The organism is Streptomyces sp. NPDC037401 (assembly GCF_055602345.1).
On record NZ_JBVJWO010000001.1, the window covers coordinates 85661 to 313216 of the forward strand.

At 73.5% G+C, this 227556-nt stretch carries 186 protein-coding genes, 2 tRNA genes and 1 riboswitch (1 of these 189 running past the window's edge); of the genes, 113 read left to right on the forward strand and 75 right to left on the reverse strand.

Annotation, left to right across the window (positions count from 1 at the left end; genetic code table 11):
- A protein-coding gene (locus ACZ7H1_RS00405; RefSeq protein ID WP_470782421.1) for a saccharopine dehydrogenase family protein crosses the window boundary here: on the reverse strand, positions 1-819 show its 5' portion. Its footprint begins 372 nt before the window's first position; the window shows 819 of its 1191 coding nt (coding positions 1-819); its start codon is at positions 817-819; the stop codon falls past the left edge of the window.
- Between the two features lie 78 nt (positions 820-897).
- Between ACZ7H1_RS00405 and ACZ7H1_RS00410 the strand changes: the two genes are divergently transcribed.
- The 6 genes from ACZ7H1_RS00410 (at position 898) to ACZ7H1_RS00435 (ending at position 7332) form a co-directional block, all read left to right on the forward strand.
- Positions 898-1308, forward strand: coding sequence for an MmcQ/YjbR family DNA-binding protein (locus tag ACZ7H1_RS00410; protein ID WP_470782422.1), 411 nt, complete (start codon positions 898-900; stop codon positions 1306-1308).
- Positions 1309-1421: 113 nt separating this feature from the next.
- Complete coding sequence (locus ACZ7H1_RS00415) at positions 1422-2567, forward strand: CaiB/BaiF CoA transferase family protein (protein ID WP_470782423.1); 1146 nt, start codon at positions 1422-1424, stop codon at positions 2565-2567.
- Positions 2567-2722: a hypothetical protein gene (locus tag ACZ7H1_RS00420; protein WP_470782425.1), complete on the forward strand. Its 156-nt coding sequence runs from the start codon at positions 2567-2569 to the stop codon at positions 2720-2722. The genes ACZ7H1_RS00415 and ACZ7H1_RS00420 overlap by 1 nt, the downstream gene beginning before the upstream one ends.
- A 9-nt stretch (positions 2723-2731) precedes the next feature.
- Entirely contained in the window at positions 2732-3874 is a 1143-nt protein-coding gene (locus tag ACZ7H1_RS00425) for an acyl-CoA dehydrogenase family protein (protein WP_470782426.1), read from the forward strand.
- A 24-nt stretch (positions 3875-3898) separates the two neighbouring features.
- Positions 3899-5113, forward strand: a complete 1215-nt coding sequence (locus ACZ7H1_RS00430) for an acetyl-CoA C-acetyltransferase (protein WP_030008979.1) — start codon at positions 3899-3901, stop codon at positions 5111-5113.
- 50 nt (positions 5114-5163) lie between these two features.
- On the forward strand, positions 5164-7332 hold the full coding sequence (locus tag ACZ7H1_RS00435) for a 3-hydroxyacyl-CoA dehydrogenase NAD-binding domain-containing protein (RefSeq protein WP_470782427.1): 2169 nt from the start codon (positions 5164-5166) through the stop codon (positions 7330-7332).
- A gap of 30 nt (positions 7333-7362) precedes the next feature.
- Here the strand turns inward: ACZ7H1_RS00435 and ACZ7H1_RS00440 are convergent, their stop codons facing one another.
- Positions 7363-8091 carry a MerR family transcriptional regulator gene (locus ACZ7H1_RS00440; protein WP_470782428.1) on the reverse strand — a complete coding sequence of 243 codons (729 nt, stop codon included), beginning with the start codon at positions 8089-8091 and terminating at the stop codon, positions 7363-7365.
- Positions 8092-8177: 86 nt separating this feature from the next.
- On the opposite strand from ACZ7H1_RS00440, the gene ACZ7H1_RS00445 reads away from it, so the two are divergent.
- Complete coding sequence (locus ACZ7H1_RS00445; RefSeq protein ID WP_470782430.1) at positions 8178-9998, forward strand: AMP-dependent synthetase/ligase; 1821 nt, start codon at positions 8178-8180, stop codon at positions 9996-9998.
- A gap of 60 nt (positions 9999-10058) precedes the next feature.
- Here ACZ7H1_RS00445 and sph read toward each other — a convergent pair whose 3' ends face one another.
- Positions 10059-11051 carry a sphingomyelin phosphodiesterase gene (gene sph / locus ACZ7H1_RS00450; protein WP_470782431.1) on the reverse strand — a complete coding sequence of 331 codons (993 nt, stop codon included), beginning with the start codon at positions 11049-11051 and terminating at the stop codon, positions 10059-10061.
- Between the two features lie 130 nt (positions 11052-11181).
- On the opposite strand from sph, the gene ACZ7H1_RS00455 reads away from it, so the two are divergent.
- Positions 11182-12063 (forward strand): oxygenase MpaB family protein, encoded by an 882-nt coding sequence (locus ACZ7H1_RS00455; protein ID WP_470782432.1) that lies wholly within the window; start codon positions 11182-11184, stop codon positions 12061-12063.
- 39 nt (positions 12064-12102) lie between these two features.
- Here ACZ7H1_RS00455 and ACZ7H1_RS00460 read toward each other — a convergent pair whose 3' ends face one another.
- Positions 12103-13680: a M1 family metallopeptidase gene (locus tag ACZ7H1_RS00460; protein ID WP_470782434.1), complete on the reverse strand. Its 1578-nt coding sequence runs from the start codon at positions 13678-13680 to the stop codon at positions 12103-12105.
- A 401-nt stretch (positions 13681-14081) separates the two neighbouring features.
- On the opposite strand from ACZ7H1_RS00460, the gene ACZ7H1_RS00465 reads away from it, so the two are divergent.
- Complete coding sequence (locus ACZ7H1_RS00465; protein ID WP_470782436.1) at positions 14082-15719, forward strand: ABC-F family ATP-binding cassette domain-containing protein; 1638 nt, start codon at positions 14082-14084, stop codon at positions 15717-15719.
- Positions 15720-15747: 28 nt separating this feature from the next.
- On the opposite strand, the gene ACZ7H1_RS00470 is transcribed toward ACZ7H1_RS00465, so the two are convergent.
- The 5 genes from ACZ7H1_RS00470 to ACZ7H1_RS00490 all read right to left on the reverse strand — a co-directional run bounded on the left by ACZ7H1_RS00470 (position 15748) and on the right by ACZ7H1_RS00490 (position 21886).
- Complete coding sequence (locus tag ACZ7H1_RS00470; protein ID WP_470782437.1) at positions 15748-16527, reverse strand: SDR family NAD(P)-dependent oxidoreductase; 780 nt, start codon at positions 16525-16527, stop codon at positions 15748-15750.
- The gene (locus ACZ7H1_RS00475; protein WP_470782439.1) at positions 16524-17768 is read right to left on the reverse strand and encodes an MAB_1171c family putative transporter; all 1245 of its coding nucleotides are present in this window, start codon (positions 17766-17768) and stop codon (positions 16524-16526) included. Before ACZ7H1_RS00475 ends, ACZ7H1_RS00470 begins: the two co-directional genes overlap by 4 nt.
- Positions 17758-18249, reverse strand: a complete 492-nt coding sequence (locus ACZ7H1_RS00480; protein ID WP_470782441.1) for a hypothetical protein — start codon at positions 18247-18249, stop codon at positions 17758-17760. Before ACZ7H1_RS00480 ends, ACZ7H1_RS00475 begins: the two co-directional genes overlap by 11 nt.
- A 221-nt stretch (positions 18250-18470) precedes the next feature.
- Complete coding sequence (locus tag ACZ7H1_RS00485; protein ID WP_470782442.1) at positions 18471-20948, reverse strand: Tex family protein; 2478 nt, start codon at positions 20946-20948, stop codon at positions 18471-18473.
- Between the two features lie 68 nt (positions 20949-21016).
- Positions 21017-21886, reverse strand: a complete 870-nt coding sequence (locus tag ACZ7H1_RS00490; protein WP_470782444.1) for an SCO6745 family protein — start codon at positions 21884-21886, stop codon at positions 21017-21019.
- Between the two features lie 156 nt (positions 21887-22042).
- Here ACZ7H1_RS00490 and ACZ7H1_RS00495 point away from each other — a divergent pair, with 156 nt between their 5' ends.
- Entirely contained in the window at positions 22043-23023 is a 981-nt protein-coding gene (locus tag ACZ7H1_RS00495; protein WP_470782446.1) for a GlxA family transcriptional regulator, read from the forward strand.
- 80 nt (positions 23024-23103) lie between these two features.
- Positions 23104-23739, forward strand: coding sequence for a DJ-1/PfpI family protein (locus ACZ7H1_RS00500; protein ID WP_470782447.1), 636 nt, complete (start codon positions 23104-23106; stop codon positions 23737-23739).
- 29 nt (positions 23740-23768) lie between these two features.
- Here the strand turns inward: ACZ7H1_RS00500 and ACZ7H1_RS00505 are convergent, their stop codons facing one another.
- Together ACZ7H1_RS00505 and ACZ7H1_RS00510 are read right to left on the reverse strand one after the other, a co-directional pair.
- Positions 23769-24314 (reverse strand): lipoprotein, encoded by a 546-nt coding sequence (locus ACZ7H1_RS00505; RefSeq protein ID WP_470782448.1) that lies wholly within the window; start codon positions 24312-24314, stop codon positions 23769-23771.
- 20 nt (positions 24315-24334) lie between these two features.
- Complete coding sequence (locus ACZ7H1_RS00510) at positions 24335-25099, reverse strand: enoyl-CoA hydratase/isomerase family protein (RefSeq protein ID WP_470782449.1); 765 nt, start codon at positions 25097-25099, stop codon at positions 24335-24337.
- A 12-nt stretch (positions 25100-25111) separates the two neighbouring features.
- On the opposite strand from ACZ7H1_RS00510, the gene ACZ7H1_RS00515 reads away from it, so the two are divergent.
- Both ACZ7H1_RS00515 and ACZ7H1_RS00520 read left to right on the forward strand, forming a co-directional pair.
- Positions 25112-25786, forward strand: coding sequence for an HdeD family acid-resistance protein (locus tag ACZ7H1_RS00515; RefSeq protein WP_470782750.1), 675 nt, complete (start codon positions 25112-25114; stop codon positions 25784-25786).
- Positions 25787-25869: 83 nt separating this feature from the next.
- Positions 25870-26367, forward strand: coding sequence for an ATP-binding protein (locus tag ACZ7H1_RS00520; protein ID WP_470782451.1), 498 nt, complete (start codon positions 25870-25872; stop codon positions 26365-26367).
- Between the two features lie 31 nt (positions 26368-26398).
- Here ACZ7H1_RS00520 and idi read toward each other — a convergent pair whose 3' ends face one another.
- A complete protein-coding gene (gene idi / locus ACZ7H1_RS00525) occupies positions 26399-26995 on the reverse strand; it encodes an isopentenyl-diphosphate Delta-isomerase (protein WP_470782453.1) in 597 nt (198 codons plus the stop codon).
- A 171-nt stretch (positions 26996-27166) separates the two neighbouring features.
- Positions 27167-28423 carry a bifunctional class I SAM-dependent methyltransferase/N-acetyltransferase gene (locus ACZ7H1_RS00530; RefSeq protein ID WP_470782454.1) on the reverse strand — a complete coding sequence of 419 codons (1257 nt, stop codon included), beginning with the start codon at positions 28421-28423 and terminating at the stop codon, positions 27167-27169.
- A 427-nt stretch (positions 28424-28850) separates the two neighbouring features.
- On the opposite strand from ACZ7H1_RS00530, the gene ACZ7H1_RS00535 reads away from it, so the two are divergent.
- From ACZ7H1_RS00535 to ACZ7H1_RS00610, 16 genes are all read left to right on the forward strand, one after another.
- Complete coding sequence (locus tag ACZ7H1_RS00535; RefSeq protein ID WP_470782751.1) at positions 28851-30653, forward strand: DUF5941 domain-containing protein; 1803 nt, start codon at positions 28851-28853, stop codon at positions 30651-30653.
- Positions 30650-31402: a phosphocholine cytidylyltransferase family protein gene (locus ACZ7H1_RS00540; protein ID WP_470782455.1), complete on the forward strand. Its 753-nt coding sequence runs from the start codon at positions 30650-30652 to the stop codon at positions 31400-31402. Before ACZ7H1_RS00535 ends, ACZ7H1_RS00540 begins: the two co-directional genes overlap by 4 nt.
- Entirely contained in the window at positions 31390-32451 is a 1062-nt protein-coding gene (locus tag ACZ7H1_RS00545) for an iron-containing alcohol dehydrogenase family protein (RefSeq protein WP_470782456.1), read from the forward strand. The genes ACZ7H1_RS00540 and ACZ7H1_RS00545 overlap by 13 nt, the downstream gene beginning before the upstream one ends.
- Positions 32429-33208, forward strand: a complete 780-nt coding sequence (locus ACZ7H1_RS00550; protein WP_470782458.1) for a CDP-alcohol phosphatidyltransferase family protein — start codon at positions 32429-32431, stop codon at positions 33206-33208. Before ACZ7H1_RS00545 ends, ACZ7H1_RS00550 begins: the two co-directional genes overlap by 23 nt.
- Before the next feature lie 8 nt (positions 33209-33216).
- Positions 33217-34089: a glycosyltransferase family 2 protein gene (locus ACZ7H1_RS00555; RefSeq protein ID WP_470782752.1), complete on the forward strand. Its 873-nt coding sequence runs from the start codon at positions 33217-33219 to the stop codon at positions 34087-34089.
- A gap of 108 nt (positions 34090-34197) precedes the next feature.
- Positions 34198-35127 (forward strand): ABC transporter permease, encoded by a 930-nt coding sequence (locus tag ACZ7H1_RS00560; protein WP_470782460.1) that lies wholly within the window; start codon positions 34198-34200, stop codon positions 35125-35127.
- Complete coding sequence (locus ACZ7H1_RS00565) at positions 35120-35917, forward strand: ABC transporter ATP-binding protein (RefSeq protein WP_470782462.1); 798 nt, start codon at positions 35120-35122, stop codon at positions 35915-35917. Before ACZ7H1_RS00560 ends, ACZ7H1_RS00565 begins: the two co-directional genes overlap by 8 nt.
- Before the next feature lie 332 nt (positions 35918-36249).
- Positions 36250-37170, forward strand: coding sequence for a squalene synthase HpnC (gene hpnC / locus ACZ7H1_RS00570; RefSeq protein WP_470782463.1), 921 nt, complete (start codon positions 36250-36252; stop codon positions 37168-37170).
- On the forward strand, positions 37167-38129 hold the full coding sequence (gene hpnD / locus ACZ7H1_RS00575) for a presqualene diphosphate synthase HpnD (protein WP_470782464.1): 963 nt from the start codon (positions 37167-37169) through the stop codon (positions 38127-38129). The genes hpnC and hpnD overlap by 4 nt, the downstream gene beginning before the upstream one ends.
- Before the next feature lie 136 nt (positions 38130-38265).
- A complete protein-coding gene (gene hpnE / locus ACZ7H1_RS00580) occupies positions 38266-39678 on the forward strand; it encodes a hydroxysqualene dehydroxylase HpnE (RefSeq protein WP_470782465.1) in 1413 nt (470 codons plus the stop codon).
- A 50-nt stretch (positions 39679-39728) separates the two neighbouring features.
- Positions 39729-40823 (forward strand): polyprenyl synthetase family protein, encoded by a 1095-nt coding sequence (locus ACZ7H1_RS00585; protein ID WP_470782467.1) that lies wholly within the window; start codon positions 39729-39731, stop codon positions 40821-40823.
- 111 nt (positions 40824-40934) lie between these two features.
- Positions 40935-43121 carry a squalene--hopene cyclase gene (gene shc, locus ACZ7H1_RS00590; protein ID WP_470782468.1) on the forward strand — a complete coding sequence of 729 codons (2187 nt, stop codon included), beginning with the start codon at positions 40935-40937 and terminating at the stop codon, positions 43119-43121.
- Positions 43121-43783: a phosphorylase family protein gene (locus tag ACZ7H1_RS00595; protein ID WP_470782470.1), complete on the forward strand. Its 663-nt coding sequence runs from the start codon at positions 43121-43123 to the stop codon at positions 43781-43783. The genes shc and ACZ7H1_RS00595 overlap by 1 nt, the downstream gene beginning before the upstream one ends.
- A 5-nt stretch (positions 43784-43788) precedes the next feature.
- Entirely contained in the window at positions 43789-44811 is a 1023-nt protein-coding gene (hpnH, locus tag ACZ7H1_RS00600) for an adenosyl-hopene transferase HpnH (protein ID WP_470782471.1), read from the forward strand.
- A gap of 42 nt (positions 44812-44853) precedes the next feature.
- Positions 44854-46815: a 1-deoxy-D-xylulose-5-phosphate synthase gene (gene dxs / locus ACZ7H1_RS00605; RefSeq protein ID WP_470782472.1), complete on the forward strand. Its 1962-nt coding sequence runs from the start codon at positions 44854-44856 to the stop codon at positions 46813-46815.
- A complete protein-coding gene (locus ACZ7H1_RS00610; RefSeq protein WP_470782473.1) occupies positions 46812-48239 on the forward strand; it encodes an aspartate aminotransferase family protein in 1428 nt (475 codons plus the stop codon). Before dxs ends, ACZ7H1_RS00610 begins: the two co-directional genes overlap by 4 nt.
- A gap of 113 nt (positions 48240-48352) precedes the next feature.
- On the opposite strand, the gene ACZ7H1_RS00615 is transcribed toward ACZ7H1_RS00610, so the two are convergent.
- Positions 48353-49159: a tyrosine-protein phosphatase gene (locus ACZ7H1_RS00615; protein ID WP_470782475.1), complete on the reverse strand. Its 807-nt coding sequence runs from the start codon at positions 49157-49159 to the stop codon at positions 48353-48355.
- Positions 49160-49458: 299 nt separating this feature from the next.
- A riboswitch (cyclic di-AMP (ydaO/yuaA leader) is annotated at positions 49459-49629 on the forward strand.
- 2 nt (positions 49630-49631) lie between these two features.
- Between ACZ7H1_RS00615 and ACZ7H1_RS00620 the strand changes: the two genes are divergently transcribed.
- The 9 genes from ACZ7H1_RS00620 (at position 49632) to ACZ7H1_RS00660 (ending at position 58117) form a co-directional block, all read left to right on the forward strand.
- Positions 49632-50693: a M23 family metallopeptidase gene (locus ACZ7H1_RS00620; RefSeq protein ID WP_470782477.1), complete on the forward strand. Its 1062-nt coding sequence runs from the start codon at positions 49632-49634 to the stop codon at positions 50691-50693.
- 194 nt (positions 50694-50887) lie between these two features.
- Entirely contained in the window at positions 50888-51700 is an 813-nt protein-coding gene (locus ACZ7H1_RS00625; protein ID WP_470782478.1) for an SGNH/GDSL hydrolase family protein, read from the forward strand.
- Positions 51701-51901: 201 nt separating this feature from the next.
- Positions 51902-53245, forward strand: coding sequence for an MBL fold metallo-hydrolase (locus ACZ7H1_RS00630; protein WP_470782479.1), 1344 nt, complete (start codon positions 51902-51904; stop codon positions 53243-53245).
- A 1059-nt stretch (positions 53246-54304) separates the two neighbouring features.
- Complete coding sequence (locus ACZ7H1_RS00635; RefSeq protein ID WP_470782481.1) at positions 54305-55747, forward strand: sensor histidine kinase; 1443 nt, start codon at positions 54305-54307, stop codon at positions 55745-55747.
- Between the two features lie 27 nt (positions 55748-55774).
- Positions 55775-56197 (forward strand): roadblock/LC7 domain-containing protein, encoded by a 423-nt coding sequence (locus tag ACZ7H1_RS00640; RefSeq protein WP_470782482.1) that lies wholly within the window; start codon positions 55775-55777, stop codon positions 56195-56197.
- 23 nt (positions 56198-56220) lie between these two features.
- Positions 56221-56592 (forward strand): DUF742 domain-containing protein, encoded by a 372-nt coding sequence (locus ACZ7H1_RS00645; RefSeq protein ID WP_470782753.1) that lies wholly within the window; start codon positions 56221-56223, stop codon positions 56590-56592.
- Positions 56570-57160 carry a GTP-binding protein gene (locus ACZ7H1_RS00650; RefSeq protein WP_470782483.1) on the forward strand — a complete coding sequence of 197 codons (591 nt, stop codon included), beginning with the start codon at positions 56570-56572 and terminating at the stop codon, positions 57158-57160. The genes ACZ7H1_RS00645 and ACZ7H1_RS00650 overlap by 23 nt, the downstream gene beginning before the upstream one ends.
- The gene (locus ACZ7H1_RS00655; protein ID WP_470782484.1) at positions 57157-57741 is read left to right on the forward strand and encodes a GAF domain-containing protein; all 585 of its coding nucleotides are present in this window, start codon (positions 57157-57159) and stop codon (positions 57739-57741) included. The genes ACZ7H1_RS00650 and ACZ7H1_RS00655 overlap by 4 nt, the downstream gene beginning before the upstream one ends.
- Before the next feature lie 16 nt (positions 57742-57757).
- A complete protein-coding gene (locus ACZ7H1_RS00660; RefSeq protein WP_470782485.1) occupies positions 57758-58117 on the forward strand; it encodes an MmcQ/YjbR family DNA-binding protein in 360 nt (119 codons plus the stop codon).
- On the opposite strand, the gene ACZ7H1_RS00665 is transcribed toward ACZ7H1_RS00660, so the two are convergent.
- Both ACZ7H1_RS00665 and ACZ7H1_RS00670 read right to left on the reverse strand, forming a co-directional pair.
- Entirely contained in the window at positions 58114-59010 is an 897-nt protein-coding gene (locus ACZ7H1_RS00665; RefSeq protein WP_470782754.1) for a transketolase family protein, read from the reverse strand. The two genes, ACZ7H1_RS00660 and ACZ7H1_RS00665, sit on opposite strands and share 4 nt — an antisense overlap.
- Before the next feature lie 52 nt (positions 59011-59062).
- Positions 59063-59773, reverse strand: coding sequence for a transketolase (locus tag ACZ7H1_RS00670; protein WP_470782487.1), 711 nt, complete (start codon positions 59771-59773; stop codon positions 59063-59065).
- Between the two features lie 138 nt (positions 59774-59911).
- Between ACZ7H1_RS00670 and ACZ7H1_RS00675 the strand changes: the two genes are divergently transcribed.
- The 10 genes from ACZ7H1_RS00675 (at position 59912) to ACZ7H1_RS00720 (ending at position 68909) form a co-directional block, all read left to right on the forward strand.
- Positions 59912-59985: transfer RNA gene (locus tag ACZ7H1_RS00675), tRNA-Pro, on the forward strand.
- A gap of 638 nt (positions 59986-60623) precedes the next feature.
- Positions 60624-61238, forward strand: a complete 615-nt coding sequence (locus tag ACZ7H1_RS00680) for a type 2 periplasmic-binding domain-containing protein (RefSeq protein ID WP_470782488.1) — start codon at positions 60624-60626, stop codon at positions 61236-61238.
- Positions 61235-61936 carry a cupin domain-containing protein gene (locus ACZ7H1_RS00685; protein WP_470782490.1) on the forward strand — a complete coding sequence of 234 codons (702 nt, stop codon included), beginning with the start codon at positions 61235-61237 and terminating at the stop codon, positions 61934-61936. Before ACZ7H1_RS00680 ends, ACZ7H1_RS00685 begins: the two co-directional genes overlap by 4 nt.
- On the forward strand, positions 61936-62700 hold the full coding sequence (locus ACZ7H1_RS00690; RefSeq protein ID WP_470782492.1) for an SDR family oxidoreductase: 765 nt from the start codon (positions 61936-61938) through the stop codon (positions 62698-62700). Before ACZ7H1_RS00685 ends, ACZ7H1_RS00690 begins: the two co-directional genes overlap by 1 nt.
- A 59-nt stretch (positions 62701-62759) precedes the next feature.
- The gene (locus ACZ7H1_RS00695; protein WP_470782493.1) at positions 62760-63509 is read left to right on the forward strand and encodes an SDR family NAD(P)-dependent oxidoreductase; all 750 of its coding nucleotides are present in this window, start codon (positions 62760-62762) and stop codon (positions 63507-63509) included.
- Between the two features lie 59 nt (positions 63510-63568).
- Positions 63569-64885 (forward strand): MFS transporter, encoded by a 1317-nt coding sequence (locus ACZ7H1_RS00700; protein WP_470782494.1) that lies wholly within the window; start codon positions 63569-63571, stop codon positions 64883-64885.
- Positions 64875-66080 (forward strand): aminotransferase class I/II-fold pyridoxal phosphate-dependent enzyme, encoded by a 1206-nt coding sequence (locus tag ACZ7H1_RS00705; RefSeq protein WP_470782495.1) that lies wholly within the window; start codon positions 64875-64877, stop codon positions 66078-66080. Before ACZ7H1_RS00700 ends, ACZ7H1_RS00705 begins: the two co-directional genes overlap by 11 nt.
- Positions 66073-66369, forward strand: coding sequence for a chorismate mutase (locus ACZ7H1_RS00710; RefSeq protein WP_470782496.1), 297 nt, complete (start codon positions 66073-66075; stop codon positions 66367-66369). The genes ACZ7H1_RS00705 and ACZ7H1_RS00710 overlap by 8 nt, the downstream gene beginning before the upstream one ends.
- A 22-nt stretch (positions 66370-66391) precedes the next feature.
- Entirely contained in the window at positions 66392-66685 is a 294-nt protein-coding gene (locus tag ACZ7H1_RS00715; protein WP_470782497.1) for a Dabb family protein, read from the forward strand.
- Positions 66686-66839: 154 nt separating this feature from the next.
- On the forward strand, positions 66840-68909 hold the full coding sequence (locus ACZ7H1_RS00720) for a SpoIIE family protein phosphatase (RefSeq protein WP_470782498.1): 2070 nt from the start codon (positions 66840-66842) through the stop codon (positions 68907-68909).
- Positions 68910-69090: 181 nt separating this feature from the next.
- Here the strand turns inward: ACZ7H1_RS00720 and ACZ7H1_RS00725 are convergent, their stop codons facing one another.
- Positions 69091-69675 (reverse strand): hypothetical protein, encoded by a 585-nt coding sequence (locus ACZ7H1_RS00725; protein WP_470782499.1) that lies wholly within the window; start codon positions 69673-69675, stop codon positions 69091-69093.
- A 6-nt stretch (positions 69676-69681) separates the two neighbouring features.
- Positions 69682-70218 (reverse strand): hypothetical protein, encoded by a 537-nt coding sequence (locus tag ACZ7H1_RS00730; protein ID WP_470782500.1) that lies wholly within the window; start codon positions 70216-70218, stop codon positions 69682-69684.
- Positions 70219-70397: 179 nt separating this feature from the next.
- Between ACZ7H1_RS00730 and ACZ7H1_RS00735 the strand changes: the two genes are divergently transcribed.
- Complete coding sequence (locus ACZ7H1_RS00735; protein ID WP_470782501.1) at positions 70398-71852, forward strand: glyceraldehyde-3-phosphate dehydrogenase; 1455 nt, start codon at positions 70398-70400, stop codon at positions 71850-71852.
- 116 nt (positions 71853-71968) lie between these two features.
- Here ACZ7H1_RS00735 and ACZ7H1_RS00740 read toward each other — a convergent pair whose 3' ends face one another.
- Positions 71969-72664: a TetR/AcrR family transcriptional regulator gene (locus ACZ7H1_RS00740; protein ID WP_470782503.1), complete on the reverse strand. Its 696-nt coding sequence runs from the start codon at positions 72662-72664 to the stop codon at positions 71969-71971.
- Between the two features lie 129 nt (positions 72665-72793).
- Between ACZ7H1_RS00740 and ACZ7H1_RS00745 the strand changes: the two genes are divergently transcribed.
- The 11 genes from ACZ7H1_RS00745 to ACZ7H1_RS00795 all read left to right on the forward strand — a co-directional run bounded on the left by ACZ7H1_RS00745 (position 72794) and on the right by ACZ7H1_RS00795 (position 84223).
- Complete coding sequence (locus ACZ7H1_RS00745; RefSeq protein ID WP_470782504.1) at positions 72794-74464, forward strand: amidohydrolase; 1671 nt, start codon at positions 72794-72796, stop codon at positions 74462-74464.
- Positions 74465-74527: 63 nt separating this feature from the next.
- The gene (locus ACZ7H1_RS00750) at positions 74528-76195 is read left to right on the forward strand and encodes an ABC transporter substrate-binding protein (RefSeq protein ID WP_470782506.1); all 1668 of its coding nucleotides are present in this window, start codon (positions 74528-74530) and stop codon (positions 76193-76195) included.
- Positions 76192-77160 (forward strand): ABC transporter permease, encoded by a 969-nt coding sequence (locus ACZ7H1_RS00755; RefSeq protein WP_470782507.1) that lies wholly within the window; start codon positions 76192-76194, stop codon positions 77158-77160. The genes ACZ7H1_RS00750 and ACZ7H1_RS00755 overlap by 4 nt, the downstream gene beginning before the upstream one ends.
- On the forward strand, positions 77157-78020 hold the full coding sequence (locus tag ACZ7H1_RS00760; protein WP_470782508.1) for an ABC transporter permease: 864 nt from the start codon (positions 77157-77159) through the stop codon (positions 78018-78020). The genes ACZ7H1_RS00755 and ACZ7H1_RS00760 overlap by 4 nt, the downstream gene beginning before the upstream one ends.
- Entirely contained in the window at positions 78020-79048 is a 1029-nt protein-coding gene (locus ACZ7H1_RS00765) for an ABC transporter ATP-binding protein (RefSeq protein ID WP_470782509.1), read from the forward strand. Before ACZ7H1_RS00760 ends, ACZ7H1_RS00765 begins: the two co-directional genes overlap by 1 nt.
- Positions 79045-79917: an ABC transporter ATP-binding protein gene (locus ACZ7H1_RS00770; RefSeq protein WP_470782510.1), complete on the forward strand. Its 873-nt coding sequence runs from the start codon at positions 79045-79047 to the stop codon at positions 79915-79917. Before ACZ7H1_RS00765 ends, ACZ7H1_RS00770 begins: the two co-directional genes overlap by 4 nt.
- A gap of 178 nt (positions 79918-80095) precedes the next feature.
- Complete coding sequence (locus ACZ7H1_RS00775) at positions 80096-81376, forward strand: PP2C family protein-serine/threonine phosphatase (protein ID WP_470782511.1); 1281 nt, start codon at positions 80096-80098, stop codon at positions 81374-81376.
- Positions 81377-81498: 122 nt separating this feature from the next.
- The gene (locus ACZ7H1_RS00780) at positions 81499-82065 is read left to right on the forward strand and encodes a DJ-1/PfpI family protein (RefSeq protein ID WP_470782512.1); all 567 of its coding nucleotides are present in this window, start codon (positions 81499-81501) and stop codon (positions 82063-82065) included.
- Positions 82066-82122: 57 nt separating this feature from the next.
- Positions 82123-82854 (forward strand): sortase domain-containing protein, encoded by a 732-nt coding sequence (locus tag ACZ7H1_RS00785; protein ID WP_470782513.1) that lies wholly within the window; start codon positions 82123-82125, stop codon positions 82852-82854.
- An 82-nt stretch (positions 82855-82936) separates the two neighbouring features.
- On the forward strand, positions 82937-83341 hold the full coding sequence (locus ACZ7H1_RS00790) for a TOBE domain-containing protein (RefSeq protein ID WP_470782515.1): 405 nt from the start codon (positions 82937-82939) through the stop codon (positions 83339-83341).
- 159 nt (positions 83342-83500) lie between these two features.
- Positions 83501-84223 carry a DUF1775 domain-containing protein gene (locus ACZ7H1_RS00795; RefSeq protein WP_470782516.1) on the forward strand — a complete coding sequence of 241 codons (723 nt, stop codon included), beginning with the start codon at positions 83501-83503 and terminating at the stop codon, positions 84221-84223.
- A gap of 24 nt (positions 84224-84247) precedes the next feature.
- Here ACZ7H1_RS00795 and ACZ7H1_RS00800 read toward each other — a convergent pair whose 3' ends face one another.
- The 5 genes from ACZ7H1_RS00800 to ACZ7H1_RS00820 are packed head-to-tail and all read right to left on the reverse strand — an operon-like array spanning position 84248 to position 91144.
- Positions 84248-84790 carry a DUF4240 domain-containing protein gene (locus ACZ7H1_RS00800; protein ID WP_470782517.1) on the reverse strand — a complete coding sequence of 181 codons (543 nt, stop codon included), beginning with the start codon at positions 84788-84790 and terminating at the stop codon, positions 84248-84250.
- A 37-nt stretch (positions 84791-84827) separates the two neighbouring features.
- Complete coding sequence (gene meaB, locus ACZ7H1_RS00805; RefSeq protein WP_470782518.1) at positions 84828-85820, reverse strand: methylmalonyl Co-A mutase-associated GTPase MeaB; 993 nt, start codon at positions 85818-85820, stop codon at positions 84828-84830.
- Between the two features lie 12 nt (positions 85821-85832).
- Entirely contained in the window at positions 85833-88031 is a 2199-nt protein-coding gene (gene scpA / locus ACZ7H1_RS00810) for a methylmalonyl-CoA mutase (RefSeq protein ID WP_470782519.1), read from the reverse strand.
- Complete coding sequence (gene mutA, locus ACZ7H1_RS00815; RefSeq protein ID WP_470782520.1) at positions 88031-89884, reverse strand: methylmalonyl-CoA mutase small subunit; 1854 nt, start codon at positions 89882-89884, stop codon at positions 88031-88033. The genes scpA and mutA overlap by 1 nt, the downstream gene beginning before the upstream one ends.
- 3 nt (positions 89885-89887) lie before the next feature.
- Positions 89888-91144 carry an ROK family protein gene (locus ACZ7H1_RS00820; protein ID WP_470782521.1) on the reverse strand — a complete coding sequence of 419 codons (1257 nt, stop codon included), beginning with the start codon at positions 91142-91144 and terminating at the stop codon, positions 89888-89890.
- 677 nt (positions 91145-91821) lie between these two features.
- Here ACZ7H1_RS00820 and ACZ7H1_RS00825 point away from each other — a divergent pair.
- The 6 genes from ACZ7H1_RS00825 (at position 91822) to ACZ7H1_RS00850 (ending at position 97697) form a co-directional block, all read left to right on the forward strand.
- Positions 91822-92772, forward strand: a complete 951-nt coding sequence (locus ACZ7H1_RS00825; RefSeq protein ID WP_470782522.1) for a TauD/TfdA dioxygenase family protein — start codon at positions 91822-91824, stop codon at positions 92770-92772.
- Between the two features lie 83 nt (positions 92773-92855).
- Positions 92856-93407 (forward strand): NADPH-dependent FMN reductase, encoded by a 552-nt coding sequence (gene ssuE / locus ACZ7H1_RS00830; RefSeq protein ID WP_470782523.1) that lies wholly within the window; start codon positions 92856-92858, stop codon positions 93405-93407.
- 61 nt (positions 93408-93468) lie between these two features.
- Entirely contained in the window at positions 93469-94518 is a 1050-nt protein-coding gene (locus ACZ7H1_RS00835) for an ABC transporter substrate-binding protein (protein ID WP_470782524.1), read from the forward strand.
- 7 nt (positions 94519-94525) lie between these two features.
- Complete coding sequence (locus ACZ7H1_RS00840) at positions 94526-95362, forward strand: ABC transporter ATP-binding protein (RefSeq protein WP_470782526.1); 837 nt, start codon at positions 94526-94528, stop codon at positions 95360-95362.
- Positions 95359-96294, forward strand: coding sequence for an ABC transporter permease (locus tag ACZ7H1_RS00845; protein WP_470782527.1), 936 nt, complete (start codon positions 95359-95361; stop codon positions 96292-96294). Before ACZ7H1_RS00840 ends, ACZ7H1_RS00845 begins: the two co-directional genes overlap by 4 nt.
- Before the next feature lie 56 nt (positions 96295-96350).
- Positions 96351-97697: an LLM class flavin-dependent oxidoreductase gene (locus ACZ7H1_RS00850; protein WP_470782528.1), complete on the forward strand. Its 1347-nt coding sequence runs from the start codon at positions 96351-96353 to the stop codon at positions 97695-97697.
- Between the two features lie 133 nt (positions 97698-97830).
- Here ACZ7H1_RS00850 and ACZ7H1_RS00855 read toward each other — a convergent pair whose 3' ends face one another.
- Entirely contained in the window at positions 97831-98751 is a 921-nt protein-coding gene (locus ACZ7H1_RS00855; RefSeq protein WP_470782530.1) for an NADP-dependent oxidoreductase, read from the reverse strand.
- A 251-nt stretch (positions 98752-99002) separates the two neighbouring features.
- Here ACZ7H1_RS00855 and ACZ7H1_RS00860 point away from each other — a divergent pair, with 251 nt between their 5' ends.
- From ACZ7H1_RS00860 to ACZ7H1_RS00875, 4 genes are all read left to right on the forward strand, one after another.
- Positions 99003-100070, forward strand: a complete 1068-nt coding sequence (locus ACZ7H1_RS00860; RefSeq protein ID WP_470782532.1) for an alpha/beta hydrolase — start codon at positions 99003-99005, stop codon at positions 100068-100070.
- Between the two features lie 41 nt (positions 100071-100111).
- Complete coding sequence (locus ACZ7H1_RS00865) at positions 100112-100813, forward strand: NADPH-dependent F420 reductase (RefSeq protein ID WP_470782533.1); 702 nt, start codon at positions 100112-100114, stop codon at positions 100811-100813.
- 570 nt (positions 100814-101383) lie between these two features.
- A complete protein-coding gene (locus tag ACZ7H1_RS00870; protein ID WP_470782534.1) occupies positions 101384-103159 on the forward strand; it encodes a S8 family serine peptidase in 1776 nt (591 codons plus the stop codon).
- Between the two features lie 223 nt (positions 103160-103382).
- Entirely contained in the window at positions 103383-106121 is a 2739-nt protein-coding gene (locus ACZ7H1_RS00875) for a helix-turn-helix transcriptional regulator (RefSeq protein ID WP_470782535.1), read from the forward strand.
- 33 nt (positions 106122-106154) lie between these two features.
- Here ACZ7H1_RS00875 and ACZ7H1_RS00880 read toward each other — a convergent pair whose 3' ends face one another.
- Positions 106155-107708, reverse strand: a complete 1554-nt coding sequence (locus ACZ7H1_RS00880) for a phosphatase PAP2 family protein (protein ID WP_470782756.1) — start codon at positions 107706-107708, stop codon at positions 106155-106157.
- A 376-nt stretch (positions 107709-108084) separates the two neighbouring features.
- Here ACZ7H1_RS00880 and ACZ7H1_RS00885 point away from each other — a divergent pair, with 376 nt between their 5' ends.
- On the forward strand, positions 108085-109713 hold the full coding sequence (locus ACZ7H1_RS00885; RefSeq protein WP_470782537.1) for a glycoside hydrolase family 71 protein: 1629 nt from the start codon (positions 108085-108087) through the stop codon (positions 109711-109713).
- Positions 109714-109882: 169 nt separating this feature from the next.
- Positions 109883-111043 carry an aminotransferase class V-fold PLP-dependent enzyme gene (locus ACZ7H1_RS00890; RefSeq protein ID WP_470782539.1) on the forward strand — a complete coding sequence of 387 codons (1161 nt, stop codon included), beginning with the start codon at positions 109883-109885 and terminating at the stop codon, positions 111041-111043.
- Between the two features lie 40 nt (positions 111044-111083).
- Here the strand turns inward: ACZ7H1_RS00890 and cobF are convergent, their stop codons facing one another.
- Positions 111084-111836, reverse strand: coding sequence for a precorrin-6A synthase (deacetylating) (cobF, locus tag ACZ7H1_RS00895; RefSeq protein ID WP_470782540.1), 753 nt, complete (start codon positions 111834-111836; stop codon positions 111084-111086).
- 61 nt (positions 111837-111897) lie between these two features.
- On the opposite strand from cobF, the gene ACZ7H1_RS00900 reads away from it, so the two are divergent.
- The 4 genes from ACZ7H1_RS00900 to ACZ7H1_RS00915 are packed head-to-tail and all read left to right on the forward strand — an operon-like array spanning position 111898 to position 115229.
- On the forward strand, positions 111898-112653 hold the full coding sequence (locus ACZ7H1_RS00900) for a (Fe-S)-binding protein (protein WP_470782542.1): 756 nt from the start codon (positions 111898-111900) through the stop codon (positions 112651-112653).
- Positions 112650-114188, forward strand: coding sequence for a lactate utilization protein B (locus tag ACZ7H1_RS00905; RefSeq protein ID WP_470782544.1), 1539 nt, complete (start codon positions 112650-112652; stop codon positions 114186-114188). Before ACZ7H1_RS00900 ends, ACZ7H1_RS00905 begins: the two co-directional genes overlap by 4 nt.
- Positions 114185-114832, forward strand: a complete 648-nt coding sequence (locus ACZ7H1_RS00910; protein WP_470782545.1) for a LutC/YkgG family protein — start codon at positions 114185-114187, stop codon at positions 114830-114832. The genes ACZ7H1_RS00905 and ACZ7H1_RS00910 overlap by 4 nt, the downstream gene beginning before the upstream one ends.
- Positions 114833-114836: 4 nt before the next feature.
- Positions 114837-115229, forward strand: a complete 393-nt coding sequence (locus ACZ7H1_RS00915; RefSeq protein WP_470782546.1) for a VOC family protein — start codon at positions 114837-114839, stop codon at positions 115227-115229.
- Here ACZ7H1_RS00915 and ACZ7H1_RS00920 read toward each other — a convergent pair.
- Complete coding sequence (locus ACZ7H1_RS00920) at positions 115226-115741, reverse strand: DUF309 domain-containing protein (RefSeq protein WP_470782548.1); 516 nt, start codon at positions 115739-115741, stop codon at positions 115226-115228. The two genes, ACZ7H1_RS00915 and ACZ7H1_RS00920, sit on opposite strands and share 4 nt — an antisense overlap.
- Positions 115742-115848: 107 nt before the next feature.
- On the opposite strand from ACZ7H1_RS00920, the gene ACZ7H1_RS00925 reads away from it, so the two are divergent.
- Both ACZ7H1_RS00925 and ACZ7H1_RS00930 read left to right on the forward strand, forming a co-directional pair.
- Positions 115849-115922, forward strand: a tRNA-Pro gene (locus tag ACZ7H1_RS00925).
- Positions 115923-116067: 145 nt separating this feature from the next.
- A complete protein-coding gene (locus tag ACZ7H1_RS00930; protein ID WP_470782550.1) occupies positions 116068-117444 on the forward strand; it encodes a phosphatase PAP2 family protein in 1377 nt (458 codons plus the stop codon).
- Here the strand turns inward: ACZ7H1_RS00930 and ACZ7H1_RS00935 are convergent.
- Positions 117430-118089 (reverse strand): HutD/Ves family protein, encoded by a 660-nt coding sequence (locus ACZ7H1_RS00935; RefSeq protein ID WP_470782551.1) that lies wholly within the window; start codon positions 118087-118089, stop codon positions 117430-117432. The genes ACZ7H1_RS00930 and ACZ7H1_RS00935 overlap by 15 nt on opposite strands.
- A gap of 234 nt (positions 118090-118323) precedes the next feature.
- Between ACZ7H1_RS00935 and ACZ7H1_RS00940 the strand changes: the two genes are divergently transcribed.
- A complete protein-coding gene (locus ACZ7H1_RS00940) occupies positions 118324-119664 on the forward strand; it encodes a cytochrome P450 (RefSeq protein WP_470782553.1) in 1341 nt (446 codons plus the stop codon).
- Between the two features lie 93 nt (positions 119665-119757).
- Positions 119758-121599 (forward strand): ABC transporter ATP-binding protein, encoded by a 1842-nt coding sequence (locus ACZ7H1_RS00945; protein WP_470782555.1) that lies wholly within the window; start codon positions 119758-119760, stop codon positions 121597-121599.
- Positions 121600-121641: 42 nt separating this feature from the next.
- Here the strand turns inward: ACZ7H1_RS00945 and ACZ7H1_RS00950 are convergent, their stop codons facing one another.
- From ACZ7H1_RS00950 to ACZ7H1_RS00980, 7 genes are read right to left on the reverse strand one after another with little or no spacing between them, the layout of a single operon-like run.
- Positions 121642-122982 carry an aldehyde dehydrogenase family protein gene (locus ACZ7H1_RS00950; RefSeq protein WP_470782757.1) on the reverse strand — a complete coding sequence of 447 codons (1341 nt, stop codon included), beginning with the start codon at positions 122980-122982 and terminating at the stop codon, positions 121642-121644.
- A gap of 55 nt (positions 122983-123037) precedes the next feature.
- The gene (locus tag ACZ7H1_RS00955; RefSeq protein WP_470782556.1) at positions 123038-124354 is read right to left on the reverse strand and encodes a flavin monoamine oxidase family protein; all 1317 of its coding nucleotides are present in this window, start codon (positions 124352-124354) and stop codon (positions 123038-123040) included.
- A 41-nt stretch (positions 124355-124395) separates the two neighbouring features.
- Positions 124396-125487, reverse strand: a complete 1092-nt coding sequence (locus ACZ7H1_RS00960) for an ABC transporter ATP-binding protein (RefSeq protein ID WP_470782758.1) — start codon at positions 125485-125487, stop codon at positions 124396-124398.
- Between the two features lie 5 nt (positions 125488-125492).
- Positions 125493-126395: an ABC transporter permease gene (locus ACZ7H1_RS00965; RefSeq protein WP_470782557.1), complete on the reverse strand. Its 903-nt coding sequence runs from the start codon at positions 126393-126395 to the stop codon at positions 125493-125495.
- Positions 126392-127273 (reverse strand): ABC transporter permease, encoded by an 882-nt coding sequence (locus tag ACZ7H1_RS00970; RefSeq protein WP_470782559.1) that lies wholly within the window; start codon positions 127271-127273, stop codon positions 126392-126394. Before ACZ7H1_RS00970 ends, ACZ7H1_RS00965 begins: the two co-directional genes overlap by 4 nt.
- 1 nt (position 127274) lies before the next feature.
- Entirely contained in the window at positions 127275-128411 is a 1137-nt protein-coding gene (locus ACZ7H1_RS00975) for a polyamine ABC transporter substrate-binding protein (protein ID WP_470782561.1), read from the reverse strand.
- A gap of 58 nt (positions 128412-128469) precedes the next feature.
- Positions 128470-129630, reverse strand: a complete 1161-nt coding sequence (locus tag ACZ7H1_RS00980) for an aromatic ring-hydroxylating oxygenase subunit alpha (protein WP_470782563.1) — start codon at positions 129628-129630, stop codon at positions 128470-128472.
- Positions 129631-130108: 478 nt separating this feature from the next.
- Between ACZ7H1_RS00980 and ACZ7H1_RS00985 the strand changes: the two genes are divergently transcribed.
- The 7 genes from ACZ7H1_RS00985 (at position 130109) to ACZ7H1_RS01015 (ending at position 137319) form a co-directional block, all read left to right on the forward strand.
- Positions 130109-130525: a hypothetical protein gene (locus ACZ7H1_RS00985; protein WP_470782565.1), complete on the forward strand. Its 417-nt coding sequence runs from the start codon at positions 130109-130111 to the stop codon at positions 130523-130525.
- Entirely contained in the window at positions 130522-131841 is a 1320-nt protein-coding gene (locus tag ACZ7H1_RS00990; protein WP_470782566.1) for an NADH-ubiquinone oxidoreductase-F iron-sulfur binding region domain-containing protein, read from the forward strand. The genes ACZ7H1_RS00985 and ACZ7H1_RS00990 overlap by 4 nt, the downstream gene beginning before the upstream one ends.
- Positions 131838-132029 (forward strand): ferredoxin, encoded by a 192-nt coding sequence (locus ACZ7H1_RS00995; RefSeq protein WP_470782568.1) that lies wholly within the window; start codon positions 131838-131840, stop codon positions 132027-132029. Before ACZ7H1_RS00990 ends, ACZ7H1_RS00995 begins: the two co-directional genes overlap by 4 nt.
- Before the next feature lies 1 nt (position 132030).
- The gene (locus tag ACZ7H1_RS01000) at positions 132031-134115 is read left to right on the forward strand and encodes an acetate--CoA ligase family protein (protein WP_470782570.1); all 2085 of its coding nucleotides are present in this window, start codon (positions 132031-132033) and stop codon (positions 134113-134115) included.
- Between the two features lie 113 nt (positions 134116-134228).
- Complete coding sequence (locus tag ACZ7H1_RS01005) at positions 134229-135401, forward strand: acyl-CoA dehydrogenase family protein (RefSeq protein WP_470782571.1); 1173 nt, start codon at positions 134229-134231, stop codon at positions 135399-135401.
- 38 nt (positions 135402-135439) lie between these two features.
- The gene (locus ACZ7H1_RS01010; protein ID WP_470782573.1) at positions 135440-136612 is read left to right on the forward strand and encodes an acyl-CoA dehydrogenase family protein; all 1173 of its coding nucleotides are present in this window, start codon (positions 135440-135442) and stop codon (positions 136610-136612) included.
- A gap of 95 nt (positions 136613-136707) precedes the next feature.
- Positions 136708-137319, forward strand: coding sequence for a TetR/AcrR family transcriptional regulator (locus tag ACZ7H1_RS01015; protein ID WP_470782575.1), 612 nt, complete (start codon positions 136708-136710; stop codon positions 137317-137319).
- Positions 137320-137364: 45 nt separating this feature from the next.
- On the opposite strand, the gene ACZ7H1_RS01020 is transcribed toward ACZ7H1_RS01015, so the two are convergent.
- The gene (locus ACZ7H1_RS01020; RefSeq protein ID WP_470782577.1) at positions 137365-137820 is read right to left on the reverse strand and encodes a hypothetical protein; all 456 of its coding nucleotides are present in this window, start codon (positions 137818-137820) and stop codon (positions 137365-137367) included.
- Positions 137821-138029: 209 nt separating this feature from the next.
- Here ACZ7H1_RS01020 and ACZ7H1_RS01025 point away from each other — a divergent pair, with 209 nt between their 5' ends.
- From ACZ7H1_RS01025 to ACZ7H1_RS01035, 3 genes are read left to right on the forward strand one after another with little or no spacing between them, the layout of a single operon-like run.
- Positions 138030-145103 carry an RHS repeat-associated core domain-containing protein gene (locus ACZ7H1_RS01025; RefSeq protein WP_470782578.1) on the forward strand — a complete coding sequence of 2358 codons (7074 nt, stop codon included), beginning with the start codon at positions 138030-138032 and terminating at the stop codon, positions 145101-145103.
- Between the two features lie 17 nt (positions 145104-145120).
- Positions 145121-145552, forward strand: coding sequence for a DUF4259 domain-containing protein (locus tag ACZ7H1_RS01030; RefSeq protein WP_470782579.1), 432 nt, complete (start codon positions 145121-145123; stop codon positions 145550-145552).
- On the forward strand, positions 145549-146595 hold the full coding sequence (locus ACZ7H1_RS01035; RefSeq protein ID WP_470782580.1) for a Dyp-type peroxidase: 1047 nt from the start codon (positions 145549-145551) through the stop codon (positions 146593-146595). Before ACZ7H1_RS01030 ends, ACZ7H1_RS01035 begins: the two co-directional genes overlap by 4 nt.
- 278 nt (positions 146596-146873) lie before the next feature.
- Here the strand turns inward: ACZ7H1_RS01035 and ACZ7H1_RS01040 are convergent, their stop codons facing one another.
- Complete coding sequence (locus tag ACZ7H1_RS01040) at positions 146874-147554, reverse strand: sigma-70 family RNA polymerase sigma factor (protein WP_470782581.1); 681 nt, start codon at positions 147552-147554, stop codon at positions 146874-146876.
- A gap of 138 nt (positions 147555-147692) precedes the next feature.
- Positions 147693-148430 (reverse strand): hypothetical protein, encoded by a 738-nt coding sequence (locus ACZ7H1_RS01045; RefSeq protein ID WP_470782583.1) that lies wholly within the window; start codon positions 148428-148430, stop codon positions 147693-147695.
- A gap of 252 nt (positions 148431-148682) precedes the next feature.
- Here ACZ7H1_RS01045 and ACZ7H1_RS01050 point away from each other — a divergent pair, with 252 nt between their 5' ends.
- Complete coding sequence (locus ACZ7H1_RS01050) at positions 148683-149966, forward strand: MFS transporter (protein WP_470782585.1); 1284 nt, start codon at positions 148683-148685, stop codon at positions 149964-149966.
- Positions 149967-150097: 131 nt separating this feature from the next.
- Complete coding sequence (locus tag ACZ7H1_RS01055) at positions 150098-151132, forward strand: sugar ABC transporter permease (protein WP_470782759.1); 1035 nt, start codon at positions 150098-150100, stop codon at positions 151130-151132.
- Here ACZ7H1_RS01055 and ACZ7H1_RS01060 read toward each other — a convergent pair.
- The gene (locus tag ACZ7H1_RS01060) at positions 151119-152267 is read right to left on the reverse strand and encodes an acyl-CoA dehydrogenase family protein (RefSeq protein WP_470782587.1); all 1149 of its coding nucleotides are present in this window, start codon (positions 152265-152267) and stop codon (positions 151119-151121) included. The two genes, ACZ7H1_RS01055 and ACZ7H1_RS01060, sit on opposite strands and share 14 nt — an antisense overlap.
- A gap of 204 nt (positions 152268-152471) precedes the next feature.
- On the opposite strand from ACZ7H1_RS01060, the gene ACZ7H1_RS01065 reads away from it, so the two are divergent.
- Both ACZ7H1_RS01065 and ACZ7H1_RS01070 read left to right on the forward strand, forming a co-directional pair.
- The gene (locus tag ACZ7H1_RS01065) at positions 152472-154304 is read left to right on the forward strand and encodes a CoA transferase (protein WP_470782589.1); all 1833 of its coding nucleotides are present in this window, start codon (positions 152472-152474) and stop codon (positions 154302-154304) included.
- The gene (locus ACZ7H1_RS01070) at positions 154301-155998 is read left to right on the forward strand and encodes a class I adenylate-forming enzyme family protein (protein WP_470782591.1); all 1698 of its coding nucleotides are present in this window, start codon (positions 154301-154303) and stop codon (positions 155996-155998) included. The genes ACZ7H1_RS01065 and ACZ7H1_RS01070 overlap by 4 nt, the downstream gene beginning before the upstream one ends.
- 93 nt (positions 155999-156091) lie before the next feature.
- Here the strand turns inward: ACZ7H1_RS01070 and ACZ7H1_RS01075 are convergent, their stop codons facing one another.
- From ACZ7H1_RS01075 to ACZ7H1_RS01100, 6 genes are all read right to left on the reverse strand, one after another.
- On the reverse strand, positions 156092-156955 hold the full coding sequence (locus tag ACZ7H1_RS01075) for a metal ABC transporter solute-binding protein, Zn/Mn family (RefSeq protein WP_470782593.1): 864 nt from the start codon (positions 156953-156955) through the stop codon (positions 156092-156094).
- On the reverse strand, positions 156895-157779 hold the full coding sequence (locus tag ACZ7H1_RS01080; RefSeq protein WP_470782595.1) for a metal ABC transporter permease: 885 nt from the start codon (positions 157777-157779) through the stop codon (positions 156895-156897). Before ACZ7H1_RS01080 ends, ACZ7H1_RS01075 begins: the two co-directional genes overlap by 61 nt.
- A complete protein-coding gene (locus tag ACZ7H1_RS01085; RefSeq protein ID WP_470782597.1) occupies positions 157776-158411 on the reverse strand; it encodes an ATP-binding cassette domain-containing protein in 636 nt (211 codons plus the stop codon). The genes ACZ7H1_RS01080 and ACZ7H1_RS01085 overlap by 4 nt, the downstream gene beginning before the upstream one ends.
- Before the next feature lie 148 nt (positions 158412-158559).
- The gene (gene lysA / locus ACZ7H1_RS01090) at positions 158560-159894 is read right to left on the reverse strand and encodes a diaminopimelate decarboxylase (protein ID WP_470782599.1); all 1335 of its coding nucleotides are present in this window, start codon (positions 159892-159894) and stop codon (positions 158560-158562) included.
- A gap of 13 nt (positions 159895-159907) precedes the next feature.
- Entirely contained in the window at positions 159908-160288 is a 381-nt protein-coding gene (locus ACZ7H1_RS01095) for an SAV_915 family protein (RefSeq protein ID WP_470782601.1), read from the reverse strand.
- Positions 160289-160483: 195 nt separating this feature from the next.
- Positions 160484-161923, reverse strand: a complete 1440-nt coding sequence (locus tag ACZ7H1_RS01100; RefSeq protein ID WP_470782603.1) for an FAD-dependent oxidoreductase — start codon at positions 161921-161923, stop codon at positions 160484-160486.
- A gap of 176 nt (positions 161924-162099) precedes the next feature.
- On the opposite strand from ACZ7H1_RS01100, the gene ACZ7H1_RS01105 reads away from it, so the two are divergent.
- The 3 genes from ACZ7H1_RS01105 to ACZ7H1_RS01115 are packed head-to-tail and all read left to right on the forward strand — an operon-like array spanning position 162100 to position 163729.
- Entirely contained in the window at positions 162100-162528 is a 429-nt protein-coding gene (locus ACZ7H1_RS01105) for a hypothetical protein (RefSeq protein WP_470782605.1), read from the forward strand.
- Positions 162525-162761 carry a helix-turn-helix transcriptional regulator gene (locus tag ACZ7H1_RS01110; protein ID WP_470782607.1) on the forward strand — a complete coding sequence of 79 codons (237 nt, stop codon included), beginning with the start codon at positions 162525-162527 and terminating at the stop codon, positions 162759-162761. The genes ACZ7H1_RS01105 and ACZ7H1_RS01110 overlap by 4 nt, the downstream gene beginning before the upstream one ends.
- Positions 162758-163729 (forward strand): NAD(P)-dependent alcohol dehydrogenase, encoded by a 972-nt coding sequence (locus tag ACZ7H1_RS01115; RefSeq protein ID WP_470782609.1) that lies wholly within the window; start codon positions 162758-162760, stop codon positions 163727-163729. Before ACZ7H1_RS01110 ends, ACZ7H1_RS01115 begins: the two co-directional genes overlap by 4 nt.
- Before the next feature lie 67 nt (positions 163730-163796).
- On the opposite strand, the gene ACZ7H1_RS01120 is transcribed toward ACZ7H1_RS01115, so the two are convergent.
- The 8 genes from ACZ7H1_RS01120 to ACZ7H1_RS01155 all read right to left on the reverse strand — a co-directional run bounded on the left by ACZ7H1_RS01120 (position 163797) and on the right by ACZ7H1_RS01155 (position 175653).
- Positions 163797-164693, reverse strand: coding sequence for a serine hydrolase domain-containing protein (locus ACZ7H1_RS01120; protein ID WP_470782611.1), 897 nt, complete (start codon positions 164691-164693; stop codon positions 163797-163799).
- Between the two features lie 430 nt (positions 164694-165123).
- Positions 165124-165603, reverse strand: coding sequence for a macro domain-containing protein (locus ACZ7H1_RS01125; RefSeq protein ID WP_470782613.1), 480 nt, complete (start codon positions 165601-165603; stop codon positions 165124-165126).
- Between the two features lie 166 nt (positions 165604-165769).
- On the reverse strand, positions 165770-167152 hold the full coding sequence (locus tag ACZ7H1_RS01130) for an FAD-binding oxidoreductase (RefSeq protein WP_470782615.1): 1383 nt from the start codon (positions 167150-167152) through the stop codon (positions 165770-165772).
- A 52-nt stretch (positions 167153-167204) separates the two neighbouring features.
- Complete coding sequence (locus ACZ7H1_RS01135; protein ID WP_470782617.1) at positions 167205-168287, reverse strand: trypsin-like serine peptidase; 1083 nt, start codon at positions 168285-168287, stop codon at positions 167205-167207.
- Between the two features lie 11 nt (positions 168288-168298).
- Positions 168299-169450, reverse strand: coding sequence for a trypsin-like peptidase domain-containing protein (locus tag ACZ7H1_RS01140; protein WP_470782618.1), 1152 nt, complete (start codon positions 169448-169450; stop codon positions 168299-168301).
- A 6-nt stretch (positions 169451-169456) separates the two neighbouring features.
- Entirely contained in the window at positions 169457-173752 is a 4296-nt protein-coding gene (locus ACZ7H1_RS01145) for a hypothetical protein (protein ID WP_470782620.1), read from the reverse strand.
- 63 nt (positions 173753-173815) lie between these two features.
- Positions 173816-174763: a hypothetical protein gene (locus ACZ7H1_RS01150; protein ID WP_470782622.1), complete on the reverse strand. Its 948-nt coding sequence runs from the start codon at positions 174761-174763 to the stop codon at positions 173816-173818.
- On the reverse strand, positions 174760-175653 hold the full coding sequence (locus tag ACZ7H1_RS01155; RefSeq protein WP_470782623.1) for a DNA/RNA non-specific endonuclease: 894 nt from the start codon (positions 175651-175653) through the stop codon (positions 174760-174762). The genes ACZ7H1_RS01150 and ACZ7H1_RS01155 overlap by 4 nt, the downstream gene beginning before the upstream one ends.
- A gap of 191 nt (positions 175654-175844) precedes the next feature.
- On the opposite strand from ACZ7H1_RS01155, the gene ACZ7H1_RS01160 reads away from it, so the two are divergent.
- The gene (locus ACZ7H1_RS01160) at positions 175845-176699 is read left to right on the forward strand and encodes a caspase family protein (RefSeq protein WP_470782625.1); all 855 of its coding nucleotides are present in this window, start codon (positions 175845-175847) and stop codon (positions 176697-176699) included.
- A 275-nt stretch (positions 176700-176974) separates the two neighbouring features.
- Here the strand turns inward: ACZ7H1_RS01160 and ACZ7H1_RS01165 are convergent, their stop codons facing one another.
- The 15 genes from ACZ7H1_RS01165 to ACZ7H1_RS01235 form a co-directional block, all read right to left on the reverse strand.
- Positions 176975-178585, reverse strand: a complete 1611-nt coding sequence (locus tag ACZ7H1_RS01165; RefSeq protein WP_470782626.1) for a TRAFAC clade GTPase domain-containing protein — start codon at positions 178583-178585, stop codon at positions 176975-176977.
- A gap of 4 nt (positions 178586-178589) precedes the next feature.
- Positions 178590-181115 (reverse strand): GTPase-associated protein 1-related protein, encoded by a 2526-nt coding sequence (locus ACZ7H1_RS01170; RefSeq protein WP_470782628.1) that lies wholly within the window; start codon positions 181113-181115, stop codon positions 178590-178592.
- Entirely contained in the window at positions 181112-182314 is a 1203-nt protein-coding gene (locus ACZ7H1_RS01175; protein ID WP_470782630.1) for a TRAFAC clade GTPase domain-containing protein, read from the reverse strand. The genes ACZ7H1_RS01170 and ACZ7H1_RS01175 overlap by 4 nt, the downstream gene beginning before the upstream one ends.
- A gap of 1 nt (position 182315) precedes the next feature.
- Positions 182316-184244: an Hsp70 family protein gene (locus ACZ7H1_RS01180; protein ID WP_470782631.1), complete on the reverse strand. Its 1929-nt coding sequence runs from the start codon at positions 184242-184244 to the stop codon at positions 182316-182318.
- Entirely contained in the window at positions 184241-186442 is a 2202-nt protein-coding gene (locus ACZ7H1_RS01185) for an AAA family ATPase (RefSeq protein ID WP_470782633.1), read from the reverse strand. Before ACZ7H1_RS01185 ends, ACZ7H1_RS01180 begins: the two co-directional genes overlap by 4 nt.
- Positions 186439-187824: a hypothetical protein gene (locus tag ACZ7H1_RS01190; RefSeq protein ID WP_470782634.1), complete on the reverse strand. Its 1386-nt coding sequence runs from the start codon at positions 187822-187824 to the stop codon at positions 186439-186441. The genes ACZ7H1_RS01185 and ACZ7H1_RS01190 overlap by 4 nt, the downstream gene beginning before the upstream one ends.
- Positions 187821-188594 (reverse strand): 4Fe-4S single cluster domain-containing protein, encoded by a 774-nt coding sequence (locus ACZ7H1_RS01195; protein WP_470782636.1) that lies wholly within the window; start codon positions 188592-188594, stop codon positions 187821-187823. Before ACZ7H1_RS01195 ends, ACZ7H1_RS01190 begins: the two co-directional genes overlap by 4 nt.
- Complete coding sequence (locus ACZ7H1_RS01200) at positions 188591-189640, reverse strand: protein kinase domain-containing protein (RefSeq protein WP_470782637.1); 1050 nt, start codon at positions 189638-189640, stop codon at positions 188591-188593. The genes ACZ7H1_RS01195 and ACZ7H1_RS01200 overlap by 4 nt, the downstream gene beginning before the upstream one ends.
- The gene (locus tag ACZ7H1_RS01205) at positions 189637-190521 is read right to left on the reverse strand and encodes a protein phosphatase 2C domain-containing protein (RefSeq protein ID WP_470782639.1); all 885 of its coding nucleotides are present in this window, start codon (positions 190519-190521) and stop codon (positions 189637-189639) included. The genes ACZ7H1_RS01200 and ACZ7H1_RS01205 overlap by 4 nt, the downstream gene beginning before the upstream one ends.
- Positions 190518-191303, reverse strand: a complete 786-nt coding sequence (locus ACZ7H1_RS01210) for a vWA domain-containing protein (protein ID WP_470782641.1) — start codon at positions 191301-191303, stop codon at positions 190518-190520. Before ACZ7H1_RS01210 ends, ACZ7H1_RS01205 begins: the two co-directional genes overlap by 4 nt.
- Positions 191300-191497: a hypothetical protein gene (locus ACZ7H1_RS01215; protein WP_470782643.1), complete on the reverse strand. Its 198-nt coding sequence runs from the start codon at positions 191495-191497 to the stop codon at positions 191300-191302. The genes ACZ7H1_RS01210 and ACZ7H1_RS01215 overlap by 4 nt, the downstream gene beginning before the upstream one ends.
- 79 nt (positions 191498-191576) lie before the next feature.
- Positions 191577-192713, reverse strand: coding sequence for a macro domain-containing protein (locus tag ACZ7H1_RS01220; protein WP_470782644.1), 1137 nt, complete (start codon positions 192711-192713; stop codon positions 191577-191579).
- 86 nt (positions 192714-192799) lie between these two features.
- A complete protein-coding gene (locus ACZ7H1_RS01225) occupies positions 192800-193498 on the reverse strand; it encodes an RES family NAD+ phosphorylase (RefSeq protein ID WP_470782646.1) in 699 nt (232 codons plus the stop codon).
- A complete protein-coding gene (locus ACZ7H1_RS01230) occupies positions 193495-194190 on the reverse strand; it encodes a hypothetical protein (protein WP_470782647.1) in 696 nt (231 codons plus the stop codon). The genes ACZ7H1_RS01225 and ACZ7H1_RS01230 overlap by 4 nt, the downstream gene beginning before the upstream one ends.
- An 11-nt stretch (positions 194191-194201) precedes the next feature.
- Entirely contained in the window at positions 194202-197627 is a 3426-nt protein-coding gene (locus tag ACZ7H1_RS01235) for a CHAT domain-containing protein (protein WP_470782648.1), read from the reverse strand.
- Between the two features lie 150 nt (positions 197628-197777).
- On the opposite strand from ACZ7H1_RS01235, the gene ACZ7H1_RS01240 reads away from it, so the two are divergent.
- The 4 genes from ACZ7H1_RS01240 to ACZ7H1_RS01255 all read left to right on the forward strand — a co-directional run bounded on the left by ACZ7H1_RS01240 (position 197778) and on the right by ACZ7H1_RS01255 (position 204986).
- Positions 197778-199025 carry a cytochrome P450 family protein gene (locus ACZ7H1_RS01240; protein ID WP_470782650.1) on the forward strand — a complete coding sequence of 416 codons (1248 nt, stop codon included), beginning with the start codon at positions 197778-197780 and terminating at the stop codon, positions 199023-199025.
- 63 nt (positions 199026-199088) lie between these two features.
- Positions 199089-203999 carry an HD domain-containing protein gene (locus tag ACZ7H1_RS01245; protein ID WP_470782652.1) on the forward strand — a complete coding sequence of 1637 codons (4911 nt, stop codon included), beginning with the start codon at positions 199089-199091 and terminating at the stop codon, positions 203997-203999.
- Positions 203980-204387 (forward strand): hypothetical protein, encoded by a 408-nt coding sequence (locus tag ACZ7H1_RS01250; protein WP_470782653.1) that lies wholly within the window; start codon positions 203980-203982, stop codon positions 204385-204387. Before ACZ7H1_RS01245 ends, ACZ7H1_RS01250 begins: the two co-directional genes overlap by 20 nt.
- Positions 204384-204986 (forward strand): hypothetical protein, encoded by a 603-nt coding sequence (locus ACZ7H1_RS01255; protein WP_470782654.1) that lies wholly within the window; start codon positions 204384-204386, stop codon positions 204984-204986. The genes ACZ7H1_RS01250 and ACZ7H1_RS01255 overlap by 4 nt, the downstream gene beginning before the upstream one ends.
- A gap of 24 nt (positions 204987-205010) precedes the next feature.
- On the opposite strand, the gene ACZ7H1_RS01260 is transcribed toward ACZ7H1_RS01255, so the two are convergent.
- The 4 genes from ACZ7H1_RS01260 to ACZ7H1_RS01275 form a co-directional block, all read right to left on the reverse strand.
- Positions 205011-207353 carry an immune inhibitor A domain-containing protein gene (locus tag ACZ7H1_RS01260; protein WP_470782655.1) on the reverse strand — a complete coding sequence of 781 codons (2343 nt, stop codon included), beginning with the start codon at positions 207351-207353 and terminating at the stop codon, positions 205011-205013.
- Positions 207354-207611: 258 nt separating this feature from the next.
- A complete protein-coding gene (locus ACZ7H1_RS01265) occupies positions 207612-209183 on the reverse strand; it encodes a molybdopterin-dependent oxidoreductase (RefSeq protein ID WP_470782657.1) in 1572 nt (523 codons plus the stop codon).
- Positions 209159-209500, reverse strand: coding sequence for a hypothetical protein (locus ACZ7H1_RS01270; RefSeq protein ID WP_470782659.1), 342 nt, complete (start codon positions 209498-209500; stop codon positions 209159-209161). The genes ACZ7H1_RS01265 and ACZ7H1_RS01270 overlap by 25 nt, the downstream gene beginning before the upstream one ends.
- A 136-nt stretch (positions 209501-209636) precedes the next feature.
- Positions 209637-211373: a ricin-type beta-trefoil lectin domain protein gene (locus ACZ7H1_RS01275; protein WP_470782660.1), complete on the reverse strand. Its 1737-nt coding sequence runs from the start codon at positions 211371-211373 to the stop codon at positions 209637-209639.
- 359 nt (positions 211374-211732) lie between these two features.
- On the opposite strand from ACZ7H1_RS01275, the gene ACZ7H1_RS01280 reads away from it, so the two are divergent.
- From ACZ7H1_RS01280 to ACZ7H1_RS01325, 10 genes are all read left to right on the forward strand, one after another.
- Positions 211733-212398: a TetR/AcrR family transcriptional regulator C-terminal domain-containing protein gene (locus ACZ7H1_RS01280; protein ID WP_470782662.1), complete on the forward strand. Its 666-nt coding sequence runs from the start codon at positions 211733-211735 to the stop codon at positions 212396-212398.
- Between the two features lie 81 nt (positions 212399-212479).
- The gene (locus tag ACZ7H1_RS01285; protein ID WP_470782664.1) at positions 212480-213400 is read left to right on the forward strand and encodes a serine/threonine dehydratase; all 921 of its coding nucleotides are present in this window, start codon (positions 212480-212482) and stop codon (positions 213398-213400) included.
- Positions 213401-213507: 107 nt separating this feature from the next.
- Positions 213508-213876: a hypothetical protein gene (locus ACZ7H1_RS01290; RefSeq protein ID WP_470782666.1), complete on the forward strand. Its 369-nt coding sequence runs from the start codon at positions 213508-213510 to the stop codon at positions 213874-213876.
- Between the two features lie 436 nt (positions 213877-214312).
- Positions 214313-215656, forward strand: a complete 1344-nt coding sequence (locus tag ACZ7H1_RS01295) for an ABC transporter substrate-binding protein (RefSeq protein ID WP_470782668.1) — start codon at positions 214313-214315, stop codon at positions 215654-215656.
- Positions 215657-215757: 101 nt separating this feature from the next.
- Positions 215758-216570, forward strand: coding sequence for a carbohydrate ABC transporter permease (locus ACZ7H1_RS01300; protein ID WP_470782761.1), 813 nt, complete (start codon positions 215758-215760; stop codon positions 216568-216570).
- Positions 216567-217421 (forward strand): carbohydrate ABC transporter permease, encoded by an 855-nt coding sequence (locus tag ACZ7H1_RS01305; RefSeq protein WP_470782669.1) that lies wholly within the window; start codon positions 216567-216569, stop codon positions 217419-217421. Before ACZ7H1_RS01300 ends, ACZ7H1_RS01305 begins: the two co-directional genes overlap by 4 nt.
- 67 nt (positions 217422-217488) lie before the next feature.
- On the forward strand, positions 217489-220518 hold the full coding sequence (locus tag ACZ7H1_RS01310) for an alpha-mannosidase (protein WP_470782671.1): 3030 nt from the start codon (positions 217489-217491) through the stop codon (positions 220516-220518).
- A 297-nt stretch (positions 220519-220815) separates the two neighbouring features.
- Entirely contained in the window at positions 220816-222831 is a 2016-nt protein-coding gene (locus ACZ7H1_RS01315; protein WP_470782673.1) for an FAD-dependent oxidoreductase, read from the forward strand.
- Between the two features lie 90 nt (positions 222832-222921).
- Entirely contained in the window at positions 222922-223773 is an 852-nt protein-coding gene (locus ACZ7H1_RS01320) for an alpha/beta fold hydrolase (protein ID WP_470782675.1), read from the forward strand.
- 70 nt (positions 223774-223843) lie between these two features.
- On the forward strand, positions 223844-224269 hold the full coding sequence (locus tag ACZ7H1_RS01325; protein WP_470782677.1) for a PaaI family thioesterase: 426 nt from the start codon (positions 223844-223846) through the stop codon (positions 224267-224269).
- Positions 224270-224292: 23 nt separating this feature from the next.
- Here the strand turns inward: ACZ7H1_RS01325 and ACZ7H1_RS01330 are convergent, their stop codons facing one another.
- Both ACZ7H1_RS01330 and ACZ7H1_RS01335 read right to left on the reverse strand, forming a co-directional pair.
- Complete coding sequence (locus tag ACZ7H1_RS01330; protein WP_470782679.1) at positions 224293-224754, reverse strand: hypothetical protein; 462 nt, start codon at positions 224752-224754, stop codon at positions 224293-224295.
- Between the two features lie 200 nt (positions 224755-224954).
- Complete coding sequence (locus ACZ7H1_RS01335) at positions 224955-225680, reverse strand: IclR family transcriptional regulator (RefSeq protein WP_470782681.1); 726 nt, start codon at positions 225678-225680, stop codon at positions 224955-224957.
- A gap of 66 nt (positions 225681-225746) precedes the next feature.
- Between ACZ7H1_RS01335 and ACZ7H1_RS01340 the strand changes: the two genes are divergently transcribed.
- Positions 225747-227393, forward strand: a complete 1647-nt coding sequence (locus tag ACZ7H1_RS01340; RefSeq protein WP_470782763.1) for a cellulase family glycosylhydrolase — start codon at positions 225747-225749, stop codon at positions 227391-227393.
- Positions 227394-227556 lie beyond the last annotated feature (163 nt).

Below are 227556 nucleotides of genomic sequence, written 5' to 3' on the forward strand. Positions count from 1 at the left end.
CAGCCGCTTCACCGACGCGTAGTGCCGGTAGCGGAAGTCCGGCCCGTACCGCTCGAGCGCGGCCGCCGAGCGGGCCACGACCTTCGGGTCCAGCGAGGGCAGCGGCAGCGCCCAGGTGCCGGTCTCGCGGCTGAACCGCGGCGCCCCCAGCGGGGCGCGGGCCCGGCGGCCCAGCAGCCGCGGCTCGTGCAGGCGCCGCTCCCGCGCCGCCCGCAGGCTCTGCGGCCCGCGGCCCATCGCGGTCAGCGCGGAGGCCAGGGTCCCGCCGGAGAACAGCGCGTTCGACCGGACGAACCCGTCCACGGTCAGCGGGACGCCCTCGGGCAGCTGCCGCACCGTGAAGTACGCGCCCAGATCGTGCGGTACGGAGTCGAAGCCGCAGGCGTGCACGATCCGGGCCCCGGTCTCCCGGGCCCGCGCGTCGTGCTCCACGAACATCCGGTCCACGAACTCCGGCTCGCCCGTCAGGTCCAGGTAGTCGGTGCCCGCCTCCGCGCAGGCGGCCACGAGCCCGGCGCCGTACCAGACGTACGGCCCGACGGTGGTCGCGAGCACGCGGGTGGACCGCGCCAGCTCCTGCAGCGAGTCCGGATCGGAGGCGTCCGCGTGCAGCAACGGCAGTGCGGCGCAGGCGGGATCGATGGCGGTGAGGCGCTCGCGCAGCCGCTCCAGTTTCGCGGTGCTGCGGCCGGCGATCGCCCAGCGGCAGCCCTCGGGGGCGTGCGCGGCCAGGTACTCGGCGGTCAGCGCCCCGACGAACCCCGTGGCTCCGAAGAGCACGACGTCGTACGCCCGCTCGGGCCCGTCCTGTCTGTTCATCCCCGCTCCTCCCGGCTGTTGTCGGTGGCCGAGGCTAGCGTGAGCGTCAGGTGCCCGTGCGACCAGGGAGGTCCGCCGATGAACAGTGCTGCGCGCAAGTGGGAGAAAGTCCGGGCATTCGCCCTCGATCTGCCCGGTGCGGGGGAGGAGTTCCCCTGGGGCCCCGAGGACTGCGTGGTGAAGGTCAACAAGAAGATCTTCGTTTTCCTGGGGGACACCGAGGGCGACTACCCCCTCGGTGTCACGGTCAAGCTGAAGGACGAGGACCTGCACGGGCACGCGATGACCATGCCCGGGGCCGAGCCGGCCGGATACGGGCTGGGCAAGGCCGGCTGGGTGACGGTCCCGCTCGCGCCGAAGGGGTCCCCGTCGGCCGAGGTGTTGTGCGAGTGGGTGGAGGAGAGCTACCGGACCGTGGCCCTCAAGCGCCTGATCAAGGAGCTGGACGAACGGCAGGCACAGACGGGGGAGCGGGAGAAGCGGGCGTAGGCGCAAAAGAACTAAGCGCTTGCTCGCCCAGGGGCTTGTGCGGAGCGGGTGCCGTTCCTAGCATCGCTGGTGTTACATCACTTGTGTCACACACCTGGGTACCTGGGGGCTCGATGGCAGTGACAGGGAACGGCACCGGAACCGGCACCGGCCCGCTCGCGGGGGTGCGCGTGCTCGAACTGGCCGGCATCGGACCCGGCCCGTTCGCCGCCATGCTCCTCGCCGACCTCGGCGCCGACGTGGTGCGGGTGGACCGCCCCGGCGGCGGTGGCCTCGCGGTCAATCCCGCGTACGACGTCACCAACCGCAACAAGCGCTCCGTTCTCGTCGACCTCAAGGCGCCGGACGGCCCCGCCCGCGTCCTGGACCTGGCCGAACGGGCCGACATCCTGATCGAGGGCTTCCGCCCCGGCGTCGCGGAGCGCCTCGGCGTGGGGCCCGAGCGGTGCCGCGCCCGCAATCCGCGCCTCGTCTACGGCCGCATGACCGGCTGGGGCCAGGACGGCCCGCTCGCCCCGCGCGCCGGGCACGACATCGCGTACATCGCGATCACCGGCGCCCTCGGCATGATCGGCAAGCCGGACGAGCCCCCGGCCGTACCCGCCAACCTGGTCGGCGACTACGCCGGCGGCTCCCTCTACCTGGTCGTCGGCGTGCTCGCCGCGCTCCAGCACGCCCGCACCACCGGCACCGGCCAGACCGTCGACGCGGCGATCGTCGACGGCACCGCCCACCTGACCGCGATGATCCACGGCATGGTCGCGGCCGGCGGCTGGCAGGACCGGCGCGGTGCCAACCTGCTCGACGGCGGCTGCCCCTTCTACGGCTGCTACGAGACCTCCGACGGCGGGTACATGGCCGTCGGCGCGCTGGAGCAGCAGTTCTACGACGAGTTCACCGGGCTGCTCGGCATCAAGGACGGCGCCCCCGCCCGCAAGGACCTCGCCCGCTGGGGCGAGCTCCGCGAGAGCGTCGCGGCTGCCTTCCGTACCCGTACCCGCGCCGAGTGGACCGCCGTCTTCGAGGGCTCCGACGCCTGCGTGGCCCCCGTGCTGTCGCTGGGCGAGGCCCCCGGGCACCCGCACCTGGCCGCCCGCGGCACCTTCACCGACTTCGGCGGGATCACCCAGCCGGCGCCTGCGCCGCGGTTCTCCGCCACGCCCACGACCGTGCGCAGCGGCCCCGCGCAGCCGGGCGCGGACACCGACGGGGTCGCCCGCGACTGGGGCGTGCCCGGGCTCGCCGCGGACGGTGGCTGATGGATCCCTCCGTCCCGACGAGCCACGCCGGCGACCCGCGCCGGGCCCGTGACGAGGCCGTGGCCGCGGAGGCGGCGGACGTCACCGTGCTCAACGTCATTCCCGTCGGCCCCGAACCGGCCCGGCTGGTCGAAACCGTCAAGAACTGGCTCTAGGGGGCCCGGATGAAGCGCGACATCTTCCACGCGGATCACGAAGCGTTCCGCGAGACCGTCCGCACCTTCCTCGCGAAGGAGGTGCTGCCGCACTACGAACAGTGGGAGAAGGACGGCATCGTCAGCCGCGAGGCGTGGCGCGCGGCCGGCCGGCAGGGGCTGCTGGGCCTGGCCGTGCCCGAGGAGTACGGGGGCGGCGGCAATCCGGACTTCCGCTACGCCGCCGTCATCGCTGAGGAGTTCACCCGGGCGGGCACGCCGGGACTGGCCATCGGCCTGCACAACGACATCATCGGCCCGTACCTCACCTCGCTCGCCACCGACGAGCAGAAGCGCCGCTGGCTGCCCGGCTTCTGCAGCGGCGAGATCATCACGGCGATCGCGATGACCGAGCCGGGCGCCGGCTCCGACCTCCAGGGCATCCGCACCACGGCCGAGGACCGCGGGGACCACTGGGTGCTGAACGGCTCCAAGACCTTCATCTCCAACGGCATCCTCGCCGACCTGGTGATCGTGGTCGCCCGGACCACCCCCGACGGCGGCGCGCACGGCCTGTCGCTGCTGGTGGTCGAGCGGGGCGCGGAGGGCTTCGAACGCGGCCGCAACCTCGACAAGATCGGCCAGAAGTCGCAGGACACCGCCGAGCTGTTCTTCCACGACGTACGCGTCCCCAAGGAGAACCTGCTCGGCGAGCTGAACGGCGCGTTCCTCCACCTGATGACGAACCTCGCCCAGGAGCGCCTGGCCATCGCGATGGCCGGCATAGCCGCCGCCGAGCACCTGCTGGAGCTCACGACCGGGTACGTCAAGGAGCGCGAGGCCTTCGGGCGGCCTCTCGCCAAGCTCCAGCACGTCCGGTTCGAGATCGCGGAGATGGCCACGGAGTGCGCCGTCACCCGCACCTTCCTGGACCGGTGCATCACCGACCACGCGAACGGCGAGCTGGACCACGTCCACGCCTCCATGGCCAAGTGGTGGGCCACCGAACTGCAGAAAAGGGTCGCCGACCGCTGCCTGCAACTGCACGGCGGATACGGATACATGACCGAATACCGGGTGGCCCGGGCCTTCACGGACGGCCGCATCCAGACCATCTACGGCGGTACGACCGAGATCATGAAGGAGATCATCGGCCGTTCCCTGCTCGGCTAAACCTCCCTGCGAAAGGCTTGACCAGTGAGCACCGAAGCTTACGTATACGACGCGATCCGCACCCCGCGCGGGCGGGGCAAGGCCAATGGCGCCCTGCACGGCACCAAGCCGATCGACCTGGTCGTCGGACTCATCGACGCGCTGCGCGAGCGCAACCCGGGGCTGGACCCGGCGACCATCGACGACATCGTCCTGGGCGTCGTCGGCCCCGTCGGCGACCAGGGCTCCGACATCGCCCGCATCGCGGCCATCGCCGCCGGCCTGCCGGACACGGTGGCGGGCGTCCAGGAGAACCGCTTCTGTGCCTCCGGCCTGGAAGCGGTCAACCTGGCCGCGGCCAAGGTCCGCTCCGGCTGGGAGGACCTGGTCCTGGCCGGCGGAGTGGAGTCCATGTCCCGGGTCCCGATGGCCTCCGACGGCGGCGCCTGGTTCGCCGACCCGATGACCAACTGGGACACCGGATTCGTCCCGCAGGGCATCGGCGCCGACCTGATCGCCACCATCGAGGGATTCTCGCGGCGCGATGTGGACGAGTACGCGGCCCTGTCGCAGGAACGCGCCGCGGCGGCCATCAAGGACGGCCGGTTCGCGAAGTCCGTCGTCCCGGTCACCGACCGCAACGGCCTGATCGTCCTCGACCACGACGAGTTCGTCCGCCCCGGCACGACCGCCGACACGCTGGCCAAGCTGAAGCCCTCCTTCGCGGACATCGGCGAACTCGGCGGCTTCGACGCGGTGGCGCTGCAGAAGTACCACTGGGTCGAGAAGATCGACCACGTGCACCACGCGGGCAACTCCTCCGGCATCGTCGACGGCGCCTCGCTCGTCGCCATCGGCTCCCGCGAGGCGGGCGAGCGGAACGGCCTCACCCCCCGTGCCCGGATCGTCTCGGCGGCCGTCTCCGGCTCCGAGCCCACCATCATGCTCACCGGCCCCGCCCCCGCCACCCGCAAGGCGCTCGCCAAGGCCGGGCTGACCATCGACGACATCGACCTGGTCGAGATCAACGAGGCCTTCGCGGGCGTCGTGCTGCGCTTCGTCAAGGACATGGGCCTGTCCCTCGACAAGGTCAACGTCAACGGCGGCGCCATCGCGCTCGGCCACCCGCTCGGCGCGACCGGCGCGATGATCCTCGGCACGATCGTCGACGAGCTGGAGCGCCAGGACAAGCGCTACGGGCTCGTCACCCTCTGCGTCGGCGGCGGCATGGGCGTCGCCACCATCGTCGAACGCCTCTGAATCGTCCTGTATCCCCTGCCCCCGGACCTTCCGAAACGAAAGCAGTGACCATGAGCGAGTCCACCACGATCCGCTGGGAACAGGACGAGACCGGCGTCGTCACCCTCGTCCTCGACGACCCCAACCAGTCCGCCAACACCATGAACCAGGCCTTCAAGGACTCCATCGCGGCGATCGCCGACCGCGCCGAGGCCGAGAAGGACTCCATCCGCGGCATCGTCTTCACCTCCGCCAAGAAGACGTTCTTCGCGGGCGGCGACCTCAAGGACATGATCCGGCTGCGCCCCGAGGACGCCCACCTGGCCTTCGAGACCGGCACCGCGATCAAGCGCTCCCTGCGCCGCATCGAGACGCTCGGCAAGCCCGTGGTCGCCGCGATCAACGGCGCGGCCCTGGGCGGCGGCTACGAGATCGCCCTGGCCTGCCACCACCGCGTCGCCCTCGACGCCCCCGGCTCGAAGATCGGCCTGCCCGAGGTCACCCTCGGCCTGCTCCCCGCCGGCGGCGGCGTCACCCGCACGGTCCGCCTGATGGGCATCGCCGACGCGCTGCTCAAGGTGCTCCTGCAGGGTACGCAGTACAGCCCGCAGCGGGCCCTCGACAACGGCCTGGTGCACGAACTGGCCGCCACCCCCGAGGAGATGCTCGCCAAAGCCCGCGCCTTCATCGATGCGAACCCCGAGTCGAAGCAGCCCTGGGACGTCCCCGGCTACAAGATCCCCGGCGGCACCCCGTCCAACCCGCGGTTCGCCGCCAACCTCCCGGCCTTCCCGGCCAACCTGAAGAAGCAGCTCGCCGGCGCCCCGTACCCCGCGCCGCGCAACATCCTCGCCTGCGCCGTCGAGGGCTCCCAGGTCGACTTCGACACCGCGCTGGTCATCGAGGCCCGCTACTTCACCGAGCTGGTCACCGGACAGACCGCCAAGAACATGATCCAGGCGTTCTTCTTCGACCTCCAGGCCGTCAACTCCGGCCAGAGCCGCCCCAAGGGCATCGAGCCCCGCAAGGTCCGCAAGGTCGCCGTGCTCGGCGCCGGCATGATGGGCGCGGGCATCGCGTACTCCTGCGCCCGCGCCGGCATCGACGTCGTCCTCAAGGACGTCTCCGCCGAGGCGGCCGCCAAGGGCAAGGCGTACTCCGAGAAGCTCCTCGACAAGGCCCTCTCGCGCGGCCGCACCACCGAGGCCAAGCGGGCCGCCCTGCTCGCCCGGATCATCCCCACCGCCGACCCGGCCGACCTGGCCGGCTGCGACGCGGTGATCGAGGCGGTCTTCGAGGACACCTCCCTCAAGCACAAGGTGTTCCAGGAGATCCAGGACGTGGTGGCGCCCGACGCGCTGCTGTGCTCCAACACCTCCACCCTGCCCATCACCGGTCTCGCCGAAGGCGTCGCGCGCCCCGCCGACTTCATCGGCCTGCACTTCTTCTCGCCGGTCGACAAGATGCCCCTGGTCGAGATCATCAAGGGTGCGCAGACGGGTGACGAGGCCCTCGCCCGCGCCTTCGACCTGGTCCGACAGATCAACAAGACCCCGATCGTGGTGAACGACAGCCGCGGCTTCTTCACCTCCCGGGTCATCGGCCAGTTCATCAACGAGGGCGTCGCCATGGTCGGCGAGGGCATCGAGCCGGCCTCGGTCGAGCAGGCGGCCGCGCAGGCCGGCTACCCGGCCAAGGTGCTCTCCCTGATGGACGAGCTGACCCTGACCCTGCCCCGCAAGATCCGCAACGAGACCCGCAAGGCCTTCGAGGCCGAGGGCCGGGCCTGGACGCAGCACCCCGGGGACGCGGTCATCGACCGCATGGTCGACGAGTTCGAGCGCCCCGGCCGCAGCGGCGGCGCCGGCTTCTACGACTACGAGGACGGCAAGCGCACCCGCCTGTGGCCCGGCCTGCGCGAGCACTTCGGCAAGCCGGACGCGGCGATCCCCTTCGAGGACATGAAGGAGCGGATGCTCTTCGCCGAGGCCCTGGACACCGTCCGCTGCTTCGAGGAGGGGGTCCTGACCTCCGTCGCCGACGCCAACATCGGCTCCATCATGGGCATCGGCTTCCCGGCCTGGACCGGCGGCGTCATCCAGTACGTCAACGGCTACGAGGGCGGCCTGCCGGGCTTCGTCGCCCGCGCCCGCGAGCTCGCCGCCACCTACGGCGAGCGCTTCACCCCGCCGGCCCTCCTCGTGGAGAAGGCCGAGCGGGGCGAGAAGTTCACCGACTGACCCCCGGCAAGGCCGGCTGCGGGCGGTGTTTCAGTCCTCCTCGGACCGGAACGCCGCCCGCAGCTCTTCCTTCAGCGACCGCTGGAAGGCCGTCACCAGCGCCTGCACCACCATGGGCTGCATGTGGGCCGACAGCGCCTTCATCGACTCCACCCGCTCCGGATCGTCCTCGCCCTCCGTGAACGGCCCCCACACCTCGTCGCGGAACAGCCGGGTCAGCTCGTGCGCCGCCGACCGGGTGTGGTCCACCAGTACCCGGCGCGCCGCCACGATCGTCTCGTGGGAGATCGGCACGTCCAGCAGCGCCACCCCCAGCCGCAGCAGGTTCACGTCCACCCGGTACCCCCCGCCCGCGGGCGCGACGACGTTCATCGCCGTCAGCCGCTGCACGTCCGCGTCCGACAGGGTCCGCCCGGCCCGCTTCTCCAGCTCGGTCCGCGAGGCCTGTTCCGCCGCGTCGGGAGCCCACGTGGCCACCAGGGCCCGGTGGATCGCCAGGTCGTGCGCACTGAGGTCGTCCGGCAGGGCGTCGAGGTACCGCTCGATCGCGGACAGGGTCATGCCCTGCACCTGCAACTCCTCGATCAGCGCCAGCCGGGACAGGTGCTCGGGGCCGTACTGGCCCACCCGGCGAGGTCCGATCACGGGAGGGGGCAAAAGCCCGCGGGTGCTGTAGAAACGTACGGTACGGACGGTGACACCCGCCCGCGCGGCGAGCTCGTCGACGGTGAGCGTGGGCTCCTGCGCCTGGGTGGTCATCGGCTGTGCCTCGCTCTCTGATCCTCCGCTTCAGGTTCAACAGTATTGCTGTCGCACCAACGATGTGAAACGGCCAGGAGCTGCCCATGCCCACGAACCTTTCACTGCCCGGACGACCCGAAGAGATCACCGTGCCCGCCCTGCTCGCCCGCAACGCCGAGCACCACGGCGCACTGCCCGCCCTGTCCTGGCGCACCGGCGCCGACTGGACGACCCTCACCTGGGCCGAGGCCCGCCGCAAGGTCGCCGTCCTCGCCTCCGGCTACGCCGCCCTCGGAGTCGGCCGCGGCGACCACGTCCTGATGATGATGGGCAACCGCCCCGAGCACTGGCTCAGCGACCTCGCCCTCGTCCACCTCGGCGCCGTCCCCGTCACCGTGTACGGAACCTCCGCACCCGAGCAGATCGCCCACATCGCCCGGCACAGCCGGGCCCGCCTCGCCGTCGTCGAGGGAGCCCGCGAACTGGCCCGCTGGGAACCGCTGCTGGCCGCCCCGGACATCCCCCTGGAGCGCCTCGTCGTCGCCGAGGAGGCGGACGCCGGCAGCCACCGCAGCTACGGCTCCCTGCACGCGAGCGGCGCCCGCCTGCACAGCGCGGACGCGTTCGAGAAGGGCTGGCGTGAGGCCCGCCCAGAGGACCCGCTCACGGTCGTCTACACCTCCGGCACCACCGGCGACCCCAAGGGCGTCCGGCTCACGCACCGCAACATCCTGCTCCAGGCCGTCCGGCTCGACCGGCACGTGGACCTCCCCGAACACGCCGAGCACCTGTGCTACCTGCCGTTCGCGCACATCGCCGAGCGCATCCTCGGCATCTACCTGCCGCTGCTGCGCGCCGCGCACGTGCGGATGTGCGCCGACCCGGCCGCCGTGGCCGCGTCCGTACGCGAGCTGCACCCGGTGCAGTTCTTCGGCGTCCCGCGGGTGTGGGAGAAGCTCGCCGCGTCCGTACGGGCCGTCCTCGCCGGGCTGCCGGACGGGCAGCGCCAGGCCATCGAGGCCGCCAACGACGTGGCCCGGGCCCGGTCCGGGCACCTGGAGCGGGGCGAGGAGGTCCCCGCGGCCGTCGAGGAGGCGTACACCCGCGCCAAGGAGCAGGTCCTCGACCCGCTGCTGGGGCTCGCCGGGCTCGACCGGCTGCTGTGGACGGCCAGCGCCACCGCGCCCATGCCCCTGGACGTGGTCCGCTTCTGGGCCGGCTGGGGGATCACGATCATGGACGCGTGGGGGCTCACGGAGACCTCGGGCGTGTGCACGGTCAACAGCCCGGACGCCTTCCGGCTCGGTTCCGTGGGCCGCCCGATCGAGGGCGTGGAGCTGAAGCTCGCCGAGGACGGCGAGATCCTGACCCGCGGCGCCACGGTCTTCGACGGCTACCTGAACCCCGACGGCTCGCTGGAGAGCGCGTGCGACGCCGAGGGCTGGTTCCCCACCGGGGACGTCGGCCGGCTCGACGGCGACGGGTTCCTCTGGCTGACCGACCGCAAGAAGGAACTGATCATCACCTCGACGGGCAAGAACGTCTCGCCCGCGCTCGTGGAGAACACCGTCAAGGAGCACCCGCTCATCGGGCAGGCGCTGGTCCACGGCGACGGCCGCTCCTACCTCGTCGCCCTGCTCGTCCTCGACCCCGAACTGGCGCCCGCCTGGGCCGCGGCCCGGGGCATCGAGGCGGACGGACTCGCCGCGCTCGCCGCGCACCCCGCCGTGCACGAGGAGGTCGCCCGCGCGGTCGAGGCGGCCAACGCCCGGCTCAACCGCACCGAGCAGATCAAGAAGTACCGGCTGCTGACCAGGGAGTGGGGGCCGGAGACCGGCGAGCTGACCCCCTCGCTCAAGCTGCGGCGCCGCGTGGTCCGCGCCGCGTACGCCGAGGTCATCGAGGAGATGTACGCGCAGCCCTGACCTGCGCGACGAGCGCGCGGGGTGCGGCGCCCGCAGGAACGGCGCCGCACCCCGCCCGGCTCAGGAACCGATCACCGGGTAGTGGTCCGAGAGGTTGTCGTACGTGTACGACGTGCCCCAGCTGGAGACCGTCCAGGGCGCGCTCTGCTCCTTGACCACGTGGTTCTCCCACCCGCCCGGCCGGGCGTGGCCCTGGCGGTGCAGGACGTAGTCGAGGTCCTCGCGCGGGTCGGTCGGGTAGCGGTACTTGGCGATCGAGTTGTCCGCGGTGTCGAAGGAGTACGCGTGCCCGGTGCGCGTGTCCGCGCCCGCGAGGCCCGCGTCCGCGAGCATCGTGGCGTGCTCCGGCGTCCGCGAGTCGACGTTCATGTCGCCGGCCACGATGACCTGCTCGTTCGCCGGGATGTTCTTCGCGTCCAGGAAGGCGTCGATCGCCCGGAACTGACGGCTGCGCATCTGCGCCGCCTCGCCCGCGCCGCAGCCCGGGTCCGTGGACTGGGCGTGGGTGCCCAGCACGTGCACCTTCGTGCCGTTCACGTCGAGGACCACGTACGCGAAGCCCTTGTTCGACCACCAGTCGGCGCCGCAGGCGTCCTTGAAGACGTACTGCTCCTTGCGGACGATGGGCCACTTGCTGAGGATCGCGACGCCGCCGTCCTCGGGAGTGGTGGCGGAGTACGAGCCGCCCGTGGCGTCCCACCCGCTCTTGCTGCGGCCCACCACCGGCGTCTGGTGCGGGTACTGCGCGGCCGAGTTGGCCTTCAGCGCGTCGCCGGAGGAGTTGTCGAAGGCCTCCTGGAGCACGACGACGTCGTGGCCCTGGTAGAAGGACGCCTTCGGTATCTCGCGCGCCCGGTGGTCCTGGCCCCAGTTGGGGTACAGGCTCTTGCTGAACAGGAAGACGTTGTACGACAGAACGCTCAGCTGCGGCGTCGTGTCCGCCTCCGAGGCGGCGGAGGCGGCGGGCGTGGCGGTGACGGTCAGCGCGGCGGCCGCCAGGGCGGCGACGGCCGCAGCGGTGGCCTTGCCTCGGCGGAGCGGGGAGAGCGCCATGAAGTCTCCTGATTTCCGGTGGGGGAGTGATCGGCCCCGCCATCACACCACCTGCAGTTACCTCTGGGTAACACCCGTGCGACCGGAATCTTTACGCACCCGGTCGAATGGCACTCGCATACTGGGATTCATGAGGCAGACGCACGACGGCCGCCCTCCGAAGCAGGATCCCCAGCCGCCGGCGCCCGGCGGAATCCTGTGGAACGTCGCCGGGGACGTCCGGCTCCTGCTGATGCTGCCCGCCGCCTTCACCATGCAGGTGGCCCACCCCGTCATCGCCGCGGGCGTCGACCAGCACTCCGCCTTCCGCACCGACCCCTGGGGCCGCGGCGTGCGCTCCGTGGAATCCGTGCAGCTCTGGGTGTACGGAGGAGAGGACGCCGCTGCCGAGGGGCGCCGGGTACGGCTGCTGCACCGCGACATCCGCGGCACCGCCCCCGGCGGCCGGCCGTACCACGCCCTCGATCCCGGCTGCTACACGTGGGTCCACGAATCCGGCTTCGCGGTCTACCGCCACGCCCTGCCCCTGCTGTGGGGCCGCCCGCTCGCCGCCTCCGAGGAGCGGGCCCTGTTCGCCGAATGGCTCCAGGTCGGCCGGATCCTGGGGGTCCGCGAACGGGACATGCCCCGGACACCGGAGGAGTACGGCGCGTACTACCGCCGGATCCTCACCGAGGAGCTGCGCCCCACCGGGGTCGCGGGCGAGCTCGTCTCCACCGACCTGCCGCTGCCCGCGCCCGACCGGGGCCCCCAGGCCGTCCGCCTGGTGCTGAGGGCCCTGTGGCCCCTCCTGCGGCGCCCCTTCCTGCGCTTCCGGGCCTTCGTCACCGTCGGGTACATGCCCCCGGACGCGCGCGCGGCGATCGGACTGGAGTGGACGGGGGCCCAGGAGCGCAGACTCCGCCGGTTCAGCCGGGCCGTCGCCTTCGCCGTACCGCTGCTGCCCGAGGGGCTGCGGTACCTGCCGATCGCCCGGCGGGCCCGCGCGGCGCAGCGCGCCGCCGCCCGCTGACGGACGACGGCGCGCAGCCGTTCACGGACCTACCTGCCCTCAGTGGCTGTGGCTGTGACCGGGACGGGCCGCGGCGCGGGTGCCCTGGTGGATGCTGTTCGTCGCGGCGATCTTCTTCCAGGACTTCGGCTGCACGGCCTTGGCGGGCTTGGCCGGCGTGGCGCGCTGCGCCGAGGCCTTCGCACCCGGCTGGGTGTACGCGCGGTCCAGGGCCCCGGAGGCCGGGCCGGTGGCCGGCTTGCCCGCCGTGTACAGCCAGGTCTCGAAGAGGTCCGCCAGCGGCTTGCCCGACACCCGCTCGGCGTACCGGACGAAGTCGCCGACCTTCGCGTTGCCGTGCGCGTACTGGGTCGGCCAGCCCTTGAGGATCGCGAAGAACTTCTCGTCGCCGATCTCGTTGCGCAGCGCCTGGAGCGCCAGCGCACCACGGTCGTAGACCGCGCCGTGGAACTGGTTCTCCGGGCCCGGGTCACCCGGCTTGACCTGCCAGAACGGGTCCTCGGCCGGACGCGATGCGTACGTCCAGTCCGCGAGCTCCTGCGCGGTGCCCTCGCCCTCCTTCTCGGACCACAGCCACTGGCTGTAGCGGGCGAAGCCCTCGTTGATCCAGATGTCCTTCCAGTTCGCGACCGACACGCTGTTGCCGTACCACTGGTGCGCCAGCTCGTGCACGACCACCTGGACGTTCGCGCCGTTCGCGAACTGCCGCGGGCTGTAGAACGGGCGCGTCTGCGTCTCCAGGGCGTAGCCGCTGGTCACGTTCGGCACGTAGCCGCCCAGGGAGTTGAACGGGTACGGGCCGAAGACCTCCGAGAGGTACTCGGCGACCTCGGTGGTCCGTTCCAGGCTGGCGCGCGCCGCGCCCGCGTTGTCACCGAGGTCCTTGCTGTACGCGTTGAGGACCGGCAGGCCGTCGGCCGTCTTGTCCGTGGTGATGTCGAACTTGCCCACCGCGAGCGTGGCCAGGTAGGTGGCCTGCGGCTTGTTCGAGCGCCAGTTGTACCGGGTCCAGCCGAGCTTCGAACTCGTCGACTGCAGGACGCCGTTGCTGATGGCCTGGGTGCCGTCGGGCACGTTGACCGACACGTCGAAGGTGGCCTTGTCCAGCGGGTGGTCGTTGCTCGGGAACCACCAGATCGCCGAGTCCGGCTCCTGCGCCGCGACGCCGCCGTCGGGCGTGCGGTGCCAGGCCGTCCAGCCGTCGACCTTGAACTCCGAGGGCTTTCCTGCGTACTTGACGACCACGCTGACCGGCTTGTTCTTCGGCAGCGGCGTCGCGGGGGTGACCTCGAGCTCCTGGGTGCCCGTGGCGGCGAACTTCGCCTTGACGCCGTTGACCCGTACCTCGCTGACCTTCAGGCCGAAGTCCAGGTTGAACCGCGACAGGTCCTGGCGGGTCGTCGCCAGCAGCGTGGCGGTGCCCTCCAGCAGGTCCGTCGCGGGCTGGTACTTCAGCCGCAGATCGTAGTGCGACACGTCGTATCCGCCGTTGCCGCTGGCCGGGTAATAGGGGTCGCCGATGCCCGGGGCGCCCGCGACGAATCCTGCGGCCGACGCCGGGATCACCAGCAGAAGAGAGGCGGCAAGAACGCTCGGGGCGATGACTTTGCGGTGCACGAAGGCTCCAAGTGGTAGGGACTGCGGTTCCGTTCGACCGTATTCAGACCCGGTGCCCCACGTCATGTCCATGGCCCCTCATGTCACACGATCGCCATTCGGCCGTCACAGCGAAGGCGTAAAAACGCAGTTCAGGGGGCTACTCCGGCGTCGGTGCACCGCGGCAGAACGGCCGGAAAGGGCAGGGTCGGGTCGGTCGGCCGAGGCGCCGTCGCATCCAGACCGATCCCGCCGCGGCCGGTGGATCGCGCCGGCGTTCCGGGCGAACGGTCGGCAGTGATCGCCGACGGAACCCGCAGGGTCGCCGCCTGTGACGGCGCCACTACCGAGGGCGCCGTCCTCTTCCCGGCCCCGGAGCCCGTGCCGGGCGGGTGCCGGAGCGGGGCTACGATCGGGGTCTCATGACTGCAACCCTCGTCGCCAAGGAACTCGCCGCCGGCCACGGCGAACGCACCCTCTTCGCCGGACTCGACCTCGTCGTCGCCCCCGGTGACGTCATCGGCCTCGTCGGTGTCAACGGGGCCGGGAAGTCCACCCTGCTCCGGCTCCTCGCCGGCCTCGACACCCCCGAGGAAGGCGAGCTCAGGCTCTCGCCGCCGACGGCGGCCGTCGGCCACCTGCCCCAGGAGCCCGAGCGGCGCCCCGGGGAGTCCGTGCGGGACTTCCTGGCCCGCCGCACCGGCGTCGCGGCCGCGCAGGCCGCGCTCGACGCCGCCACCCAGGGCCTCGTCGACGGCACCCCGGGCGCCGACGACGAGTACGCCGTGGCCCTCGACCGCTGGCTGAACCTCGGCGGCGCCGACCTCGACGAGCGCGCCGAGGAGACCGCGGCCTCCCTCGGCCTCTCCATCGGCCTCGACCTCCCCATGACCGCCCTCTCCGGCGGCCAGGCCGCACGGGCCGGACTCGCCTCGCTGCTGCTGTCCCGCTACGACGTCTTCCTGCTCGACGAGCCCACCAACGACCTCGACCTCGACGGCCTGGAACGGCTCGAGGAGTTCGTCAGGGGCCTGCGCGCCGGCACCGTCGTGATCAGCCACGACCGCGAGTTCCTCGCCCGCACCGTCACCAAGGTCCTCGAGCTCGACCTCGCCCAGCAGCAGATCAACCTGTACGGCGGCGGCTACGAGGCCTACCTCGAAGAGCGCGCCACCGCCCGCCGGCACGCCCGCGAGGAGTTCGAGGAGTACGCCGACAAGCGCGCCTCCCTCGAAGGCCGCGCCCTCATGCAGCGCAACTGGATGGACAAGGGCGTCCGCAACGCCCGCCGCAAGGCCACCGACAACGACAAGATCGGCCGCAAGCTGCGCGGCGAGGCCAGCGAGAAGCAGGCCGCCAAGGCCCGCCAGACCCAGCGCGCCATCGAGCGCCTCGACGTGGTCGAGGAGCCCCGCAAGGAGTGGGAGCTGCGGATGGAGATCGCGGCGGCGCCGCGCTCCGGCTCCGTGGTCGCCACCCTGCGCGACGCCGAGGTCCGCCGCGGCGACTTCTCCTTCGGCCCCGCCAGCGTCCAGATCGACTGGGCCGACCGGGTCGCGATCACCGGAGCGAACGGCGCCGGCAAGTCCACCCTGCTCGCCGCGCTGCTCGGCAGGCTGCCGCTCGACTCCGGGCACGCGAGCCTCGGATCCGGCGTCCTCGTCGGCGAAGTGGACCAGGCCCGCGGGCTGTTCCTCGGCGACGAACCCCTCCTCGACGCGTTCTGCGCCGCCGTACCGGACACCGAGCCCGCCGAAGTGCGCACCCTCCTCGCCAAGTTCGGGCTGAAAGCCGTGCACGTCCTGCGCCCGGCCGCCACCCTCTCCCCGGGCGAGCGCACCCGGGCCGCCCTCGCCCTCCTCCAGGGCCGCGGGGTCAACCTGCTCGTCCTCGACGAGCCGACCAACCACCTCGACCTGCCCGCCATCGAGCAGCTCGAATCGGCCCTGGAGGCCTACGAGGGCACGCTCCTGCTGGTGACGCACGACCGCCGGATGCTGGACGCGGTCCGCACCACGCGCCGCCTGCGCGTCGAGGACGGCAAGGTCGCCGAGGACTGACGGGACGCCCGGCGCGGGCGCCGGGGACTCACTCCCCGGCGCCGGCCGGCGCCCTGCGGGTCCGGGCCATCCGGCCGGCGACCAGGTGGCGTGGCAGGTGCCGCACCGCCTGCGCGTACGCCTTGTAGCGCCAGCCGGTCACGCTCACCGCACGCCGCCTGGCCAGGTCCTTCAGCGCCTGCGCCACCACGTCGTCGGCGTCGAGCCACACCGAGTCCTTGAGCGCGCTCACGTCCATGCCCGCCCGCTCCTGGAACTCGGTACGGGTGAAGCCCGGCACCACCGCCAGCACCCGCACGCCGTACGGTGCGAGATCCACCCGCAGCGACTCGCTGAAGGCCGTCACCCACGCCTTCGCGGCGCCGTAGGTGCCGGTGGGCAGCAGACCGGCGACGGAGGACACGTTCAGCACGGCGCCCCGGCGACGGGCCCGCATGCCGGGCACCGCCGCGTGCGTGAGCCGCATCGGCACCCGTACCAGCAGCTCCAGCATCCGTTCCTCGTCCTCGAGCGGGCTGTACGGGAACGGCGCGGGCAGGCCGAAGCCGGCGTTGTTCACCAGCATGTCCACCGGCCGTGCCGGATCGGCCAGCCGGTCGGCGACCTCCTGGCAGCCCGCCGGGTCGAGCAGGTCGGCCGGGAGGACCTCGCAGCTCACCCCGTACCCGGCGGAGAGCAGGTCGGCTGCCGTAGCGAGGCGGTCCTTGTCCCGGGCGACCAGGATCAGATCGCAGCCCTTGGCCGCGAAGCCGCGGGCGAAGGCGGCGCCGAGGCCGGCGCTCGCACCGGTGATGAGGACAGTCGTCACGAGTCTTCCGCTTTCGTTTGGTTCGTTTGGTTCGTTTGGCTCACGTCGGCGTCGGCGTCGGTGAGGGGCGTGCGGGCGGGCTCGGGACGGAACGCCGCCACGGCGGGCGACCCGTACGCGTACGCCACGTCCACCAGGAACCGCCGCTCGCCCTCCAGGTCGCGGCCCTCCATCGGCGCCGCGCCGCTCAACGAGCCGGGCTGCGGCGGCAGTCCGCCGTCCCGGGCCCGCCGCGCCTCCCTGATCACACAGGCCAGTACGGCGGCCTCGGCGCACCGGTCCGGCACCGCCCCGGCCGCCTCCACGTGCGCGCGGGCCTGCTCCGGCACCCCCGGGGCGACGTACTCGTTCAGCACCAGCACGGCGTCCCGGGTCTCGATCACCTTGCGGTACACGAGCAGGTCGCGCGGCAGCGGCGGCCACAGCAGCTCGACCGCCCGGGTCGCCCGCGGCCGGTGCAGCGCCACGTGCGGGACGGCCTGCACCAGGTCGCGCCACAGCGGCCACAGCCGCCAGGCCGTCGTGATGTCCGCGACCGTACGGCGCAGCGTGAACAGCGTCGGCACCAGGATCGCCGCCGCCCGCAGCACCCCGTGCAGGTTCATCAGCAGCGGGAGGTAGGGCAGCGTCCACACCGTCCCGAACAGCGCCTTGAGCAGGTACGCGAACCAGAAGAGCCCCGCCAGCGCCGTCCCCAGGCCGAACAGCCGCAGCCCGGCGGCCAGTCCGCGGTTGTCGGTGCGCCGGCTGTAGCGCCAGCACACGAAGACGCAGACGGTGTTCGCCAGCAGGTGGGCGCCCATCAGGGTCAGCCAGTACGCCATCGAGGGCACGGGATCGCCGCCCGGGGGCATGCCGTGCAGCCGGTGCGGCGGCGCCGTCGCATCGAGCACCAGCATCGCTCCGAGCAGCGCGGCCGTGGCGCCGCACGCGGCCAGTTGCAGCCGCCGCCCGCTCGTCGTGGCGGACACGAAGTACAGGACCACGCCCGCCGACAGCACCCCGGTCAGGTTGCGGACCAGGCCGACCAGGTGCGCGGTGCCGGGCTCCCGCTGGGCGGCCTCGACGACTGCGGGGAGATTGAGGGTCATGGCGGCCGCCGCGGTGGCCACGGCCAGCAGCAGCCCGCGCTGCTGCGGGGTGCGCACGGCGGAAGGGGACCGCACCAGGACCGCGAACCAGAGGAGGACCACGCTCGGGACGGCGAGCCAGTCGCCGAACTCCGCTATCTCAGACGACATCCGACGGCCTCACGCCGAGCGCCGAACCGAGCTTCTCCAGCGTGTCGCGGGGCTCGCGGCCGGGCAGCAGCCCCGCCTTCGTGCGGATCATGCTGGCCAGGAGCTCGGCCTCCTGCTCCTGCCGCGTCGTGTAGTTGGTCCGCCCCAGGACCACCGGCCGGCCCACGGCCGGATCCTCCTCGCCCGCGAGCGAGTTGTGCCCGAAGAGGATGTGCCCCAGCTCGTGCAGGACGATGTGTTCCTGGTGCAGCCGGGACGTCTGGGCCTCGTAGAAGACGTAGTCGACGGTGGCCGTGCCCACCCACAGCCCGCACACCCCGGACTCGGCGGCCTCCCTGGGCAGCGGGTGCAGCTGTATCGGCCTGCCCCGCTGCCCGGCTATCCGTGCACACAGGCCTTCGAGGGAGAACGGGTGGGATAAGTCGAGCCGGCTGATGATCGATTCGCAGCGCCTGCGCAGTGTGAAGTGCCCGTATGGCATGTGCTCTCTCTTCGGACCCGTCCTCGGGCAGCGTCGGTAGGCAGGTGGGGCAAGGGTCATGGAGTCCTGAGCCTTCAAGACGGCCACTGGGGAGTGGGGTCCGCAGGGTGGGTACGGCCAGGCCCGCCCGCCCCACTGTGGCGGGCGGGCCTCCGTCATCCCTACCGACCCGGTCCGGGGCTTGGCAAGAAGCCGGGCTTCCGGGGGGACCGATCAAGCCATCAGCCGCGGCGGCGGTCCTTGGGGTCCGCCAGCCCCGCCCGGCGCAGGGCGTCGGCCATCGCGCTGTTCGCGGGCGGAGGGGTGTTCTCGCGGCGGCCGCCGCGCCCCGCACCACCGGCTCCGGCACCGCCGGCGCTGCCCGCTCCCTTGCCGCCCGCCCTGCCGCCGCCCGCGCCGCCGCTGCCCCGCTGCTGCGGCGGGCGGCCGCCGCCCCGGCGCTCCTCGCGCTGCTGCTGCCCGCCTCCGCCCTGGGCGCCGCCCTGGGCCTGCGCCTCGTCGTCCAGCCGCAGGGTCAGCGAGATCCGCTTGCGCGGGATGTCCACGTCCATGACCTTCACCCGGACGACGTCCCCGGGCTTCACGACGTCCCGCGGGTCCTTCACGAAGGTCTTCGACATGGCGGAGACGTGCACCAGGCCGTCCTGGTGGACGCCGACGTCCACGAACGCACCGAACGCCGCCACATTGGTGACCACGCCCTCCAGGACCATCCCCGGAGCCAGGTCGCCGATCTTCTCGACGCCCTCCTTGAAGGTGGCGGTCTTGAACGCGGGACGCGGGTCCCGCCCCGGCTTCTCCAGCTCCCGCAGGATGTCCGTCACCGTCGGAAGGCCGAAGGCGTCCGTCACGAAGGACTCGGGCCGCAGCGAACGCAGCACCGCGGTGTTGCCGATCAGCGCCGCGACCTCGCCGCCCGCCGTCTTCCCCATCGCCCGCACCACCGGATAGGCCTCGGGGTGCACGCTGGAGGCGTCCAGCGGGTCGTCACCGCCGCGGATCCGCAGGAAGCCGGCGCACTGCTCGTACGCCTTGGGGCCCAGCCGCGCCACGTCCTTCAGCGACCGGCGGCTGCGGAACGGCCCGTTGGCGTCCCGGTGCGCCACGATGTTCTCCGCGAGCCCGCCGCTGATCCCCGAGACGCGCGAAAGCAGCGGCGCCGAGGCGGTGTTGACGTCCACACCGACGCCGTTCACACAGTCCTCGACCACGGCGTCCAGCGAGCGCGACAGCTTCACCTCGGACAGGTCGTGCTGGTACTGGCCGACGCCGATGGACTTCGGGTCGATCTTGACGAGCTCGGCGAGCGGGTCCTGCAGCCGGCGCGCGATCGAGACCGCGCCGCGCAGCGACACGTCCAGCTCCGGCAGCTCCTGCGAGGCGAACGCCGACGCGGAGTACACGGAGGCGCCCGCCTCCGACACCATCACCTTGGTCAGCCCGAGCTCCGGGTGCTTCGCGCACAGCTCGCCGGCGAGCCTGTCCGTCTCGCGCGAGGCGGTGCCGTTGCCGATCGCGACCAGCTCGACCGCGTGCTCCTTCGCCAGCCGGGCGAGCTTGGCCAGCGCCTCGTCCCACTTGTTGGCGGGAACGTGCGGGTAGATCACGTCCGTGGCGACGACCTTGCCGGTCGCGTCCACCACGGCGACCTTCACACCGGTACGGAAACCCGGGTCCAGACCCAGCGTCGCGCGGGTCCCGGCCGGCGCCGCCAGCAGCAGGTCGCGGAGGTTCGCGGCGAACACCCGGACCGCCTCGTCCTCGGCCGCCTGCCGCAGCCGCATCCGCAGGTCGATCCCGAGGTGCACCAGGACCTTCGTACGCCAGGCCCAGCGGACCGTGTCCGCCAGCCACTTGTCGCCCGGGCGGCCCTGCGCCGACGGGCCCGCGATGCCGAACCGGCGGGCGATCATGCCCTCGTACGCCGAAGGGGCCTGAGCCGGGGCCGGCGCCGCGGCGGTGGCGTCGGCCGGCTCCTCGGGCTCCAGCGTCAGGTCGAGCACGTCCTCCTTCTCGCCGCGCAGCATGGCGAGCACCCGGTGCGAGGGCAGCGCCGTGAACGGCTCGGCGAAGTCGAAGTAGTCGGCGAACTTGGCCCCCGCCTCCTCCTTGCCCTCGCGCACCTTCGCGGCCAGCCGCCCGCGCGTCCACATCCGCTCGCGCAGCTCGCCGATCAGGTCGGCGTCCTCGGCGAAGCGTTCCGTCAGGATGGCCCGCGCGCCCTCCAGGGCCGCGGCCGCGTCGGCCACGCCCCGGTCGGCGTCGACGAACGCCGCCGCGGCGGCGGCCGGTTCCACCGACGGGTCGGCGAGCAGGCCCTCCGCCAGCGGCTCCAGCCCCGCCTCGCGGGCGATCTGCGCCTTCGTCCGCCGCTTCGGCTTGAAGGGCAGGTAGATGTCCTCCAGGCGGGCCTTGGTGTCCGCGGCCCGGATCCGCGCCTCCAGCGCCTCGTCCAGCTTGCCCTGCTCCCGGACCGACTCCAGGACGGCCGTACGCCGGTCCTCCAGCTCGCGCAGGTAGCGCAGCCGCTCCTCGAGGGTGCGCAGCTGCGCATCGTCGAGCATCTCGGTCGCTTCCTTGCGGTAGCGGGCGATGAACGGCACGGTCGAGCCGCCGTCGAGCAGCTCGACGGCGGCCTTCACCTGACGCTCGCGTACGCCGAGCTCCTCGGCGATCCTGCCTTCGATGGACGTGGTCACGATCTCGGTCCCGCCTTCGTATGAGCCTTGAAGGCTGCAATTGTGGCAGGTGGCACCTGTGGAGCAGGTCAGGCCTTGCCGAGCAGGTCGGCCGGGAACGCGCCGTTGCCGAGCGCGTGCACGAACCAGCCGCGGCCGAGCTCGGTCAGCCGGGCGGTGCCGGCGGCGCCGATGTGCTCGTACGGGGCGCGGTCGAGGCGGTCGGTCTCCAGCTCCACGGCCTCCCGCAGGTCGAGGCCGGCCTGGGTCAGCTCGCCCGCCGCGTCGAGTGCCCCGCGCTCGCGCAGCCGGTCCTTGGCGGCGTCGAGGTCCTCCTGGGTCCAGCCGCGGGTGTTGCGGGTCCACTTCGGGGTCATGCCCAGGCCCGAGGCGGTGTGCGAGACCAGCGACTCGATCGGGTCGAGCTCCGCCGCGAGGAGGGCGGTGATGTGGCCGTCGCCGCGGTGCTCGCGCAGCAGGGTGGCCGCGTGCCAGTAGGCGAGGTGCGGCTCCTCGGGCACGGGGAGGTCGGCGTGGGCCGAGTACAGGACGCGGCCGTGCCGCGTGCAGGCCTCGGTGGCGCGCAGCGCCAGCCCGGCGGCCTCCTTCATCTCGGCGGAGGCGAGTATGTCCTCGCCCAGCAGCCGCCGCAGGGTGGCGTCGGCGGCCCGGACGCGGGCGGCGAGCACGGCCTCGGGGCTGGCCTCCTGCCAGACGCCGGGCAGATGGCGGGCGAGGAGCTCGTGGTTGTAGTTGAAGAAGGCCGCGGCCACCGTGCCGGGACCGACCGCGCCGAGGGCGGCGGCGCGCGCCGCGAGCCCTCCGCCGACGGGGTCCTTGATGCCGGCCGCCGCGATCTCCCGGGCGTGCTCGGGCGCGAAGTAGAGGATGGCGTGCATCGGATTCAGCGTGCCCTGAGCGCAGTTGCGCACCGCGAGTGCGGGGAGGAGGGAGGTCATGCGCGCACGCTAACCGGCCGCCCCGGGCCCGGCTAAGCGATTTCCGGCCACGCCTGTGCGGGACGTGGCTAGGTGGGGCCGAGGCGTACCGGCATGGCAGGAAAGGTGGGGAGCGCGTCGTTGCAGCCACCCGCGGCGGCGCACAGGATGGGGGCCATGCCGCAGCGAACCGTGTTGGCCGTCCTCTTCGACGGGGTGCAGAGCCTCGACGTGACCGGGCCGGTCGAGGTCTTCACCGGAGCCTCCCTGGCCGGTCCGGGGCCGGGCTACCGGATCCGGACCGCCTCCCTCGACGGGCTGCCCGTACGCACCAGCAGCGGGCTCACCCTGGTACCGGACACCTCCCTGGACGCCGCGCCCCGGCCGCACACCCTGCTGGTGCCCGGAGGCCACGGAACCCGGTCTCCGCAACCGGCGCTGGTCGCCTGGCTGCGCGAGCACGGGCCCCGGGCGGACCGGCTGGTCTCGGTGTGCACCGGCGCCCTGCTGCTGGCCGAGGCCGGACTGCTCGACGGCCGCCGGGTCACGTCGCACTGGCTCGTCTGCGAGACGCTCGCCCGCAGCTACCCGGCGGTGGAGGTGGACCCCGACCCCATCTACGTGCGCGACGGGAACGTCGCCACGTCGGCGGGGGTGACCGCGGGGATCGACCTGGCACTGGCCCTGGTGGAGGAGGACCTGGGCCGGGACACGGCCCTGACCGTCGCCCGGCACCTGGTGGTGTTCCTGCGCCGGCCGGGGAACCAGGCCCAGTTCAGTGCCCAGCTCGCGGCGCAGACCGCGCAGCGCGAACCGCTGCGCGAGGTGCAGCGGTTCATCACCGAGCACCCCGAGGGCGACCTGAGCGTGGAGGCGCTCGCCGCCCGCGCCCGGCTCTCGCCCCGGCACTTCGCCCGGGCCTTCCAGGCCGAGACCGGGGTGACCCCGGGACGGTACGTCGAACGCGTCCGGGTGGAGCATGCCCGGCGCCTGCTGGAGGACAGCTCCGACGGCGTCTCGCAGATCTCCCGTGCCTGCGGCTACGGCACCCCGGAGGCCCTGCGCCGCGCCTTCGTCCGAACGCTGGGCCAGTCGCCGGCCGAGTACCGGCGCCGGTTCAGCCCGCGACGCCCGTTGGGCGCGGCCGCGGCGCACTGAGCGCGCCGTGGTTGCCCGCCCGCGCCATGGCGCGGGACATTGCAATGTCACATGTCACACTGCCACCCGAAGGAGATCCCGTGCAGATCGCGATCCTGCTCTACGACCGCTTCACCTCGCTCGACGCCATCGGGCCGTTCGACACCCTCGGCCGCCTCCCCGGCGCCGAGACGGTGTTCGTGGCGGAGCAGCCCGGCCCGGTGCGCAACGACTCGGGTGCGCTCGCCCTCATCGCCGACAAGTCACTCGCGGACGTCCCGCACCCGGACATCGTCATCGTCCCCGGCGGACCGGGCCAGAGCGACCAGATGGAGAACACCGCCCTCCTCGACTGGCTGCGCGCCGTCGACGCGACCAGCACCTGGACCACGTCCGTGTGCACCGGCTCCCTGCTCCTGGCCGCAGCGGGCCTGCTGGAGGGCCACCGCGCCACCAGCCACTGGCTGGCCCTGGAACAGCTCGCCAAGTACGGCGCCGAGGCCACCGGCGAGCGCGTGGTCACCTCCGGCAAGTACGTCACCGCCGCCGGGGTCTCCTCCGGCATCGACATGGGCCTGACCCTGCTCGGCCGGATCGCCGGCGACCGAGCCGCGCAGAGCGTCCAGCTCCTCACCGAGTACGACCCGCAGCCGCCGTACGACGCGGGCTCGCCCGAGAAGGCCCCGGCCGACCTGGTCGAGGAGTGGCGCGCCAAGAGCCGCTTCATCCTCGAATGAATCGGACGGCGCGACGGGAGCGGCCCGGGTCAGGACGCTGACGGCTCCATGGAGGCGATGATGCGCTCGTACGCCGCCAGGGCCGCTTCCTGCTCCTTCCGGCTGCCGGGGCCGCCCAGGCGCACGACGATCACCCCGTCGGGCGCGACGACCGCGTGCTCGCGGACCGGGAACGGCCCGTCCGGGGTCGGCGGGCTCATCCGGTACGTCACCTCCATCGCGGGCATCGACCCGACCCGCGTCTCGCGGTAGGTCACGCCGGAGGTGTACTCCCAGTCGTGGGCGGCCCCGGGCCTGAGCGCGTCCAGCACGGCGCGCGGGGTGTCTTCGGGCCGCTTCCGGTCCGCGTACACCGCCAGGTCCGTCCTGCTGCCGGTCGCGGACTTGATCGTGCACTGGTTGGCGAAGCGGAACCAGGCGGCGTCGGGCCGCGGCCCGGTCTTCGCCTCCCAGGGCTCCTCCACCTGGAACGTCACGGGAAGCTCGCAGGCCGCACCGGCTGCCCCGATCCTCGCAGCGCCGGCGTCGCCCGCACACCCCACGGCCGTCCACGCCAGCAGTGCCGCGGCCGCCACCACCCGCACCCGGGCCCGCATCACTGCTGCCGCCCGCCCGGCTCCGGCCAGGTGAACAGGGGCGCGCGGCGCTCCAGGAAGGCGGCGACTCCCTCTGCGGTGTCGCCGCTTTCGCGTGCCTGCGCCTCCCAGTGGGCCTCCCGGCCGGTGCGCCCGTCGATGAACTCCTTGGCCGCCGCCTGCGTCAGCCGCGAGCGGGAGGTCAGGACCCGGGTGAACTCGGCGACCCGCTTGGCGAGTTGCCCGGCGGGCAGCACCTCGTCGACCAGACCGGTACGCAGCGCCCGCTCCGTGTCGATCAACTCGCCCGAGAACAGCAGGTACTTGGCCGCAGCCGGTCCCACGAGTGAGGCCAGGCGCCGGGTGGAGGAGGCCGGGTAGACGATGCCGAGGTTGGCCGGGGTCACGCCGAAGGCCGCGCCCTCCTCCGCGAACCGCAGATCGCAGGCGGCGGCCAGCTGGGAGCCGCCGCCGACGCAGTACCCGCGGATCGCGGCGAGCGTGGGCCGGGGGAACGCCGCGAGGGCCTCCTCGGCCGCCACCGCGAGGGACCGGGGGTCCCCGGCCGCCGGATCGCGGAGCGAGGAGATGTCCGCCCCGGCGCAGAAGGTCTCACCGGCGCCGGTCAGCACCAGCGCCCGTACGGCCGGGTCCTCGGCCAGGGCCGCCAGCAGCTCCGGCATCGCCCGCCACATGTCCGCGGTCATGGAGTTGCGCTTGGCGGGATGGGAGATGACGACCGTGGCGACACCGTCGGTCACGGTGTGCTGCAGCTGCGCGTTCATGAGCCGGATGCTATCCCGGTCCGCCGATCTCATGATCAAGGGAGTCCTGCAGGGGGGCGCCGGCAGAAGGAGCGCTCACGCCCGCCGACCGGGCTGGCGACCTTGACCTCGATGGTCCTCTTCGGCTGGCTGCTGCTCATCGGCGGCGCGGTCGGGCTGTTCCAGGCCGTCCACTTCCGCAAGAGCAGCTGCTTCTGGCTGTCCGTGATCGTCGCCGCGATCAACCTGGCGGCCGGCTTCGTGATCCTGCGCCGTCCGGAGGCCAGCGCCGAGGCGCTGACCATGTTCGCGGCGCTGTTCTTCCTGACCGGCGGGGTGTTCCGGCTCGCCGGCGCCCTCGTGGTGCGCGGGCCGTACCCGGGGCTGGCCGTGGTCCAGGGCGCCTTCGGCGTGCTGCTCGGCTTCCTGGTGCTGTCGGGCCGGCCGGGCAACAGCCAGTACGTGATCGGTGCCTTCTTCTCCCTCGCGCTGCTCTTCGACGGACTGAGCCTGATCGCCCTCGGTAAGGGCGCCCGGCGGATCCTGGGCCTGGTCGACGACGGGGAGGCGGCGGGGGGAGGGGCCGCGGGAGGCGGCGGACGGGACCGCTGCGGACGCCGCCGGGGCATCCCCGGGGAGCGCCACCGGGGTGGCCGAGAAGCACGGACGAGAAGATCAGGAGCAGTCCAACAACTGACGCTGTCATAAGCCAGCGGTCAAAATGTGTCCGAATAGCGCTGACTTCTGGTCAGGCTCCCAGCGTGCACCCGCCCGTTCCCCACCCTTGACCTGTGGAGACGATCGAGCGTGAAGACGGGGGCCGGGACATGGACGCGCCGCCCCCGAGCGAACCACCGGCCTCGGAACCAGCCTATGACGGCGTATGGAGGTTCACGGCACCCGCAGTTGAAGAATCCGTTCCGCAGGCCCGCCGGGCCGTGCGCGACCTGCTGGGCCGCCAGGGTGTCCCCGACGGGGACACCGCGTACTCCCTGCTGCTGATCGTCTCGGAGCTGGTCACCAACTCCGTGCGCCACGCGGCCCTGCTCTCCCCGCAGGTCGCCGTCGAGGTCGCGATCGGCCGGCAATGGGTGCGGGTGGCCGTCGAGGACAACCACCCGTACCGCCCCAAGGCCCTGGAGGCCGATTTCGGCCAGACCGGCGGCAGGGGCCTGCTGCTCGTCAGGGAGGTCACCGCCCTCGCGGGCGGTGTCTGCGACGTGGAGCACACCGCCGGCGGCGGGAAGGTCATCTGGGCGGCCCTGCCGATTCCCGGCCGACGGCCGTAGGCCCGGGCCGGCCGCGTGCCCGTCTGCGCGCCTACCAGCCCGCGGCATCCCCGGTCAGCTCGCGGATCGCGGGCCTCGCCGCGTCCAGCACCGTCATGAACCACGCCGAGAACGGATCGGCCGCGTGCCGCTTCGCCAGCTCGTCCGCCGTCACGAAGACCGTGTCGCCGACCTCCGACGGATCCGGCCTCAACTCGGCCTGCGCGAGTCCCACGAAAAGGTGGTTGTACTCCTGCTCCACCAGACCCGAATCCGGGTCCGGGTGGTTGTAGCGGACCGTCCCCGCCTCCGCGAGCAGCGAAGGCGACAGCCCCAGCTCTTCGTACGTACGACGGGCCGCGGCCGCGAACGGCGACTCCCCGGGGTACGGATGCCCGCAGCAGGTGTTCGACCAGACGCCGGGGGAGTGGTACTTCCCCAGGGCCCGCTGCTGGATCAGCAGCCGCCCGGCCTCGTCGAACAGGAACACGGAGAACGCCCGGTGCAGTTGCCCGGGCGCCTGGTGCGCGGACAGCTTCTCCGCGGTGCCGATGGTGTTGCCCGCCTCGTCGACCAGCTCGAGCATGATCGGTTCATCAGCAGTGCCGGGGGACGCGCTGGTGGCGGCGGTGGCTGGTGTGATCGGCATAACCATCCTTCGCTTCGGTCTTCGGCCTTCAGTCTGCCGTACAAAAGCGGCTTGTCGGCACTTCGGTGGTCCGCGCATGTCTGCCCCCCCGCCGCGTGATATGCGGCGGGGGGCAGACGTCACGTCGCACGGCGTACGCCGCCGGGACGCGGAGGACGGCTCGGACTCCGGTCAGACTCCGAACGGCGCCGGGTAGGTGATCGTGCCCGCCGGAACCGGCACGGAACCGTCGAACACCAGAACCATGTTCGCCTCGTCCGGCACCTCGAACGGCAGCGAGATCCCGTGCCGCGACGCCCTCACGAACCCGAAGCGCGGGTAGTACTCCGGGTGTCCGAGCACCACCACCAGCGGTGCGCCCTGCCGGCGTGCGGCATCGAGCACCGCACGGACCACGGCACTGCCCGCGCCCGTCCGCTGGAACTCCGGAGCCGTCGCCACCGGCGCCAGTGCCAGCGCCGGCACCCCGCCGATGTGGCAGCGGGTGATCAGCGCGTGCGCCGCCACCGACCCGTCCGGCGCCTCGGCCACCCAGGACAGCCCCGGGATCCAGGCGTCGTCGGCCCGCAGCGCGTCCACCAGATCCGCTTCGTACGGCGTCTCGAAGGCGGCCGCGTGCACCGCGTGCACCGCCTCCCGGTCGCCGGGCCGCTCCTCGCGGACCGGCCAGCCGCCGACGGGCCGCGAGACCGGTCGCAGGACGTACCCGCTGTACCCGTACTCGTGGCCGTGCTCGCGGCGCACGGCGATCTCCCGCAGTGCCCCGGCGACCGCCTCGGCCATGCCCGGGACGGTCGGGTCCGCCGCCGCGGCCCGCTCGCCGAGCGGTCCGTAGTACGCCTCCCAGTCGGACCCGGGCTGCGGGTGCACCCCGAGGACCCGGTAGCCGGCGGCCTCGGCGGCCGCGGTGTTCTGCGCGTCGTTACGCAGGGCGTAGTGCTCCTCCCAGAAGGCGCGCACCTGCGGGGAAGGGGACTCGGCGGTCCACACGCACTCGGTCAGGACCAGCGAGCCGCCCGGTGCGAGCAGCCGCTTCCAGTCCCGCAGGGCGGTGTCGAAGCCGACGTTGTAGACGGAGCTCTCCGCCCAGACCAGATCGAACGAGCCGTCCGGGAACGGCAGCGCGCGCATGTCGGCCCGCACCGGACGGATCCGGTCGCCGAGCCCGCGGGCCGCGGCGGCTCCGCGCAGCTCGTCGAGGAAGCCGTCGTTCAGGTCGACGGCGGTCACCTCGGCCCCCGTCTCGGCGGCGAGGAGCAGGGCGCTGCGGCCCGGACCACAGCCGATGTCGAGGACGCGCGGCCGCTCGGGCAGCGGGCCGGCGAGGCAGAGCAGGCGGCGGGTGGTCGCGTCGGACCCCGGCCCCTGGCGGGGCAGCCCGCGGTGAAGAGTGAGAAATGCCTCGAAGGAAGAGGTGGTGTCGGTCAACGCGAACCCTTGCGTGAAGGGCGTCGCCGACGGCGCGATCAGCGCACGGAAGGCGTGATCAGCCCCGGCCGGACGCCCGGAGGATGGGGATGAACCTGTCGCCGCCGCACAGAGCAGCGGTCACCGTGACGGTCATCAACCCACCTCCTCGACACCCAGGACCGATGGACGCACAGAACCGAACGTCTCAGCGATCACCTTAGCAGCCGCGGTTTGTCGCCGACAGGGCCGATCGACCATGATGATCACGGCCGGGCCCGGGGGAGGGCGGTGGACGACGACCGCGATCAAGGGCCGCAATCATCGGCTTATCGGGGCGTGAACGGGTGATGAACGCCCCCTTCCATTCATCCGATAGCCTCTGCCGACGTGTCGCCGCCCCCGTGGGGGCGGCTGTTTCAGGGTTCGCTGTAAGGAGTGGGTTCGTCTGCCGACCGCCATCCTCACCGGTCCGCCGGTACCCGGATCGCCGCTCGAAGGCGAACTGCGGTCGCTCGGCTTCGACGTGCGCCACGCCCCCGCTCCGTGGGACGCCGGGCACGTGCTGTCCGCGCTGCCCGCCGACGAGCGGGTCGCCCTCGTCGACAGCCGGTTCGTCGGCCACACCCACGCCCTGCGGCTGGCGCTGACCGACCCCCGGTTCGACGCCTGCGCCGTCCCCGGCGCGCTCGGCGTCCAGCCCGCGCTGCGGGCCCGGCTGACCGAGGCCGCGGCGGAGCCCGACCCGCTCGACGCGGGCCTGCCGGACCGGCTCGCCGGCGCCATGGAGGCCGCGGGCGCCCCGGTGCAGCGGCCCGACCTCGGCACGCTGGTCGCCGCGGTGCCGCAGGACCCCGCGGCCCGTACCGCCGCCGAGGCCGCCGTCGCCGCCGTCGACGAGGAGGCCGTGCGGCTGCGCAGCGCCGTGAAGTCCCGCGACGGCTTCTTCACCACCTTCTTCATCAGCCCGTACTCGCGCTACATCGCACGCTGGTGCGCGCGGCGCGGGCTGACCCCGAACCAGGTCACCACCGCCTCGCTGCTCACCGCCCTGATCGCGGCGGGCTGCGCGGCCACCGGCGAGCGCACCGGCTACATCGCCGCCGGCGTGCTGCTCCTCGTCTCCTTCGTACTGGACTGCACGGACGGGCAGCTCGCCCGCTACTCGCTCCAGTACTCCACGCTCGGCGCCTGGCTCGACGCGACCTTCGACCGCGCCAAGGAGTACTCCTTCTACGCCGGCCTCGCGCTCGGCGCGGCCCGGACCGGCGACGACGTGTGGGCCCTCGCGCTCGGCGCGATGGTGCTGATGACCTGCCGGCACGTCGTGGACTTCTCCTTCAACGAGGCACACGTCGACGCCGCGGTCGCCACGGGCGCCGGGAAATCCGTCACGGGCGCCCCCACCGCGGCCCTCTCCGCACGCCTCGACAGCGTCGGCTGGACCGTCTGGGTCCGCCGGATGATCATCCTGCCGATCGGCGAGCGCTGGGCGATGATCGCCGTCCTCACGGCCGCTACCACCCCGCGCATCACCTTCTACGCCCTGATCGCCGGCTGTGCCTTCGGCGCGCTCTACACCACCGCGGGCCGCGTCCTGCGCTCCGTGACCCGCAAGTCGCAGCGCACCGACCGCGCCGCGCGGGCCCTCGCGGACCTCGCCGACTCCGGCCCGCTGGCCGAGCTCGTCGGCCGCGCGACCGCGCGCATGGCGCCCGGCGCCGGGTTCGTCCTCGCCCTCGTCGGCGCCGCCGCCCTGATCTGGACCGCGTGCGCCTCGCCGTTCGGCAGCCGCCAGGTCGTCGTCGCCGCCGTCTTCTACACGGTCCTCTCCGGCGTGGCCGTCGCCCGCCCCCTCAAGGGAGCGCTCGACTGGCTCGTCCCGCCGGTCTTCCGGGCCGCCGAGTACACCACCGTCCTGGTCCTCGCGGCCAAGGCGGACGTGCCCGGAGCCCTGCCTGCGGCATTCGGCCTGGTGGCGGCGGTCGCCTACCATCACTACGACACGGTGTACCGCATCCGCGGTGGCACCGGCGCGCCCCCGCACTGGCTGGTGCGGACGACCGGCGGCCACGAAGGCCGGGTGCTGCTGACCGCGGTCCTGGCCGCCGTCCTCGCGCGCAACACCGACTTCCCCGTCGCGCTCACGGCCATGGCCGTGTTCGTGGCACTCGTGGTGCTCGCCGAGAGCATCCGCTTCTGGGTCTCCTCCGGAGCACCCGCCGTACATGACGAAGGAGAACCAGCATGATCGGCCTTGTACTCGCTGCCGGTGCCGGACGCCGCCTGCGTCCCTACACCGACACCCTGCCCAAGGCCCTCGTGCCGGTCGGCCCCGAGGGCCGGGAGGACAGCCTCACCGTCCTCGACCTGACCCTGGGCAACTTCGCCGAGGTCGGCCTGACCGAGGTCGCCATCGTCGTCGGCTACCGCAAGGAGGCCGTGTACGAGCGCAAGGCCGCCCTGGAGGCGAAGTACGGCCTGTCGATCACGCTGATCGACAACGACAAGGCCGAGGAGTGGAACAACGCCTACTCCCTGTGGTGCGCCCGCGAGGTCCTGAAGAAGGGCGTCATCCTCGCCAACGGCGACACCGTGCACCCCGTCTCCGTCGAGAAGACCCTCCTCGCCGCCCGCGGCAAGGGCCAGAAGATCATCCTCGCCCTCGACACGGTCAAGAAGCTGGCCGACGAGGAGATGAAGGTCATCACCGCCGACGGTCAGGGCGTCCGTACGATCACCAAGCTGATGGACCCGGCCACCGCGACCGGCGAGTACATCGGCGTCACCCTGATCGAGCCCGACGCCGCCGAGGCGCTGGCCGACGCCCTGAAGGCCACCTTCGAGCGCGACCCCGACCTCTACTACGAGGACGGCTACCAGCACCTCGTCAACGACGGCTTCACGATCGACGTGGCCCCCATCGGCGACGTCAAGTGGGTCGAGATCGACAACCACGACGACCTCGCCAAGGGCCGGGAGATCGCGTGCCAGTACTGACGCGGCTCATCCCGTCGCCGGTCGTCGTCGACATCAGCTGCGGCGCCATGGACGACCTGGCCGGCCTCCTGGCCGACCAGCGGATCTCGGCGTCCGGCAAGCTCGCGATCGCCATCAGCGGGGGCTCCGGCCAGGCGCTGCGCGCCAAGCTGGAGCCCGTCCTGCCGCACGCCGACTGGTACCCGGTCGTCGACGGCACGATCGACTCCGCGGTCAAGCTGGCCGACGACATAAAGGGCCGCCGCTACGACGCCGTGGTGGGCCTGGGCGGCGGGAAGATCATCGACGTGGCGAAGTACGCCGCGGCGCGGGTCGGGCTGCCCATGGTGGCGGTGGCCACCAACCTCTCCCACGACGGCATCTGCTCGCCGGTGTCGATCCTCGACAACGACAACGGCCGCGGGTCCTACGGGGTCCCCACGCCGATCGCCATGGTCATCGACCTCGATGTGATCAAGGACGCCCCGGTGCGGTTCATCCGCGCCGGCATCGGCGACGCGATCTCCAACATCTCGGCGATCGCCGACTGGGAGCTCTCCCACCGGCTGACCGGCGAGCCCGTCGACGGCCTGGCGGCCGCCATGGCGCGCACCGCCGGCGAGTCCGTCCTGCGCCACCCCGGCGGCTGCGGCGACGACGAGTTCCTCACCGTGCTCTCCGAGGCGCTCGTGCTGTCCGGCATCGCCATGTCGATCAGCGGCGACAGCCGCCCGTCGTCCGGCGCCTGCCACGAGATCAGCCACGCCTTCGACCTGCTCTACCCGGGGCGCTCCGCGCTCCACGGCGAGCAGGTCGGCATCGGCGCCGCCTTCGCCATGCACCTGCGCGGGGCCAAGGAGCAGTCCGGGCTCTTCGCGGAGGTGCTGCGCGGCCACGGCCTGCCCGTGCTGCCCGAGGAGATCGGGTTCAGCGTGGACGAGTTCGTCAAGGCCGTCGAGTACGCCCCGCAGACCCGCCCGGGACGCTTCACGATCCTGGAGCACCTCAACCTGTCCGCAGCCGAGATCAGGGACGCCTACTCCGACTATGCCCAGACCATCCGTAGCTGAACTCCGGCCCGTCGTTCACCCGCCGGGCGTCAAGGACCGGCGCAGCGGCGAGCACTGGGGCGGCCGCCTCTACATGCGCGAGATCTCCCTGCGCATCACCCGCTCCCTGGTGAACACCAAGGTCACGCCCAACCAGCTGACCTACGTGATGACCCTCGCCGGTGTCCTGGCCGCCCCGGCCCTGCTGGTGCCGGGCATCTGGGGCGCCGTCCTCGGCGTGGTGATGGTCCAGCTGTACCTGCTGCTCGACTGCGTCGACGGCGAGGTCGCCCGCTGGAAGCAGCAGTACTCGCTCTCAGGCGTGTACCTCGACCGGGTCGGCGCGTACCTGTGCGACGCGGCGGTCCTGGTCGGCTTCGGCCTGCGCGCCGCGGACCTGTGGGGCAGCGGCCGGATCGACTGGCTGTGGGCCTTCCTCGGCACCCTCGCGGCGCTCGGCGCGATCCTGATCAAGGCCGAGACCGACCTCGTGGGCGTCGCCCGGCACCAGGGCGGACTGCCGCCCGTCAAGGAAGCCGCCGCCGAACCGCGCTCCTCCGGCATGGCGCTCGCCCGCCGGGCCGCCTCCGCGCTGAAGTTCCACCGGCTGATCCTGGGCATCGAGGCCTCCCTCCTCATCCTGGTCCTGGCCGTCGCGGACCAGGTCCGCGGCGACCTGTTCTACTCCCGGCTCGGCGTCGCCGTGCTGGCGGGCATCGCGCTGCTCCAGACCGTTCTGCACCTGGTGTCGGTCCTCGTCTCCAGCAGGCTGAAGTGAGCACCGCGATGCGGCTGGGCGCCGTGATCATCACCATGGGCAACCGGCCCGACGAGCTGAAGGCCCTGCTCGACTCGGTGGCCCGCCAGGAAGGCGACCCGGTCGAGGTCGTCGTCGTCGGCCAGGGGGTGAAGATCACCGGCCTGCCCGAGGACATCCGTACGGTGGACCTCCCCGAGAACCTGGGCATCCCGGGCGGCCGCAACGCCGGCATCGAGGCCTTCGGACCCGGCGGCCGCGAGGTGGACGCCCTGCTCTTCCTCGACGACGACGGCCTGCTGGCCCGCACCGACACGGCCGAGCTGTGCCGACGCGCCTTCGCGGAGGACCCGGAGCTCGGCATCGTCAGCTTCCGGATCGCCGATCCCGACACCGGGGTCACCCAGCGCCGGCACGTGCCGCGGCTGCGCGCCTCCGACCCCATGCGGTCCTCCCGCGTGACCACCTTCCTCGGCGGCGCCAACGCCGTGCGCACGAAGGTGTTCGAGCAGGTCGGCGGTCTGCCGGGCGAGTTCTTCTACGCCCACGAGGAGACCGACCTGGCGTGGCGCGCCCTCGACGCGGGGTGGCTGATCGACTACCGCGCCGACATGGTGCTGCACCACCCGACCACCGCTCCCTCCCGGCACGCGGTCTACCACCGTATGGTGGCCCGCAACCGGGTCTGGCTGGCCCGCCGCAACCTGCCCGCACCGCTGGTCCCCGCCTACCTCGGCGTGTGGATGCTGCTCACGCTGCTGCGCAAGCCCTCGGGCCCCGCGCTGAAGGCGTGGTTCGGCGGCTTCCGTGAGGGTTGGACCACACCGTGCGGGCCCCGCAGGCCCATGAAGTGGCGCACGGTGTGGCGGCTGACCCGGCTGGGCCGACCACCTGTCATCTGAGAAGCTCGCTTCTGGGAGCATGTCCCTACCCGGGACACCTCCCGGGGCCGGGGCCCAGAGCCCGATGTCCGCCCTTGCTGCGCATCTTGAAGACGAAAGTTTCAACTTGTGAGTGACACAACCCACGACGGCGCCCTCGCCACGAGCAAGCCGCCGTCTCCCGACGCGGGGCTGACCGCGGCGGAGCTCGCCGCGAAGTACGGCCTGTCGGTCAGCGGTGCCCGCCCCGGGCTCGTCGAGTACGTTCGGCAGCTCTGGGGGCGCCGCCACTTCATCCTGGCCTTCTCGTCGGCCAAGCTGATGGCGCAGTACAGCCAGGCGAAGCTCGGCCAGATCTGGCAGGTGGCGACCCCGCTGCTCAACGCGCTGGTGTACTACCTGATCTTCGGGCTGATCCTGGACGCCGGCCGGGGCATGGACCAGGCCACGTACATCCCGTTCCTGGTGATGGGCATCTTCGTCTTCACCTTCACCCAGAGCTCCGTGATGGCGGGTGTCCGGGCGATCTCCGGCAACCTCGGCCTGGTGCGGGCCCTGCACTTCCCGCGGGCCTCGCTGCCGATCTCGTTCTCGCTCCAGCAGCTCCAGCAGCTGCTGTACTCGATGATCGTGGTCTTCGCCGTCGCGGTCGGCTTCGGCAACTACCCGAAGCTCTCCTGGCTGCTGGTGGTCCCGGCGCTGTGCCTCCAGTTCGTCTTCAACACCGGTCTCGCCATGATCATGGCGCGAGCGGGCGCGAAGACCCCGGACCTGGCGCAGCTGATGCCGTTCATCATGCGCACGTGGATGTACGCCTCGGGCGTCATGTTCGCGATCGGCGAGTACCTGAAGGACCAGCCGGCCTGGGTCGCGGACGTGCTCCAGTGGAACCCGGCCGCCATCTACATGGACCTCATCCGGTTCGCCCTGATCGACAAGTACGACTCCTCGTTCCTGCCCCCGCACGTGTGGGCCTTCGCCGTCGGCTGGGCCGTTGTGATCGGCCTCGGCGGGTTCGTGTACTTCTGGAAGGCTGAGGAGCGTTACGGCCGTGGCTGACGAGCAGTTCGACCAGAGCGGGGCCCGCGTCCCGACCGTCATCGCCGACGACGTGCACATCGTGTACCGCGTCAACACCGGCGGCGGCGGCAAGGGCAGTGCCACCGCGGCGCTCAGCAAGATAATCCGCCGCAAGAAGAGCGACGAGACCCGTGGTGTGCGCAAGGTGCACGCCGTGCGCGGCGTCTCCTTCACCGCCTACCGCGGCGAGGCCATCGGCCTGATCGGCTCCAACGGCTCCGGCAAGTCCACGCTGCTGCGTGCCATCGCCGGCCTGCTGCCCTGCGAGTCGGGCAAGGTCTACACCGACGGGCAGCCCTCGCTGCTCGGCGTGAACGCCGCGCTGATGAACGACCTCACCGGCGAGCGCAACGTGATGCTCGGCGGTCTGGCCATGGGCATGTCCCGCGAGCAGATCAAGGCGCGCTACCAGTCGATCGTCGACTTCTCGGGGATCAACGAGAAGGGTGACTTCATCACCCTGCCGATGCGCACCTACTCCTCCGGCATGGCCGCCCGCCTGCGCTTCTCGATCGCCGCGTCCAAGGACCACGACGTGCTGATGATCGACGAGGCGCTGGCGACCGGTGACCGCCGCTTCCAGATCCGCTCGGAGGAGCGGATCCGCGAGCTGCGCAAGGAGGCCGGCACGGTCTTCCTGGTCAGCCACAGCAACAAGTCGATCAGGGACACCTGCGACCGCGTCCTGTGGCTGGAGAAGGGCGAGCTCCTGATGGACGGCCCCACCGAGGAAGTCGTCAAGGCTTACGAGAAGGAGACCAGCCGCTAGCGCAGCTGTGTCAGCGCCGTCCCGGGGCCCCCGCCGCGTCCGCGTGGCGGGGGTCCCGTGCTGCGGCGGCGCGGCCGCGACATCCGGTGACGGGCCGCACACCCGATGGGGCCGGATCACGTTGTACAACGTAAGCTGTACCGGTGCTGAATCGCGGCAACTGGGGACGATTCCCCGCCGGTGACGAGGCGCCCCTCCCGGGGCGGACCGGCGGCGTGTCCGAAATAGGATGTATTGGTTCGGCAGTGTAGAACGGGAGATGTGACGGCAATGGCTACGGGAATTCTCCGGCCCCCAGAGGCTCGAGCCGTCCCCGCCGCGGGCGGCGGGCGGTGACCCCGGCGCACGGCACCCGGGCCGACGCCCACTCGCGCGCCACGCTCGGCAAGGCAGCCGACGAAAACTTCCCCGTGGCCCCGTTCTTCGTCCCCCGCGCCTGGCGCGCCGGACTCATGGCGGTCTACGGCTACGCGCGCCTCGTCGACGACATCGGGGACGGCGACCTCGCCCCCGGCGGCCGCGACGCCGTGCTGCTCGGCCTCGACGCCGAACAGGCCGACGACCGGCTCGCCATGCTCGACGCGTTCGAAGCCGACCTGAAGCGGGTGTTCGACCGCTCCGCCGGCTCCCCGCGCCACCCCCTGCTGCGCGCCCTGCAGCCGGTGACCGCCGCGCACGGCCTCACGCCCGGTCCCTTCCTCGCCCTGATCGAGGCCAACCGCCAGGACCAGCGGGTCCGGCGCTACGAGACGTACGGCGACCTGCTCGCGTACTGCGAGCTGTCGGCGAACCCCGTCGGCCGGCTCGTGCTGTCCCTCACCGGCACCAGCAGTCCCGAGCGCGTCAGGCACTCCGACCGGATCTGCACCGCCCTCCAGATCGCCGAACACCTCCAGGACGTCACCGAGGACCTCGGCCGGGACCGGATCTACCTCCCCGCCGAGGACATGCGCCGCTTCCACGTCACCGAGGCCGACCTCGCCGTGCCCACGGCGGGCGCATCGATGCGCGCGCTGGTCGCGTTCGAGGCCGAACGCGCCCGCGGGCTGCTGAATGAAGGCACCCCGCTCGTGGGTAGCGTCCACGGCAGGCTCCGGCTGCTGCTCGCGGGATTCGTCGGCGGCGGGCGCGCGGCCCTCAACTCGATCGCACGTGCCGGGTTCGACGTGGCACCCGGCCCGCCCAAGCCCACCCGAGCAGGTCTGCTCCGCGAAGTGGGCGCCGTTCTGCGTACTGCGCCGAGAGAGGGGTGAGCCCCACAGTGGAGGGCCAACCGCACGCATCCGCACCCGTACTCGCCGCATACAGCTACTGCGAGGCCGTCACCGGCGCCCAGGCGCGCAACTTCGCGTACGGGATCCGCCTGCTGCCCACCGACAAACGGCAGGCGATGTCGGCGCTGTACGCCTTCTCGCGGCGCGTCGACGACATCGGCGACGGCACGCTGCCCCCGGAGACCAAGCTGGTCCGGCTCGAGGAGACCCGCTCCCTGCTCGACCGGGTCCGTGAGGGCGGCGTCGACGAGGACGACACCGACCCGGTCGCCGTGGCGCTCGCACACGCCGCCCGGCGCTTCCCGATCCCCCTCGGAGGGCTCGACGAGCTCATCGACGGCGTCCTGATGGACGTCCGCGGCGAGACGTACGAAACCTGGGACGACCTGAAGGTCTACTGCCGGTGTGTCGCGGGCGCCATCGGACGCCTCTCCCTCGGCGTGTTCGGCACCGCACCCGGCGCGCAAGACGCCGCGCGCGCCCCCGAGTACGCCGACACGCTCGGTCTCGCGCTCCAACTGACCAACATCCTCAGGGACGTCAGGGAAGATGCGGGCAACGGCCGGACCTATCTCCCCGCCGAAGACCTCGCCAAGTTCGGCTGCTCCGCGAACTGGCTCGGGGACTCCGGCACCGGACGGACCCCGGCCGGCTCGGACTTCGCGGGGCTCGTCCACCACGAAGTACGGCGCGCCCGGGCCCTGTTCGCCGAAGGGTACCGGCTGCTGCCGATGCTGGACCGGCGCAGCGGCGCATGCGTGGCCGCGATGGCCGGGATCTACCGCCGCCTGCTCGACCGCATCGAACGCGAGCCGGAGGCGGTCCTGCGCGGTCGGGTCTCGCTGCCCGTGCGGGAGAAGGCGTACGTCGCCGTGCGTGGCCTGTCCGGGCTCGACGCGCGGACCATCTCGCGCCAGGCGGGCAGGAGGCGGGTCTGATGAGACACAACAGCGGAACGCTGGCAGAACAGGCGAAAGGCCGGAACCGGGACGCAACCCCGGAGACGGCGCGCGCGTCCCTGAAGGCAACGGCCGCACGACCCGAGCGGACGGGCCCGGTCTCCCAGGAGGTCGTATGACCGCGAACCACGCGGTGGTCGTCGGCGGCGGCCTGGCCGGAGTCACCACGGCACTCGAACTGGCCGACGCCGGCCTGTCGGTGACACTGCTCGAAGGCCGGCCCCGCCTGGGCGGCCTCGCGTTCTCGTTCAAGCGCGGCGACCTGACCGTGGACAACGGCCAGCACGTCTACCTGCGCTGCTGCACGGCCTACCGGTGGTTCCTCGACCGCATCGGCGGAGCCGCCCTCGCCCCGGTCCAGGACCGGCTCGACGTGCCCGTCCTCGACGTGGCCCACCCCAAGGGGCCACGGCTAGGCAGGCTGCGCCGCACCGCCCTGCCCGTACCCCTGCACCTGGCCTCGTCGCTCGCCCGCTACCCGCACCTCTCGCTCGCCGAGCGCGCCGCGGTCGGGCGCGCCGCGCTCGCCCTGCGCCGCCTGGACCCGGCCGACCCGGCCCTGGACGGGCTGGACTTCGCGACCTGGCTCGGCCGGTACGGCCAGTCCCGCCGCACCGTCGAGGCCCTGTGGGACCTCGTCGGCATCGCCACCCTCAACGCCACCGCCGAACAGTCCTCCCTGGGCCTGGCCGCGATGGTCTTCAAGACCGGCCTGCTCTCCGAGCCCGGCGCCGCCGACATCGGCTGGGCGCACGTACCCCTCGGCGACCTCCACGACACGCTCGCCCGCAAGGCCCTCGACGCCGCCGGCGTCCGCACCGAGACCCGGGCCCGCGTCACCGGGCTCACCCGCACCCCCGAGGGCGGCTGGCAGATCGCCGCCGAGACCCCGCGCGGGGCCGAAAGCCTCGCCGCGGACACCGTCGTGCTCGCCGTAGCGCAGCGCGAGGCGCACGCACTGCTCCCGCACGGTGCGCTCGACGACCCGGACAAGCTCCTCGACATCGGCACCGCGCCGATCCTCAACGTGCACGTGGTCTACGACCGCAAGGTCCTCAGGCAGCCCTTCTTCGCGGCCCTCGGCTCCCCGGTCCAGTGGGTCTTCGACCGCACCGACACCTCCGGGCTCACCGACGGCGGCCAGTACCTCGCGCTCTCCCAGTCGGCCGCGCAGGACGACATCGACGAGCCCGTCTCCGTCCTGCGGGCCAAGTACCTGCCCGAACTGGAACGGCTGCTGCCGGCCGCGCGCGGCGCGAAGGTCCGCGACTTCTTCGTCACCCGGGAGCGGACAGCGACGTTCGCCCCCACCCCCGGCGTGGGGCGGCTGCGCCCGGCGGCCCGGACCCACGCGCCCGGCCTCTACCTGGCCGGGGCGTGGACCGCCACCGGCTGGCCCGCGACGATGGAGGGCGCCGTCCGCAGCGGAACGACCGCGGCGCACGCCGCGCTCGCCGCACTCGGCCGCCCCCCGCACACACCAGCCCCCTGGCAACGCCGGGAGCACCCCCGGCAGGAGACGGCATGACGATCAGCACGTCTGGCACGACGGTACGTACAGCAACAAGAGGAGAGCCAGTGAACCCGGGGAACCCGGCTGTCGACAACGCGGGGACCGCAACCGGCGCCGCGGGCGCCGAGAAGGCGGACACGCTCGCCCTCCTGGAGCGCGGTCGCGCGCTGTCCGCTCCCGTGCTCCGGGCGGCGGTCGACCGGCTCGCCCCGCCCATGGACACCGTCGCCGCCTACCACTTCGGCTGGATCGACGCCGAGGGCAACCCCTCCTCCGGCGACGGCGGCAAGGCCGTGCGCCCCGCGCTCGCCCTGCTCTCCGCCGAGGCCGCGGGCGCCCCGGCCGAGACCGGCATCCCCGGTGCGGTCGCCGTGGAACTGGTCCACAACTTCTCCCTGCTGCACGACGACCTGATGGACGGAGACGAGCAGCGCCGCCACCGCGACACCGTCTGGAAGGTGCACGGCCCGGCCCAGGCGATCCTCGTCGGCGACGCGCTCTTCGCGCTGGCCAACGAACTCCTGCTGGAGCTCGGCACCGTCGAGGCCGGCCGCGCCACCCGCCGGCTGACCACCGCGACCCGCAAGCTCATCGACGGCCAGGCCCAGGACATCTCGTACGAGCACCGCGAGCGCGTCAGCGTCGAGGAGTGCCTGGAGATGGAGGGCAACAAGACCGGCGCCCTGCTGGCCTGCGCCGTGTCCATCGGCGCGGTGCTGGGCGGTGCCGACGACCGCACGGCCGACAAGCTGGAGGAGTACGGCTACCACCTCGGCCTCGCCTTCCAGGCGATCGACGACCTCCTCGGCATCTGGGGCGACCCCGAGGCCACGGGCAAGCAGACCTGGAGCGACCTGCGCCAGCGCAAGAAGTCCCTGCCGGTGGTCGCCGCGCTCGCCGCGGGCGGACCCGCCTCCGAGCAGCTCGGCCGGCTCCTGGCCGCCGACGCCAAGAGCGCGGACTTCGACAGCTTCTCCGAGGAGGAGTTCGCGGCCCGCGCCGCCCTGATCGAAGAGGCCGGCGGCCGTGACTGGACCGCCGAGGAGGCCCGCCGCCAGCACGCCATCGCCGTCAGGGCGCTCGACGACGTCGACATGCCGCAGCGCGTTCGCGACCAGCTCGTCGCGCTTGCCGACTTTGTGGTGGTCCGCAAGAGATGATCACCGTCTGGAGATGACTCGCGAGACGTCGCCGGCCGGCGCCCACTGCTCTTGAGCACCGGCCGACGTCAGTCCCCAGCACAGCAGAGGACACTGCAGGAAGGGGAAGCAATGACAGCGACGACCGACGGAAGCGCGGGGACTGCGCCCGGCGCCGAAGCGGCCGAGAGTGCGCCGCCGCCCGGCTCCGGGCCGGGTGCGGCGCGGGAGCGGGCCGCGGCCGGCGTGGACGGCGCCGCACCCGGCCCGCCCGGCACGGCAACGGCCGGTACGGGTACGGCGGATGCGGCCGGTGCGCGTGCGAGTGCCGGTGCGAGTGCGTGTGCCCGTACCGGCACCGGCGCGGACACGGCCGGAGCGGTCACTGCCGGTGCCGGCCAGGCCGGTCCCCTGGAGCGGGCCGCCGCCCAAGCCGCCGCGCGGGCCGTCCGCCAGCTGCTCGAGCGCCAGGACGAGGCGGGCTGGTGGAAGGGCGACCTCGAAACCAACGTCACCATGGACGCCGAGGACCTGCTGCTCCGCCAGTTCCTCGGGATCAGGGACGAGGCCACCACCCGGGCCGCCGCCCTCCACATCCGGGGCCGGCAGCGCGAGGACGGCACCTGGGCCACCTTCCACGACGGGCCGCCCGAACTGTCCGCCACCATCGAGGCGTACGTCGCCCTGCGGCTCGCGGGAGACCCGGCCGACGCCCCGCACATGGCCCGCGCGTCCGCCTGGGTCCGGGCCAACGGCGGCATCGCGCAGGCCCGCGTCTTCACCCGGATCTGGCTGGCCCTCTTCGGCTGGTGGCGCTGGGAGGACCTGCCCGAACTCCCGCCCGAGCTCATCTTCCTGCCCTCCTGGGTACCGCTGAACATCTACGACTTCGGCTGCTGGGCCCGGCAGACCATCGTGCCGCTGACCGTCGTCTCCGCGAAGCGCCCGGTCCGCCCGGCGCCCTTCGTCCTCGACGAACTGCACACCGACGCCCGCCGCCCCAACCCCCGCAAGCCGATGGCCTCCGCGCTGACCTGGGACGGCGTCTTCCAGCGCCTCGACCGGGTCATGCACGTCTACCACCGGCTCGCACCGCGGGCCCTGCGCCGGCTCGCGATGAACACGGCCGCCCGCTGGATCGTCGAGCGCCAGGAGAACGACGGCTGCTGGGGCGGGATCCAGCCACCCGCCGTGTACTCCCTGATCGCCCTCCACCTCCTCGGCTACGACCTCGGCCATCCCGTGATGCAGGCCGGACTGGCCTCCCTGGACCGGTTCGCTGTCTGGCGCGAGGACGGATCCCGGATGATCGAGGCGTGCCAGTCACCGGTGTGGGACACCTGCCTCGCCGCCATCGCCCTGGCCGACGCGGGAGTGCGGCCGGACCACCCGGCCCTGGTCAAAGCGGCCGAGTGGATGCTCGCGGAGGAGATCGACCGGCCCGGCGACTGGACGGTGCGCCGGCCCGGGCTCGCGCCCGGCGGCTGGGCCTTCGAATTCCACAACGACAACTACCCCGACATCGACGACACCGCCGAGGTGCTGCTCGCCCTGCGCCGGATCAGGCATCCCGACCGGCCGCGGATGGAGGCCGCCATCGCGCGCGGCGTCTCCTGGACCCTCGGCATGCAGTCCCGCAACGGCGCATGGGGGGCCTTCGACGCCGACAACACCAGCCCGCTCCCCAACCGGCTGCCGTTCTGCGACTTCGGCGAGGTCGTCGACCCGCCCTCCGCCGACGTCACCGCGCACGTCGTGGAGATGCTCGCCGTCGAGGGCCGGGCCGCCGACCCGCGCACCCGGCGCGGCGTCGACTGGCTGCTCGCCGAACAGGAGCCGGGCGGCGCCTGGTTCGGCCGCTGGGGCACCAACTACGTATATGGAACCGGGTCGGTGGTGCCCGCGCTCGTCGCCGCCGGGATCGCCCCCGGGCACCCCGCCGTCCGGCGGGCCGTGACCTGGCTGGAGTCCGTACAGAACGACGACGGGGGCTGGGGCGAGGACCAGCGCTCCTACCACGACCCCGCCTGGGCCGGCCGCGGCGCGTCCACGGCCTCCCAGACCGCCTGGGCACTCCTGGCCCTCCTCGCGGCCGGCGAACGCGACGGCAAGGCCGTCGAGCGGGGCATCGCCCACCTCACGCAGACCCAGCGAGAGGACGGCTCCTGGGACGAGCCGCACTTCACCGGCACCGGCTTCCCCTGGGACTTCTCGATCAACTACCACCTCTACCGGCAGGTCTTCCCGCTGACCGCGCTCGGCCGCTACGTGTACGGCGAGCCGTTCGCGGGCGGGCCGGCCGCGGGCGGAGCGCACTGATGGACACGGGCCGGGACGGCCCCCCGCCGCTGCTGATCGCCTGCGCCCTCGGCATCGAACAGCTCGCCCTGCGCAGCGGCCGCCACCCCGGCCGCGGCGGCCCCGACACGCCCGCCGGGCTGACCGTACTGCGCACCGGCATGGGCCCCAGGGCCGCCGAGCGGGCCGTGACCCGGTCCCTCGGCGAGCCCCGGATGCACGACGCGGCCGTGCTCGCCACCGGCTTCTGTGCCGGACTCGTCCCCGGCATGCACCCCGGCGACCTGGTCGTCGCGCAGGAGACCCTGGACCCCCGGGGCACCACCCCCTGCACCGGAACCGGCCTGCTCGCGCAGGCCCTGGCCCGCGCGGTACCGGGCCGTACCATCCACGTCGGCCCGCTGATCGGATCCGATCACGTGGTGCGCGGACCCGAGCGCGCGCAGCTGCGCGAGACCGGGGCCGTCGCCGTGGACATGGAGTCGGCGGCCACGCTGTGGACCGCCGCCGCCGGGGCGGGCGGGCGTCCGGTTGCGGCCGTCCGGGTGATCGTGGACGCTCCGGAGCATGAGCTCGTCCGAATCGGCACGGTACGCGGTGGAATATCGGCCTTCCGCGTCCTTCGTGCCGTCCTACCTGCTTTCTTCGACTGGCACCGTTCTTTGCTGCTCCCCAGGAGGTGAGCCAGATGGCCATGCCGCTGCGACAGTCCATCAGGGTCGGGACCTATCTCTTCGAACAGAAGCTCCGCAAGCGTGAGAAGTTCCCGCTGATCGTCGAGCTGGAACCGCTCTTCGCCTGCAACCTGAAATGCGAGGGCTGCGGGAAGATCCAGCATCCGGCGGGCGTGCTGAAGCAGCGCATGCCGGTGGCCCAGGCCGTCGGCGCCGTCCTGGAGTCCGGGGCGCCCATGGTGTCCATCGCGGGCGGCGAGCCGCTGATGCACCCGCAGATCCACGAGATCGTCCGCCAGCTCGTGGCCCGCCGGAAGTACGTCTTCCTCTGCACCAACGCCATGCTCCTGCGCAAGAAGATCGAGGACTTCACCCCCTCCCCGTACTTCGCCTTCGCCGTGCACATCGACGGACTGCGCGAGCGGCACGACGAGTCCGTCGCCAAGGAAGGCGTCTTCGACGAGGCCGTGGAGGCCATCAAGGAGGCCAAGCGGCGCGGCTTCCGCGTCACCACCAACTCGACGTTCTTCAACACCGACACCCCGCAGACCATCATCGAGGTCCTGAACTACCTCAACGACGACCTCCAGGTCGACGAGATGATGATCTCGCCCGCGTACGCCTACGAGAAGGCGCCCGACCAGGAGCACTTCCTCGGCGTCGAGCAGACCCGAGACCTCTTCAGGAAGGCCTTCGCGGGCGGCAACCGCCGCCGCTGGCGGCTCAACCACTCCCCGCTCTTCCTGGACTTCCTGGAGGGCAAGGCGGACTTCCCGTGCACCGCGTGGGCGATCCCCAACTACTCCCTGTTCGGCTGGCAGCGCCCCTGCTACCTGATGAGCGACGGCTACGTGCCGACCTACCGCGAGCTCATCGAGGACACCGACTGGAGCAAGTACGGCCGCGGCAAGGACCCGCGCTGCGCCAACTGCATGGCGCACTGCGGATACGAGCCCACCGCCGTCCTCGCCACCATGGGATCGCTCAAGGAGTCCATCCGGGCAGCCCGCGAGACGGTCTCGGGAAACCGCGGCTGACCCCAGCCGACCGGCACAACAGCGCCAACGAGGGGGACCGGCATGCCGATCCTGGAAGGCATCCGGGGACCGCGTGATCTGAAAGCGGTTCCCGGGGAGCGTCTCGATGAACTCGCCGGGGAGATCAGGGAATTCCTGATCCACGCGGTCGCCCGAACCGGAGGGCACCTGGGACCCAATCTCGGCGTCGTGGAACTGACCATCGCCCTGCACCGGGTCTTCGACTCCCCGGTGGACCGAATTCTCTGGGACACCGGACATCAGAGTTATGTGCACAAAATCCTGACCGGCCGGCAGGATTTCTCCAAACTGCGCGGGAAGGGAGGTCTTTCCGGATACCCTTCGCGATCCGAATCCGAGCACGACGTGATCGAGAACTCCCACGCGTCCACCGTGCTCGGCTGGGCGGACGGCCTGGCCAAGGCCCGCGACCTGCGGGGCGGCACCGGCCACGTCGTCGCCGTGACGGGAGACGGCGCGCTGACCGGCGGGATGGCCTGGGAGGCGCTCAACAACATCGCCGCCGCCAAGGACCGCCCGCTCGTCATCGTCGTCAACGACAACGAACGCTCCTACGGACCCACGGTCGGCGGTCTCGCCGACCACCTGGCGACCCTGCGCACCACCGACGGCTACGAGCGCTTCCTCGCCCGCGGCAAGGAGGTGCTGGAGCGCACACCGGTGGTCGGGAAGCCGCTCTACGGGAGCCTGCACGGGGCGAAGAAGGGCTTCAAGGACACCTTCGCACCCCAGGGCATGTTCGAGGACCTGGGCCTGAAGTACCTCGGGCCGGTCGACGGGCACGACATCGGGGCGGTGGAGAGCGCACTGCGCCGGGCCGCGCGGTTCCGCGGCCCCGTCCTCGTGCACTGCATCACCCAGAAGGGCCGCGGCTGCCCGCCCGCGCTCGCCCACGAGGCCGACCGCTTCCACACGGTCGGCACGATCGACCCGTACACCGGGGAACCGCTCTCCCCGCCGTCCGGCCCCTCGTGGACCGAGGTGTTCGGCGCGGAACTGGCCCGGATCGGGGCGGAGCGCCCGGACGTGGTCGCGATCACCGCGGCCATGCTCCACCCCGTCGGGTTCACGGAGTTCGCCGCGCGCTTCCCGGAGCGGGTGTGGGACGTGGGCATCGCCGAACAGCACGCCGTCACCTCGGCGGCCGGCCTGGCCGCCGGCGGGCTGCACCCCGTCGTCGCCGTCTACTCCACCTTCCTCAACCGTGCGTTCGACCAGGTCCTGATGGACGTCGCCCTGCACGGGTGCGGGGTCACCTTCGTCCTCGACCGGGCCGGGATCACCGGCGTGGACGGCGCCTCGCACAACGGCATGTGGGACATGTCCCTGCTCCAGGTGGTCCCCGGCCTGCGGATCGCCGCCCCGCGCGACGCCGGCCAGCTGCGGGCCCAGCTGCGCGAGGCGCTCGGCGTACGGGACGCGCCGACGGTGCTGCGCTTCCCCAAGGAGGCGGCGGGCGAGCCGGTCCCGACCGTCGGCCGGATCGGCGGGATGGACGTACTGCACCGCACCCCCGGACCGCAGGACGTGCTGCTGGTCTCGGCCGGAGCGCTCGCGCCGGTCTGCCTCGGCACGGCCGCCCTGCTCACCGAGCGGGGCATCGGCTGCACGGTGGTCGATCCGCGCTGGGTCAAGCCCGTGGACGAGGCCCTCGCGCCGCTCGCGCGCGGCTTCCGGCTCGTCGCCGTCGTCGAGGACAACAGCCGCAGCGGCGGGGTCGGCTGGGCGGTGGGCCAGGCGCTGCGGGACGCCGGGGCCGACGTACCGCTGCGGACGTACGGGATCCCCGAGAGCTTCCTCGCCCACGGCAAACGCTCCGAGGTGCTCGCGGACATCGGCCTGACGCCGGTGGAGATCGCGGGGCGGATCAGCGAGGCCCTGGCGGGGGCCGAGCGGACGGGGCACCCACCGCAGGTGGGGCGGGCGGGGCCGGGGATGAACGCCGAACTGCGAAACACAGGAGACGAGGAGAAGAGCGCATGACCGACGCAGCCGCAGCCGCAGCCGGATCCGCATCGGCCGCTTCCGGCGGGTTCGACCTCGGGAGGCTGCTCGCCGAGCGCGGCGGGGAGCGGTACGAGCTGCACTCCCGGTACCTCAACCACCAGCTGCCGCGCATGCTGCACACCATCGGCTTCGACAAGGTCTACGTACGGGCCGAAGGCGCGCACTTCTGGGACGACGAGGGCAACGACTACCTCGACATGCTCGCCGGATTCGGGGTGATGGGCCTCGGCCGGCACCACCCGGTGGTGCGCAAGGCGCTCCACGACGTGCTGGACGCCTCCCTCGCGGACCTGACCCGCTTCGACTGCCAGCCGCTGCCCGGCCTGCTCGCCGAACGGCTGCTGGCCCACAGTCCGCACCTGGACCGGGTGTTCTTCGGGAACAGCGGGACCGAAGCCGTCGAGACCGCGCTGAAGTTCGCCCGGTACGCGACCGGCCGGCCGAGGGTCCTCTACTGCACCCACGCCTTCCACGGCCTGACGACGGGCTCCCTCTCGGTCAACGGCGAGAGCGGCTTCCGGGACGGATTCGCCCCGCTGCTGCCGGACACCGCGGTCCCGCTGGGCGACGTCGCCGCGCTGGAACGCGAACTCGGGCGCGGGGACGTGGCGGCCCTGATCGTCGAACCGGTCCAGGGCAAGGGCGTGCACGAGGCTCCGCCCGGATACCTGCGGGCGGCGCAGGAGCTGCTGCACCGCCACAAGGCGCTGCTGATCGCCGACGAGGTGCAGACCGGTCTCGGGCGGACCGGTGACTTCTACGCGTACCAGCACGAAGCGGGCGTGGAGCCGGACCTGGTCTGCGTGGCCAAGGCGCTGTCGGGCGGCTACGTGCCGGTCGGTGCCACCCTGGGCAAGGACTGGATCTTCAAGAAGGTGTACTCGTCGATGGACCGGGTGCTGGTGCACTCGGCGAGCTTCGGGGCGAACGCGCAGGCGATGGCCGCCGGGCTGGCGGTGCTGTCCGTGATGGAGGACGAGGAGACCGTGGCGCGGGCCCGTGCGACGGGCGACCTGCTGAGGGGGCGGCTGGCCGCGCTGGTGGACGAGTACGAGCTGCTGCACGAGGTGCGCGGGCGCGGGCTCATGATCGGGATCGAGTTCGGGCGGCCGTCGTCGCTCGGGCTGCGGAGCCGGTGGACGATGCTCCAGGCGGCCCGGAAGGGCCTGTTCGCGCAGATGGTCGTCGTGCCGCTGCTGCAGAAGCACCGGATCCTGACCCAGGTGTCCGGGGACCACATGGAGGTCATCAAGCTGATTCCGCCGCTGGTCGTCGACGAAAAGGACGTGGACCGCTTCGTCACGGCGTTCCGCGAGGTCATGGACGAGGCGCACGCGGGCGGCGGGCTGATGTGGGACTTCGGCAAGACGCTGGTGAAGCAGGCGGTCGCGAACCGGTGATGCCCGTGGACGGGTGAGGCCGTGGACCGGTGAGGCCGTGAACCGGTCCGGCAGTACCCGGAAGGTCGGTACGGGGTACGGGGCCCGGCCCCGTACCCCGTGGGTGATGAGGGTTACGCGAGCAGCCGGGTGCGCAGCCGCTCCAGGGTCGCGGGCGTGAGCCCGAGGCCGTCCGACAGGTACGGCTCCACGCCGCCCCACCTCTCCTCGATGGCCTCGAACGCCGCGTCCAGATAGGCGGCGCGCGCTTCGAAGAGCGGGCTGAGCAGGGCCGTCACCTCGGGGGAGGGCGGCGCGTCGGGCGTGCCGCTGCGCCTGATCCGGTAGCGGCGGTGGGGGGCGTTCGACTCCAGGTAGTCCGCGGTGATCGCCTCGCGCCCCACGCCGAGCGCGAGCAGGGTCACGGCGACGGAGAGGCCGGCCCGGTCCTTCCCGGCCGCGCAGTGCATCAGCACCGGGACGCTGTCGTCCGCGATCGCGTGGACCACCCGGCTGTGCTCCGCCGTCCGCTCCTTGATCATCTTGCGGTACGAAGCGGACATACGGGCCGCGGCCTTTCCGTCGCCGAGGATTCCGTGGAGCTGTTCGAGGTTGCCGTCGCGGACCATGTTCCAGAACTCGCTGCCGTCGGCGGGGTCGGAGAGCGGGATGTTGACGTTCCGGACGCCGACGAGCTCGACGTCCGGACCCTCCACCGCATGGTCGGCGGCGTTGCGGAAGTCGAAGACGGTGTGCAGTCCGAGCGAGTTGAGGTACTCGGTATCCGTATCGGTGGCATGGGCGAGATGTCCGCTTCGGAAGAGATGCCCCGAACGCACCCGACGTCCGTCCATGGCCGGAAGGCCGCCTACGTCACGGAAGTTGCGCACTCCGGCGAGCTCCGGCTCCAGCGGCGGGGTGTGCGGTATGCGGAGGGTCACGTGAGCTCCCGATGTGTCCGAATTGCACTACTTGGCGTCAAGTTACCGCAGGGATGGGGCAGATGTGCACCCGGCCCGTGAGCAGGATCATACGGTGACCGTGAGTGTCGGCGGTCCGAACGTGAATTGCCTTGTAGGGGCGGCTGTTACACGGCTGCAATGGACGGACAGTGACCGGAATTCCGGCGATCATTCAGCTCGCGGATTCTTTTGGTGAATTCACGGCTTGTTCCGTTCGGCCGAACTCGATTACGGTCACCGCCGAGCCGGGTGGAACGCCGAGTCCTGCCGCCGCCCGGAAACCGCATCCGACCAATACGTGCGGCAGGAGCGGGGGAACCAGGTAAGCCGCCGTACCGGAGAAAGATCCGGAACGGCTTGGGGTGAAGCCCTACGAGTACTCCTCGTACGGCCGGACATCTCCAGTCCGAACCCGACAGCTCACCTCGCAGGCGACGGAGAGGAATTCGCCATGCCCGGAAAGGGTAAGCACCGCCGCCCGAAGAGCAGCCCGATAACGCGCGGCTTCGTCGCCGCGGGGACCGGTGGGGCCGCGCTCGCGCTGCCGCTCATCGGTGCCACCGGCGCCCACGCCGCCGAGAAGGCGGCCGCGCCGACTGCGGCGCAGGCGCAGGTCCGGGCGCAGGCTCAGGCATTCGTTCAGGCGCAGGGGCACGTGCTCGGCGCGGCTTCGGTCGCGGCCAAGGCCGCCCCGGCGACGTACACCGTCGTCGCCGGCGACTACCTCTCCAAGATCGCCGCCGAGCAGGACCTCGACGGTGGCTGGGAGCGTCTGTACGCGGACAACCGGGAGGCGGTCGGCTCGGACCCGTCCCTGATCCACCCGGGCCTGGAGCTGACCCTGGGCGGCAAGGCGAAGGCCGGTGCCCGCGCGGAGGCCAAGCCCGAGGTCAAGCGCGAAGCCAAGGCCAAGGCCAAGGACAGGGGCGAGTCGAAGCGCGAGGGCTGGTCGAAGGGCGAGTCGAAGCGCGAGTCGAAGGCCGAGTCCAAGGTCGATTCGAACGGCGACACCGCCCCGGCGCCGCGCGCGGCGCGGTCCGCCGAACGGTCCGCCGCCGTCGGTTCCTCCTCGGACGGGGCGCAGGGCTCCTCGGAGGCCGTGTCCGGTGCCGGCTTCGTGGCCCCGGTCAACGCCTCCGTCTCCACCTCGTACCGCCTGGGCGGCGCCATGTGGTCCAGCGGCTACCACACGGGTGTCGACTTCTCCGTCGGCTCCGGCACCAGCATCAAGGCGGTCGGCGCGGGCACCGTGGTCTCGGCCGGCTGGGCCGGTGCGTACGGCAACGAGGTCATCATCCGCCACGCGGACGGCCGCTACTCGCAGTACGCCCACCTCTCTTCGCTGAGCGTCTCCGCGGGCCAGAGCGTCGCGGCCGGCGAGTCGATCGGCCTGTCGGGTTCCACCGGCAACTCGACCGGCCCGCACCTCCACTTCGAGATCCGTACCGGCCCGTCGTACGGCCAGGACATCGACCCGCTCGCCTACCTGCGCTCGCACGGCGTGACCATCTGACCGGTATGAGCGTCGTACGGCCGATGGCCGGAACCCGAGTGGGGTTCCGGCCATCGGCCGTGCGGGGGCCGTATTCCTGGTTGGCCGAAACTGACCGGGTGGTATAGATCACCCTGCGTCAACCCTTGCCTACGGTCGCGTAGGTCACATCCTTCGGTGAAGGATGTGGTCCCGTGGCAGGCGATACAACTCTCATGGCATCCGATGGTGCGTTCCAGGCACCTTGCGCATCCCGCACGTCCGCGGCACCGGTCGGTTCGTACGCGGCCATCGGCGACAGCTTCACCGAAGGCGTCGGCGACCCGGGTCCCGACGGGACCTTCGTGGGCTGGGCGGACCGGCTCGCGGTGCTGCTCGCCGACCGCAGGGACGAGCACGACTTCCGGTACGCGAACCTCGCCGTGCGCGGCCGGCTCCTCGACCAGATCGTGGCGGAGCAGGTGCCCCGGGCCAAGGCGCTCGCGCCCGAGCTCGTCACCTTCTGTGCCGGCGGCAACGACATCATCCGGCCGGGCAGCGACCCCGACGACGTCGCCGAGCGGTTCGAGGCGGCCGTGGCCGACCTCACCGGCGCGGTGGGCACCGTGATGATCACCACCGGCTTCGACACCCGGGGCGTGCCCGTGCTGCGCCACCTGCGCGGCAAGGTGGCCACCTACTCCGCACACGTGCGGGCCATCGCCGACCGCTACGACTGCCCGGTGCTCGACCTGTGGTCGCTCAAGTCCGTCCAGGACCGGCGCGCTTGGGACGACGACCGCCTCCACCTGTCCCCGGAAGGCCACACCCGGGTCGCCCTGCGGGCCGCGCAAGTGCTCGGCATGGAGGTGCCGGCCGACCCGGACCAGCCGTGGCCGCCGCAGGAGCCGCGCGGGTCGGCCGAGGTCACCCGCGACAACATCCAGTGGGCGCGGGAGTACCTGGTGCCGTGGATCGGGCGCCGACTGCGCGGGGAGTCCTCGGGTGATCACGTCGAGGCGAAGCGGCCGGACCTGCTGCCGCTGTAGGGCCGGCTGCCGCTGTAGGGGCCGACTGCCGCTGTAGGGGGCGAAGGAATCCTTCGGGGCGGACACGCGTTGGGATGGGCAGGAAGCAATGCTTCCGCTGGGTGGCAGCGTGCCTATCGTGCCTATCGTGCTGTGTGAGGGGTTGCACGCGCCCCGGTGTCGATGCCGCCCGCTCATCGTCCGACCGCCTCAGGAGGCGCTTTGACCGGCTCTCGAACTCTCCGCTCCGAACTCCGTGCGCTGCGCCCGGAGGCGTTCGGTGCCGACCCGGCCGGTGCGCGGATGGAGCGGATCCGCCGCTCGCCGAACTTCGCCGACGGCGTGTTCCAGAACCCGGTCGGGGCCCGCCAGCGGCCGTCCGGTTCGATGCTGGAGTTCGCGAAGATCTACTTCCGCAAGGAAGAGCGGGCCCGCAGGGCGCCTGCGGCGCCCATTCCCGTGCACCCGACCACGCTGAAGGACCTGTCCCGGCCGCCGGCGGACGGCCTGCGGCTGACGTGGATGGGTCATTCCAGCGTGCTCGCCGAGATCGACGGCCGCCGGGTCCTCTTCGACCCGGTGTGGGGAGAGCGGTGCTCTCCGTTCCCGTTCGCCGGGCCGAAGCGGCTGCACGCCGTGCCGGTGCCGCTGGCGGCGCTGGGCGCCGTGGACGTGGTGGTGATCTCGCACGACCACTACGACCATCTGGATCTGCCGACGATCAAGGCGCTGGCGGGTACGGACACCGTTTTTGCCGTACCGCTGGGCGTGGGCGCGCACCTGGAGCGGTGGGGCGTTGCGGAGGACCGGATCCGGGAGCTCGACTGGAACGAGTCCACGAAGATCAACGGCCTGTCGCTGACGGCCACGCCCGCCCGGCACTTCTGCGGCCGGGGGCTGCGCAACCAGCAGCACACGCTGTGGGCGTCGTGGGTGGTGGCGGGTGACCAGCACCGGATCTACCACAGCGGGGACACCGGGTACTTCCCCGGCTTCAAGGACATCGGTGCCGAGCACGGGCCTTTTGATGCCACGATGATCCAGATCGGTGCGTACAGCGAGTACTGGCCCGACATCCACATGACGCCCGAGGAGGGCATGCGGGCGCACCTGGACCTCCAGGGCGGCCGGGTGCACGGCACGATGCTGCCGATCCACTGGGGCACGTTCAACCTCGCGCCGCACCCGTGGTCGGAGCCGGGCGAGGGCACGGTCGAGGCGGCGGAGCGCGCGGGCGCGGCCATCGCCCTGCCGGTCCCCGGCCAGCCCTTCGAACCGGGCGCGGCGGATGCCCCGTCGACGCCCTGGTGGCGGCCGTTCGCGGCCGAGGGGGCGGGGGCCGGCGGTGGGGCCGGCGGTGGCGTTGCGGCTGGGGCTGGGGCTGGGGCTGGGGCTGCGGGTGGTTCGGTCGGGTCGGCTGGGTCGGCTGGGTCGGCTGGGTTGGCTGGGCCGGCTGGGTCGGGTGGTGGCTTGGGAGCCGGTTTGGGTGCGGCTGAGGACGCTGGGGAGCGTGGTTCCGCGGTAACGGGACCGGACGACGAACGGGCTCCCGCGCCGTCGGTGTAGGGCGGCCCTCGGCGTGGGGGTGGGGCGGTGCGGGTGCGGGTGCGGGTGCGGGTGCCGGTGCTCCGCTGCGCCGGCCCTTTTCCCCCGGGCGGTCGGGCTTGTACGGCAGTCTGCACGATGGCCAGTCGGGGGTCGGTGCCGCGCTGGCTCCTGACGGTCTCCGGAGGCGGGTGCGGCGCATCGGCACTCGGCGGAGCCGAGGTGTGCTGCGGTCGGCGTGACGGCTGGTCGGTGATGGGGGCGGGTTTGCGGTGGGTCGGGGTGGCGGGGTTCTCCGGGGGATGCCCGCATGTCTGAGTGTCCGTCCGTGCCGGGCCGGCCCGTCAAGGGCGCTCCTCCTCGTTCCTCGTCGTCGCGTCGCTTCGCGATTCCGCTTCGCTCCACCCTTGACCGCCCGTCCCGTCCCGGAAGTCCACAGACTTGCGAGCATCCCCCGGAGGGGGAGGGATGGCAGGGGGGACGGGACCATCCTCATTCCCCCTCGGCCCGTGGAGCGGGCCTGGGGCGCGGGGTGCCGCCCTCCGGGCGGAAGGCACGCGGCAGATCGCTACACAGCCGCGGCCGACTCGGCGGCCTCCGGACCGGTCGTGGTTGGGCATAGGCCGCCATCGATCGCTACGCGCTCTTCTCGTTTCGGCGGCGGCCGGGCTGTCTGTGGCCGGGCATGCAGGCCACCGGCGGTCGCCGGGCAGCCGTGCTGTCCGGCGGCGGGCGCTTGTCGGGAGTAGAGCTCGGTGGGGCGGTCGTCAGGTCGCAGGGTGGTCGGGTGCACGGCGGGGAAGTCGGCGGCGGTGGGTGGCCGACCACTGGGGGACCTCAGCCGTGCCCACTCGGTCGCACGGGTGGTGCGGGTGGGTATCCCGGCCCGCGCGGAGCGCGGGCGTAGCCCCCCCACCGACCCGGGGCGGGTATATCGGGCTGTCGTGCGAGAGGTCCTTCTGGAGCGGGAAGGGAGGGGCAACTCGGGGTCGGGGGAGGGAACATGCGGTCTAGCGTGGGTATCCGGTGATCTACGGCGGGGACCTCTCGGTCCCCGCGCCCCACGTCCCGAGGACGATGATGTCCGCACTCCGCGCACCCGCCGTGCGTCCCGACCGGCGGCGGCCCCGCCACCGGCTCCGCGCCCAGTTGGTCCGGGCGGCCCTGCTGCCCACCCTTGCCGCCGGGCTCAGCGGGGCCGCGGCCGTCACGTTCACCCTGCAGCTCGGCGGGGCGCGGGCCGGTGCCCGGTTGTGGCCGGTGCTCGCCGGGTGCGGGCTGCTCTTCGGTGCGGCGCTCGCCGCCGCCCTGTTCGGGGCCGAGCGGGGGGTACGGACCGTACAGGAGCGCTGCGAGGCGCTGCGGCGTTCCAGTGTGCGCGGGCGGCAGGAGCTGAGGTCCGTCGCCGAGCGGCTGGAGCGCGGTGAGGCGCCGCCCGCCCGGCGGCCCGTGGCGGCAGCCGGCGGGGACGACGAGTTCGAGCTGCTCGCGCAGGAGCTGCGGCAGGCCCGGGAGCAGGCCCACGGCGCGCTCGTGCGGACCGCGGCGCCCGGGGCCCGGTCCGACAGTGACCAGAAGGTCGAGGTGTTCGTCAATCTCGCCCGCCGCCTCCAGTCGCTCGTGCACCGGGAGATCCAGCTGCTCGACGAGCTGGAGGACACGGTCGAGGACCCGGACCTGCTCCGGGAGCTCTTCCACGTGGACCACCTGGCCACGCGGATCCGGCGGCACGCCGAGAACCTCGCCGTGCTCGGCGGCGCGGCCTCGCGGCGGCAGTGGACCCGGCCGATCGGCATCAGCGAGGTGATGCGCTCCTCGGTGGCCGAGGTGGAGCAGTACACCCGGGTGAAGGTGGTGCCCCCGGCAGGCGGGTCCGTACGGGGGCACGCCGTCGCGGACGTGGTGCACCTGCTCGCCGAACTCGTCGAGAACGCCACGGTGTTCTCCGCGCCCGACACGGACGTGATGCTGCGCGCCGAACGCGTCACCGCCGGCATCGCGGTCGAGGTCGAGGACCGCGGGCTCGGCATGCCCGCCGAGGAGCAGCACCGGATGAACGCCCTGCTCGGCGATCCCGACCAGGTCAGCGTGCGCAGGCTGCTCCAGGACGGCCGCATCGGGCTGTTCGTGGTGGCGGCGCTGGCGCGGCGGCACGGGATCGCGGTCGAGCTGAAGTCCAACATCTACGGCGGTGTGCTGGCCGTGCTCGTGCTCCCGCAGGAGCTGCTGGGGGCCGAGGAGGAAGACGCCGCCGAGGCCGCGCCGCCGCTGGAGCCGGTACGGGTGGCGCCGCCGAGGCCCGCTGTCCCGGCCCGGTTGTCCGTACCGCGGCCTGCCGGGGCGGTGGACGCGGGACGGCCGCCGTTGCCGCGGCGCAGTGCCCAGCAGCACGTCGTACCGCAGCTGCGGGAGCCCCCGGACCCGCGGCGCGGCGGGCCCGCCGAGCAGCCCGTGCACGACCCGGGGCTGATGGCGGCGTTCCAGCGCGGATTCGCCCAGGCGGATTCCGACCGGCAGACCTGAACACCCACGGCAAGGAGCACAACCCCCATGGCCAGCGAAGTGCCGACCAGTCAGCTGTCCGACCTCGACTGGCTGTTGAGCGGTCTGGTCCAGCGCGTTCCCTACACCCGCAGTGCGGTGTTGCTCACCGCGGACGGACTCGTCACCTGCCTGCACGGACTCGACGCGGACAGCGCCGACCACATGGCCGCCCTGGCCTGCGGGCTCTACTCGCTCGGCCGCAGCGCGGGCGCCCGGTTCGCGGAGGGGGCCGAGGTGCGCCAGGTGGTGGTCGAACTGGACTCGGCCCTCGTCTTCGTCTCCGCGGCCGGCTCCGGGACCTGCCTGGCGGTGCTCGCCGACCGCGCCGCCGACGCCGGGGTGCTCGGCTACGAGATGGCGATGCTGGTCAAGAGCGTACGGCCGTACCTCGCCGCCCCGCCCCGGCAGGCAGCGGCGGGGGAGCGGTGAGGGCGTACCTCGCCGCGCACGACATGCCCTGGCTGGACGACTCGGCGGGGCGGCTGATGCGGCCGTACACGGCGAGCGGCGGCCGGACCCGGCCGACGGCGGTGCTCGACCTGCTGTCGCTGATGACCGCCACCGGTGTGCGGCCGCACGGGCCGCTGGGGCCCGACCACGCGCTCGCGCTCAAGCTGTGCGGGGGGCCCGGATCCGTGTCGGTCGCCGAGATCGCCGCGCAGCTGCGGCTGCCCGCGGTCGTGACCAAGGTCCTCCTGTCCGATCTGCTGGACTGCGGGGCGGTAATGGCGCGCGCCCCGCGGTTCCCCGGCGGTCCGGGGTACGCGGACGACGACCACTCCCTGCTCCGGGCGGTGCTCGATGGCCTGCGACGAAGGCTGTGAGGGCCCGGCCGGGCTGCCGGTGACGCTGAAGGTCCTGGTCGCGGGCGGGTTCGGGGCGGGCAAGACGACCTTCGTGGGTGCGGTGAGCGAGATCGAGCCGCTGAGCACGGAGGAGCTGCTGAGCGGGCTCGGTGCGGAGGAGGAGCCCGGGGGCAAGACGGCGACGACGGTCGCGCTGGACTTCGGCCGCCTCACCCTGGACACCGGGCACGTGCTGTACCTCTTCGGGACGCCGGGCCAGGAGCGGTTCTGGTTCCTGTGGGAGGAGCTGTCCGCGGGTGCGCTGGGGGCGGTGGTCCTCGCGGACACCCGGCGGCTGGAGGACTGCTTCCCGGCCGTGGACTTCTTCGAGCGGCGGGGGACCGCGTTCGTCGTGGCCGTCAACGAATTCGACGGCGGCCACCGGTACTCCGCCGGGGAGGTGAGGGAGGCGGTGGGGCTGCCGGCATCGGTACCGGTCGTACGGTGCGACGCCCGGCTCCCCGGCTCCGGCACCCGGGTCCTCGCGGCCCTGGTGCAGCACCTCCTGGTGGCGGCTTCGGCATCCGATCTGGGGGTAAGGCCATGACCTACTACGAATCGACCGGGCACCTGCTGCTCACTCCCGTGGACCGGGAGGCGCCGGCGCGGGCGGGGCGGCTGAGGGCGCTGGGCCTGGGGGAGCGGGCCGACTCCGAGTTCGACGCGTTCGCGCGGAGGATCGCGGACACGGCGGGCACGCCGTACGCCGGCGTCAACTTCATCGACCGGGACCGGCAGTTCTTCGCCGGGCTGCACCACCGGCCGGGCGCGCCGGCGGGTGCGTACCCGGGGCGGGTGGTGGCGCGGGACCACGGGTACTGCCCGTACGTGGTGGTGCGGCGGCGGGCGCTGGTCCTGGAGGACGTACGGGACTTCGCGCGGTTCGCGCCGAACGCCGTCGTCGACGAGAGCGGGGTCCGGTCGTATCTCGGTGCCCCGCTGACCGACCGGCAGGGCTTCGTGCTGGGGACGGTCTGCGCGGTGGACCTCGTACCGCGCCGCTGGGGGCGGGAGGGGCTCGAGACCATCAAGGCGCTGGCGGCGGAGCTGGTGGCGGTGATCCACGGCCGGGAGGACGGGCGGGTGCCGGACCCGGCGGCTACGGTCGTTGTCGACGCGCACGACTGACGACGGGAGCCGGGGGATGGCCACGACCGCCGAGGATGTCCGCACGATCGCCCTGTCCCTGCCGGACAGCAGCGAGAAGCTGTCCTGGGGCATGCCCACCTTCCGGGTCGGCGGGAGGATCTTCGCCGCGCTCGGGGACGACGACGCCTCGGTGGGCGTGAAGTGCCCCAAGGAGGACCGGGCCGAGCTGATCGCCGCCGAGCCGGACAAGTTCTTCATGCGCGAGGGACACGACGACAACTACGCCTGGCTGCGGGTCCGGCTCACCGCCCTGGAGGACGAGGGGGAGCTGCGCGCGATCCTCGTCGACTCCTGGCGGCAGGCCGCCCCGCGCCGGCTGGCCGAGGCCCATCCGGAGCTCGGGGCGACCTCCTAGCGCCGGGGGTGCAGGAAGGCGCCGATCCGTCGGCGCAGTCCGGCGGGGTCCAGGCCGTGGGCGGCGGTGTGGTCGTCGGTGGTGCCGTACTTGCGCAGCTCGGCCTTGCCCACGCCCAGGCCCAGCACCCGGTGCGGCACGTCGAGCAGCGCGTCGGCGGCCGCCTGGGTGGAGGTGCCCGCGAGGTAGGGCTCGACGAGGACGACGTCGGTGGTGCTGCGGGCTGCGGCGGTGTGCAGGGCGGCGTCGTCGAAGGGGCGCACGGTGCTCGCGTACAGCACGGTCACATCGAGGCCTTCGGTGGCGGCGAGGACGTTGTCGAGCATCGGGCCCACGGCCACCACGACGCCCGAGGCGCCTTCGCGCACGGTCAGGAAGCGCGCGCCGTCCACGGGGAGCGCGGCGGTGTTCGACTGCTGGGAGAGCCGGACGTACACCTTGTCGTCGCCCGCGGCGTAGGCGTGCCGCAGCAGGGCCTCCGCCTCGTCGGGGTGGCCGGGGACGTGGACGGTCCAGCCGTCGAGCGTGCCGAGCAATGTCACATCACCGGGTGACATGTGCGTGTACCCGCCCGCCGGCCAGTCGTACGACGCGCTCGCGCTGACGAGCACACCGCCCGTGCCCTGGTGCCCGAAGTCCAGCTTGACCTGTTCGAACGGCCGCTCCACGAGAAAGCTCGCGAACGTGTGCATGACCGGCCGCAGCCCCGTCAGGGCGAGTCCGCCGCCCACGCCGATGAGCAGCTGCTCCCGGATGCCGACGTTCACCACCCGGTCCGGATGGGCGGCCCGGGCCGGGCGGAACCCGTCCATGCTGATCTCGGCGAGGACCACCGCCAGCCGGGGGTCCTCGTCCAGCAGTCGCGAGGTCACCGAGATGAATCGTTCCCGCATGGTGTCTGTGCTCTGCACGTTCTCTTCGTCCTCCCGTGTCCCGGTCACCCCGTCATGCCTTCTTCTCGACGCGCGCGACCACCGCGTGCGGGCGCCCCGGCCGGCCGGCGGTGAAGGCCGTGTGCAGCGCCTCGTGGTCCCGCCCGTCCACCGTCACGGCCGACCAGCCGGCCGCTTCGAAGCGGGAGGCGATCCCGCCCCGCCAGCCGTGGGTGGTGGAGTCGTTGTCGATCACCACGGTGTGCAGCCGGTCCAGGCCGGCTGCTCCGGCGTAGGCGAGGGCTTCGTGGTTGCTGCCCTCGTCGAGCTCGGCGTCTCCGATCAGCACCCAGACGGCCGGTGCGGTGAGCCCCCGGGCCAGCAGCCCCAGTGCGCTCCCGACGGCGAGCGGCAGCCCGTGCCCGAGGGACCCGCTGCCGATCTCGGCCCCGGGGACCAGCACCCGGTCCGGGTGGTGCCCGAGCGGCGACGCGTACCCGCCGAACCCGTCCAGCCACTCCACGGGGAAGAACCCCTTCGCGGCGAGCACGGCGTAGTACGCCATCGGCCCGTGGCCCTTCGAGAGCAGGAACCGGTCCCGCCCCGGCGCGTCCGCCGTGCCCGGCGTCACCCGCAGTACGCGGTCGTACAGCACCCAGAGCGCGTCGAGCGTGGAGGTGGCGGCGGGCCCGTGCTTCTCGGCCCCGGTCATCCTGCCCATCAGCCGCGGCAGGTCCTCGTAGCCGTACGCGGCAGCCGTCGTCTCAGCCGTTGTCTGCGTCATGCCCCCACGGTGCAACCTCAAGTCGACTCGAGGTCAACCGTCCGGTCCGCTCCGGAAAAGGTGCGCGCGACCACCCTCCGAAGTGCGGTATTGTTCTCCTGCGCGTTCGACTTCGGGAAATCCCAGGTCAGCGGGCATCGGGACGTGGCGCAGCTTGGTAGCGCACTTGACTGGGGGTCAAGGGGTCGCAGGTTCAAATCCTGTCGTCCCGACTTGCGAATACGCAGGTCGCAGGCCGTATCGGAAGCATCCGATACGGCCTGCATCTTTTTCCGGACCTTTCGGGGCCGGCCCCTTCTGCTCGGCCGGCCTGTGGGCCCCGACTTCCCGTCACGTGAGCCCGTGCGCCGTCACGTGAGCGGTGCGGGTGGTCCGGGCGGGCGTCCCCGTCGGTGCCGAACGACCGAAACACACTGAACCCTTCTGTGCCCGCGGCGTCGGTGATGCCGCGGCGGGGGCGGCGCATTGGTTCGCGGCGCGGTTCGTCTCAGGGACTGGACGGTCGCTCGACTCCGCCTCGCGGCCGACTGGAGCGCGGCCGTCCGGGCCGTCGGCGGGTGCCTTGCCGGGGCGGCTATTGAATTCAGGGTGCATCTTCATTGGTTGGAAACAGCGCCGTAACTTTTCCCGCCGGGGTGCATCGAGTGATGGTCCAGACCTGAAATGAGGCATTTTCGGACAACCTCTGGCGCATCTTGATGCCGTGCATTGCCCCCTGTATGTTCATTTCCTCAAGATCAACACCCGGGCATGGAGAAAGGGCGCGCTGAATTCGCCACCGTCGCGTATTCCATGGAGCCGATGCCAGGATCAGAGAATCCGTGTAGGCAGCCTCGGAGAGGAGTAAAGCGTGGAGATACTGCAGTTGTCCGATATGGAATGGCGAGCGCTTGACGCGCTCGTACCCGCCGACCCGGAGAAGTCCTTGAGGCTGGGGACGTTGGGGCCGACAGGGACCAGTAGTGAGTACATCGCGCAGTCGATGTCCCGCATTCTTCGCGACCGGGGTCCCCTTCGGATCGTCCTCAAGGACACGTACGAAGGGTGCATGGAGGACCTCTCGGAAGGGCAGGTCGATCTCGCCCTCGTGGCCCACGCCTATCAGCGGATCAACGCCTTCTACATGAATCCCCGGCTCGAGCCGGCGATCGTATTCCGCGGGCACACCCCGGAGTACGGCCTGGCCACGCGGTCCGACTTCGAATTCCGCGAGGAGATGCTCTTCAAGGAGACCGTCGTGTCCCACCCGGCACCTATACCGCTGTTGCAGTACCACTTCGACCAGGTGGTGCAGGTGGACACCTCGAATTCGACGAGCCAGGCCGCCCTCGACGTAGCCGACGGGCGCTACGACATCGCCATCACGAACGAGCAGGCGGCGCGGCAGCACAATCTCAAATTCGTGTACAAGTTCTCACGGATCCCGATGACGTGGACCGTGTTCTCGCGGAGGGCGGACCGATGACCACACAGACGCACGAACGACGCTACTTCCCGGCGCCCGACGTCGTGCTCCATCACGACGGTGTCCGCCACGAGTCCTACCGCCGCGACGACACGGAAGTCCGCGTCACCTTCATCCCTCCCGGCGTGGCGGCGATCACCGGGTCCCGCCCGGAAGCACAGGTGGGAATGGTCGTGCGCGGCGAGCTCTCCGTGACGGTCGAGGGGGTGACGAAGCTGATGCGGCCGGAGCACGACGTCTACGTCGTCCCGCCGCACGTCGGGCTCTCGGCCGTGAACCCGTCCGCGGAGGAAACCGTCCTGCTGGAGATCACGCGCAGCAAGCCGGGTGAGGACTACCCCGCGCCGGACGGCTATTTCCTCGAACCGCTGGAGTCCCGGAAGTTCGTCAAGATGGACGTGACGTTCTTCCTCGCCGACTGGATCGAGCTGATGGTCGCCGACATTCCCGGCGGCGGTCAGATGCCTTATCACAAGCATTCCCACGAGCAGATCGGGATTTGCCTGGAAGGGCGCTACGACATGACGGTGGAGGAAACCAGCCACGAGCTCCGGTTCGGCGGTACCTACTTCTGTGCGAGCCAGGAGGGGCACAGCGCCGAGAATCCCCACACCGCCATGGCGCGTTCCCTCAACATATTCATCCCGCCGAGGTACCACAGGGTGCCCAAGCAGGAGACGGAGCAGGAAAACCCGTGATGCGGGTGGCCATGGTCCTGGGGGCCAGCGAGGGAATCGGGCGGGCCACGGCGCTGAATCTGCGTGCCAAGGGGTACGCGACGGTTCTGAGTGCGCGCACCCGGAGCACGCTCGAAGACGTCGCACGGGAATCCGGCGGCGGGCAGGACGTGCTGGTTGTTCCGGGGGACATCACCTCGCGATCCTTCCGTGCCGACCTGGTCGCCGCCGCCGATCGGCGATTCGGCAGGATCGACGTACTGGTCAACAATGCCCCGGGTCCGGCGCCCGGATCGTTCGACAGCATGGATCCCGGGGACGTGACAGCCGCGATGGAGCGGAAACTCGTACCGTATCTGGACCTCATCAAGTCCGTGGCTCCGGTGATGGCCCGCAATGAATTCGGGCGGATCGTCAACATCGTGGGGAACATCGGAAAGGAACCGGCCTCCGGCATGTTCCTTTCGGGCCTGGTCAACGCGGCGGTGTCGAACGCCAGCAAATATCTGGCCAGCCAGTACGCCGGGAACAACGTGACCGTGAACTGCGTGCACCCGGGGACCATCCGGACCCGGCGCTACGACCGGGCCGTGGAGCACATCAGCCGGGCCGGCGGAATCACGCGGAACGAGGCGGAGGACCGGCTGCAGGGGGGCATCCCCATGGCCCGGCCCGGGAGCGCCGAGGAGGTCGCCGCCCTCATCGGCTTCCTGGCGTCCGACCAGGCCTCGTACCTGACCGGGCAGCAGATCTCGGTCGACGGTGGGCAACTGGCCTGCGTATAGGCCGCGTTGCAAGTTCAGCACGTACACGACGTACGGGACGTACAGGAGGAGACGAGTCCGTGTTCAAGGACACTGTGGTCGTGGTCACCGGTGCCGCGTCCGGCATCGGGAAGCAGACCGCGATCGAATTCGCCCGGCAGGCCGCGAAGGTCGTCGTCGCGGACATCGACGAGAAGTCCGGCACCGCCGTGGTGGCCGACCTGACGCGCGACGGCCACGACGCGATCTTCATCAGGACGGACCTCACCAGCGAGGCGGACTGCAAGCACCTCATCACCGCCGCCGCCGAGTCGTACGGCACGGTCGACGTCCTCGTCAACAACGCCGGCATCGAGATATCCACGCCCCTGCACGAGATGTCCGAGCAGGAGTGGGACAGGCTGGTCGACACCAACCTGAAGAGCATGTTCCTGTGCTCGAAGCACGCGCTGCGCACGATGGTGGAGGCCCGCAGCGGGGTCATCGTGAACGTCTGCTCGGTCAGCGGGCTGGTGGCCTGGCCCGGCATCGCCGCGTACAACGCCACCAAGGGCGGCGTCATGATGCTGACGAAGTCGCTCGCCGTCGACTACGCGCAGTACAACATCCGGGCCAACTGCGTCTGCCCGAGCATCATCGACACGCCCATGACCGACACGTCCATCGGCCACGACGCGTCGGTCAAGGAGGAGAAGGCGAAGCTGAATCCGATCGGTCGCCTGGGAACGCCCGAGGACGTGGCGAACGCGATCCTCTTCCTCGCCTCGGAGAAGTCGTCGTTCATCACGGGCGCCGCGCTCACCGTCGACGGCGGCTACACGGCCATCTAGCGCCCGGCGCGGGCACCCGGCAGTTCTCCGTGGTCACATCGAAGGAAAGGTTGGTTGGAGTGTCGGACCGATTGAGCGGCGAGCAACGCGCGGCCGGGTTCCCCGTGCTGACGGTTCTCGCACTGATGGCGGGCATCTTCGCCGTCGGCTCGGAGGAGTTGGTGGTCTCCCCGCTGCTCGCGGACATGGCCGGGTCGTTCGACACGTCGGTGGCCGTGATGGCGCTGTCGGTCAGCACCTACGGCATCGCGACGGCGGTGGGCGCCCTGCTCTTCGCCCCGCTCGGCGACCGCTTCTCACGCCGTCTCGCCCTGACGATCGGCATGGCGGCGTTCGTCCTGGGCACTCTGATGTGCGCGTTCGCCACCGGGCCCGGAGTGTTCTTCACCGGACGGGCACTCGCCGGTCTGGCAACGGGTGCCTTCGTCCCGACGGCGTACGCGTTCGTCGGCGACCAGATTCCGTATCGGCACCGGGGCAGGGCCATGGGCATCCTGGTGTCCAGCTGGTCGATCTCGCTGGTGGTGGGCGTGCCGCTGGGATCGTTCGTCGGACAGTCCGTCGGCTGGCGGTGGACCTTCGGGCTGCTGTCGGTCCTGGGCGTCTTCGTGACCTTCGTGATGCTGTTCACGAAGAGCGGCGCCCGTCCGGACCGCGAGGACGCCGCCCAGCCGGCGGAGGACTCCGCCGCGGCATCCCCGGACGGGTGGGTACGGTCGGCCGCCCGTGCCTTCCTGGCGCCCAGGGTGGCCCTGTACGTGCTGGCGACCTTCCTGAACATGCTCGGCTTCTACGGGATGTACACCTACCTCGGCACCGCCCTGCAGGACCGCTTCGGTGACGGCAGCTCCATGACCGGCGTCATGATCCTCCTGTACGGCCTGGGGTTCGCGACCAGCTTCGTCACCGGCAGGTGGGCCGACCGGCTCGGCAAGGAGCGGGTCCTCATCGCGCTGCTGGCCGGCCTGGTCCCCGCCCTGGCGGTGATCCCGCAGGTGAGCCGCTGGACGGCGCTGCTGGTGGTCTGCCTGTTCCTCTGGGGCGCGATGCAGAGCCTGGTCGTCACCCTGCTCAGCACGCTGCTCAGCGAGACCTCGCAGACGCACCGGGGGACCATCCTCGCCTTCTACAGCCTGGCCACCAACCTCGCCGTCGCCCTCGGCGCGGCGCTGCTCGGTCCCCTGTTCACCGCGTATGGGTTCTCGGCCGTGGGCTGGGTGTGCGCCGGCGTCACGCTGATCGCCTTCGCCCTCAGCGGATGGGCCCGGCTGCGCGGCGCCGGGCGGACGAGGACCCCCGATGCCGATGCCGATGCCGATGCCGACGAGGCTCCGGACCGGCTCACCGGCACCAAGGCGGTGGCACGTGAGAACTGAACCCGCACGACGGCTCCTGGACCTGCCCAGAAGCTCCTTCGCCACGATGGCGGGCAGCATCGCCCACCTCGTCGGGGCGGGCGAGGACGTGGTCAACCTGTGCCAGGGAAACCCCGACCTCCCCACGCCGCCCCATATCGTCGAGGCCTTGCGCCGGGAGGTGCTCGACCCCGCCACCCACCGCTACCCGGCCTTCTCCGGCCTGCTCGAACTCAAGGCCGCCATCGCCCAGTGGTACGCGGTGAACCACGGGGTCGAGCTGGACCCGGAGACCGAGGTCGCGATCCTCTTCGGCGCGAAGGCCGGCCTGGTGGAGATCAGCCAGTGCTTCCTGAACCCGGGTGACGTGTGCCTGATGCCGGACCCCGCCTTCCCGGACTACTGGGCTGGGGTGGTGCTCGCCAGGGCACGCATGCACCCCCTCCCGCTCCTGGAGGCCAACGGCTTCCTTCCCGACTACGGGGCGCTCGACCCGGCCGTGGCCGACGCGGCCAAGCTGATGTTCCTGAACTACCCCAACAACCCGACCTCGGTGACCGCTCCCCGGGAGTTCTACGAGCGCACCGTACGGTTCGCGGCCGAGCACGAGGTCATCGTGGCGTCCGACTTCGCCTACGGGGGGCTGAGCCTGGGCGGTGAGGCCCCGGTCTCGTTCCTGGCGGCGGCCGGAGCGAAGGACGTGGGGGTCGAGTTCATCTCGCTGTCCAAGATGTTCAACATGGCGGGCTGGCGGATCGGCGCCGTCGTCGGCAACCGCGAGGTCATCGCCGCCGTCAACCTCATCCAGGAGCACTACTACGTCTCGCTCCCGCCGTTCATCCAGCGTGCCGCCGTCACCGCGCTGACCGGCCCCCAGGACTGCGTCCACGAGCTCTCGGGGGTCTACGAGCGCCGCAGGGACGTGTTCGTCGCCGGACTGCGGGAAGCCGGCTGGCAGCTCGGCGTTCCCGGCTCGGTCTTCGCCTGGCTGCCCCTGCCCGGGGGCGCGGATTCCGTCGCGTTCGCCGACGAGCTGCTCCACCGGGCCAAGGTGGCGGTGGCTCCCGGCCGTTGGTTCGGCGAGCAAGGCGAGGGATACGTACGGGTGAGCCTGCTGGCGCCCGAGGACAGGCTCCGGGAAGCGGTCGCCCGCATGGCCGGCTTCCGTCATGCCTACAACCGCAGCACGCAAGGAAGGGAACTCGGCCATGAATGACGACATCGATGTCAAGGACCGCATCGACGGGGACCGCCGGGCGATCGACGGCCTCGACGCGCACATCATCGAGCTGCTCACCCAACGCGCCCGCATATCCGACCGCATACAGAACGACCGCATCGGCTCCGGTGGGACGCGGACGGTCCTGGCCCGCGAGGCTGAGGTGCTGAGCCGCTACCAGGACGGCCTCGGCCCCAAGGGGACTCCGATCGCCATGAGCGTCCTCAGGCTCTGCCGCGGTGCCGTTCCCGCCGACGAGCATCAGCTCACCCGACACCGCGCCTGAAACGATCCGCAGGAGGACCGCTGTGATACGCCACGTCGTACTCTTCAAATTCAAGTCGGGGATCGACTGGAGCGATCCGCGCGCCCAGGCGGCGGAACGCACCGCGGCCCAGGTCGGCGTCGAGGTGCCCGAACTCCACGAATGGCGCCACGGCCGCAACGTCTCGGACCGCCCCATCGCCTACGACTTCCTCGTCGAAGGGCTCCTGGACGACATGGACGCGGTCGGCCGGTACCTCGTCCACCCCTTCCACCAGGACGCGATCACGCAGTGGCGGGAGATCAGCGACTGGGTCATGGTCGACGTCGAGGCGTAGCCGCCCCGCCCGGCGGGCTCGTACGCACTGGCGTTCGATTGGTGGAGTGGCCGGGAGGCGGCCGGGCGTCGTCCGGCAGACGATGGACGGGGAGTCCGACTGCGCGTACGGAACGCACGGCGAGCGCCGGTGCGGCATTGGGTGCAGGTGCCAGATGAGCGAGCACATCCCGGTCGACGAACTGATCAGCAATGCGGCACAGGCTGCGGGCGGCTGGCTGGGCGCGCTGCCCGTGGCGCTGGTGGCCACCAGCGCCGACGGGACGATCGTGCGCTGGAACCAGGTCGCGCAGGAGCTGCTCGGATACGCCCCGCCGCAGATGCTGGGGCACAACATCGCCGATCTCCTGCATCCGGGGTCCGACCGCAGCCTGGGCCGCTCCCTCTGGGAGGCCGCGGCCACCGGGCGGGGCGTGATGGGGACGGTGACCGCGTGGCGCCGGGACGGGCACCCGCTCGAGGTGGAGATCTGGGCCTCGCCGGTGTCCGACCGGCAGCACGGTACGGCGACGGTGCTGGTCTTCGCCGCCGACGCGCACGCGGCACGGCGTATCCGGGGGTCGTCGGCGGTGTGGGACGGACTCTTCGCCCGCTCGCCCGTGGGCATCGCCATCCTCGACACGCAGCTGCGGTTCCTCCAGGTCAACCCCGCCCTGGAAGCGATGAACGGCCTGCCGGAGTCGGCCCATGTGGGCCGCCGGCTGGCGCAGGTCCTCCCCGAGGTGAACGCCCTGGAGATGGAGGACGCCATGCGGCAGGTCCTGGAGACCGGGAAACCGGTCCTGGACCGCCGCCGGGTCGGACGGACGCCCGCCGAACCGGACCACGACCGGGTCTGGTCGTGCTCCTACGTCCGGGTGGAGGATCCCGCGCACGTACCGATCGGCGTCATCGCCTCCCTCGTCGACATCACCGCGCAGCAGCGCGACCACGTCGAAGCCGAAGCGGGCCGGCGCAGGCTCGCCATGCTCAGCGAGGCCAGCATCCGCGTCGGCTCCAGCCTGGACCTGGAGCGCACCGCGCAGGAGCTGGCCGACGTCGCCGTACCGCGCTTCGCCGACGCCGTCACCGTGGACGTCCTGGATGCGCTGGCGCGCGGCGACGAGCCCGGTACGGGCCTGTCCGGCGGGGTCGCCCTTCGGCGGCTGGGCAAGGCCCCGCTGTCGGGATCCGAGGTGACCGGCATCCTCGCACCTCTCGGCAGGACGCTCACCTTCCCCGCGGCCGCCCCCTACACCCAGGCCCTCGCGGCCCGGCAGCCGTTCCTCGTCGCCCGCCTCGACGAGCCGACGATCGCCTCTGCCGCCCGGCACACCGCCAGGCCCGCCCAACTGCTCGCGGTGGGTGTGCACTCGATGGTCATGGCACCGCTGGTGGCCTGGGAAACGGTGCTCGGCGTCGCCACCTTCTACCGCACCCGCCCGGGGGGAACGTTCGGCTCCGAGGACGTCACCCTCGCCGGCGAACTCGCCGCCCGCGCCGCGCTGAGCATCGACAACGCACGGCTCTACCACCGCGAGCACGAGACCGCGGTCATCCTCCAGCGCAGCATGCTCCCGCAGCACATCTCCCCGCCGCCGGGCATCGAGATCAGCCACCGCTACCTCCCCGCGAGCGACGTCAACGAGGTCGGCGGCGACTGGTACGACGTCCTGCCGCTCTCCGGCGGCAAGGCGGGCCTGCTGATCGGCGACGTCATGGGGCACGGCATCGCGGCGGCGGCGGTCATGGGCCGGCTGTCCGCGTCGGTACGGGCCCTCGCGCGCCTGGACCTGCCGCCGGTCCGGCTGCTGCACGAGCTGGAAGCCGCCCTCGCCGACCTCGCCGAGCCGATGCTGGCGACGTTCCTGTACATCGTCTGCGACCCGGCCACCGGGCACTGCACCGTCACCCGGGCCGGACACCCGCCGCCCGCGCTCGTGCTGCCCGACGGCACGGTCCGGCTCCTCGACACCCCGCCCGGCGTCCCGCTGGGCGTCGGCGGCGTGGACTTCACTCCCACCGGGTTCGACGTGCCGCCCGGCAGCCTGCTCGTCCTCTATACGGACGGCCTGATCGAGGCCCGGGGGCGCGACCTCGACGACCGGCTGGCCGAGCTGATGCGGCTGCTCTCGCACCCCGGGCGACAGCTCGACCACGTGTGCGACTCGTTGATCACGCACCTCGTCCCGGCGGCGGCCGACGACGACATCGCCCTGCTGATCGCCCGCGTCGGCGGCCGGTAGCCGCCCGCCGCCCGCCGCCCGCCGCCCGCCGCCCGCCGCCCGCCGCCCGCCGCCCGCCGCCCGCCGTGGGCCGCGGGCGTGCCGGGCGTAGCGGCTACGGAACGCCCGCCACGCCCGGCACGCCCGCGCACGCCGGGGCGGCGAAGCCCCGGCGTGCCCTGTCGTCAGGCGTGCCCTGTCGTCAGGTGCGCAGCAGGCGGCCGAAGAAGGAGCGGTAGCGCTGCAGGGCCAGCCGCAGGTCCTCGGTGGCGACCTGTTCGCCCTGCTGCCACTGGCCTTCCAGACCCTTCTTGTGGTCGGAGAAGCTGGCGGCGAGGGTCTGCATCACTTCGGCGACCAGGCCGTCGGCGTCGCGCACCGCGCCCTGCGGGTCGTCCACGAAGCGGGCCTGGATCTCGCCCCAGGTCTTCCGGTACTCCTCCGCCTCCTGCTCGGGGAGCAGCGCTTCGGACTCGTCCTCGCGGGACGCGTCCCCGGGGCGCGCGTCTCCTTCCCGGCGCACGTCCGCCTGGCGTACGTCTTCTTCGTCGTCGCGCACGTCCTCGGTGAGCGCGTCCCCGCGGGCCGCGGGCTCGTCCGCGCTCCGGCTGTCCGGGTAGGCGCTCTCCTCGGCGTCGGTGGCGTCCGCCTCCCGCCTCATCTCGTCGCGGTCCTCCTGCCGGGTGTCGTGGGAGGTCGCCTCGCCCGGGTAGACCGGCGGCTGTCCGCCGCCTCCGGGGTGGGCCAACTGCTCTGTCGTCAGGCCCTGTTCTTCATCCCTCTGCATTGCGGGTCACCTCGTCGTCCCGACCAGTTCGTCGAAGAGCGCGCGGTAGTGCACCATGGCCCCGCGCAGTTCCTCGGTGGTTGCCTCTCCGCCGGTGCTGCGGAGGTTGACCTCGTGGGCCGCCCGGTAGTGCTCCAGGGTCCGTCCGTGTTCCACGGACAGTTCGCGCAGCTGCTGCTCGTACCCCTCGGTGGGGTAGCCGCGGTCCCGCATCAGGCGGGTGACCAGCTCGTCCGCCTGCGCGACCGAGCCTTCAGGCCGGTCGACGAAGCCCGCCTGGACCGTGGTCCAGGCTTCGGCGTAGCGGTGCCGCTCCTCCGGGGGGAGTTCCCTGATGTCGAGGTCGTCGTGCCGGGCTTCGCGCTCGCGCAGGTCGGCGTCGGCGGCCCGCTTGCTGCCGGTGTCCTCCACGGTCCGCTCGTACTCCGGACCGAACCGTTCCTGCAGCCGGCGCCGCCGCCGGAGCATCCACACGGAGATGCCCGCGAGGACCAGGACGACGGCAACGGGGATCAGGACGGCGAGAAGTGTGCTGGTGGACATGGAACCCTCCACAGACCGTCTTGTCGTTCCGATGTTCGATATGCCGCGCCTGCCCTGGCGCCGCCCGGCCAAACCGGCCCCCGCGTCGCGGGCGCCGTCCCGTCAGATGGGCACCACTTGAGCGATCAAAGTAGGGACGGGTTAGCATATGAGCGCCGCCTAGCTCGAAAGATAAACTTGTGACTGTCAATGACGACTCGTTCACCAACTGGAAGAACCGCGAGGAGATCGCGGAGTCGATGATTCCGATCATCGGGAAGATGCACCGGGAGCGGGACGTGACCGTCCTGCTGCACAGCCGCTCCCTGGTGAACAAGTCGGTGGTGAGCATTCTCAAGACCCACCGATTCGCCCGTCAGATCGCCGGCGAGGAGCTCTCGGTCACCGAGACGATGCCGTTCCTGCAGGCCCTCGCCGCGCTGGATCTCGGCCCTTCCCAGATCGACATCGGCATGCTGGCCGCGACGTACAAGGCCGATGACCGCGGTCTCTCGGTGGAGCAGTTCACCGCCGAGGCCGTCGCCGGTGCCACCGGTGAGAACAAGATCGAACGCCAGCAGTCCCGCGACGTCGTCCTCTACGGCTTCGGCCGCATCGGCCGCCTCGTCGCCCGCCTGCTGATCGAGAAGGCGGGCTCGGGCAACGGCCTGCGGCTGCGCGCCATCGTCGTGCGCCCGGGCGGCGGCCGGTCCGCCGACGATCTCGTCAAGCGAGCCTCGCTGCTGCGCCGCGACTCGATCCACGGGCAGTTCCAGGGCACGATCACCGTCGACGAGGCGAAGAGCACCATCATCGCCAACGGCAACGAGATCAAGGTGATCTACGCCAACGACCCGTCCGAGGTCGACTACACGGCGTACGGCATCAACGACGCCATCCTCATCGACAACACCGGCAAGTGGCGCGACCGCGAGGGCCTGTCGAAGCACCTGCGCCCCGGCATCGACAAGGTCGTCCTGACCGCTCCGGGCAAGGGCGACGTCCCCAACATCGTGCACGGCGTCAACCACGACACGATCAAGCCGGACGAGCAGATCCTGTCCTGCGCCTCCTGCACCACCAACGCGATCGTCCCGCCGCTCAAGGCGATGGACGACGAGTACGGCGTGCTGCGCGGCCACGTCGAGACGGTCCACTCGTTCACGAACGACCAGAACCTCCTCGACAACTACCACAAGGCCGACCGCCGCGGCCGCTCCGCGCCGCTGAACATGGTCATCACCGAGACCGGCGCCGCCTCCGCCGTCGCGAAGGCGCTGCCCGACCTCAAGGCCCCGATCACCGGCAGCTCGATCCGCGTGCCGGTGCCGGACGTCTCGATCGCGATCCTCAGCCTGCGCCTGGGCCGCGAGACCACCCGCGAAGAGGTCCTCGACTACCTCCGCGACGTCTCGCTGCACTCGCCGCTCAAGCGCCAGATCGACTTCACCACCGCCCCCGACGCCGTCTCCATGGACTTCGTGGGCTCGCGCCACGCGTCCATCGTCGACGCCGGTGCCACCAAGGTCGACGGCGACAACGCCATCCTCTACCTCTGGTACGACAACGAGTTCGGCTACTCCTGCCAGGTCATCCGCGTCGTCCAGCACGTGTCCGGGGTGGAGTACCCGACCTACCCCGTCCCGGCGGTCTGACCGCGGGCAGCACGACCCACTGACCGGCCCGTGCCGGTCGCAGGCCGGGGGGCCGTTCCGGAATGATCCGGAGCGGCCCCCCGGTCGTTTTCGCGTATCCGGCGGCCCGGGGGCGCCTACGGCCCGCGGAGCGCCTCGACGCGCGTCTCGATCGCGGTGATCAGCGCCTCGACGCGGGCCTCGTAGATCTGCTCCTCCGTCACCTCGGCGAGCTCGGTGCTCAGTCGGGTGATGTTCGGGAAGCCCTGCGGGTCGACGAGGCGGTACTCGCGGCTCCAGGAGGACTCGTCGGCCTCCCGGACGTCGGCGTCGAACAGCAGGTACGCGGCGCGCTGGCCGACGAAGGCGAGCAGCGAGTCGCCGACCATCCGGTAGTGGACCGCGGCCTCGGCCCCGCTCAGTCCGGCCTCCGTCACGGCGCCGAGGATGAGCTCGACCACGCGGAATTCGTTCGGCCGGCGGGTGGTGCGGCTGGCCATGGTCGAGCCCACCACCGGGTAGCGGAGGGCGACCTCCAGCGACCCGGCGGCGAGCGCCCGGATCCGCCCCTTCCAGTCGAGGCCCCCGGGGATGCTGTCGAGCACCTCCCCGAGCGTGCGGTCCGCGACCGACAGCAGCAGCTCGTCCTTGTCGCGGAAGTGCCGGTAGATCGCGGTCGGATCGGCGCCGAGCTCTTCGCCGAGGCGCCGGACGGTGAAGGCGTCCTCGCTTCCGCGGGCTGCGATCCGCAGGCTCGCTTCGATGATCGCGTCGGGGGTGAGCTGGCTGCCCGCGCGCTTGCTCCGGGCGGGAGTGGCAGGTGACTTCGGCATGGTGCGGCCCAGTGTATCGATTTGGAACAGAGCGAGCGCAACACCGTTGACAACATTGTTGCGCTGCCGTTCACTCCTCCTCAACAACAAGCCAGCGGGTCCGTCCCGCCGAGCCGAGGGATGCGTTCGATGGCGAACACCAGCCAGCAGGCCGACACCGTTTTCCTGGGAGGACGGGTCTTCACCGCGACGGCGGACGCCCCGGCCGACGCCGCCGTCGCCGTCGCCGGCGGCAAGATCCTCGCGGTCGCCGACGAGAGCGCCGTGCGCTCGCTCGCGGGCCCCGCCACCGAGGTCGTCGACCTGGCGGGCGGGCTGCTCGTCCCCGGCTTCCAGGACGCCCACGTCCACCCGGTGGTGGCCGGGGTCCAGATGCTCGGCTGCGACCTGAGCGGGGAGCACACGATCGACGGCTACCTGACGGCGGTGGCCCGGTACGCGAAGGACCACCCGGACGCGGCCTGGATCCGCGGCGGGGGCTGGTCGATGGACGTCTTCCCCGGCGGGACCCCGACCCGCGGCCTGCTCGACGCGGCGGTGCCCGACCGGCCCGTCCTGCTCACCAACCGCGACGGCCACGGCGCCTGGGTCAACACCCGAGCCCTGGAGGCCGCCGGCATCGACCGCCGCACCCCCGACCCGGTGGACGGCCGCATCGAGCGGGAAGCGGACGGCACCGCCGCCGGCACCCTCCAGGAGGGCGCCATGGACCTGGTCGCCCGCCACGTGCCGCTCGCGACCGAGGACGAGGCCCACGCCGGGCTGCTCGCCGCGCAGGAGCACCTCTTCTCCCTCGGAGTCACCGCCTGGCAGGACGCCATGATCGGCGTCTTCCCCGGCAACCCCGACAACCACGGCGTCTACCTGCGCGCCGCCCGGGAGGGGTCGCTGCGCGCCCGCGTCGTCGGAGCGCTGTGGTGGGACCGCGAACGGGGCATGGAGCAGATCCCCGAACTGGAGGAGCGCCGCCGCACGGGCCGGGTCGGCCGCTTCAACGCCACCAGCGTGAAGATCATGCAGGACGGCATCGCCGAGAACTTCACCGCCGGGATGCTGGAGCCGTACCTCGACGGCTGCGGCTGCGCCACCGCCAACTCCGGACTCAGCTTCGTCGAGCCCGGACTGCTCGCCGAGGCGGTGTGCGCACTCGACCGCAAGGGCTTCCAGGTCCACTTCCACGCCCTCGGGGACCGGGCCGTCCGGGAGGTCCTCGACGCCCTGGCCGCGGCCCGCGCGGCCAACGGCGCCAACGACAACCGCCACCACCTCGCCCACCTCCAGGTCGTCCACCCCGACGACATCGCGCGCTTCGCGAGCCTGGGCGCCGCGGCGAACATCCAGGCGCTGTGGGCCGCCCACGAACCGCAGATGGACGAGCTCACGATCCCCTTCCTCGGCCCCGAACGCGCCGCCCTGCAGTACCCGTTCGGAGACCTGAGGCGCGCCGGTGCCCGGCTGGTCGCCGGCAGCGACTGGTCGGTCAGCAGCCCCAACCCCCTGTGGGGCATCCACGTCGCCGTCAACCGGGCCGTCCCCGCGGAGGAGGCCGGCGCCGGGCCCCGTGCCCCCTTCTTCCCCGAGCAGGCCCTGACCCTGGCGCAGGCCCTGACCGCGTACACCGCGGGCAGTGCCTGGGTGAACCACCTCGACGACGTCACCGGCACCATCGAGCCGGGCAAGTACGCCGACCTCGCCGTCCTCGACCGGGACCCCTTCGCCCGCCCCGCCGCGGAGATCGCCGGGACCCGGGTGCTGCGGACCTACGTCGACGGACAGCTCGTCCACGCCGCCAACGGCTGAGCGGTCACGGCACCACCCCCGCACCACGTACGTCCCCCAGCCCCCCTGACGGAGGTAGAGACGATGCCCCCAGCCCGAGCGACGACGACGAGAACGCCCCGGCGGCTGCGCCCCACGGTACGGACCTGCCTCGCGGCGGCCGCGGTGCTCCTGGCGAGCGCGTGCAGCGGCACCGCGGAGCCGGACGGGAGAGGCGGCCCGGCGTACCGGCTCACCGACAAGACGCCCGCCGCGGCCGGCGGCCTGGACTCCTTCACCTGGTCGCTGTTCGCCGAGCCGGCCTCGATCGACTACGCGTACGCCTTCGACTACCCGCCCAACCAGATCCTTTCCAACGTCTGCGAGAGCCTGCTGCGCTGGAACCCCGACCTGACGACCTCGCCGGGCCTCGCGTCCTCGTACACCAATCCGACGCCCACCACGTGGGTCTACCGGATCCGGTCCGGCGTGCGCTTCCACGACGGCACGGTCCTCACCGCCGACGACGTCGTCGCCTCCCTGCGCCGCCACCTCGACCCCGGGACCGCCAGCGTGTGGGCGTACCCGTTCCGCAACGTGAAGTCGGTGGACAGGACCGGGCCGCTGGAGGTGTCCGTCACCCTGGCGAAACCGGACGCCACCTTCAACAAGTACCTGGCCGCCGGCCCCGGCACGGTCGAGTCCGCTGCCACCCTCGCCAAGGCGGGCAAGGACTACGGGACCCCCAAGCGCGGGGTGAACTGCACCGGCCCGTTCTCGTTCGGCAACTGGACCCCGGGCCAGTCCCTCGTGCTCAAGCGGTTCGACGACTACTGGAACCCCGCCCTCAAGGCCAAGTCCGGGCAGGTGAAATTCGTCTTCCTCGGCGACGCCACGACCCGCGTCAACGCCTTCCAGAGCGGCGAGGTCGACGGCGGCTGGATGGTCCCGCCCAGCGCCTACGCCCGGCTGAAGACCAGCAGCGCGGGCACCCTGTACTTCGGCCGCAACACCACGGTCGCCGACGAGGTGGTCAGCAACCTGAAGGGCCCCCTCGGCGACGTCCGGGTACGCCGGGCCCTGCTCATGGCCATCGACCGCGAGGGCGTCATCAAGGCCGGCGCCGGCGGGGCGGGCGAGGTCGCCGACTCGCTGGTCACCCCGAACATGTGGAACGACGCGCCCCCCGCGGCCCGCGACGCCGTCCTCAAGGACGTGCCGCGCTACCCGTACGACCCGGCCGCCGCGAAGCGACTCGCCGCCGAGGCGGGCGTGTCCGGCCGGGAGATCGTCATCGCGACCAGCCCGCTGGACTCCCAGACGACGATCATCACCCAGGCCGTCGCCCAGGCGGCCACGGCGATCGGACTGAAGCCGAGGATCGACACCATCTCCGCCGAGAAGTACTCGACGCTCTTCACCGACCCGGCCGCGCGCAAGGGCATCGACCTCTTCCTCACCTTCTGGTACACCTCGATCACCGACCCCCTCGACATGTACGGTTCCCTGCGGACCGGCGCGTTCAGCAACTACGGCAACTGGTCCGACCCCCGCTTCGACGCGGCCGTCGACCGGGCGGTCGGGACCTACGACCCGGCCGGGCACGCGGCCGCCAACGCCGAGGCCCAGCGGATCGCGCTGCGCGAACTGCCCTGGCTCCCGCTGTACACGCAGCCGGTGAGCGTCTTCCTCGGCAAGCGCATCACCGGCGTCCGGCCGTCCATCGCCTACCTCTACTACCCCTGGGCCGCCGAGATCGGGGCGAAGGGATGACGGCCGCGGCGACCCGCGCGGTACGGGTCCTGCGCCGCCTGGCCGGGATGGCCGCCACCCTGCTCGTCACCTCCTTCCTGGTGTTCTCCTCCCTGTACCTGGCCCCCGGCGACCCGGCGAGCTTCCTGGTCCGCGGACGCAGCGCGAGCCCGGAGGAACTCGCCGCGATCCGGCAGCAGTACGGGTTCGACGAGCCCTTCCTCGTCCGGTACGGACGGTGGCTCGAAGGCGTCGTCCAGGGCGACCTCGGCCGCTCGCACCTCTTCCGCCAGGACGTCAGCGACGTCATCTGGTCGCGGCTGCCCGCCTCGCTGCTGCTCGTCGTGGTCGCGGCGCTGCTGATCGCCGCCGTCGGCGTCACGGCCGGCATGGTGGGGGCGCTGCGCCGGGGCAGCCGTACCGACGCGACGCTCATGCTGCTGGTCACCGTGGGGGCCGCCGCCCCGGCGTTCGTCGCCGCGCTCGTCCTGCGGTCGGTCCTCGGGGTGCAGCTGGGCTGGTTCCCCACCATCGGCAACGGCACCGGCGTCCTCGGCCGCCTGCACCACGTCGTCCTTCCGGCCCTCGCGCTGTCGGTGACCTTCATGGCGCTGGTGACCCGGGTGACCCGCTCGGCGATGCTCGACGAGATGCGCCGCGAGCACGTCGAGGTCGCGCTGAGCCGGGGAACGCCGCGCCGCACCGTGATCCGCCGGCACGTCCTGCGCAACGCGCTGGGGCCGATCGTCACCGTCTCCGCGCTGCTGGTGTCGGGGATGCTGGTCAGCACGGCGATCGTGGAGACGGCGTTCGGCATGTCGGGGGTGGGGTCCCTGCTCGTGCAGTCGGTCAACCAGCTCGACTTCCCGGTGGTGCAGGCCATCGTGCTGCTCGTGGTGGCGGCGTTCGTCGTCGTCAACGCCCTGGTCGACCTCGTGCATCCGCTGATCGACCCGCGGGTCGCGGCCGGGGGGAGTGCCCGGTGAGCACACGGATCTCAGGGGCCGTGCGCGGCCCGCTCGAGCGGCTGCGGGTCCTCGGCGGCGGCCCGCTGCAGCGGATCTGCCTGCTGCTGCTCGCCGTGTTCGTCCTGGTCGCGCTGCTGGGGCCGTGGCTGGCACCGCAGGACCCGACCTTCGGCGAGCTGGGGGAGACCCTCGCGGGCCCCGGGCCCGACCACTGGCTGGGCACGGACCAGGGCGGGCACGACACCTTCTCCGCCCTGATCGAGGGGGCCCGTACGAGCCTCGCCGGGCCGCTGACCGTGGTGCTGTTCTCCACGCTGGCCGGTGCCGCCGTCGGACTGTTCGCGGCCTGGCGGGGCGGCTGGGCCGACGCCGTCCTCAGCCGGGTGCTCGACGTGGTGTTCGCCTTTCCCGCGCTGCTGCTCGCCATCCTCGCGGTGGCGGTCTTCGGCAAGGGCATGACCGCACCCGTCATCGCCATGGCGATCGCGTACATGCCGTACACGGCCCGCCTGGTGCGCGGACTGGCACAGCAGGAGAAGGCGCGCCCGTACGTCGCCGCCTACCGGGTGCAGGGCCACTCCGCGGTCTTCGTCGCGGTCCGCAGACTGCTGCCGAACATCGGGCCGACCGTGCTCGCCCAGTCCACGGTCAACTTCGGCTACGCCCTGCTCGACCTCGCAGCCCTGTCGTTCCTCGGGCTGGGCGTGCAACCGCCGACACCCGACTGGGGCGCGATGATCAACCAGGCCCAGGCCGCCGTGCTGGAGGGCCGCCCGCTGTCCGCGATCGTGCCGGCCGTGGCGGTCGTACTGGTCGTCGTCGCCTTCAACGTCGTCGGGGAGAACCTCGGGGACCGGCTCGCGGGAAGGGATTCCTGATGGCACTGCTCGCCTACGAGAACCTGCGCGTCACCCTGCCCGGCACGGCCCGCCCGGTCCTGGACGGCATCAGCCTGACCGTCCGCGCCGGGGAGGTCGTCGCCCTGGTCGGCGAATCCGGCTCCGGCAAGTCGGTCACCGCCCGGGCCGCGCTCGGCCTCTTCCCCGCCGGCGCCGCGCTCGGCGGCCGGGTGTGCGTCGACGGGACCGACCTGGTCGGCGCCGACGCCGCGAGCCTGCGCGAGGTGCGCACCGGCAAGGCGTCGATGATCTTCCAGGACCCGCGGGCCGGCATCAACCCGGTGCGCCGCATCGGGGACTTCCTCACGGAGTCGCTGCGCGTGGGCCGCGGCTGGCCGAAGGCCCGGGCCGACGAGCGGGCCGCCGAACTGCTCGCCGCGGTCGGGCTGCCCGACCCCGTCCGGCACCTGCGCCAGTACCCGCACGAGCTCTCCGGCGGAATGCTCCAGCGCGTCATGATCGCCGGAGCGCTCACGGCCGAACCCCGGCTGCTGCTGTGCGACGAGCCGACCACCGCGCTCGACGTCAGCACCCAAGCCGAGATCATGGCGATCCTGGGGCGGCTCCAGCGCGAACGCGACCTGGGCATGCTCCTCATCACCCACGACATCGAGCTCGCGGCCGCGGTCTGCGACCGGATCTACGTGATGTACGCCGGGCGGATCGTCGAATCGGCCCCCCGGGCCGAACTCTTCGCCTCCCCGCGGCACCCCTACACCGCGGGCCTGCTCGGCTCCTCCCCGCCGCTGGAGGGACCGGCCGGGCGCCTCACCCCGATCCCCGGGGCCCCGATGGGCCTGCTGGACTCGGCGCCCGGCTGCTCCTTCGCGCCCCGCTGCCGCTTCGCCGAGCCGGGGCGCTGCGACCAGTCGCCGCCGGAGCCGGAACGGCACGGCGGGTCGCTGGTGGCCTGTCACCGGGCCGCAGAACTGCACGGCCCGGCAGGACACGCGCCCCGGGCCGTGGCCGCAGGGCGCGCCGTACCGTCGAGCGAGGAGGACAGGTGAGCACCACGACCACCCCACCCCGGGCCACCGGCCCGGTACCCGCGGCCCGCACGCTGCTCGAGGTGAGCGGCCTGCGCAAGACGTACCGGACGGGCGACACGGAGGTCGTCGCGGTCGACGGCCTGTCGTTCTCGCTGCGGGCGGGCGGCGCGCTCGGCATCGTCGGGGAGTCCGGCTCCGGGAAGACCACCACGGCCCGAATGCTCATCGGCCTCGAACGCCCCGACGCGGGGCGGATCCTGGTCCAGGGGGAGCCGCTGGCCGCGACGGTACGCGGGAAGGCGGCCCGGCTGGCCCGCGCGAAGGCGGTGCAGATCGTCTTCCAGGACCCGTACCTCTCCCTGGACGCGCGGATCGGCATCGGCGCGACCATCGACGGCGTGCTGCGCTTGCACGGGATGCGCGACCCGGCGGCCCGCTCCGCCCGCGTGCGGGAGCTGCTGGCGCAGGTCGGACTCGGCGAGCGCGAGGCGGCGGCCCTGCCGCGCCGGCTCTCCGGCGGGCAGCGCCAACGCGCCGCGATCGCACGGGCGCTGGCGGTCGAGCCCGCGGTGCTGGTGCTCGACGAGGCGGTGTCCGCGCTGGACGTCTCGGTGCAGGCGCAGGTGCTCAACCTGCTGTCGGACATCCGCCGCGACACCGGCATCGGCCTGGTCTTCGTCAGCCACGACCTCGCGGTCGTCCGGTACGTGTGCGACGAGGCGCTGGTCCTCTACCGGGGCCGGACCATGGAGCACCGGCCGGTGGCGGACCTCCTGACCGCCCCCGAACACCCCTACACCCGGCTCCTGCTGGCTTCGGTGCCCCGCCCGGACTGGGATCCGGACTCCATCAGCCGCAGGCGAAGGGAGCTCGACCCCCTGGCGTGAGGGGCGGGTGCCGCGCGGGCCGCGGCCCGGACCGGTCGCCGTCGGACCGGCTGCCGTAGGACCGGCCCGCCGTCGGACTGGCCCGCGACACGCGGCTGAGCGCGGTCGGCTCCCGGGGCCCTTGCTGGTGCAATGGCCGGACCGGTGCCGCGCGGGGCGGCCGTGCCGTCGTGGAGGTGTGGTGGCCGCGGAGGACGAGTACGCAGCGGTGCTGGCCCGGCTGCGGTTCGCGGAGCAGGCCGTCGGCCTGATCGGGACCTCGCTCGACGAGCGGGTCACCTGCCGCGAGCTCGCCGCGTTCCTCTGCGGGCGGCTGTGCGACGCGGCGGCGGTGGACGTCCTGCCCGAGGCCCCCGCGCCCGGGACCGGACCGGACGGCGAGCCGACGGGGTTGCAGCGGCTGGCGCTGGCAGGCGAGGAGGGCCTGCTGGCGGCAGCCGCGGGCGACACGCCGGGCGGTGCGCCGGGCCGTGCACCGGATGGTACGGGTGGAATGCCGGGCGGCGGGGCCCCGGCGGTGCGGGCGATGGACGAGGGGCATCCGATCTCGGTGTGGGCCCGGCTGACCGGGGGCGCCCGGGTGCACCTCGTCTCTGTGCCGCTGCTCGCGCACGGCCGGGCGTACGGCGCCGTGCTCGCGGCCCGGGCCGGCCGGGGATTCTCCGACCACGAGACGGCGGCCGTGCACTACGCCGCCCGGCTGGCCGCCGTACACATCGGCCACGCCCGGCGGCTGGCCGCCACCGAGCGGACCGCGCTGGACCTGCAGCGTGCGCTGGTGGCCGAACCGGGACGGCCGCACCCCAACATGGAGATCGCCAGCCGCTACCTGCCGGTCGGGCAGCGGACGCTGGTGGGCGGCGACTGGTTCGAGACCGTCCGGCTCCACTTCGGCCGCACCCTGCTGGTGGTCGGCGACGTGATGGGGCACGGGCTGGACGCGGCCGTGGACATGAACGCGTACCGCTCCACCCTGCGCGACGTCGCCTCGCGGGACCTGCCGCCGCACCGGGTGCTGCGCCAGCTGGACGCGGTGGTGGCCGGGGACGGCGCCCGCCGCCCGGCGACCTGCCTGCTGGTACGGGTCGACCCCGCGCGCGGGGTCGCCGCCTTCGCGAGCGCCGGGCACCTGCCGCCCGTGGTGTTCACCGCCGACGGCACCGCCCGTGTCGTGGAGGTCCCGGTCGGCCCGCCGCTCGGCACCGGGGTGGGCGGGTACGAGCTCGCCACCCGGGCCGTCACCGCGGACGACACCCTGCTGCTCTTCACCGACGGCCTGGTGGAGCGGCGCGGGGAGGACATCGACGTCTCGCTGGCGCGCCTCGCGGAGCTGCGGATGCCCGTCGGCGCGGGGGTGGCGGCCGTGGTCGAGGAGGTGCTGCTCCGTCTGGACGCCCGCCACGCCGAGGACGACGTCGCCGTACTGGCCGCGAGGATCCGCCCCCGCCACGGAGGCTGAGGACGGAGCCCCCGTCGGTGCGGTGGCGGAGGCCCTCTTGGCAGAACGGCCCGGTACGGGCACGGTGGCCGGGGCCCCAGCGGGGCCCCGAGGTCAGTGAACAGCCCTACCGGGAGCAGCCCATGGCAGCGAAGATCCTCATCGTGACCGGCGACGCGGCGGAGTCGCTCGAGGTCCTCTACCCGTACCAGCGCCTGCGCGAGGAGGGCTACGAGGTCCACATCGCGGCGCCCTCGCGCAAGAAGCTGCGGTTCGTCGTGCACGACTTCGAGGACGGGTACGACACCTACACCGAGAAGCCGGGCTACACCTGGCCGGCCGACCTCGCCTTCGCGGAGGTCGACCCGCGGGAGTACGCCGCGCTCGTGATCCCGGGCGGGCGGGCCCCCGAGTACCTGCGCAACGACCCGGAGGTGCGCCGGATCCTGACCGCCTTCGCGGAGTCCGACAAACCGGTCGCGCAGATCTGCCACGGTCCCCTGCTGACCGCCGCCGTCGGCAGCCTCGACGGCCGCCGGGTCACCGCGTATCCGGCGCTGGAACCGGACATGCGGGCCGCGGGAGCCGCGTTCGAGGACTCCGAGACCGTCGTCGACGGCACCCTCGTCTCGGCCCGCGCCTGGCCGGACCACTCCCGCTGGATGCGGGAGTTCCTGGGCGTGCTGCGCTCCAAGGCGCCGGTGAGCTGAGCCCGGCGGGCGGGTAGTGCTCTCCCCGGAGCGCAACACGACCCGGGGAGACGGGACATGACGCAGCGGGGAGCCGGCCGGGGCAGCCGGTGGCCGGACCGGCTGGCCGCGGCCGCCGCGGCGCTGTCGCTGGCCGCCGGCGTGTGGACGGCGACGGGCCCGGACGCGGGCCCGCCGCCCTCCGCCGCGCGGGCTTCCGGGGCGGAGGGCGGCGGGGTGCTGCGCCTGCCCCGGCACATGCCCGGCGGCGGACGCCACGGGCGGGCGCCGGCCCCGCTGCCCGGTGCGCTGCCCCGGTCCGCGCCCATACGGATCACCATCCCGGGCATTGCCGTCGACGCCCCGCTGACCGGGCTCGGACTGCTGCCCGGCGGCCGCCCCGCCCCGCCCCCGGCCGGGCGTCCGGCCCGCGCGGGCTGGTACGTCCGGGGCGCCGTGCCCGGAGCCGCCGGCACCGCCGTGATCGCGGGCCATGTCTCCGACGCGCTCGGCCCGGCGGTGTTCCACCGGCTCGGCGCGCTCGGGAAGGACGGCGAGATCCGGGTCGCGCGCGGGGACGGCCGTACCGCGGTCTTCCGGGTCCACGCCGTCGAGGTCCACCGCCGCGAACCCCTCCCCGCCCACGGGGCGTACGGCGCCGGACGGCGGTCCGAGCTGCGTCTGATCGCGTCCGCCGGAGGCCACCCGAGGAAGACCGGGCGCCGCGGGGTCGTCGTGGTCCTCGCCCGCCTCACCGCCACCGAAGGCCCCCGCAGCGGACCGGCCGACGGCCCTTCGCCGCCGCGGTGAGCGGCCGGGCCGGGCGGCGGCCGGCCGCGCCGGGGAGCGACCCGCTGTGCTCTGCGCGGCGGAGCCGCTTAAGGTGGCGCGCATGCAGCACTACACGATCGGTCAGGCGGCCCGGCTGCTCGGCGTCAGCCCGGACACGGCGCGGCGATGGGCGGACGCGGGGAAGGTGCCCACGCACCGCGAGGACTCGGGGCGGCGGCTCATCGACGGCCGCGACCTGGCGGCCTTCGCGGTGGAACTGGCCCAGGGCGGAGTCGGCGGAACGGACGACGAGGAGACGGAGCGCACCTCGGTGCGCAACGCCTTCCCCGGCATCGTGACCGCGGTGAAGCTGGGCGACGTCGCCGCGCAGGTGGAGATCCAGGCCGGACCGCACCGGCTGGTCTCCCTGCTCACCCGCGAGGCGGTGGAGGAACTGGGGCTGGAGGTCGGGATGCAGGCGACCGCACGCGTGAAGTCCACCAACGTCCACGTCGACCTGGGCTGACCTGCAGGCCGGGAAGGAAGGACTCCGACGGTACGGCCGAGATCCGCAGGTGGGCCCGGGGTGGCTTGATCGGCCCCCGGGGGGGACGGCGATGACCGATGATGACCGGGCCAGCGCACGTGTCCGACCCGCATCCGCCCCGAGCCTGCCGGAGTTGCCATGTCCCGCACCTGCACCCGCACGCCTGCCGCCGCCCGCGCCGCGGCCCTGCTGACCGGCGCGGCGGCCGCCGTACTGCTGACCGCGGCGCCCGCGGCCGCGCACGTCGAGGTCGAGGCCGAGGGCGCCCGGGCACTCGACCGCAACGTCACGCTCCGCTTCGAGGCCGAGTCGGAGTCCGACACCGCCGGCATCGCGGCGATCCGGGTGGTGCTGCCCCGGGGCATCGCGCCCGCCGACGTGACGCTGGGGAAGGCGCCCGCGGGCTGGCGGCTGACCGCGGACGCCGAGGGCTACACCGTCAAGGGGCCGGTCCTCGCCGTCGGGGAGGGCGCGGCCCACACCATCACCGTGCGGCAACTGCCCGATGCGAAGGAGCTGGCGTTCAAGACCCTCCAGACGTACGGGGACGGGCGGGTGGACCGGTGGATCGAGCTCGGCGGCGGCAACGGCAACCCGGCGCCGGTCCTCGCGCTGAAGCCCGCCGCGCCCGGAGCCGAGCCGCTGAGCCCGGCGACCCCCTCCACCGCCGCCCCGTCCGCGTCCCCGTCCGTCGCGGCGCCGAGCACGTCGGCACCCGCGGCAGGAGCGCCGGCGGAGCGGCAGGAGGACAACACGGAGGAAGGCCTGTCGGCAGGCGTCTGGGCCGCGATCATGGCCGTACTGCTGGCCTTGACGGCAGGCGCCGTCTTTGCCGTACGCCGCCGCGCCGACCCCAGCTGAGGTCCCCGACGGGGGCGCCGCCGGTCAGGCGGCGCCGCGGTACAGGGCCGTCAGGGCGGGCAGCCGCCGGGACATCTCGTCGCGGTCGTCGAAGTCGAAGTCCCAGCCCGGGTCCAGCTCCGGGAGGCGGATCGTGAACGACCCGGACGGAAGGCCGGTGCCCGTGCGCGCCCGGTGGGCGTTCCACACGATGCCGAGGGTGTCCTCGCACTCCAGCTCCAGGCCCTCCGGCGCCGCTTCGCGGACCGCGGGGAGCCCTGCGAGCGCGTCGGGATCGGCCACCATCCGGTCGTACACCTCACGGCCCTGCACGAGGAGCCAGCCGCGGAAGTAGTCGAAACCGTCGTCGGAGCAACCGCCGTTGATGACGTACGCAGCAGCCCACAGGGGTATGCGGTAGCCGTCGGTCAGCAGGTCCCAGAGGGTCTGCTGCGCCGCCTTCATCTCGGCGACGGGAAGCACCCCGAGCAGGGCCGAGGCGCGGGCCGCGACGGCTTCGGCCGCGGCCCCCTCGGGCTCCTGCGCGCGGGCTTCTTCGATCAGCTTCCAGAACTGTTCCTTGTTCATGTCCCGAGCCTGGCATAGGCCACTGACAACCGGTCGGTCAGATCCGGCCGTCCCGGAACGCGGCGAGGATCCGGTCCGCGGCCGAAGTCGCCGTCAGTTCGCCGTCCCTGACGCGCCGTTCGAGCTCGGGTGCGACGGAGCGTACGCCCGGATCGCTGCGCAGCCGTTCCAGCAGCTCGTCGCGGACCATCGACCAGGTCCACTCGATCTGCTGGTCGCGGCGCTTGTCCGCGAGCCGGCCCGTGGAGTCCAGCACCGTCCGGTGCTGTTCCAGGCGCTCCCAGACCGTCTCCAGGCCCGTGGACTCGCGGGCGCTGCACGTCAGGACCGGCGGGGTCCAGGACGCGTCGGCAGGGTGCATCAGGCGCAGGGCGCCGGACAGTTCTCGTGCGGCCGTACGGGCTTCGCGTTCGTGCGGCCCGTCGGCCTTGTTCACGGCCAGGACGTCGGCCAGCTCCAGCACGCCCTTCTTGATGCCCTGGAGCTGGTCTCCCGTACGGGCCAGCGTGAGCAGCAGGAAGGAGTCGACCATGCCCGCGACAGTGGTCTCGGACTGGCCCACGCCGACGGTCTCGACGAGCACCACGTCGTACCCGGCCGCCTCCATCACGACCATCGACTCGCGGGTCGCCTTCGCCACCCCGCCCAGGGTGCCGGCGGACGGCGACGGGCGCACGAAGGCCGCCGGGTCCACCGACAGGCGCTCCATCCGGGTCTTGTCGCCCAGGATGGAGCCGCCCGTACGCGTGGACGACGGGTCCACGGCGAGCACCGCGACCCGGTGCCCGAGACCGGTCAGCAGCGTCCCGAACGCGTCGATGAACGTGGACTTGCCGACGCCCGGCACCCCGCTGATGCCGATCCGGCGTGCGTTGCCCGCGTGCGGCAGCAGCTCGGTCAGGAGCTGCTGCGCCAGCACGCGGTGATCGGGACGGGTGGACTCGACGAGGGTGACGGCGCGCGCGATGAACGCGCGCTTCCCGTCGAGCACACCCTTCACATAGGCATCGAGATCGATCCTCGGTGGCATCCCGATGGCCTCTTACAGCTCGTGGCCCAGATCCGCGGCCAGCCGCGTCACCAGGTCGTAGGCCGCGTCGGGGATCACCGTGCCGGGCGGGAAGACCGCCGTCGCGCCCATCTCCAGCAGCGTCGGCACGTCCTGCGGCGGGATCACCCCGCCCACGACGATCATGATGTCCTCGCGGCCCTCCTCCGCGAGCTGCTCGCGCAGCGCCGGGACGAGGGTCAGGTGGCCGGCCGCCAGCGACGACACGCCCACCACGTGGACGTCCGCCTCGACGGCCTGGCGGGCCACCTCCCCCGGGGTCTGGAACAGCGGGCCGACGTCCACGTCGAAGCCCAGGTCGGCGAAGGCCGTCGCGATGACCTTCTGGCCGCGGTCGTGGCCGTCCTGGCCCATCTTCGCGACCAGGATGCGCGGACGGCGGCCCTCCGCCTCCTCGAACCGGTCGACCAGCGCGCGGGTGCGCTCCACGGACGGGGACTCTCCTGCCTCGTTGCGGTACACGCCGGAGATGGTACGGATCTGGCTGGCGTGCCGGCCGTACACCTTCTCCAGGGCGTCCGAGATCTCGCCGACGGTGGCCTTGGCACGGGCCGCTTCCACGGCCAGCGCGAGCAGGTTGCCGTCGAGGCCGGGGCCCGAACCGCGCTCGGCGGAGTTGGTCAGCTTCTGCAGCGCGTCCTGGCAGCGCGTCTCGTCGCGCTCCTCGCGCAGCCGCCGCAGCTTGGCGATCTGCTGGGTGCGCACCGAGGAGTTGTCGACCTTGAGCACGTCGATCTGCTCGTCGCTGTCCACGCGGTACTTGTTGACGCCGATCACCGGCTGGCGGCCGGAGTCGATCCGCGCCTGGGTACGGGCCGCGGCCTCCTCCACGCGCAGCTTCGGGATGCCCGCGTCGATGGCCTGCGCCATGCCGCCGGCCGCCTCGACCTCCTCGATGTGCTGCCAGGCCCGGCGCGCCAGGTCGTACGTGAGCTTCTCGACGTACGCGCTGCCGCCCCACGGGTCGATGACCCGGGTGGTGCCCGACTCCTGCTGGATGAGCAGCTGGGTGTTGCGGGCGATGCGCGCCGAGAAGTCCGTCGGCAGCGCCAGCGCCTCGTCGAGGGCGTTGGTGTGCAGCGACTGCGTGTGGCCCTGCGTGGCGGCCATCGCCTCCACGCACGTGCGGGTGACGTTGTTGAAGACGTCCTGCGCGGTCAGCGACCATCCCGAGGTCTGCGAATGGGTGCGCAGTGAAAGGGACTTGGCGTTCTTCGGGTCGAACTGCTTGACCAGCTTGGCCCACAGCAGCCTCGCCGCGCGCAGCTTCGCGACCTCCATGAAGAAGTTCATGCCGATCGCCCAGAAGAAGGACAGCCGCGGCGCGAAGGCGTCCACGTCCAGCCCGACCGCCCGACCCGCGCGCAGGTACTCCACCCCGTCCGCGAGGGTGTAGGCCAGCTCCAGGTCCGCCGTCGCACCCGCTTCCTGGATGTGGTAGCCGGAGATGGAGATCGAGTTGTACCGCGGCATCTTCTGCGAGGTGAACGCGAAGATGTCGGAGATGATCCGCATCGAGGGCTTGGGCGGGTAGATGTAGGTGTTGCGGACCATGAACTCTTTGAGGATGTCGTTCTGGATGGTCCCGGCGAGCTTGTCGGGGGAGACGCCCTGCTCCTCCGCCGCCACGATGTACAGCGCGAGGACGGGCAGCACCGCGCCGTTCATCGTCATCGACACCGACATCTTGTCCAGCGGGATGCCGTCGAACAGCTGGCGCATGTCGTAGATCGAGTCGATGGCCACGCCCGCCATGCCGACGTCACCGGTCACCCGCGGGTGGTCGCTGTCGTAGCCGCGGTGCGTGGGCAGGTCGAAGGCGACCGACAGGCCCTTCTGGCCGGCGGCCAGGTTGCGCCGGTAGAAGGCGTTCGACTCCTCGGCCGTGGAGAAGCCGGCGTACTGCCGGATCGTCCAGGGCTGGTTGACGTACATGGTCGGGTACGGGCCGCGCAGGTACGGCGCCACGCCCGGGTAGGTGTCCAGGAAGTCCAGGCCCTCCAGGTCCCGGCCCGTGTACAGCGGCTTGACGCCGATGCCCTCCGGGGTCTCCCACAGCAGGTCGCCGGCCGCGGTGCCGGTGGCCTCCTTGACCGCCGCGCGCCACTGGTCCTCGGAACCCCCCGCGGCCGCGGAGCCCAGATCGATGCCGGTGAAATCGGGGATCCGCATCACGCCACTCCCATGCGGTCGAGGACGGAGGACAGCACGGCGACGGCGTCGCAGCCGGCGAAGAGGTACGCGTCGACGGAGTCCGCGCACGTGCCCGGCTTCCCGGCGAGGAAGACCGTGTCCGCGCCCGCCGCCCGCAGAGCCGCGGCGACGTCGGCACCCTGCTCCTCGTACAGCGCGTCGCTGGACACCAGGCAGGCCAGTTGCGCACCGCTCGCCGCGAGGGCTGCGGCCGCGGTGCCGGCGTCCACGGACACCGGGTCGTGAACGGGCTCGATGCCGCCCGCCTGGAAGAGGTTCGCGGCGAACGTCGCCCGCGCGGTGTGCGCGGCAGCCGGGCCCAGCGCGGCCAGGAGGATCCGCGGCCGGGCGCCGGTCAGCGCCAGGTGCGCGTCCGAACGGGCCCGCAGCGCCTCGTACGCCTCGTCGCGGCGCACCCGCGGCAGCCCGCCGGAGGGGGCGGCGGGCGCGGGCTCGCGCTCCACCGGCTTCTCCGCCAGGTGCGGGAACTCGCTCACGCCGGTGATGGGTTCGCGCCGCTTGGCCAGCTTCTTCGAGCGCTCGGCCCAGGTGGCCGCGAGCCGCTCGCGGACCAGCCCCGAGCGCAGCGCGGCGGCCGGGCCGCCCGCCCGCTCGATCTCCTGGAAGAACTGCCACGCGGCGTGGGCCAGTTCGTCCGTCATCCGCTCCACGTACCAGGAGCCGCCGGCCGGGTCGATCACCCGGGCGAGGTGGGACTCCTCCATCAGGATCGTGGAGGTGTTGCGGGCGATCCGGCGCGCGAACGCGTCGGGCAGGCCCAGTTCGTGGTCGAAGGGGAGCACGGTGACGGAGTCGGCGCCGCCGACGCCCGCGGCCAGGGTGGCCACGGTGGTCCGCAGCATGTTCACCCAGGGGTCCCGGCGGGTCATCATCACGGGCGAGGTCACGGCGTGCTGGCGCTGGGCGCCGGCCGCCGGAGCCCCGCAGACCTCGGCGACCCGGGCCCACAGCCGGCGCGCGGCCCGCAGCTTCGCGATCGTCAGGAACTGGTCGGCGCCCGCCGCGTAGCGGAACTCCAGCTGCCCGCAGGCCTCTTCGACGCCCAGGCCGGCGTCGGTGAGGGCGCGCAGATAGGCGACGCCGGTGGCCAGCGAGAGCCCCAGCTCCTCGGCGGCCGAACCGCCCGCCTCGTGGTACGGCAGGGCGTCCACGGTCAGCGCGCGGATACCGGGCCAGTCGCGGGCGCACTCTCCTGCGAGAGCGATCGCGTCCGCGAATTCCAGGGCTTCGCCGGTACGTGCCTCGTGGCCGATCGGGTCGGCGCCGAGGCAGGCGCGTGCGGCACCCGGGGCCACGCCGCGCTCCGCGAAGAGCCGCAGCAGCTCCCGTGCCGCGGAGCCCGTGTCGGCACCCGCGTCGAGGACGACCGGGGCGAGGTCGAGGTAGACGCCGTCGAGGGCCCGGGCGAGCCCGGAGACGGGGATGCCGCCCCGGCCGACCGTGAGCCACAGCGAGGTGACGCCGCTCTCCAGGTCGGCGAGCGCTGCTTCGTTGAGCCGGGCGGGGTCGGCGCCGGCGAGCCGCTGGCGTACGTCCCAGCCGTTCGCAGCGCCGCCTTCCGCACGGCCGCCCCGTACGAACGGGGCGAAGCCGGGGTAGCCGGCATCGGGCGCGGAGTTCCGCGCGGTGTACAGGGGCCGGGTGCTGAGCCCGTCCTCGAGCGTCGTGGACAAGGCCTCCTCGGCGGCATCGCCGGAGACCTCCTTGCCCGTCTTTCGCAGTACGCCTTCCACCAGGCGCTGCCACTGCTCATGCGTCGCATCAGGGAACTCGGCGGCCAGCGAAAGCCCGTCGTCAGGCAGGACCGTCATGGCTCAGACTGTAGGGCAGCGCACTAGAGCGGCAGCAGAGCGTAACGGTGTGACCTTGACCTCTCTGGATGTCCGTACGGGGTCGTGGAACAGCGGGCCGAGCAGCACCGAACCCGCGGCCACCGGCAGCACGGCCGGACCGGCGTGCGGGCCGGCGATGCGCTCCGGGTCGTCGCAGACGTGGGAGAGCTCGACCGCCGCGGCGCGGATCTCACCCATATAGCCGGGGTGCAGCAGGCTCGACCGCTCGGTCACCAGCAGCAGCCCGGGGTTGAACACGTCCAGCAGGAGCGCGGCCGCCCGGCCCACCGCCCGGGCCCGCTCGCGCAGCAGCCGGTCGGCCCGCGGATCGCCCGCCGCCGCCGCGTCGACCACCAGGGCGGCGTCCGGCTCCGGGACGATGCCCTGCCGGACTGCGGCCGCGGCGAGCGCCGGGTCCGCGGCGGTGGCCTCCAGGCAGCCCGTACGGCCGCATCGGCAGTCGGCGGTGGAGCCGGGGACCGGCAGGTGCGCGACATCGCCGGCGCCCGAGCCGGGACCCTCGTGGATGACGCCCGCGATGCCGAAGGCCGCGTCGACGACCGTGCCGACGAAGAGGTGGACGAGGCTGCGCCGCGCCTCGGAACGGCCGAAAAGGATCTCCGACCCGGCGACGGCCCGCGCGTGGTTGTCCAGCCGTACGGGCAGCTGCAGGTTCCGCGAGAGCTCGGCGGCCAGCGGCCTGCCGTGCCAGCCGAGCGCGTCGTGCCGTACGACGACCCCCTCGGCCGGGCGCACCCAGCCGCCGAGGGCGGCCCCGGCGCCCAGCACCGGCCGGTCGCCGGCGAACTCCCTTACGAACCGGTCCAGTCCGGCGCTCACCTGTCCCGGGAGCGCCTCGGGGGACAGGCCCTGGTGGGGGAACGTGCGCTGGGCCAGCACCTGCCCCCGCAGGTCCACCAGCCCGAACGTCGAGGCGGGCACGCCGAGGTGGAGCCCGGCGACGACCGGCCCGCCGACCGGGCCCGTGTGCAGGTCGAGCGGGGTCTGCGGGCGTCCGACGCCGCCGGTGGCCGCCAGCTCGGGCAGCTCGCGGACCAGGCCGAGCCGCAGCAGTTCCGTGGCCTGCCGGGATACGGCGGCCGGGCTCAGGCCGCACAGCCGGGAGACGGCGCTGCGGGCGACCGGGCCGCGGTCGAGCACGGTGCGCAGGACGGTGGCGGCATTGGTCTCGCGCCGGCTGTCACCCGTCATCCGGGGGCCGGGCGGGGCGAGCGTCACGGTGTTCCTTTCCGTCGCGGTGATGGCTGCCGCATTGCGGCGCCGTGAAATCCCCGAGGGTGTGCGCCGAGCCGTCCGCGCAGTACCGCGAGCCGGTGGGGCGGCCCCTGCGCCGCCGAGGGAAAGCACAGGTCAGGGGCAGTGCGCGGGGTGTGCGGAGGGTGCGCGGGGGGCGGCCGCTCGAGTAGTGATTGAACCAGCCCGGAGTGCTGTTTCGGCCCCCGGTCCGGCCTTGACCGGAAACCGGCCCGCTGACACGCTCCGAGCCATGTCCGCGACGCACACTCCCGTCCTGCGGCTCCACACTCCGAGCCGGTTCCGTACGCCGGCCGCGTGCCCGGGCCGCTGTCCGGCCGCGCGCTGTATCTGAGCGAGCGCACCGGACCCATGGGCCACCCGGCCGCCGGGTGACCCGATCGCCCGGCCGCCGAGCGGCCGGGGCGCCGGCGCCGTGATCCGGGGCATCCGGATTCCGGGCCCTGCGCGTGACGCACCCGCCCCTTCCCCCGGCTTCCCCTCAGCCGTTCCCCCTACCGTTCCCCGCTTCGCCCTGCACGGCACAGAACTGCCCGGTACCTGCCGATTGTTCCGCTGACCGGCCTTTCCGGGATGCGCGCCACCCAATTACTTCCGCAGCGAAACGAATGAGCGCAGCCATGCGCACGAAAGGACATGCCATGACCACCGCCCTCACCGCCGCCCCCACCGTCACCAAGGTCGGCGGCCGCCTCGGAGCCGTCGTCGAAGGCGTCGAACTCGGCCCCGACCTCGCCCCCGAGACCGTGGCCGCCGTCCGCGAGGCCCTCCTGCGCCACAAGGTCGTCTTCTTCCGCGGCCAGCACCACCTCGACGAGGCCCGGCACGAGGCCTTCGCCCGCCTCCTCGGCACCCCCGTAGCCCACCCCACCGTCCCCTCCGCGGACGGCCGTTACGCCCTCGGCATCGACTCGGAGCACGGAGGCCGGGCCAACCAGTGGCACACCGACGTCACCTTCGTCCCCGCCTACCCCGCCTTCTCCATCCTGCGCGCCGTGACCATCCCGCCCTACGGCGGCGACACCCTCTGGGCCAACACCGCCACCGCCTACGACCACCTGCCCGCGCCGCTGCGCGCCCTCGCCGACGGCCTGCGCGCCGTCCACTCCAACGAGTACGACTACGCGGCCCTGCGGCCCGACGCCCTGCCCGAGGCCCTCGCCCAGTACCGCGAGGTGTTCACCTCCACCGCCTTCCTCACCGAGCACCCCGTGGTCCGCGTCCACCCCGAGACCGGCGAACGCGCCCTGCTCCTCGGCAACTTCGTCCAGCGCATCGCCGGCTTCACCGGCGCGGACTCGCGCACCCTCCTCGACCTCTTCCAGTCGCACATCGAGCGCCCCGAGAACACCGTGCGCTGGCAGTGGCAGCAGGGCGACGTCGCGATCTGGGACAACCGCGCCACCCAGCACTACGGCGTCGACGACTCCGACGACCACGAGCGCACCCTGCGCCGCGTGACCGTCGACGGCGACGTCCCGGTCGGCCCCGACGGCCGTCCCTCCGTCCTCCTCGAGCCCGAGGCCGTACCCGCCCCGTCCTTCGGCATCCCCTCCGGAGCCTCCACGACCGCCGAGGTCCAGCCCGGCTGAGCACACGGCACCACTTCCCCGCACCCCCGCACCCCCCTCACCGCCCGCGCCTTCCGCGACCAGGAGCCAAGGAGCCCTCCGCCGTGCCCAGACTTCTCGCCCTCTCCGGCAGCCCGTCCGCAACCTCGCGCACCTCGCTCGTCGTCGACCACGTCCTGCGGCTCCCGGCCCTAGCCGGTTCCGAGACCAGCCACCTCGCGGTACGGGACCTCCCGGCCGCCGACCTGCTCGCCGCCCGCACCGGACAGCCGGAGCTGCGCAGCGCGCTCACCGCGGTCGCCGAGGCCGACGGCATCGTGATCGCCACCCCGGTCTACAAGGCCTCGTACACCGGACTCCTCAAGGCCTTCCTCGACCTGCTCCCGCAGGCGGGGCTGGCCGGGAAGACCGTCCTGCCGCTCGCCACCGGCGGCAGCCTCGCCCACGTCCTGACCATCGACTACGCCCTGCGCCCGGTGCTGTCCGCACTCGGCGCCCGGCACGTCGTCGCGGGCCGCTTCGTCCTCGACACGGCGATCGGCCGCGGCCCGGACGCGGGGGTCCTGGCTCCGGAGGCCGAACTCCAGCTGTTCCAGGCGGTCGAGGAGTTCGCCGGAGCACTGCACGCGGGCGCAGCCCTCAGCGCGGCGCCGTAGGCCACCGCCCGCCACCGTCCCGCCCCGCGCCACCCTCCGCCCGAACCGACAAGGAACCGCCATGCCCACGCCCACGTTGACCCCGTCCTCCCGACGCCAGTTCCTCGCCCTGCTCGGCATCTCGGCGGCCGCCGTGAGCTGCGGCCGGGCCACAGCCACCGGCGGCTCCGGCGGCACGCAGACCAAGAAGCTCCGCTACCAGGGCGCGGTCGGCCAGGTCACCCTGCCCGAACTGGCCCAGGACCTCGGCTACCTGGGCGACGTGAAGCTGGAGTGGGTCGGCAACACCATCAGCGGCCCGCAGGACATCCAGTCCGCGGCGACCGGGCAGACCGACTTCGGCGGCGCCTTCAACGGCGCCGTGGTCAAGCTGGCCGCCGGCGGTGCCCCCATCAAGTCCGTGATCAGCTACTACGGCTCCGACAAGCACGCCTACAGCGGGTTCTTCGTCCGCGAGGACAGCCCGCTGCGCACCGCCGGTGACGTGGCCGCCGCCAAGGCCAAGGTCGGGATGAACACCCTCGGTGCCCACGCCGAGGCCATGCTGGAGATCTGGCTCACCCGCAACGGCCTCTCCCGCGCGGACGTCGGCAGGGTCGAGCCGCTCGTGGTGCCGCCCGTCAACACCGAACAGACCCTGCGCCAGCGGCAGATCGAGGTCGGCGTGCTCGGCGGCATCCTGCGCGACAAGGCCCTCGCAACCGGCGGCATCCGGCCCTTGTTCACCGACTATCAGCTGCTCGGCGCGTTCAGCGCCGGGACGTACGTGATGACCGAGCGCTTCATCAAGGCGAACCCGGACACCGTGCGCACCTTCGTCACCGGCGTGGGCAAGGCCGTCGAGTGGTCCCGCACCACCCCGCACGAGCAGGTCATCGCCCGCATGACCGGGATCGTCGAGAAGCGCGGCCGCAACGAGGACACCGCCGCCCTCAAGTACTGGCGCTCCTACGGCGTCGCGGGCAAGGCCGGCCGCATCAGCGACAAGGAGTTCCAGCTGTGGATCGACTGGCTGGCCGAGCGCGGTGACATCAAGAAGGGCCGCTTCACGCCCTCGGACCTCTACACCAACGACTACAACGACGCCGCCGCAGGCAAGAGCGGGAGCTGAGGCCACCATGGCGAAGATCGTGTTCGAGAACGTCGGCAAGACGTTCCCCGTGAAGGCCGCCGGCCGCTCCGGGATCGGTGCCAGGCGCCAGGCGAGCGAGTTCACCGCGCTCGAAGGCATCGACCTGGAGATCGAATCCGGCGAGTTCCTCGTGGTCGTCGGGCCGAGCGGATGCGGCAAGTCGACGCTGCTGGACCTGCTCGGCGGCCTCACCCGGCCCAGCAGCGGCCGGATCCTGCTCGACGGCAAGCCCGTCACCGGCCCCGGCCTGGACCGCGGCATCGTCTTCCAGCAGTACGCGCTGCTGCCCTGGCGCACCGCGCTGGGGAACGTCGAATTCGGCCTGGAGGCCACCGGGGTGCCGCGCCGGGAGCGGTCCGCGCGAGCCCGCGAGTACCTCGACCTCGTCGGCCTCACGGGCTTCGAGGACCGGCACCCCCACGAGCTGTCCGGCGGCATGCGCCAGCGGGTCGCGATCGCCCGCTCCCTCGCGTACGACCCCGACGTGCTCCTCATGGACGAGCCGTTCGCCGCGCTCGACGCGCAGACCCGCGAGTCGCTCCAGGACGAGCTGAGGCGGATCTGGGAGCGCACCGGCAAGACGGTCGTCTTCATCACGCACGGCATCGAGGAGGCCGTGTACCTCGGCCAGCGGGTGGCCGTGCTCACCTCCCGGCCGGGCCGGGTCAAGGAGGTGGTCCCGGTGTCGTTCGGCGACCGCGAGGCCACCGAAGACCTGCGCTCCAGCCCGGAGTTCGCCCGCTACCGGCACGAGATCTGGGGCCTCCTCCACGACGAGGTGGCCCGGGCCCAGCAACTGGAGAAGGAGGAGGTCGCCGTATGAGCAGCGCAGCCGACACCGTGGTCGCCCATCCCGCGACGGAACCCGCCGGCACCGCCCCGGCGGCGCCCGTCCATCCCGTACGCACCGAAGACCCGGTGGCCGTCCCGCCGCGCCCCGCCACCGCCCCGGACCCGGCGCCCGGCGGCCCGTCCGCCCTGCGGCGGGCCGGCCGGTTCCTCGGCGCCGTCGCGCTGAAGTCGGCGGCCATCACCGCGCTGCTCCTGCTGTGGGAGGCCGCGCCCCGGCTCGGCCTGGTCGACGCCACCTTCCTCCCGCCGTTCACCGAGGTCGCGCGGGCCTGGTGGGGCCTGCTGGGCGACGGGCAGCTCGCCCAGCACACACGGGCCAGCCTGATCCGCTCCTTCGGCGGGTTCGGCATCGCCGTCGCGATCGCCGTCCCCCTCGGCCTCCTCATCGGCTGGTACCGCCCGGTGGCGGACCTGCTCGGACCGCTGCTGGAGGTGTTCCGCAACACCGCCGCCCTCGCCCTGCTGCCGGTCTTCGTGCTGCTGCTCGGGATCGGGGAGACCTCCAAGGTGTCCATCGTGGTGTACGCGTGCCTGTGGCCCGTACTCCTCAACACCATCAGCGCGGTCCGCGGCGCCGACCCGACCCTGCTGAAGCTGGCCCGGTCGATGGACCTGTCCACGCCCCGGCTGTTCCAGAAGGTGATCCTGCCCGCCGCCGTGCCCGTGGTCTTCACCGGGATCCGGCTGGCCGGCGCCGTCTCCATCCTCGTGCTCGTCGCCGCCGAGATGATCGGCGCCAAGGCCGGCCTCGGCTACCTGATCAACGCCTCGCAGTTCAACTTCGCCATCCCGCAGATGTACGCGGGCATCATCACGATCTCCGCGATCGGCGTGGCCTTCAACCTGGCCCTCGTGACGCTGGAGCGCCGGCTCACCAGCTGGCGCGTCCCGGCCGCCGGCTGACCCCCGCCACCTACGCCCTCCCCGCCCCGTACGCCCTCCCCGCCAAGGACTCCGCCATGACCTCAGTACGCCCGCGCCCCGGACGCACCCTCCACCTCAACGCCTTCCTGATGAACGCCGGCCACCACGACGCCGCCTGGCGCCACCCGCACACCCGGCCCGAGCGCGCCACCGAGCTGCGCTACTTCCAGGAGCTCGCGAAGACCGCCGAACGCGGCAAGCTCGACTCCGTCTTCTTCGCCGACGGGCTCGCCCTGTGGGGCAAGGCCCGGCACAACGCCCTCGGCGGCTTCGAGCCCCTCACCCTGCTCTCCGCGCTCGCAGCGGTCACCGAGCACGTCGGACTCATCGCCACCGTGTCCACCACCTTCAACGAGCCGTACCACACGGCGCGCAAGTTCGCCTCGCTCGACCACCTCAGCGGCGGCCGGGCCGGCTGGAACATCGTGACCTCCGGCACCGTCGACGAGGCCCGCAACTTCAACCGCGACGAGCACCTGGAGCACGGCGTCCGCTACGAGCGCGCCCGGGAGTTCGTCGACGTCGCCACCAAGCTGTGGGACAGCTGGGAGGACGACGCGATCGTCATCGACAAGGAGAGCGGGGTCTACGCCGACACCGACAAACTGCACCCGGCCGCACACCGCGGCGAGCACTTCCAGGTGGCCGGACCGCTGAACGTGCCCCGCTCCCCGCAGGGCCACCCGCTGCTCGTGCAGGCCGGATCCTCCGAGGACGGCAAGGAGTTCGCCGCGCAGTACGCGGAGGCCGTGTTCACCGCGCAGCAGACCCTCGGCGACGCGCAGACCTTCTACAAGGACCTCAAGTCCCGGCTGCCGCGCTACGGCCGCACCGAGGACCAGCTGCTCGTCCTGCCCGGCATCTGCCCCGTCATCGGCTCCACCGAAGCCGAAGCGCGGGCGCTGGAGGCGGAACTGACCGAACTTCAGGTCCCGGAGTACGGACTCGCCCAGCTCTCCGGCATGCTCGGCACCGACCTGACCGGACTGCCCCTCGACGGCCCGCTGCCCGAACTTCCCGAGGAGCGGGACATCAACGGCAACAAGAGCCGCTTCACGCTCGTCGCCGAGCTCGCCCGCCGCGACGGCCTGACCCTGCGGCAGCTCATCGCCCGACTGGGCGGCGGCCGGGGCCACCGCGTCTGCGCCGGCACCCCCGAGCAGATCGCCGACCAGCTGGAGGAGTGGTTCACGCACGGCGCGGCCGACGGCTTCAACATCATGCCGCCGCTGCTGCCGACCGGGCTCACGCACTTCGTCGACCAGGTCGTGCCCGAACTCCAGCGCCGCGGCCTGTTCCGCACCGAGTACACCGGCCGCACCCTGCGCGAGCACTACGGCCTGCCCCGCCCCGCCAACCGGTACGCCCGGGAGGCCGTATGACCGGGAGGACCGGGATGACGCCGGTCCCGGCCGCGTCCTGAGAAGGGCAGGGCGGGACGGGAGGGGTGCGGGGCGGACCGCGACGGGTCCGCCCCGCACCTCGTCCCGCCCCGCCCGGCCCCCGGCGAGCCGCTCAGACCGTGAGGACGATCTTGCCGCGGGTGCGGCCGGAGGCGCTGAGCTCCCAGGCCTTCGCCGCGTCCGCCAGCGGCAGGGCGTGCGCCACGTGCACGGTCAGCCTGCCCGAGTCGGCGAGCTCGGCGAGGAACGTGAGGTCGGCGGTGTCGGGACGCACCCACAGCTGGTGGGCGCCCTTGGCCGCGGCGCCGTAGTCGGCGATGGAGACGACCCGGTCGGGCCGGCGGACCAGCGACTGGAGGACGTCGACGGCACCGTTCCCGTGGAAGTCGAGCCCGGCGTCGATGCCTTCGGGCGCCAGGGCGCGGATCCGGTCGGCCATGCCCTCGCCGTAGAGAACCGGCTCGGCGCCCAGCGAGCGCAGGTAGTCGTGGTTGTGCGCGCCCGCGGTGCCGATGACCCGGGCGCCCAGGGCGACCGCGATCTGCACGCCCAGCGAGCCGGTGCCGCCCGTCGCCGAGTGGACGACCACCGTCTCCCCCGCCTGCACGTCCACGCGGCGCAGCGACTGGTACGCGGTGAGACCGGCCAGCGGGATGCCCGCCGCTGCCTCGAAGCCCAGCTCCCGCGGCTTGTGCGCGAGCGTGCGCACCGGGGCGGAGACCAGCTCGGCGTACGTCCCCAGCTCCACCCACTCCTTGCGGACGTAGCCGTACACCTCGTCGCCCACGGCGAATTCGAACGTGTCCTCGCCGACCGCCTCCACGACACCGGCGACGTCCCACCCGGGTATCAGCGGGAAGCGCGTCTCCAGGATCGGGTCCAGGTACCCGGCCGCGAGCTTCCAGTCGACCGGGTTGACCCCGGCCGCCTTCACCCGGACCAGCACCTCGCCGGGGCCCACCTTCGGGTCCGGCCGGTCGGTGAGCCGCAGCTCGGCGGGAGATCCGTATGCGTCGTATGCGATTGCCTTCATGGCCGTCCCCAACTCGCCCTCTCCTGCCGGTATTCCGCCGCCGGCGGGCCCTGTGCCCGGCAGCCGCGACCACCGGCGCCGGCCCCGCCGCCATCCGCGGGGCCTCCCTCGCCCGTCCGAGGACCCGCAGGACTGCGCCGAACGGGTGCCGGTCCGGTCCGCCGCCGTGCCGCCGCGACAGGGCCCGTCCCGGATGCGAGGGTGCTCGGGAGTACCGCCGACCCGGGCGGGGAAGGGCAGGGAGCAGCGGGATGGAGCTCACGAGCACGGCGTTCTTCGCCTCCCTGATCGCCGTGACCGCCCTCGCCGTGCTCGCCACCCTGGTCCTGTGGGGCAGGACCCCCGGCCCGGCCTGGGTCCGCTGGCCGCTGCGCCTCCTCATGATCGTCGTGTGCCAGTTGACCGCCATCGCGACGGTCGCCACCTGGATGAACAACAGCTACGGGCTCTACGCCTCCTGGAGCGACCTGCTCGGCACCGCCGGCGACGACGCCGCCGCGGCCGTGACCGGCCCGCCGGTCGGGCGGGCCGAGTTCGCCGAGGGCGCCGACGGGGTCCTGACCACGACCTTCCGCGGCACCCACTCCGAGCTCGCCGGGCAGGTCCTGGTGTGGACCCCGCCGGAGTACGACGCGCCCGGAGCGGACCGCACGCGCTTCCCCGTGCTGATGCTCCTGCACGGCGTACCGGGCGCCCCGCAGGGCTGGCTGGACGCCGGCGGCATGCCGGAGGCCCTCGCCCGCTACGTCAGTGACGGCGTGTCGCATCCGTTCGTCCTGGTCATGCCCGTCATCGACCCCGGCGGGGTGGACACCGACTGCAGCGACACCCCGCAGCGCAAGGTGGCCACCTGGCTGGCCGACGACGTACCGGCCCTGGTCGCCCACCACTTCCGCACCCTGTCCGGGCCGCGCGCCTGGGGGCTGATGGGCTTCTCGACCGGAGGGTTCTGCGCGGCGAAACTGCCGCTGCAGTACCCGAAGGTGTTCGGGGCGGGCGTGGCGCTCGACCCCGATCCGCTCACCGGCGACCCGGACGTGCTCGGCGACCCGGTGCTCCGGGAGCGCAACAGCCCCCTGTGGCTGGTCCGCAACGCCCTGCCCGCGCCCGACGCCGCGCTCTTCCTCGCGACCTCGGAGCAGGACCGGCTCAGCCCGCCGCGGTACCTCGAGCAGTTCGCGCGCGCAGCCGCCGGTACGAAGGTCACCGTCAAGACGCTCGTCCTGCCGACCGGCGGGCACAACTTCGACACCTGGCAGCGGATGTACCCCGCGGTGTTCCCGTGGCTGAGCGAGCGGCTCGACCCGCCGAAGTCCTGACCTGCGGCCACAGGGCCGCCGTCCTCCCGAAAGGCACAGCCATGCGCTACGCAGTACTCGGCACCGGAGCCGCCGGCCGCGCCGTCGCCGCCCGGCTCGCCGGGCTCGGCCACGACGTCGTCATCGGCACCCGCGACCCCGGCGCCACCCTGGCCCGTACCGCGCCCACCGCCACCGGCGCGCCCGCCTACGCGAAGTGGCAGGCCGGCCATCCGCAGATCCGGCTCGTGCCCTTCGCCGAGGCGGGGGCGTTCGGCGAGGTCCTCGTCAACGCCACCGGCGGGCTCGTCAGCATCGAGGCACTGCGGGCCGCCGGCGGCGAGCAGCTCGGCGACAAGGTCCTCGTGGACCTCGCCAACCCGCTGGACTTCTCCGAGGGCTTCCCGCCCTTCCTCGACCCCGTCAACCGCGACAGCCTGGGGGAGCGGATCCAGCGGACCTTCCCGCGGCTGCGCGTGGTCAAGACCCTCAACACCATGCAGTGCTCGATCATGGTGGACCCGGGCCGGGTGCCCGGCGAGCACAACGTCTTCGTCTCCGGCGAGGACGCCGGTGCCAAGCAGGCCGTACGGGAGCTGCTGCGCTCCTTCGGCTGGCCGGACGGGTCCGTGATCGACCTCGGCGGCATCGAGACCGCGCGCGGCGCGGAGATGCTGCTCCCGGTGTGGCTGCGCCTGATGGGCGCGCTCGGCCACACCGACTTCAACTTCCACGTCCAGGTGGCCCGCCCGTCCGGGGCGTGACGGCCGTCCGCGAGCCCGGCGCGGTCGCGGACCTCGTCATGGACGTGGCCGAAAGGGCTCTCTGAGCGCGCAGATACGGACAAGGGGGACGGCAGGGGACGGCGGAGTTCGCTCAGCGGACTCCGCCGTCCGCATTTCGGACGCTTGATCGTCAACCATGCACGCTGACATGCGAGTTGGCGCAGGTCGGGCGCGCGTCGCCGGGCAGGGGGCAGGGGGCCCCGCAGGGGCCGGACAAGGGTTTTCCCCGTATCGAGTTCACCGGCCGGTTGCCTACTGTCTGCCCACCGGCGATCTTTTCCAGCCGAACGGCACACCCGCCAACCCCACATGGCGGGACGCGCCGTCCGGCCCGGCGCGATCCCGGTACCGCCGTTGCCCCCGCCTCGCCGATGCGGTCGGGGCAACGTGGCGACCAGCGGTGGCCGGGGCCGGTCCGAGGAGCACCGCCCCCGGCCCCGCGGCCGCCGTACACCTCCCACACCGCACCAACCGGCCGCTCCGGCCAGCCCGGAAACGGCCGCGAAAGGGAACATCGTGCACGCATCACGACGTAGGCTGATATCTGCGGTGGCCATCTCCGCCACCCTGATCGGCGGAACCGCCACCACCTCCCTGGCCCTCTCCCGCCCTGCCGCTGTCCCCGGTGCGGTCCCGGCTGCGGTCACCCCGCTGCCGTCCGCGCCCGTCGAGAACCTGATCGTCGGTTACAAGTCCTCCGCCACCGAGGCCCGTTCCAACACGGCCGCCGCGGACGACGCCGAGGCCAAGGGCCGCAAGGCCGGCGAGACGGTCGAGTTCGAGCGCCGCCTCGGCACCGGTGCCGCCCTGGTCGACCTCGGCGGCGCGCAGTCCGCGGCCGACGTCGCGGACGTCATGGCCCAGTTCAAGGCCGACCCGGACGTCGCCTACGTGGAGCCCGACTCCCGTGCGTACGCCATGGCCACGCCGAACGACACCGACTACTCCAAGCAGTGGGACCTCTTCGAGCCCACCGCCGGCATGAACGTTCCGGCCGCCTGGGACAAGACCACCGGTTCCGGCGTCACCGTCGCCGTGATCGACACCGGCTACGTGGCCCACTCGGACCTCGCGACCAACGTCGTCGCGGGCTACGACTTCATCAGCAGCTCCTCCGCCGCGCGCGACGGCAACGGCCGTGACAACAACCCGGCCGACGCGGGCGACTGGAGCGCCGCGGGCGAGTGCGGCACCGGCTCCAAGGCCAGCGACTCCTCCTGGCACGGCACCCACGTGGCGGGCACCATCGCCGCCGCCACCAACAACGCCAAGGGCGTTGCGGGCATCGCCTACAACTCCAAGATCCAGCCCATCCGCGTGCTCGGCAAGTGCGGCGGTGCCACCTCCGACATCGTCGACGCGATCACCTGGGCCTCCGGCGGCAGCGTCCCCGGCATCCCGGCGAACGCCACCCCCGCCAAGGTCATCAACATGAGCCTCGGCGGCTCGGGCGCCTGCGGCACCAGCTACCAGAACGCGATCAACGCGGCCGTCGGCCGTGGCACTACCGTCGTCGTCGCGGCGGGCAACAGCAACTCCGACGCGGCCGGCTTCTCGCCCGCCAGCTGCAACAACGTGATCAACGTCGCCTCCAGCAACCGCACCGGCGACCGCTCCTTCTACTCCAACTACGGCGCGATCATCGACATCGCCGCCCCGGGCGGTGAGACCCGCCGCGCCACGGACACGCCCGGCACCATCACCACCCCGGAGAACGGCATCCTCTCCACGCTGAACGCCGGCGCCACCACCCCGGGTGCGGAGAACTACGAGCCCTACCAGGGCACCAGCATGGCCGCCCCGCACGTCGCGGGCCTCGCCGCCCTGCTCGAGGCCGCCAAGCCCGAGCTGACCCCGGCCCAGATCGAGTCGGCCATCAAGACCAACGCCCGCCCGCTGGCCGGCACCTGCACCGGCGGCTGCGGCTCCGGTCTCGCCGACGCCGCCGCGACCGTCGCGGCCGTGACCTCCGGCCCGGTCACCCCCACCTACGAGAACACCGCGAACGTGTCGATCCCGGACAACGGCGGCGCCGTCTCCTCCTCGATCACCGTCTCGGGCCGCACCGGCAACGCCCCGGCCGCCCTCAAGGTGAACGTCGACATCAAGCACACCTACCGCGGTGACCTCGTCATCGACCTCGTCGCCCCGAACGGCACCGTCAAGCGGCTGCAGAACTCCTCGGGCGACAGCGCCGCCAACGTGATCACCACCTACACCGTCGACGCGTCGGCGCTGCCCGCCAACGGCACCTGGCAGCTCCGCGTCCAGGACGTCGCCGCGGCCGACACCGGCTTCATCGACGCCTGGAGCCTCGGCTTCTGATCCGACCGTGACCGCCTCCCGATCAGGCCTCTGATCAGGGGTTAGTACGGACCAACCGGTTCCGCGGACCTGCCGATACACCACGTATCGGCAGGTCCTGCGGAGTTTCCGGGCGCGCGGCTGATTTCTGCGTCACAATCCGGACCCGCCCGGCGGCCGACCTCGTATCCTCAGCGCTCACAGGAGAGGCACAGGACGGGGACCGAGAGGCTGGTGGCTGTGCGTGGCGGCGACGGGGAACGCTGACACGAGCGTCGGACGCGGCGAGCTCATAGAGGCCGCAGGCCGTGCGCTGACCTCGCACGGCCGCGTGATCCTCACCGGCCCGGCGGGAGTCGGAAAGACCGCCGTGGTCTCGGCCCTGGCCGCCGCCGCGGCGGCCCGCGGCGAATGCGTCCTGCGGCTGGCGCCCGAGGCCGCCGACCGCTGGATACCCGAGGCGTCCGCCGCCGCGCTCCTCGCGTCCGTACCCGCGGACGCGCTCGACCGGCTCGCCGGACCCCAGCGCACCGCCGTCGCCTGGCTGCGCCGCGAGACCGACGCACCGCGCGCCGGACGCGACCACGTGGCCCTGCGCCTGGCGGTCGTCGCCGTCCTGCGCACCCTCGCCGCCGCCGATCCCGTCCTGCTCGTCGTCGACAACGTCCAGTGGCTCGACGCCGAGACCGCCGACCTGCTGCGGTTCGCCCTGCGCCTGACCCCGCCGCGCGTGCGCGTCCTGGTGGCCGAATGCGTCCAGGGCGGCGGTCCCGTCGCCGAATCCCTCTGCGGACCGGGCACCCCCGGCCTGCGGGTCCCGCCCCTCGGCGCCGACGACCTCGCCGAGCTCCTCGTGCGCCACGGCCTGCCGGCCCGCCTGGCCGGCCGCATCCACCAGGCCAGCGGCGGCAACCCCCGCCTCGCCCTCGCCCTCGGCCGCTCCCTGGCCGAGACCCGCGACGGCGTCCACCACGCCGACACCCTCCCGGTCTGCGGACAGGCCCGCGAGGTGGCCCGGCGGCTGCTCACCGAGGCACCCGCCCGCACCCACCCCACCCTGCTCCTCGCCGCACTCGCCGCCCGCCCCACCACCGCCCTGCTGCGCCGCGCCGGCCGCCCCGACGCCGAGGCCGAGCTCGCCGAGGCCGAGCGGGCCGGGCTGGTCACCGTGGGCGAGGACGGCACGGTGGAGTTCACCGCCGGGGCCCTGCCCACCGCGCTGGCCGCGGATGCCGGCTGGCCCGACCGGGCCGCCGGGCACGCCGCACTCGCCGCAGCCGTCGACGACCCCGTCGAAGCGGTCCGCCACCGGGCCCTCGCCGTCGACGCCCCCGACGAACACCTCGCCGCCGAGATCAGCCGGGCCGCGGCCGCCTGCCGCCGCCGCGGCAACCGCGCCCTGGCCGCCGAGCTCGGCCTGCTCGCCGCCGAACGCACCCCCGTGGACCGGCCCGGCGACGAACTGCACCGACTGGTGGGCGCCGCCGAGGACGCGGGCTGCGCGGGCCGCGCCGACCTCGCCCGCCGTGCCACGCGCGCCGTCCTCACCCGCGACGCCTCGCCCGCCGACCGGGTCCGCGCCCGCCTCGCCGTGATCGACGCGGCCGGACAGGCCCTCGCCGACCTCGACGAGACCTTCGCGCACGCCATGGACGACGCCGCCGGCGATCCCTCGCTGCTGGCCGCCGTCCAGCTGCGGATGGCGTGGAAGCTCAACCTGAGCGACGGCGACCCGGTCCGCTCCTGCGCGGTCGCCGCCGAGGCCGGGCAGCTCGCCGCGGTCGGCGGCGACCCCGTCGCCGAGGCCATGGCGCTGACCGTACGGGCGCGGATGGGCCGCATCCTCGGCGACCCGGCAGCCGAGGACATCCTCGCGGAGGCACTCGCCCTGCCCGCCCCCGAGGTCCCGCTCGTCATGCGCAACGCGCCGCAGTACCTCGCCGTACGGCACGCGCTCTTCGACGACCGGCTCGCCGACGCCCGCTCCCAGCTCCTCGTGCTGCTGCCGGCCGTGGAGCGCTCCGGGTCCGCGGAGGACGTGTTCGAGGTGCTGCGCAGCCTCACGGAGGTGGAGCTGCGCAGCGGCCGGTGCGCGGCCGGGGCCGGGTACGCCCGCCGCGCCCTCCAGCTCACCATCCATGCGGGCCTGTCGCCCGGCCCCGCCTGGTACGTCGCCGCCATGGCCGAGTCCACCGGCGGCAGCTTCGCCCGGGCGGTGGCCTACGCCCGGCGCGGGGTGCAGGCCTCGGAGGAGGAGCGCGACCAGGTGTTCCTCTCCCGCAGCCTGTACGCGCTCGGCCTGGTCGAGCTGGCGATGGGGGAGACCGCCAAGGCGGTGGCCACCCTGCGCCGGGTCGCCGAACTGGAAGCCGCCCAGCAGGTGGTGGACCCGTCCATCCTGCGCTGGCACGGCGAGCTCGCCGAGGCACTGGTGGCCGCCGACGCGCCGGACGAGGCCGCGGAACTGCTCGACTCGGTGCACGCCGTCGCCGTGGGCCTCGGCCGCACCGGGGTGATCGCCGCCCTGGACCGGGCGCGCGGGCTCCTGCTCTCGGCGGGCGGGGACCCGGCGGGCGCGGTCGCCCTCCTGGAGAGCACCGCCGAGCGCTTCGCCGGCCTCGAACTGCCCGTGGAGCGGGGCCGGACCCTGCTCGCCCTGTCCCGGGTGGAGCGCCGCCGGCGCCGGCGGGCGCCTTCCCGGGCCGCCCTCCAGGCGGCCGCCGACGTGTTCACCCAGGCCGGCGCCAAGCCGTGGGCCGCGCTGGCCCACGAGGCCCCGGCCGGGCCCGGCCGGTCCGGCGCCGCGGTCCTGACGGACGCCGAGACCAGGCTGGCGCTCCTGGTCAGCCAGGGGGCGAGCAACCAGGAAGCCGCGGACAAGCTCTTCCTCAGCGTGAAGACCGTGGAGGCCCGGCTGACCCGCATCTACCAGAAGCTCGACGTCCGCTCCCGGGCCCAACTGGCCACCGCACTGCGGCGGTAGCGGCGGGCAGGCCGTGCGGCGATCGCGACCTCGCTACGGTGCCGGGGCCGCCGGGCGGTACACCGTGAGCGCGTCCGGCAGCTTCTCCAGCAGCAACTGCGCGGGCGCGGGCGCGTACTCGCCGTCGTAGGCCAGCGCCGTGCCCTCGGGGATCCGCGAGATCCGCAGGGTGCGCAGCCGGGTCGCCGTGTGGACGGGGGAGCGCGTCAGCGGGCCCGCCATCGCCGCGGCCAGCAGCCGCGGCCCGGGCCGCCCGCCCCCGTACACGATCCGTACGTCGAGCCGGTCCTCGTGCAGGCCGAGCCGGCGCCGCGGGGCGGGTCCGGCCCCGTGGTACGTGCCGTTGCCCGCGAACATCAGCCACACCGCGCGCGGCCGGCCGGCGAGTGTCAGCTTCACCGGGCGCCGGGCTCGCAGCACCTTCCACGCGGCCAGCAGCATCGCGGGCCCGCCGCCGATCCTGGGCGCCCAGTGCAGCCGGTGCCCGAGCAGCTCGGGGTACACGCCGATGCTGAAGGTGTTGAGGAAGTACCCGGCCCCGGCTGCCTCTCCGCCGGCCTTTCCGCGTGCCCTTCCGCCAGCCTTCCCGTCGTCACCGGGCCCGGGGGTGAAGCGGCCCACCCCCACCCGGACGGCCTCGCCCGAGGCCAGCGCGCGGCACGTGTCCTGCGGGCCCGCCAGCCCCAGGTCGAGGGCGAAGTGGTTGAGCGTCCCGCCCGGGAACACCGCGAGCGGTACGCCTGCGCGCACGGCGGCCGTGGCGGCGGCGTTCACGGTCCCGTCGCCGCCGCACACGCCCAGGACCCGGCACCGCGCCGCGGCCGAGGCGAACGCCTCCGGGAGATCGGCGCCGGTGCACTCGACGACCTCGGCATCCGGCAGCAGGTCCCGTACGGCCTCCGGCACGCCCGTACCGGCACTGCCCGACTCCTTGTTGACCACGAGCACCAGACCCGTGCCGCCGGGCAGCGCGGGCGCCCCGGGGGCGGGCCGCTCCTCGCCCGGCGCGACCCTGGCCTCCTCGGCCTCGCGCAGCGCCCGCCGTACGAGGAACCCGGCGGCCACCCCGAGCGCCGCTCCCGCCGCGACGTCCGCCGGATAGTGGACGCCGGTGTAGACGCGCGAGAAGGCGACCGACGCGGCCACCGGAGCGATCGCGGCGCCCCAGGCCGGTGACTGGAGCGCCACCCCGCCCGCGAAGGCGAAGGCGGACGCGGAATGCCCGGACGGGAAGGACGTGGTCAGCGGCGGCCGGGACGGCCGGCGGACCTGCGGCACCCCGTCCGCCAGCGGCCGCGGCCGCCGTACGGACCACTTGCCGACCGTGTTGATCGTGCCGGAGGCCAGCGCGAGGGAGACCATCCCGCTCAGCGCGGCGCGGCGGGTGCGCGGGGAGCCGAACACCGCGAGGGCGGCGGCCGTACCCGCCCACAGCACCCCGTGGTTCGCCGCCCGGCCCAGCCGCGGCAGCACCCGGTCGGCCCCCGGCCAGTGCCGCCGGGCGACCGCGTCGAACAGCTCCCGGTCCCAGCGGGCGAAGGTGCCCCGCCAGGTCAGGGGCGCCCCGTGGGCTCCCGCACCGGGCAGGGACCGTACCTCGTGTTCCGTCACACCTGGCCTCCTTGCAGTCTGCGTGCCCGCGCGTCTACCCGCTGGACGCCGTACCAGTCCCGGCCCTCCGGCCCGGTCGCCGTGCTGCACCGCCGTCGCCGCCACGGTGATCAAACCAGCCGCGGCCCGGCCTGACGGCCCGGCACGCGGCGTAGTCACCGTGGTCCGTGTGACGTACGTGTCACGGCCCGAGCAGGGGGAGAACGGTTGTCCGGGGGCCGCGAATCAGCTCTACTGCTGAGATGCCTGCGGCGCAGGCATATTCACAGGTACATCCTCGGGAGGGACGATGGGCGCGGATCCGGTCAAACGACGGGACCGGCAAAGGCCGTTGGGGCACCGGCGCAAAGGATTGCGCGCCAGACGGCCGCTGGCGGCCTTCTTCGTCGCGGCCTTCCTCCTCGTCGGGGTCTGCACGGCGGCCGGCTTCGCCTGGGATCCCTTCCGCGCATCGGCGGAGGAGGAACGCTCCGCGCCGCAGATCGGCGACGCCTGGTCCGCGCCGCCGCGCCGCGGGGGCGGCAGCGCGCCGGTGACGGCCCTGCCCCGCGTCCCCCGGACGCCTTCCGCCCGGCCCACCGTCAGTGCGGAGCCGCCGCGCGGGGAACCCCCGCGCGAGGCCGTACGGCCCGCCGGGGCGCTGCCCTTCGACATGCCCTCGGCGGACCGCCTGCGGGCGAGCGGCCGGCTGGTCTTCGCGCACTACTTCACGCCGTACCCGCTGTCCCTCGACAACGACCCGGCGCACAAGGACTACTACACCCGCAACTACCTCAAGCCCGACGGCGAGCGCGGCAAGCACCAGCGGTACGGCGGACTGCTGCGCGACCGGCCGCTGCCGGTCGCCCCGAAGCCGGGCAACTGGGAACTGGCCAACCTGAAGCAGGAGGTGCGCACCGCCCGTGCCGCCGGTCTCGACGGCTTCACGCTCGACCTGCTGTCGCTGTCCGGCAAGAACTGGGAGCGCTCCAGGATGCTGCTGGAGGCCGCCCGTTCGGTCGACGCCAAGTTCAAGATCATGCTGATGCCGGACATGACCTCCCTGAACACGGACCCGGCGCGGCTCGCCGACTCGCTCGCCCAGCTGGCCTCCTCGCCCGCCGCACACCGGCTGGCCGACGGGCGCCTGGTGGTGTCGCCGTTCAAGGCCGAGGCGAAGAGCCCCGCCTGGTGGTCCCAGGTCATGGACAACCTCCGGCAGCGGCACGGCATCCGCACCGCGCTGGTCCCGCTGTTCCTCGACTTCGGCGCCCACTCGGACGAGTTCGCCCCCATCAGCTACGGCTTCTCCGAATGGGGCAGCCGCAGTTACGTCGGCCAGGAGAGCGTCACCAAGGACGTCAAGCGCGCACACGCCCTGGGCAAGAAGTGGATGCAGCCGGTGTCCGTCCAGGACGCCCGCCCCAACCAGGGCATCTACGACGAGGCGGGCAACACCGCGACGCTGCGCACCACCTGGAAGCGGGCCATCGCGGACGGCGCCGACTGGGTGCAGCTGACCACGTGGAACGACTACTCCGAGGGCAGTCAGTTCGCGCCCTCGCTGCACAACGGCCACGCCTATCTGGACCTCACCTCCTACTACCTGACCCGCTTCAAGACCGGCAGCTGGCCCGTGATCGTGCGGGACACCCTGTACCTCACCTCGCGGGTCCAGTTCGCCGGAGCGGACCCGACCGGCAGCCAGTCCCTGGTGATGGCGCTGCGCCGCGGCTCGGCGGCGCCCCGGGACCGGGTCGAGGTGCTGAGCTTCCTGACGGCTCCGGCGAGCGTGCGCAGCACGGTCGGCTCCGTGCGGTCCGCGCACGAGGCCCCGGCCGGGCTCCACGCCAAGCTGCTGCCGCTGCGGCCGGGCACCAGCTCGGCGGCCCTGAGCCGGGGCGGCCGCACGGTCGCCGCCGTGACGCTCGACTACCCGGTCAAGCGGGTGGTGACGGTCCAGGACCTCCAGTACTACGCGGCGACCAGCGGACGGGAGTAAGAGGGGGAAGACGGTACGGGAAGGCGGTACGGGGGAGGCCGTACGGGGGCGTGGGCGTGGGCGCGGCCGGGCTGCGGGCGCGGCGCGCCGGGGCGGGGTTCCGGGAGGAGCTCAGGCCACGGCATGATCCATAGCGGCAGACCACGCCCCCGTACCGGCAGGAGACCCCGTGCCCGCACAGACGTCCAGCAGCCGCCCTCTCGCCGCATTCCCCGGCGGACCGGACCTGTTCCGCCTCGACCCGGCCGTCGTCCACCTCAACCACGGATCGTTCGGCGCCGTCCCGATACCCGTCCTGGAGGCCCAGGCGGGATTCCGCGCCGAGCTGGAGGCCGACCCCGACGCCTTCTTCCTCGCGGCCCCCGAGCGGATCGAGGCCGCCCGCGGGCTGATCGCCGCCCGCCTCGGCGCCGACCCGGCCGGCATCGCCTTCGTCTCCAACGCCACCGAGGCCGCCAACATCGCCCTCGGCTCGCTCAGCTTCGCCGAAGGCGACGAGATCCTGGTCACCGACCACGGCTACGGCACGGTCAGCGCGGCCGCCGCCCGCCGCGCGCCGCTGCGCACCGTCGCCCTGGACCCGGAGCTCCCGGACGAGGAAGCGGTGTGTGACGTTGTACTGGCAGCTGTGACACCCCACACCAAGGTGGCGGTCCTCGACCACATCACCTCGCCCACCGCCCGGATCGTCGCCGGGCCGCGGCTCCTGGCCGCGCTCGCCGAGCGCGGGGTGACCACCGTCGTGGACGGCGCCCACGCCCTGGGCATGCTGCCCGACCCGCTGGCCGGGGGAGCCGACTTCTGGTTCGGCAACCTGCACAAGTGGGGGTACGGGCCGTCGGGCAGCGCGATCCTCGCCGTGGCCCCCCGCCACCGCGCGGCCGTCCAGGCGCTCGTGCCGTCCTGGGAGGACCAGCACGGCTTCCCGCGCTCCGTCGAGAACCGCGCCACCGCCGACTACACCGGCTGGCTGGCCGCCCCTGGGGGCCTCGACCTGCTGGACCGCCTCGACGCCGCCCGGGTGCGCGCCCACAACGAGGCCCTGGCGGCCCACGGCAGCGCGCTGCTCGCGCAGACGGCCGGGCTTCGCCCGCTGCCGTACAGCGACGGCGTCGCGATGCGCACCCTGCGGCTGCCCGCGGGCGTGGCGCGGACCCAGGACGAGGCCCGTGCCCTGCGCATCGAGGTCTTCGACCGGCTGCGCACCCGGGTGAACACCTTCGGCAGGCCCGGCGGCGGGGGCTTGCGGATCTGCGGGCAGATCTACAACCGGCCCGAGGAGTACGAGCAGTTCGCCACCGGTCTCGCGAAGCTGCTCGACGGCCGCTGAGCTGCCCCGCCCGGCCGCCGCAGGCGGCCGCCGGCCCGGGTCAGCCGCGCCGCAGCAGGTAGGTGTCCATGATCCAGCCCTTGCGGGCCCGCGCCTCGGTCCGCAGTTCCTCGATGCGCTCCGACACCTCCGCCAGCGGGCCCTGGACCAGGATCTCGTCGGGGGTGCCGACGTACGCCCCCCAATAGATGTAGAGGTCCTTGTCGAGGTGGCGGGTGAAGGCGTGCCGCGCGTCCAGCATCACCACGACGTCGTCCGCGTCCTGCGGCCAGCCCTCCGCCAGGCGCCGGCCCGTGGTGATCTGGACCGGGCGGCCCACCCGGTTCAGGTTCGTCCGGTGCTTCGCCAGCAGGGCGGAAACGCTGCTGATGCCCGGGACGACCTCGTAGTCGAACGCGACCTCGCCGCGGGCGGTGACCTCTTCGAGGATCGCGAGCGTCGAGTCGTACAGCGACGGGTCGCCCCACACCAGGAACGCGCCGGTACCGTCCTCGGCGAGGTCCTCGGCGATGAACCGCTCGAAGATCTCCGCCCGCGCACTGCGCCACCCGTCGACCGTCGGCGCGTAGTCGGCGGGGGTCCGGTCGCGGTCCGGGTCCCGGCCCTCGACCAGGCGGTGCCCCGGCTTGGCGTGCGCCGCCAGCATGTCGCGCCGCAGTCCGGTCAGGTCCGCCTTCTCCTCGCCCTTCTCCAGGATGAGGAACGCGTCCGCGGCCCGGATCGCCTTGACCGCCTGGAGGGTCAGGTGGTCCGGGTCGCCCGCGCCGATGCCGATGACATAGAACTTTCTCACCCGGCCGAGTCTGCCCCATGCCCGCCCGTCCGCCGCTGCCAGGTCCCGCTATCCTCCGGGCATGCGCGCCGCCCTGTTCGTCACCTGCGTCAACGACGCGCTGTATCCCGGGACCGGGATCGCCGTGGTCCGGCTGCTGGAGCGGCTCGGCGTGGAGGTGGCGTTCCCCGCCGCGCAGAGCTGCTGCGGCCAGCCCCAGTACAACACCGGGTACCGGCACGAGACCGAGCCGCTGCTGCGCCGTACCGCCCGGGCCTTCGAGGGCCACGAGTACGTGGTCACCCCCTCCGGGTCCTGCGCGGCCATGGTCCGCGAGCACTATCCGCGCATCGGCCGCAAGGCCGCCGCCGAGGGCCGCGGCCCGGAGCTCGCGCGGCTGGCGGACTCGCTCGCGCCCCGGGTGTACGAACTGACCGAGTTCCTCGTCGACGTCCTCGGCGTCACGGACGTCGGTGCGTACTTTCCGTACACGGTGACATATCACCCGTCATGCCACGGTCTGCGCGGCCTCGGCCTCGGCGACCGCCCGCGCCGCCTGCTCCAGGCCGTGCGCGGCCTGGAGCTCGCCGAACTGCCCGACGCCGCCGAATGCTGCGGGTTCGGCGGCACCTTCGCCCTCAAGAACCCGGACGTCTCGGCTGCCATGGGCGCCGACAAGGCGGCGGCCGCGCTCTCCACCGGAGCGTCCGTCCTCTGCGGCGCCGACAACTCCTGCCTGGCCCACCTCGGCGGCATCCTGCACCGGCAGGGCGCCCCGCTGCGCGCCCTGCACCTCGCCGAGATCCTGGCCGCCACCGAACAGGAGCCCCTGCGGTGACGGGCACCTTCGTCGGCATGCCGGCCTTCCCCCGCGCGGCACGGGAAGCCGTACGGGACGAGACCCTGCGCGCCAACCTCCGGCACGCCACCCGCACCATCCGCGACAAGCGCGCCGGAGCCGTCGCGGAACTCGACGACTGGGACCGGCTGCGCGCCGCGGGCAAGGCAATCAAGGACCATACGCTCCGCCACCTCGACCGCTACCTGCTCCAGCTGGAGGCGGCGGTGACCGCGGCGGGCGGCACCGTGCACTGGGCCGCCGACGCCGACGAGGCCAACCGGATCGTGACCTCGCTGGTCCTGGCCACCGGAGAGCGGGAGGCCGTCAAGGTCAAGTCGATGGCCACCCAGGAGACCGGTCTCAACGAGGCCCTGGAGGCCGCCGGCATCGCCGCCTACGAGACCGACCTCGCCGAGCTCATCGTGCAGCTCGGCCACGACCGCCCCTCGCACATCCTGGTCCCCGCCATCTACCGCAACCGGTCCGAGATCCGCGACATCTTCCGTTCCGAGATGGGTCACTGGGGCCGCCCGGCCCCCGATCCGCTGGGCACGGACCCGCGGGAACTGGCCGAAGCGGCCCGGCTGCACCTGCGCGAGAAGTTCCTGCGCGCCAAGGTCGGCATCTCCGGCGCCAACTTCATGGTGGCCGAGACCGGCACCCTCGTCGTCTTCGAATCCGAGGGCAACGGCCGCATGTGCCTGACCCTCCCCGAAACCCTGATCTCCGTGGTCGGCATCGAGAAGGTCGTCCCGACCTTCCGCGACCTGGAGGTCTTCCTCCAGACCCTGCCGCGGTCGTCCACCGCCGAGCGGATGAACCCGTACACGACCATGTGGACCGGAACCACGGACGGCGACGGGCCGCGCGCCTTCCACCTCGTCCTCCTCGACAACGGCCGCACCGACACCCTCGCCGACGAGGTCGGCCGCCAGGCGCTGCGCTGCATCCGCTGCTCCGCCTGCCTGAACGTCTGCCCCGTGTACGAGCGCGCCGGCGGCCACGCCTACGGTTCGGTCTACCCGGGCCCGATCGGGGCCATCCTCAGCCCCCAACTCCGCGGCACCGCCGGCGAGATCGACGCCTCGCTGCCGTACGCCTCCACCCTCTGCGGGGCCTGCTACGAGGTCTGCCCGGTCGCCATCGACATCCCGGAGGTCCTCGTCCACCTGCGCGAACGCATCGTGCAGGGGGCCACCGTGACCCGCCGCGGCGTCCGCGTCACGATCCGGCCCGCCCGCGGCCACACCGCCGAACGGGCCGCCATGCGCGCCGCCCGCCTCCTCCTCGACCACCCCGGTGCCCTCCGCGCCGGCGAACGGCTCCTGGCACGGGCCCGCCGCCTGCGCCCCCGGCGGCTGCCGGGCCCGGGCCGGGCCTGGACCGACAGCCGCGCCCTGCCCGAGATCCCCGCCGAGCCGTTCCGCGACTGGTGGCGCCGCGAGCGCGGGAACGGACGCGGCCCGGAGCAGCCCCCGCGTCTGCCGCCCACACCACCCGCACCGCCCCGCGACGAGGAGGGAACGGCGTGACGGGCAGCAGCCGCGACACCGTGCTCGCCCGCATCCGCCGGGCCCTGGCCGACGCACCACCGGCGCCCGGGATCCCCCGCGACTACCACCGGGTCCACGGCGCCCGCACCCCCGCCGAGAGCGCCGACCTGCTGGCCCACCACCTCGCGGACTACCGGGCCCGCGTACACCGCACGGACGAGCAGGGGCTGCCGGAGCTGCTGATGCGGCTGCTCACCGGACACGGGTCCCGCTCCGTCCTGGTCCCCGACGGGCTCCCGCCCGCCTGGCTGTCCGCGGCCGGCCCCGGGGCGATCACCCGGGTCGCCGACCGGGCCGCCTCCACCGCCCGCGAACTGGACGCCGTGGACAGCGTGGTCACCGGCTGCGCCCTGGCGATCGCCGAGACCGGCACGATCGTCCTGGACGGCGGCCCGGCACAGGGCCGCCGCCGCATCACCCTCGTCCCCGACCACCACGTGTGCGTGGTGCGGGTCCCGGAGCAGGTGGTGGACTCCGTACCGCAGGCGCTCGCGCGGCTGGACCCCGCGCGCCCGCTCACCTGGATCGCGGGCCCCTCCGCGACGAGCGACATCGAGCTCGACCGGGTGGAGGGTGTCCACGGCCCCCGCACACTGGAAGTGGTCCTGGTGCGGTCACAATGAGCCCATGCCCTCACATATCGCCCTGACCGCCCTCGTCGTCACCGACTACGACGAGGCCATCGACTTCTACACCCGGGCCCTCGGCTTCGACCTCGTCGAGGACACCGAGCGCCCCGACGGGTCCCGCTGGGTCGTCGTACGGCCGCCCGGCGCCACCGAGTCGGCCCTCCTGCTCGCCCGCGCCAAGAACGACGCGCAGCGCGCCCGCGTGGGCGACCAGACCGGCGGCCGCGTCGGCTTCTTCCTCTACACGCGCGACTTCGCGACCGACCACGCCCGGATGACCCGGGCCGGCGTGCACTTCCTGGAGGAGCCGCGCCACGAGACGTACGGATCGGTCGCCGTCTTCGAAGACCTGTACGGCAACCGCTGGGACCTGCTCCAGCCGGCAGGCTAGGGCAGCGTCAGCCGGGGGGCCTCGGCCGCCGCGTCCACCGGACCGGCGGCGGCCTCCACCCGCCCGGCCAGCGCCCGGGCCCACCGTACGAGCCCGGCCAGGTCCATCCCGTACGCGCCGCCGCCCGCGGCTCCCCCCGCCTCCCCGGACTCCTCGATCCCGCGGGCGCCGCGCCGCAACAGCCGCGCCCCGCCCACGCTGTTGCCCCGCGCGGCATGAGTGAGCCCCACGGCCAGCTGCGCCAGCGCGCGCCACAGCGGAGCCTCCTGCTCCGGCCCGGACTTCCAGGCGTCCTCGAACACCTCGTGCGCATGGAACGGCATCCCCGCGTCCAGCAGCCGCTGCGCCTCCCGCACGGTCTCCTCGGGCGCCCGCACCACCCCCTCGGGCTGCCGCTCGACCCCGGCCGCGCCGTACGGCAGCGGCCGCCCCAGCCCGTCCCGGGGCCGGCCGCTCCGTGCCCGCCCGGCGCTGTCCCGGTCCCGCCCGTCCGTCCCGTCAACCCCGTTCACCCCGCCATCATCCTCCCCAACCGATCACCGGTGCCCACGCACCCCTCGACGTGGGGTAATGTTCTGTCTGCACGCCAACGCGGGGGAAACCCCAGGTCAGCGGGCATCGGGACGTGGCGCAGCTTGGTAGCGCACTTGACTGGGGGTCAAGGGGTCGCAGGTTCAAATCCTGTCGTCCCGACTGTGCTTTACGCACGTCGGAGGCCGTTCTCTCATCCGTGAGAGGACGGCTTTTCGTGTACCCGCGACCGGTCAAACGCATCTGCTCCGTTAGCATGTTCGGGTTAACAGCGGTCACGTTGAAACCATAATCAATCGGCTGAAAATTGATATCTACGGTAACGCGAGCGCTCTCGCGAATAAACGGCGGAATCAAGTCCGCCTCATGGCGTCAACCCCGCGTCGTGCTGTGGGTCGCCGTGAGCGTGGTGGCCCTCGGATTCCTCGTCGCACTGGAGATCGCTGCGCGTCACTACGGCGTGCCGGGTCCGATCACCGTCCAGGCGCGCGAGGTGATCTTCGCCCCGCAGTCGGGGACCGTGCTGTACGCCAGCATGGCGTTGATGATGGTCGTGCTCACCTGGCGCCAGCGGTTCATCGCGGTCGGTGCCGCGATCGCCATCGACCTGGTCTTCTGGCTCGTGCGGGGGCTCGTCGGTGCCGAGATGATGTTCGGCAACGGCGCATTGCTGGTGACCCTGGCCTGTGCCGTCTTCGCCTTCACGCACCGCACCGGCCGCGAGCGCCTCCTGCTGCTGAAGGGCGTCGGACTGGCCCTGCTGCTGGTGGCCGGCCGCAAGACCGGCTACACCTGGCTGCTGATCACGACCAAGACCCGCCCGACGGTGCTCGACCAGTACGTGGCCGCCGCCGATCAGGCGCTGGGCAATCCGTCATGGGTGGCGGGCCGGATCGTCGAGGCCACCGGCGCGGTCGGCGCGCACGTCCTCGACTGGGTCTACATCCAGCTCGCCGTGGCCGCGGTCGCCGTCGCCCTGTACCAGCTGCGCCACGTGGCGGTGGACCGCGCCTTCCCGCGCCACCACCTGGTGCGGACGTTTCTGGTGATCGGCCTGCTCGGGCCGGGCATTTACATGATCTTCCCGGTGGTCGGGCCGATCTTCGCGTACGGCGCCGACGGCGGACAGTGGGCGCTGGCCGATCTGTGGCCGCACACTCCGCCGCCGGTCGATATCCCGCGCCCGATGCTCTTCGACGAGTTCACGCCGCGCAACTGCATGCCCAGCCTGCACACGGCGTGGGCCACCGCGATCTTCATCCACTCCCGCAAGGGCCCCAGGCTGCTGCAGTTCCTGGGCGCGTTCTGGCTGATCGCGACGCTCGGCGCAACGCTGGGCTTCGGCTACCACTACGGCGCCGACATCGTCGCGGGCGTCGTGTTCACGCTCACGATCGAGACGGCACTGCGCTCGCAGGCCCGTGGCTGGGACCGGCCGGGGATCCGGCTGACCGCCTACGGCGCCGCGGTGTTCGTCGCGCTCCTGGTCGCGTACCGCTACCTGTCGCTGGAGATGGCCGGGCACCCGTGGGTGTTCGGACCGCTGGTCATGCTGGCGATGGCATCGGTCGTCCACGGCTACGTACGGACCACCAGGCTCTGGGACCGGCAGGCCGCTTCGGTGCACCTGCCGGAACAGCGCCGCGAAACGCAGCCCGAACTGGTCGAGTCACGCCGGGCCTAGGTCGTGTCGTCGAAGTCCCGTCTGGCCGGCCCTCCGGGCGGACGACGCCACTTTGACGACACTCCCCAGGGCGACCACCGCCGCCCGCCCCTCCGTGCGGAGGAGGCGGGCCGGCGCATGCGGCACCAGGGCCGCGTCGTACGGGCCGAGTGCGACGCCGGGGCCCGGGGCCCCGGGGTGGCGGAGGGTCGCCGGGCCGTCGAGGGCGACGACCAGCAGGGCTTCGTCCGGCAGGGCGGTGAGGGCGAGCTCGCCCCGCACGACGGCGGTCCGGGCCCGGACCCGCCCCCTGCGGTACATCACGTTGAAGTTCACGACGGGTCCGCCGAGCAGCCGGCAGTCGGTCGGCCGGTCCCCGGGGAAGTCCTGGGGCGCGTAGCGCTCGTCGACGAGCCGGCGTACGCCGTCGACCGTGAGGTCCATGCCCGCGCCCTCGGCGAGCGTGAGCGTCCGCTCGACACCGGGGAAGCGGGAGAAGGCCCCGTCGGCAGCCACCTCGGCAAGGCTGACCCGCCAGGCGAAATCTCCGGTCCCGGCGCCCTCCGGCCAGGCCGCGATCTCGCGCGTGACCCCGCCGCCGTTCTTCCAGGGCTCCGCGGTCCGGTCGGCGGCGCGCAGGATCCGGATCTCGGCAGGGCCGGGCATACGGGGCTTCCTTCCCTCGGGTCGTCGTACCGCCCTGCGGGAGGGTGCGAACCCGGACGGTCGGGCCCGAGCCTATCGGCGCGGGCGGGCCCGCCCGCCGGGCGCCCGTGTCGTGGCGCCGTGCGCGGGGGCGCTGCCGGGGCGGGGTGTTGCGGATCGCGCGTGGTCGCCTACAGTGCGTGATGCCCGCATCCGGCCCGTGACGACGTACAGCCGCCGAACAGGAGCAGACCCGTGGCCACCCACGCCCGCCCCGGCTTCCTCCCGAGCCAGTCCCCGGCAGGCCGCCGGGTCCCCGAACTGGATCCCGACGCCGTTGCACAGTGGCAGGCCGGGGGAGGGGAGCTGATCGACCTCTTCGCCCGGGCGCGCGAACGGCTGGGCGGCGTCGCGGCGTTCCGGCTCGGGGCGGCGCGGCCGACCGTACTGGTCACCGCGCCCGAGGCCGTACAGCACGTGCTCGCGCTCCGGCCCGGACGGTACGTGAAGCGCTCGCACCGCGCCCGCCTGCTGCTCGGCGACGGCGTACTGGCCGCGACGGGCGAGGCGTGGCAGCGGCAACGACGGCTGCTCCAGAGCCAGTTCACCGGCCCCGGAATGCGCCGCTACGAACAGCGCATCGCCGGGGCCGCCCGCACCGCCGCGGCACGCTGGGACGGCCACGCCCGTACCGGACAGGTCTTCGACGTCGGCGAGGAGATGCGCCGCTTCGCCCTGGACACCATCTGGCGCTCCCTGACCGGCCACCCCCTCGACCCCGGCACCGAACGCGAACTGGCCGCCGTACCCGCCGTGGTGGCCGCACTGCCGCGCCTGCCCGCCGACGGCACCGCCGCAGCCGGAGCCGTCGCCGATGGAGCCGTCGCCGCCGAGCTGGCCAGGATCGACGCCGTCGCGAGCCGCGCCATCGCCGCCGCCCGCGACGGGCAGGCCGGACCCGACGGCCCCGGCCTGCTGCACGTCCTGCTGGACGCGGCGGGAACACGACCCGAGTACACCGACCGGCTGATCCGCGACGAGCTGGTCACCCTGCTGGTCGCCGGTCACGAGACCACCGCCACCACCCTCACCTGGCTCTACCTCCTGCTCGACCGCAACCCGCAGGCGCGGGAGCAGGCCCTCGCCGCGGGCGCCGAAGGCTCGCCCGAGCGCCGGCAGGCCGTACAGGCGCTCGTCCACGAAACGCTGCGCTTCTACCCGTCCGCCTGGATCCTGCCGCGCTGCGCGGCGGAAGACGACGTCCTCGCCGGGTTCGAGATCGAGGCCGGCACGGACGTGCTGGTCTGCCCGTACCTCACGCACCGGGACCCCGCGCTGTGGGACGACCCCGCGCGGTTCGATCCGGAGCGCTTCACCACCCCCGGGCGGCGCCCCGCCCACCCGGGGAGCTACCTGCCGTTCGGCATCGGGCCCCGCGCCTGCCTGGGCCTGCAGTTCGCCCTGCGCGAGTCGACCGTCCTCCTCGAACTCCTGCTGCCCGCGCACACTCCGCGCTTCCGCTCCACCCCTGCCAAGGCCGCCTACAGCATCACCGTCCGCCCGGACGGCCCCACCCCCGCAGTGCTGGACGGCTGACCCCGTGCGCCCCCGGTAAACGCTTGGACTGCGCGGGCGCCCCTGCGGGACACTGCGATTCCTGGCCTGCCGGTCCGACCATTCGGGGTTGGGATGGAAACGCCTGAACCGCAAGAAGACCCGCGACCGGGCAGGGGCCCGGTCCTCCTCGCACTCCGCTACTACGGCCGGGAGCTGGCCCGCCTCCGGTGGCACACGGCCCCCGCGATGCTGCTCCCCGCCCTCGGCAACATCGGCATCAACTACATCGCGCCGCTCGTCATCGCCAAGCTCGTCGGCCGGCTCGCACAGGACGGCGGGACGGGTGGCGCGGCGGGCGGCGGCATCGGCCTCGGCGCGACCCTTCCCTACGTACTCGCCTTCGGCGGCGTCCTGTTGCTCGCGGAGGCGCTCTGGCGCATCGGACTGCACTCCCTCAACCGCCTCGACGCCCTCGGTATCGAGCACCTGTACGTCATCGGCATGGACGAGCTGTTCGCCAAGGACGCGGCGTTCTTCCACGACAACTTCGCCGGATCGCTGACCAAGCGCGTCCTGAGCTTCGCCTCCCGCTTCGAGGAGTTCGTCGACACGCTGACGTTCTCGATCGTCGGCAGCCTCGTGCCGCTCGCGTTCGGATCGGTGGTGCTGTGGCACTACGAACCGCTGCTCGTCATCGGCCTCCTCGCCATGATCGCGCTGACGGCGCTGGGCGTGACGCCCCTGATCCGCCGCCGCCAGGCGCTCGTCGACCAGCGGGAGACGGCGATCGCCCGGGTCTCGGGCCACGTCGCCGACAGCCTCATGAACATGGACACCGTCAGGGCCTTCGCCGCCGAGGAACGCGAAGCCGCCGAGCACCGCTCGCGCGTCGCGGAGTCGCGGCGGCTCATGCTGCGCTCCTGGGACTACGGCAATCTGCGCATCGACACGCTCGTCGCGCCGATGTCCGTACTGACCAACGCCCTCGGCCTGCTGCTCGCCCTCGCGCTCGCCGGCGGCGGCCACGGCGTGGAAGCGGTCGTCGTCGCCTTCACCTACTACACCAACGCCACCCGGGTCATGTTCGAGTTCAACCAGATCTACCGCCGCCTGGAGAGCTCGATGACGGAGGCCGCGCAGTTCACCGGACTGCTGCTGACACCCCCGACCGTGCTCGACCCGGCAGCGCCGGAACCGCTGCGCCCGCGCGCCGCCGACGTGCGCTTCGAGCGGGTCGGCTTCGCCCACGCCGGCGCGGATCCCCTCTTCGAGAGCCTCGACCTGGCCGTGCCCAGCGGCGCGAAGGTCGGCCTCGTCGGCCGGTCCGGCGGGGGCAAGACCACGCTCGCCCGGCTGCTGCTGCGGATGACGGACATCGACGCAGGCCGGATCCTGATCGGCGGGCAGGACATCAGCAGGCTGTGCCAGTCCGACCTGCGCAGCCTCATCGCCTACGTGCCCCAGGACCCGGCGATGTTCCACCGCACCCTGCGCGACAACATCGCGTTCGCCAGACCGGACGCCACCGACGCCGAGATCCGCCGCGCGGCCGAGGCGGCGCACGTCACGGAGTTCGCCGATGCGCTCCCCGACGGGTTCGACACCATGGTGGGCGAGCGGGGCGTCAAACTCTCCGGCGGGCAGCGCCAGCGGGTCGCCCTCGCACGGGCCATCCTGCGCGACGCGCCGATCCTGCTCCTCGACGAGGCGACCAGCGCCCTGGACTCCGAAAGCGAGATCTTCGTCCAGGAGGCGCTGTGGCGGCTCATGGACGGGCGTACGGCGCTCGTGGTGGCGCACCGGCTGAGCACGGTCGCCGGCATGGACCGGCTCGTCGTCCTCGACCGCGGACGGATCGTCGAGCAGGGCACGCACCGGGAACTGCTCGCCGCGGAGGGTGCGTACGCGAAGCTGTGGCAGCACCAGTCGGGCGGCTTCCTCGACGACACCCCCGCCCGGGCCGACCTGAACTGACACCGGGCGCCCACCGCGGCGGCGCGGGCGGGGCCCGCCCGGTCAAAGCATCACGTGCTTCGGGTGGGTGTAGTCCAGGAGGCCGGAGAGGGACAGGTCGCTGCCGTAGCCGGAGTGGCCCACTCCGCCGTGGGGCATCTCGGAGACCGTGGTGCCGTGGGTGTTGACCCAGACGATGCCCGTGCGCAGCGCGCGCGTGGCGCGCATCGCCCGGTCGTGGTCCCTGGTCCAGACGCCTGCGGCGAGGCCGAAGCGGACGTCGTTGGCCAGGTGCAGGGCCTGCGCCTCGTCGGCGAAGGGCTGTACGGTCACCACCGGGCCGAAGATCTCCTCCTGCACGATCTCGTCGTCCTGGCGCGCCCCGGCGACCACGGTGGCCTGGTGGAAGTAGCCGGGGCGGGGGATCCGCGCGCCCCCGGCGACGATCCCGGCGTGGCCGGGCAGCCGCTCCAGCAGGCCCCGGACCGAGGCGAGCTGGGCGGCGTTGTTGAGCGGACCGAAGGCGGCCTCCCGGTAAGGGGCCGAGGAGGCGGCCGCGGCGAAGGCGTCCAGGAACGCGTCGTACACGCGGTGGTGCACCAGGAGCCGCGCGGGCGCGGTGCAGTCCTGGCCGGCGTTGTAGTACGCGACCTCGGCGAGGGCCGCGGCGGTGGCCCCGACGTCCACGTCGTCGTGGACGATGACCGGCGCATTGCCGCCGAGCTCCAGGTGGAGCCGCTTGAGGCCGGCCGCCGCGGCGGCCGCGATCTCCCGGCCCGCCCGTACGCTGCCGGTCACCGCGATCAGGGCGACGTCGCGGTGGGCGGTGAGGGCCCGGCCGGTGTCGCGGTCGCCGCAGACGACGTTGAGCACGCCCGGCGGCAGGTGCCCGGCGGCCAGCCGGGCCAGCAGCACGGACGAAGACGGGGTGCTGTCGGCGGGCTTGAGCACCGTGGTGTTGCCGGCGGCGATCGCCGGGGCGATCTTCCACACCGCCATCATCAGCGGGTAGTTCCAGGGGGTGATCTGGGCGCAGACGCCGACCGGTTCACGGCGCAGCAGGGAGGTGCGGCCGTCGGCGTACTCCGCCGCGGCCGCACCCGGCAGGTTCCGTGCGGCTCCGGCGAAGTAGCGGACGGTGTCGGCGATCGCGGGCAGTTCGTCGGCCCGGAAGCGCTCCGGCGGCTTGCCGGTGTCCGCGGACTCGGCGGCCGTCAGGGCGTCGGCGTGCGCCTCGATCACGTCGGCGAGGGTGAGCAGGGCGCGCTGCCGGGAGGCCGGAGTGGCCGCGGCCCAGCGCGGGTACGCCGCCGCGGCCGCCGCGCACGCGGCGTCGGTGTCGGCCCGGCCGGAGCGCGGTGCGTAGCCGTGGACCGTGCCGGTGGCGGGGTCGGTCAGTTCCATCGTCTCGCCCGAGGCGGCAGGCCGGTCGGCGCCCCCGATGTGGTTGCACAGCGTGTCAGCCACGGCGCAGCGCCTCCTCGGCGGCGGCGCGCCCGGTGCGGACGGCGCCTTCCATGTAGCCGGCCACCCACTGGTCGGATCCGCAGACGTAGAAGGGCGGTTCGTGGGTGCCGTGCCGCGGGCCGACCGCCGTGACGTCGCCGGGCGTCCAGTGGGTGACATACCCCTGGGTCCACGGATCGGTGCCCCACAGGCGCAGGTGGGTGGTGAGCGGCCGGTGCGCCCGGTCGCCGTAGAGGCGGGCGATCTCGGTGAGCAGCTCGGGGGCGCGCAGCGGGGCGGGGATGCCGAGCAGGACGCCGTACCGTTCGGGCGGGACGAGGGCGGAGAGGACGCCCTCGCTCTGCGGCCAGGTGCTGCCGAGGACGCCCTCGCACTCGGAGAGGCCGCTGCGGCCGCGGCGGCGCCAGAACGGCTCGTCGTACGCCGCGGTGAACTTGGCGGCGACGGCGTGGCGTTGCCGGTGCAGTGACGCGAGGCGCTCGTCGGAGACTCCGGTGACGGCGAGCGAGCGCAGCGGTCCCACCGGGAGGGCGCTGACGACGGCGCCGGCGGTGAGGGTCTCGCCGCCGGCCAGGCGTACGGTGCAGCCGCCGCTGCGGCGTACGGCCACGGCCTCGGCCGGCGCGCCGGTCCGGATCCGCCCGCCGAGCGCCCCGGCCATCCGCAGGGCCACCGTCGCGGAGCCCTCGGCCACCCGCAGGCCTTCCCACGCCTCGTACGCATACGCCTCGGGGCCGGGTACGGCCGCGTGCTTGCGCAGGGCGGCGAGCAGCGATGTGCGTTCGTACGAGCCGTCCGCGAGGGCGAGTTGGCCGATCTCCCAGAGGCGTACGACAGCCGGGGAGGCTCCCTCGGAGCGCAGCCAGCCGGCGACGGAGAGGCGGTCGAGGGCCGCGGCGCCGGGGTGGGACCACGGGTCGGCCGGGTCGACGGTCGCGGCGAGCGCGGTGAACGCGGCGGTGACCTTGCGGTGGCAGGCGTCGTCGCCGGGGCCGAACCAGTGGGGCGGGTCGCCGGCCGAGACGCCTTCGGGGGTGGCGCGGGTGAGGGCACCGGGTTCTGCGACGTAGCTGGGGACGAGGGTGAGGCCCAGTTCGGCGACGAGGGCGGTGTAGGCGGTGTGGGCGCGGCCCGCCACCTCGCCGCCGAGCTGGACGAGCCGGCCGTCGGGGAGCCGGGTCTGCTCGACGCGGCCGCCGACCCGCTCGCGGGCCTCGACGACGAGGACGTCCGCTCCGCCCGCGGACAGGTCGCGGGCGGCGCAGAGGCCGGCGAGGCCGGCGCCGAGGACGATGACGTCGTGGTTCATGGACGGGTTCCTCCGGTCGGTGCGCTCGGTCGGGCGTGCTTTCAGTCCAGGACCAGGCAGTGTTCGGGCTTCCAGCCGATCTCGACGCGTTCGCCGCCGCTCCAGCGGTCCTCCATGCGGGAGCGGACGGTGTTCTGCTCCAGTACGGACACGGTGACGCCCGGGGCGAGTTCGATGAGGTAGGTGGTGGTGGGGCCGGAGTAGACGGTCTCCCGGACGACACCGGCGACCTTGGCCATGCCCGGTTCGAAGTCGGAGAGCCAGATCTTCTCGGGACGGATCGAGAGGCTGACGCGGCTGCCGTCGGCGATGCCGGAGCGGGGACCGACGTGCAGGGCAGGGCCCTCGTCGAGGACGACGTCGCCGGAGCGGTAGGTGCCGGGGACGAGGTTGGAGGTGCCCATGAAGGAGGCCACGAAGCTGCAGGCCGGCCGCTCGTACACGTCTTCCGGGGTGCCGCACTGCTCGACCCGGCCCCGGTTCATGACGGCGACGCGGTCGGACATCGTCAGGGCCTCGTCCTGGTCGTGGGTGACGAAGACGAAGGTGATGCCGACCTCGCGCTGGATCTGCTTGAGCTCGACCTGCATGCGGCGGCGCAGGCTGAGGTCGAGCGCGGCCAGGGGCTCGTCCAGCAGCAGCACCTGGGGCCGGTTGACCAGGGCGCGGGCGAGGGCGACGCGCTGCCGCTGGCCGCCGGAGAGCGTGGGCGGCTTGCGGCCGGCCAGGTCGCCGAGCTGTACGAGGTCGAGCATGTCGGCCACCCGGGTGCGGATCTCGGCGCGGGCGACGCCCTTGCGCTTGAGGCCGAAGGCGACGTTGTCCGCGAGCGAGAGGTGGTCGAAGAGGGCGTAGCTCTGGAAGACGGTGTTGACGTTGCGTTTGTCGGGCGGCAGTCCGGTGACGTCCTCTCCGTCGAGCAGCACGCTGCCCTCGGTGGGGTCGGCGAATCCGCCGGTCATCCGCAGCAGGGTGGTCTTGCCGCACCCGGAGGGGCCGAGGAGGGAGAAGAACTCGCCCGGAGCGATGTCGAGGGTGAGGTCGTGGACGGCGTAGCTGCCGGCGGGCGCGCCGGCGTACCGTTTGCTGACCCGGTCGAGCCGGACGGCGGGGTGCGGGTACGGGTGCTGCATGGCGTTCACTTCCCGGAGAGGAGGTCGAGGCCGCCGCGGCGGCCGAACAGGCGCGGGATGACGAGCGCGAGGGCGATCAGGGCGATGGAACCGGCGAGCATCAGGGTGCCGACGGCGTTGATGGTGGGCTGGACGCCGAAGCGGATCGCGGAGTAGATGCGGACGGACAGCGGCTGCGGGTCGACTCCGGTGGTGAAGTACGCGAGGACGAAGTCGTCGAAGACGAGGGCGAAGACCAGCACCGCGGAGGCGAGGATGCCGGGCAGCAGGGCGGGCAGGGTGACCAGGCGCAGCGCCTGCCGGCGGGTGGCGCCGAGGTCCATCGCGGCTTCTTCGACCTCGGGGTTGAGGGCGGCGATGCGGGAGCGCAGGATCACCGTCACGTAGGAGACGGAGAAGGTGATCTCGGCGAGCATCACGGTGGTGGTGGACAGGGTGATGCCCAGGCCCTTGAAGAGCAGCATCGCCGCGACACCGGTGACGATCTCCGGGGTGATCAGCGGTACGAGCATGACCAGGCCCGCGAAGGAGCCGAGGCGGCCGCGGCTGCGGACGAGGCCGAGGGCGAGGGCCACGCCGAGGGCCAGCGATCCGGCCATGGCGACCAGGGAGACCTGCAGGCTCATCCCGACCGAGTCGATGAGGACGTCGTCGTGGAAGAAGGCCTCGTACCAGCGCAGGCTGACGTCCTCGAAGACGGTGAGGGACTTCTGCGAGTTGAAGGAGAAGAGGACGACGACGGCGACGGGCAGGTAGAGGAGCGCGAAGAAGACGGCGGTGACCGCGATGGCGAAGCGGGGGCGGCGCCCGGCGCCGCGGCGGCGCCTGCGGCGGGCCGGGCGGGCGAGGGGCCTGCGCAGGGCGGCGGTGGTGGTCCGGAGCGGCCGGAGGGCGGGCGGGAGGGTCATCGGGCCGCCTCCGCCTCGTCCTTGCGGGTGCGCCGGAGGTAGCCGAGCATCCCGAGGAACAGGACCGCCATCAGCAGCATGGTCAGGGCCGAGCCGAGCGGCCAGTTCTGGCCCTGGAAGAACTTGTCCTGGATCAGGTTGCCGATCATGATCTGGTCCGGGCCTCCCATGAGCTGGGCGCTGACGAAGTCGCCCATGGCGGGCAGGAAGACGAGGACGCAGCCCGCGGCGGCGCCCTGCCGGGTGGCGGGGACGGTGACGAAGAAGAAGGTGCGCAGGGGCCCGCCGTAGAGGTCGCGGCCCGCCTCGATGAGCGAGGTGTCCATGCGTTCCAGGGCTGCGTACAGCGGGATGACCATGAAGACCACGAAGCCGTAGACGAGTCCGGCGACGACGCCGGCGCCGGACTGGAGGATCCTGGTGTCGCCGTCCGCGAGACCGATGGACCGCAGCGCCCTGAGCAGGGGCCCGTCGTCGGAGAGGACGACTGACCAGCCGTACATCCGCACCAGGTAGTTGGCGAAGAACGGTACGACGATCGCGGCGATCAGGAGGTTCTTGAAGCGGCCGCCGCACATCGCGATGGCGTACGCGACCGGGTAGGCCACGGCCAGGCAGATGACACAGGTGATCAGCGCGTAGACCAGGGAGCGCAGCAGGACCGTACGGTAGGCCGGGTCGGCCAGGGCGGCGACGTTGCCGAAGTCGAGGCCGAAGCGCGGGTTCCCGAGCGGGTCGGTGGTGCCGAAGGCGAGCGTGGCCACCAGGAGCAGCGAGACGACGAGGAAGCCGGTCATCCAGACGGTGCCGGGGAGCATCAGCCACGTCCACAGCCGGGCTCCCGACGCGGCCGGGCCCTTGCGGGGGGTCGGTGCCATGTCACCCGGCCTTCACGTCGGTCCAGGCGGCGTCGCGGGCCCGTTCGCCCTTGGCGGTGCCGTTGCGGAAGAAGAGGTCGTCCTTGAGGTCGTCGGCGGTCACCTGGCACTGCGGGAAGGGCTCCACGAGAGCGGAGTACGTGTCCTCGCTGCCGTGGACCGGCATCGGGTAGCCGATGTACTCGATGTTCCTCTTCACGTTCTCCGGGCGGAGCATGTAGTCGATGAAGAGCATCGCGGTCCCGGGGTGCCGGGCGTTGGCGGGGATGGCGTAGCAGTCGGAGTTGACGGGGGCGCCCTGCCGGGCGACCTCGAAGCCGAAGACGGAGGGGTCCTTCGCCTGGGCCAGCATGGCGGCCATGTCCCCGCTCCACGCCTGGGTCATGTCGGCGTTGCCGTTGAGCAGGTTGTTGTAGCTGTCGCTGGAGAAGCCGCGCAGGCGGGGGCGGAGCGAGCGCAGGGTCCCGGTGATCATCTTGAGGTCGTCCGGGTCCTCGGTGGTGAGGTCGAGGCCGTGCTTGAGCGCGCCGAGGCCGAGCACCTCGTCGCGGTCGTCGAGGACGAAGACCCTGCCCTTGGCCCTGGCGTTCCACAGGTCGTCCCAGGAGCCGGTGAGGTCGCCGAGCCGGTCCCGGCGCCAGCCGATGCCGGTCTTGTACATCGTGAAGGGCACGGTGTGCGCAGAGCGCGCGTCGTACCAGGGGTCGGCGAAGTAGTCGTAACTGCCGAAGACGGCACCGGCGTTCTTCAGCCGCGCGTGGTCGATCGTGCGCAGCTTGCCTCCGGCGGTGAGGCGCTCCGCCCACTTCGCGGTGGGGAAGATGACGTCGTAGCGGTTGCCGGCGTTGAGCTTGGCCGCCATGCCCTCCATGGAGTCGAAGTTCGACTGGACGACCTTGACGCCGTACTCCTTCGAGAAGCCTTCGAAGACGGCCGGGTCGACGAAGTCGGCCCAGTTGAAGTAGACGAGGTCGCCGTCGACCCTGACGTCGATCGGGGTCTGCCGGGCCTCTGTGCGGGCCGGGTCGGAGCCGGCGTCCGAAGAGAAGCCGCAGCCGGCCGCGGTGAGGCCGAGGGCAGCGGCGGTGCCGGCGCGCAGGAGCGAACGGCGGGACGGGGAACGTTCCTCGGGGGACATGGGGGTCCTCTCCGTAGGGCCGCAGGGGGACGGCGGGGGCGGGGCGGGGGAGCCGGAGTCAGTGCTCCGCGGCGGCGAGGTCGGCCCGGATGCGGGCGGCGAACCAGCCGACGGCCGACTCGCGCCGCGAGAGGGGGCCGGGCTCGAACCCGGGCGTGGTGAGCCCCTTCTGTACGCGGGCGACCAGCTCGGCGTCCTCGTCGTTGGTGATCCAGCCGATGTGGATGTTCAGGCGCCGGGCGAGGCGGGTGCGCAGGCCCGTGCCGCGGCGGGTGTAGAAGGCGCCGGGCACGGCCACGCGGTCCACGGCCGTCGGGATCGCGGTCCAGGCCAGCACGTGGTCGGGGTAGAAGTCGAGGAGGGTGTTCGGGTAGATCACGGCGTACCGCCAGACCCGGCGGTCGGCCTCGGCGAGGCCCGGCATGGGGGCGGCGAGGCGCTGGTAGAGGCGTTCGGCCCAGTTGGAGGACGGCTTGTCGCGCAGGGGCGAGGCGAAGAGCGCGTACGACTCCTCGGTCCGGCAGGTGTAGTTCTGGTAGTCGAGCAGCCGCATCAGCCCGGGGTGGGCGACCGGGACGTGGTAGCCCTCCAGGTAGTTGTCGACCGCCACTTTCCAGTTGGCCTCCTGTACTTCGGCGGAGGCCAGGTCGTGGATGCGGCTGCGTCCGACCGGTACGAGGTCCGGCCCGGCGTAGTGGCCGATCGCGTCGGCGAGGCCCGCGCACTGCTCGGCCAGTGGGACGGCATCGGGGTCGAGGTTGACGAAGACGAAGCCGAGGAAGGACTCGACGCGGGCCGGGAACAGGCCGAGCCGGGGCTTGTCGAGGCAGGGGATCTGCCGGGCCTCCGGGGCGCCGACGAGCGTTCCGTCGAGCCGGTAGGTCCAGCCGTGGTACGGGCAGCGGATCGCCTTTCCGGCCGGTTCCGGGGCGGTGACCAGGCGGGTGCCGCGGTGGCGGCAGACGTTGAGGTGGGCGGCCAGGCCGCCGTCCTCGGTGCGGACGACGAGGACCTCGCGGTCCGCGACCGCGGCGGCGATCCGGGCGCCGGGGTCGGGGAGGTCGGACTCGTGGCAGACGACCTGCCACGACTTGGCGAACACGTGCCGCACCTCCGCGGCGGCGGTCTCGGGGTCGGTGTAGTAGCGGGCCGCCAGCGCGGGCCCGGGGGCCGCCCGGCCGGGCGGATCGAGTGGTGTTCCGAGGGCTCTGGAGTGCATCGGGTGACTCCTCCGTGCCGCGCGTGCGGCGATGGGTGTCGAGGCTGCGACCCAGCGGCGGGCAGCGGCAGGCGGCGGACGCCGGGAGCACGCTGACCGATTGGACAGCCAGATTGCTGGCTGCTTTCCGCCGGGTCAAGACTTGTACGCTGACCGATCGGTCAGCTAGCGTGATTGGCATAGCCGATCCGGCGTTTCACCGCTTTCGTCCGGCCCGTACGGGCCGGACACGGCCGGTTCCCGGCTGCCCCTCCGTATGCGATCCGCCGGGGCGGCCGGCCGGCCGCGCACCGCCAGGGCGCGGCCGGGACCACCACCGGCGCCTCCTGCAACGCGCACCGGGTACCCGCTCCCTCCGCACTCCGACCCGGTGCCTGCGCCCCGCGCCCCGCTCCCGAGGCCCCCGCCCCGGCCGGGCACGGCATCCCGCCCCCCCGCACCCTCCTCCTCCACCACCCCATCCCTCCCGGAGGCACGCATGAGCGGTCATCGGCGTCTGGACTGGCTCGGGCTCACCCCCGAACCGGAGCGGGAACTCCCCGCCGCGGTCGCCGTGCTGCGCGCCTCGTCACAGGGCACGCCCGGTACGCCGGCCCCGGCGCTCGCGGCCGCCGAGCGGCGCCGCGTGGAAGACCTGGTCCTGCGCGGCAGCCGGCACGGCTGGCTCCGCTACCTCGCCGAGGTCACCGGCCTGGTCACCGCGGTGGCCGCCGGGGCCCGGCCGGGCGACCGGACCGCCGCGCTGCTCGCCGCCGAGGTGGTCCTCGACCACCACCGCATGCTCATCGGCCTCCCCGGCCCGGGATACGGCCGTACCGCGCAGGACCGCACCGCACTCGAAGCCGCAGTACGCACCCTGCGCGCGGCCCCCACCGGCCCAGGAGGCCCCCGATGACCGTGATCCGCCACCTGGCGGCGCCGCCGGGCACCGTGCTCGGCCCGGCGCCCGGCACGACGGAGAGCGCCGGCGCCTACCGCGCCGCCGGCGGCTACGCCGACACGACGGGCCCGGACGAGCTGCTGCACCACCTCGCCGCCTCCGGTCTGCGCGGCCGCGGCGGTGCGGGCTTCCCGGCCGCCGTCAAGCTCCGTGCCGTCCGCGAGCGGGGCGGCGCCCCGGTCGTGGTCGCCAACGGCGAGGAGGGGGAACCCGGTTCGGCCAAGGACCGCTGGCTGCTGCGGGCCCGCCCCCACCTCGTCCTCGACGGCCTCGCCCGCGCCGCCGCCGTCACCGGTGCCGTACGCGGCTACGTCTACCTCTCCGACCCGGAATCCGCCGCCCGCATCCGGGCGGCCCTCGCCGAACACCCGCCGCACCTGCCCGTCGAGGTCGTCGAGACCGCCCGCACCTACGTCGCCGGCGAGGAGAGCGCGGTCGTCCGCAGGATCGACGGCGGGCCGGCCCTGCCCACCGCCAAGCCGCCCCGCCCCTTCGAACGGGGTGTCGGCGACGCACCGACCCTCGTCTCCAACGTCGAGACACTCGCCCGCATCGCCCTCACCGCCGCCCACCCCGGCCAGGGCCGCCGGATCGCCCGCACCACCCTCGTCACCCTGTCCGGCGGACCCGGCGCACCCCTGCTCACCGAGGTCCCGTACGGCACCACCCTGCGCGCCCTGGCGGCTGCCCACGGCACACCGGACGCGGCCGGGGCCCTCATGGGCGGCCTGTTCGGCGGCCTCGTCGACACCCGCGCCCTGGACCTCCCCCTCGATCCGGACGCGCTCCGCGCCGCGGGTACGGCCCTCGGCTGCGCGGCGATCCGCTTCCTCGCCCGCGGATGCTGCCCGGTGGCCACCGCCGCCGAGGCCGCCGGCCACCTCGCCGCCCAGAGCGCACGCCAGTGCGGGGTCTGCGTGTCGGGCACGGCGGCCATCGGCGGCGCCCTGGCCGCCCTGGCCGCCGGCTCCGCCGCACCCGACACGGTCACCCGCCTCGACCGGTGGGCGGGGAGCCTGCCCGGGCGCGGAGCCTGCGGCCTGCTCGACGCCGCCGCGGCCACCGCCGGCAGCCTGCTGCGCACCTTCCCCGGCCTCGTCCGGTCCCACCTCGCCGCCGCGTGCCCCGCCTGCGCCGCCGCCCCGCCCGGGGACGGCCGCCGCCTCGCCGTGGCCGTACCGGACGTCACCCGCACACCCGAGGGCCGCACCCCGCCGCCCCGCACGACCCCGCCCCGCACCCCGCTGTCCGTGCTGAGAGGAACGCCGTGAAACTCCTGATGGACTCCACCCGCTGCCAGGGCTACGGACTGTGCCGGGAACACGCCCCCGGACTCGTCGAACTCGACGAATGGGGCTACGCGAAGGTCGTCGCCGTCGCCGTCCCGCCCGGCGAGGAGGACGCCGCGCGCGCCTGCGCCGAAAGCTGCCCCAACTCCGCCCTCCGCGTGGAGCGCTGACATGGCGCGCGATCTGACGGCACTCTTCGACCCCGCCTCCGTCGCCGTGGTCGGCGCCAGCGACGACCCCGCCAAGTACGGTCACGCCGTGGCCTCCCAGGCACTGCGCGCCCCCGGCCGGCGGCCCGTACACCTGGTGAACCGGCGCGGCGGCACCGTACTCGGCCGTACGGCAGCCACCTCCCTCGCCGCACTCGGCGAGCCCGTCGAGCTCGTGGTCGTCTCCGTCCCCGGCGCGGGGTTCGAGGCCGCCGTCGACGACGCCCTGGCCTGCGGGGCGAAGGCGATCGTCGCCATCACCGCCGGCTTCGCGGAGGCCGGACCGGCGGGACTGGCCCGGCAGCAGGCGGTCGCCGCACGCGTCCGGGCCGCCGGAGCCGTGCTCGTCGGCCCCAACTGCCTCGGCATCGCGGACAACACGACCGAGCTGTACCTCGCCTCCGACCGCTTCGCACCCGGCGGCGTCGCCCTGCTCAGCCAGAGCGGCAACCTCGCCCTCGAACTCCAGCTCCGCGGCGCCCCGCACGGCCTGGGCTTCTCCCGCTTCGTCTCGCTCGGCAACCAGGCCGACGTCACCCTCGTCGACCTGGTCGAGGACTGCGCCCGCCACGACGCCACCTCCGCGATCGCCGTGTACGCCGAGGACTTCGGCGACGGCCGCGCCTTCGCACGGGCCGCCGCCGGGGCGGGCAAACCGGTGGTCCTGCTGACCGCCGGCCGGGGCAGCGCCTCCGCCCGCAGCGCCCGGTCGCACACCGGCGCGCTCACCTCGCCCGCCGACGTGGTCGCAGCCGTGTGCCGGGACGCGGGCGTCGAACTCGTCCGCACGCCAAGGGAGATGACCGTCGTCCTGGCCGCGCTGGAATCAGGCCCGCACACCGGCCCGCGTACGACCGGACGGCGGACCGCGGTCTTCACCGACGGCGGCGGTCACGGCGCCGTCGCGGCCGACGCGGCCGAGGACGCCGGACTGGAAGTCCCCGAACTCGGCGCGCCGACGCAGGACCGGCTGAGAAGCGTGCTGTGGGAGCAGTCCGCCGTCGGCAATCCGGTCGACCTCGCGGGCATGGGCGAACAGCGCCCCCTCTCGTACGCCGACACCGTCGCCGGACTGCTCGCGGCCGAGGAGGTCGACGCCGTCCTGATGACGGGCTACTTCGGCGGCTACGCCGCCTCCGAAGGCGGCCTGGGCGGCGGCCCGGCCGGCGGCTCCGTCCTCGCCGAGGGCGAGACCAGGGCCGCCAAGGAGATCGTCGCGCACCTCGCGGCCGCGCCGAAGCCGCTGGTCGTGCAGTCGATGTACCCGCGGTCGCCGAGCTGCCGGGTCCTGGCCGAGGCCGGGGTACCGGTGTTCGCCGACACCGAGGACGCCGCCCGCGCCCTGGCGGCGTTGACCGGCCGGGCGCCCGCTGCCGGGCCGCCCGGCGTCACCCCGCTGCCGCCCGCGGCCGAGCCGCTGCGGGACCCGGGCTACCACGGGGTGCGGGCGCTGCTCGGCGCCGCCGGGGTGCCGTTCCCGGCCGCCCGCGAGGTCACCGACGAGGCCGGACTGCTGGCCGCCGCCATGGAGTTCGACGGACCGTACGTCCTGAAGGCCCTGCACCTGCTGCACAAGTCCGACGCCGGCGGCGTCGCGCTGCGGCTGGCCGACCGGGACGCGCTCCTCGCCGCGTACCGGGACATGCGGGCCCGGCTCGGCGCGCCGTCCTACTCGGTCGAGGCGATGGCCGCCCTCGAAGACGGCATCGAGCTGATCGTCGGCGTGAACCGCGACCCCCGGTTCGGACCGGTGGCCATGGTCGGCCTCGGCGGCGTCCTCACCGAGACCCTGCGCGACGTCGCCTTCTCGGCGGCCCCCGTACCGGCCCGGCGGGCCGAGGCCCTGCTGCGCGGGCTGCGGACCGCCGCGCTGCTGGACGGCGTACGCGGCAGGCCCGCCGTCGACGTGGCCGCCGCGGCCGCCGAGATCGAACGGATCACCACCGTGGCCGCAGCCCACCCGGAGATCGCCGAACTGGAGGTCAACCCCCTGCTGGTAGGCCCGGACGGTGCGCTGGCGCTGGACGCGCGAGCCGTCCTCGGCTGACCGGCCACCGGCCACCGGCCCCATCCGGCCCATCCAGCCCGTCCGTCGGATCCATCCCATCCGTCTCGCCCATCGCACCCGCACCCCCACGCCTCCCGGAGGACACCGCCACCATGGACTTCCGCTACACCCCCGAGCAGGCCGGTCTCAAAGCCAGGGCCGCCGCCTACACCCAGCTCCTGATGAGGTACGAGAACCAGTCCGAGGAGGCCGGCGGGCCGCTGCCCGCCGGGACGGTCCGCGACCTGACCCGCGCCGCGATCGAGGCCGGCGTGTACGCGATCAACATGCCCGCCGAGTGGGGCGGCGCCGGGCTGTCCCTGCTCGACCAGGTCATCGTCGAGGAGGAGTTCGGCAAGGTCACCAACTGCCTTTGGGACATCCCCTGGCGGCCCGCGAACGTCCTCGCCCACGGCACGCGGGCCCAGCGCGAGAAGTACCTGCTGCCGGTCATCCGGGGCGAGCGCTTCGACGCGTTCGCCGTGACCGAGCCCGGCGCCGGCTCCGACCCCGGCTCCGGCACCAGCACCGCGGCCCGTACCGACGGCGGCTGGCTGCTGAACGGCGAGAAGTGGTTCGTCACCTGCGGCGACATCGCCGACTTCCTGCTGGTGCAGGCCGACGCGGGCCCGGAGCGCGCGGCGACGCTGTTCTTCGTGGACAAGCAGGCGCCGGGCGTCGAGATGACCCGGGTCCCGCGGTTCATGCACTCCGCGGTCAACGGGCACCCCGAATTCACCTTCACCGACGTCTTCGTCCCCGACGAGGACGTGCTCGGCGGGGTCGGCAACGGCTACGAGCTGACCAAGGAGTGGTTCACCGACGAGCGGCTGATGATCGCGGCGCGGACCGTCGGGGCCGCCGAGCGGGCCCTGGAGCTGGCCCGGGACTGGGCCGTGGAGCGGCGCCAGTTCGGTTCGCGGATCGCGGACTTCCAGCTGATCCAGGGCATGCTGGCCGACTGCGCCGTGGACATCGCGGTGAACCGCGCGTACACCCACCAGGTCGCCTGGGAAGCGGACCGGCCGCACACCGACCGCAAGACCCTGCACGCCAAGGCGTCGACGGCGAAGCTCGCCGCGAGCGAGGCGGCAGGACGGGTCATCGACCGGTGCGTGCAGATCTTCGGCGGCCGCGGCTACGACCGCTCGTACCCCGTCGAGCGCATGTACCGCGAGCTGCGCGTCGACCGCATCTGGGAGGGCACCTCCGAGATCCAGCGCCTGATCATCGCCAACGAGCTCGTCAAGCGCGGCACTCGGGCCCTCGCGCTGCCCGTCTCCTGACGACCGCCCCGCCACCACGACCCAGAGGACCCACGGACATGGACTTCCGTCTCACCGCCCGCCAGGAAGAGCTGAAGAGCACGGCGCGCTCGCTCACCGAATTCATCATGAAGTACGAACTGGACTGCGAGGAGAACAACGGCCTGCCGGCGCAGGCCCACACCGAGATCCGCGACGCCGTCCTCGACAGCGGCCTGCAGGCCGTCAACATGCCCGCCGAGTGGGGCGGCGCCGGACTCGGCATCCTGGAACAGGTCACGGTGCAGGAAGAGCTCGGCCGGCTCACGGGCGCGCTGTGGGACACGGTGTGGCGGCCGGCCAACGCCCTGTCCTTCTGCACGCCCGAGCAGCGCGAACGGTACCTCGTGCCCGTGATCCGGGGCCGGCGCCGCGACTGCTACGCGGTGAGCGAGCCGGAGGCGGGCTCGGACCCGCAGAGCCTGAGGACCACGGCGACGCGGACCTCCGGCGGCTGGGTGCTGAACGGCGAGAAGTGGTTCGTCACCGTCGGCGACCACGCCGACTTCATGATCGTGCTCGCCGCGGCCGGGGAGGAGCGGGCCCCGACCCTCTTCCTCGTCGACAAGGACACCCCGGGCATCGAGATGACCCGCGTCCCCCGCTGGATGCACACCTTCGTCTACGAGCACCCCGAGTTCACCTTCACCGACGTGCACGTCGGCGACGACGCGGTCCTCGGCGAGCCGGGCCAGGGCTACGACATCACCCGCTCGTGGTTCACCGAGGAACGGCTGATGATCGCCGCCCGGACGATCGGGGCCGCCGAGCGGGCCCTGGAGCTGGCCCGGGACTGGGCCGTGGAGCGGCGCCAGTTCGGTTCGCGGATCGCGGACTTCCAGCTGATCCAGGGCATGCTGGCCGACTGCGCCGTGGACATCGCGGTGAACCGCGCCTACACCCACCAGGTCGCCTGGGAGACCGACGAGGGCCTGACCGGCCGCAAGACCCTGCACGCCAAGGCGGCCATCGCCAAGCTGTCGGCGAGCGAGGCCTCCGGCCGCGTCATCGACCGGTGCCTGCAGATCTTCGGCGGCCGCGGCTACGACCGCTCGTACCCCGTCGAGCGCCTCTACCGCGAACTGCGCGTCGACCGCATCTGGGAGGGCACCTCCGAGATCCAGCGCCTCATCGTGGCGGGCGAACTCGTCAAGCGGGGCACGGGCGTGCTGGGGATGCCCGGCTCCGGGTGACCCGCCTGCGGAATGCGCAAGGATGATGGACCGGTGGGTCCGGCAGCCGGACCCACCCGCCCGCCCTGCGGGCGCCGACACGGGGAGCAGTCAACGTGACCAAGGCCGAGCGCGCATTCGAGACGCGGGAGCGGATCCTCACGGCCGCGTGCGAAGTGATCGCCGAGATCGGTTTCGAGAACGTCAGCATGCGCAAGGTCGCCGAGCACGCCGGTGTCTCCAAGGCCCTGCTGCACTACCACTTCGACACCCGCGAGAAGCTGTTCGCCGAGGCGATGACGCACTCCTTCGCCCAGACCGGTACGGACACCGACGCCGATGCCGGCGAGGTGCCGGCCGCCGTGGTCCTGGCCCGCATCCTGCGCAGCATGCTGCCGGCGGACGCGGAACTGCGCCAGGACTGGAAGCTCTGGCAGGAGCTGTGGGTACGCGCGCAGCGCGACCCGACGGCCAGGCACCTCGCCGTCGACCTGTACGACCAGCTGCACGCCTGGGTCGGCGGCGCCGTGGAACGCGGCATCGCCTCGGGCGAGTTCACCGACTGCGACGTCGCCGCGCTCAGCACCTTGGTCCTGGCCCTCTGCGACGGCCTGGGCATCCGCGTGATGCTGGACGACCCACGGGTCGACCTCGCCACCGCGCGGGCCGCGATCTGGGGCGCCATCGCGCCGGCTCTCGGGATCGACCCCGCCTTCCCGGACGTCTGAGCACCGCCTCCGTCCGCCGCGGGGCGCCTCAGCGGATCTCGTGGATCACGCCGTCGATCCCCGCCCGGTAGAGCTTCCCGGCCGAGAAGCCCCGCCGTGTCGAGGCTGCTGCTGGTGGACCCGGCCCGTGCCGACGAGCAGCCGCCCGTCCTCGCGGACCACGATCCCGCCGTTGGCGCCGACGCGCCCGGTGATCGGGACCGGAGTGCTCCCGGGCACGTCGATGCGGTAGACCCGGCCCGAGTGGTACGCGGTGGCGAACATCCGGCCCTGCCGGTCGACGGCGACCGACTCGTCCCGGTCGGGTATCCGCGCCACCCCGGCCGGCCGGGCTCCGCCGGCGGCTCCCGCGCAGTCCGGCGCCGCATGGGCCGGGGCCGCCGCCGGCAGGCCCGCCGCCACGACCGCCAGTACGGCCGCGGCCGTCACGGCGCCGCGGCGCGAGAGGCGCAGCACGGCGTGCAGCAGCGCCTTCGGCTCGCCTGTGTGAGTGTCCGTCATCGAGTCCCGTTCCCGTTCGCGTCCCGTGTTCCACCCGGTCCGCACCGGCCTCGCGAGGCGGTCTACCCGACTTGCCGGACGAACAGGCCCTGTTTGTAGGCCTGTTCGCCTAGGGTGAGCATTCCTGCGCCGGGGGGCGCAGGACGTTTCGCTCTGGGGAGGGCGTAGTGGGGGCTGGACTTTTAGCGCGTTCGCGCACGCGTGTGCTGGTGGTCGGGGCAGTGGCCCTGGCCCTGCTGGGGGGAGCGGTGACCGCCGAGGCGGCGCTGCCCACCCGCGAGCCGGCGGCGGCCGCCGCCCCGGCCGCGGATCCGCAGCCGCCCGGGGAGAGGGCCGGGCCACCGGAGCAGGCGGCCGCCGCCGCGCCCACGACGGACGACGCCGTCTACGCCTACGACGCCGCGGGCCGGCTCGCCGGCCTCACCGACCCGGCCGGGGAGACGGCCCGCTACCGCTATGACGCGGCGGGCAACCGGCTGGGCGTGGACCGGTTCCCATCCACGAACCTGTCCGTGCTGTCCGTGGTGCCGGTACGCGCCGTCCCCGGAGCCCGCATCACGCTCTCCGGCACCGGCTTCTCCACCACGGCCGCCGGCAACAAGGTGACCCTCGGCAGCCGGGCGGCCACCGTCGTCAAGGCCACCGCGAACCAGCTGGTCGTCAAGGTGCCCACCGGCGCCGCGACCGGCAAGGTCACCGTCGGGGTCGGCAGCAGGAGCACCGTCGCGGCCGAGTCCTTCACCGCAGCGGTACCGCCGAAGATCACCGGCATGGACCCGGTCACCGGACCTCCCGGCACCGTCGTCACCCTGACCGGCTCCGGCTTCGCGGCCGCACCCGCCGACAACGCCGTCCGGTTCAAGGGGATCCTGGCGACGGTGACGGCCCGTACCGCCACCGCCCTGAAGGTGAAGGTCCCGCCCGCCGCGGTCTCCTCGTCCGCACCGGTCGAGATCACGACCCCGGACGGATCCGCCGTATCCGCGGCGCCGTTCGACGTGACCCGCCACGTCGGTGAGATCGAGACCACGGCGCTGACCTCGTACACCGACGAGACACCGCCCGTGGTGGGCACCACGGCCACGCTCAACATGGCCGAGGTCCGCTTCGACGGGGGCAAGGGCCACCACGTCGGCTTCGGCTTCACCGAGTCGACGTACCGGTCGGACCTGTACGTCGAACTGCTCGACCCGCAGGGCAAACCGGTGCCGGACGGCGGCGGCTACCTCTCGCAGAGCCGCACGCGCTGGGGAGTGAGCAACCTCCCGGCGACCGGCAGGTACTCCCTGCTGGTCAAGTCCGGCACCGGCTACAACCCCGGCAAGGTCAAGGTCACCGTCTCCCGGGCGCTGGCCGTGCCCCCGCTGACCACGACCGCGGCCCCCGCGACCCCCAGGACCACCAGGGCGGGCCAGGGGATCCACGCCACGTTCAAGGCCTCCGAGGGCGCCGACGTCTCCATCGCCGCCACGGGCAGCACCTTCACGGGGAGCGCTTCGCTGTGGGTCGTCGCCCCGTCCGGAGCGGACGTGGGCAGTACGCAGACGGTGTACCCGGGCGGCGCGCAGTCCATCCGGATGCAGGACCTCAAGGAGACCGGGACGTACTCCGTCTTCGTCGTCCCGAGCAAGGCCGAGACCGGCTCCGCCACCCTGACCCTGTCCGCCGACGCACGCAGCACGCTGACCCTCGACGGCCCGTCGGCGCCCGCCCGGGCGACCCGCCCCGGCCAGCGGATGCGGGTGGAGTTCAAGGCCCCGGCCGGCGGATCCGCCGGGTTCGCGCTGACCGGCAACACCTTCGAGGCCAGCAGCAGGCTCGATCTGTACGGGCCCGGCGGCGGCTACCTCGGCTACGTCGGCCCGAAGCAGGACGGCATCAGCTACCTGACGGGTCTCGAGCCCGGCCGCCCGTACGCCGTCACCGTGACCCCCGAGGGAGTGGCGGTCGGCCAGACGACCGCATGGCTCTCGGGGACGAAGGCCGTCGCGCTCGCCGCGAACACACCCAAGACCGGAACCCTCACCCGCCCCGGCCAGACGCTCGAATTCACGATGGCCGCCTCCGCCGGCGCCGGCGTCAGCGTGCTGCTGAACGGGCCGACCTTCGGGCCCTCGACCGTCCGCGCGTACGCCCCGGACGGGACCACCGAGTCCCGGTCGATGTCGCTCTCCACCGAGATCGACGTGGACCTGCGCGCCCCGCTGCCCGCCGGCACCCACCGCATCAGGGTCAGCCCCGACCGGCCCAACACCGGAAAGGTCGTCGCCACCCTGCTGCCGGACGTGGTGGGCGGCAAGCTGACGGCGGGCGGGCAGCGGCGGCCCGCCGAGATCACCCGCCCCGGCCAGAACGCCCGCTACACCTTCACCGGCACGGCCGGGCAGCGGCTCACCCTGGACGTGGGCGCGTCACCGTACAACTGGCTGCTGTCCGTGCGCAGGCCGGACGGACGGTGGCTGGTCGAGGACAGCTACGTCTACGACACCACCGCGTCCGAACGGCTTCCCGAGCTGCCCGAGGCGGGCACCTACACCGTGACCGCCGCGCCGTACCTGGCCCGGACGGGCACCTTCAGCCTCGGGCTCTCGCCCACCCCGGCCGCGGCCGCCGTTAAACCCCCTGCGGGTGCGGCGCCCAAGGCCCCCGCAGCCCCGGGGACCGACCCGGCCGGGCCCGACAGCTGGCGGCCCGCCAGGGCCCAGCTCGCCGGCGCGGACTGGACGACCCGGCGCGGCAGCGCGCCGAAGGCCCCGGCCCCCCTGCGCGCCCCGGCCGGCAGCACGGCACTGACCGGGCACGTGCTCAAGCTCGACGGCAGCCCGCTGCCCGGTGTCACGGTCCGCGTGGGCGCCGTACGCTCCCGTACCGACGCCCGGGGGCGCTTCCTGCTCGCGGGCATCGACGAGGAGTCCCGGACCCTCGTGGTCGAGGGGGCCTCCGCCGACACGGCCGGCCGCCGCTACGGACGCTTCGACATCCGCATCACACCGAAGGCCGGCCGCAGCACCGACCTGGGCTTCCCGGTGTGGATGACCCCGCTCGACACCCGGCACACCGTCCGCTTCGAAGCCCCCGCCCAGCGCGAGGTGGTGCTGAAGACCCCGCACATCCCGGGGCTCGAAGTCCGCATCCCCAAGGGCTCGGTGGTCCGCGACGAGCACGGGAAGCCCGTCACCGAGCTCGGCATCACCGCCATCCCGATCGACCGGCCGCCCTTTCCGCTGCCGGCCAACGGCGTCGTGCCGGTGTACTTCACCGTCCAGCCCGGCGGCACCCACGTCTTCCCCGAGGGCGCCCGGGTCGTCTACCCGAACTACACCCGTGAAGCCCCCGGCACCCGGGTCGAGTTCATGGACTACGACCCCGCGAAGAAGGGCTGGTACGTCTACGGGCACGGCCGGGTCTCCGCGGACGGCCGCCAGGTGGTCCCCGACCCCGGCACGCGGGTCTGGGCCTTCCACGGCGCGATGTTCAACCTCGAAGGCGTCAGCCCGCCCGAGCGCAGCCGGCTGAAGGACGCCGTCGACTGGGTCTCCGGCGACCCGGTCGACCTCGCGACCGGCCTGATGACCGACACCCGCACCGACCTGGCCGTGTCCGGCGGCCTCGGCACGGCCGAGGTCAACCGGACGTACTGGCAGGGCGACAAGGGCAAGCGCGCCTTCGGCATCGGCCGCGACCTGTCGTACAACGCCTTCCTGCACTCGATCGAGTACTACAAGCAGGTCGACCTGCACCTGCCGGGCGGCGCCAAGATCCACTTCGTGCGCACGTCGGAGGGCAGCAGCCCCTTCGGCGCGGTCTTCGAACCGACCGACACCCCCTCGGAGTTCCGCGGCGCGAAGCTCGCCCACGAGAACGGCACCGGGACCAACCAGTGGGTGCTGCGCTTCCGGGACGGAACCTCCTGGCACTTCCCCTGGTACTCGCCGCTCAGGGAGATCCGCGACCGCCACGGCAACGTCACCAAGGTGACCCGGATGGGCGGCAACGTCGACGAGAAGGGCCCCGTCGCCCGCGTCGACGCCCCCGGCGGGCGCTGGATCGCCTTCACGTACGACTACGAGCAGCGGGTCCGCCAGGCGCGCGACAACACCGGCCGCACCGTCTCGTACACCTACGACAAGGCCGGCCGGCTCGCGACGGTCACCGACCCCGCGGGCAAGGTCCTCACGTACACCTACGACGGCGACAGCAACCGCATCGCGACGGCCAGGGACGCCCGCGGGATCACCTACCTGGCCAACACCTACCACCCCGACGGGCGGGTCAGGACCCAGAAGCTGCCCGAGGGCGCGGCGTACTCCTTCGCCTACGCCACGGGGGCCGGCGGCACGTCGTCCGTGCAGGTCACCCAGCCCGGCGGGGCGGTGCGCCGGGTCGTCTTCGGAGCAGGCGGACTCGGGCTCTCCGACACGCAGGCCCACGGCTCGCCCCTGGCGCGCACGACGAAGTACACCCGCGGCGCGTACGGCCGGATCGATGCGGTCACCGACCACTTCGGGCGGCGCACGGACCTGAAGTACGACGCCAACGGCCACCTGACGAGCTCGGTGGAACTGGCCGGCACCGCGAACGCCCGGAGCACCGGGAGCACCACCTACGACGGCCCCTTCGACCAGCCGACCAAGGTGGTCGACGCCGCCGGCAACACCACGCTGATCGGCTACGACGCAGCGGGCAACGTCGACAGGACCACCGACCCCGAGGGCCGGGTGAGCACCTTCACCCACCTGCCCACGGGCCAGCGGCAGACGGCCAAGGACCCGTCGGGCGCCGTCACGACGTACACGTACAGCCACGGCGACCTGGTGTCGGTCACGGACCCCCTGGGCCGCACCACCGGCCAGTTCACCGACGCGGCCGGCCGCCCGACCGCCCTCACCGACACGACCGGAGCACGCACCTCCTTCGCGTTCGACACGCTCAACCAGCCCACCCGGGTCACCGATCCGCTGGGCCGGGCCTCGGCGTTCGCCTACGACCCCAACGGCAACCTCACCCGGTTCACCGACGCCCGCGGCAACGCGGCCGGGTGGACCTACGACAACGCCGACCGGCCGAAGACCGCGACCGACCCGCTCGGCGGGCAGGCGGTGTTCGGGTACGACAAGGCCGGCCGGATCACCTCGGGCACCAACCGCGAGGGCCAGGTCGCGACCACCGGGTACGACCTGCTGGGCCGGACCACGGCCACGGCGTACGGCGTCAAGGCCGGCGTCGCCGAGTCCAAGGCCACGTACACGTACGACGCGGTGGACCTGCTGGAGAAGATCACCGACAGCAAGGCCGGTACCCAGTCCTTCCGTTACGACGCCCACGGCCTCCTGCGCTCCACCACCGGCCCCACGGGCACCGTCGCCTACACCTACGACAAGGCCGACCGCCGCGCGACCATGACGGCCGCCGGAGTCAGGACGGTCTACGGCTACGACAAGTCCTCGGCCCTGAAGTCGGTCAGGACGGGCACCGAATCGGTGCTCTTCACGCTCGACGCCGCCGGCCGGGAGTCCGTGGCGACGCTGCCCGGCGGCATCACCCGCAGCACCGGCTACGACAAGACGGGCGCCGTCACCTCGCTGGCGTACAAGAAGGGGGCCACCGCCATCGGTGACCTCCGGTACACCCGGGACGCCGCAGGCCGGCAGTCCCGCCTGACGGGCACGCTGGCGAGCGTGGCCCTGCCGGCGGCCGAGTCCGGATCGGTCTTCGACAAGGACAACCGGCTCACCCGCTTCTCCGGCCGCAGCCTGACCTACGACAAGAACGGCCAGCTCAAAACCGACGGCCTGCGCAGCTACACCTGGGACGCCCAGGGCCGGCTGACCGGCCTGGCCAAGTCCGGACAGGCCTCGTCCTTCGCGTACGACCCGCTGGGCACACGCAGCGCCAAGACGGTCGGGACCGCCAGGCAGCGGTTCCTGACGGACGGCTCCAACCCGCTCGTCGAGCAGTCGGGCACGGGCACGGCCTCGGCCACCGTCGCGACCTCGGGACTGGACCAGTTCCTCACCCGGACCTCCGGCGGCAAGACCCAGGTCTACCTGACCGACGCCCTCGGCACCGTGGTCGGCCTGGCCGACCCGGACGGCAAGGTCGCCACCCGGTACTCCTACGACCCGAACGGCCGGGCCGCCCGCAGCGGCGCGGCGACCACCAACCCGTACACCTTCACGGGGCGCGAGGACGACGGCACGGGCCTCCTCTACTTCCGCGCCCGCTACTACGACCCGCAGACCGGCCGGTTCGTCTCGCAGGACCCGATCGGGCACGACGGCGGCCCGAACCTCTACCAGTACGCCCTGTCGTCCCCCACCACCTACACCGACCCCTCCGGCAACAACCCCCTGCTCGTCGGCTGCCTGGCCGGCGGCGTCATGGACGGACTGTCCGACTGGGGCATGCAGCGCCTGTCGGGCCGGAAGGTCGACTGGGGCCAGGTCGGCATGTCGGCGCTCACGGGCTGCGCGACGGGCATGCTCGGACCGCTGTTCGCGGCGGGCAAGTGGCTCAAGCGCGCCGCTGCCACCTGCGCCGTGCCCAACAGCTTCACCGAGGGCACGCCGGTCCTGATGGCCGACGGTTCCCGCAAGCCCATCGAGGACGTGCGGACCGGCGACCGGGTCCTGGCGACCGATCCGGAATCCGGCGCGAGCGTCCCCCGCGAAGTCACCGCACTGATCAGGGGATCGGGACAGAAGGAACTGGTCGACCTGACGCTGTCCACGGCCGACGGGGGCAGGGACTCCTTCACCGCCACGGCCGGGCACCCCGTCTGGCTGCCCGAGGCGGGCGAATGGGCCGAGGCCGGAACCCTCCTCGAGGGCCAGTGGCTGCGCACCTCGGCGGGCACGCACGTCCAGATCTCGGCAGTCCGCCACCGCACCGCCACCGCGGCCGTCTACAACCTCACCGTCGACGACCTGCACACCTACTACGTGGTGGCGGGGGACACCCCGGTCCTCGTCCACAACGCCGGCGGCTGCCGGCTTCCCAAGGGCGGCGTGTACGCGCTGGTGTCGCAGAACGGCACGGTGATGCGCACCGGCATGGCCTCGAACCTGCGCAGCCGCCTCGCGTCGCACGCCCGCACCTATCCTGGCCTCCAGCCGGTGATCCTCTACCGGTCGGACAGCAGGGCCGTCCGGCGGGGCCTGGAGCAGCTGGCGGAGAACGCCTTCTCGCCGATCCTGGCACGGCAGCGGGCCATCGCCCTCGACAATCCGAGGATCGGGGAGTACATGCAGGCAGCGCGTGACTTCCTCGACCGGGTGAACTGAGAAAGTGAGGAAGGCACGTGAGCGCTTCCGGTGTCGGGCCGTTCGAGAACGACTTCGCCCTGGACCTCTGCGACGAACTGGGCGAACTGGCCGCTGACGACGTGGTGGACGCACTGCGGGAGGCCCTGTCGGCAGCGGCCCTGACGGAGGCCGGGGACTACCTCGACCGCGAGGTCGGCGAGCCGGCGGTGGCCGCGGCCGCCCTCGCCCTCGCACGGCTCCACGGGCGGGAACACGTCCTGGAGGAGGTCGGGTTGGCCGGCGCCGTCCCCGAGCTGCCGGCCTCGTTCTTCCCGCTGGTCGTCTCCGCGCTCGCCAGGACCCTCGAGGCGGATTCCGAGGTCCACTGCCTGTGGCGGGAGGCGGGATACGGCGCGCAGTGGAAGGCGGTGGTGGACGGTCTCCTGCGGGAGGCCGCTGCGGTCGCCGGAGAGGCCGACGGCACGTGAGACGCCGCTCGCTGCTGACCGGAGTGCCGGCGATCGCGCTCGGGGCCGGCGCCGCCGCGTGCAGCGCCGGCGGGGCGGGAGCCGGGGCAGCGGAGGGAGACCTCCCCGCGCAGCTGCGCGGGGAGGAGCCGCCCGTACGGGTCGAGCTGCTCGCGCTGGACGCCGGGCACGGCGTACGGCGCGACGCGCTCCTCGCCCTCGTCCGGAGCGTGGCCGGGGAGACGGCCGGGGACGGCGGGGTGGCGTTCGGTCCCTCCGTGTTCGGCGACGCCGCCCGCGCCCGGCCCCGGCACCTGCGGGTGATGCCGTCGTACCCGGGGGACCTGCTCGACCCCGCGCGGACGCAGGGCGACGTACTGCTCCACATCGGCGGGCGGGACGCGGCCGCGGTGCGGGAGTCCGTCCGGCGGGTGCTGGACGCGGCGCCCGGATGGCGGGTCCGCTGGCGGATGGCCGGGCACCGGGCCGCCAGCCGGACCGGGCAGGGCCGCGGACTGACCCGCAACCCCTTCCACTTCACGGAGGGGTTCGGCAACCCCGAGGGGGAGCGGGGCACCGCCGACCGTGCCCTCGTACGGCGCGGCGACGGCGAGCCCGAGTGGGCCGTGGGCGGCAGCTACCAGGTCGTGCGGATCGTCCGGCTGGCGACCGCGCTGTGGGACGAGGACCCGCTGGAGGACCAGGAACGGATGATCGGCCGCCGCCGCGACGGCCGCTGGCTGGACGGCACGCCGGGCGACGAACGCCCCGATTTCGCCACGGATCCCCGCGGCCGGATCACCCCCCTGGACTCCCACGTCCGCCTCGCCGCCCCCGACCGCCGCACACCCCCGCCGCTGGTCCGCCGCAGCTACGCGTACGACCGGGGCGACGGGGACACCGGCCTGCTCTTCAGCTGCTTCCAGCGCGACCTGACCACCGGGTTCGAGGCCGTGCAGAAGCGCCTGGCGGGCGAGTCCATGGCCAAGTACCTGCTGACCGTCGGCGGCGGGTACTTCTTCGTCCCCCCGCCGACCGAGTCCTGGGCCACCGCCGTCGCTTAGGTCGTGTCGTCGAAGTCCCTCCCCCGGCTACCGCTGGGAGGTGCCCCCGGGTCGGGGGGGCCTGGCACGCACGCTCGCTCCGTCCCGGCTCGGCTGCGCAGGCCTTCGGAGGCCGAGCTGTCGTCGGTCGCCGATGCTCCGCACGGGCTCCCTCCTCCGCCTTGCGATCGCACGCACCAGACCCCGCCGACCCCGCGCTCCGGGCGGACGACGCCACTTTGACGACACTCCCCAGGCCCTGCCTTCCGGGTCAGGCCGGATCAGCCTGCGGCGCGGGGTCAGACGAGTGACGCGGTCCGGTCGGCACCGCGCCCGAGCCCGGCCGGGGTCTGCGGGACGAGGGTGCGGCCCGGCGCGGCGGCGGGTGCACCCGCCGCCGTGTCCGCTTCCGTGTCCGTCAGGAGGGCGACGAGCGAGATACGGGCACGGGCCACCCGGGAGCGGACCGTGCCCACGGGACAGCCCACGGCGGTGGCCGCCTCGGCGTAGGAGAGGCCGATGAGCTGGGTCAGGACGAAGGCCTCGGCGCGTTCGGAGGGGATCGCGGCCAGGAGTTCCGCCAGGGCGATGCCGTCGTCGAAGCCGGGCACGCCGTACGGCTGGGCGTGCTCGGCGGCCGTCTCCCAGTCGTGCCGGTCCGACAGCCTGGGTCGGGCGGCGGCGCGGCGGAGGCTGTCCACGACCGTGCGCCGGGCGATGGACAGGATCCAGGTGCGGGCGGATGAGCGGCCCTCGAACCGGTGCAGGGCGGCGAGGGCCCGCAGGAACACGTCCTGCGTGAGGTCGTCGGCCGCCTGGGTGTCGGCGCTGAGATAGGCCACGTAGCGCCACACGTCTCGCTGGAGGGCGCGTACGAACCGGTCGGCCTTCACGGGGTCGCCGTCGCGGGCCTCGAGGGCCAGCCGGGTCACGGCAGCGTCGGAGTCGGGGGTGTGCCGGGCAGTCAGGGCAGGAGTCATCGCCACAGGTCCTTACGGGCAAGGGGTGTCCGGCGCACGGCGGCGCCGGTGAAGGAGGTACGGCCTGCCGGAGGCAGGGCCGATGCCCGAGGCGCGACGGCAGGCAAGCCGTCGGACGCGCACTCGGGGAACCGTCTGTCAGAGGACAGCGGTTCCCGCGGGCGGACCCCGTGAGGTGATGGCGTGGACGAGCAACTGCTGCCGCAGCGCGCGGCTGCGGCGCTCGCGGCGTACGCGGACCGTGGGCCGGTGCGGTGTCGACGGCGTCCTGAAGAGGAGCCGCCGCAGCGGTGTCCGGAGCCAGCCCGCGAGGGCGCGCAGGACACGGAACGCCGCCTGCTCGCCGTGCGCGAGCCACAGGCCGCACAGCACGGCGGCGAGGAGGTGGGCGGCGAGCATGCCGGTCGGCGAGAGGGCGCCCATGTCGTGGGCGCTGCCGGCCATCTCGTGCACGGCGTGCGCGGACTGCAGGGAGTCCATGGACTGCATGGAATCCACCGGGGAGTCCACGGCGTGGTGGTGCGCGTGGGAACCGGCGGGCGGCGGCGGCTGGGCAGCGGTCGGCGCCGCGCTTCGACCGCCTCCACTGCTTTGACTGCACGTCAGGTACTGAACCCACTGGCGGGCCAGGGACGTTCCGTCCGGCAGCGACGGGTGGAGAACCGACTGGGCCAGGGAGAATCCCGCATGGAGCGCGGCTTGGACGCCGACGGCCGCCGTGGTGACGGCGAGCAGTCCGCGCTCCCGCCCGGCGAGGGCCCAGGCGGTCGCCGCCGTGGCGCCCAGTGCGGTGCCAACGGCCCACCAGGGCACCGCCATGCCCGAGGTCAGGATGTGGCCGGTGGCCGCGAGCAGCACGCAGACGGCTGCGAACATCGCAGCCCGTAAGGCTCGGGAACAGTGGCCTGGTGTCATGGCGGGCTCATCCTTGCATCAGCCGTCCGGGCTGCGCAGCGGGGAGCGCGTGAAGTGACAAGTTCCCGTTCCCACTATGGCATTTCGCTCGCAGCGGGCGGTCCCGCCGGTGTGGTGCAGCGCACAACGGATGCCGGGAACCGGCGGGTTGCCCGGCGCGACTGTCTCTCCCGGCCGGTCGACGACACCACCATCCGGGAGAGGGAGACGCCAGTGGCGGCAGAGAGGACGGCGGCGCTTCCGCCGCCGCAGGCGGACGGACGGGCGGGCCGGTGGTTCACCGCGCTGCTCACCTGCGCCATGGCGTTCTCGATGCTCCAGCTGTTCCTGATCGGGGCACTGGGCCCGCGCCTGGTGGAGGCCTGGGACGTCTCGCCCGCGGTCCTCGGCCTCACCACCACGGTCGGGTTCGGGACCGCTGCCGTGCTGTCCCCGCTGGGCGGCCGGATCGTGGACCGCATCGGGCCGAGGCGTTCGCTGGTCACCCTGCTGGTGGTCGCCGCCGCCGCGCTCGCCCTCATCGCCTCCGCCCCCGGTACGGGCCTGCTGCTCGGCGCGGTCGCGCTGGGCGGAGTACCGCAGGCTCTGGCCAACCCCGCCACCAACAAGGCCGTCCTGGCCGCGGTCCCGCCCGCCCGGCGCGCCGCCGTGACGGGGCTGAAGCAGTCCGGTGTGCAGCTCGGGGCGTTCGCGGCCGGGCTGCCGCTCGCGGCGCTCGCGGGCGGGCTCGGCTGGCGGGCGGCGGTGTGGACCGCGGCCGGTGCGGCGCTGCTGGCGGGACTCTGGGCGTGGCGCGCCCTTCCGTCCGACCCGCCCCCGCCTCCCCGGCAGGCCGGGGTCCGGACGTCGTACGTGCCGCGGGGCATGGTCGCCTGGCTGGCGGTGTTCTCGCTCTTCCTGGGCACCGCGATCGCCTCCGTCAACACCTACCTCGCCCTGTACGGCGTCCGCGCGCTCGGGATGGGCCCGACCGAGGCCGGCGCCCTGGTCGCCGTCCTGGGCGTGGCGGGCATTGCCGGCCGGGTGGGATGGGCGAAGGCGGCCCGGCCCGGACGGGCGGAGTGGCTGCCGGGCTGGCTGGCCTGCGGCGCACTGGGCGCGGCGGCCCTGCTGGGGGCTGCGCCGGCCGCGCCCGTGCTGGTGTGGGCCGGGGCCGTGGCCGTCGGGGTGTTCGCGGTCTCCGGCAACGCCGTCTCGATGGTGCTGGTCATCCAGCGCGCCGCCCCCGGCCGGGCGGGCCAGGACTCGGCCCTGGTCGCGGCCGGCTTCTTCGCCGGATTCGCCGTGGGTCCCCCGCTGTTCGGCCTCCTCGCGGCGAGCGGCCGCTACGGGTCCGGCTGGCTGCTGGTGGCGGCGGAATTCGCACTCGCCGGCGCCGTCGCCTTCACCTGGGCCGTCCGCGACCACGGAGCCCGGCGGGCGGGCGCGGCACCGGCACCGGCGCAGGGCCAGGGCCAGGGCCAGGGCCAGGGAAGTCGACAGGGACGGGCGACGTGACGCCGGACGGTACGAGGGCCGGGGCCAGGGGTCCGGGCGAGGTGGCGATGCCCGGGGACGCGGCGTCCGGGAACGGGAGGCCCGGCGGGACGAATGCCGGGGACTGGGCCGGGCGCGCATTCGAAAGCGTGATGGTGCGGGTCGGCGTTACCCGGGCGGAGGTCGGGGACCGGTTTCCGCTGTACGCCGAGCCCCGCGACGGGGTGTGGACGACGACCGGGCGCGGGTCGTGGACCGGCGGGTTCTGGGCCGGGCTGCTGTGGCTGCGCGCGCGGTACACCGGCGAGGCGGCGGACCGGCAGGCCGCCGCGGCCTGTACGGAGCGGCTCGCTCCCTGGGCGGCCGCCGACACCGTCACCCGCGGACTGATCTTCTGGTACGGGACCGCCCCGGCCGGTGACGACGCCGGCGCAGCCGCGCTCCGTACCCGTGCCGCCCGCGCCTGCCTGGCCGCCCACGACCCGGGCCTGGGGCTCGTACCGTGGGGCGGGGCGCTCGGCGGGCCCCGGCTGCTGGCCCGTGCCGACGGGGTGCCCGGGACCGTACCGCTGCTCGCCGGGGCCGGGCCCGAGGGGGCAGCCGTGGCGGCCGCGCACCTGCACCGGCACCTGGACCTGTGCCTCGACGCGCCGCACCACCCCGCCTGGCGCCACGACGCCGCGGCCGGCTGGCAGCCGTGCGAGGAGCCCCGGCCGGGCTGGAGCCGGGGGCAGGCCTGGCTGCTGCTCGCCGTCGCCGACGCCCTGCTGCGCCCGGAGGTGGCCGCCCACCGGCCCGGCCACCTGGCCGAGGCAGCGGAACGCCTGTTGTCGCAGGGGGAGTTCCTGACCGGGCCGCGGCTCGTCCCGCCGGCCGGGGCGTCCGCGCCGGACGGGCCCCTCGACACGTCGGCCGCCGCGATCACCGCCGTCGCCCTGCTGAAGCTCGCGCACCTGCCCGGCCCCCGCTCGGCGCAGTGCGGGCACCGGGCCGCCGCGATCCTGAACCGGCTCGCCGCAGCCCACCTCACCGGGCCGGAGCCCGGCCGGCCTGCCGGGATGCTGCTGGACGGCTGCTACGACGCCGCACAGGGGTCCGCCGTACGGCACGAGCTCATCTGGGGAGACTTCTTCCTGGCCCTCGGACTGGCCGCGCTTGACGGCCGCGCCGACCTCAGCCGGGTGTAGCCGCTCCCCGGCCGTAGCCCCGCAGCACCCGCCGGGCCACGGAGGTGATGTGCAGCTCGTCCGGTCCGTCGAGGATGCGCGCGGCGCGCCCGGTCCGCAGCAGTGCGGGCAGCGGTGTGTCCGGCCCGAGCCCGGCGGCGCCGTGGACCTGGATCGCGGAGTCCGCGACCTGCTGGAGCATCCGGGCGGCGGCCACCTTGGCGAGCCCCACCTCGGTACGGGCGTCCTGCCCGGCGGCTATCAGTGCCACCGCCTCGTGGACCAGCGGCCGGGTGGTGCGCAGCGCGAGCAGGGCGTCGAAGACGTGCTGCTGGACCAGCTGGTGGCCGGTGAGCGGCCCGCCGGAGCCGTCGCGGGTCGCGGCCCGCTCGCACATCAGGTCGAAGGCGCGCTGGGCCTGGCCGAGCCAGCGCAGGCAGCGCAGCGTCCGCCCCATCGCGAGCCGTTCGCCCGCGATGGCGAGGGCGCCACCGGCCTCCCCGAGGAGGTGGTCGGCGGGCACGCGCACCCGGTCGAGCGCGATCTCGTACTGGCCCGCCGCGCCGAGCACGGGCAGTTCCCGTACGACGCGGAAGCCGGGCGAGCCGGTGGGCACCAGCAGCAGCGAGAGCCCGTCGCGGTCACCGGCCGCCCCGCCCGTGCGCGCCAGGACGGTCACGAGGTCCGCCCCCGCGGCCCCGGACGTGAACCACTTGCGGCCGCTGACCTCCCAGCTGCCGTCCGCCCGGCGCTCGGCCCGGGTGCCGGTCCGCAGCGGGTCGGACCCGGGCACGTCCGGCTCCGTCATGGCGTAGCAGGTGCGCAACTCCCCGGCGACCAGGCGCCGCAGGTACTCCCCGCGCACGCGCGGCCCGCCGTGCCGCGCCAGCATCGTGACGTCGAGCAGGGAGGCGGAGCCGAGCGCGGCGGGGCCGTGGTCGCTGGCGCCCTCGGCCTCGGCCAGTTCCGCGTACTGCGCGAAGGACAGTCCGCCGCCGCCCAGTTCCGCGGGGAGCGGCAGGGCCCACAGCCCCTCCTCCCGGGCCCGGGTCCGCAGGTCGGCGAGCGCGGCGGCCGCGGCCGGACCTCCCGCGTCGAGCACCCCCTCGCACGGGAGCACCCGGGTGCGGACGAAGGCGGCCACCAGCACGTTCAACCCGGCGTCACCCGGGGTTCGTTGCGGCGCTTCCCGATGGGCGATGCCTGGCGTTCTCACTGCATTCCTCCTCATTCCCGGGAACCCGTGGGAACGGCTGTCCGACTGTCTGTCCGTGGAACTGGTCGGGTGCGAACGCTCCCGGGTTCCCGCGTTCCCGTACGAATCCGGCGACGGCCACCGCCGCGCCAGGAGAGGAGAGGCATGGCGTCACCGGCAACCACCCAGACGGTCCGGCCGCTCGACACACTGCGCTTCGCCACCGCGGGGCCCGTGCAGATCACGAGCGTCGTCGCGGACCACCTGCGGCTGCTCGGCGCTCGGACGGACGGAGCCCGGTCCCGGGAGGCGCCCGGCGCCGTCACGCTCACCGGCGGCGGGTTCGCACCGGCCCGCGCCACCGCCGCCTGGTCGGCGGTCGGCCCCGGCGGCGCCCTCGCCGACGAGGCCACCGTGCAGGCCGCCACCGGCATCATGGCCGTGCACGGCCGGCGGGACGGCAGCCCGCGCGGCCTGGCCGTCGACTACGCCGCCACGGCGGCCGGCGTCCTCACCGTGCAGGCGCTGCTCGCCGGACTGGTCGGCCAGGCCCGCGGGGCCGCCGCCTCCCACGCGACCACCGGCGCGGACGGCGCGGGGCTGCTCGCCGTCTCCCAGTACCTCGCCGCTGCCGGAGCCGACGAGGGCGAAGCCGCCGAACTGGCCCCCGGCGGGCCGCCCTTCACCTCCGCCGAAGGGGTCCTGTTCGAACTGGAGACGCTCGATCCGGGCGCCTGGGCGGCGTTCTGGCGGGACCTGGACGCACCGGCCGGCGCGATGAGGGCCGGGTGGCGGCCGTTCCAGTTCCGCTACGCCACCGCCTGCGCGCCCTTCCCGGCGGAACTGCACGCGGTGACGCGGGCACGGCCGCTGGCCCGGATCCGGCAGGCCGCCGCCCTCTCGGGCGCCGAGGTCTGCGTACTGCGCACCCTCGCCGAGCGGGCCGGGGAGGACGACGGCGCGGCCCCGTGGTCCCTGCGGCCCCTCGGCGCCGGCGGACCGGGCCGCAGTCCCGGTGGCGCCGGCACCCCGGCGGCCGCCGGACCCGGCAGCGCGACCGGCGGCACCGGGCCCTGCGCCGCCCGCCCGCTCGCCGGACTGACCGTGCTGGAGGCCGGCCGCCGGATCCAGGCCCCGCTCGCCGCCCACCTGCTGGGCCTCCTCGGTGCGGACGTCGTCCGGATCGAGCCGCCGGGCGGCGACCCGCTGCGCGGAATGCCCCCGGCCTGCTCGGGGATCTCCGCCCGCTGGCTCGCCCTCAACCGTGGCAAGCAGGCCGTGGAGATCGACATCAAGGCGCCGACGGACCGGCAGCGGCTGCGCGAACTGACCGCCGGGGCCGATGTGTTCCTGCACAACTGGGCCCCGGGCAAGGCCGAAGAGCTCGGCCTCGACGCCGACGCACTCACCCGCGTCAACCCGCGGCTGGTCCACGCGTACACCAGCGGCTGGGCCGGCCGGCTCCAGGACGCCCCCATGGGAACGGACTTCATGGTCCAGGCCCGCACCGGAGTCGGCGAGGCGGTCCGCCCCGAGGGCGAGCCGCCGGCCCCCTCGCTGATGACCCTGCTCGACGTACTGGGCGGCCTGCTCGGCGCCGAGGCGGTCCTCGCCGGGCTGCTGCTCAGGGAACGCACCGGGCACGGCGTACGGGTGGACTCCTCCCTGCTCGGCGCGGCCGACACCCTCACCGCTCCCGCGCTGCGGCGGGCGGCCCGAGGCGAGAACCCCCGGCGTCCGGCCGGCTTCCGGCATCCGCTGCGTACCGCCGACGGATGGATCGCACCCGCGGACGACAGCGCCGCAGCCGCGGCCCGCCACGACCTGCGCGACCTTTCCACCACCGACGCCCTGGCCCGGCTCGAGGCCGACGGCCTCACCGCGACGCCCGTCACCACCGACCTCTCCGGCCTGCACCACGACACGCGCTTCGGCGGCTCGATCAGCCGCGACGCGCACGGCGCCCCCGCAGTCCCCGACCCGTGGAGCTTCGCATGACCGTCGCCATGAACGACCTGCTGCCCGTCGAGCTCCGCCGCTCCTGGGTGGTCGACGGCACCTGCCCCGACCTCGACCTCTACAGCCTCTTCCGCGCCCGCCAGATCGCCGACCTGCACCGCCCGGCCGTCCTCGACGCCAAGGGCAAGCTCTGCTACACCGCACTCGACCGCAAGGTGCGGTGTCTGGCCACCGGCCTCAGAGCGCTCGGCATCCGCGAGGGCGACGTGGTCGGCGTGCAGCTGCCCGACGACCGCAACGCCGTCATAGCCGACCTGGCCCTGGCGGCCCTCGGCGCGGTCGCGCTGCCCTTCCCGGTGGGCCGGGGCACGCGGGAGGCCGTGTGCCTGCTGCGCCGAGCCGAAGCCGTCGCCGTGATCGCGGCGACCGAGCACCGCGGCTCCCGGCACGCGGCCGACCTGCAGGCCGCGGCAGCCGCCCTGCCCGCGCTGCGCCACGTCATCGCGTCCGGGCCGGGCACCGCACCTGAAGGAACGATTCCGCTGTCGCAGCTCCTGCGCAGCGACCCCAGCGGATTCGTGCCCGCCCGGCCCGACCCCGACAGCGCGGCCCGCATCCTCGTCTCCTCCGGCTCCGAGGCGGAGCCCAAGATGGTCGCGTACTCGCACAACGCGCTGGCCGGCGGGCGAGGGAACTTCCTCGCCTCCCTCATCCCGGACCGGACCCCGCCGCGCTGCCTGTTCCTCGTACCGCTGGCCTCGGCCTTCGGCTCCAACGGCACCGCCGTCACCCTCGCCCGGCACGGCGGGACCCTCGTCCTGCTCGATCACTTCACGCCGGACGCCGCGATCGAGGCCGTACGCGCCCACGAGCCGACGCACGTCCTCGGCGTGCCGACGATGCTCCGCATGATCCTCGAACGCCTCGACGCGACCGGGGAGGAACTGCCGTCCCCCACCGCCCTCGTCCTGGGCGGCGCGCCGCTCGACGAGACCACCGCGGCCGCCGCGGCCGAGGCCTTCGGCTGCCCGGTCGTCAACCTGTACGGCTCCGCGGACGGCGTCAACTGCCATACCGGCCTGGCGAACACGGTCCCGCCCACCGACGGCTCGGGCGTCGTCGCGGGCCACCCCGACCCGCGGGTCGCCGACATCCGCATAGCGGACCCGCAGACGCACGAACCGCTGCCCGACGGCATCATCGGGGAGATCGTCTCGCGCGGCCCGATGACCCCGCTGTGCTACGTCGGCGCCCCCGAGCTGGACGCCCGCTACCGCACGCCCGACGGCTGGGTCCGCACCGGCGACCTCGGCTACCTCGACGCCGACCGGGTCCTGCACGTCGTCGGCCGCCTCAAGGACATCGTCATCCGCGGCGGGGCCAACATCAGCCCCGCGGAGGTGGAACGCGAACTCACCGCACACCCCGGGGTGCGGGACGTGGTCTGCGTGGGAGTCCCCGACCCGCTGATGGGAGAGCGGCTCGCCGCCTGCGTGGTGGCCAGGGGACGGCAGGTTCCCGACCTCGCCTCGCTCGCCGACCACCTGACCGCGCGCGGGCTGGACCGGCGCAAGCACCCCGAACGGCTCCTCGTCCTGGAGCAGATGCCGCTCACGGCGGCCGGCAAGCCGGACCGGGCCGCGCTGCGGGCGCGCCTGGCGGCGGACCTGCCCTCCCTGGACCCCGCGCCGGAGCCCGGCCCAGCCGAGGCCCGGCTCGCCCCCGCCGGATAGGGGCACGGACAGGACGCCCGTGAGGGAACGACGACGGCAGGGGCCCGGCGGCGCAGATGCCGCCGGGCCCCTGCCGTGCGCGGGCGGGCCGGGTCAGGAGCCGCCCATGGCCTTCTTCAGCTCGGCCGCGGCGTTGCGGTAGACCGGAAGCAGGTCGAGGTCGTCCGCCGGGTAGTTGACGATCTTCACCTGCTTCGCGCCCGAGTCGGGCAGGACCGTGCCGGCCGACATGTGGGCGTTGTCGAGGACGAACGCCGGCTTCTTGGCGGACAGTTCGGCGAGCTGCGCCGGGGTGACGGCTTCGGGACCGTACGTACCCACCGTGGTGGCGCCCGCCAGCTTCGCCGACCAGGCGGTGAAGACCTGCGCGACGACGTTCGGGCTCTTGCCGCCCGGCCAGGCGGCCCGCATCTCCTTGCTGAGCTTCCCGTACTCGCTCTCGAAGCCGGTCTTCCACCGCGCGGCGGCGTCGCCCGTGCCGAAGAGCCCGCCCAGCCTGGCGACTTCTGCGGTCACCTTCGCGGGGTCGTTGTCGAGGTTCACCTCGACCAGCTCCGCCGAGGAGCCCGCCGCCTCCTTGATCTTCGCCGCGTACGGCTCGAAGGGCGCGTACAGGACGAAGTCGGCCTTGGCCACGGCGGCCAGGTCGGACGGCTTGGGGTCGTAGTCGGGGGCGTGGTGGACGGACTGCGGCACGATGACCGTGACGTCCTCGGCGCCGGCCGCCTTCGCGAAGGCGCCCTCCCAGGTGGTGGTGACGACCACCACGGGCTTGTCCTTCTTCCCCCCGGCCTCGTCGCCGCCGCCCTTCACGGCCGGGCTGCCGGAACCGGCGTCGGAGCCCGTGCCGGATCCGCCGTCGCCGCCGCAGCCGGCGGTCAGGGCGAGCGCCGCGCTCAGTGCGAGGAGGGAAGGGATGCGCCGGATGCGCGAGGTGCGGACGCGGGTGCGCGCCATGAGGTGATTCTCCGTTCGGGTACGAGATGGACGGCGAGGACGAGCGCCCCCGCCGTCAGGACGAGGACCGGACCGGGCGGCCAGTCCAGCCACAGGGCCAGCAGGAACCCCGTGAGGTTCACGGCCACGCCGATACCGACCGCCCAGAGGGTGATCGACTTCAGCGAGCTGCCCAGGCGCCGGGCGGCGAGTGCGGGCAGCAGGGTCAGGGCGTCGACGAGCAGGGCGCCGGTGAGCTTGATCGCCCCGGCGACGGCGACGGCGACCAGCACCAGCAGGGCGGCGGTCAGCATCCGCACCGGGACGCCGGAGCACTGGGCGAGTTCACGGTCGTAGAGCAGCAGCCCGATGTCGCGCCGCCGCCACCAGAACAGGCCCGGCACCGCGACGGCGAGCACGCCGAGGACGACCAGGTCGGGGGTGCCGACGGACAGGATCGACCCCCACAGCAGGGCGAAGGCCCCCGAGGCGTTGACGCCCGACACGGCGAGGACGAGCAGCGCGGCCGCGATGGCCAGGCTCATCAGCAGCCCCATGGCCCCCGACAGCCCGTCGGGGGTACGGGCGAGCGGTGCCACGCCCGCCCCGGCGAGGGCGCAGGCGACGAGCGCGCACAGCATCGGGTCGAGCCCGGTGAGCAGGCCGACGGCGATGCCCAGGAGCGCGACGTGCATCATCGCGAACCGCACCGGCATGATGTCCAGACCGACGATCACAACGCCGATGACGGGCAGGCCGATCGCGGCCAGCAGCAGGGCGATGCCGGCCCGCTGGACGGGCAGCAGCTGCAGGAGCGCGCCGACGTCGGCGCCGGCGAGGGTCACCGGACCTCCCGCAGCCGGCCCGCGGCCATCTCCAGGACGCGGTCGCAGCGGTCGGCCAGCGCCCGGTCGTGCGTCACCACGACCAGGGTCACCGGAAGCGAGGCCAGCACGTCCGCCGCCTCCGCCTGCCCGTCGAAGTCGAGCGCCGCGGTGGGCTCGTCGGCCAGCAGCACCTGGGCCCCGGCGGCGACGCAGCCGATCGCCCGGGCCAGGTACATGCGCTGCAACTGCCCGCCGGAGAGGGTGTGCAGGGGCCGCCCGGTCAGCGTCCCGACTCCGAGCCTGCCCGCCGCGTCGGCCGCGTCCGCCGGCGCCGTGCTGCTGGCGAGCAGCTCGGCGCCGAGCAGCGGAAAACGGCCGGCCGCCGGCTTCTGGGGGATCCAGGCGCAGGCCCGGCGCCGCCAGGCCCAGTCCGCGGGCGAGCGGGTGTCCCGGCCGCCGACGAGGACCGAGCCGGAGACCTGGCGGTGCAGGCCGAGCACGGCGCGCAGCAGCGTCGTCTTGCCCGAGCCGTTGGTCCCGGTCAGTGCGACCCGTTCCCCGGCGGCGATCTCCAGATCCACGTCCGCCACGGCCTCCACCCGGCCGTGCCGGCAGGCGACCCCCTGCATCCGTATGTCCAGCCCGCCCATCCCACGCCCTTCGGTCGTCCCCGGCTGCGCGGGCGACGCCTGTCCGCCGCCCACGCGCCAGTAGTCGGACGGACCGCGCCCGTGGTTCCCGCATGCAGCGGTTTGCGTGGATGCGTGGATGAGCGGATGCGCGCGGACGGGGCGGGAGCTACCTGCCGACGTCCCGGCTGCGGAAGTCGTCCAGGGTCTCGCGCCGGATCAGCAGCCGGGCCGTGCCCTCGTGCACCGCGACGACCGGCGGCCGGCCGACCAGGTTGTACCCCGAAGCCATCGAGAGCTGGTACGCGCCCGCCACCGGTACGGCGAGCAGGTCGCCGGGGCGGACGTCGCCGGGCAGGGCGGCGTCCGCGGCCAGGATGTCGCCCGCCTCGCAATGGCGGCCGACGACCGTGGCCGTGCACGGCCCGGCCGTGGAGCTGCGCCCGACCAGCCGGGGCGCGTAGCGCACCCCGTACAGGGCGGGCCGGGGGTTGTCGCTCATGCCGCCGTCGACGGCCACGAACACCCGCTCGCCGGTGCGCTTGACGGCCAGGACCCGGTAGAGGGCCACACCGGCCGGCCCCGTGATCGCCCGCCCCGGCTCGATGAACAGGCGGGGCACGGGCAGCCCGGCGGCGGCGCAGCTCTCGGCCAGCTCGGCGCGGATCCCGCGGGCGAGGGCGGGGAGGTCCAGGGCCGCCTCGCCCGGCCGGTAGGCGACGCCGTGCCCGCCGCCCAGGTCCAGTTCGGCGAGGGCGATCCCGTGGGTGTCGCGGATGCGGGCCATCAGCTCCACCATGCGGCGCACGGCCGCCAGGTACGGGGCGGTCTCGGAGATCTGGGAGCCTATGTGGCAGTGCAGGCCGGTCAGTTCGAGCTGCGGCTGGCCGAGGATCCTGGCGATGGCGTGCTGGGCGTGGCCGTCGGTGGGGGACAGGCCGAACTTCTGGTCGTCCGTACCCGTACGGATCTTCTCGTGGCCGCCGGCCGAGATGCCGGGCACCACCCGCACCATCACCCTCTGGTGTCCGCCCGAGCCCACGGCGGCCGCCAGCCGGGCGATCTCCGACGGGCTGTCGATCACGATGCGGCCGACGCCGAGGCGCAGCGCCGTGCCGATGTCCCGCGGCGACTTCGCGTTGCCGTGCATCACGATGCGCTCGGGCAGGAAGCCCGCGGTGACGGCGAGTTCGAGCTCGCCCGCCGAGCACACGTCGAGCCCGAGGCCTTCCTCGTCGACCCAGCGCACCAGCGCCCGGGACAGGAACGCCTTGGCCGCGTACACCACTTCGGCGTCGGGGAAGGCGCTGCGGTACGTCCGGCACCGCTCGCGCACCTCGCCCTCGTCCAGGACGTACGCGGGAGTGTCGAACCGCTCGGCTATCTCGGTCAGGGGCACCCCGCCGACGGACAGCCCGCCGTGGGGGAGCCGTGCCGTCGAGGCGGGCCAGACGGACAGGGCGTCGGCGCCGGCGGCGGTCTCGGAGAGTACGGCAGTGGTCATGGACGGCATCCCCTCAGGCGGTCCGGACGGAGACCGGGGCCGCCGGGGCCGTCACCGGGGTGACGGCCGGGGCCGAGAAGGCCGGGTCGATCGTGAGCAGGCCGACGCCCAGCGGCGCGGCCAGGGCGCGCAGCGCGGACTCGGAGAGCCGGATCCAGGGCAGGCCGGCGCCGAGCGTCGCGGCCAGCCGCTCCCTGTCCGTGAACCCGACGGCGGTGCGCTCGCCCAGCGGGGTGCGGAACATCCGGAGCGCCACGTCCGCCGCTCCCGGCCGGACGGGCACGTACAGGGGTCCGGCCGGGACTGCTGCTTCGGGTGCTTCGGGTTCCTCGGGTTCCTCGGGCGCTTCGGGTTCCTCGGGTTCCGGATCGTCGGCGTACTGGAACAGGCACATGGGGTCCTCCTCGAGGAACCACGGACGACGGGTGGCGCCCCGGACGCGGGGAGGCGCTCCGGGGCACGCAGTCGAAGCTATCCCCGGATCCGGGCGCCGCAGCGGCCCCATGACGCGATCCTGACGGTGTCCGTCCCGGTCCTGACGCAGCTCTGACGCCCCCTGGCAGTCCCTGACACGCCCCGGGCAGCGGGCTCACCCGGCCGGAGCGGAGTCCCCGTCCTGCGGCCCGTCGAGCTCCAGCGGCTCGGTGGCGGGGCCCTGGAGCACCCGGCCGTCGTCCGCGGCGAACCGCGAGCCGTGGCACGGGCACTCCCAGGTCCGCTCGGCGTCGTTGAAGCCGAGCTCGCACCCCATGTGCGTGCAGCGCAGCGCCCGCCGCCCGGCCGCGAAGTGGCGGGCCACCCCGCCCTGCGCCCGGACCAGGTCCGGCAGGTCCCGCAGCGGCAGGACGCGGCGCGGGTCGTACAGCTCGGTCCACGGCGGGCGCGGGCCCCCGGCCAGGTGCGCGGTGAGCAGCCGGGCCGCCATCAGGCCGCCGCTCATGCCCCAGCCGCCGAAGCCGGTCGCGACGTAGACGTGCTGGGTGCCGGGGTGCTCGTGGCCGACGTACGGGAGGTGGTCGACGGAGAACACGTCCTGGGCCGACCACCGCTGGACCCCGCCGGCCGCGCCGAAGCCGCGGAAGTGCCCGCGGGCCCACGCCTCCAGCCGTGCGTACCGCTCGGCGGTGCCCGGGGCGCCCGGCTCGAAGGCCTCGCCCGCGACCAGGAGCAGCCGCCGGTCGGGCCCGAGGGGGCAGCTGCGCACGGAGCGGGTGTTCAGGTCCGGCGTGAGGTACATGCCCTGCGGCGCGGTGCCGGCGGCGACCGGGGCGGCGACGACCAGCTCCCGGCGCACCGAGAGGCGGGCCAGGAGCGAGGCGTGGCAACGCAGCGGCCACTGCGTGGCCAGGACGACGTCGTCGGCCGACACGGTGTGGCCGCCCGCCACGGTCAGCCGGCAGAACGGCCGCTCGTGCACGGCGGTCACCCGGGTGTGCTCGTGGATCCGGCCGCCGTGCGCCACCAGGTCCGCCGCGATGCCGAGCAGGAACCGCTGCGGGTGGAACTGGAACTGGTCCTCGGCCCGGACCGCCGCGGCCACCGGGAACGGCAGCCCCGCGTCCGTGTCCGCGCCGCCCAGGTACGAGACGCTCAGCCCCGCCTCGGCCGCCGCCTCCGCCTCCGCCCGGAACTCGTCCGCGCGCTCCCCGTCGCCCGTGTACGTCACCGCGGGCAGCCGCTCCGCCTCGGCGTCGATGCCGAGCTCGCCGCAGAGCAGCGGCAGCTGCCGCAGCGCTTCCTCCTGCGACTGCCCGTACAGCCAGGCGGCCTCCGTGCCGTGCTCCTTGCGCAGCCGGGCGTAGGACAGCCCGTGCAGCGAGGTCACCTTGCCCGTCGTACGGCCCGTGGTGCCGGAGCCGATGCGGCCGGCCTCCAGGACCACGACCTCGCGGCCCGCGCGTGCGAGCTCGCGGGCGGTGCACAGGCCGACGATCCCGGCGCCGACCACCGCCACGTCGGTCGTGAGGTCGTCCCGGAGCGGCTCGCCGGCGGCCGGGGCGGGGGCGCTGTCCAGCCAGTAGGAGGCCATGGCGACTCCTCGGGTGGCGGCTCGTGTCGCCCCGTGGGGCGACCGCGGTCGTCCCGCGCCTACCCGCGACGGCGCCGCCCATGCGGCCGGACGGCACCCATCCCGCCGTGTCGACCGCGGAAGGAGCCATGTAAAGAACCTTTGACACGATGTCCGTACTGCTTTACATTCCGGGTATGGCTCTGGAAGAGAAACGCGCGTGGATCATGGCGCTGGTCACCGTCTGTGCGTACGCGGTCTACCTCGCCGTCGTCCTCGGACGGGCGGACGGGACCCCGCTGTCCGAGGTGACGTACGTACCGGTGCTGCTGTGGACGATCGGGGCCGCGATCGCCGCGGCCGTCGTGCTCCACGTCGCCGCGGCGCTCGCCACGCCCGGCGGCCCCGAGGAGAAGGACCAGCGCGACCGCGAGATCGGCCGGTTCGGGGAGTACGTCGGCCAGTCCTTCGTGGTCCTCGGCGCGGTGGCGGCCTTCGTCATGGCGCTGGCGGAGGCGGACCACTTCTGGATCGCCAACGCCGTGTACCTGGCGTTCGCGCTGTCGGCCGTCACCGGATCGGCGGCCCGGATCTTCGCGTACCGGTGGGGGTTCCACCCGTGGTGAAGCCCAGGCCTACCAAGGTCACCAACACGATCCGGGCCCTGCGCTTCGCGCGCGGAGAGATGACGCAGGCGGAGCTCGCCCGGCGCATCGGAGTGACCCGGCAGACCGTGATCGCCATCGAGCAGGGGCGCTACTCGCCCTCCCTGGAGATGGCCTTCCAGATCGCCCGCGTGTTCGAAGTTCCGCTCGACGAGGTGTTCCAGTACCCCGACAGTGCAGAGGAGACACCGTGAAGGCAGTGGTACACGACCGGTACGGACCGCCCGAGGTCCTGGAGCTGCGGGACGTCCCCCAGCCGGTGCCCGGACCGGGCGAGGTGCTCGTACGCGTGCACGCCGCCGGGGTCGACCCCGGCGTCTGGCACCTCATGACGGGACTGCCGTACCTGCTCCGGGCCATGGGCTTCGGACTGCGGGCCCCCAAGGTCCGCACCCGCGGACGGGACGTCGCGGGCGTCGTCGAGACCGTCGGCGCAGGGGTGACCCGGTTCCGGCCGGGCGACGAGGTGTTCGGCATCTGCGAGGGCTCCTTCGCCGAGTACGCCGTCGCCCGGCAGGACCTGCTCGCGGCCAAACCGGCCGCCGTCGGCTTCGAGACGGCCGCGGCCGTCCCGATCTCGGGCCTCACCGCCCTCCAGGCCCTCCGCGACGCCGGACGCGTCCGGCCCGGACAGCGGGTCCTGGTCATCGGCGCGGCCGGCGGCGTCGGCACGTACGCCGTGCAGCTCGCCAAGGGCTACGGCGCGCACGTCACGGGCGTGTGCAGTACGGGCAAGACGGACCTGGTCCGCTCCATCGGCGCCGACGAGACCATCGACTACACCCGCGAGGACTTCACCGACGGCAGCCGCCGCTGGGACCTCGTCGTCGACAACGCCGGACACCGGCCGCTGCGGCGGCTGCGCCGGGCGCTGACCCCGCGGGGCACGCTGGTCATCGTCGGCAGCGAATCGGGCGGACGGTGGCTCGGCGGCACCGACCGGCCGCTGCGCGCACTGCTGCTGGGGCCGTTCGTGAGCCAGCGGCTGCGCGGACTGATCTCGGCCGAGCGCCGCGAGGACATCGAGGCCCTGGGGAAGTTCGTCGAGGACGGCACGGTCGTGCCCGTCGTGGACCGCACCTTCGCGCTCCACGAGGCGGCCGACGCAATCCGGTACGTGCAGGGCGGGCACGTCCGCGGCAAGGTCGTCGTCACCGTGTGAGCGGTTCGGCCCGCACGACGCCGTCGGGCGACCTTGTTCGCGGCGCCGTCCGCCGCCGCGGGGCCGGTCATGACGCGAACACCGCGGTGCGGAAGTCGTCGCGCAGGCGGGTCGCCCGAGCACGGTCTCCGGTACCGGCCCCGGTACCGCCCCCCGTACCGGTCCCGGCGGCCGGTGGCGGTCCGGTGAGCAGGACCGCCCAGCGGTCGCCGGCCGGGGAGACCCACAGGCCCGAGCCGCCGGCTCCGTGGTGCGCCCACAGGTCCTCCCGGCGGCCGGTGCCGGCCGCGGGGTGCCAGAGCAGGCCCCGGGCCGGGCCGAGCTCGCCCGTGCGGATGCGCAGGGACTCGCGTACCCAGACCTGGCCGAAGGCCGCCGGGGAGGGGGAGAGCAGGTGGCGCAGGAAGAGCGCGAGGTCGCCGAGGACCGACGAGGCCCCGTGCTCGCCGGGGCCGCAGCGGGTCCGCGTCATGCCGAGGGGCCGCCAGACCCGCTCGGCGGCCAGCTCCCCGGGGGGCCGGCCGGCCAGGTGCGCCAGCAGCCGCCCGAGGACGTGCCCGGCCCGGTCGCTGTACTCGACGGCCTCGCTGGGCGGCCGGCACGGGAGCGCGTCCCGTACGCCGCCGCCCGCCGGACCGCGCAGGCCCGCCGTGTGGGTGAGCAGGTGGTGGGCGGTGATCCCGCTCAGCGGATGCCCGGCGACCTCGTCCCAGTACACGCCGATCGGCGTGTGCAGCCGCAGCGTGCCCTCCTCGGCCAGCGCGCCCGCCGCGGCCCACACCACCAGGATCTGGCTGAGCCCGCCGAGGCCGAACTCGCTGCCGCCGCCCGCGGGGAGCGGCCCGGCGGCGCCCTGCGCCAGCGTCCCCGCGGCATCGCCGACGCCCCAGACGACTCCGGCGGTCACACCGTCGCGTACCCCGCCCTGAACGATCTCCCCGATACGGTCCGCACTGAGAGGCATGCATCCACGCTAGCCGCGCCCCGGGCACGCACGGGGCCGCGGCACGACAACGGCCGGTGAACCCACCTGGAGCGCTTCCTGAACCAGGGTCTGACCGAGGTCCACGACGAGCGGATCGTCGACAGCCGGCTTCGGCGCACCCGCACCCTCGCCGCGACCGGCCGCCAGAGCCCGGCCGCCGAAGCGCAGCGTGAACTCCGTCTGCTGCTCCTGTACCCGGACGACTTCCGCCGCGCCTTCGGCGACGGGACAGCCGAGGCCAACCGCGAGGCGACCGGGGCGCCGACCGCCTCACCCGGCTGCGGGAAGCCGCCGACATCGCGGCGCACGCGCTGCGCCTGCGCTCCGCGCACCGCGGCGGGCGGCTCGTCGCCGCCGCGGCCCCCTTGGCAGCCTCGGGCAGTCACGGCCCTCCCCCGAGGAACCGGTGCTAGTGGTCGTACACGGTCACGGGTATTCCTTGCCCGGTCAGCCGGGAGCGGACCAGGGGCTCGATCCGCTCCCAGCGCCCTCCGGCCAGGCCGCAGCCGATCCTCGGCATGTGGACCGAGGCGCCGAGGCGCCCTGCCTCGGCGGCGAGCCGCCCCAGCGCCTCGTCGACGGCGTCGTAGCGCACCGGCACCCCGCTCGAGCGGCCCGTCCTGATGCCGCGCTGCCCGATCATGTTCGCCACCCACACATACGGCTCCACCTGGACCAGTTGCAGCGCGCCGAGTCCGAAGTCGTTGCCGGCGCGGTTGCGGTGCCGGCGCCGGTAATCAGCCTCGGGCTCGGGCCACCGGCGGGAGACCGCGAGCACGAAGCCCTTGCCCCAGCCGCCCAGGTCGTTGCAGACGTGCGCGATGATCTTGACGCCCTTGCCGTGGGGCGCCGTCGCGTCACCGCGCACGTACTCGATTGCCTCGCTCATGTGTGCCAACGGTAGGGCGGGGCTCTGACAACGGCCCGTCGTTTCCTCACGCTCCGACCGGCCATCACGGCCTGGTGGTGCTCGATGACGACGACGGAGTTGCCGTCGTCGACCAGGCGGTCCAGCACTGGACAAGGTCCCGACACCCGGGACGGCCTCGCCGCTCTCATCGCGTCGCGGGCGTGATGTTCTGGTTCAGCCGCAGGACGTTGTCCGGGTCGTACGTGCTCTTCAGCGCCCGGAGCCGGGCCAGTTTCCCGGGCCCGTAGGCCTGCGCGATGCGCTCGGCGCCCTCGTCCATCAGGAAGTTCACGTAGGTCCCCGCGTGGTACGGCGCCAGCGCCGACCAGAGCCCGCGCACCCACGCCCGCTCCTCGGCGAACCCCGCCTCGGTGCGGCAGGTGCCGTTGATGTTGAACGTGTGCCCGGTCGCCCGCCCGCCGAACGCCGTGTCGTCCTCCCCGGTACGGGCCACCGCCCCGCCCCGCTGGAAGACCGTGACGACCGACAGCGGCGACCGCATCCGCACGGTGTGCGCCACCGTCGTGTCGATCACCTCGTCGGTCATCCGGTCGATGTCGCAGGCCCGGAAGTAGTACCACCAGCCGTGCGGGAAGGACGGGTCGAACATGGCCTGGAGCGCCGTGTACGGCCTGGGCGCGCAGAGGTCCAGCAGCGGGGTGCCGTACCCGCGCAGCGGCCGCAGGACCCGCTCGCCCTCGCCGACGTCCCCGGCCCAGCACGTGCCGACCGCGACCACCGGCCGGCCGTGCAGCTCCGCCGGAACCGCCGGGATCGGGGGCGCCTTGCGCAGGGTGACCAGCGTCGTCAGCGCGTCCGGCACGTCCTCGATCCAGTCGCGGTAGAACCGCAGCACCTGCGCCGCCTCCTCCATCGGCCACAGCACCGGCCCGGCCAGCACCTGCGGGCCCACCGGGTGGAGCCGGAACCCGAACTCCGTCACCACGCCGAAGTTGGCCCCCGCGCCCCGCATCCCCCAGAACAGCTCGGGTTCGCGGTCGGCGCTCGCCGTCACGAACGACCCGTCGACCGTGACCAGGTCCACCGAGAGCATCTGGTCGGCGGTCAGCCCGTACCGGCGCATCAGCCAGCCGATCCCGCCGCCGAGCGCCAGCCCGGTCAGCCCGGTGTGCGTCACGATCCCGGCGGGCACGGCCAGCCCGAAGTGCTGCGTCTCGCGGTCCAGTTCGCCCAGCAGCACACCGGCCTGCACCCGGGCGGTCCGGCCCGCGGGGTCCACCCGGATCCCCTTCATCGCGGACAGGTCCACGACGAGACCGTCCGTGCACACGGAGTGGCCGGGGAAGCTGTGGCCGCCGCTGCGCACCGCTACCGGAAGCCCGGCGGTCCGGGCGTAGCGCAGGGCGGCGGCCACGTCGGCCACCCCGGTGCAGTAGGCGATCAGCGCGGGGAAGCGGTCGACCGAGGCGTTCCAGATCCGGCGCCCGTCGTCGTAGCCGGGATCGCCGGGGACCAGCAGGCGTCCGCGGAAGGATGCGGTCAGCTCGTGCAGCGCGGCGCCGTCCACGGTCGCGCACCTCCCGTCGCCGGGGTCCCGCGCCTGCGCGGGACCCGGGGCCTCAGACGAAGTTGACCTTGCCGCGGTGCAGCAGCGGGTCGCCCTGGAGCTTCCACAGCGGAACCGCGAAGTTGCCGAAGCGGAACCGGCCGCCGAAGTGGAGGCCGATGACCCGGTGGTCGGCGAGGTCGAAGACCGGGGAGCCGCTGTTGCCGCCGAGCGTCGAGCAGTCGTGCTTCATGGTGGGCTGCCCGTCCATGAGCCCGGTCGCCGTGCCCGGCTGGAGGCGCTTGACGTTGTAGACGTCCATGAAGATCCGCCGCATCGCCTCGGGTTCGTTGCGGCGGCCGTCGGCGGCGGGGTAGCCGATCACGTACACCGGCCGGCCGGCCACTTCGGCGGGCGGCTCGGCCGCCACCTGCAGCGGCTCGGGCAGCGGCTCCCCGCTGCCGGCCGCCGGGGCGACGCGCAGCAGGGCGAGGTCGACCTCCTGGTGGATGCCGATGACCTCGGTGACGTCGTACGCGGGCGCCCCGCCGGGCGCGGCCGGGCCGAACTCCTCGCCGGTGTCCACGGACGCCGTCATGCCCTGCCGGAAGGTCCCACCGGTGCCGTCGCCGCGGGCGAACTCGGATGCGACGTGCCGGTTCGTCATCACGGTGTCCGGGCCGACCAGGAAGGCCGTACCGACCCAGTCCAGGTCGGCGTGGCCGGTGACCTCCACCCGGCCGACCCGGGCGAGGGACTCCCGGATGGCGGGCCGGTGGCCGTCCAGGACGGCCCAGTCGCCCTGTTGAGAGGCGAAGTCCCGGCCCTGGACCAGGATCGCGGGCCGGCCTTCGAGGAGGACGATGGCCTCCATCCCGAAGAACTCGTCCTCGTCGATGTCGCCGCCCCGCCCGGCCGCCAGCTTCTCCAGGCCGCGGGCACCGTCCTCCAGCACGCGGGCCCGTTCCTCCCGGGCGAACCGGGCGATCTGGTCGGCGGCCGCCTCGTCCGGCGGCAGGTCCTCGGCGGACTCCTCGATCAGCGTGGACGCCATGCTGTCCTGAACGTTCTTGCGTACGCGTGCGGCGACTTCGAGCAGGTCCGAGAAGACCCGTTCGGGGCCGGTCGCCACGGGCGAGCCGCTCCACATCTCCATCCACCTCCGGTTCAAGGACCGTTGCCGAGTGCTGTCTGAGCCGCCGTGATCTCGGCGTACAGTTCCGGGCTGTGCTCCTGCAGGTGCCGCAGGATGCTGCTCATCTGCGTGCCGACGTTCACGAACGCCGTGCTCTTCCCCTGGAAACTGACGTCCTCCACCCGCCGGGTGCCCCGGTGCAGGGCCACCACCGTCCAGTCGTCGGTGAGGACCGGCGAGCCGGAGGAGCCGCCCCGGGTGTCGGTGAAGTAGCGCACGTCCTTCTCGTCCGCGGAGAAGACGAGGTTGTTGCGCAGCGCGACCCGCTTCGGCTGTCCCAGCGGGTGCTGGATGATGTTGACGGCGACCGGCGCGTCGCCGGTGACGGCCAGGGGGGTGGTGGCCACCCGCAGCACGGGCCGCCCCGCGTGGTCCGCCAGGCGCAGGACGGCGTAGTCGAGTTCGCTGTCCGAGGCCTCCAGGGCGCTGGCGGCGGCCTCCTCCGTCTCGATGTCCTCGTCGGTGTAGTCGAACCGCGAACGGGAGTTGACCGCCTGGAGCTGCAGGTCGGCCGGGCCGGCATCGGCGCGCCCGGCGGCGGTGCGGGAACGGGCGTTGACCACGTGGTGGTTGGTGACCAGCAGCCCCGGCGCGATGAGCCAGCCGGTCCCGGTGTGCGGGTAGCCGTTGGGCTGGAGCGGGGCTCCGCCCTCGTACGGCAGGACCTTGATCCGGGCCACCGAGAGGCCGGCCCGTTCGCCGCCGGCCAGGAAGGCGAACGGCACCGTGTCGTCCAGGTGGACGATCTCCTCCTTGGTCTCCGCCTCCGCGGCGTCGGGCGGCGGCACGTCAGGCTCGCCGGCCGCGGCCCGGGACACCCGGTCCAGCGCGGCCTGGAACACGGCCAGCGGCTTCTGTACGGTCGTCATCGTCACGGCGTTGCGCAGCCAGATCTCCAGCGGGACGGACCCGTCGACCAGCCGCTCCACCCGGTTCATCTCGGTGAGGTCCGACTGCACCTGCAGCCCGGGCGCGGGCAGCAGCGGCAGGACCGCCTTGTACTTGAGCATGATCCCGTTCAGCAGGAGCTGCCGGGTCTGGGGGTCCGCGAGACCGGCGTCGAGGGCGGCGTCCTTCAGCAGGACGATCTCGTCGAGCGGGAGGTACGGTTCGTCGTCGCTCATGGTCGCTCAGGCCGCTCGGGGGCCGTTCCCTTCGAGGGGGGTGGGGCCGGCTGCGGCCGCCGGGGCCGGGGTGGTCCCGGCGCTCATGGCGGCGGCCACTCCGGAGGTGAGCGCGCCGCTGTCGTCGCGTACGACGAGCAGCCGGCGGGCCAGGGCGTCCAGCGTGCCGAGCCGGCGCGCCTCGCGCAGGATCCCGGCCGACATGGCCTGCAAGCCGGAGCGGGAGATGGAACCTGCGATGCCCGGAGTCCCGTTGGTCCCCCCGGCTGCGGCACCCCCGGAGACGCCGGACCCGCTGGCGGGCGCCCCGGCGGGGGCCGGCTGTGCCGGGGCCGGGGGCGGCGCGGCATCGGCGGCCGGGGGAGACGGGGGAGGTCCGGCGGGGCGTTCCCGGGGCTGCGGGGTGGCGACGGCGCTCTGCAGGATGTTCAGCAGCGCCGCCTGAAGCTCCGGCTGGCCGGTCACCGCACGGCCGATCGCCTGCGCCAGTGCGTCGAGGACGTCGTCGTCGGCCTCGGGCAGCCCCACCACCCCCAGTGTGTGGTCCAGTGCCTGCGGGTCCTGCCGGGAGACCTCCGCGGCGATGGCCCGGACCAGCGCCGGCCGGCGCCCGAGCTCCTCGTCGGGCAGCCCGCGCAGCCGCCGCGCGAGCCGGTCGTCGACCTCCGGATCCCCGTGCCGCGAGGCCTCGGCCAGCTTCGACCGGGCCAGCAGGGCGCCCATCGCCTCGAAGACGCGGCCCAGCCGGGTGGCGATGTCCTCCGCCTCGGTCAGAGCGCGGTCCGCGTCCGCCAGGTCGCCGTCCTCCTCGGCCAGCTTGGCCGCGAGCAGCAGCAGCTCCAGCTGGAGTTCGGCGCAGCCGGCGTCCTCGGCGCGGTCCACGGCCGCTTCGGCCTCCGCCCTGGCCTCGCTGCGGCGTCCCTGCCGCGTGAGGGTCTCCACCAGCAGCGGGTGCAGCTCGCTGCCCGGGGTCCACGGACGGCGCTCGCCCAGCCGTACGGCGGCCGCCTCCACGAACCCCTGGGACAGCAGGTCCTCCACCTCGCGGGCGGCGATCCGCTCCCAGTCCTCCTGGTCGGCCTCGGCCATCACCTGGTCCGGGGTGTGGCCGCCCAGATATCCGGTGAGGAAGGCGGCGGACCGGGCGGTCATGTCCTGGTCGGCTCCCGCGAGGTACCGCTCGACGCCCGGCAGCCAGCGGCTCTCCACCGACCGCGGGTTCTCGTTCAGGCGCAGCCGGTGGTAGATCTCCTCGGCCCGCGCCTCCAGCCCTTCGCGTTCCCCGTAGTAGGCGACCGCGCGCCGGCCGACCGCCCGCATCACGTCCGTGCGGTCGTTGTCCGCCAGCCGGAGCATGATGGCGCGCAGGTCGCCGCGGTGCCGTACGGTCTCCGGGCCGGCCGTCTCGACCATGTCGAGCCGCGACAGCAGGCCGAACAGGCGGCGCGCCTCCTCGTCGGTGTCCACTGTCAGCCCGCACGGCTCCGCCAGCACCTCGCGGATCAGACCGGGGGTGATGGTCCGCAGGGCCAGGCCCGCCTGGGCGATCCGGCGGACGTCCTGACGGGCGATCCGCTGGAGGATCCGCTCGTACAGGGTGCCCTGGACGAGCATCTGGTCGACCTTGCGGTAGAAGTACCGGCGCCGCGCGGGCAGGCTGTCCACCAGCTCGCTGAGCGAGGACGCCTCGTGGCCCGCGAGGACCGCCGCCCGGGCCGCGAGCTTCAGGCTGAGCGGGTGCCCGCCGACCCTTTCGGCCAGCGCCTTCGCGATCCGCGGGTCCTCGACTCCGCTGGACAGGAGCACCTGCACGGCGGCGTGCGGGTCGAGCTCGCCCAGCTCGATGGTCTGCAACTCCACCAGGCGCGCCGGGTGTTCGACGGGCGCGCGCCCGGAGACGATGAACCGCAGCCGCGGGTAGACCTCCTGGAGCGCGGACCAGATGGCCCACATCCTGCCGAGGACCGGGGAACCGCGGTACTGCGCCTCCTCGAAGGAGTCGAGGGCGATCACCAGCGGCGGTCCGGGCCGGTCGGCCGGGGCGGCGACGGAGTCCACCACGAGGGCGGCCACCCGCCGGACCAGGGCCGTCTCGCGCTCCCTGGACTCGGCGTGCAGGCCCGAGGACGACAGCCGGCCCAGGGTGGCGCGGGTGGTCGACAGCCGGAACAGCTCGTCGACCTGGTCCTGTTCGGTGCGCTGCGTGGCGGCGGTCGCCTCGCACTCGTCGGCCAGCGCGTCGAAGGCGGCACGGTGGCCGGGGAACTGTATGCCGAACTGCCGGGCGATCTCGGCGATCATCGTGACCGGCTCGTGGATGGAGAGGGTGGGCCGCTCGAAGTCCACGTAGGCGAAGGGGAATCCGGGGCGGAAGTCGCGCAGGCTGTCGAGCAGGAACCGGGCGAGCAGGGTGCTCTTCCCGATCCCGCCGAGGCCGTGGATGATCAGCGGCGGCGCGGGGTCGCGGGTGGCGGCGCGGACGAAGTCGGTGCGTACCGGAGGCAGCGGGCCCTGCGGGGAGCCGGGGACGGCGGGGGAGCCGAGGAGGTCTTCGTCGTCCGGCCGGTCCGTGGCGGAGTAGGGGGGCAGGCCGACGTAGTCCCGCAGCGCGGCGAGTTCGGCGGTGCGGCCGTGGAAGGAGCCGTGCGCCAGGCGCTCCAGCGGCTGGCGCAGCCGGGCCTGTTCCAGGTGGTTGCGGATGGCCTCGGGCTCCGGCAGCGGTCCGACCCCGGGCACCAGCGAGAGCCAGAGCACCGCCTGGAGGGTGTCCGTGAGCGAGTCGACGTCGGCCCCTTCGAGGACGGGCTCCGTGCCGGACAGCAGGTCCAGCGCGGTGCGTTCGGGGCCGGGGCCGTCGGGGACCCGGGCGAGGTTGGTCTCCAGGGCGAGCCGGGCGGCCTGCGGCCCGGCGAGGGAGCGCAGCGCCGCCTCCCGGACCGGCTGCTTGAGCTCCCAGGTGGTGGACTGCTGCCCCGTGCCCAGCGTGCGGCAGTCGTCGACGAGTTCACCGGCGGCCCGCCCGGTGGACAGCTGCTCACCTGCCAGGCGCAGGTACGTCGGGTCGAACTGGCTCAGCAGGCACGCCGCTTCGCGGTAGCCGCGGCGCAGTCCCGACACGTCGGTGGGCCCGGCCGCCATGGTGGTGTGCAGATCCTGGTGCAGCCGTGCGGCGAAGTCCTCGCCGGGGGCCAGGCTCCGGTACGTGCGCACGATGCCCTCGGTGGCGGTGCACACCTTGCGCATGTAGCTGTCCGTACCCGGGCCTTCGGCGGCGTGCAGGACGGCGGGAAGGGCAACGTCCACGAGTGCCTCGACGCGGGCCGGGTCCGGAGGGGCGGGGTCGCTGCCCGGGGCGGGCGTGCGGGCGAAGTAGTGGGTGAAGAAGGTCCGCAGATCGTCCGCGCCCGCCGGTCGGGCCGTGTCGTGGCACACGTTGTTGCGTATGTCGTGCGGGAGCTGGCGCATCGTCGCCGAATAGCCGAGCAGGACCAGGCGGGGGGCGGCAGGCTGCTTCTCCGGGGCGGTGTTGTCGATGGCGAGGGCGAGCTTGCCGATGCAGTCCCAGACGTCGGAGTTGGGGTCGAGCTTGTCGCAGTCGTCGAGTACCAGCCAGAAGGTCTCCTCGGCGGCCGTCGCGCGCGCCACCAGAGCGGTCGCCGCGGTGTCGACGCAGGGCAATGGATCGTTCAACTGTGTGGGATTCAACGGCAAGATGTTGTCGGGGTCGACGAGTCCGGCCAGACCCCGGACCACGGAGGCCGCGGTGGAGGTCTGCGACAGGGTCACGCGCACCGGGCGGAAGTCGCGGTGCTGGCTGATGTGACGGATGAGGCTGTAGGTGTACGAGCGGCCGCTGTCCGGTTCGCCGTCGACGACGAGTACGGTCTTCCAGGGGGTGTTCACGAACTCGCGCAGCAGTTCGCGCAGCTCGTCGCGGCCGAGGAACACCTCGCTGCCGTTCTTGAACACCGTGGTCAGGAAGACGTCCTCCGGCGAGATGTGCACCCGCGCGTCCTCCAGCAGCCTCGCCAGGAAGGCGTCGACCTCCCTGCCCTTCACCACCGTCAGCTTGTCCTGCAGCTTCAGTGCCTCGAGCAGGTCCAGCTGCCCTGAGATGGTCCTGCGCGAGGCGCGCACCAGGAGTTTCGCATTGATGTCCGCTCGCGCCGTCAGACCGAGCCGGGTGATGAAGTCCCTGGAGAACCCTGCGTCCTCCAGCGCCTTGTAGGGGTCGATGTTGGCCAGCAGGTTGTCCCGTGCCCAGATCTCTACGAGGTCCCATTCGGTGTCGATGAGCGGCATTCCGCACCTGCCCGGCCGCCCCTGGGGAGCGAGGAGGGGGACTGACTGATACCTGTCATGGTTTCACTCGGTCTGTTCCACCGCAAGACGGTCGAAAAGGGACCGGATCGGGGTGCGTACGGGTACGGCGGAGAGGTATTCGCGGATGGCGTGGTGGGTCGCGCTGCTGTTCGTCACCAGGTGGTCCGTGACCAGGTGGACGGGGGCGAACTCCGGCCGCAGGGTGTGGTCGAGCGCCACCAGGTCCCGCAGGTCGGAGGCGTTGTGCCAGGCCGCTACCCCCTGCGGGACCGCCGGCGGGCGGGCCAGCTGGTCCCGCACCTCGGTGACCCCGAGCGGCGACCCGACGGTGACCAGGAGCTCGACCGGGCGGCGCAGCTCGTGCAGCACCTCGTACGCCACGATCGAGCCGAGACTGTGCCCGACCACGGCCAGCGGTCCGTCGCCGACGTCCGTAAGCTCCGCGCGGACCACCGCCCGCATGGCCTCGGCCGCGCCGCCGAAGAAGTACGCGTGGACGTCCTTGAAGGTGTGCTTCACCAGCAGCCGGAACAGCTCGCGACGGGCGAAGCGGGGGAGCGGCAGGAGCTCCGGACCGGCGGCGTCGCCGACACCGCCGTCGCCCGCCAGGGTGTCCCCGAGGTAGGTCATCCGGCGCAGCCAGGCGATCAGCTCCTCCTCCCGCTCCGCGTCCCGCTCGCCGCCCCCGCCCGGCGGGGTCTCGGCAGTGCTCTCCCGGCGCGCCTCGGCCACGGTCCGCGCCACGAACTCCTCCGGCGTCCCGGAGACGTCCGCGCCCGGCAGCTCCTCCAGCGGCGGCGCTCCGCCGTCCAGGGGGTCGGCCGCGGGGCCCGGCAGCGGGGAGTCGTACCGGACCGCCGCCCAGTACGCCATGCGCGAGGCCGGGCCCATGTCCGTACCGAACAGCGCCCGGTCCCACTGGGACTTCAGGAGCTCCTTGCGGACCTTGTTGCCGTTGCCGTGTACGTAGACGATCCGGGGCTCGGTCATGCCCTGGTGCCGATCTCCATGTCCTCGAACGACTCCAGGCGCCGCCAGCGCTGCTCCGGTGCGCGGAACACGGGCATGAGGTCGACGCCGGGCAGCGGCCCGAATTCCAGGCCGGTGAGCTCGGCGACGTCCACGACCGGCACCTGGTACGTGCGGAACGGGCCCAGCGGCGGGGCGTCCCCGGCCTTCGCCCCGGCCATCGCCCGGTCGTAGTCGCGGCTCAGGTCCGGGCTCTGGTCCAGCAGGTAGCCGGTCGAGGCCAGCGCGCCGTCCTGGAGGAAGGCGGCGACCTTCCAGTAGCGCAGGGGCACCTGGACGCCCCGGTACGGCGGGTCCGAGTCGTGCAGCACGGGCCCGGTGAGCACGGTCAGCTTGCGGTCGAACTGCGCCGCGTGGTCGAGGAGGTAGTTCTCCAGGCCCTGCCACAGCTCCTTGCCCTGGTTGAACACGTCGGCCTGCGGGGCCGCATTGGTGTAGTAGAAGGTGTCGGCATTGGCCTGCTCCGCCTCCGCCACGGCGCCCCACACCGGGTCCAGCCGGCGCACCAGGTGGCCGCGGTCCAGGCTGTTCCTCCGGTAGACGGCGTTCCCGGCCTGCTGGGCCTCGGGAACCCGCGGGTCGAACTGCCACGCGTCCTCGCGGGCCACGTCCAGCAGCCGCGACCCGTCGATGCACACGGCGGTGGAGGCGGCCAGCCGGCGGTCCGGCCGCAGCGCGACCGTGAAGTGGGTGTACGGCAGCAGCACCGTCTCCACCGAGGCGTCGGTGGGCAGCGGCATGGGGACGACGGTGCCGAGGAAGGCCTCGTCGTAGCCGGTCCGGCCCTCGAGATTGTTGCGGCGGGCCTCGGCGAGGGAGGAGGCCGAGGAGGCCACATCGGATGTGTTCATAGGATTGCATTACCGCGCATGACCGGCCCGTCACCGGTGCCGGCCGCCAAGCCACTCGATCAGCGGCCACCCTCGCGCGGCTCGCGGCAGGCCCGATCGGGGGTCCCTGCGCCCACGCGGATTCAGCGCGGTGCCGCCACGGAACCCATCTCGTGACCCCCGACACACCACCGTCCTAGAGGAGGCACCTCGTGCCCACCGGACTCTCCCTCCACATCGGACTCAACAAGGTCGACCCCCGCAAGTACGACGGCTGGGACGGGCGGCTCCTGGCCTGCGAGAACGACGCACGCGACATGGCCGCCATCGCCCGCGCGGCGGGCTTCTCCGACACCACGCTGATGACCGCCGACGGCACGGTGGAGAACGTGACCGCGGAGCTCAGGAAGGCCGCCGGAACGCTGAAGAGCGGAGACATCCTGCTGTTGACCTACTCCGGCCACGGCGGCCAGGTGCCCGACGCGCCCGGCCCCGACGTGGAGGAGGACGAGTTCGACGAGACCCTGGTCTTCTACGACCGCCAGTTCCTCGACGACGAGCTGTACCGCGAGTTCCGGCGGTTCGCCGAGGGCGTGCGGATCTTCGCGCTGCTGGACTGCTGCCACAGCGGCACCGGCATCGAGTCCGTACGGGACATCCTGAGCCCGGTGGCGATGGAGGCCCAGTTCCAGACGAGCGACCCCGAGCAGGTGGCGGCGGCCGTCCGGCTGATGCCGGTGCTGCGGCAGCAGCAGGTCTACGAGCGGGACCGCAGCTTCTACGAGGGGCTCCAGCAGCAGCTGAGGAGCGAGAACAACGGCGCCCCCGAGCCGGCGGCCGTCCTCATCTCGGCCTGCCAGGACAACCAGGTCGCCTCCGACGGGCCGGTCAACGGCGCATTCACCGAGGCGCTGCTCGGGGTCTGGGACAACGGCGCCTTCCGCGGCGGCTACCGCGCCTTCCACCGCAGGATCCAGGAGCGGCTGCCCGCGAACCAGAGCCCGAACCTCTACCTGGCGGGCGAGCCGGGTGCGGAGTTCCTGCGCCAGAAGCCGTTCACGGTCTGAGCGGCCCCTACGGCCCGGCAGCACGCCCGCCTCCCCGGAGAGCGTACGGGCGACGACGATACGGGCCTCCCCGGAACACACCTCGCGGTCCGGTGTGGCCAGTGTGACGTGCAGGGACTCCATGGGGCTGCTCCCCTCCGGTCCGGGACCGGGCAGCGAGGCGTGCCCGGCTGCCGGGAAGCGTCGCACCAGCGGTCGCGGTTCGCACGGAGCGTCACGCCCCGGCGCGTGCAGCGGGTCGTGCAGCGCGCCGGGTCAGGGCCACGCCGGCCCGGTCACCGGGCGCTTCCCTGCGGAGCGGACCGGCTCCCGGCCGCCGGCCCCCGGCCGTCCCGGCGGCCGAGGCACCAGTCGGTGAACGCCACGATGCTCGGATCGACACCCGCCGATCCCGCCGGTCCTTGCGACCCCGCCGCTCCTTCCGTACCCGTCCCGCCGTCCGGTGCCGCCGTGCCGACCGCGGCGGTGAAGAAGTACCGCACCTCGGCGAACTCGTTCGTCATCGCGGCGACCAGATTGGTGAGCCCCAGCTCCTCGCACAGCCACGCACGGGCCCAGTCGCTGTCGTCCCGGCGCCCGGGGACCAGGCCGTGCGCGTCGAGCACGTCGGTCTTGCTGATCGCGACGGCCAGCCGGCACCGAGCCGGGCGTGCTCCCAGGGTCGCCACCGCCTGCACGGACGGGGCGAAGACGTGCTCGGGGTGCACGGGGGAGGCCAGGCTGCGGTCCGCCGCCGTCCAGAAGCCGGGCACGGCCAGCGGGTCCAGGACGAACACGAACGTCCGGGCGTCGCGTACGTACCGCAGCGGGTCGGTGTCCTCGCGGCTCACGAACCGCTCCCCGGCCGCGTCGAAGACGTGGACCAGCCGCCGGGCGGGGCCCCGGCCCAGGACGAAGGAGTGCGCGCGCTGCAGCTCGCGCCGGGTGCTGCGCGGGTGCCCGCCCATCGAGAGCACCTCCCGGGCGACCTCGTGCCGGGCCCGGGACTCGCCGTCGGCGAGCCGGAACGCCGGGCCGCCCCGCGCGGCCGCGTCCTCCAGTGCGGTCATCATCGCGGCCATGAGCTGGGTCTTGCCCGCGGCCCGGCCCCCGATCAGCGGCAGCACCACTTCGCGCGCGTGCCCCGCGTCCAGGTTCATCGGCCGTCCGCAGGCCGCATGGGCGCAGTAGGGCTGCAGGCGGCGGCCGCGGCGCATCAGGACCAGCAGGGTGGGCATGCGCTCGCCGCACTGGCAGCGGTGCCGCACCAGCCCGTAGCGCCCCGGCCGGATGTCGGTGTGCAGCCGGTGGCAGGACGGCCGCGGGCAGGCGTACGAGGGACGGGGGACGCGCTCGGAGCAGTGCGGGCACAGCATGCCGCCGCGCAGCCGCCGCACCCACAGCAGGGAGCGGTCCACCGCCCGCAGGGCTCCCGCGGCCAGCACGGCCGCGGCCGCCACCAGCAGGACGACCAGGGCGTGCACGAGGAGCACGGCTCCGAGCAGCGGCAGCGCCAGCAGCCCGCCCAGCAGGTGCCCCAGGCAGATCGACAGGCCGCGCAGCAGCGGGAGCAGACCGCCCGCTTCCTCGATGTTCTCGCGGTGCGCGGTGCGGACGTGCTCGTCCACGGTGGTCCGCAGCATCCGCCACCCGAGCAGGACCAGCTGCCGGACGTCGCGCAGGGCCTGACCGAAGAAGTAGTTGCGGTGAGCGGGGACCGGCTCGTCCTGCGGCCGGTACGGCGGGATCACCTCGTACTCCGCGCTGCGCCGGAACAGCACGCCGACGGTCAGCCGCCCGTACCGGCCGGTCAGTCCGGCGGTCTCGCCCAGGGCGACGACGAGGGCGATCAAGGCGGCGATGAAGGCGAAGACCCCGAGGACGATCGTGAACAGGCCCTCCAGCACGGTGCTACTCCTTCCTCTTCCGGTCCCGCCCGGCGGGCGGCCCGTCCGGGGGCCGCCGCCGCAGCGCCTGGCGCAGCAGCTTCTTCGGCGCGCTGACCCGGCGCTCCGCGCGCCGGGCCAACTCCGCGGCGAACGGCGCGTCGTGGGGCCGGATCAGCTCGGCGAGCCGTTCCGTGTCCTCGACGCGCCAGGCGTCCGCGGCCTTCAGCAGGATCTGGGTGATCAGCGTGCGGTGGGCCTCGGGCAGCCGCCGTTCGTCCACCAAGCCGGTGCCTGCCACGTGGCGCAGGAGTACGGGGCCCGTGGGCCCGCGCCGGGAGGCCGCGGCCAGCACGGCGCGCAGGTACTCCTCCCGCGTGCGGTCGTCCAGGCCGTGCACCATCGCGGGCACCGACCGGACCTCGGCGGTCAGCCGGAGCATGGCGGGGACCAGCCGGAACTGCTTCAGCGCGCGGGTCGCGGCCCAGCGGGCCAGCGAAGCCGGTGCGAACTCCTTGGCCAGGGCGGTGGCTTCGGTGGCGGAGGACAGGCGGTCTTCGAGGTGGAGCGTGGTGGTGATGTAGTCGAGGGTGCGGGCGGCCGGCCAGAGCGGGCCCCGGTGCCGGGCGAGCTCGGCGCACAGCCGCAGGCAGTCGTCGAGTGCGGCCTCGTCGGCGATGTCCTGGCGGACGCAGCGGTCGAACCGGTCGGCAACCGCCGCGGCAGCTGCCCTCGTTGTGGCGGCATCGGCATCGGCACCGCTACCGGCTCCCGATTCCGCTTCCGTGCCGTCGGGGAGGGTGCGGGCGAGGACGAGGGCCTCGTCGTACGTCCACGGGCGCCGCCGCGGCCACAGGTCGTGCAGCAGCTCGCCGTCCGGGAGCCGCTGCCCGCGGCGGGCGAGGATGCGCCGCAGCAGTTCCACGGTCCGTTCCGGCTCCCGGTGCGCCGCGGCCGTCCAGTACTGCTCGAGCAGGTCGGGCCGGTCGGGCAGGCCGGTCAGATCCTCTTCCTCCAGGAGGGCCGCGGGAAACCGGGAGAAGGCCTCCTCGCGGGCGAGGCGGGCGACCGGCAGCGCGGCGACCTCTGCCAGCAGGGCGCGCCGGAACCACGGCCACCCGTCGAGCAGTTCGGCCACCGAACGCTCGAACTCCGGGGTCCGGGAGGGGAGGGCGGCCGAGGCCAGCAGGTCTGCGGCCAGCTCCCGGCAGGCCCGCTCGGTCAATGCCGGGTCCGGTTCCAGGCCCGCGCCGCGGGCCCACAGCAGCAGCCGAAGCCGGGGCCGGATGTCGGAGGCCTCCTCCAGCGTGCGCAGCCAGAGCGCGGCAGCCCGCTCCCGCTGCGTGCGGTCGGCGATCCGTACCGGGCCGGCCGCTTCGGGCAGGCCGGCGACGTACGCCCGCATCCGGGACTCGTGCAGCCTGCCCTCCAGCTCGCCGTGCAGGGCGAGGTCGCCCCCGGCCCGCGCGGCTTCGCTGAGTGCGGACAACTGCCCTTCGTCCAGAGCCCGGTGGCGCAGGTAGAGGTCGCGCGCGACCGCGGCGCGCCTGCTCCCCAGGTGCGCGGCGCCCCCCAGCCAGCCGATCACGGCGGCGACGTCCTGCGGTCCGAGCCCGATCCCGCCGCCCGCGGCGGCCGCCGCCACCGGTGCGTGCCAGTCGCCGGTGTGGCGTTCGGATCCCCGGGCGTACTCCCGGGTCCACGACCACACCGACCCGACCGATCCGACCCCGATCCGGTCCAGCAGCCGTACCAGGCTGTGCACAGGCAGGTCGGCCGGGAAGCTCCCCGCGGCGAAGTCGAAGACGTGGTACGCGTCCCGGTCGTCGGGGCCGAACGCGAGCGGTGCCTCCGGGACCGACCCGATGAGGTGCAGGCGGCTGCGCGAGGGCCGGAAGAGGTACGTGGCGAACGACAGCCGCCGGGCCAGCGGCGGCGGCAGCAGCCTGCTGACGGCCGCGAACCAGTGTGCGATGCGGTCCGTGGTGCGGTCCACGACGATGACCGGCCGCCCCTCGTCGAGCGCCGCGAACACGGCCGCGAGCAGGTTCGGCAGCTGCTCCGCGTGCGGATGCCCGCGCAGGAAGTCCCGGACCGCGCCGGTCGTCAGCGGTCCGCGGGGCGGCGGCCCGGGAAGGTCGGGAAGCCGGGTGTCCGCGGCGACCGAGGCGGTCCACACCGGCGAGTCCCACAGGTCGATGCCGAGCAGCCCGCCGGCCGCGGCGGCGAAGTCATTGCCGTGCAGGGCGTGGGCGAAGTAGTTCCCGAACCGGCGGGCCGAGTCCCGGCCCACGTACCGGACGCAGAGGACCGTGCCGCCCCTGCCGTCCGGACCGGCGGGCAGGAAGCAGAGGTTGACGGGACAGCGGGCCAGCTGATCGGGGGTGTCCGACTCCACGAGCGAGCGCGGCGGGTCGTATCCGGCGAGCGCCTCGACGCTGTGCATGGTCTCCGTGGATACCCCGGCGCCCACCGCGTTGAACTGGAAGCCCGAGAATCCGCTGAGGCCCCGCTCGCACGAGGTGTAGTACAGCTGCTGAAAGCCCGTCACCTGTCCCGCCTCCGTCCCGTGCGGGGGATCGAGCCGCTCTCGGACAGCAGCCACAGCAGCGGGTCCGCGACGCGGTACGGCTGGATGCCGGTGGGGGCCACCCGGGCGTCGGGGGTCGGGCCGTGGCCGAGCGCGGACACCCCGAAGTACCGGTACCGGGCGAAGGTGTTCTCCAGGATCCCGTCGATGGCGACCCCGTCCCAGTCCTTCAGGAGGTGGCGTACCTCCTCGTGGACGTCCAGGCTGTCCTGCACGTCGAAGCGGCCGCTGCGACGCGGGTGGGCGCGCAGCGGGCTGCCCTGGTCGAGCAGGTGCCAGAAGGCGTCCATCTTGGAGAACACCACTGCCACCGGCGTGTCCACCCGCCCGGAGCCCCCGGCCCGGCCGCCCGGCCGGGGCGCGAGGAGCATGTTCGCCACCCGGCCCAGGATGTTGACCGGGCTGTCGACCCCTTCGGTGCCCGGCAGGGCGGTGCCGGCGGCGGCCCACTGGCGGGCGCCCGGCATCTGGAGGGGGTCCAGCAGCAGGATGATGCCGTCGGCGTTGGCGAGGTAGCGGGTGCTGATCTCGACGTTCTCACGGGAGTTGAAGTCCTCGCCCGCGGTGTCGAAGAACGAGAGCACGGTGGTCTGCGGCCGGTCCCCGAACAGCCTGCGGTGGCGGACCCCGAAGCGGAAGACGAGCGGATCGACGCGGTTGTCGTTCGCGACGGCGGTGCGCGTGCCGAGGAACATCCGGCCGTCCTGGTACAGGTGGTCCTGGTACTCGGAGACGAAGCGCTGCCTGGTCAGGTCGTCGGCCGCGAGCATCGAGGCGTGGAACTCGGCGCCCACCCGGTTCATCATCTCGTGCAGCAGGACGGTCATGTACACGGTCTTGCCGGAGGCCTTGGCCCCGACCATGGCGATCATCCGGCTGCCCAGCATGCCGAACTGCACGGGCAGTGTCATATGGCACACCGGACAGATCCGGTACGTGGTCTCGCCGTCGCAGTCGGGGCAGAGCGCCGTGCTCTTGCGGCCGTCGGAGGCGAAGTCCGGCCCTACGTCGGCCCGCTGGCCCATCCGGTCCACGAGCACGGGGTCGCGCCGGCGCTCGCACCGCTTCTGGGTCCGGCTCATCCGGCTGTTGCAGCGGAAGCGTATCTCCCGCACGTTCAGGGTCTCGTAGCAGTAGGGGCAGGTCAGGCGCTTGATCACGTCAGCTCACCCGCAGCCGGTGGAGGGAGACGGGGCGGAGCTCCACCTCGTCGTGGGAGTCGGGGTCGGCCGGGAAGCACACCAGCCAGGAGGTCTCGCGCACGGACGGCACGGGGAAGCGGACGGCGAGCGGGAGGCCCGCGGCCAGGGGCTGGGCCGGCACCTCGTGCAGGACCGTTCCCTCGGCGGTGCTGGCGGGGCGGTAGCCGCCCGTGCCGTGCACGATCCGCAGCGCGGGCAGGGCGCACCCGGTCGCGCAGCGGAAGGTGACCGTGGCGGTCCTGCCGCCGCCCAGCCGGCGGCGCACGGTCGGCTCGTACGTCACCACGGGCGGCGCCGCGGGGACCAGCAGTGCCGCGGACCCCTCGCAGTCGACGGCCGAACCGGCGACCAGGGCCTCGACGGTGAGGGTCACCGCGGCCCGGCCGACGTACAGGTCGAGACCGCCGTCGTGCTCGTAGACGCGGCGCCGTACGTGGATGTCGCCGGTCGCCGCCGGTACGGCCGGCGCGGTGCCCGCGCCCGCGGCGGAGCCGGCGTCCGCGGGGCGCTCGACGCGCCAGCGCACGCGCGCGGTGCGTGCGGCAGCGGGCCAGGCCCACAGCACGAGCAGGTGCTCGCCCCGCCGGACCGCCTGCAGCTGCGCCACGGGTACGGCGGCGAGGGGGCCCTGTGCGGGTGCCTCCGTCCCGGCGGCGGCCCCGGGAACCGGGTCCGGGGCGGGGCCGGCGGCGGGCCCAGGGCCGGTGGATGCGGCCGGACCGTGGTCCGGGCCGCCCGGCTCGCCGGCGGGCTCCTGCCCGGCTGCGCTGCCGGAACCCGCGCCGGCGGCCGCGGCTGCCGGCTCTGATGGCGGCTCCGGTACGGGCTGAGGTGCCGGCTCCGTACGCCCGGCGGATCGGGCGGCAGTCGCCGGCTCCGGATCGACGGCGGGGGAGCCCACCGGGTCCGGGGCGCCGACCGCCCACGCACGTGGCTCGGGGTCCTCCGGCGCACCGCCCGCCGCAGCGCCGTGCGCCGGGCCCCGCCCCGCCTCCTCGTCCGGCTGTCCGGTCATGATCCGCAGCGGGCCGAAGCCCGCCATCACGATCAGCCCCTGCACCACAGCCAGTTCGGGCCCCTCGCATCGCACGGGCAGCCGCAGCCGCTGCTCGAGCCGCTCCGCAGCGCCCGGGGTGGCCGACAGCCCCCCGGCCAGCAGGACGGCATCCGGAGTGCGGCCCGACTCCGCGAGGAAGGCGTCCACCGCGGCCTCGGCACGTGCCCGCAGCGGAGCCACCAGCAGGCCCAGACCGGCCCGGTCCAGGGTGACTTCCCGCTCCCGCCCCCCAGCGGCGACCGTCACGGCGGCGCTCTCCCGCCCCGAGAGCAGCAGCCGCAGCCGCTCCGCATCGGCGATCCCCATGCCCGCCCCGTCCGGACTGCCGCCGGGCAGGCGGTCGTTGAGCCCGGCGGCCACCGCCGCGTCCCAGTCCTCGCCGCCGAGCCGGAGCGTACGCGTGCCGAGGATCCACACCGTGCGGTCCGGCGTGACCGCCAGCAGGGTGAGGTCGAGCCGTGTGGCGCCCTGGTCGAGGACGAGCATCGTACGGTCGGCGCCCTCGGCCACGGCGCTGTACGCGAGGGCCGCCGCCACCGGCTCGGGTACCCCGTGCGCCACGGTCAGCCCCGCGTCCATCGCGGCCCCCGGCCGGGTCAGGTCCTGTTCCCCGGTGGGCGGCAGGCCGAGCGCCACCTGTGCCGCGGCTCCGACCGCATCCGCATCCGCATCCGCGCCGCCGTCCGGGGCCAGCGCCAGCAGCTGCGCGAGGGCGGCGGCCGGGTCGTCGGGGTCGGAGAGCCGGGCGGTGGCGACGGCGGGCCGCCCGCCGGGTCCGGGCCGCGCGATCCGCCCGTACCGGTGGCCGATGTCGATGGCGAGCACGCTCATGCCGGGGCGCTCCCTTCGGCGGCGACCCGCGGATCGCCGTCCGCGTCGAAGCCGACCGTGATCCGGCTGCCGGCGAGCGGCCGGTGCGTGATGAAGTGCCGCACCACGGCGGCCCTGACCACCTCCAGTTCGTTGCGGATCTGCCGGCCGCCGTAGGCCTGGCGCTCGGGGTCTGCCATCCGCTCCGCGATCCAGCGGTGCACGCCGGGGGCGTCGTACCGGAGTTCCACCTGATGGCGTTCGCGCACGGAGTCGCAGAGCTGGGCGAGCAGCCGGTCGGCGATCCTGACGATGTGCTCCCGGCGGAGCATGTCGAACACCACCACGCCCGGCTTCAGCCGCCCGTAGATCTCCGGCCGGCCGATGTCCCGGAACTTGTCCTCCACCGCACGGGTGAAGTGCTTTTCCAGTGAGGTGTAGGAGAGTTGGTCGCCCCGCTCGGCCAGCAGGTCCTGCACGGCGTCGGCGCCGGTGTTGGAGGTGAAGATGATCAGGCACTGGGAGAAGTGCGCGGTCTGCCCGCGGCCGTCTGTCAGCCTCCCGTCCTCCAGGATCTGGAGGAACTTGTCCAGCACCTTCGGATGGGCCTTCTCGATCTCGTCGAAGAGCAGCACGCTGAACGGCCGTTCCTGCACGCGCCGGGTCAGCTCGCCGCCCGCCTCGTACCCGACGTAGCCGGGCGGTGCACCCGCCAGCCGCTCGGCGGCGTGCTCCTGCTGGTACTCGCTCATGTCGAAGCGGGCGTACGCGCTCTGGTCCCCGAACATCAACTCGGCCACGGCCTTGGCCAGTTCGGTCTTGCCCACGCCCGTGGGGCCGACGAAGAAGAACGCACCGCGCGGGCGCGCCGTGCCCGAGTCGCCGAAGTCCACGCCCACGAACGCCGCCTGGAGCGCGGCCGTCACCGCGTCCACGGCGGCGTGCTGCCCGATCACCCGGGCGCCGAGCACCTCGGCGGCCCGGCCCACGGTCTCCCGGTCGAGCTGGGTCCACGGGTCGATGCTGACGTTCAGCCGGTGCTGCTCCATCAGCTTGTCGGGCTTGCGCACCGAGGCCCTGCGCAGCCGGGAGGTCCGGGCGAGTGCGTCGATCTCCCAGCCGGCCATCCCGTCCGTGGCCCCGACCACCGCCTCCAGTTCGGCGCGCGAGGCGTCCTGCTGCCCGCGGAAGTCCTTGCGGAGCCAGGACACCCACAGCCGCCGCTCGCTCGGACCGGGCGGACCGATGTGCAGGGCGGCGATCCGCGGATCCTCGCGGTGGAACCAGCCGGGCAGCCGCCCGACGTCCCCCACCGCGCACAGCACGGCGTTGCGGGCCCGCGGGTCGGCGTCCGCGTCCGGCCCGGGGTACGGCACGACGGCGTCGGTCATCGCGGCGCGCAGCCGCATGTAGTCGAGGTGCGACTCGGGCCGGCCCGGAGCCAGGTGGTGGTCCACGTCCTGGAAGACGAACGCGGTCGCGGCGTCGGGCCGGGACACCAGGCGGCGGACGGTGGCCACCACGTCCTCGAAGGAGGAGGCGCGGCGGCCCCGGGCGGGCTCGAAGAGCCGGTTCTGCGCCTGGCGCCGCTCCTCGCCGCGCCGGGTCGGCGCCGTCGCGTCGCCCTGCTCGGCGGGCCCCTTGGCCGGTCCGCCGGCTCCCCGCGCGTCGGGGATCCCGGGCGGGGCGGTCCCGTTCTGGGCGGTCCCGTGCGGGGCGGGCCCGTCGCCGGGGCCCCTGTGCCACGGCCGGTCGCGCTGCGCGGGCAGCCGGCCCACCAGCTCGTCGTACCGCTCGGCGTGCCCCTGGAGCGGGAAGGTCAGCCCGTCGACGGGGTCCCACCAGCCGACCACGTCGGCGCCACGCAGGTGGAGCACCCCGCACACCAGGTCGCGGAACGACGCCGGGCGGCCCTCCAGCCACCAGCGGTCGCGGATCTGGCCGTCCAGGATCACCTGGCGGCCCCGGCGCAGCTCCCAGCCCAGGGAGACCGCCCACAGCGGCATCCGGTCGTCGGCGGGAACGGCCGGTGCCGGTTCGAGACCGCCGGCCGGCGCTGCGGACGGCTGCCCGGACACGTTCGCAGACGTCTCCGCAGACGTCTCCGCAGACGTCTCCGCCGACGCCGCCGTGGACTGCGCCGCGGACCGTGCTCCCGAGGAGGCGCCGGAGGGTCCCTCCGACGGGTCCGCGGACTTCTCCCAGCGGATCGTGCTCACAGCGTCCTCCTCATGGCCTGGTCCGGCGGCGGAGTGGCCTCCGCGCCCCGCGGCGGCTTGCCGTCCCAGCTCAGCTCACCGGGCACGAACCCCTCGTCGTTCAGCGCCGCGTGCACCCGGTCGAGCAGTTCCTCGGGCGTGCACACCGCGCCCCCGGCCCCGGCCCGCAGCGACATGTCGGCCTCCCCCGCCACGTGGTACGTCAGCAGCGCCTGCCCGTCCTCGCCGGCGCTGACCACCGCCTCGTAGACGGCCCCGCTCGCCCGCTCGAAGGACAGCACGAGCCGTCCTTCCTGCTCCTCCCCGCCCGTGAACGACAGCCCGGCATCCGTCATCGAGTCCTTGAGGGCCTGCGCGAGCTCGCCGCGGCGCGTGTACGCCAGCTGCAGTTCGTCGAGGCGCTCCTCGGCGGCGGGCAGCAGCACCTCCAGCTCGGCGACCGCGGCCAGCGCCCGGTCCGGCTGCTGCATGGCCAGCGCGTCGGTGACGGCGCCGACGGCCGCCTCCATCCGGCCGGCCAGCTCCGGATCGCCCAGCTCCACGGCATCACGGGCGCCGTCGCGGGCCGCCTGCGAGACCACACCGAACCGGTCGGCCGCCTCCGACAGCGCCTCCCACAGTGCTTCGGCCCGCTCCCGCTCCGCGTCCTCCCGGCGGCGCCGCTCCTCCTCGCGCCGAGCCCGGACCGCCGCGGTGCGGGCGACCTCGGCCTCGTGCCGGCCGAGCTCGTGCTCGACCGTGCCGAGCAGCGCCTCGAACCGCACCTCCTGGCCGGGGGCCACGGCGGCGCGCAGCCGGTCCAGCAGCCCGCCCACGGCGTCCCGGCCCGCCGCGTCGTCGCCGGTGTCCGTCAAACCCGCTTCCATGAAGCGCAGTTCGAGGGAGTGCAGCAGCTCCGACCGCTCGGCGGGCCCGGTGCGGCCCGGGTGGTCCGAGGGCTGCGGGCGCAGCAGGACGACCCGGCCGCGCAGCTCCTCGATGGCCGCCCCGAGCGGTTCGGCTCCGCCGGCCCGTGCCCGTAGCGCCGTCAACTCGCCCTCGATCTGGGCGAGACCGGTGTCCGCGACCCCCTCGGCGCGCAGCTGCGCGATGAGCGCGGCGACCTCGTCGATGCGGCGGACCTCGGCCCTGCCGTGCTCCTCGCGGGTGCGGGCGACGCGGGCGGCCCGTTCGGCGCGGATCCGCTCCTCCTGCTCGGCCCGCAGCTGCTGCCGGCGGAGCTCGGACTGCCGGGACCGTTCGGCGGCCAGGGCCGCCCGCTGCTCGCAGCGGCCCTGCTCGCGGTTCCGGCGGGCGAGGGCCAGCCCGCCGATCACCGCCGCCCCCAGCAGGATCAGCGTCGGATCGAAGGCGACCGCGGTGTACATGACCGAACCGCTCATGACTCCCCCCGTACGTTCGTGGTGTGCGGATCCCGGGTGGCCTCCGCCCCGTGCGCCTTGCGGGTGCGCTGCGGGCCCGGCACACCGGGCGCACCTGACACGCCCGGTGCCCTCGCCGGGCCCGCCGTGTCCGCCGTGCCCGCCGGGTGCAGGGCGAAGCCACGGGCCGTGAGCTGCTCCTCCAGCCGGTCCCGGAATCCCGGCACCGGCGGTACGCCCGCCCAGGACAGGGTCCCGTCGTCGCCCAGGGAGACTTCCAGCCCCGCGCTCGTGTCGGCCTCGGCGGGCACGTGCCCGTACCGTCCGCCGAGGGCCAGCAGCCGCTGGTTGGCCGAGCCGCGCCAGCGCAGCGCCGCATGCTGCCCGGCGACGTACGGCCCGTCCACGAGCAGGTCGAGCCGGTCCAGCAGGGCCTGCTGCCCCGGTGAGCCCCGGCGCAGCGCCTCGTACCGGAAGCCCGAGTACGCCATGGCCGTGAAGCCGGGCTGCCGCTCCCGTACGGCGTCCAGCAGCGCGGCGAGCGCCTCCGGCTGGCTGAAGGGCTCGCCACCCGACAGGGTGACCCCCTCCGGCTCGGTCAACGTGCCAAGCCAGTCGGCCAGTTCGGCGACCGGCCGGGCGGTTCCGCCCTCGAAGGGCAGGGTCTCGGCGGCGACGCAGCCGCGGCAGCGCAGCGGACAGCCCTGCACCCACACCACCGCACGGATCCCGGGCCCGAGCACCGTGCACCGGTCCAGCGTGCGGGCCACGGACAGCACCGGCCCGGTCATGTCACCGCCTCCTCGGCCGCGTCGGGATAGCAGTCCGCGCCGCGCGCGGCCTGGTCGCACCAGGGGCACCAGGGCCGTTCCACCGTGTGCACGTGCTGCGGCCGTACCGCGCACACGGTGAGCCGTCCGGGAGCGCGGGCCTCGGCCAGGGCGCGGGCCCACACCCCGGCGGTGGGGCGCTCGCCGCCGAACGCCGCCCGCAGCAGTGCGGTGATGCTGCGGGGCAGGGCGTCGGCCGGTGGCGCGGACCGGGGGAGCGTGACCGAGGTCCGGTCGGTGATCCGGCAGCGTCCGTGGAGCAGGTTGTCGTCGAGGGAGCGGAAGTCGCCGCCGTCCGCGGGATGTCCGGCGAACGGATGCAGCCCGCACAGCAGCACCTGGTGGACCAGGACGGCGAGCACGAAGGCGTCGGAGGACCGGTCCGGCGGGGGCGGCTGCTCCCCGAGCCGCTCGGGCGCCGTGTAGCCGGGGGTGTGCATCCGTCCCGGGAACACCTCCGCGCCGTCCGTGAACTGCCAGGAGTCCACGTCCGCCATGCCGACCCGGCCCTGCCCGTCCACCCACAGGTTGTCGGGCTTGAGATCGCCCACGACGTACCCCTCGGCGTGCAGTTCGGCGAGCAGCCGGGCCAGCGACCCGGCGGCGGCGAGCGCCGTGGCCCAGGTCGCGGCGGGCATCCGGGCCCGGCGTGCCGCGGGCGACAGCAGGTGGGAGAGCGGTCGGAAGGAGGGCCGCATGTCGGGCATGACGTAGCCGTCGACCCGCGGGCGGGCCGGCGTCGTGGTGTGCACCGCCGCCAGCGGCCAGGCCAGCCGCTGCGGGCTGCCCGCGAGCAGCCGTACGGTACGGGGCTCCCGGCGCTGGCGCACCAGCCGGGCGAGCCTGCGCCGGTAGGCCGTCGGGTCGGGCGGGTCCGGCACCAGCTTCGCGACCAGGGCGCGCGGGTCGTCGACCGCGTACACCAGGCCTTCGGAGCCGCTGCCGATCCGTTCGGTGAGCCGGTACTCGCGCCCGGTTGCGGACACCACCCTCAGCCCCCTGGTCACGCGTCCTCCCGCAGCGCGCACAGGACCGTGAGGTCGTCGCCGGTGCGTGCGGCCGCCGGGCCGCACAGCAGGTCCCGCAGCGGCGCGGCGTCGCCGCCGTTGGCGCGGAGCGTGTCGGCCAGGCCGCGGAAGAACCGCGGCGAGGCCAACGGGCCGACGGCGTCGGGGAGTCCGTGCACGCCCGGGTGGTCGAGGGCCACGGAGGCGCAGCCGTCGGTGGCGAGTACGACCCCGCTCAGATCCGGGTCCCAGAGGGTGAAGGTGCGGGCGCGCAGCCGGGCGCCGGGCGAGGACAGGAAGGGCTGCGGCGGGCTGCCGGGCAGCGGGGGCGGCAGGACGAGGTGGCAGCGCTCGGGCGGGCCCGCCCCGCCGGGGTCGCGGGTGAGGGCGACGCCGAAGCAGTCGCCGACGGAGAGGAACGCCACCCAGGGCGGCCGGACCACGGCCGCGGCGAGCGCGGCGGCCAGCGCGCCCACGTCCTCCGCGCCCGCTGCGTCACGGCCCCGCGCACTGCCGGGGAGGCCCGGCTGTCGGTCCGTCAACCGACGCTGACAGGAGGAGAATTCACGTTCCGCTTCCGTAGCCAGGACCGCGCGGGCCGCGCGTACGTACCCGTCGACCACCGCCGCCCCGCGCTCGGCCGTCCACTGCGTCCACGTCTCTGCGTCCGCCGCCGCGTCCGGCGGGTCCTCGGCGAGCAGCCGGCACGCCGTGTCGACGGCGATGTGCGCGCCCAGTGCGCTGCGGGCCCGGCTGCCGACCCCGTCCGCGACGGCCAGGACCACCGCCTCGCCGAGGTCCACCGCCCTGAACGCGTCCTGGCAGCCCTGCCCGGCGGCCAGGTGGCCCGCGCCCTGCACCACCGCGCCCGCGACGATCACAGGACTTCCTCTTCCAGGTCGCGCATCCGGCGGCGCCGTTCCGCCAGGTCGGCGGTGTTCCGGTGGATCTCCGCGGCGTCCTGCTCGGCGCCGACCCGGTCCGAGCTCTGGAACAGCAGGTCCAGGATCTCCCCGAAGTCGAGGGTGTCCAGCATCAGCGCCGCGTCGGGTGCCAGGACCCGCAGCAGCGGCAGGTCGGCCCCGCTCACCCCGATCGCCTGGAACACGCAGGCGCCGCCCTCCTCGGCCCGCCGCAGCCGCCGGGCCGTTCCGGCGAGGGCCGCGGCGTCCTGCGCCTGCCCGTCCGCGTCGGTCGGCGCGCCGTCCGTCAGCACCCACAGGAACGGCCTGCGCACCTGCACCCGCCGCTGCTGGAGGGCCCGGTAGCGGGCCGCGGCCAGGTCGAGCGCCGCGTCCACGGCCGCCGTCATCCGGGTCAGCCCGGACGCCCCGAGCCGGGGCGGACGTACCTCGTCGACGGGTACGAACAGCCGCTCCGCGGCGTCGGCCGGCAGTCCGGCGGCCGGCACCGGTACCAGCTCCTGCCGCACCGGGTCGTAGACCCGTACGTCCGAGTCGAAGGTGATCAGACAGACCTCCACCCGCGACTGGAGCCGCGGTTCGGCGCGCACGCCCTCGAACCAGCGGGCGAGCGCGGTGCTGAGCTCGTCGATCCGGGGTGCTTCCGCCGGCCGGCCCATCGACGCCGAGGTGTCGAGGAGGAGGACCACGGGCTGCCGCTCCTCCCAGCCCTCCGACAGTCCCATCGTGCTTCCGCTCATGCCCCACCCGCCTCCGTGCCGTGTGCCACCAGAACCTGCCGCGCGGGGTCCCAGCCCACCCTGATCCCGGCGCCCGGGACCAGCCCGGGGGAGTGTGCCGGCATCCGCAGCAGCACCCCCTCGACGAGGACGTAGGCGTCCGGGTCCGGCCAGGTCACCAGTCGTCCGAGCGCGCCGTCCGCCCACCGTGCCATCCCCGTGGCCGTGCACGACCCCACAGTCCACCCCCCGTCAACTCACCTTCGGTACCGGCATGTCGGCCGGTGATTCCAGTCAAGCGGACGTCGTGGTCGGCGACGGGTCGCCGTCCGGGCGGATTCCGGCGGGCAGCCGTCCCAGCAGCTCGCCGACCATCTCGGGGCCGCGGACCAGGAAGTGGACGTCCCAGTCCGCGCCGCGCGCCAGCTCCGCCTCCACCGCCGCCCACAAGGCGCTCGCACTCGTCGCGTACGGGAGCCCGCCCCGCCCCGAGCCCAGCAGGGGGAAGCACACCGAGCGGAGCGGCGGGTCGAACCGGTCGTGCTCGTCCGCGAGCAGGCCGAAGACCCGGGCCGCGGCCCGCGTCACATCGGCGGGCAGCACGTCGTAGTCGTTGGTCCCGGCCCGCGGCACGGCGATCGCGGCGTGGTAGATGCGCCGGATGCCCTGGCCGACCAGGGCGCCCGACCCGGTCGAGGCCACCGTGCCGGGCAGGACCGGCCGCCCCGACGTGTCGTAGCGGGCGGCCCACTTGCGCAGCTCCTCGTGCAGCGGGTCGTCGTGCACGTCCCCGGTCACCCCGCGGACCGCCGCCGCGCGGCGCAGCGAGGCGGAGACCGAGGCCTTGTACGGCTCCGGCAGCGCCAGGTACGTGTTGACGGGCGAGACGACCACGTCCACGTCGCGCAGCAGATCGACCGGATGTGCGTGCACGGTCAGCGCCACGGCGCGGCCGCCCGTGCGGACCCTCATCGTCAGGTGGGCGGGGGTGTGCCCCGCCCCGGGTGCGTTCCCCGGCGACCGTCCCGCAGCGTGTCCCGGCGCGTTCCGTGCGGCCGCGGCCGCCGCCCCGCCGTCGGCCAGCCGCCCGATCTCCTCCGCGACCTGCCCCAGCACCATCAGCTCGTGGTCCTTGCGGAACCGCTCGACGCTCACCCCGTACACCTCGGCGGCGCGCCTGCGCCGGTCGGAGCCCGGCCAGTCCCGCGTGCCCTGGGCCAGCCCGAGGGTGTACTCCGCGGCGGTCCGCAGGGTGCCCTGGTCGAGCCCGGACACGGCGAGCCGGACCAGGCCCTCCACCGAGCCGTCCGGCAGCAGGGCCGCGGCCTCGCGCAGGGTGGGCACCGCGAGGTTGCGCAGCCTGACCAGGCCCGCTCGTCGAAGTTCCTTGAGTTCAACGAGAACTGACGCATGCTCAACAACCGGCGACATGGCAGCCACTGTTACACCGGCTGTCACAGGCAGACAAGGACCGGGATTTCAGGCCGACGTACTCCGGCCACGCGCCGGCGGGCCGCTCACCCCGGCCACGGCGGAACGATGGCCGCCCGCAGCGGCGCCAGCAGCCGGTTCGCCTCGGCGACTCCGGAGGGCGAGCCCAGGTCCGGAATCCCTCCCGAGCCCACCGGGGCGGGCGGCTCCCCGCCGCGGAAGGCCCCGTCCGGCCCGCTGCCGCCGCCGAACCGGTCCTCGAAGAGGACCGTGGCCAGCCGGGGCCGGTGGCGGCGCGACTGCCACACCAGTCCCATGGCGCGGGTGTCCTGCGCGCGCATCTCGCTCGCCCACCGCCGCGTCTTCGCGTACCGGTCGCCCTCCGCCTCCAGCAGCCAGGAGTCCTGGCACACCGCCGCCAGGTCCTCCTCCGTGACCAGGGAGATCAGCCGCAGGTCGCAGCGGGTCCGCAGCGCGCTCAGCGAGCGCCCGCGCGCCACCGCGTACGGGATCAGCCGCATCCCAGACCCCGGCTCGAACTCCAGGGAGCGCAGCAGGGTCTCCGCCAGCGCGGTCGCCGGGTCCATCGCCGCGTACAGGAAGGCGTACGGGTCGGCGGCCGTGCCGTCGAAGCGGCTGCCGCCGAAGTGGGCGTCCGCGACGACCGGGTTGAAGGCGTCCACCGACCGCCTGCTGTCGTGCACCCGCCACAGCTCCGTACCGGCCGGCACCAGAAGGGAGTTGGGCTGCATGGTGTAGGCGCCGGGAGGCGTGTCGCCGATCATCGCTCCCCCTCCACGAGCTCGCGGGCGGCCCACGTCAGCCGCTCGTCCGGGACCCTGCCGAGCAGCGCGGCGGGCCTGCCGTCCAGCCAGGTGTTGCCGCTCAGCCACCAGTGCGCGGCCCCCCACGGGTCCACCTCGGCCATCAGCAGACGGTTGATCTGCCGCACGACCGGGACCGGGCCGCCGGTGTCCGCAGCGAACTGGAAGGCGGGGTAGCGGGTGCCCTGCGCCGGATCGTCCAGCGCGATCAGTTCGTGCGGGGGTGGTTCGCCGCCGCATTTCTCCCGTGCCTGGAGCGGCGAGAGCGACGGTGCCTCCAGCAGCTGCCGGCGCGCCTCCGCCAGTGCCGCCGCGGCCTCCGGCGACACCGGGGCCGGTGCCCCGGTCGCCTCGGCGGGGTCCGTCAGGAAGGCCAGCAGCAGCCGCGCGTCCAGCACGTCCGAGGGGTCGTCGAGCACCGCGGCCCCCCGTACGGAATCCAGTGCGATCCGCACCGGGTGGTCGATCGGCAGCGGCAGCAGTGCCAGCCGCACCCCCTGGAGGGCCCGCCGCCGGTCCCGCGGCTGCGAGCCGGCGGCCTCCAGCGCCCGCAGCCGTTCCAGCAGTACCGCGAACTGCTCTTCGTCCAGGGCCTCCCGGATGCTCGTCCGGTGTTGCGCGATCAGGCGTTCGAGCCGCCGCTCCGCGTTCATTCCTGCTCCTTTCAACGGCCGGGGTTTCCCTGGTGGGTGAAGGCGGCCCAGACCGGCAGCCGGTCCAGGCCCGGGCGTTGCATTTCGCGCCGTAGCGCGGGTCCGAGCGTGCCGGGATCGCGGCGGTCGGGGTCGAGCATCCACAACTGGGCCTCGCGCAGGGCGTCTGCGGGGCTGCGGCCCTCGACGGCGAGGTGGTGGTGGAAGACCGCCATCATCAGGAGGGAGGCGCCGTCCTGCGCGGTCCAGCGTGACCCCACGACGTCACGGGCCCCGTTGGCGACGAACGCCGTCGCCAGGGTGAGGGCCTCGTCGTGGTCGCCGGTGCTCAGATCGGTGTCGCAGGCGCTGAGGACCACCAGCGGCCCGTCCGCCGCCTCCGTGCCCGTGCCCGTGCCCGTTCCCGTGCCCGTGCTTGCGCCGGCGTCGAGGAGGCGGGTGACGGTGAGCATGCCGAGGTCGGGCAGGGCCCCCGGCCCGCCGTCCTGCGCGCCGAGCCCTTCCGTACCCTCCGGGAAGGCCAGGTGCAGAGCCGAGACCGTGGGGCGCAGCTCGGCCGAGCCGTGCGAGGCCACGTGGAGGAGGGACAGCGGGCCGCGCAGGAGGGCGAGCACGTCGTCGGGCGTCCCGGGCGCCGAGGGTTCCGCGGCGGGGTCGTAGAACTCGCCCATGAGCCGGGCGCGGGGGTAGTAGGCGGCGTGGAGGGCGGTGGCTTCGCGTTCGGCGTGGGTGAGGTCCATGCGCGGGTCGGCGAGGAGGACCGGGGCCGCTGCCGGATCGCGCCGTGCCCGCCGGGCGGCCCGCAGGAACTGTCCGCCGGAGGCGGCGTAGGTGAGGGCGAGGAACTGGCAGGCGTAGTCCCACGGCGCCGTGCGCGGCAGGCGCGCCGCGTGCCAGGGTACGACGCCCAGCGGGCCGCACGGCACCAGCACCAGCCGCGTCGGACCGGGCGGACGCCGCCGCCCGGGAGCGCCCGCGATCATCTCCGTGACCTTGGCCAGCACCGGGCTCAGCGCGGCCGGGAACGCCCAGTCGCACAGCTCCGACAGGGCCTGGTCCCAGGCCGCCTCGGCATCCGGATCCCCCAGGGCCCGGGAGCGGGCGGCAGCCGCGGTCAGGTACCGGTCGAGCGGCTCCTGCCCCGCCCCCGCGAGCAGCGGCAGTTCCACCACCGAAGGCCCCGTCCCGGCCCCCGTCCCGGACCCCGTCCCGGCCCCTGAACCGGTGCCGGACCCCGTCCCGGGGCCGATGACGATCGCCACGCCCGGTTCCGTGCCCTCCCCGGCCACGAGGTAGACCAGCGCATCCGCCCCGGCGCCCGACAGGCCGGCGGCGAGCTCTCCCGTCGTCGCCGTGGCGAACGGCCCGGCGCCGCTCTGCCCGTAGCCGAGCGCCTCGAGGGCGCTGCGGCGCAGCCGGCTGGGCAGCGCGTCGGGGTATGCGTCCCCCGCACCGGGCTGCCGGGCGCCCGCATCCCGCCAGGCGGCGGCCAGTTCGCCGTGGCCGCGTTCCTCCAGGAGTTCGGGCACGGTCGCCGAGACGGAGGCTGCCTGGAGGACGAGCGCCCGCCCCAGCTCCAGGGCGGCGACGGCCTCCTCGACCCGGCCGCGGCGGGCCGCCCAGCGCGCGGCCCGGACCCCGTGGTCGGCGCCCGCGCGCGCCGCGAGCAGCCCGTGCTCGGCGCCGAGCTGGAGGACGACGTTCGCGGCGACCCGGTGCAGGGCCTCGGCGGTGACCTCCGCCGCGGTGGCCTCCGCCGCGGTGGCCTCGTCCGCGGTGGCCTCGTCCGCGGTGGCCCCGTCCGCGGTGGCCTCGGGCGCGGTGGACGCGCCGGCCGTGCAGCGCTCCCGCAGGAGCTCCGCGAGCTTCAGCAGCGCCCCCGCTGCGAACGGCGTTGCCTGCCCCTCGGCCAGACCCGCCCGGATCAGGGTGAGCTCCTCGACGGCGGCATCCTGGTCGGCGGGGTCCTGTGTCACGTAGTGCCGCATGTCCAGGGCGATGGCCGCCAGCCACCGCTCGCTGAGCGACGCTCCGGGGCCCGGCCGGGTGACCTCCGGCGGCTGCCCGGTGGCCGCCCCCAGCGCGATGCGGATCGTCTCGTGCGTACCGGACAGCGCGTCGAACAGCCGCCGCAGCGGCTCCAGCTCGGCTATGGGATCGGCCAGGGTGCGGTCCACGCACGCGAAGCCGCGCAGGAGGGCCTCGCCGTCGCCGCTCATCAGGCCGCGCACCATCCAGGCCTGCCCGAGGGCCAGCGGCACGATCGGCGGCAGGTCCTCCCCGCCCGCTCCGGCCGCGTCTTCGAGGGCTTCCAGCTCCCGGACGATGGCGTCGAGGGCGTCCAGATCCCCGCTCTCGTGCGCATGCCCGGTCGCCGCCACCAGGTGCGCGGCACGTGCGACGCGTTGTACGGCCCGCGCCTCCGGCTCGGGATTCTCGCCGAACCGCGCGCTCATCCGCTCGGTGACCTCGCGCCCGACGGCCGCGTCCAGATGGCTGCCGCCCACGGTCTGCGCGGACTGCAGCAGGAGCCCGCTCAGTACGCCGAGCAGCTGCGCAACGGCGTCGTCGCCGGGCATCTGCCGACGGGCCGCAGTCAGGACCTCCAGAGCCCGGTTGTGGTGCGCCGTGTCCCCGTCCTCCAGGACCTGCACCATGCCCACCAGGGCCGGCACCATCGCCTGGAGCCCCAGGTCGGCGATCTCCGACTTCCGGGGGTCCGGCGGCGTGTCCGGACCGGGGCGCGGCCCGCCCGCCGGCGGCCTCTGCGGCCACATCACCGGCATCGCCTGCAGGAGCGTGCGGAGCTCGGCCGCGTACGGGAACTCCGGCGGCAGGTCGTTCAGGAGCCGGCCCGCACTGTCCGGGTCGCGCCCGGCGGCGAGGTCCTCGAACGCCTCGAAGAAACCCACCGCCTGCTGCAACTGCGGCGAGATGTCACGCGCTTCCAGGCAGAGCTGCCGGAGCTCCTCCGCCACGCCGCTGCCTTCACCGCCCGGCCCGAAGCCCCATGCCCACAGGTCGGCGAAGGCAGGCAGCCCGCCGCTGCCGTTCCCCAGGGCGTGCATCGGCAGCACCACCATGATCAGGAAGGCCGCCGCCAGCCGGACGTCGTCCGCGGGCAGCCCCGCGGGCCCGGCCGCCGCCCGCGCGCCGCGCAGCAGGGCGAGCGCACGCTCCCGGTCCTCCGGTGCGGCCCCCGCCCGGTACCGGTAGGCGAGCATCCCGCCGAGCCGGACGGCCAGCCGCTGCTGCTCCGTCTCGTCATCCGCCAAAAGGCCGTGGAGTACGGAGAGTTCGTCGATCACGGCGTCGTACGCACCGGCTTCCGGCAGCTGCGTCGCCCCCTCCGCCGGTATCAGTGCGGCCGCCCGCACCTTCGCCTCGGCCACCCGGGAGCGTACGTCCGCCCGGTCCCCGCTCTCCGCCCCGCCCATCGATCCCCCTCCGAGCCCGCTGCCGCCCATGATGTCCGCCGAAGGCCGCCCCGGAAGGGGAAATCCCGTCAGCGACCCGACTTCGACCAGGAAGCGCCCAGTTGGCCCACCCCTTGAACAACCAGCCTTCCACACCGCACTGTTGATCGAGTGACCGATGAAACCGTGACTCCGCAGCCCCACCGCATCGACCCCGCCGGCGGCTGCCCGCACGCCCTCAACTCCCGGCTCCGCGCGCACGGCGCCGTCGCCGACGTCGTACTCCCCGGTGGTGTGCCGGGCGCCCTGGTCCTCGGACACGACGCACTCAAGGAGTTCCTCGCACACCCCGATGTCGCCAAGGACGCCCGGCACTTCACCGCCCTCCACGACGGCGGCATCCCGGCCGAATGGCCGCTGCGGGCCTTCGTCAACGCGCAGGGGATGCACACCGCGGACGATGCGGACCACCGCCGACTGCGGTCGCTGGTCGGCAACGTCTTCACCGCCCGCCGGGTGGAACGCCTCCGTCCCCGGATCGAGGAGCTCACCGCCGCGCTCCTCGACGACCTCGGCCGGGCCGCCGACGAGTCCCGCGAAGGCACCGCGGACCTGCGGCAGCACTTCGCCCTCCCCCTGCCGATGAACGTGATCTGCGAACTCCTCGGCGTGGACGCCGAGCACCGAGGACGGCTCCACGAACTCTCGTACAAGGTCATCATCGCGACCGACACCACCCCGGCCGAGGCGAGGGCCGGAGTGCTCGAACTCGTCCAGCTGATGGGCACGATCGCCGCAGCCCGCCGCGCGAACCCGGGCGACGACCTGACCAGCGCGCTCATCGCCGCCCGCGAGGCCGACGGAGACAGCCTCAGCGAGGCCGAACTGACCGGCACCATGCGCCTGATGCTCGTCGCCGGCCACGAGACCACCCTCAACCTGATCACCAACGCCGTACGCGCCCTGTGCGCCCACCGGGACCAGCTCGACCTGGTCAGGTCCGGGAAGGCCACCTGGTCCGACGTGGTCGACGAAACCCTGCGCTGGGACGGCCCGGTCAGCTGGTTCCCCTTCCGCTACCCGACCCGCGACATCACCCTCGACGGCACCGTGATCCCCCGGGGCACCCCGGTCCTCGCCGGGTACACCGCGGCCGGCCGCGACCACGAGGCGTACGGGCCGGACGCCGGCCGCTTCGACCTCACCCGGGGCGGCGCCTCCCGCAACCTCTCCTTCGGCCACGGCGCCCACTACTGCCTGGGCGCCCCGCTCGCCCGCATGGAAGCCGTCATCGCCCTGGAGCGGCTGTTCGACCGCTTCCCCGACCTGGACCTCGCCGTCCCCGAAGCCGACCTGACCCACCAGCCCAGCTTCATCGGCAACAGCGTGGAGGCGCTTCCCGTACGCCTGCATTCCTGAGGCCGCCTCCGGCGCCCGCCGCCGGTGCCATCATGGTCCCCCTGGGCACGGGGGAGGGGCTGCATGGCGGAACACGGCGGCGGGATCCGCAGCGCACTGCTGATCGGGGTGCCGCGCGCCCACCAGGCGCCCGGCGCCTTCCCCGCACTGGACCGGGCGGTCGCAGCCGACCTGGCCTCCCTCGAACCCGCCCTGCGCCAGGCCGGGTTCGAGGTGGAGGTCCTCAGCGGAGCGACCGGCGCCGCGATCGGCGTACACGTCCTGGAGGCCTCCCGCAAAGTCCCCGAAGACGGCACGCTGCTCATCTACTTCACCGGACACGGCCTGCGCATCGGGGACGCCGACTACCTCGTCCCGGCCGACGCCCTCGCCCCCGAGGACGGCGTGTGGCGGCCCGCATACAGGAACACCCTGTTCCCCGCCGACCTCAGCGGCCATCTCACCGAGTGCCGGGCCGCCACCGTCCTCTACGTCATCGACGCCTGCCGCACCGCCGTGCCGGGCGGCCAGGCGGCCTTCGGCAGCAGGATCGTGCAGGGACCCCCCACGGGTGGTTTCGCCATGATGACCAGCTGCGCCGTGGGCGAGCAGGCCGGCTCCACGCAGCACGGGAGCCACTTCACCCGGGCCTTCGCCGAGGCACTGTCCCCCCTCTCCCGGCACCGGACCGTCGAGCAGGTCTTCGACGCCACCCGCAACCCGACGGCCGCCCTCGCCCTGCGGCAGGACCGGACCGCCCAGCGGGTCGGCATCCACTACGCACCCGACCACGAGCAGCAGACCCGGGCCACGCTCCTGTGCGCGGGCCGCGACCTGATGCCGCCCTGGCGCGAGGCCGTACGCCACCCGGACCTGTGGCGGCTCGCGGACCCGGGCGGGGCCGGGGCCGCGGACCGCCTCCGCGAGTGCCTGCTCGGCCTCGCCGAGGACTGCGCCCGCCGCGTGTACGAAGCCCAGCAGCGCCTGCCGGACCCCTGGGCCGACGACGACTTCCCCGTCCGGATCCTGACCCGCGAACTTCCCCGGCTGCTGCCCGCGGGCAGCCTCTCCCCCCTCGAACTGACCGCGCTGGCCGCCGCCGTGTTCCTGCGCGAGGCCGCCTGGGCCGACCGGCTCAGCCAGGCCGCCGAAGCGTCCCCCGCCGAAACCGGCCGGATGCAGGGCGCCGGGCCGCAGCGGCGCCACCTGGAGCAGATCCACGACCAGTACGCCCACCTCGCCCGCAAGGCGCCCGGCTCCCAGGACACCGCGCTCTGGCTCGTCCACCGCTGGATCGCCGACCGCTTCGAGACCGACGACGAGCCCGTACCCGCCGCGCTCGGCCACGGCTTCGTGTCCGCCCTGCTCGGCGGCTCCGCAACCGACGACGGCCGGGCCGCCGAACTCACGGGGCTGATGGCCGGGTTGACCCTCGCCGTCGGCCACGACTCCCCGCTTGACGGGCTCGCCGCGGCGCCGGGCCCCGGCAAGGTCCGGCTGCCCGAAGGCCACCAGTCGTTACGCGCCCGCCCGCTCGCCGCCGTACTCGGCCTGGCCGGCATCCTCGCCGCGGACGTCCGTACCCTTCCCGAGGTCGTCGCCGAACACCTGGCCGTCGCCGACCCCGTCACCCCGGCCGACGTGATCGGCACCGTCGCCCGCTCCCTGTCCTGGGACGCCACGGGCACCACCCTCGACCTCGACGCCCCGTGCTCCCACCAGGCCGTGCACGCCGCCTTCCAGGACCTCGCCGAACGGGCCGACCGCCTCTGCGCACGCCTGGCCCGCCTCCCGGACGAACTGTCCCGCCCCGAGACCGCCCTGCTCGACGCCCTGCCCGAACGGGTCACCGCCCGGGCCCTGCGGCCGGGCCGACGGGGCGACCGCCCGGCCTACGAGGTCCCCCTGCTGCGCTTCAGGCTCGCGCAGACCGAGGTGCGCGAACTGCTCATGGGGCGGCGGCTGTACGGCCGACCGGAGCTCGCGCTGCGCGAGCTGTACCAGAACGCGCTGGACGCCTGCCGCTACCGGGCCATGCGCCGCCGGTACCTCGACCTCACGGGCAGGCACCCGGCGCCGTGGGAGGGCCGGATCGCCTTCACCCAGGGGGAGGACGAGCGCGGCCGGTACGTCGAATGCCGTGACAACGGCGTCGGCATGGGCCTGGAACGGCTCACCGGCACCTTCACCCGCGCCGGCAGCCGCTTCGAGACCTCCCGCGCCTTCCGCCGCGAACAGGCCCAGTGGCTCCGCGCGGACCCCTCACTGCGGCTGTACCCCAACAGCCGATTCGGCATCGGGGTGTTCAGCTACTTCATGCTGGCCGACGAGATGGCCATCGTGACCCGCGAGGTCGGCACGGGCGGCGTCCCCGCCCAACAGGCGCTGAGCGTCGAAATCCCCAGCAGCGGCAGCCTGTTCCGCATCCGCCACCACTGCGAGGGCGACACCCTCCCGGAGGGCGGCACGCGCGTGCGGCTGTACCTGCGCGACGACCCGGCACTGGCGAAGCTGTCCTGCGTGCAGACACTCCGTTCGCTCGTCGCAGTGAGCGAGTTCCACTTGGAGGCGGAGGCGGAGGCGGGGCGCGACGCCGTCAACTGGGAGCCGGGGATGCTCTACCGAGGCCGGGCCGATACGGGTCGTGATGCCAGGCCCGCCGTGCCGGGAACGCTGTGGTGGGTGGACGGAGGGGGCGCGATCCTGTGCGACGGCGTCACGAGCGATGCACGGCCCTACGGCTACGTCCTCAACCTGACCGGAGCCCGTGCAGGCACGCTCAGCGTGAACCGGAACGAGCTGCAGTCGTACGACAAGGGATGGGAGGCGCAGATGCTGCGTGCCGGTGCGGGAGCCCTCACCGGCTGGGATCGGCTGACCACGGACTGGCTCTGGAAGCTGGAGGAGCAGAACGTCCACGCCGCGCGTATCGTGTGGGGCGGGTTGCGGGGCCGCGGGTTGCAGGTCCCGCTGCCGCTGGAAAGGGGCCGACTGGACCTGGACCGGCACGGCTGGCTGAGGCCGGATGTGGGCGGGGATTCCCAGCCGTCGCAGTCTCCCGAGATCGAACCGTACGACAGCATCCGGCAGTGGCGTGCGGAGCTGAGTGGTGGCGCGCCGCAGTTCGCGCTCGACTCGGACCGTACTTCCAGCGCCCCGGCATCGTTCGCGGGGTATCCGGCGCCGGAACCCGGCGACGGTGCGTTGTGCACGGACACCCGTTGCGAGTGGCCCCAGGCCGTCGGATACGCCCACGCGCAGCGCAGGACGATCGCAGGCATCCTGGCAGCGCTGCGGCGCCTGCGGATCGCCTCCCCTCTCCTCGCACCCCCAAGGCAGTCCGAAGGCGCGCTCGACTGGATCCCGTCGAGTGAGGAACGGGACTTCGCCAATCAGTGCCGGCTGCAGCAAGGACTCGGCGACGGCAATCTGCTGTCTGCCGATCGTTCCCTGCTCTCCCGGATGATCGAGCTGTCGTATAGGTACGGTTACCCGCTCGGACGCGTCCACGACCGGCTCTCCGCCTTTGCGCCGCTGTTCGCGGAAGCAGTCCCCGCACTGCCCCCGCAGCGCCGGGACCACGTCTGCACTGTGGAGGACGCGGAGAGGGCCCGGTTCCTCGCGCCGATGGACGGCGGCCGGAACCAGCCGGGGCTGCACGGTGTCGAGTCCGTCGTGGGCATCGATGCTCCGCCCGTCGGCCACAACACCCAGCGGATGGAGTGGCTGGAACAGCCGGTCGTCGGCAGCGAGCGCCCCTGGTCGTGGTCCCACGTAGGGCGGCTGCCGATGCGCTACCGACGCGACGGGCACGTCGACTGGACTGCTGTCGTGAGGTACGCGGCAGACCATCGGATCACGCTCGGCACGGCGGGGCGCGAGGTCGAACGGATGGCCCGCGCCGCGGGCCTGGAGTTCCGTTTTCGCACCCCGGACGCCACGGGTGCCCTGCACCCATCGGCACGGGCAGCCCAGGCGGGCGAAGCCTTGTACCACGCGACTCGCCGGCCCGGTGCCGATCTCGATTTCGAAGCCATGGCGCGGGCCTACCGAAACGCGAAGCCCCGCGAGAAGTTCCTGGACGGCGTGTCGGAGCTCCGAACGCTGGGCATGGACGTCCCGGACGGCGTGGAGCTGCTTCACTCGTGGCCGACGCTCCCGCTGCGGACGCGCATCATCCTCAGCGGGGTCGACCAGGCCGGCACCCCGCTGCCGGTCGGCCCCCTGCCGCCCGTGCTCTTCTCCGCCGCCGCAATGCTGGGCGAGCGTTTGGGACCGGTGTGGGATCTGGCCGCCGCAGAGTGTGCAGCGGTCGGCCTGCGGGTGCCCGCTCTCCCCCTGGCGCTCGCGGACTTCCGTCCGGACGAGGCGGATGCCGAGGCGCTGCTCCTGCGCAGCGCGCCCTTGTCCCGCGGTGGCCCGCACCCGCCGCCGGAGTGGAAGTCCCTGACGCCGCACCAGCTGGCATCCCACGCCCATGTGACCAGGGCAGGCATGGGTGCCTCGTACGCCCGTCTGTCTGCGCTGCGCGCCATCGGAGCGCCCGTCCCGGAGGTGGACCCGTCCGTCACCGACGGCTGGCCGGACCGCGTGCCCGACGCCCGTGACCTCCTCGCCCTCGGCGACAGCCACCGCGTCACCTCCGCCGGCGAAGCCCTGACCCCGCTCGACCTCGTCAGCATCGCCGGGCGGCTCGGGGAGGAGATCAGCACCACCTGGGCGCGGATCGAGCCGTACGTGCCGCTCATGGCCACGGCGCCCGCCATCCCGCGCCGGCCCGAAGTCCTGCCGCTCTGGCAGGACTTCGCACTCCTCACCGCCTACCTCGACGGCATGCCCCCGGCCGTGTCCGGCAGGGTCGCCCGGCGGCACGTGGCCTTCGCCGCACGCGAACTCGGCGAGTCCGAGGACTGGGCGTGGGGGCGGTTGCGGTGCTACGCCGCGATGTTCGGACTCGATCTCCAGGAGGCACCGCATGACGGCTCCGCCGAGTAGCCCCGGACCCGGCCCCGGACCCGCGCCCGTCCCGCACGACTTCACCGCCGCCTACGACGAACGCGACCTCGGCACGCTCCCCGTGTCCTTCACCCAGCACACCGCGCCCGGCGGCCGGACCGTGGTCGTCGAAGGGTTCTGCCCGGGGTGCCGGGGGAACACCCGGACCGAGTACGCCACCGGCGCCCCCGGCCCCGGCAGTGGGCCCAAGGGGCTCGGGGCGCTGCTCCGGCGCGGACTCCGGACGCAGGCGCCGGAGGAACCCGACGTGCTCGGCACCGAGGTGCTGTTCTGCGAGTGCGGGTACGGGCATCCCGGCCAGCCCGCAGACCCAGTCTTCCGCGGCTGCGGGGCCAGTTGGCGGGTCGCGCGCCAGGCGACGCCGTGAGCGCGCACTCCGACCGGCGCTGGGCCGAGCTCGCCCGGGAGCTGGAGTTCACCCAGCTCGCCGAGTTGCGCCGGCAGGCGGAGGGATGGCGTACCGGGCTCACCGCGCTGACCGGGCTGCTTGCCGTGCTCGTGGTCCTCAAGGGCCGGGACAGCTTCACCGACCTGCCGGACTGGGCGCGGGTCATGGCCGGCGCCCTCACCGCAGCCGCCTTCCTGCTGCTCCTCGCCGGTTCGGTGCTCGCCGTACGCGCCGCGCACGGGCGGCCCGGTGCCGAGATCGTGCTCGGCGGCCAGTCGCTGCGCCGCTGGACGGAGGGCGAGTCCGTCCGGGTGGGCCGGGCGCTCAAGGCCGCCGCCGTGTGCTGCCTGACCGGCATAGCGCTGGTCGCCGGTGCGGTGGCGGTCGCCTGGACGGCCACCGCCACCGCACCCGGCCTCCTCGTCCGGGTCACCACCCCCACCGTCACTCTGTGCGGGGAGCTGGTGGGGGCCGACCCGGCGGCCGTCACCGTCTGGACGGGGGCCGGAGACCGCAAGACCCTCCGGACCGTGCCGGGCGGCACGGTCGTGCCCGTCAAGTCCTGCGGCACCCCCTGACGGTGCGCCTTCCCGCGGTCGAGGTCAGCGCGAAGGGCTGACCTGCACCGTGGTCTGCTTGCCGCCCGCGGCCTCCTTGACCACCGCGATCCGGGTGCCGGTGTTCGGCACCTTCACGCCCACCTGCGGCAGGTCCGGAGTCCAGTACACGCCCGTACGGTCGTCGAACACCGGGACGCCCGGACGCTCCGGTATCAGCACCGGGGAGCCGTTGCGGTGGAAGACCAGCTCGTCGCTCATCCCCAGCGAGAACGTCGCGTCGAAGGTCTGCGCCCGCGCGTTCAGCGCCGTGCCGTCGGTGTGGCGCAGGGCCTCGGGGCGGGCGTCCACCGGCAGCAGCATGCCCGCGCCCGGGTGCGCCTTCGTGGTGTTGTCGCTGTACGCCGTGTCCCACAGCCAGATCAGCACTCCCGGCTGGTACGGGTAGAACTCCACGGTGTCCTTGCGGACCGGGTCGGAACCCCAGCCGAAGTTGTACGGGCCCGTCTTCAGGTACGCCCCGTAGCCCACGTAGCGCCGGTTCTCGACCAGGTAGGCCCGCGGGTGCTCGGCGATGCCCGAACGGCCCTGCGTGCGGGACCACTTGACCGCGGTCCAGCCGTTCGCGCCCTGCTCGGCGCCGTCCCGCAGCAGCTCGCGGTCACCGGAGACGATCCGCAGCGCGTCGAAGGTGACGCCCTTGCCGTGGGTGTTGCTGTCGGAGGTCACGCGCAGCCGCAGCTGCACCGGAGCGCCCGCGAACCGGTCCAGCGGCACGGACAGTTCGGTCCAGCCCGCCGAGGTGCCGGTGATGCCCTTCGCGGGGACCGGTGCACCGCCGATGGTGCCGGGCAGCGCCGACCAGGTGCGGCCCGCGTCCGTCGAGGCCTCCACGGTCAGGTAGTCGAAGTCCTGCTCGACGTCGTACCAGACCCGCGACTCCAGCCGGGTTCCGGCCGCCGCGGCCGTGCCCGTCAGGTCCACGGTCCGGGACAGGGTGTTGTCCATGAAGTCGCCCGTACCGCTCCACCACTGGCTTGCGCCCTCGTACGGATCGGTGAGGTCCGTGGAGGTCACGGACGGCGGCAGGTGCACGAGCAGCGCCTGCGGGTCCTCGGTGTTGTACCCGGAGACGCCCAGCACCGCCCGCGTCCTGCGGCCCGCGTCGGCCTCGGTGTACTCCAGCCAGCCCAGCTGGAGCTTGCTCCACGCGTCCAGGTCGCCGGGGAAGTCCCCGGTGGTGTTGCGGCCCTTGGCGAGGTACGAGCCCGCGGACATCAGCGACCAGAAGTTGACGCTGTTGTCGCCGTCCGAGCTGTAGAGGTCCGGCAGGCCCAGGTCGTGGCCGAACTCGTGGGCGAACAGGCCCACTCCGCTGTTCTCGCCGCCGGTCAGGTAGTCGCCCGCCCAGATGCCGGAGTCGCCGACCGGGGTGCCGCCGGACTTGTTGCCCTCGGGCCCGGCGCTGCCCGCCTGGTTCCAGTACGCGAACCAGCGGTGGGCCCACACGGCGTCCTTGCCCTGGGTGCCGCCGCCCCACGTCTGGTCCTTGCCCGCGTGCACGACCACGAGGTGGTCGAGGTAGCCGTCCGGCTCGTCGAAGTTCCCGTCGCGGTCGGCGTCGTAGCGGTCCCAGACGTCGTACTCGGCCAGCTCCGCCTTGATCTGCGCCGGGGTGCGGCCCTTGGCGCGCTCACCGTGGTACCAGGCGTTGGTGGCGTCGCGGACCATGTCCCAGTTGGTGCGGCACTGGCCGGGCTCGGAGCAGTTGTCCGTGCCGTACCGGGCCTCGTTCCACGGCAGCCGCACCCAGTCGGTGACGTGGCCGTCCATGTCGTAGCGGCCCGAGGACTGGAGCCGGTAGTAGTTGCGCAGGCTCACCGTGCCGGGCTCGGCCGAGAAGAACTGGCGCCGGTAGTAGGCGCGGTCGAAGTCCTTGCGCCACACCGTGTGGTTGTCCGCCTTCGCGGGCTTGCCGATGGTGTTGTGGCGCGGGCCGGGGGTGCCGCCGAAGCGAGGCTTGCCCTCGAACTCCGTCGTGTTGTCGACCTGGTCGCCGAACTCCGCGAGGATGACGAAGACCTTGTCCTTGCGCTCCCGGGCGAGTTCGACGTACCGCTTGCCGACCTTCACCTGCTGCGGGAGGGTCCGGTCCGCCCCGGCCTTCAGGCGGCCGGCGGCCACCTGCTCCAGGGCCTGCCGGCGCAGCGCCTGGCGCTGGAGTTCCTGCGGTGCCGGCGGCGGGGCCTCGGCGTGAACCGGCCCGGTGGCTGCCGGCCCGGCCGCCGGACCCGCCGGCGGCGCGTGCCCGGCCTGCGGGGCGGCGAGCGCGGGGGCGGCGAGCAGGGCGAGGGATATCGCCGCTCCTGCCGCGAAGAGTCTGCGCAACGTACGTGTCCTTTCGGTGCGTTGGACGTGCGAAGCGCAGGTAATATTTCACATGTGACAGGTCATGCATAGGTGTCGTGTGTCAGATGTCAGGCGCCCGATGTCAGGCGCCCGATGTCTCCGGGCGCCTGACGGCACTGCCGGCGCCCGCCTGCGCCGTCCTGTTGCGACGCACAGGGACCCCCGCCGCCCGGGCAGAGGCGGCGGGGGTCCCGGCCCTGGTCCCCGTTCCGGTCGGATCCTGCTCCCGGGGCCGGTTCAGCCGACGACGACCTCCACCGTGTGCCACCCCGTCGCCCCGTCGGGCACCGTCCCGCTCCGCTTCTCCGGCTGCGTACGGCCCGCCCCGTCCGTCGCCCGCACCTCCAGCCGGTGCCGCCCCTCGGCCGCAGGCCACTCCCACACCCACTGCCGCCAGGTGTCGACGCTGTCCTCGGCCGCGAGCCGCGCCTCGTGCCAGGGGCCGCCGTCCACCCGCACCTCGACCCGCGCGATCCCCCGGTGCTGCGCCCACGCCACGCCCGCCACCGCCACCCTCCCCGCCGTCAGGCGGGCGAGCGAACGCGGAGTGTCGATCCGCGACTGCGTCTTGACCGGCGCCTGCGCGGCCCAGGACCGCTCCACCCAGTACGCGTCGTACGCCGCGAAGGTCGTCAGGCGCAGCTCGCGGAGCCATTTGCACGCCGATACGTACCCGTACAGGCCGGGCACCACCATCCGCACCGGGAAACCGTGCCGGAACGGCAGCGGCTCGCCGTTCATCCCCACCGCCAGCAGCGCGTCCCTGCCGTCCATGACCGCCTCGACCGGCGTCCCCAGGGTCATCCCGTCCACCGACCGCGCCACCAGCTGGTCCGCCGGACCGCCCTGCGAGGGCGGCCGGACCCCGGCCTCGCGCAACAGGTCCGCCAGCCGCACCCCGAGCCACCGGGCGTTGCCGACGTACGGGCCGCCGACCGGGTTGGAGACGCAGGCGAGCGTGATGTCCCGCTCGACCAGCTCGCGCCGCAGCAGGTCCTCGAAGCCGAGTGTCAGCGGCCGGTCCAGCCCCTCGCCGTGGATGCGCAACTGCCATCCCTCGACGCGGAGTTTGGGCACCACCAGCGCGGTGTCGACGCGGTAGAAGTCGCGGTTCGGCGTGAAGAACGGGCTCAGCCGCGGGATCCGCAGATCGGCGCCGGGCGGTGCCGGCCGCGCCGGCGAGGCCGGCGGCGGCAGCCGCACGGCCCGTCGCGCCGCCTCCGCGTCGGACGCGCTCAGTTCGTTCACCTGGCGCCCCACGAGCCCCGCGCAGGCCGACACCACCACCGTCGCGGCCGTCAGCTGGACGAACCGGCGCCGGTCCGCAGCCGATCCGGTCCCTCCGTAGCCTTCGAGCCCCGCGTACCCGGCGTGTTCCGGGTAGCCCGCGCGGACCCGCACCACCAGCAGGTGGAGGACGGCCGCCGCGGTCAGGCCCGCGACCACCGAGGGCACCGCGTCACGCGCCGTGCCGTCCGGCCGTCCCACTGCCGCCAGCGCACCGATCAGTCCGAACAGCAGCGCCACGGCTGCCCCGGCGCGCGGCCTGCGCACGGCGAGTACGCCGGCCGCCGCCGCGCACCCGGCGAGGATGGTCAGGATCCCCAGCTGCAGCACCAGCTTGTCGGAGCTCCCGAAGACCTGTACCGCCCAGTCCTTCACCACCGAGGGCGTGGCGTCGATGACCGCACCGCCGACCGCCCGTACCGGCCCGGACTCCGGACGCAGCACCGCCGACGCGAGCTCGGCCGTGCACAGCGCGGCGAACCCGGCGACGACGCCGCTCAGCGCGCCCAGTCGGGTCCGCACCGCGCCTCCGCCCGTTCCGAAGCCCGCAGGGCCAGCAGCCCGTACGGGCTCACCCCGTCCCCGGGTGCGTGCGCGCACGGCATCGGTCCGCGCTTGCGCAGCTCTATGATCCCGTCCAGCGTGCCGCCGTCCGGCAGGCCGCCGGTGTCCGGGCCGTAGCCGCCCGGGGCGTGCCCGTCCCGGGAGCCGGCGGGCGCGCCGAGGTCCTGCTCCCCGGCGGCGGGCGTGCTGCCGCCGCAGGACGTGCCCGCCGTCCCGCCCGCCGTGTCCGCCGCGGTCCCGCCCGTGGCCGGGACGGAACCCTGCTGCTTCGACATGCCCCGCACTCCTTGCCGTTCGCCGTCCGGGACAGTGAAACCGCGCAGTACCACCCTCCCTCCCGTGGGACACGGAAGTTCCCACGGGAGAGTGACGTCGTGCCGCATTCGCTTGACCCGGGGGTCGGTGGTGGGCTCAGACGGGCGGCGACCAGGCCTGGTTGACCAGGTGGTGACCGCACGTCCGGGCCCGCAGGCGCGCGGTGGCCGCAGCCGGGGCGTCGAGGCAGAGCCCGGAGCCGTCCACGCGCAGGGTGCCGTCCTTCCGCGCCTGCCAGCGCTGGCCCGGCGTGGTCGCGGGAGAGCAGGACGTCAGGCCCACGGTCCGCGCGGTGCCCGTGCCGGTGACGGTCAGGCACCGCGGCCCGATCCGGATCGAGCGGTCCGTACGCACCGTCCAGCGCTGGTCGGCCCCTCCGGTGCACGGCGCGAGCACCACCGCGCCCGCCCCCGCGGTGTTCTTGTCGTCCATGCACTTCGTGCCGTTGCCGGTGATCTGGCCGGTGGGTACGGCCTTGGCGCAGCCGCGCGGGGTGAGCCGCCAGATCGCGGTGCCGTGCGCGGGGATGGTCGCGACCAGCGGACCGGTCTGGTCCACGGCGGCGCCGGTCCACAGGTTCCGTACGGTCACCCGGCACGACGGCAGTCCGATGTCCATGAGCCGGATGCTGGGCCGGCGGGCGGACGAGGTGCGGTTGACGATGGCCACCGCCCGGTCGCCGCCGGACAGCGGGCGGGCGAGCACGTCGATGCGGCCGTCCGTCGCGACCACGCCCGCCTGGCGGCCGAGCGGGTCCTGGTCGATCTTGATCAGCGCGGTGTTGCCGAGGGCGGCCAGGCCGGCGGGGGTGAGCGCCCCGACGTCGGAGGAGAGGATCAGCGGGGCGGCCATCATCGCCCACAGGGCGACCTGGCTGCGGCTCTGCTCGGCGGTCAGTCCCGGTGCGCCCGCGATCAGGAAGTCCGGGTCGTTCCAGTTCCCCGGGCCCGCGTACCGGGAGAGCCAGCGGTTGTAGCCGTAGTTGCCCAGGACCGACGACCAGCGCGAGGTGCCGGGCGAAGCGGGCCGGTACACCTGGACGTCCTTGCCCTCGCGCCACAGCTGGCCGGTCCCGCCGACCCAGCCGAGCACCGAGAACCACGTGGGGCTGCCCCATTCGCCCTGCTGGAAGTAGGCGGGCGCCGAGGCGGAGAACACGATGTCGCGGCCGCTCGCCCGCAGGGCCCGCGCGGCGTCGGTGTACGCCTTCCGGTACGCCTGCTCCTTGGTCCGGCCCGGCGGGACCCACATGTTGCAGCCGTCCATCTTCAGGTAGTCGACGCCCCAGGAGGCGAACAGCCGGGCGTCCTGGACGAAGTGGTCCGCCCCGCCGCCCTGCGGGACGCCGCTGCCGGGGTAGCGCTCGCAGGTGAGCGCGCCGGCGTCCTGATAGATGCCGAACTTGAGCCCCTTGGCGTGCAGTTGGCGGCCGACCCAGGCCATGCCGTGCGGAAATCTCACCGGGTCCGCGACCAGGTCCCCGGCGGCGTTGCGGGTCCGCTTCATCCAGCAGTCGTCCACGGTCACGGTGTCGTAGCCCTTGGCGGCCAGGCCGGTGCGCACCAGCGCGTCCGCAGCCGCCAGGACGGTCCGTTCGTCGAAGTCGCACATGTAGTGGGCCCAGTTGTTCCAGCCCATGGGCGGGGTGGCGGCGAGCGGGGCGTCCGCGGAGGCCGCGGGGACGGACGGCGCGGCGGGGGGCGCGGCGGCCGGGGGTGTGGTGGGTGTGGTGTTGAGGGGGGACGCGGCCGCGGTGAGAGGTTCGGCCGATGACAGGGCGAGCAGCGCGGCAGCCGTGAGACAGCTGCGGAGCGCACGCAGGCGTGGCGGCACGGGGACTCCTCGATTGGGGGGGGTGTGCTGGCGGTCTGTCGTGCTGTCAGGCATCGATGACGCTGCGTCAGTACTCAACGTATTCCCGGAGAAAGGCCCTGTTGCACCGCACTCCGGATGCAATCGCATGCATGGAAGCGGAACGTTCGGCGAACGGGACCGGCGCCGGGCCGGCCTGAGGAGGGGCCGGGGCGGGCCTGGGGGTGGGTCTGGGGGTGGGTCTGGGCGTGGCCGTCGTCCTGCGCCGGACCCCGGGTGCCGGGTCGCCGGCTCCGCCCCGGCGAGGCTCCGCGCCGGGGCGGGAGCCGGTCGCGCCGCTTCGCCCCGCGTGCGATACGACGTACGATACGCTGTATCTCATGCCGAGGACCTCGCCCGCACTGGACCGGGCCACCCCGCAGGCCATCGCCGCCGCGGCGCTGCGCATCGTCGACGAGGACGGTCCCGCCGCCCTGAGCTTCCGGGTGCTCGCCGAGCGGCTCGGGGTCTCGCACGCCACCGTCCAGCGGCGCTGCACCGACCTCGCCGGGCTGCTCGACCTCTGCACCGACCACCTCGCCGGCGAGCTCCCCGACGTGCCGCCCGGCACCGCCTGGGCAGCCGCGACCGAGCAGCGCTTCACCGCGCTCTACCGGCTGCTCACCGCGCACCCCGGGCTGCTGGCCCTCCGCGGCAGCCGTCCCTGGCTCGGCCGCAACCTGCTCGCGCGGCTGGTCGAGCCCGCCCTCGCCGCGAACATCGCCGCCGGGATGACCCCGGCCCGGGCGATGGCGGTGTACCGGCAGATGTACCTGCTCACCCTCGGCAGCGCCGCGTTCGTCGACCACCGCGACCCGCAGGGTGCCGCCGCTGCGTCCCGGACGGCGCTCGCCGCGCTCGACCCGGCTGCGTTCCCCGTGCTGACCGGGCACGTGCACGAGCTGCTGCCGCCGCTGACCGACCACGAGGTCTACCACGAGGCGCTGCGGACCCTGATCCGCGCCCACCGCCCCGGGCGGACTCGCCGAACTGCCCGGACTCCCTGAACCGCCCGATCCCCGGACTCCCCGAAGTCCCCGGGCCGGCGGGTGCCAGCCCGCCGGCGCCCCACCCGACAGGAGACAGCCATGGCACAGCTCGGTTACGCGGACGTCCAGGCCGCAGCACAGCGCATCGCGGGCCGGACCCGTCCGGTCGCGGTCGCCCCTGCCGGGGGCGGCACCTGGTTCGCGCTGGAGTACCTCCAGCACACCGGCAGCTTCAAGGCCCGCGGCGCCCGCAACTTCATCGCCGCCCACCGCGAGGCCGGGTCCCTGCCCGCGGCCGGAGTCACCATCGCCTCGGGCGGCAACGCCGGGCTCGCCTGCGCCTGGGCCGCCCGCTGCGAAGGCGTCCCGGCCACCGTGTTCCTGCCGGAGACCGCCCCGCCGGTCAAGATCTCGAAGCTGCGCTCGTACGGCGCGGACGTGCGGCTGACCGGCAGTGAGTACGCCGAGGCGCTCGCCGCCTGCCAGGAGTACGCGGCCGGCTCCGGCGCCCTGCTCAGCCACGCGTACGACAACCCGCTGGTCGCGGCGGGCGCCGGCACCCTCCTGGACGAGATCCGCGGCCAACTGCCCGGACTCGACGCGGTGGTGGTCTCGGTGGGCGGAGGCGGACTGTTCGCCGGGATCGCGGCCGCCGCCCGCGAGCACGGGGTACGGGTCGTCGCCGTGGAGCCCGAGAACTGCCGCGCCCTGCACGCCGCGCTGGAGGCGGACCGGCCGGTCGACGTCGCCGTGGACTCGGTGGCGGCCGACGCGCTCGGTGCCCGCCGGGTCTCCGCCGCCGCGCTGCAGGCCGCCCGGCACAAGAGCACCGAGCCGGTCCTCGTCCCGGACGCGGCGATCGTCCGGGCCCGGCAGGCGCTGTGGGACGACTACCGGATGGCGGTGGAGCACGCCGCGGCCGCCGCGTACGCCGCGCTCGGCACCTCCCCCGAGCCCTACGGCGAGCGGACCGCCGTGGTGCTGTGCGGGGCCAACACCGACCCCTCCGACCTGGTGTGACGGCCGACGACGAAGGTCGTGCGGATCGGCGACTTTGGAGAACACGCCCGCTCCCGCCCGTCTGCGAAGGTCGGTGACGTCGGGAACGTACGAGGAAAGGAACGGGCGTGGCTGAGCGGCGGAAGGGGTGCCTGATCGGCGTTCTGGTGGCGGCGGTCATCGGTGTGGGGCTGCTGGCGCTCCTCGGATTCGGCATCTTCAAGGTCGTCGACGCCGCGGGGGAGACCATCGTCGAGCCGAAGGTGTACGCGGAGCTGAAGGTCGGGGACGCCGAGAGCCAGGTCCGCGAGAAGCTGCCCTCGGGCGAGACCTTCATCAAGGACGCCCTCAAGGAGGGCGGACCGGTCCAGCCGACCGGCACCACGTGCTCCTGGTACGTGGCCGGCGGGGACACCGGCTTCTCGGACCAGGACGTGTACCGCCTGTGCTTCAAGGACGGGAAGCTGGCCGAGAAGGTCCAGTACCGGATGAAGTAGTGCCTGCCGGGCCCGGCCCGGCAGGGCGGGCCGCGCGGCCGAAAGGGGCGGGGCCCGGTGCCGGGCACCGGGCCCCGCCCCTTTGCGCAGTGGAGCCCATTCACCGGCATTTTGCGGGAGTTCGGAGGCGTGCGCGGTAAAGCGCATTAGTGCGCAGCCGTGCCGAGGGCGTGAATTCAGTCAAACTTCCTTTGGGGAAAGAGGTGTTGATGCATCCCGGTGTCATGGGGGCGGTGGCGCCGGGGCGGGCGTCGGTGCAGGCCGGGGCGGTGTTGACGGGTTGGTCGCGGCGTGGCCGCTCGGCCGGCCGGCGGGGCCGGAAACCCGGGGGCTTCGGCCTGCCGCTCTTTCGGGCGCATTGACGGCACCCCGATTCGGGGACAGCGTGGGCGTCGCTCGCCGGCGGTGCAGCCGGGACCCGGCCGAAGGGGCGACGATGACGCGTGGGAACACGACCCGGATAGCGCTCGCCGCGATGGCGGCAGGTGCGTTGATCTCGACCGCTGCATGCGGTGTCGGCGGCGGTGGAGCCGCAGCCGCCGACGCGAAGGAGCCGGAGCGGACGGGCAAGGCGGCGGGGCGGATCACCTTCCGTACGCTCCAGCTGAAGCCGACCTTCACGGACTACGTCCAGGGCGTGATCGACGCGTTCGAGAGGAAGTACCCGGACGTCACGGTCAGGTGGGAGGACGTGCCGGGCGACGGGTACAACGAAAAGCTCGTCGCCGATGCGCAGGCGGGCGCCCTGCCGGACGTGGTCAACCTGAACACGGACTCGTTCCAGCTGCTCGCCGACCGCGGGATGCTCGCCGACGTGGCCAGGCTCGACCCCGGGGTGGCGGGGGAGTACGTACCGGGCGCCTGGGAGCAGTTCAAACTGCCGGGCAGGGGCGCGAGCGTGTACGCCTACCCGTGGTATGTCACACCTGAAATTCTCACCTACAACACCACACTGTTCGAGAAGGCCGGGCTCGACGCCGGCAAGCCGCCCACCACCGTGGAGCAGTTCTTCGACTACGCCGAGCAGATCGCCGCGAAGTCCGGCGGTGCGTACGCCGCCTTCATGGCCGACCCCAAGGGGCGGCTCCCCGGCGACTGGCAGAAGATGGGCGTGCCGATCCTCAACGCCGCCGAGGACCGCTTCGTCTTCGACACCGCCAAGGCCGTCGAGTGGGCCGAGCGGATGAAGGACCTCTATGCCAAGGGCGCCATGCCCAAGGAGTCCCTCACCAGGGCCGACGACATCAACCAGCTGTACGGGGCCGGAAAGCTGGTCTTCGGTCCCGGGTCTCCCGGCTTCGTCAAGGACGTCCGGCAGAACTCCCCGGAGGTCTACCGCCAGACCCGGGTCGCCGGCGCCGTCACCGGTACGCTCGGCCACATCGGCATCTACGCCCAGTCCCTCGGCATCCGCAAGGACACCGAACACCCGGACGCGGCCGCCGAGTTCGCCAAATGGGTCACCAACGGCCCCAACCAGGTCGCCTTCTCCCGCCAGGTGACGATCTACCCGTCCAACGCCAAGGGCCTCGCCGACCCGTACTTCTCCGACCGCGGAGACGGCGCCGACGCCGAGACGCTGGCCCGGGCCATCGGCGCGGAGCAGCTGCGCGCCGCCCGCCTCGACGCCAACACGCCCGTCCAGTGGACCAGCCAGGTCGGCGACGCGGTGACCCGCGAGATGCAGAAGGCGATCCAGGGCGAGACCGACGCCAGGACGGCGGTGCGCAACGCCGTGACCGCCGCCAACCGGATCCTGGCGAGCCAGGCCCGGAAGTGATCCTCGCCTCCGGGGCCCGCGCGGGTGGCGGGACCGGCCTGCCGCACCGCCGCTGGTGGGCCCCGTACCTCTTCCTCGCCCCGGGCCTGGCGATGGTCGTGCTGTTCAGCCTCTGGCCGTTCGTCAACACCGTCGTCCTGTCCTTCACGGACGCGCAGATCCTCCGGGGCGGCTCGTACGTCGGCCTCGGCAACTACCGGCGGGCGCTCGGCGACCCGGACTTCTGGACGGCGGCCGCCAACAGCGTGGTCTACCTGCTGGTCGTCGTGCCCTGCCTGGTCCTCCTGCCGCTGGCCCTCGCGGTCCTCGTGCAGAAGGAGATCCCGGGCATCGGCTTCTTCCGCTCGGCCTTCTACACCCCGGTGATCGCCTCGGCCGTCGTCGTCGGCCTGATCTGGCAGTGGGTGCTGCGCAGCGACGGGCTGGTCAACACGGTCTTCCGGGCGCTGGGCCTGGTCTCCGAGCCGGTCCCCTTCCTCACCGACTCCACGATGCTGCTGGTCTCCGCGATGATCGTCACGGTGTGGAAGGGCCTCGGCTACTACATGGTCTTTTACCTGGCCGCGCTCGGGAACGTCCCCGCCTCGCTGTACGAAGCCGCGCAGATCGACGGCGCGGGCCCGGTGCGGCGCTTCGTCAGCGTGACCATCCCCTCGGTGAAGCCGATGATGCTCCTGGTGGGCACGCTCTCGGCGATCTCCGCGCTGCGGGTCTTCACCGAGATCTACATCCTCGGCGGCGAGAGCGGCGGTCCCGGCGGCGGCGCCCGCACCCTGCCGTTCCTGATCAGGCAGGTCGGCCTCGGCTTCGCGGGCGAGACCGGCTACGCCGCCGCCCTCTCGATCCTGCTGTTCCTGCTGACCCTGGTCTTCAGCCTGCTGGGCCGCCGCCTCTCGAAGGGGGACGAGGCGTGAGCACCCTGCCCCCGAGGTCCCCGTCCGGCCGCAGGCGCCGGCTCGCCGGCCTCGCCGCCCGGTACCTGACCCTGTGCCTGATGCTGGCGGTCATGCTGGGCCCGATCGTGTGGCAGTTCCTCACCTCCCTCAAGGGGCGCGGGGAGAACGTGTACGACGGCGTGCTGCCCGCGCAGCCGACGCTCGGCAACTACGTCCGGGTGGCGGAGTCCTTCCCGCTGCTCCAGTACGTCGGCAACACGCTGGTCGTCGCCGCCCTGGCGGTCGCCTCGAACGTCCTGTGCGCGGCCATGGGCGGCTACGCCCTCTCCCGGGCGGGCTGGAAGGGCCGCGGGGCGGTGTTCACGGTGCTCGTCGCGACGCTCATGTTCCCCTTCGAGTCCGTGATGATCTCGATGTTCCTCACGGTCCGCGACCTGGGGCTGGTCGACACCCTGATCGGGGTCTGGCTGCCCGGTGCCGTCTCCGTCCTCAACATCATGGTCATGCGGGCGGCGTTCCTCGCCGTGCCCGCGGAGGTGGAGGAGGCGGCCGTGCTGGACGGGGCGAACGAATGGACCCGGTTCACCCGGGTCTTCCTCCCCGCCGCCCGCGGCGCGCTGGCCGTCGTCTGCATCACGAGCTTCATGGGGGCGTGGGACGACTTCCTCTGGCCGCTGATCGTCCTGACCGACAGCGAGAACTACACTCTCCAGCTCGGTCTGAAGACCCTGGCCGGCGCGACGACCGTCAACGACCAGCGGCTCATCGCCGCGGGGGCCATGGCCGCACTGATCCCGATGATGCTCCTCTTTTTCGTCCTCCAGCGCTTCTTCTTCAGAGGCGTCGGCGAGGGAGCCGTCAAGACCTGAACACCACACGTCACCCTGCAATGTCACCCTTCACCGTGCACGGAACTCTTCCCCTGGAGCAGCCGCCATGCATGACGACCGCAGCATCGTCGAACACCGCCTCCGCCGGGTCCTGAACGAGCGCATCAAACCAGCCGTCCGCGCCCGCTCCGTGCCCCTCACCGTGGAACGCTGGGACGCCCCCGGGGAGCCCGTGCCGGTTGCCGAAGGGCTGGCGGCGCCGTACCGGCCCGCAGCCGTCGGCGACGAGTGGGGTCCGGCCTGGAGCACCACGTGGTTCAAGGTCACCGGCACGGTCCCCGCCGAGTGGGCGGGCCGCACCGTGGAGGCCGTACTCGACCTGGGCTTCGACCGGAACATGCCGGGATTCCAGTGCGAGGGCCTGGTCCACCGCGCCGACGGCAGCGAGATCAAGGGACTGAACGCCTACAACGACTGGGTACGGGTCACCGGGCCCGGCCAGGGCGCCCGGGGCGGCGAACACGTCGTGTGGTACGTGGAAGCCGCCGCCAACCCCGTCCTCGTCGACCACCGACCCACCCGCGAGGGCGACCGGCTGACCGCGGGCGACCAGCCGCTCTACCGCCTGGCCCGGTTCGACCTCACCGTCTTCGAGACCGACGTGTGGGAGCTCGTCCAGGACCTCGAGGTGCTGTACGACCTGATGGTCCAGCTCCCCGAGGACGAAGCGCGGCGGTTCACCCTGCTGCACGCCCTCGGCGCGGCCCTCGACGCCGTCGACCCGGCCGACGTACCCGGTACCGCGGCCGCTGCACGCGCCTGCCTCACCGACGTTCTCGCCGCCCCCGCGCACGCCTCGGCGCACCGCATCAGCGCGGTCGGCCACGCCCACATCGACTCGGCCTGGCTGTGGCCGCTGCGCGAGACCGTCCGCAAGGTCTCCCGTACCGCGTCCAACGTGCTCGCCCTCATGGACGAGCACCCCGAGTTCGTGTTCGCCATGTCCCAGGCCCAGCAGCTCGACTGGATCCGGCAGCACCGGCCCGCGCTCTTCGACCGGATCAAGAAGAAGATCGCGGACGGGCAGTTCACCCCCGTCGGCGGCATGTGGGTCGAGTCCGACACCAACATGGTCGGCAGCGAGGCGATGGTCCGTCAGTTCCTCTACGGCAAGAAGTTCTTCATGGACGAGTTCGGCATCGAGACCAGGAACGTCTGGCTGCCCGACTCCTTCGGCTACACGGCCGCCCTGCCACAGATCGTCAGGCTCTCCGGGTCCCGCTGGTTCCTCACCCAGAAGATCTCGTGGAGCCAGGTCAACAAGTTCCCGCACCACACCTTCTGGTGGGAGGGCATCGACGGCACGCGGGTCTTCACCCACTTCCCGCCCGTCGACACGTACAACTCCGACCTCGGCGGGGCCCAGCTGGCGCACGCGGCACGCAACTACCGCGAAAAGGGCCGCGGTTCGCGCTCGCTCGTCCCCTTCGGCTGGGGAGACGGCGGAGGCGGCCCCACCCGCGAGCACCTCGCCCGCGCCCGGCGCCAGCGGGACCTGGAAGGCTCCCCGCGCGTGGAGGTCGAACGCCCCGACGCCTTCTTCGAGAAGGCGCACGCCGAGTACGAGGACGCGCCCGTCTGGGCCGGCGAGCTCTACCTGGAACTGCACCGCGGCACGTACACCTCGCAGGCCAAGACCAAACAGGGCAACCGCCGCAGCGAATCCCTGCTGCGCGAAGCCGAGCTGTGGGCCGCCACCGCCGCCGTGCGGATCCCCGGCCACGCCTACCCGTACGACGAGCTGGAGCGGATCTGGAAGACGGTCCTCCTGCACCAGTTCCACGACATCCTGCCCGGCTCCTCCATCGCCTGGGTGCACCGCGAGGCCCGCGCCACGTACGCGCAGGTCCGCGAGGAGCTCACGGACGTCATCGTCGCCGCGCAGACCGCGCTCGCCGGGCAGGGCACCACCGAACTCGTCTTCAACGGATCCCCGCACACCCGCCGCGGCGTCCCGGCCGGCGGCGCCGGAGTCCCCGCCGCCGCCACCGCCCCCGTCACCTGCGACCCGCGCCCCGGCGGAGGGTGGGTCCTGGCCAACGGCCGGATCCGCGCCGAGATCGACGCCCGCGGACTCGTCGTCTCCGCCTACGACCTCGAAGGGGGCCGCGAGGCGGTCGCCCCGGGAGCGGCCGCCAACCTCCTTCAGATCCACCCCGACCTCCCGAACATGTGGGACGCCTGGGACATCGACGCGTTCTACCGCAACAGCGTCACCGACCTGGTGCAGCTCGACACCCTCGACGCGGCCTCCGGCGCCGACCGGGCCGCGGTCCGTGTCACCCGCTCCTTCGGTGCCTCCCGGGTGGCCCAGACGCTCGTCCTGCGGGCAGGCGCGAAGACCCTCGACATCGACACCGAGATCGACTGGCAGGAGACGGAGAAGATCCTCAAGGCCGCCTTCCCGCTCGACGTGAAGGCCGAACGCACGGCATCCGAAACCCAGTTCGGGCACGTGTACCGCGCCACCCACACCAACACGTCCTGGGAGGCGGCCAAGTTCGAGATCTGCGCCCACCGCTGGATCCACGCCGAGGAACCCGGCTGGGGAGTGGCCCTGGTCAACGACTCCACATACGGCCACGACGTCACCCGCGACGTACGCGAGGACGGCGGCCAGACGACCACCATCCGCCTCTCCCTCCTGCGCGCCCCCCGCTACCCGGACCCCGAGACCGACCAGGGCACCCACGCCCTGCGGTACGCGCTCGCTCCCGGCGCCGCCGTCGGCGACGCGGTCCGCGAGGGCCACTGGATCAACCTGCCCGAACGCACGGTCCGCGGCGCGGGCCCGGTCGCCCCGCTGGTGGCGGTGGACGAGGACGCGGTCGTCATCGAGGCCGTCAAGCTCGCCGAAGACCGCAGCGGAGACGTGGTCGTCCGCCTCTACGAATCCCGCGGCGGCCGCGCCACGGCCCGCCTCGCCGCCTCCTTCCCGATCGCCGGGGCCACCGAGGCCGACCTCCTCGAACGCCCCCTCCCGACCACGGCCGTAGCCCCCCTCACCCCCCAGCTCACCGTCCCCCTGACCCTGCGCCCCTTCCAGATCCTGACCGTCCGCCTCCGCCGGGCCTGACCGGGGAGGGCGTACCCGCCGGGGCGTGCCGTCGCCCTTGGGTCGTCGCCCTTGCGCCGTGGTCCGGCGACGTGTGGCGGGGGAGCCCGACAACCGGAACGATCACGGCCGGCCGGGCGGGTCCCCCGCCGCGGCGCCTGTGAAGCGCACCACAGCCGTCGGCGGCTGCGGAGCGAACGCCCTGATACGGCGGGCCCGGCGGGGGCGAGGGCCGCCCGGCCCTTATGCACCTAGTTGCAAAATGGGGGAGGGGTCGCTAGAACAGGGCTTAAGACACCGCGCGAGGAGACGTCCCCCATGAGCCAGTACCCGCACCTGCTGAGCCCGCTCGATCTCGGCTTCACCACCCTGCCGAACCGGGTGATCATGGGCTCGATGCACACCGGCCTCGAGGAGGCCGAGCGCGGCTTCGAGCGCCTCGCCGCCTTCTACGCCGAGCGCGCCCGCGGCGGCGCCGGGCTGATCGTCACCGGCGGCATCGCCCCCAACGACCGCGGCCGCCCGTTCGAAGGCGGGTCCCGTCTCACCACCGAGGCGGAGGCCGAGGAGCACCGGGTGATCACCGAGGCGGTGCACGCCGAGGGTGGGAAGATCGCCATGCAGATCCTCCACTTCGGCCGCTACGCCTATCACAAGGACCTGGTGGCGCCCTCCGCACTGCAGGCTCCCATCAGCCCGTTCGTCCCCCACGAGCTGACCGGTGACGAGGTCGAGGAGACCGTCGAGGACTTCGTACGGGCCGCCCGCCTGGCCAAGCTCGCCGGGTACGACGGCGTCGAGGTCATGGGATCCGAGGGCTACCTGATCAACGAGTTCATCGCCGCCGCCACCAACCGGCGCGAGGACCGCTGGGGCGGCTCGTACGAGAACCGGGTCCGCTTCCCGCTGGAGATCGTCCGCCGCACCCGCGAGGCGGTCGGACCGGACTTCATCCTGATCTACCGCCTCTCGATGCTCGACCTGGTCCCGGGCGGCTCCACGCTCGACGAGGTCGTCTCCCTCGCCAAGGAGATCGAAGCGGCCGGCGCCACCATCATCAACACCGGCATCGGCTGGCACGAGGCCCGCATCCCGACCATCGCCACCTCCGTGCCGCGCGGCGCCTACACCTGGGTGACGAAGCGGCTGATGGGCGCGGTCGGCATTCCGCTCGTCACCAGCAACCGCATCAACACCCCGGAGATCGCCGAGCAGTTGCTCGCCGAGGGCCGTGCCGACCTGGTCTCGCTGGCGCGCCCGTTCCTCGCCGACGCGGAATTCGTCAACAAGGCCGCCGCCGACCGCTCCGAGACCATCAACACCTGCATCGGCTGCAACCAGGCGTGCCTCGACCACACCTTCAGCGGGAAGATCACCTCCTGCCTGGTCAACCCCCGCGCCTGCCACGAGACCGAGCTCGTCCTCGCCCCCACCCGGCTCCGCAAGCGCGTCGCCGTGGTCGGCGCCGGCCCCGCCGGCCTGGCCTGCGCCGTCTCCGCCGCGGAGCGCGGCCACGAGGTCACCCTCTACGAGGCCTCGGACCGGATCGGCGGCCAGCTCGACATCGCCCGCCGCATCCCGGGCAAGGAGGAGTTCAACGAGACGATCCGCTACTTCGGCACCCAGCTCGCCGAGCACGGCATCGACGTCCGCCTGAACACCCGCGCCGGACTGGAGACGCTCCGCGGCTACGACGAGGTCGTCGTCGCCACCGGCGTCACTCCCCGCATCCCCGAGATCGAGGGCGTGGACCACCCCAAGGTCGTCAGCTACCTCGACGTCCTGCGCGACGGCGCGCCCGTGGGCGAGCGCGTAGCCGTCCTCGGCGCCGGCGGCATCGGCTTCGACGTGGCGGAGTACCTCACCGACAGCGGCGAGGGCGCCGCCCAGGACCCCGAGGTGTACTTCAGGCACTGGGGCGTCGACACCACGTACGCCGCCCGTGGCGGACTCGGCACCCCCGAGCGCCCGGTGACCCCGCGTCAGGTGCACCTGCTCCAGCGCAAGACCACCAAGGTCGGCGCCGGTCTCGGCACCACCACCGGGTGGATCCACCGCGCCGAGCTCAAGCACCGGGGGGTGACCACCGTCGCCGGAGCGACCTACGACCGGATCGACGACGAGGGCCTGCACATCACCGTCGACGGCACCGCCCGTACCGTCCCCGCCGACACGGTCGTCCTCTGCACCGGCCAGGAGCCGCGCCGCGACCTGTACGAGGAGCTGTCCGCGGCCGGGATCAGCGCCCACCTGATCGGCGGCGCGGACGTCGCCGCGGAGCTGGACGCCAAGCGCGCGGTCCGCCAGGGTACGGAACTGGCCGCGCAGCTCTAGCGGTTACGGAAACCAAACCCCAGGCGACCGGCGACGGTCGACAGGTGCCGCGGCCCGCCCCTTGCATCCGCCCCCGAAGGGAACACGACTGTGTTCACGTTCACGTTCACGAGCACGGACGGCATGCCGGTCCACATCCACACGTGGCTCCCGGAGGGCGGGCCGCGGGCCGTCGTCCAGATCGCCCACGGAATGGGTGAACACGCCCTGCGCTACGCACCGTTGGCGCAAGAGCTGAGCGCGCACGGCTACGCCGTCTACGCAGCCGACCACCGCGGCCACGGCCTGACCATGCACGACGCCCCCGGGGTGCTCGGCGACAACGGCTGGCAGCTGCTCGTCGACGACACGGCCGCCCTCTCCAGGGCCGCCCGCGCACGCCACCCCGGGCTCCCGCTGCTGCTCCTCGGCCACAGCCTGGGCTCCTTCGCCGCCCAGCAGCACGTCCTCGAACACCCCGGCCTCGCCGACGCGGTCGCGCTGTACGGCACGACCGCGGTGGACCTGATGTTCCTGCGGGTCGCCGAGACCGGCGGGGACGCGTTCACCGCCTTCAACGCGGCGTTCCGGCCCGCCCGTACCGTGGCGGACTGGCTGAGCCGCGACGAGGCCGTCGTCGACGCGTACCTCGCGGACCCGCTGTGCGGGTTCGCCGTCGACGACAAGGCGCTGGGCGACCTGTACGAGGCGGCCACCACCCGGCTGAGCAGCCCGAAGGGCCTGGCCGCGGAGCTGCCCGTGCTGGTGGCGGTCGGTTCGGCCGACCCGCTCAACTACGGTCTGGAGCTGAGCGACCTGGTCGTCGAGCGGTACCGCGGAGCCGGTCTCGCAGACGTCACCTACCGGACGTACGACGGAGCCCGGCACGAGCTGTTCAACGAGACCAACCGGGCCGAGGTCGTCGCCGACCTGCTCGCCTGGGCCGGCCGGGCCCTGGGCTGACGGCGACCGGCCGGCCGACGTCGTGCCCGTACCGTTGTGGCGGCCCGCACCGGGCCGCCACAATCGGCGTGTGACGCACACACCCGCGCTGACGCCCGCCGACGCCGAGAAGATCCTCGCCGACAACTTCGCCCCCTGGGTCCTCGACCTCGGTCTGACCGTGGCCGAGACGGGGGACCGCCACGCCGTCCTGCGCCTGCCGTGGTCCGACCGGCTGGCCCGCGACGGCGGCGGCCTCTGCGGCCAGGCCATGATGGCCGCCGCCGACACCGCCACCGTGATCGCGATCTCCGCGGCCCGCGGTGCGTACGGACCGATGACCACGGTGCAGCAGTCGTCCACCTTCCAGCGCCCGGTGACCGGCGCGGACGTGCTGATCGACGTACGGATCACCAAGCTCGGCCGCCGGATGGCCTTCGCCGACGTGACACTGACGGCGGAAGGGGCCGACGAGCCGGCCGCGCGCGCCTCGACCGTGTACGCGCTCCTCGGCTGAGGGCGCGCACCCGGCCGGCGGGATCAGATGTCGATCACGCGGTAGGCGATGGTGTACACGCCGCCGGAACCCTCCAGCGAGCGGTACTGGACCTCCGCGCCGGCCTCCGAGCCCGTGACGAGCGTGGCGCCGAGCTTGTCGTCCCCGCTCGTCGTGTCGTCGTCCCAGAGCGTCAGCGTACGGGCCTGCTGCTTGCCGAGGACGAGGGCGGCATTGCCGTTCCCGTCCGCGAGCGAACGGACGTAATTGGTGCCCATGGTCTGGTACTTGGCGCTCCCGGGCCACACCTTGACCTGGTTGCCGTTGGCGTCGGTGATCTTCAGGTACGCCTCGTCGTGGTCGCCCTCGCTCTGCTTGTGGCAGGTCAGCTCCAGCAGCTCGATGCGTACGTAGTCGACCGGCTCGGCCTGGGCCGCCCCGGCGAAGCCCGCGAGGCTGCCCAGGGCGAGCAGGGCGGCGGTGGCGAATCGGGTCGTGCGGTTCATGGATGTCCCCCGTCATCGGGTCACGGCGGCCGGAGCCGGTGACCGGTCAGTGGCCCGCCGCGCGGTCTTCCGCGGGGCGGAGTGCCGTTTCCCCCGGCACGACCCTCACTCTGCCCGGGCGGGCGGCCGCGGTTCTACGCGCGTTCCGCTGAGCGGAACGCGGCCCCGGAGCCACGCGGCCGCGTGGCGGCGAGGCGCTGCTACAGGAGCAGGCCCGGCGGGAGCTCCTCGGGAGCCCGCAGGCCCCGCCCGAGGCCGCGGGTGATCGCCGCGCCCGCCTCGGCGACCGCCTGCGCGACCTGCTCCAGCCGGCGGCCCGCGCGCACCACGGACGCGAGCGCCGCCACCGTCCGGCCGTCGGGCGCACGCACGGGCAGCGCCGCGCAGGCCACTCCGGGCAGTACGTCCTCCCGGTCCAGCACGGGCCCGGGGCGCAGCGGTCCCCGTACCGCCCGCCCGGCCGCGGTGTCCAGCGGGAAGCCGAGCCCGTTGCGGACCGGGACCAGTGCATCCACCTCGCCGGGCACCGAACTGACCGTCAGCGCCCGGTCCTCGTGGAGCACGGTGAGGACCACGCTGCCGCCGGTCGCGGCGCGCAGCCGGTGCAGCGGAAGCCGCGCGGCCGCGCGCAGCCCGGGGTGCGGCTGCCACGCCTGCCCGAGCCGGTACAGCTGCGCGCCCACGCGGTAGCGGGGTCCGTGCCGTTCGACGGCCCCGAGCGCGACGAGCTGTTCGAGCAGCCGGTGCACGGTCGCCTTCGGCACCCCGCAGGCGACGGCCAGTTCGGTGACGCCCGCCTCGTCGCCCTGGCGGCGGAGTTCTTCGAGCAGGGCGAACGCCCCTTCCAGTACGCCCCGGCCGCGTGCGGGCGCGGCGGCCCGCAGCTCGCTCCCGGCAGTCGGCTGCGGTCGCGCGGATGTCTGCACAAGTCCCCCCGGACTTCCCCCCGTCCGGCCGCGTCCCCCGACGGCACGACCCGGACGCGGCCCATGATGACGGGAGCCGGCCGGTCCGGCGAAGGCTTTCGTCCGTGCGCCGTCCGGTGTGTCGCCCGGTGTGTCGCCCGTGTGCCGTCCGCTCCGCGTCGCACGGGGTCTTGTGGGACGGGGGCGGACGCTGCTATTCCCTTCTTGTTATTAGGAAAGTTTCCTTACGATCCTGGGATCGTCGTGGGATCGTCAACGGACGGAGACGTTGTGACACCCCCTCGCCTTCGGCTGACCGCCCTCGCGGGAGCCGGAACCCTCATCGGCGCCCTGCTGGCCGGCTTCGCAGCCGTCCCCGGAACCGCGGTCGCCGCACCCGTCACCCACGAGGCGGAGAACGCCGCCGTCTCACAGGGCGCGGCCGAATCCAACCACGCGGGCTTCACGGGCTCCGGATTCGTCAACTACGACAACACCACCGGCAGTTACGTCGAGTGGACCGTCAACGCCGCCCAGCCCGGCAGCGCCGCCCTGAACCTGCGCTACGCCAACGGCACCACGGCCAACCGGCCCATGACCATCACCGTCAACGGCTCCGCCGTCGCCACGAACAAGGCCTTCAACGGCACCGGAGCGTGGACCTCCTGGGCCACCACCGGACTGACCGCCGCCCTCAGGGCGGGCGCCAACACCATCCGCGCCACCGCCACCACCGCGGCCGGCGGCCCCAACGTCGACCACCTCACGGTCGACCTTGCCGCCACCCCGGGCACCACCCCGGTCGCGGTCAACGGACAGCTCGCCGTGTGCGGGACCAAGCTCTGCAACCAGTACGGCAAGCCCGTCCAGCTGCGGGGCATGAGCACCCACGGCACCCAGTGGTACGCGCAGTGTCTGACCGGCGGTTCGCTCGACGCCCTGGCCACCGACTGGAAGGCCGACATCCTGCGCGTCTCCACGTACGTCCAGGAGGGCGGCTACGAGACCGACCCGCAGAAGTACACCGACCTCGCGCACTCGCTCATCGAGCAGGCGACGGCCCGCGGCATGTACGTCATCGTGGACTGGCACATGCTCGACCCGGGCGACCCGCACGCGAACCTGTCGAAGGCCAAGACCTTCTTCACGGCGATAGCCAACCGCCACAAGGGCAAGAGCAACGTCCTCTACGAGATCGCCAACGAGCCCAGCGGCGTGTCCTGGGCGCGGATCAAGAGCTACGCGGAGCAGCTGATCCCGGTCATCCGGGCCGTCGACTCCGACGCCCCGGTCCTCGTCGGCACGCGCGCCTGGTCGTCGTTCGGCGTCTCCGAGGGCGCCGACGAGAGCGAGGTCGTGTCCAGTCCGGTCAACGCGTCCAACATCATGTACACGTTCCACTTCTACGCGTACTCGCACCGCGAGGAGTACCTGGACTCCCTCTCCCGCGCCGCCGACCGGATCCCGGTGTTCGTCACGGAGTTCGGCACGCAGAACTACGCCGGCGAGGGCGCCGACGACTTCGCCATGACGCAGAAGTACCTCGACCTGATGGCCGCCAAGAGGATCAGCTGGACCAACTGGAACTTTTCCGACGACCACCGCTCCGGTGCGGTCTTCAAGACCGGCACCTGCAACGCCAACGGCCCCTGGGCCGGTACGGCGTCGCTGAAGCCCGCCGGTGTCTGGATCCGCGACCGCATCCGGACCGCCGACTCCTTCCCCACCGGCTGAGGCACGGCAGGTCGGCAGGTCGGGCGCGTCCGGCAGGTCCGGCGGCTCGCCGCGCCGGACCTGCCGCCACGCCCCGGGGGGGGGGGGGGGGGGGGGGGGGGGGGGGGGGGGGGGGCGGGGGGGGGGGGGGGGGGGGGGGGGGGGGGGGGGGGGTTGGTGGGGT

Coding starts and splice junctions, on each gene's coding strand:
- ACZ7H1_RS00410 (WP_470782422.1), top strand. CDS start 898: ATGAACAGTGCTGCGCGCAAGTGGGAGAAAGTCCGGGCATTCGCCCTC.
- ACZ7H1_RS00415 (WP_470782423.1), top strand. CDS start 1,422: ATGGCAGTGACAGGGAACGGCACCGGAACCGGCACCGGCCCGCTCGCG.
- ACZ7H1_RS00420 (WP_470782425.1), top strand. CDS start 2,567: ATGGATCCCTCCGTCCCGACGAGCCACGCCGGCGACCCGCGCCGGGCC.
- ACZ7H1_RS00425 (WP_470782426.1), top strand. CDS start 2,732: ATGAAGCGCGACATCTTCCACGCGGATCACGAAGCGTTCCGCGAGACC.
- ACZ7H1_RS00435 (WP_470782427.1), top strand. CDS start 5,164: ATGAGCGAGTCCACCACGATCCGCTGGGAACAGGACGAGACCGGCGTC.
- ACZ7H1_RS00440 (WP_470782428.1), bottom strand. CDS start 8,091: ATGACCACCCAGGCGCAGGAGCCCACGCTCACCGTCGACGAGCTCGCC.
- ACZ7H1_RS00445 (WP_470782430.1), top strand. CDS start 8,178: ATGCCCACGAACCTTTCACTGCCCGGACGACCCGAAGAGATCACCGTG.
- sph (WP_470782431.1), bottom strand. CDS start 11,051: ATGGCGCTCTCCCCGCTCCGCCGAGGCAAGGCCACCGCTGCGGCCGTC.
- ACZ7H1_RS00455 (WP_470782432.1), top strand. CDS start 11,182: ATGAGGCAGACGCACGACGGCCGCCCTCCGAAGCAGGATCCCCAGCCG.
- ACZ7H1_RS00465 (WP_470782436.1), top strand. CDS start 14,082: ATGACTGCAACCCTCGTCGCCAAGGAACTCGCCGCCGGCCACGGCGAA.
- ACZ7H1_RS00475 (WP_470782439.1), bottom strand. CDS start 17,768: ATGTCGTCTGAGATAGCGGAGTTCGGCGACTGGCTCGCCGTCCCGAGC.
- ACZ7H1_RS00480 (WP_470782441.1), bottom strand. CDS start 18,249: ATGCCATACGGGCACTTCACACTGCGCAGGCGCTGCGAATCGATCATC.
- ACZ7H1_RS00490 (WP_470782444.1), bottom strand. CDS start 21,886: ATGACCTCCCTCCTCCCCGCACTCGCGGTGCGCAACTGCGCTCAGGGC.
- ACZ7H1_RS00495 (WP_470782446.1), top strand. CDS start 22,043: ATGCCGCAGCGAACCGTGTTGGCCGTCCTCTTCGACGGGGTGCAGAGC.
- ACZ7H1_RS00510 (WP_470782449.1), bottom strand. CDS start 25,099: ATGAACGCGCAGCTGCAGCACACCGTGACCGACGGTGTCGCCACGGTC.
- idi (WP_470782453.1), bottom strand. CDS start 26,995: ATGCCGATCACACCAGCCACCGCCGCCACCAGCGCGTCCCCCGGCACT.
- ACZ7H1_RS00540 (WP_470782455.1), top strand. CDS start 30,650: ATGATCGGCCTTGTACTCGCTGCCGGTGCCGGACGCCGCCTGCGTCCC.
- ACZ7H1_RS00550 (WP_470782458.1), top strand. CDS start 32,429: ATGCCCAGACCATCCGTAGCTGAACTCCGGCCCGTCGTTCACCCGCCG.
- ACZ7H1_RS00555 (WP_470782752.1), top strand. CDS start 33,217: ATGCGGCTGGGCGCCGTGATCATCACCATGGGCAACCGGCCCGACGAG.
- hpnE (WP_470782465.1), top strand. CDS start 38,266: ATGACCGCGAACCACGCGGTGGTCGTCGGCGGCGGCCTGGCCGGAGTC.
- shc (WP_470782468.1), top strand. CDS start 40,935: ATGACAGCGACGACCGACGGAAGCGCGGGGACTGCGCCCGGCGCCGAA.
- ACZ7H1_RS00595 (WP_470782470.1), top strand. CDS start 43,121: ATGGACACGGGCCGGGACGGCCCCCCGCCGCTGCTGATCGCCTGCGCC.
- hpnH (WP_470782471.1), top strand. CDS start 43,789: ATGGCCATGCCGCTGCGACAGTCCATCAGGGTCGGGACCTATCTCTTC.
- dxs (WP_470782472.1), top strand. CDS start 44,854: ATGCCGATCCTGGAAGGCATCCGGGGACCGCGTGATCTGAAAGCGGTT.
- ACZ7H1_RS00610 (WP_470782473.1), top strand. CDS start 46,812: ATGACCGACGCAGCCGCAGCCGCAGCCGGATCCGCATCGGCCGCTTCC.
- ACZ7H1_RS00620 (WP_470782477.1), top strand. CDS start 49,632: ATGCCCGGAAAGGGTAAGCACCGCCGCCCGAAGAGCAGCCCGATAACG.
- ACZ7H1_RS00625 (WP_470782478.1), top strand. CDS start 50,888: ATGGCATCCGATGGTGCGTTCCAGGCACCTTGCGCATCCCGCACGTCC.
- ACZ7H1_RS00635 (WP_470782481.1), top strand. CDS start 54,305: ATGTCCGCACTCCGCGCACCCGCCGTGCGTCCCGACCGGCGGCGGCCC.
- ACZ7H1_RS00640 (WP_470782482.1), top strand. CDS start 55,775: ATGGCCAGCGAAGTGCCGACCAGTCAGCTGTCCGACCTCGACTGGCTG.
- ACZ7H1_RS00645 (WP_470782753.1), top strand. CDS start 56,221: ATGCCCTGGCTGGACGACTCGGCGGGGCGGCTGATGCGGCCGTACACG.
- ACZ7H1_RS00650 (WP_470782483.1), top strand. CDS start 56,570: ATGGCCTGCGACGAAGGCTGTGAGGGCCCGGCCGGGCTGCCGGTGACG.
- ACZ7H1_RS00655 (WP_470782484.1), top strand. CDS start 57,157: ATGACCTACTACGAATCGACCGGGCACCTGCTGCTCACTCCCGTGGAC.
- ACZ7H1_RS00660 (WP_470782485.1), top strand. CDS start 57,758: ATGGCCACGACCGCCGAGGATGTCCGCACGATCGCCCTGTCCCTGCCG.
- ACZ7H1_RS00665 (WP_470782754.1), bottom strand. CDS start 59,010: ATGCGGGAACGATTCATCTCGGTGACCTCGCGACTGCTGGACGAGGAC.
- ACZ7H1_RS00670 (WP_470782487.1), bottom strand. CDS start 59,773: ATGACGCAGACAACGGCTGAGACGACGGCTGCCGCGTACGGCTACGAG.
- ACZ7H1_RS00685 (WP_470782490.1), top strand. CDS start 61,235: ATGACCACACAGACGCACGAACGACGCTACTTCCCGGCGCCCGACGTC.
- ACZ7H1_RS00690 (WP_470782492.1), top strand. CDS start 61,936: ATGCGGGTGGCCATGGTCCTGGGGGCCAGCGAGGGAATCGGGCGGGCC.
- ACZ7H1_RS00710 (WP_470782496.1), top strand. CDS start 66,073: ATGAATGACGACATCGATGTCAAGGACCGCATCGACGGGGACCGCCGG.
- ACZ7H1_RS00720 (WP_470782498.1), top strand. CDS start 66,840: ATGAGCGAGCACATCCCGGTCGACGAACTGATCAGCAATGCGGCACAG.
- ACZ7H1_RS00725 (WP_470782499.1), bottom strand. CDS start 69,675: ATGCAGAGGGATGAAGAACAGGGCCTGACGACAGAGCAGTTGGCCCAC.
- ACZ7H1_RS00730 (WP_470782500.1), bottom strand. CDS start 70,218: ATGTCCACCAGCACACTTCTCGCCGTCCTGATCCCCGTTGCCGTCGTC.
- ACZ7H1_RS00740 (WP_470782503.1), bottom strand. CDS start 72,664: ATGCCGAAGTCACCTGCCACTCCCGCCCGGAGCAAGCGCGCGGGCAGC.
- ACZ7H1_RS00745 (WP_470782504.1), top strand. CDS start 72,794: ATGGCGAACACCAGCCAGCAGGCCGACACCGTTTTCCTGGGAGGACGG.
- ACZ7H1_RS00750 (WP_470782506.1), top strand. CDS start 74,528: ATGCCCCCAGCCCGAGCGACGACGACGAGAACGCCCCGGCGGCTGCGC.
- ACZ7H1_RS00755 (WP_470782507.1), top strand. CDS start 76,192: ATGACGGCCGCGGCGACCCGCGCGGTACGGGTCCTGCGCCGCCTGGCC.
- ACZ7H1_RS00765 (WP_470782509.1), top strand. CDS start 78,020: ATGGCACTGCTCGCCTACGAGAACCTGCGCGTCACCCTGCCCGGCACG.
- ACZ7H1_RS00780 (WP_470782512.1), top strand. CDS start 81,499: ATGGCAGCGAAGATCCTCATCGTGACCGGCGACGCGGCGGAGTCGCTC.
- ACZ7H1_RS00785 (WP_470782513.1), top strand. CDS start 82,123: ATGACGCAGCGGGGAGCCGGCCGGGGCAGCCGGTGGCCGGACCGGCTG.
- ACZ7H1_RS00790 (WP_470782515.1), top strand. CDS start 82,937: ATGCAGCACTACACGATCGGTCAGGCGGCCCGGCTGCTCGGCGTCAGC.
- ACZ7H1_RS00795 (WP_470782516.1), top strand. CDS start 83,501: ATGTCCCGCACCTGCACCCGCACGCCTGCCGCCGCCCGCGCCGCGGCC.
- ACZ7H1_RS00800 (WP_470782517.1), bottom strand. CDS start 84,790: ATGAACAAGGAACAGTTCTGGAAGCTGATCGAAGAAGCCCGCGCGCAG.
- meaB (WP_470782518.1), bottom strand. CDS start 85,820: ATGCCACCGAGGATCGATCTCGATGCCTATGTGAAGGGTGTGCTCGAC.
- scpA (WP_470782519.1), bottom strand. CDS start 88,031: ATGCGGATCCCCGATTTCACCGGCATCGATCTGGGCTCCGCGGCCGCG.
- mutA (WP_470782520.1), bottom strand. CDS start 89,884: ATGACGGTCCTGCCTGACGACGGGCTTTCGCTGGCCGCCGAGTTCCCT.
- ACZ7H1_RS00825 (WP_470782522.1), top strand. CDS start 91,822: ATGACCACCGCCCTCACCGCCGCCCCCACCGTCACCAAGGTCGGCGGC.
- ACZ7H1_RS00835 (WP_470782524.1), top strand. CDS start 93,469: ATGCCCACGCCCACGTTGACCCCGTCCTCCCGACGCCAGTTCCTCGCC.
- ACZ7H1_RS00840 (WP_470782526.1), top strand. CDS start 94,526: ATGGCGAAGATCGTGTTCGAGAACGTCGGCAAGACGTTCCCCGTGAAG.
- ACZ7H1_RS00845 (WP_470782527.1), top strand. CDS start 95,359: ATGAGCAGCGCAGCCGACACCGTGGTCGCCCATCCCGCGACGGAACCC.
- ACZ7H1_RS00850 (WP_470782528.1), top strand. CDS start 96,351: ATGACCTCAGTACGCCCGCGCCCCGGACGCACCCTCCACCTCAACGCC.
- ACZ7H1_RS00855 (WP_470782530.1), bottom strand. CDS start 98,751: ATGAAGGCAATCGCATACGACGCATACGGATCTCCCGCCGAGCTGCGG.
- ACZ7H1_RS00860 (WP_470782532.1), top strand. CDS start 99,003: ATGGAGCTCACGAGCACGGCGTTCTTCGCCTCCCTGATCGCCGTGACC.
- ACZ7H1_RS00865 (WP_470782533.1), top strand. CDS start 100,112: ATGCGCTACGCAGTACTCGGCACCGGAGCCGCCGGCCGCGCCGTCGCC.
- ACZ7H1_RS00900 (WP_470782542.1), top strand. CDS start 111,898: ATGCGCGCCGCCCTGTTCGTCACCTGCGTCAACGACGCGCTGTATCCC.
- ACZ7H1_RS00915 (WP_470782546.1), top strand. CDS start 114,837: ATGCCCTCACATATCGCCCTGACCGCCCTCGTCGTCACCGACTACGAC.
- ACZ7H1_RS00935 (WP_470782551.1), bottom strand. CDS start 118,089: ATGCCCGGCCCTGCCGAGATCCGGATCCTGCGCGCCGCCGACCGGACC.
- ACZ7H1_RS00945 (WP_470782555.1), top strand. CDS start 119,758: ATGGAAACGCCTGAACCGCAAGAAGACCCGCGACCGGGCAGGGGCCCG.
- ACZ7H1_RS00950 (WP_470782757.1), bottom strand. CDS start 122,982: ATGGAACTGACCGACCCCGCCACCGGCACGGTCCACGGCTACGCACCG.
- ACZ7H1_RS00955 (WP_470782556.1), bottom strand. CDS start 124,354: ATGAACCACGACGTCATCGTCCTCGGCGCCGGCCTCGCCGGCCTCTGC.
- ACZ7H1_RS00960 (WP_470782758.1), bottom strand. CDS start 125,487: ATGCAGCACCCGTACCCGCACCCCGCCGTCCGGCTCGACCGGGTCAGC.
- ACZ7H1_RS00965 (WP_470782557.1), bottom strand. CDS start 126,395: ATGACCCTCCCGCCCGCCCTCCGGCCGCTCCGGACCACCACCGCCGCC.
- ACZ7H1_RS00970 (WP_470782559.1), bottom strand. CDS start 127,273: ATGGCACCGACCCCCCGCAAGGGCCCGGCCGCGTCGGGAGCCCGGCTG.
- ACZ7H1_RS00975 (WP_470782561.1), bottom strand. CDS start 128,411: ATGTCCCCCGAGGAACGTTCCCCGTCCCGCCGTTCGCTCCTGCGCGCC.
- ACZ7H1_RS00980 (WP_470782563.1), bottom strand. CDS start 129,630: ATGCACTCCAGAGCCCTCGGAACACCACTCGATCCGCCCGGCCGGGCG.
- ACZ7H1_RS00985 (WP_470782565.1), top strand. CDS start 130,109: ATGAGCGGTCATCGGCGTCTGGACTGGCTCGGGCTCACCCCCGAACCG.
- ACZ7H1_RS00990 (WP_470782566.1), top strand. CDS start 130,522: ATGACCGTGATCCGCCACCTGGCGGCGCCGCCGGGCACCGTGCTCGGC.
- ACZ7H1_RS01000 (WP_470782570.1), top strand. CDS start 132,031: ATGGCGCGCGATCTGACGGCACTCTTCGACCCCGCCTCCGTCGCCGTG.
- ACZ7H1_RS01005 (WP_470782571.1), top strand. CDS start 134,229: ATGGACTTCCGCTACACCCCCGAGCAGGCCGGTCTCAAAGCCAGGGCC.
- ACZ7H1_RS01010 (WP_470782573.1), top strand. CDS start 135,440: ATGGACTTCCGTCTCACCGCCCGCCAGGAAGAGCTGAAGAGCACGGCG.
- ACZ7H1_RS01020 (WP_470782577.1), bottom strand. CDS start 137,820: ATGACGGACACTCACACAGGCGAGCCGAAGGCGCTGCTGCACGCCGTG.
- ACZ7H1_RS01040 (WP_470782581.1), bottom strand. CDS start 147,554: ATGACTCCTGCCCTGACTGCCCGGCACACCCCCGACTCCGACGCTGCC.
- ACZ7H1_RS01045 (WP_470782583.1), bottom strand. CDS start 148,430: ATGTTCGCAGCCGTCTGCGTGCTGCTCGCGGCCACCGGCCACATCCTG.
- ACZ7H1_RS01055 (WP_470782759.1), top strand. CDS start 150,098: ATGGTGCGGGTCGGCGTTACCCGGGCGGAGGTCGGGGACCGGTTTCCG.
- ACZ7H1_RS01065 (WP_470782589.1), top strand. CDS start 152,472: ATGGCGTCACCGGCAACCACCCAGACGGTCCGGCCGCTCGACACACTG.
- ACZ7H1_RS01070 (WP_470782591.1), top strand. CDS start 154,301: ATGACCGTCGCCATGAACGACCTGCTGCCCGTCGAGCTCCGCCGCTCC.
- ACZ7H1_RS01075 (WP_470782593.1), bottom strand. CDS start 156,955: ATGGCGCGCACCCGCGTCCGCACCTCGCGCATCCGGCGCATCCCTTCC.
- ACZ7H1_RS01085 (WP_470782597.1), bottom strand. CDS start 158,411: ATGGGCGGGCTGGACATACGGATGCAGGGGGTCGCCTGCCGGCACGGC.
- lysA (WP_470782599.1), bottom strand. CDS start 159,894: ATGACCACTGCCGTACTCTCCGAGACCGCCGCCGGCGCCGACGCCCTG.
- ACZ7H1_RS01095 (WP_470782601.1), bottom strand. CDS start 160,288: ATGTGCCTGTTCCAGTACGCCGACGATCCGGAACCCGAGGAACCCGAA.
- ACZ7H1_RS01100 (WP_470782603.1), bottom strand. CDS start 161,923: ATGGCCTCCTACTGGCTGGACAGCGCCCCCGCCCCGGCCGCCGGCGAG.
- ACZ7H1_RS01105 (WP_470782605.1), top strand. CDS start 162,100: ATGGCTCTGGAAGAGAAACGCGCGTGGATCATGGCGCTGGTCACCGTC.
- ACZ7H1_RS01120 (WP_470782611.1), bottom strand. CDS start 164,693: ATGCCTCTCAGTGCGGACCGTATCGGGGAGATCGTTCAGGGCGGGGTA.
- ACZ7H1_RS01125 (WP_470782613.1), bottom strand. CDS start 165,603: ATGAGCGAGGCAATCGAGTACGTGCGCGGTGACGCGACGGCGCCCCAC.
- ACZ7H1_RS01135 (WP_470782617.1), bottom strand. CDS start 168,287: ATGGAGATGTGGAGCGGCTCGCCCGTGGCGACCGGCCCCGAACGGGTC.
- ACZ7H1_RS01140 (WP_470782618.1), bottom strand. CDS start 169,450: ATGAGCGACGACGAACCGTACCTCCCGCTCGACGAGATCGTCCTGCTG.
- ACZ7H1_RS01145 (WP_470782620.1), bottom strand. CDS start 173,752: ATGCCGCTCATCGACACCGAATGGGACCTCGTAGAGATCTGGGCACGG.
- ACZ7H1_RS01150 (WP_470782622.1), bottom strand. CDS start 174,763: ATGACCGAGCCCCGGATCGTCTACGTACACGGCAACGGCAACAAGGTC.
- ACZ7H1_RS01155 (WP_470782623.1), bottom strand. CDS start 175,653: ATGAACACATCCGATGTGGCCTCCTCGGCCTCCTCCCTCGCCGAGGCC.
- ACZ7H1_RS01180 (WP_470782631.1), bottom strand. CDS start 184,244: ATGAGCGTGCTCGCCATCGACATCGGCCACCGGTACGGGCGGATCGCG.
- ACZ7H1_RS01190 (WP_470782634.1), bottom strand. CDS start 187,824: ATGAGCGGTTCGGTCATGTACACCGCGGTCGCCTTCGATCCGACGCTG.
- ACZ7H1_RS01195 (WP_470782636.1), bottom strand. CDS start 188,594: ATGACCGGGCCGGTGCTGTCCGTGGCCCGCACGCTGGACCGGTGCACG.
- ACZ7H1_RS01210 (WP_470782641.1), bottom strand. CDS start 191,303: ATGAGCGGAAGCACGATGGGACTGTCGGAGGGCTGGGAGGAGCGGCAG.
- ACZ7H1_RS01215 (WP_470782643.1), bottom strand. CDS start 191,497: ATGGCACGGTGGGCGGACGGCGCGCTCGGACGACTGGTGACCTGGCCG.
- ACZ7H1_RS01220 (WP_470782644.1), bottom strand. CDS start 192,713: ATGTCGCCGGTTGTTGAGCATGCGTCAGTTCTCGTTGAACTCAAGGAA.
- ACZ7H1_RS01225 (WP_470782646.1), bottom strand. CDS start 193,498: ATGATCGGCGACACGCCTCCCGGCGCCTACACCATGCAGCCCAACTCC.
- ACZ7H1_RS01230 (WP_470782647.1), bottom strand. CDS start 194,190: ATGAACGCGGAGCGGCGGCTCGAACGCCTGATCGCGCAACACCGGACG.
- ACZ7H1_RS01235 (WP_470782648.1), bottom strand. CDS start 197,627: ATGGGCGGGGCGGAGAGCGGGGACCGGGCGGACGTACGCTCCCGGGTG.
- ACZ7H1_RS01245 (WP_470782652.1), top strand. CDS start 199,089: ATGGCGGAACACGGCGGCGGGATCCGCAGCGCACTGCTGATCGGGGTG.
- ACZ7H1_RS01250 (WP_470782653.1), top strand. CDS start 203,980: ATGACGGCTCCGCCGAGTAGCCCCGGACCCGGCCCCGGACCCGCGCCC.
- ACZ7H1_RS01270 (WP_470782659.1), bottom strand. CDS start 209,500: ATGTCGAAGCAGCAGGGTTCCGTCCCGGCCACGGGCGGGACCGCGGCG.
- ACZ7H1_RS01280 (WP_470782662.1), top strand. CDS start 211,733: ATGCCGAGGACCTCGCCCGCACTGGACCGGGCCACCCCGCAGGCCATC.
- ACZ7H1_RS01285 (WP_470782664.1), top strand. CDS start 212,480: ATGGCACAGCTCGGTTACGCGGACGTCCAGGCCGCAGCACAGCGCATC.
- ACZ7H1_RS01295 (WP_470782668.1), top strand. CDS start 214,313: ATGACGCGTGGGAACACGACCCGGATAGCGCTCGCCGCGATGGCGGCA.
- ACZ7H1_RS01310 (WP_470782671.1), top strand. CDS start 217,489: ATGCATGACGACCGCAGCATCGTCGAACACCGCCTCCGCCGGGTCCTG.
- ACZ7H1_RS01315 (WP_470782673.1), top strand. CDS start 220,816: ATGAGCCAGTACCCGCACCTGCTGAGCCCGCTCGATCTCGGCTTCACC.
- ACZ7H1_RS01330 (WP_470782679.1), bottom strand. CDS start 224,754: ATGAACCGCACGACCCGATTCGCCACCGCCGCCCTGCTCGCCCTGGGC.
- ACZ7H1_RS01340 (WP_470782763.1), top strand. CDS start 225,747: ATGACGGGAGCCGGCCGGTCCGGCGAAGGCTTTCGTCCGTGCGCCGTC.